General features: G+C 58.5%; 201 protein-coding genes, 2 tRNA genes, 3 pseudogenes and 1 riboswitch (2 of these 207 running past the window's edge). Of the genes and pseudogenes, 107 read left to right on the top strand and 99 right to left on the bottom strand.

The features are described from left to right. From glmS to ACYVIT_RS22415, 3 genes are all read left to right on the top strand, one after another. Positions 1–1,665, top strand: partial view of a glutamine--fructose-6-phosphate transaminase (isomerizing) gene (glmS, locus tag ACYVIT_RS22425; RefSeq protein WP_415804683.1) — the 3' portion only. It extends 168 nt beyond the left edge of the window; the window shows 1,665 of its 1,833 coding nt (coding positions 169–1,833); the start codon falls outside the window, past its left edge; its stop codon occupies positions 1,663–1,665. A gap of 435 nt (positions 1,666–2,100) precedes the next feature. Then, the gene (locus tag ACYVIT_RS22420) at positions 2,101–3,117 is read left to right on the top strand and encodes a Bug family tripartite tricarboxylate transporter substrate binding protein (protein WP_415804682.1); all 1,017 of its coding nucleotides are present in this window, start codon (positions 2,101–2,103) and stop codon (positions 3,115–3,117) included. Beyond that, the gene (locus ACYVIT_RS22415; protein WP_415804681.1) at positions 3,104–4,081 is read left to right on the top strand and encodes an alpha/beta hydrolase; all 978 of its coding nucleotides are present in this window, start codon (positions 3,104–3,106) and stop codon (positions 4,079–4,081) included. Before ACYVIT_RS22420 ends, ACYVIT_RS22415 begins: the two co-directional genes overlap by 14 nt. Positions 4,082–4,158: 77 nt before the next feature. On the opposite strand, the gene ACYVIT_RS22410 is transcribed toward ACYVIT_RS22415, so the two are convergent. From ACYVIT_RS22410 to ACYVIT_RS22395, 4 genes are all read right to left on the bottom strand, one after another. Next, positions 4,159–5,127, bottom strand: a complete 969-nt coding sequence (locus ACYVIT_RS22410) for a LysR substrate-binding domain-containing protein (RefSeq protein ID WP_415804680.1) — start codon at positions 5,125–5,127, stop codon at positions 4,159–4,161. A 22-nt stretch (positions 5,128–5,149) separates the two neighbouring features. Next, complete coding sequence (locus ACYVIT_RS22405; RefSeq protein WP_415804679.1) at positions 5,150–5,557, bottom strand: PIN domain-containing protein; 408 nt, start codon at positions 5,555–5,557, stop codon at positions 5,150–5,152. Between the two features lie 3 nt (positions 5,558–5,560). Beyond that, the gene (locus tag ACYVIT_RS22400) at positions 5,561–5,794 is read right to left on the bottom strand and encodes a type II toxin-antitoxin system Phd/YefM family antitoxin (protein WP_415804678.1); all 234 of its coding nucleotides are present in this window, start codon (positions 5,792–5,794) and stop codon (positions 5,561–5,563) included. A gap of 191 nt (positions 5,795–5,985) precedes the next feature. Continuing rightward, entirely contained in the window at positions 5,986–7,290 is a 1,305-nt protein-coding gene (locus ACYVIT_RS22395; protein ID WP_415804677.1) for an MFS transporter, read from the bottom strand. A 298-nt stretch (positions 7,291–7,588) separates the two neighbouring features. On the opposite strand from ACYVIT_RS22395, the gene ACYVIT_RS22390 reads away from it, so the two are divergent. From ACYVIT_RS22390 to ACYVIT_RS22355, 8 genes are all read left to right on the top strand, one after another. Continuing rightward, entirely contained in the window at positions 7,589–8,896 is a 1,308-nt protein-coding gene (locus tag ACYVIT_RS22390) for an MFS transporter (protein ID WP_415804676.1), read from the top strand. 144 nt (positions 8,897–9,040) lie between these two features. Continuing rightward, a complete protein-coding gene (locus ACYVIT_RS22385) occupies positions 9,041–10,012 on the top strand; it encodes a helix-turn-helix transcriptional regulator (RefSeq protein ID WP_415804675.1) in 972 nt (323 codons plus the stop codon). 98 nt (positions 10,013–10,110) lie between these two features. Then, the gene (locus ACYVIT_RS22380) at positions 10,111–10,896 is read left to right on the top strand and encodes a fumarylacetoacetate hydrolase family protein (RefSeq protein WP_415804674.1); all 786 of its coding nucleotides are present in this window, start codon (positions 10,111–10,113) and stop codon (positions 10,894–10,896) included. Positions 10,897–11,088: 192 nt separating this feature from the next. Then, entirely contained in the window at positions 11,089–11,667 is a 579-nt protein-coding gene (locus tag ACYVIT_RS22375; RefSeq protein WP_415804673.1) for a cupin domain-containing protein, read from the top strand. 234 nt (positions 11,668–11,901) lie between these two features. After that, positions 11,902–12,879, top strand: a complete 978-nt coding sequence (locus ACYVIT_RS22370; RefSeq protein ID WP_415804672.1) for a Bug family tripartite tricarboxylate transporter substrate binding protein — start codon at positions 11,902–11,904, stop codon at positions 12,877–12,879. 15 nt (positions 12,880–12,894) lie between these two features. Beyond that, the gene (locus ACYVIT_RS22365) at positions 12,895–14,403 is read left to right on the top strand and encodes a M81 family metallopeptidase (protein WP_415804671.1); all 1,509 of its coding nucleotides are present in this window, start codon (positions 12,895–12,897) and stop codon (positions 14,401–14,403) included. A gap of 22 nt (positions 14,404–14,425) precedes the next feature. Beyond that, positions 14,426–15,667, top strand: a complete 1,242-nt coding sequence (locus tag ACYVIT_RS22360; RefSeq protein ID WP_415804670.1) for an aspartate aminotransferase family protein — start codon at positions 14,426–14,428, stop codon at positions 15,665–15,667. Between the two features lie 181 nt (positions 15,668–15,848). Continuing rightward, a complete protein-coding gene (locus tag ACYVIT_RS22355) occupies positions 15,849–16,814 on the top strand; it encodes a Bug family tripartite tricarboxylate transporter substrate binding protein (protein ID WP_415804669.1) in 966 nt (321 codons plus the stop codon). Between the two features lie 64 nt (positions 16,815–16,878). Here the strand turns inward: ACYVIT_RS22355 and ACYVIT_RS22350 are convergent, their stop codons facing one another. Beyond that, a complete protein-coding gene (locus tag ACYVIT_RS22350; protein ID WP_415804668.1) occupies positions 16,879–17,919 on the bottom strand; it encodes an HpcH/HpaI aldolase/citrate lyase family protein in 1,041 nt (346 codons plus the stop codon). Here ACYVIT_RS22350 and ACYVIT_RS22345 point away from each other — a divergent pair. Further along, a complete protein-coding gene (locus tag ACYVIT_RS22345) occupies positions 17,918–18,691 on the top strand; it encodes a class II aldolase/adducin family protein (RefSeq protein WP_415804667.1) in 774 nt (257 codons plus the stop codon). The genes ACYVIT_RS22350 and ACYVIT_RS22345 overlap by 2 nt on opposite strands. A 43-nt stretch (positions 18,692–18,734) precedes the next feature. Here ACYVIT_RS22345 and ACYVIT_RS22340 read toward each other — a convergent pair whose 3' ends face one another. Further along, a complete protein-coding gene (locus ACYVIT_RS22340) occupies positions 18,735–19,250 on the bottom strand; it encodes a hypothetical protein (protein WP_415804666.1) in 516 nt (171 codons plus the stop codon). A gap of 255 nt (positions 19,251–19,505) precedes the next feature. Here ACYVIT_RS22340 and ACYVIT_RS22335 point away from each other — a divergent pair, with 255 nt between their 5' ends. After that, positions 19,506–21,623: a TonB-dependent siderophore receptor gene (locus ACYVIT_RS22335; RefSeq protein ID WP_415804665.1), complete on the top strand. Its 2,118-nt coding sequence runs from the start codon at positions 19,506–19,508 to the stop codon at positions 21,621–21,623. A gap of 35 nt (positions 21,624–21,658) precedes the next feature. Here the strand turns inward: ACYVIT_RS22335 and ACYVIT_RS22330 are convergent, their stop codons facing one another. The 5 genes from ACYVIT_RS22330 to ACYVIT_RS22310 form a co-directional block, all read right to left on the bottom strand. Further along, positions 21,659–22,246, bottom strand: a complete 588-nt coding sequence (locus ACYVIT_RS22330; protein ID WP_415804664.1) for a DJ-1/PfpI family protein — start codon at positions 22,244–22,246, stop codon at positions 21,659–21,661. Positions 22,247–22,300: 54 nt separating this feature from the next. Next, positions 22,301–23,260, bottom strand: a complete 960-nt coding sequence (locus tag ACYVIT_RS22325; RefSeq protein WP_415804663.1) for a substrate-binding domain-containing protein — start codon at positions 23,258–23,260, stop codon at positions 22,301–22,303. A gap of 68 nt (positions 23,261–23,328) precedes the next feature. Then, the gene (locus ACYVIT_RS22320) at positions 23,329–24,318 is read right to left on the bottom strand and encodes an ABC transporter permease (protein ID WP_415804662.1); all 990 of its coding nucleotides are present in this window, start codon (positions 24,316–24,318) and stop codon (positions 23,329–23,331) included. Continuing rightward, positions 24,284–25,918 carry a sugar ABC transporter ATP-binding protein gene (locus tag ACYVIT_RS22315; RefSeq protein WP_415804661.1) on the bottom strand — a complete coding sequence of 545 codons (1,635 nt, stop codon included), beginning with the start codon at positions 25,916–25,918 and terminating at the stop codon, positions 24,284–24,286. Before ACYVIT_RS22315 ends, ACYVIT_RS22320 begins: the two co-directional genes overlap by 35 nt. After that, a complete protein-coding gene (locus ACYVIT_RS22310; protein WP_415804660.1) occupies positions 25,915–26,598 on the bottom strand; it encodes a GntR family transcriptional regulator in 684 nt (227 codons plus the stop codon). Before ACYVIT_RS22310 ends, ACYVIT_RS22315 begins: the two co-directional genes overlap by 4 nt. Before the next feature lie 170 nt (positions 26,599–26,768). Between ACYVIT_RS22310 and ACYVIT_RS22305 the strand changes: the two genes are divergently transcribed. Continuing rightward, on the top strand, positions 26,769–27,983 hold the full coding sequence (locus tag ACYVIT_RS22305; protein WP_415804659.1) for an iron-containing alcohol dehydrogenase: 1,215 nt from the start codon (positions 26,769–26,771) through the stop codon (positions 27,981–27,983). Between the two features lie 52 nt (positions 27,984–28,035). Then, complete coding sequence (locus ACYVIT_RS22300) at positions 28,036–28,869, top strand: alpha/beta hydrolase (RefSeq protein WP_415804658.1); 834 nt, start codon at positions 28,036–28,038, stop codon at positions 28,867–28,869. A gap of 69 nt (positions 28,870–28,938) precedes the next feature. Here ACYVIT_RS22300 and ACYVIT_RS22295 read toward each other — a convergent pair whose 3' ends face one another. Then, complete coding sequence (locus ACYVIT_RS22295) at positions 28,939–31,017, bottom strand: NHL repeat-containing protein (protein WP_415804657.1); 2,079 nt, start codon at positions 31,015–31,017, stop codon at positions 28,939–28,941. Between the two features lie 331 nt (positions 31,018–31,348). Continuing rightward, complete coding sequence (locus ACYVIT_RS22290; protein WP_415804656.1) at positions 31,349–32,248, bottom strand: LysR substrate-binding domain-containing protein; 900 nt, start codon at positions 32,246–32,248, stop codon at positions 31,349–31,351. Between the two features lie 157 nt (positions 32,249–32,405). On the opposite strand from ACYVIT_RS22290, the gene ACYVIT_RS22285 reads away from it, so the two are divergent. From ACYVIT_RS22285 to ACYVIT_RS22265, 5 genes are read left to right on the top strand one after another with little or no spacing between them, the layout of a single operon-like run. Continuing rightward, positions 32,406–33,413, top strand: coding sequence for a TRAP transporter substrate-binding protein (locus ACYVIT_RS22285; protein ID WP_415804655.1), 1,008 nt, complete (start codon positions 32,406–32,408; stop codon positions 33,411–33,413). An 11-nt stretch (positions 33,414–33,424) separates the two neighbouring features. Further along, complete coding sequence (locus tag ACYVIT_RS22280) at positions 33,425–34,003, top strand: TRAP transporter small permease (protein WP_415804654.1); 579 nt, start codon at positions 33,425–33,427, stop codon at positions 34,001–34,003. After that, positions 33,997–35,280 (top strand): TRAP transporter large permease, encoded by a 1,284-nt coding sequence (locus ACYVIT_RS22275; RefSeq protein ID WP_415804653.1) that lies wholly within the window; start codon positions 33,997–33,999, stop codon positions 35,278–35,280. The genes ACYVIT_RS22280 and ACYVIT_RS22275 overlap by 7 nt, the downstream gene beginning before the upstream one ends. A gap of 24 nt (positions 35,281–35,304) precedes the next feature. Beyond that, positions 35,305–36,444 carry a zinc-binding dehydrogenase gene (locus ACYVIT_RS22270; protein ID WP_415804651.1) on the top strand — a complete coding sequence of 380 codons (1,140 nt, stop codon included), beginning with the start codon at positions 35,305–35,307 and terminating at the stop codon, positions 36,442–36,444. A 48-nt stretch (positions 36,445–36,492) separates the two neighbouring features. Further along, positions 36,493–37,968 (top strand): aldehyde dehydrogenase, encoded by a 1,476-nt coding sequence (locus tag ACYVIT_RS22265; protein WP_415804650.1) that lies wholly within the window; start codon positions 36,493–36,495, stop codon positions 37,966–37,968. Positions 37,969–38,129: 161 nt separating this feature from the next. Here the strand turns inward: ACYVIT_RS22265 and ACYVIT_RS22260 are convergent, their stop codons facing one another. Further along, a complete protein-coding gene (locus ACYVIT_RS22260) occupies positions 38,130–38,480 on the bottom strand; it encodes a hypothetical protein (RefSeq protein ID WP_415804649.1) in 351 nt (116 codons plus the stop codon). A 182-nt stretch (positions 38,481–38,662) separates the two neighbouring features. Here ACYVIT_RS22260 and ACYVIT_RS22255 point away from each other — a divergent pair, with 182 nt between their 5' ends. After that, positions 38,663–39,790, top strand: a complete 1,128-nt coding sequence (locus tag ACYVIT_RS22255) for a zinc-binding dehydrogenase (protein WP_415804648.1) — start codon at positions 38,663–38,665, stop codon at positions 39,788–39,790. 48 nt (positions 39,791–39,838) lie between these two features. On the opposite strand, the gene ACYVIT_RS22250 is transcribed toward ACYVIT_RS22255, so the two are convergent. The 3 genes from ACYVIT_RS22250 to ACYVIT_RS22240 all read right to left on the bottom strand — a co-directional run bounded on the left by ACYVIT_RS22250 (position 39,839) and on the right by ACYVIT_RS22240 (position 43,035). Then, on the bottom strand, positions 39,839–40,819 hold the full coding sequence (locus tag ACYVIT_RS22250) for a Bug family tripartite tricarboxylate transporter substrate binding protein (RefSeq protein ID WP_415804647.1): 981 nt from the start codon (positions 40,817–40,819) through the stop codon (positions 39,839–39,841). 84 nt (positions 40,820–40,903) lie between these two features. Continuing rightward, on the bottom strand, positions 40,904–42,151 hold the full coding sequence (locus ACYVIT_RS22245; protein ID WP_415804646.1) for a CaiB/BaiF CoA transferase family protein: 1,248 nt from the start codon (positions 42,149–42,151) through the stop codon (positions 40,904–40,906). After that, entirely contained in the window at positions 42,148–43,035 is an 888-nt protein-coding gene (locus tag ACYVIT_RS22240; RefSeq protein WP_415804645.1) for an HTD2 family dehydratase, read from the bottom strand. The genes ACYVIT_RS22245 and ACYVIT_RS22240 overlap by 4 nt, the downstream gene beginning before the upstream one ends. A 178-nt stretch (positions 43,036–43,213) precedes the next feature. On the opposite strand from ACYVIT_RS22240, the gene ACYVIT_RS22235 reads away from it, so the two are divergent. Next, entirely contained in the window at positions 43,214–44,134 is a 921-nt protein-coding gene (locus ACYVIT_RS22235; protein WP_415804644.1) for a LysR substrate-binding domain-containing protein, read from the top strand. 8 nt (positions 44,135–44,142) lie between these two features. Here ACYVIT_RS22235 and ACYVIT_RS22230 read toward each other — a convergent pair whose 3' ends face one another. Next, positions 44,143–44,814 (bottom strand): TetR family transcriptional regulator, encoded by a 672-nt coding sequence (locus ACYVIT_RS22230; protein ID WP_415804643.1) that lies wholly within the window; start codon positions 44,812–44,814, stop codon positions 44,143–44,145. Between the two features lie 277 nt (positions 44,815–45,091). Here ACYVIT_RS22230 and ACYVIT_RS22225 point away from each other — a divergent pair, with 277 nt between their 5' ends. The 5 genes from ACYVIT_RS22225 (at position 45,092) to ACYVIT_RS22205 (ending at position 51,651) form a co-directional block, all read left to right on the top strand. Beyond that, positions 45,092–47,215: a hydantoinase/oxoprolinase family protein gene (locus ACYVIT_RS22225; protein ID WP_415804642.1), complete on the top strand. Its 2,124-nt coding sequence runs from the start codon at positions 45,092–45,094 to the stop codon at positions 47,213–47,215. Further along, complete coding sequence (locus ACYVIT_RS22220) at positions 47,212–48,945, top strand: hydantoinase B/oxoprolinase family protein (RefSeq protein WP_415804641.1); 1,734 nt, start codon at positions 47,212–47,214, stop codon at positions 48,943–48,945. The genes ACYVIT_RS22225 and ACYVIT_RS22220 overlap by 4 nt, the downstream gene beginning before the upstream one ends. A 68-nt stretch (positions 48,946–49,013) precedes the next feature. Beyond that, positions 49,014–50,015, top strand: coding sequence for an ABC transporter substrate-binding protein (locus ACYVIT_RS22215; RefSeq protein ID WP_415804640.1), 1,002 nt, complete (start codon positions 49,014–49,016; stop codon positions 50,013–50,015). Positions 50,016–50,031: 16 nt separating this feature from the next. Further along, on the top strand, positions 50,032–50,805 hold the full coding sequence (locus ACYVIT_RS22210) for an ABC transporter ATP-binding protein (protein ID WP_415804639.1): 774 nt from the start codon (positions 50,032–50,034) through the stop codon (positions 50,803–50,805). Positions 50,806–50,808: 3 nt separating this feature from the next. Further along, a complete protein-coding gene (locus tag ACYVIT_RS22205; RefSeq protein ID WP_415804638.1) occupies positions 50,809–51,651 on the top strand; it encodes an ABC transporter permease in 843 nt (280 codons plus the stop codon). A gap of 71 nt (positions 51,652–51,722) precedes the next feature. Here the strand turns inward: ACYVIT_RS22205 and ACYVIT_RS22200 are convergent, their stop codons facing one another. Genes ACYVIT_RS22200 through ACYVIT_RS22190 form a run of 3 tightly spaced genes read right to left on the bottom strand, consistent with a single transcriptional unit; the run spans position 51,723 to position 55,248 of the window. Beyond that, positions 51,723–53,192: a class I adenylate-forming enzyme family protein gene (locus ACYVIT_RS22200; RefSeq protein ID WP_415804637.1), complete on the bottom strand. Its 1,470-nt coding sequence runs from the start codon at positions 53,190–53,192 to the stop codon at positions 51,723–51,725. Next, entirely contained in the window at positions 53,189–54,067 is an 879-nt protein-coding gene (locus ACYVIT_RS22195) for an amidohydrolase family protein (protein WP_415804636.1), read from the bottom strand. The genes ACYVIT_RS22200 and ACYVIT_RS22195 overlap by 4 nt, the downstream gene beginning before the upstream one ends. 38 nt (positions 54,068–54,105) lie before the next feature. Next, positions 54,106–55,248 (bottom strand): acyl-CoA dehydrogenase family protein, encoded by a 1,143-nt coding sequence (locus ACYVIT_RS22190; RefSeq protein WP_415804635.1) that lies wholly within the window; start codon positions 55,246–55,248, stop codon positions 54,106–54,108. Between the two features lie 136 nt (positions 55,249–55,384). Here ACYVIT_RS22190 and ACYVIT_RS22185 point away from each other — a divergent pair, with 136 nt between their 5' ends. The 3 genes from ACYVIT_RS22185 (at position 55,385) to ACYVIT_RS22175 (ending at position 58,208) form a co-directional block, all read left to right on the top strand. Next, entirely contained in the window at positions 55,385–56,182 is a 798-nt protein-coding gene (locus ACYVIT_RS22185; protein ID WP_415804634.1) for an IclR family transcriptional regulator, read from the top strand. 125 nt (positions 56,183–56,307) lie between these two features. After that, a complete protein-coding gene (locus ACYVIT_RS22180) occupies positions 56,308–57,318 on the top strand; it encodes a Bug family tripartite tricarboxylate transporter substrate binding protein (RefSeq protein WP_415804633.1) in 1,011 nt (336 codons plus the stop codon). A 56-nt stretch (positions 57,319–57,374) separates the two neighbouring features. Further along, on the top strand, positions 57,375–58,208 hold the full coding sequence (locus ACYVIT_RS22175; protein WP_415804632.1) for an alpha/beta fold hydrolase: 834 nt from the start codon (positions 57,375–57,377) through the stop codon (positions 58,206–58,208). A 45-nt stretch (positions 58,209–58,253) separates the two neighbouring features. Here the strand turns inward: ACYVIT_RS22175 and ACYVIT_RS22170 are convergent, their stop codons facing one another. From ACYVIT_RS22170 to ACYVIT_RS22155, 4 genes are all read right to left on the bottom strand, one after another. After that, positions 58,254–59,213: a LysR family transcriptional regulator gene (locus tag ACYVIT_RS22170; protein ID WP_415804631.1), complete on the bottom strand. Its 960-nt coding sequence runs from the start codon at positions 59,211–59,213 to the stop codon at positions 58,254–58,256. Between the two features lie 43 nt (positions 59,214–59,256). Beyond that, positions 59,257–60,960, bottom strand: coding sequence for a dihydroxyacetone kinase family protein (locus tag ACYVIT_RS22165; protein WP_415804630.1), 1,704 nt, complete (start codon positions 60,958–60,960; stop codon positions 59,257–59,259). Positions 60,961–61,121: 161 nt separating this feature from the next. Further along, entirely contained in the window at positions 61,122–62,027 is a 906-nt protein-coding gene (panB, locus tag ACYVIT_RS22160) for a 3-methyl-2-oxobutanoate hydroxymethyltransferase (RefSeq protein ID WP_415804629.1), read from the bottom strand. An 81-nt stretch (positions 62,028–62,108) separates the two neighbouring features. Beyond that, entirely contained in the window at positions 62,109–62,873 is a 765-nt protein-coding gene (locus ACYVIT_RS22155; protein WP_415804628.1) for a MipA/OmpV family protein, read from the bottom strand. 163 nt (positions 62,874–63,036) lie between these two features. Here ACYVIT_RS22155 and ACYVIT_RS22150 point away from each other — a divergent pair, with 163 nt between their 5' ends. Further along, on the top strand, positions 63,037–63,696 hold the full coding sequence (locus ACYVIT_RS22150) for a response regulator (RefSeq protein ID WP_415804627.1): 660 nt from the start codon (positions 63,037–63,039) through the stop codon (positions 63,694–63,696). Positions 63,697–63,699: 3 nt separating this feature from the next. Beyond that, the gene (locus ACYVIT_RS22145) at positions 63,700–65,076 is read left to right on the top strand and encodes a sensor histidine kinase (RefSeq protein WP_415804626.1); all 1,377 of its coding nucleotides are present in this window, start codon (positions 63,700–63,702) and stop codon (positions 65,074–65,076) included. Positions 65,077–65,185: 109 nt separating this feature from the next. Here the strand turns inward: ACYVIT_RS22145 and ACYVIT_RS22140 are convergent, their stop codons facing one another. The 6 genes from ACYVIT_RS22140 to ACYVIT_RS22115 all read right to left on the bottom strand — a co-directional run bounded on the left by ACYVIT_RS22140 (position 65,186) and on the right by ACYVIT_RS22115 (position 72,000). Then, complete coding sequence (locus ACYVIT_RS22140; protein ID WP_415804625.1) at positions 65,186–66,715, bottom strand: tripartite tricarboxylate transporter permease; 1,530 nt, start codon at positions 66,713–66,715, stop codon at positions 65,186–65,188. Between the two features lie 6 nt (positions 66,716–66,721). Continuing rightward, the gene (locus tag ACYVIT_RS22135) at positions 66,722–67,150 is read right to left on the bottom strand and encodes a tripartite tricarboxylate transporter TctB family protein (RefSeq protein ID WP_415804835.1); all 429 of its coding nucleotides are present in this window, start codon (positions 67,148–67,150) and stop codon (positions 66,722–66,724) included. Positions 67,151–67,389: 239 nt separating this feature from the next. Further along, on the bottom strand, positions 67,390–68,070 hold the full coding sequence (locus ACYVIT_RS22130) for a response regulator (protein WP_415804834.1): 681 nt from the start codon (positions 68,068–68,070) through the stop codon (positions 67,390–67,392). 145 nt (positions 68,071–68,215) lie between these two features. Then, on the bottom strand, positions 68,216–69,448 hold the full coding sequence (locus tag ACYVIT_RS22125; RefSeq protein WP_415804624.1) for an MFS transporter: 1,233 nt from the start codon (positions 69,446–69,448) through the stop codon (positions 68,216–68,218). 173 nt (positions 69,449–69,621) lie between these two features. Then, complete coding sequence (gene proP / locus ACYVIT_RS22120; RefSeq protein ID WP_415804623.1) at positions 69,622–71,154, bottom strand: glycine betaine/L-proline transporter ProP; 1,533 nt, start codon at positions 71,152–71,154, stop codon at positions 69,622–69,624. A 117-nt stretch (positions 71,155–71,271) separates the two neighbouring features. Further along, positions 71,272–72,000, bottom strand: coding sequence for an IclR family transcriptional regulator (locus ACYVIT_RS22115; protein WP_415804622.1), 729 nt, complete (start codon positions 71,998–72,000; stop codon positions 71,272–71,274). 193 nt (positions 72,001–72,193) lie between these two features. Between ACYVIT_RS22115 and ACYVIT_RS22110 the strand changes: the two genes are divergently transcribed. From ACYVIT_RS22110 to ACYVIT_RS22095, 4 genes are read left to right on the top strand one after another with little or no spacing between them, the layout of a single operon-like run. Next, entirely contained in the window at positions 72,194–73,132 is a 939-nt protein-coding gene (locus ACYVIT_RS22110; RefSeq protein WP_415804621.1) for a hydroxymethylglutaryl-CoA lyase, read from the top strand. A 48-nt stretch (positions 73,133–73,180) separates the two neighbouring features. Beyond that, entirely contained in the window at positions 73,181–74,386 is a 1,206-nt protein-coding gene (locus tag ACYVIT_RS22105; protein ID WP_415804620.1) for a CaiB/BaiF CoA transferase family protein, read from the top strand. 56 nt (positions 74,387–74,442) lie between these two features. Next, on the top strand, positions 74,443–75,453 hold the full coding sequence (locus tag ACYVIT_RS22100) for a Bug family tripartite tricarboxylate transporter substrate binding protein (RefSeq protein ID WP_415804619.1): 1,011 nt from the start codon (positions 74,443–74,445) through the stop codon (positions 75,451–75,453). A gap of 10 nt (positions 75,454–75,463) precedes the next feature. Continuing rightward, the gene (locus ACYVIT_RS22095; RefSeq protein WP_415804618.1) at positions 75,464–76,360 is read left to right on the top strand and encodes an SMP-30/gluconolactonase/LRE family protein; all 897 of its coding nucleotides are present in this window, start codon (positions 75,464–75,466) and stop codon (positions 76,358–76,360) included. Between the two features lie 122 nt (positions 76,361–76,482). Here the strand turns inward: ACYVIT_RS22095 and ACYVIT_RS22090 are convergent, their stop codons facing one another. The 5 genes from ACYVIT_RS22090 to ACYVIT_RS22070 all read right to left on the bottom strand — a co-directional run bounded on the left by ACYVIT_RS22090 (position 76,483) and on the right by ACYVIT_RS22070 (position 81,025). Beyond that, positions 76,483–76,998 carry a cytochrome P460 family protein gene (locus tag ACYVIT_RS22090; protein WP_415804617.1) on the bottom strand — a complete coding sequence of 172 codons (516 nt, stop codon included), beginning with the start codon at positions 76,996–76,998 and terminating at the stop codon, positions 76,483–76,485. Between the two features lie 24 nt (positions 76,999–77,022). Continuing rightward, positions 77,023–78,066 (bottom strand): alpha/beta fold hydrolase, encoded by a 1,044-nt coding sequence (locus ACYVIT_RS22085; RefSeq protein ID WP_415804616.1) that lies wholly within the window; start codon positions 78,064–78,066, stop codon positions 77,023–77,025. Between the two features lie 262 nt (positions 78,067–78,328). Then, positions 78,329–78,796, bottom strand: a complete 468-nt coding sequence (locus tag ACYVIT_RS22080; RefSeq protein WP_415804615.1) for a GlcG/HbpS family heme-binding protein — start codon at positions 78,794–78,796, stop codon at positions 78,329–78,331. A gap of 106 nt (positions 78,797–78,902) precedes the next feature. Further along, entirely contained in the window at positions 78,903–79,520 is a 618-nt protein-coding gene (locus tag ACYVIT_RS22075; protein ID WP_415804614.1) for a response regulator transcription factor, read from the bottom strand. 20 nt (positions 79,521–79,540) lie between these two features. Then, positions 79,541–81,025: a sensor histidine kinase gene (locus ACYVIT_RS22070; RefSeq protein ID WP_415804613.1), complete on the bottom strand. Its 1,485-nt coding sequence runs from the start codon at positions 81,023–81,025 to the stop codon at positions 79,541–79,543. A gap of 110 nt (positions 81,026–81,135) precedes the next feature. Here ACYVIT_RS22070 and ACYVIT_RS22065 point away from each other — a divergent pair, with 110 nt between their 5' ends. Together ACYVIT_RS22065 and ACYVIT_RS22060 are read left to right on the top strand one after the other, a co-directional pair. Then, positions 81,136–81,720, top strand: a complete 585-nt coding sequence (locus ACYVIT_RS22065; protein ID WP_415804612.1) for a flavin reductase family protein — start codon at positions 81,136–81,138, stop codon at positions 81,718–81,720. Positions 81,721–81,725: 5 nt separating this feature from the next. Next, the gene (locus tag ACYVIT_RS22060; protein ID WP_415804611.1) at positions 81,726–82,457 is read left to right on the top strand and encodes a sulfite exporter TauE/SafE family protein; all 732 of its coding nucleotides are present in this window, start codon (positions 81,726–81,728) and stop codon (positions 82,455–82,457) included. A gap of 96 nt (positions 82,458–82,553) precedes the next feature. On the opposite strand, the gene hppD is transcribed toward ACYVIT_RS22060, so the two are convergent. Continuing rightward, entirely contained in the window at positions 82,554–83,630 is a 1,077-nt protein-coding gene (gene hppD, locus ACYVIT_RS22055) for a 4-hydroxyphenylpyruvate dioxygenase (RefSeq protein ID WP_415804610.1), read from the bottom strand. Between the two features lie 392 nt (positions 83,631–84,022). On the opposite strand from hppD, the pseudogene ACYVIT_RS22050 reads away from it, so the two are divergent. Next, positions 84,023–84,958, top strand: a pseudogene (locus tag ACYVIT_RS22050) (Dyp-type peroxidase); the annotation flags it as partial. Positions 84,959–85,041: 83 nt separating this feature from the next. Here the strand turns inward: ACYVIT_RS22050 and ACYVIT_RS22045 are convergent. Further along, positions 85,042–86,427 (bottom strand): lyase family protein, encoded by a 1,386-nt coding sequence (locus ACYVIT_RS22045; RefSeq protein ID WP_415804609.1) that lies wholly within the window; start codon positions 86,425–86,427, stop codon positions 85,042–85,044. Then, positions 86,424–87,419, bottom strand: a complete 996-nt coding sequence (locus ACYVIT_RS22040; RefSeq protein ID WP_415804608.1) for a Bug family tripartite tricarboxylate transporter substrate binding protein — start codon at positions 87,417–87,419, stop codon at positions 86,424–86,426. Before ACYVIT_RS22040 ends, ACYVIT_RS22045 begins: the two co-directional genes overlap by 4 nt. Before the next feature lie 106 nt (positions 87,420–87,525). Between ACYVIT_RS22040 and ACYVIT_RS22035 the strand changes: the two genes are divergently transcribed. Next, on the top strand, positions 87,526–88,419 hold the full coding sequence (locus ACYVIT_RS22035; RefSeq protein WP_415804607.1) for a LysR family transcriptional regulator: 894 nt from the start codon (positions 87,526–87,528) through the stop codon (positions 88,417–88,419). A gap of 115 nt (positions 88,420–88,534) precedes the next feature. Here the strand turns inward: ACYVIT_RS22035 and ACYVIT_RS22030 are convergent, their stop codons facing one another. From ACYVIT_RS22030 to ACYVIT_RS22020, 3 genes are read right to left on the bottom strand one after another with little or no spacing between them, the layout of a single operon-like run. After that, entirely contained in the window at positions 88,535–89,845 is a 1,311-nt protein-coding gene (locus ACYVIT_RS22030; protein WP_415804606.1) for a c-type cytochrome, read from the bottom strand. A 13-nt stretch (positions 89,846–89,858) separates the two neighbouring features. After that, positions 89,859–91,640: a GMC family oxidoreductase gene (locus ACYVIT_RS22025; RefSeq protein WP_415804605.1), complete on the bottom strand. Its 1,782-nt coding sequence runs from the start codon at positions 91,638–91,640 to the stop codon at positions 89,859–89,861. 5 nt (positions 91,641–91,645) lie between these two features. Next, on the bottom strand, positions 91,646–92,362 hold the full coding sequence (locus ACYVIT_RS22020) for a gluconate 2-dehydrogenase subunit 3 family protein (protein ID WP_415804604.1): 717 nt from the start codon (positions 92,360–92,362) through the stop codon (positions 91,646–91,648). A 509-nt stretch (positions 92,363–92,871) separates the two neighbouring features. Between ACYVIT_RS22020 and ACYVIT_RS22015 the strand changes: the two genes are divergently transcribed. The 4 genes from ACYVIT_RS22015 (at position 92,872) to ACYVIT_RS22000 (ending at position 96,000) form a co-directional block, all read left to right on the top strand. Beyond that, positions 92,872–93,549 carry a CsgG/HfaB family protein gene (locus ACYVIT_RS22015; RefSeq protein WP_415804603.1) on the top strand — a complete coding sequence of 226 codons (678 nt, stop codon included), beginning with the start codon at positions 92,872–92,874 and terminating at the stop codon, positions 93,547–93,549. A 128-nt stretch (positions 93,550–93,677) separates the two neighbouring features. After that, complete coding sequence (locus ACYVIT_RS22010; RefSeq protein WP_415804602.1) at positions 93,678–94,067, top strand: DUF4810 domain-containing protein; 390 nt, start codon at positions 93,678–93,680, stop codon at positions 94,065–94,067. A 2-nt stretch (positions 94,068–94,069) separates the two neighbouring features. After that, complete coding sequence (locus ACYVIT_RS22005; protein ID WP_415804601.1) at positions 94,070–94,723, top strand: DUF799 domain-containing protein; 654 nt, start codon at positions 94,070–94,072, stop codon at positions 94,721–94,723. 143 nt (positions 94,724–94,866) lie between these two features. Beyond that, complete coding sequence (locus tag ACYVIT_RS22000; protein WP_415804600.1) at positions 94,867–96,000, top strand: DUF1615 domain-containing protein; 1,134 nt, start codon at positions 94,867–94,869, stop codon at positions 95,998–96,000. 56 nt (positions 96,001–96,056) lie between these two features. Here the strand turns inward: ACYVIT_RS22000 and ACYVIT_RS21995 are convergent, their stop codons facing one another. From ACYVIT_RS21995 to atzF, 4 genes are all read right to left on the bottom strand, one after another. Next, positions 96,057–97,007 carry a phosphoribosyltransferase gene (locus ACYVIT_RS21995; RefSeq protein WP_415804599.1) on the bottom strand — a complete coding sequence of 317 codons (951 nt, stop codon included), beginning with the start codon at positions 97,005–97,007 and terminating at the stop codon, positions 96,057–96,059. Between the two features lie 143 nt (positions 97,008–97,150). After that, on the bottom strand, positions 97,151–97,873 hold the full coding sequence (locus ACYVIT_RS21990) for a GntR family transcriptional regulator (RefSeq protein WP_415804833.1): 723 nt from the start codon (positions 97,871–97,873) through the stop codon (positions 97,151–97,153). A 1-nt stretch (position 97,874) separates the two neighbouring features. Beyond that, positions 97,875–101,627: an urea carboxylase gene (gene uca / locus ACYVIT_RS21985; RefSeq protein WP_415804598.1), complete on the bottom strand. Its 3,753-nt coding sequence runs from the start codon at positions 101,625–101,627 to the stop codon at positions 97,875–97,877. Positions 101,628–101,696: 69 nt separating this feature from the next. After that, complete coding sequence (gene atzF, locus ACYVIT_RS21980) at positions 101,697–103,541, bottom strand: allophanate hydrolase (protein WP_415804597.1); 1,845 nt, start codon at positions 103,539–103,541, stop codon at positions 101,697–101,699. Between the two features lie 501 nt (positions 103,542–104,042). Here atzF and urtA point away from each other — a divergent pair. The 7 genes from urtA (at position 104,043) to ACYVIT_RS21945 (ending at position 111,647) form a co-directional block, all read left to right on the top strand. Next, positions 104,043–105,293, top strand: coding sequence for an urea ABC transporter substrate-binding protein (urtA, locus tag ACYVIT_RS21975; RefSeq protein ID WP_415804596.1), 1,251 nt, complete (start codon positions 104,043–104,045; stop codon positions 105,291–105,293). 17 nt (positions 105,294–105,310) lie between these two features. Then, entirely contained in the window at positions 105,311–106,942 is a 1,632-nt protein-coding gene (gene urtB, locus ACYVIT_RS21970) for an urea ABC transporter permease subunit UrtB (protein ID WP_415804595.1), read from the top strand. Between the two features lie 58 nt (positions 106,943–107,000). After that, positions 107,001–108,137, top strand: coding sequence for an urea ABC transporter permease subunit UrtC (gene urtC, locus ACYVIT_RS21965; RefSeq protein WP_415804594.1), 1,137 nt, complete (start codon positions 107,001–107,003; stop codon positions 108,135–108,137). After that, complete coding sequence (urtD, locus tag ACYVIT_RS21960) at positions 108,134–108,994, top strand: urea ABC transporter ATP-binding protein UrtD (protein WP_415804593.1); 861 nt, start codon at positions 108,134–108,136, stop codon at positions 108,992–108,994. The genes urtC and urtD overlap by 4 nt, the downstream gene beginning before the upstream one ends. A gap of 97 nt (positions 108,995–109,091) precedes the next feature. Then, complete coding sequence (gene urtE, locus ACYVIT_RS21955; protein WP_415804592.1) at positions 109,092–109,790, top strand: urea ABC transporter ATP-binding subunit UrtE; 699 nt, start codon at positions 109,092–109,094, stop codon at positions 109,788–109,790. A 176-nt stretch (positions 109,791–109,966) separates the two neighbouring features. Continuing rightward, positions 109,967–110,677, top strand: a complete 711-nt coding sequence (locus tag ACYVIT_RS21950) for a peptidoglycan DD-metalloendopeptidase family protein (RefSeq protein WP_415804591.1) — start codon at positions 109,967–109,969, stop codon at positions 110,675–110,677. Positions 110,678–110,891: 214 nt separating this feature from the next. Then, on the top strand, positions 110,892–111,647 hold the full coding sequence (locus ACYVIT_RS21945) for a response regulator transcription factor (protein WP_415804590.1): 756 nt from the start codon (positions 110,892–110,894) through the stop codon (positions 111,645–111,647). Here ACYVIT_RS21945 and proB read toward each other — a convergent pair. The 4 genes from proB to rplU form a co-directional block, all read right to left on the bottom strand. Further along, positions 111,644–112,780, bottom strand: a complete 1,137-nt coding sequence (gene proB / locus ACYVIT_RS21940; RefSeq protein WP_415804589.1) for a glutamate 5-kinase — start codon at positions 112,778–112,780, stop codon at positions 111,644–111,646. The genes ACYVIT_RS21945 and proB overlap by 4 nt on opposite strands. 90 nt (positions 112,781–112,870) lie before the next feature. Beyond that, a complete protein-coding gene (gene obgE, locus ACYVIT_RS21935; RefSeq protein WP_415804588.1) occupies positions 112,871–114,007 on the bottom strand; it encodes a GTPase ObgE in 1,137 nt (378 codons plus the stop codon). A gap of 88 nt (positions 114,008–114,095) precedes the next feature. Then, positions 114,096–114,356 carry a 50S ribosomal protein L27 gene (gene rpmA / locus ACYVIT_RS21930; protein ID WP_415804587.1) on the bottom strand — a complete coding sequence of 87 codons (261 nt, stop codon included), beginning with the start codon at positions 114,354–114,356 and terminating at the stop codon, positions 114,096–114,098. A gap of 40 nt (positions 114,357–114,396) precedes the next feature. Next, positions 114,397–114,708: a 50S ribosomal protein L21 gene (gene rplU / locus ACYVIT_RS21925; RefSeq protein WP_094819592.1), complete on the bottom strand. Its 312-nt coding sequence runs from the start codon at positions 114,706–114,708 to the stop codon at positions 114,397–114,399. Between the two features lie 282 nt (positions 114,709–114,990). On the opposite strand from rplU, the gene ispB reads away from it, so the two are divergent. Together ispB and ACYVIT_RS21915 are read left to right on the top strand one after the other, a co-directional pair. Continuing rightward, complete coding sequence (gene ispB, locus ACYVIT_RS21920) at positions 114,991–115,956, top strand: octaprenyl diphosphate synthase (protein ID WP_415804586.1); 966 nt, start codon at positions 114,991–114,993, stop codon at positions 115,954–115,956. 22 nt (positions 115,957–115,978) lie between these two features. After that, a tRNA-Pro gene (locus ACYVIT_RS21915) sits at positions 115,979–116,055 on the top strand. A gap of 535 nt (positions 116,056–116,590) precedes the next feature. Here ACYVIT_RS21915 and ACYVIT_RS21910 read toward each other — a convergent pair. From ACYVIT_RS21910 to mobA, 10 genes are all read right to left on the bottom strand, one after another. Beyond that, positions 116,591–116,935 (bottom strand): hypothetical protein, encoded by a 345-nt coding sequence (locus ACYVIT_RS21910; RefSeq protein ID WP_415804585.1) that lies wholly within the window; start codon positions 116,933–116,935, stop codon positions 116,591–116,593. A gap of 64 nt (positions 116,936–116,999) precedes the next feature. Beyond that, positions 117,000–117,407, bottom strand: coding sequence for a hypothetical protein (locus ACYVIT_RS21905; RefSeq protein WP_415804584.1), 408 nt, complete (start codon positions 117,405–117,407; stop codon positions 117,000–117,002). A 392-nt stretch (positions 117,408–117,799) separates the two neighbouring features. Next, the gene (locus ACYVIT_RS21900) at positions 117,800–119,272 is read right to left on the bottom strand and encodes a TolC family protein (protein WP_415804583.1); all 1,473 of its coding nucleotides are present in this window, start codon (positions 119,270–119,272) and stop codon (positions 117,800–117,802) included. Beyond that, a complete protein-coding gene (locus ACYVIT_RS21895) occupies positions 119,238–121,376 on the bottom strand; it encodes a peptidase domain-containing ABC transporter (protein ID WP_415804582.1) in 2,139 nt (712 codons plus the stop codon). The genes ACYVIT_RS21900 and ACYVIT_RS21895 overlap by 35 nt, the downstream gene beginning before the upstream one ends. Next, positions 121,376–122,641 carry an HlyD family secretion protein gene (locus tag ACYVIT_RS21890; RefSeq protein ID WP_415804581.1) on the bottom strand — a complete coding sequence of 422 codons (1,266 nt, stop codon included), beginning with the start codon at positions 122,639–122,641 and terminating at the stop codon, positions 121,376–121,378. The genes ACYVIT_RS21895 and ACYVIT_RS21890 overlap by 1 nt, the downstream gene beginning before the upstream one ends. Positions 122,642–122,992: 351 nt before the next feature. Continuing rightward, positions 122,993–124,888, bottom strand: a complete 1,896-nt coding sequence (locus ACYVIT_RS21885; protein WP_415804580.1) for an LTA synthase family protein — start codon at positions 124,886–124,888, stop codon at positions 122,993–122,995. A 59-nt stretch (positions 124,889–124,947) separates the two neighbouring features. Further along, positions 124,948–125,709 (bottom strand): NAD(+) diphosphatase, encoded by a 762-nt coding sequence (nudC, locus tag ACYVIT_RS21880; protein WP_415804579.1) that lies wholly within the window; start codon positions 125,707–125,709, stop codon positions 124,948–124,950. A 137-nt stretch (positions 125,710–125,846) separates the two neighbouring features. Next, the gene (gene mobB, locus ACYVIT_RS21875) at positions 125,847–126,389 is read right to left on the bottom strand and encodes a molybdopterin-guanine dinucleotide biosynthesis protein B (protein ID WP_415804578.1); all 543 of its coding nucleotides are present in this window, start codon (positions 126,387–126,389) and stop codon (positions 125,847–125,849) included. A gap of 38 nt (positions 126,390–126,427) precedes the next feature. Then, positions 126,428–127,720 carry a molybdopterin molybdotransferase MoeA gene (moeA, locus tag ACYVIT_RS21870; protein ID WP_415804577.1) on the bottom strand — a complete coding sequence of 431 codons (1,293 nt, stop codon included), beginning with the start codon at positions 127,718–127,720 and terminating at the stop codon, positions 126,428–126,430. After that, positions 127,720–128,310, bottom strand: coding sequence for a molybdenum cofactor guanylyltransferase MobA (gene mobA, locus ACYVIT_RS21865; RefSeq protein WP_415804576.1), 591 nt, complete (start codon positions 128,308–128,310; stop codon positions 127,720–127,722). The genes moeA and mobA overlap by 1 nt, the downstream gene beginning before the upstream one ends. A 242-nt stretch (positions 128,311–128,552) precedes the next feature. Between mobA and apbC the strand changes: the two genes are divergently transcribed. From apbC to ACYVIT_RS21805, 12 genes are all read left to right on the top strand, one after another. Continuing rightward, positions 128,553–129,641, top strand: a complete 1,089-nt coding sequence (gene apbC, locus ACYVIT_RS21860; protein WP_415804575.1) for an iron-sulfur cluster carrier protein ApbC — start codon at positions 128,553–128,555, stop codon at positions 129,639–129,641. A 10-nt stretch (positions 129,642–129,651) separates the two neighbouring features. Next, a complete protein-coding gene (locus ACYVIT_RS21855; protein WP_415804574.1) occupies positions 129,652–130,212 on the top strand; it encodes a DUF3305 domain-containing protein in 561 nt (186 codons plus the stop codon). Then, positions 130,209–130,892, top strand: coding sequence for a DUF3306 domain-containing protein (locus ACYVIT_RS21850; RefSeq protein ID WP_415804573.1), 684 nt, complete (start codon positions 130,209–130,211; stop codon positions 130,890–130,892). Before ACYVIT_RS21855 ends, ACYVIT_RS21850 begins: the two co-directional genes overlap by 4 nt. A 78-nt stretch (positions 130,893–130,970) precedes the next feature. Beyond that, the gene (locus tag ACYVIT_RS21845; RefSeq protein ID WP_415804572.1) at positions 130,971–133,067 is read left to right on the top strand and encodes a 4Fe-4S binding protein; all 2,097 of its coding nucleotides are present in this window, start codon (positions 130,971–130,973) and stop codon (positions 133,065–133,067) included. Continuing rightward, on the top strand, positions 133,064–133,684 hold the full coding sequence (locus ACYVIT_RS21840) for a TorD/DmsD family molecular chaperone (RefSeq protein WP_415804571.1): 621 nt from the start codon (positions 133,064–133,066) through the stop codon (positions 133,682–133,684). The genes ACYVIT_RS21845 and ACYVIT_RS21840 overlap by 4 nt, the downstream gene beginning before the upstream one ends. A 142-nt stretch (positions 133,685–133,826) precedes the next feature. Beyond that, entirely contained in the window at positions 133,827–134,033 is a 207-nt protein-coding gene (locus ACYVIT_RS21835; protein WP_415804570.1) for a twin-arginine translocation signal domain-containing protein, read from the top strand. Positions 134,034–134,044: 11 nt separating this feature from the next. Beyond that, positions 134,045–137,011 carry a formate dehydrogenase subunit alpha gene (locus ACYVIT_RS21830; RefSeq protein ID WP_415804569.1) on the top strand — a complete coding sequence of 989 codons (2,967 nt, stop codon included), beginning with the start codon at positions 134,045–134,047 and terminating at the stop codon, positions 137,009–137,011. A 10-nt stretch (positions 137,012–137,021) separates the two neighbouring features. Continuing rightward, positions 137,022–137,666, top strand: coding sequence for a formate dehydrogenase FDH3 subunit beta (gene fdh3B, locus ACYVIT_RS21825; RefSeq protein WP_094819611.1), 645 nt, complete (start codon positions 137,022–137,024; stop codon positions 137,664–137,666). Next, the gene (locus tag ACYVIT_RS21820) at positions 137,663–137,890 is read left to right on the top strand and encodes a hypothetical protein (protein ID WP_415804568.1); all 228 of its coding nucleotides are present in this window, start codon (positions 137,663–137,665) and stop codon (positions 137,888–137,890) included. The genes fdh3B and ACYVIT_RS21820 overlap by 4 nt, the downstream gene beginning before the upstream one ends. Positions 137,891–137,902: 12 nt before the next feature. Beyond that, a complete protein-coding gene (locus ACYVIT_RS21815) occupies positions 137,903–139,117 on the top strand; it encodes a formate dehydrogenase subunit gamma (protein WP_415804567.1) in 1,215 nt (404 codons plus the stop codon). Positions 139,118–139,191: 74 nt separating this feature from the next. After that, entirely contained in the window at positions 139,192–139,578 is a 387-nt protein-coding gene (locus tag ACYVIT_RS21810; protein ID WP_415804566.1) for a hypothetical protein, read from the top strand. Continuing rightward, positions 139,575–140,459 carry a formate dehydrogenase accessory sulfurtransferase FdhD gene (locus tag ACYVIT_RS21805; RefSeq protein ID WP_415804565.1) on the top strand — a complete coding sequence of 295 codons (885 nt, stop codon included), beginning with the start codon at positions 139,575–139,577 and terminating at the stop codon, positions 140,457–140,459. The genes ACYVIT_RS21810 and ACYVIT_RS21805 overlap by 4 nt, the downstream gene beginning before the upstream one ends. Positions 140,460–140,508: 49 nt before the next feature. Here ACYVIT_RS21805 and ACYVIT_RS21800 read toward each other — a convergent pair whose 3' ends face one another. Continuing rightward, the gene (locus tag ACYVIT_RS21800; protein ID WP_415804832.1) at positions 140,509–141,651 is read right to left on the bottom strand and encodes a substrate-binding domain-containing protein; all 1,143 of its coding nucleotides are present in this window, start codon (positions 141,649–141,651) and stop codon (positions 140,509–140,511) included. Between the two features lie 245 nt (positions 141,652–141,896). Here ACYVIT_RS21800 and ACYVIT_RS21795 point away from each other — a divergent pair, with 245 nt between their 5' ends. The 3 genes from ACYVIT_RS21795 to ACYVIT_RS21785 are packed head-to-tail and all read left to right on the top strand — an operon-like array spanning position 141,897 to position 144,210. After that, complete coding sequence (locus ACYVIT_RS21795) at positions 141,897–142,640, top strand: ABC transporter permease (protein WP_415804564.1); 744 nt, start codon at positions 141,897–141,899, stop codon at positions 142,638–142,640. Then, positions 142,637–143,395, top strand: coding sequence for an ABC transporter ATP-binding protein (locus tag ACYVIT_RS21790; protein WP_415804563.1), 759 nt, complete (start codon positions 142,637–142,639; stop codon positions 143,393–143,395). Before ACYVIT_RS21795 ends, ACYVIT_RS21790 begins: the two co-directional genes overlap by 4 nt. Before the next feature lie 29 nt (positions 143,396–143,424). After that, positions 143,425–144,210, top strand: coding sequence for an ABC transporter substrate-binding protein (locus ACYVIT_RS21785; RefSeq protein ID WP_415804831.1), 786 nt, complete (start codon positions 143,425–143,427; stop codon positions 144,208–144,210). 60 nt (positions 144,211–144,270) lie between these two features. Here ACYVIT_RS21785 and ACYVIT_RS21780 read toward each other — a convergent pair whose 3' ends face one another. The 3 genes and pseudogenes from ACYVIT_RS21780 to ACYVIT_RS21770 form a co-directional block, all read right to left on the bottom strand. Further along, a complete protein-coding gene (locus tag ACYVIT_RS21780) occupies positions 144,271–145,089 on the bottom strand; it encodes a DUF4377 domain-containing protein (RefSeq protein WP_415804562.1) in 819 nt (272 codons plus the stop codon). Positions 145,090–145,229: 140 nt separating this feature from the next. Further along, positions 145,230–145,835 (bottom strand): DNA-3-methyladenine glycosylase I, encoded by a 606-nt coding sequence (locus tag ACYVIT_RS21775; RefSeq protein ID WP_415804561.1) that lies wholly within the window; start codon positions 145,833–145,835, stop codon positions 145,230–145,232. 82 nt (positions 145,836–145,917) lie between these two features. Next, positions 145,918–146,403: pseudogene (locus ACYVIT_RS21770) on the bottom strand (methylated-DNA--[protein]-cysteine S-methyltransferase); the annotation flags it as partial. A gap of 270 nt (positions 146,404–146,673) precedes the next feature. Between ACYVIT_RS21770 and ACYVIT_RS21765 the strand changes: the two are divergent. From ACYVIT_RS21765 to ACYVIT_RS21745, 5 genes are all read left to right on the top strand, one after another. Then, positions 146,674–147,687, top strand: a complete 1,014-nt coding sequence (locus tag ACYVIT_RS21765) for a pyridoxamine 5'-phosphate oxidase family protein (protein WP_415804560.1) — start codon at positions 146,674–146,676, stop codon at positions 147,685–147,687. A 106-nt stretch (positions 147,688–147,793) separates the two neighbouring features. Beyond that, positions 147,794–148,648 (top strand): helix-turn-helix domain-containing protein, encoded by an 855-nt coding sequence (locus ACYVIT_RS21760; protein WP_415804559.1) that lies wholly within the window; start codon positions 147,794–147,796, stop codon positions 148,646–148,648. Between the two features lie 103 nt (positions 148,649–148,751). Beyond that, positions 148,752–149,825 (top strand): uroporphyrinogen decarboxylase, encoded by a 1,074-nt coding sequence (hemE, locus tag ACYVIT_RS21755; RefSeq protein WP_415804558.1) that lies wholly within the window; start codon positions 148,752–148,754, stop codon positions 149,823–149,825. 350 nt (positions 149,826–150,175) lie between these two features. Continuing rightward, positions 150,176–152,257, top strand: a complete 2,082-nt coding sequence (locus ACYVIT_RS21750; RefSeq protein WP_415804557.1) for a primosomal protein N' — start codon at positions 150,176–150,178, stop codon at positions 152,255–152,257. Positions 152,258–152,269: 12 nt separating this feature from the next. After that, the gene (locus tag ACYVIT_RS21745; protein ID WP_415804556.1) at positions 152,270–154,327 is read left to right on the top strand and encodes a UvrD-helicase domain-containing protein; all 2,058 of its coding nucleotides are present in this window, start codon (positions 152,270–152,272) and stop codon (positions 154,325–154,327) included. Between the two features lie 31 nt (positions 154,328–154,358). On the opposite strand, the gene ACYVIT_RS21740 is transcribed toward ACYVIT_RS21745, so the two are convergent. The 9 genes from ACYVIT_RS21740 to ACYVIT_RS21700 all read right to left on the bottom strand — a co-directional run bounded on the left by ACYVIT_RS21740 (position 154,359) and on the right by ACYVIT_RS21700 (position 164,293). Further along, on the bottom strand, positions 154,359–155,588 hold the full coding sequence (locus ACYVIT_RS21740; RefSeq protein ID WP_415804555.1) for an MFS transporter: 1,230 nt from the start codon (positions 155,586–155,588) through the stop codon (positions 154,359–154,361). A 9-nt stretch (positions 155,589–155,597) separates the two neighbouring features. Further along, positions 155,598–156,503, bottom strand: coding sequence for an amidohydrolase family protein (locus ACYVIT_RS21735; protein WP_415804554.1), 906 nt, complete (start codon positions 156,501–156,503; stop codon positions 155,598–155,600). A gap of 73 nt (positions 156,504–156,576) precedes the next feature. Continuing rightward, entirely contained in the window at positions 156,577–157,707 is a 1,131-nt protein-coding gene (locus tag ACYVIT_RS21730; protein WP_415804553.1) for a M20 family metallopeptidase, read from the bottom strand. Positions 157,708–157,743: 36 nt separating this feature from the next. Next, complete coding sequence (locus ACYVIT_RS21725) at positions 157,744–158,649, bottom strand: alpha/beta hydrolase family protein (RefSeq protein WP_415804830.1); 906 nt, start codon at positions 158,647–158,649, stop codon at positions 157,744–157,746. Positions 158,650–158,654: 5 nt separating this feature from the next. After that, a complete protein-coding gene (locus ACYVIT_RS21720; protein WP_415804552.1) occupies positions 158,655–159,656 on the bottom strand; it encodes an ABC transporter ATP-binding protein in 1,002 nt (333 codons plus the stop codon). Then, positions 159,653–160,636: an ABC transporter ATP-binding protein gene (locus ACYVIT_RS21715; protein ID WP_415804551.1), complete on the bottom strand. Its 984-nt coding sequence runs from the start codon at positions 160,634–160,636 to the stop codon at positions 159,653–159,655. The genes ACYVIT_RS21720 and ACYVIT_RS21715 overlap by 4 nt, the downstream gene beginning before the upstream one ends. Continuing rightward, a complete protein-coding gene (locus tag ACYVIT_RS21710) occupies positions 160,636–161,553 on the bottom strand; it encodes an ABC transporter permease (protein ID WP_415804550.1) in 918 nt (305 codons plus the stop codon). Before ACYVIT_RS21710 ends, ACYVIT_RS21715 begins: the two co-directional genes overlap by 1 nt. A 4-nt stretch (positions 161,554–161,557) precedes the next feature. Next, complete coding sequence (locus tag ACYVIT_RS21705) at positions 161,558–162,535, bottom strand: ABC transporter permease (protein WP_415804549.1); 978 nt, start codon at positions 162,533–162,535, stop codon at positions 161,558–161,560. A gap of 144 nt (positions 162,536–162,679) precedes the next feature. Continuing rightward, complete coding sequence (locus ACYVIT_RS21700; RefSeq protein ID WP_415804548.1) at positions 162,680–164,293, bottom strand: ABC transporter substrate-binding protein; 1,614 nt, start codon at positions 164,291–164,293, stop codon at positions 162,680–162,682. A 405-nt stretch (positions 164,294–164,698) separates the two neighbouring features. Here ACYVIT_RS21700 and ACYVIT_RS21695 point away from each other — a divergent pair, with 405 nt between their 5' ends. Continuing rightward, a complete protein-coding gene (locus tag ACYVIT_RS21695) occupies positions 164,699–165,622 on the top strand; it encodes a LysR family transcriptional regulator (protein ID WP_415804547.1) in 924 nt (307 codons plus the stop codon). Between the two features lie 214 nt (positions 165,623–165,836). Here the strand turns inward: ACYVIT_RS21695 and ACYVIT_RS21690 are convergent, their stop codons facing one another. The 3 genes from ACYVIT_RS21690 to ACYVIT_RS21680 all read right to left on the bottom strand — a co-directional run bounded on the left by ACYVIT_RS21690 (position 165,837) and on the right by ACYVIT_RS21680 (position 169,171). Then, positions 165,837–167,462 carry an ABC transporter substrate-binding protein gene (locus ACYVIT_RS21690; RefSeq protein WP_415804546.1) on the bottom strand — a complete coding sequence of 542 codons (1,626 nt, stop codon included), beginning with the start codon at positions 167,460–167,462 and terminating at the stop codon, positions 165,837–165,839. A 479-nt stretch (positions 167,463–167,941) separates the two neighbouring features. Further along, on the bottom strand, positions 167,942–168,175 hold the full coding sequence (locus ACYVIT_RS21685; RefSeq protein WP_415804545.1) for a hypothetical protein: 234 nt from the start codon (positions 168,173–168,175) through the stop codon (positions 167,942–167,944). 96 nt (positions 168,176–168,271) lie between these two features. Then, positions 168,272–169,171, bottom strand: coding sequence for an NAD(P)H-hydrate dehydratase (locus tag ACYVIT_RS21680; RefSeq protein WP_415804544.1), 900 nt, complete (start codon positions 169,169–169,171; stop codon positions 168,272–168,274). A 108-nt stretch (positions 169,172–169,279) separates the two neighbouring features. Between ACYVIT_RS21680 and ACYVIT_RS21675 the strand changes: the two genes are divergently transcribed. After that, positions 169,280–170,113, top strand: a complete 834-nt coding sequence (locus tag ACYVIT_RS21675; RefSeq protein ID WP_094823678.1) for an enoyl-CoA hydratase/isomerase family protein — start codon at positions 169,280–169,282, stop codon at positions 170,111–170,113. A gap of 35 nt (positions 170,114–170,148) precedes the next feature. Here ACYVIT_RS21675 and ACYVIT_RS21670 read toward each other — a convergent pair whose 3' ends face one another. Both ACYVIT_RS21670 and ACYVIT_RS21665 read right to left on the bottom strand, forming a co-directional pair. Next, positions 170,149–170,892: an enoyl-CoA hydratase-related protein gene (locus tag ACYVIT_RS21670; RefSeq protein WP_415804543.1), complete on the bottom strand. Its 744-nt coding sequence runs from the start codon at positions 170,890–170,892 to the stop codon at positions 170,149–170,151. A gap of 19 nt (positions 170,893–170,911) precedes the next feature. Further along, the gene (locus ACYVIT_RS21665) at positions 170,912–171,907 is read right to left on the bottom strand and encodes an NAD(P)H-dependent flavin oxidoreductase (protein ID WP_415804542.1); all 996 of its coding nucleotides are present in this window, start codon (positions 171,905–171,907) and stop codon (positions 170,912–170,914) included. Between the two features lie 156 nt (positions 171,908–172,063). On the opposite strand from ACYVIT_RS21665, the gene ACYVIT_RS21660 reads away from it, so the two are divergent. From ACYVIT_RS21660 to ACYVIT_RS21645, 4 genes are all read left to right on the top strand, one after another. Further along, on the top strand, positions 172,064–172,684 hold the full coding sequence (locus tag ACYVIT_RS21660; protein WP_415804541.1) for a TetR/AcrR family transcriptional regulator: 621 nt from the start codon (positions 172,064–172,066) through the stop codon (positions 172,682–172,684). Between the two features lie 69 nt (positions 172,685–172,753). After that, a complete protein-coding gene (locus ACYVIT_RS21655; protein ID WP_415804540.1) occupies positions 172,754–173,902 on the top strand; it encodes an acyl-CoA dehydrogenase family protein in 1,149 nt (382 codons plus the stop codon). 241 nt (positions 173,903–174,143) lie between these two features. After that, on the top strand, positions 174,144–175,364 hold the full coding sequence (locus tag ACYVIT_RS21650; protein ID WP_415804539.1) for a CaiB/BaiF CoA transferase family protein: 1,221 nt from the start codon (positions 174,144–174,146) through the stop codon (positions 175,362–175,364). 11 nt (positions 175,365–175,375) lie between these two features. Beyond that, positions 175,376–176,902: a 3-hydroxyacyl-CoA dehydrogenase gene (locus tag ACYVIT_RS21645; RefSeq protein WP_415804538.1), complete on the top strand. Its 1,527-nt coding sequence runs from the start codon at positions 175,376–175,378 to the stop codon at positions 176,900–176,902. Between the two features lie 121 nt (positions 176,903–177,023). Here the strand turns inward: ACYVIT_RS21645 and ACYVIT_RS21640 are convergent, their stop codons facing one another. Next, positions 177,024–177,953 carry a c-type cytochrome gene (locus ACYVIT_RS21640; RefSeq protein ID WP_415804537.1) on the bottom strand — a complete coding sequence of 310 codons (930 nt, stop codon included), beginning with the start codon at positions 177,951–177,953 and terminating at the stop codon, positions 177,024–177,026. 213 nt (positions 177,954–178,166) lie between these two features. Here ACYVIT_RS21640 and ACYVIT_RS21635 point away from each other — a divergent pair. Continuing rightward, positions 178,167–178,241: transfer RNA gene (locus ACYVIT_RS21635), tRNA-Arg, on the top strand. Positions 178,242–178,446: 205 nt separating this feature from the next. Here ACYVIT_RS21635 and ACYVIT_RS21630 read toward each other — a convergent pair. The 6 genes from ACYVIT_RS21630 to ACYVIT_RS21605 all read right to left on the bottom strand — a co-directional run bounded on the left by ACYVIT_RS21630 (position 178,447) and on the right by ACYVIT_RS21605 (position 184,695). Next, positions 178,447–178,839, bottom strand: coding sequence for a hypothetical protein (locus tag ACYVIT_RS21630; protein WP_415804536.1), 393 nt, complete (start codon positions 178,837–178,839; stop codon positions 178,447–178,449). A gap of 57 nt (positions 178,840–178,896) precedes the next feature. Then, positions 178,897–179,490 (bottom strand): hypothetical protein, encoded by a 594-nt coding sequence (locus ACYVIT_RS21625; RefSeq protein ID WP_415804535.1) that lies wholly within the window; start codon positions 179,488–179,490, stop codon positions 178,897–178,899. A 135-nt stretch (positions 179,491–179,625) separates the two neighbouring features. Continuing rightward, on the bottom strand, positions 179,626–180,078 hold the full coding sequence (locus ACYVIT_RS21620; protein ID WP_415804534.1) for a type III secretion system chaperone: 453 nt from the start codon (positions 180,076–180,078) through the stop codon (positions 179,626–179,628). Between the two features lie 36 nt (positions 180,079–180,114). Next, positions 180,115–182,322 carry a hypothetical protein gene (locus ACYVIT_RS21615; RefSeq protein WP_415804533.1) on the bottom strand — a complete coding sequence of 736 codons (2,208 nt, stop codon included), beginning with the start codon at positions 182,320–182,322 and terminating at the stop codon, positions 180,115–180,117. 113 nt (positions 182,323–182,435) lie between these two features. After that, the gene (locus ACYVIT_RS21610; RefSeq protein ID WP_415804532.1) at positions 182,436–184,058 is read right to left on the bottom strand and encodes a cache domain-containing protein; all 1,623 of its coding nucleotides are present in this window, start codon (positions 184,056–184,058) and stop codon (positions 182,436–182,438) included. A 163-nt stretch (positions 184,059–184,221) separates the two neighbouring features. Beyond that, positions 184,222–184,695: an ATP-binding protein gene (locus ACYVIT_RS21605; protein WP_415804531.1), complete on the bottom strand. Its 474-nt coding sequence runs from the start codon at positions 184,693–184,695 to the stop codon at positions 184,222–184,224. Between the two features lie 69 nt (positions 184,696–184,764). On the opposite strand from ACYVIT_RS21605, the gene ACYVIT_RS21600 reads away from it, so the two are divergent. Beyond that, positions 184,765–185,109, top strand: a complete 345-nt coding sequence (locus tag ACYVIT_RS21600; RefSeq protein WP_415804530.1) for an STAS domain-containing protein — start codon at positions 184,765–184,767, stop codon at positions 185,107–185,109. Positions 185,110–185,189: 80 nt separating this feature from the next. On the opposite strand, the gene ACYVIT_RS21595 is transcribed toward ACYVIT_RS21600, so the two are convergent. Further along, positions 185,190–185,639, bottom strand: coding sequence for a type III secretion system chaperone (locus tag ACYVIT_RS21595; RefSeq protein WP_415804529.1), 450 nt, complete (start codon positions 185,637–185,639; stop codon positions 185,190–185,192). Positions 185,640–185,948: 309 nt separating this feature from the next. Here ACYVIT_RS21595 and ACYVIT_RS21590 point away from each other — a divergent pair, with 309 nt between their 5' ends. From ACYVIT_RS21590 to ACYVIT_RS21580, 3 genes are all read left to right on the top strand, one after another. Continuing rightward, positions 185,949–186,833 carry an NAD(P)-dependent oxidoreductase gene (locus tag ACYVIT_RS21590; protein WP_415804528.1) on the top strand — a complete coding sequence of 295 codons (885 nt, stop codon included), beginning with the start codon at positions 185,949–185,951 and terminating at the stop codon, positions 186,831–186,833. Between the two features lie 173 nt (positions 186,834–187,006). Continuing rightward, positions 187,007–187,975, top strand: a complete 969-nt coding sequence (locus ACYVIT_RS21585) for a Bug family tripartite tricarboxylate transporter substrate binding protein (RefSeq protein ID WP_415804527.1) — start codon at positions 187,007–187,009, stop codon at positions 187,973–187,975. A 30-nt stretch (positions 187,976–188,005) separates the two neighbouring features. Next, positions 188,006–188,686, top strand: a complete 681-nt coding sequence (locus tag ACYVIT_RS21580; RefSeq protein ID WP_415804526.1) for an RraA family protein — start codon at positions 188,006–188,008, stop codon at positions 188,684–188,686. 40 nt (positions 188,687–188,726) lie between these two features. On the opposite strand, the gene ACYVIT_RS21575 is transcribed toward ACYVIT_RS21580, so the two are convergent. From ACYVIT_RS21575 to ACYVIT_RS21565, 3 genes are all read right to left on the bottom strand, one after another. Next, positions 188,727–189,386: a GntR family transcriptional regulator gene (locus ACYVIT_RS21575; RefSeq protein WP_415804525.1), complete on the bottom strand. Its 660-nt coding sequence runs from the start codon at positions 189,384–189,386 to the stop codon at positions 188,727–188,729. A gap of 289 nt (positions 189,387–189,675) precedes the next feature. After that, positions 189,676–191,721: a hypothetical protein gene (locus ACYVIT_RS21570; protein ID WP_415804524.1), complete on the bottom strand. Its 2,046-nt coding sequence runs from the start codon at positions 191,719–191,721 to the stop codon at positions 189,676–189,678. A gap of 121 nt (positions 191,722–191,842) precedes the next feature. Continuing rightward, positions 191,843–192,721 carry an IclR family transcriptional regulator gene (locus tag ACYVIT_RS21565; protein ID WP_415804523.1) on the bottom strand — a complete coding sequence of 293 codons (879 nt, stop codon included), beginning with the start codon at positions 192,719–192,721 and terminating at the stop codon, positions 191,843–191,845. 187 nt (positions 192,722–192,908) lie between these two features. On the opposite strand from ACYVIT_RS21565, the gene ACYVIT_RS21560 reads away from it, so the two are divergent. From ACYVIT_RS21560 to ACYVIT_RS21510, 11 genes are all read left to right on the top strand, one after another. After that, positions 192,909–194,078, top strand: coding sequence for a CobW family GTP-binding protein (locus tag ACYVIT_RS21560; RefSeq protein ID WP_415804522.1), 1,170 nt, complete (start codon positions 192,909–192,911; stop codon positions 194,076–194,078). A gap of 3 nt (positions 194,079–194,081) precedes the next feature. Continuing rightward, positions 194,082–195,467: a dihydroorotase gene (locus ACYVIT_RS21555; protein WP_415804521.1), complete on the top strand. Its 1,386-nt coding sequence runs from the start codon at positions 194,082–194,084 to the stop codon at positions 195,465–195,467. Next, positions 195,464–196,144 (top strand): isochorismatase family protein, encoded by a 681-nt coding sequence (locus ACYVIT_RS21550; RefSeq protein WP_415804520.1) that lies wholly within the window; start codon positions 195,464–195,466, stop codon positions 196,142–196,144. Before ACYVIT_RS21555 ends, ACYVIT_RS21550 begins: the two co-directional genes overlap by 4 nt. Positions 196,145–196,212: 68 nt before the next feature. Further along, a complete protein-coding gene (locus tag ACYVIT_RS21545) occupies positions 196,213–197,337 on the top strand; it encodes an ABC transporter substrate-binding protein (protein ID WP_460478288.1) in 1,125 nt (374 codons plus the stop codon). Positions 197,338–197,396: 59 nt separating this feature from the next. Beyond that, on the top strand, positions 197,397–198,317 hold the full coding sequence (locus ACYVIT_RS21540) for a branched-chain amino acid ABC transporter permease (protein WP_415804518.1): 921 nt from the start codon (positions 197,397–197,399) through the stop codon (positions 198,315–198,317). A gap of 20 nt (positions 198,318–198,337) precedes the next feature. After that, a complete protein-coding gene (locus tag ACYVIT_RS21535) occupies positions 198,338–199,213 on the top strand; it encodes a branched-chain amino acid ABC transporter permease (RefSeq protein ID WP_415804517.1) in 876 nt (291 codons plus the stop codon). Continuing rightward, positions 199,206–199,964 carry an ABC transporter ATP-binding protein gene (locus ACYVIT_RS21530; protein ID WP_415804516.1) on the top strand — a complete coding sequence of 253 codons (759 nt, stop codon included), beginning with the start codon at positions 199,206–199,208 and terminating at the stop codon, positions 199,962–199,964. The genes ACYVIT_RS21535 and ACYVIT_RS21530 overlap by 8 nt, the downstream gene beginning before the upstream one ends. 22 nt (positions 199,965–199,986) lie before the next feature. Then, on the top strand, positions 199,987–200,682 hold the full coding sequence (locus ACYVIT_RS21525) for an ABC transporter ATP-binding protein (protein WP_415804515.1): 696 nt from the start codon (positions 199,987–199,989) through the stop codon (positions 200,680–200,682). Further along, positions 200,667–202,088: an MmgE/PrpD family protein gene (locus ACYVIT_RS21520; protein WP_415804514.1), complete on the top strand. Its 1,422-nt coding sequence runs from the start codon at positions 200,667–200,669 to the stop codon at positions 202,086–202,088. Before ACYVIT_RS21525 ends, ACYVIT_RS21520 begins: the two co-directional genes overlap by 16 nt. A gap of 99 nt (positions 202,089–202,187) precedes the next feature. Further along, positions 202,188–203,606 (top strand): FAD-dependent oxidoreductase, encoded by a 1,419-nt coding sequence (locus ACYVIT_RS21515; RefSeq protein WP_415804513.1) that lies wholly within the window; start codon positions 202,188–202,190, stop codon positions 203,604–203,606. Beyond that, the gene (locus ACYVIT_RS21510) at positions 203,603–204,976 is read left to right on the top strand and encodes an MmgE/PrpD family protein (RefSeq protein WP_415804512.1); all 1,374 of its coding nucleotides are present in this window, start codon (positions 203,603–203,605) and stop codon (positions 204,974–204,976) included. The genes ACYVIT_RS21515 and ACYVIT_RS21510 overlap by 4 nt, the downstream gene beginning before the upstream one ends. A 45-nt stretch (positions 204,977–205,021) precedes the next feature. On the opposite strand, the gene ACYVIT_RS21505 is transcribed toward ACYVIT_RS21510, so the two are convergent. Continuing rightward, positions 205,022–205,996: a Bug family tripartite tricarboxylate transporter substrate binding protein gene (locus ACYVIT_RS21505; RefSeq protein WP_415804511.1), complete on the bottom strand. Its 975-nt coding sequence runs from the start codon at positions 205,994–205,996 to the stop codon at positions 205,022–205,024. A 157-nt stretch (positions 205,997–206,153) separates the two neighbouring features. Beyond that, positions 206,154–207,062 carry a helix-turn-helix domain-containing protein gene (locus ACYVIT_RS21500; protein ID WP_415804510.1) on the bottom strand — a complete coding sequence of 303 codons (909 nt, stop codon included), beginning with the start codon at positions 207,060–207,062 and terminating at the stop codon, positions 206,154–206,156. Between the two features lie 275 nt (positions 207,063–207,337). Between ACYVIT_RS21500 and ACYVIT_RS21495 the strand changes: the two genes are divergently transcribed. Further along, complete coding sequence (locus ACYVIT_RS21495) at positions 207,338–208,609, top strand: ankyrin repeat domain-containing protein (protein WP_415804509.1); 1,272 nt, start codon at positions 207,338–207,340, stop codon at positions 208,607–208,609. A gap of 95 nt (positions 208,610–208,704) precedes the next feature. Here the strand turns inward: ACYVIT_RS21495 and gshA are convergent, their stop codons facing one another. After that, positions 208,705–210,279, bottom strand: a complete 1,575-nt coding sequence (gene gshA, locus ACYVIT_RS21490) for a glutamate--cysteine ligase (RefSeq protein WP_415804829.1) — start codon at positions 210,277–210,279, stop codon at positions 208,705–208,707. 134 nt (positions 210,280–210,413) lie between these two features. Between gshA and ACYVIT_RS21485 the strand changes: the two genes are divergently transcribed. Then, positions 210,414–210,956 carry a hypothetical protein gene (locus tag ACYVIT_RS21485; protein WP_415804508.1) on the top strand — a complete coding sequence of 181 codons (543 nt, stop codon included), beginning with the start codon at positions 210,414–210,416 and terminating at the stop codon, positions 210,954–210,956. A gap of 139 nt (positions 210,957–211,095) precedes the next feature. On the opposite strand, the pseudogene ACYVIT_RS21480 reads toward ACYVIT_RS21485, so the two are convergent. After that, a pseudogene (locus ACYVIT_RS21480) lies at positions 211,096–211,263 on the bottom strand (helix-turn-helix domain-containing protein); the annotation flags it as partial. A 237-nt stretch (positions 211,264–211,500) separates the two neighbouring features. Continuing rightward, a riboswitch (SAM riboswitch) is annotated at positions 211,501–211,580 on the top strand. Here ACYVIT_RS21480 and metX point away from each other — a divergent pair. From metX to ACYVIT_RS21460, 4 genes are all read left to right on the top strand, one after another. Continuing rightward, a complete protein-coding gene (gene metX, locus ACYVIT_RS21475) occupies positions 211,570–212,883 on the top strand; it encodes a homoserine O-succinyltransferase MetX (RefSeq protein WP_415804507.1) in 1,314 nt (437 codons plus the stop codon). Its footprint overlaps the riboswitch before it by 11 nt. Then, positions 212,880–213,497 (top strand): methionine biosynthesis protein MetW, encoded by a 618-nt coding sequence (gene metW, locus ACYVIT_RS21470; protein WP_415804506.1) that lies wholly within the window; start codon positions 212,880–212,882, stop codon positions 213,495–213,497. Before metX ends, metW begins: the two co-directional genes overlap by 4 nt. 132 nt (positions 213,498–213,629) lie before the next feature. Continuing rightward, positions 213,630–214,871, top strand: coding sequence for a muropeptide transporter (locus ACYVIT_RS21465; protein WP_415804828.1), 1,242 nt, complete (start codon positions 213,630–213,632; stop codon positions 214,869–214,871). A gap of 87 nt (positions 214,872–214,958) precedes the next feature. Then, positions 214,959–215,597: a trimeric intracellular cation channel family protein gene (locus ACYVIT_RS21460; protein ID WP_415804505.1), complete on the top strand. Its 639-nt coding sequence runs from the start codon at positions 214,959–214,961 to the stop codon at positions 215,595–215,597. 100 nt (positions 215,598–215,697) lie between these two features. On the opposite strand, the gene ACYVIT_RS21455 is transcribed toward ACYVIT_RS21460, so the two are convergent. Next, a complete protein-coding gene (locus ACYVIT_RS21455; protein ID WP_415804504.1) occupies positions 215,698–217,794 on the bottom strand; it encodes a hypothetical protein in 2,097 nt (698 codons plus the stop codon). A gap of 560 nt (positions 217,795–218,354) precedes the next feature. On the opposite strand from ACYVIT_RS21455, the gene ACYVIT_RS21450 reads away from it, so the two are divergent. Together ACYVIT_RS21450 and ACYVIT_RS21445 are read left to right on the top strand one after the other, a co-directional pair. Next, positions 218,355–219,062, top strand: coding sequence for a hypothetical protein (locus tag ACYVIT_RS21450; RefSeq protein ID WP_415804503.1), 708 nt, complete (start codon positions 218,355–218,357; stop codon positions 219,060–219,062). Positions 219,063–219,214: 152 nt separating this feature from the next. After that, positions 219,215–219,898, top strand: coding sequence for a hypothetical protein (locus ACYVIT_RS21445; RefSeq protein WP_415804502.1), 684 nt, complete (start codon positions 219,215–219,217; stop codon positions 219,896–219,898). A gap of 130 nt (positions 219,899–220,028) precedes the next feature. On the opposite strand, the gene gdhA is transcribed toward ACYVIT_RS21445, so the two are convergent. Beyond that, on the bottom strand, positions 220,029–221,372 hold the full coding sequence (gene gdhA, locus ACYVIT_RS21440) for an NADP-specific glutamate dehydrogenase (protein WP_415804501.1): 1,344 nt from the start codon (positions 221,370–221,372) through the stop codon (positions 220,029–220,031). Positions 221,373–221,802: 430 nt separating this feature from the next. After that, positions 221,803–222,591 (bottom strand): exodeoxyribonuclease III, encoded by a 789-nt coding sequence (locus tag ACYVIT_RS21435; RefSeq protein ID WP_415804500.1) that lies wholly within the window; start codon positions 222,589–222,591, stop codon positions 221,803–221,805. Between the two features lie 286 nt (positions 222,592–222,877). On the opposite strand from ACYVIT_RS21435, the gene pyrE reads away from it, so the two are divergent. Further along, entirely contained in the window at positions 222,878–223,546 is a 669-nt protein-coding gene (gene pyrE / locus ACYVIT_RS21430; RefSeq protein WP_415804499.1) for an orotate phosphoribosyltransferase, read from the top strand. Between the two features lie 154 nt (positions 223,547–223,700). Here pyrE and gatB read toward each other — a convergent pair whose 3' ends face one another. The 3 genes from gatB to gatC are packed head-to-tail and all read right to left on the bottom strand — an operon-like array spanning position 223,701 to position 227,011. Continuing rightward, positions 223,701–225,158 (bottom strand): Asp-tRNA(Asn)/Glu-tRNA(Gln) amidotransferase subunit GatB, encoded by a 1,458-nt coding sequence (gene gatB, locus ACYVIT_RS21425; RefSeq protein ID WP_415804498.1) that lies wholly within the window; start codon positions 225,156–225,158, stop codon positions 223,701–223,703. Further along, on the bottom strand, positions 225,155–226,699 hold the full coding sequence (gene gatA / locus ACYVIT_RS21420) for an Asp-tRNA(Asn)/Glu-tRNA(Gln) amidotransferase subunit GatA (protein WP_415804497.1): 1,545 nt from the start codon (positions 226,697–226,699) through the stop codon (positions 225,155–225,157). The genes gatB and gatA overlap by 4 nt, the downstream gene beginning before the upstream one ends. Before the next feature lie 3 nt (positions 226,700–226,702). Beyond that, entirely contained in the window at positions 226,703–227,011 is a 309-nt protein-coding gene (gatC, locus tag ACYVIT_RS21415) for an Asp-tRNA(Asn)/Glu-tRNA(Gln) amidotransferase subunit GatC (protein ID WP_415804496.1), read from the bottom strand. Between the two features lie 227 nt (positions 227,012–227,238). Between gatC and ACYVIT_RS21410 the strand changes: the two genes are divergently transcribed. From ACYVIT_RS21410 to mreD, 3 genes are all read left to right on the top strand, one after another. Further along, positions 227,239–228,282 (top strand): rod shape-determining protein, encoded by a 1,044-nt coding sequence (locus ACYVIT_RS21410; RefSeq protein WP_094823631.1) that lies wholly within the window; start codon positions 227,239–227,241, stop codon positions 228,280–228,282. A 79-nt stretch (positions 228,283–228,361) separates the two neighbouring features. Continuing rightward, a complete protein-coding gene (gene mreC / locus ACYVIT_RS21405; RefSeq protein ID WP_415804495.1) occupies positions 228,362–229,246 on the top strand; it encodes a rod shape-determining protein MreC in 885 nt (294 codons plus the stop codon). Then, positions 229,233–229,410: the start of a rod shape-determining protein MreD gene (gene mreD, locus ACYVIT_RS21400; RefSeq protein ID WP_415804494.1), read on the top strand. The gene runs 389 nt beyond the window's last position; 178 of the gene's 567 nt are visible here — the first part of the coding sequence; its start codon is at positions 229,233–229,235; its stop codon lies off the right edge, out of view. The genes mreC and mreD overlap by 14 nt, the downstream gene beginning before the upstream one ends.

Genomic DNA, 229,410 nt, shown 5'->3' with positions numbered 1-229,410 from the left:
CAGATCGCCCAGGACAAACTGTCCGGCTTCACCGGCATCGCACACACCCGCTGGGCCACCCATGGCGTGCCCGCCACGCATAACGCTCACCCGCACTTTTCCCATCTCGGCAACGATGAGCCGCGCATCGCACTCGTACACAACGGCATCATCGAAAACCACGATGAACTGCGCGCCGAGCTGCAGGCCGCTGGCTATGTTTTCGAAAGCCAGACCGACACCGAGGTCATCGCTCACCTGGTCAATCACCTGTACAACGGCGATCTGTTCGACAGCGTGCAGCAGGCTGTCCGCCGCCTTCAGGGCGCCTATGCGATCGCCGTGTTCTGCCGTGACGAACCGCACCGCGTGGTCGGCGCACGCCAGGGTTCGCCCTTGGTCGTTGGCGTAGGCCAGAACGAAAATTTCCTCGCCTCTGATGCCTTGGCGCTGGCCGGCACTACCGATCAGATCATCTATCTGGAAGACGGCGACGTCGTCGACCTGCAACTGTCGCGCGTCTGGATCACCGACACCGAAGGCAAGCCCGTAGAACGCAAAGTTCATACCGTGCAGGTACACACTGGCGCTGCCGAGCTCGGTCCCTATCGCCACTACATGCAAAAAGAGATCTTCGAACAGCCGCGCGCGGTGGGCGATACCTTGCAAGACATCGAGACCATCACGCCTGAGCTATTCGGCGACGAGGCGTACAAGGTTTTCAAAGACATCGATTCGCTGCTCATCCTGGCGTGCGGCACCAGCTACTACGCCGGCTTGACCGCCAAATACTGGATCGAATCCGTCGCAAAGATTCCCGTCGCCGTCGAGATCGCCAGCGAGTATCGCTATCGCGACAGCGTGCCCAACCCGCGTTCGCTGGTCGTCACCATCTCGCAATCCGGCGAGACCGCCGACACGCTGGCCGCGTTGAAACACGCCCGGTCGCTGGGCATGGAGCACACGCTGACCATTTGCAACGTGGCTACCAGTGCCATGGTGCGTGAATGCAAGCTGTCGTACATCACGCGTGCCGGTGTCGAGATCGGCGTCGCATCGACCAAGGCGTTCACTACACAATTGACCGCCTTGTTCCTGCTCACGCTGGCCCTGGCCCAGGTGCGCGGCACCCTGAATGCCGAGCAAGAAGCCGAGCATCTGAAGGCATTGCGCCACTTGCCTGTCGCAATCGGTTCAGTACTGGCGCTCGAGCCGCAGATCATGGCCTGGGCCGATCGCTTTGCGACCAAGGAAAACGCCTTGTTCCTCGGGCGCGGGATGCATTATCCGATCGCTTTGGAAGGCGCGCTGAAGCTGAAAGAAATCAGCTACATCCACGCCGAGGCTTATCCTGCTGGCGAACTCAAGCACGGCCCGCTGGCATTGGTCACCGAACACATGCCCGTCGTGACCATTGCCCCGCGCGATGCCTTGCTGGAAAAACTGAAATCCAACATGCAAGAAGTCCGCGCACGCGGCGGTGAGCTGTATGTGTTCGCCGATGCCGACAGCCGTATTGCCAACGCCGAAGGCATGCACGTGATCCGTATACCGGAACACTATGGCGTGTTGTCGCCGATCCTGCATACGATCCCGCTGCAGTTGCTGTCGTATCACACGGCATGCGCGCGTGGGACAGATGTGGATAAACCGCGCAACTTGGCCAAGAGTGTGACGGTGGAGTGACGAGCTGCTGCGTGAGCGATATCGACCTCAGTTGCAGTTTATCGGAACGGAAGCGACTCGCCGCTGTTGTCAGTGGGCTGTACGTAGTGCATCGAAAAACGCTTTCTTTCCGGTTTCGCCGGTTGCGAGTAGTGCGGCCACCGGTTCTCTTCGCTCCCCGGTCCGGTGGGCTCGCTCAAGTGCGCCCGCACGTGTGACGGCGACACGCTCGCTGCCGGCGGTGTGTTTCTTAACGCTGCCAGCGGCGACACTCAACTCAACCTCTGTGCGAGCCGAAGCCAGATCCTTCAAGGCGGCATCCCGCTTCATATTATTCGCATATATGGGCATTCCAATTCGGAATGAGCATGTGCACTTTTCATCTCCGTCTACCGATCTTCATGACATAGTGAAGGCTCATCAAAAAAGCAAAATCAGGTATCGGAGGAGAACACCATGAAGCTGTATCCCACCAGCCAGGCCACTCGTACGCAACGTCCATGGGCGAGCCTGGCAGCCGTATTTCTGAGTTTGGCGTGTTTCGGCCTTTCGCCTGTCGCGGCGGCCGCGCTATCAGAATGGCCGTCCAAGCCCGTACGCCTTGTGGTTCCCTACGCACCCGGCGGCATTGCCGATATCGCTGCGCGCTCGGCCGCGCAAAAGATGGCCGAGCAGACCGGCCAGCCTTTCGTCGTCGAGAACAAGCCTGGCGCTGATACGCGCATTGGTACGGAATATGTTGCCCGTGCCAAAGGGGATGCGTACGTCCTGTTGCTGGCCGGTGGCGGCTTTGCCGTCAACAATGCCTTGTTCGACAATCTGCCGTATGACACGGTCCGCGACTTTGTACCTGTCGGCCTGGTCGTGTCCAATCCTTTGCTGCTGGTGACGGCCGCCGACAAGCCCTATCAGAACGTTGGCGATCTGGTGCAGGCCGCCAAGAAGGGCGAGGTTATTACGCTGGCCTCCGGTGGACGTGGCACGCTCAGTCATATGTCCATGGAGCTGTTGGCGTCGTCGACTGGCGTGCCCATTACGCATGTGCCCTACAAGGGTGGTTCGGCGCATACTGCCGATGTGGTCAGCGGGCTAGTGTCGGGTATCTTCGAGAACCCCAGTTCGGCCTTACCGTTGGTGCGTTCGGGTAAGTACAAGCCCTTAGCCGTGACCGGTGCGCAGCGCAACTCGGCGTTGCCGGACGTGCCGACAGTGATGGAAAGTGGTGTAGAGGGCTTTGAAGTGATTAACTGGTTTGGCATGTTTGCACCGGCAGGCATCGAGCCGGCAACTACTCAGCAGATGGCGGCCGTGTTAGGGCGGGCGCTGCAGGATGAATCTTTGCGCAAGCGTTTTTCCAGCGAGGGGGTCACAGTCGGTGGCCCTCTCGGATCTCAGTTTGGCAGTTTTGTGGCTGACGAAACCAAGAAATGGGCCACCATCGTGGAAAGTAGGAATATTCGTGACAACCAATAGCATGTGCGTTTCTGCGGGTGGCCTTGATGCCGAACTGCATGCCTTTCTGCAAAAAGTAAGCAACCTGGACGCAAGTCTGATCGATAGCGGTCTGGATGATACGCAGCGTCGCCGGCACGTGAGTGAGCTAATTGCGCTGGCCTTACCGTCGCAGCCGGATACGGGCGTTGCCCGTCGCGACACCTATATTGGTGCGGCGGGCCGTGAGATTCCCGTGCGGCTGTATCTACCGCCAGGTGCGCAGGCCACTCGTCGTCGGCTGATGGTGTATTTTCATGGTGGCGGCTGGATGGTGGGCAGTGTGGCGACCCACGATGCGCTGTGTGCACAACTGGCCCTGGAAATGGGTTACGTCGTGGCGAGCGTGCATTACCGTCGCGCGCCGGAGAATCCCTTTCCGGCGCCGTTGGACGATGGCTGGGAGGCGGTGCGCTGGCTGTCAAAACATGGTGGATTGTTCGGCGCCGACCCGCAGGCGCCGCTGGCGCTTGGCGGTGATAGCGCCGGCGCGCACCTGGCTCTGGGCTGCGCCATGCAAGCCAGCTATCAGGGCGGTCCTGCCATTGATCGTTTGCTGCTGTTCTATCCGCCTGTGCACAGGCATGCGGATACGCCTAGTCTGCGCGAGTTCGACCGCGGCCCCGGATTGTCGGCCGCCACAATGCGCCACTTCTGGGATGCCTACATCGGTGATCCGCACAAACATGCGGACGATCCGCGCTTGCATCTCGATCTCTGGACGCGGCCGGCATCTCTGCCTCCGGCTGTCATCATGACCGCTGCCTGCGATATTCTGCGCGATGAAGGCGAAGCCTATGCGCACCGGCTTGCCGAAGGTGGGCTCAAAGTGGTTCTGCTGCGCGCGGCGGCTATGCCACATGGTTTTGCGCGTATGCTCACAGCTAGCGCCCAGGCTCGCGCGCACGTGAGGCAAGCGTGCGTCGAATTGCTAGCGCTGGTCTAGCCATACTGCTCAGATCGGTACACTAAGCACATTTTCGAGTCGCACAGTATCCCGAGAACGAGGTCGGGATACTGTGCTCACCGCCTTGCGTTGCTGGCGCTGTAGTGCACCCTCGTCGTCACGTTTTTTAGCCATTCGCTGGCTAACTCGTCAGCGCGCGCCTTAAGCCAATCTCCCACTTGGCGCAGCGCGCCGGCTGCGCCGCCGGAGCCATCTCGCAGTACCAAGTAGTAACCGCTGCTGCCCAACATCACTTCATCGAAAGGTGCAACCAGTTCGCCGTTGGCCAGCACCTTACGCACCAGCAGCCTGGGCACGATGCCGATACCCAGTTGCGCCTGAATGGCTTCGATCATTACCGAATAGTGGTCGTAGAACTGACCATCTTGGGTGGGCGTGAAACCGGCGTTCATCGCTAAAGCCCATTCCGACCATGCGGAGGGGTAGAGCGTGTGACTAAAGCGGCGCATATGCGCGAGATCGGCGGGCGTGCGCAGTGCCTGTCGCTCCAGCAGCGCGGGGCTGGCGACCACGCACATCTCGCGGCCGAACAGATAGCGCGCCCAAACGCCCTGACCGATGCCAGCGCCAAAACGGATCTCCGCATCCAGGTCCAAGCGGGGCGACCGAGCGCTCAATAGACGCGGCGTGAGCCGCAGGTCTATATCGGGGTGCTCGAGTTCAAAGCGCGGTAGTAATGCTATCAGCCAATATTGCAGCACGGCGGGCGGTGCCAGCAAGCTGATGACGGTCTGCTCAGTATGCGGTTGGGCGATGCGCTGCGCTGCGCGGGTGATCTGATCCAGCGGGGGTTCGATGGCTTCCAGGAACTGTTGGCCTGCTTCGGTAAGGGTTACGCCGCCCGAGCGGGTCAACAGTGGCACGCCCAGTTGTGACTCCAGCAGACCGATGTGTTTGCTCACCGCGCTTTGTGTGAGATGAACTGACTCTGCCGCGCGTGTGAAGCTGCCCAGGCGCGCAACCGCCACGAACACGTGTAGAGTGGTCAGAGAGAAAGACGGACGGTGACGGTTTGCAGGGTACATAGGCTAGGCATGAGAGCAGACGTCAACTATGCAGCCAATTTTCCAGCGTGAGGCCGGTAACGCGATCAAACTCACGCTGGTTGTCAGTGACTAGCGTTGCATCAATGCTGAGAGCTTGGGCGGCGATCCAGAGGTCATTGGCCCCGATGGGTGTGCCTTGTTTCTCCAAGGCAGCGCGGATTCTGCCGTAACAATCCGCCGTGATCTGATCCACCCCTACTTGGATAAAACGATGGACTAAAGAGTCCATCTTGGCGCGATTGCGTTCGACGAATTGGCTTTTCTCCGCCTCAAAATAAAGTTCACCCAGTACGACGGTGGAGAGCCGCAAGCTGTCTTCGGGAATCCGTTGCAACTGTTCGATGACAAGTGGGTTCCGCTTCAATGCGGCAATAAGGATATTGGTATCCAGCAGATAGAATTTGGCCATGCTTCAGTCGTCGAGCGAGATAACATCATCGGTCGGGAGGTCTGCCGGAGCCTGGAGGTCCTCCGATGCGTCGTCCCACAGGGGACGGAAGGCCTCTATGGCCATGCGTGGAGGCTGTGGCACGAGGCGTGCAATGATCTTGCCGTGCCTGGTGACAGCAATCTCTTCGCCAGCTTCGACCTCAGCGAGAAAGGTGGAGAATCTGGCCTTTGCTTCGACGACGGTGATGCTTTTCATGGTGGTCTCCTGATATAATGACCATATGGTCATTATATCTGCGATTTGGGTCGCCGCAAAGGTACTTCCCGATCAGCGAAATACATCCGAGAGGCATGGGATTCACTAGCCTGTCTCGCATGAATGGGGCTTCCGCGTGCTGCTTCAGGCGCATTGTCCGACAGCGATGGTTTTGTATGAGCCCCTGGACCTTAGAATGATCGGACGGATTGCATAGGCCCTCCATCAGGCACCTTCTGCACCGGGATTTCTGCCAGTTTGCTGACTGTGGAAGGCAAAATAATTGCCAACTGAATGGCGAAACCTACTAATGCAGCTATTACACATGCCGCGGGCCCATACCAAGCTGCAATGCCGGCTGCGATCAGCGCACCAATGGGGCGTGCGCCAAACGTGAATGTCGTTATTACGGCGGACACGCGGCCGATCAATGCTTGTGAAGTAACTGCTTGTCGCAGTGTCGCCGTGGTAGCCGCCCAAATAACCGGACCGAATCCGAAAAAGAAGAAGCTAGCCCAAATGGTTAGCTCTGTCGGCAGCCATACAGACGTAGCCATCAATGCGGCCCCAATGACTCCGCCCACCGGCCCCAAAACGACGAGATTGCCAAATGTCAGAATCCTGCCGAGTCGTGGTGTAACTAATGCGCCGCATATCATACCGATGCCATATACGGCCATGGCCGTTCCAACGGCAGCCGCGTCCATATTGAGGTGGGACGCAGCATAGGGCACAAACGATGCTTGCAGTATGAACCATGATGTATTGAACATGACGGCGGTGAATAGGACCGGTCGAAGGTGGATGTTCCCAAAAGTGAAAGTGAAACCTTCTTTCAATTCCAAATATAGATTTCGCTTTGAAGAGGAAGGTGTTGCTATTGGGATCCTGATGATCCAACCAATTGCGCTAAGCGATAAGATAAGTGCAATCGCATAGGATGGAGCTCCGCCGACAGCTGCGTAGATTAGCCCCGCTATACTCGGACCGGCTGTAAACGCCACACTCCTGGCCAACTCTAAGCGACTATTGGCGACAGCCAGATTTTGACGGGACACGAGCAAGGGAGTAGTTCCGGGGACGGTAACGTTGTAAGCGACAGTCCCCGCAGCGCCGATGAAACTCAATACTGCTAAAGAAATCATGTCCAGTGACTCATTGATCAACAGTACGAGGATGATCGCAAAGCAGGATGCCCGGAGCATCTCTGCATTCATCAACATGGAACGGCGAGGAAGTCGATCAGCTAAGATCCCTGAGGGAATTGCAAGTAATAAAAAAGGTGCGCTCTGCACCATTTGAAGAAAAGCTGTTTCGCTAGCTGTTGCAGAAAACAGATAGACAGCCACCATGGGGGCCGTTGCCAATCCGACCTGCTCCGCCGACTGCGCGCAAACATTGGAAAAAGCAAAGTGCCGAAATAGACGATGTCTGTGATCCATTACTTGTCTTGTTGGTGTGGTCGATATCGAGTGCAGCAGAAAAAAACGATGCACGCGACATGTTTTCACAGGGATTTTTATTAATCGCTCTGTTTTTTGCTATCGAACTTGAAAGTTAACTTGTATTGGAATGAGGCTAGATATGGGGCTCGTAGGCATCGCTCCGGGTTTTTACTGTCAAGAGGCTGCCTCAGTGGCGTGAGACGTTGCGTCAGCGGTTGAATTGCCCCGGCTTGTTCGAACCCGGGGCAATTCATTTCTTGTTAAAACACGTCTGCATCAGCAATTTAAAGATCCCATTGTGCGGTATAGGTAATAATCCAGCCTGCCTTTCGATAGCGTGGAGCAGTTCTTGAGCGAAAACAAAGTCCCTAAAAGAAGTATTCTTGCAGCAGTGATCGGCAATGCCCTGGAATGGTATGACTTCCTGGTCTTTGCCTTTATGACACCTATTGTTGCAAAGCTGTTTTTCCCCAGCAATCCAGCCAATCCCGACGACAGCATCAACCAGATTCTGCTGACGACGGCGGTATTTGGCGTCGGCTTTTTCATGAGGCCTGTCGGCGGCATCGTGCTGGGCATCTATGGCGACCGCAAGGGCAGAAAAGCGGCGATGGTTACCGTGACGGGATTGATGGCCGTGGCCATTGCCGTCATTACATTGGCGCCAACCTATGCTGCGGTCGGGATTCTCGCCCCGTTGTTGATCGTCATCGCCCGCTTGCTGCAAGGATTCGCAGCGGGCGGCGAGTTCGGCACCTCGACGGCCTTGCTGATTGAATTGGCGCCGCCTGGCAAGCGCGGCTTCTACGGCTCTTGGCAGATGACCGGACAGATGATTGCGCTGCTGCTTGGCGCTATGGTCGGGACGCTTATCACTGATATTTTTAGCCAAGAAGAGCTCATGGCGTGGGCCTGGCGTATCCCGTTTGCTTTTGGGCTTCTGATCGTTCCTGTCGCGATCTATATCCGCCGCCATGTCGACGAGCCGGAGACCTTCAAGCGTCTGGTGGCTGCCAAAGCCGCCGGCACCGTCAAAGAAATGGGCTTGATGGAGATGCTTCGCACCCATGCTCGCGAAACGCTGACAGGCATGGGACTGGTGGTGACTTGCACGGTTTCCATCTACATCACGTTCACCTACCTCATCACTTTTTCCACGGTCACGCTGAAACTTCCACTGCATGACACGTTCTTGGTTCAGATGGCAGGCGCCGCCCTCATGGTGGTGTTGATGCCGTTCATGGGGGCTTTGTCGGATCGCATAGGGCGGCGTCCGCTACTGATCACGTCGTTGCTCGGCTATCTGGTCATCCTCTATCCGCTTTATGCATGGTTGGTTGCAGAACCCAGCATCGGGAAACTGCTGACCGTTCAGCTAATCATCAGTTTGTTTGTTTCAGCGTTCTTTGGCGTTTTCTCGACGGTCATGGCAGAACTGTTCCCTGCCAACGTCCGTTCGGCCGGTATGTCCATGGCGTACAACATTGCGGTCATGGTCTTCGGCGGCTTTGCGCAATTCATTGTGACTTGGCTGATTCGCGCGACGGGTTCAGCCATGTCGCCTGCGTATTACGTGATGTTTGGTGTCGTACTCGGTGTGATTTCCGCTTTCATGATTAAAGAGCGGGCACACGAGACGCATATCGACAATCATTAAGAAAGGAGTTGTCTGACTCGATGCACCGCAAGCCCCGCCGGCTTCAGTGCGGGGTGGGGGCATCAGCAATCCCGCCGCGAGATAGTACGCAGTTGGCAACCGAAACCACTACAATCCTGCCATTGCCACCTCGAACGAGTTGCCATGATTGCCCTGTCTCGCAAATCCAGCAATTCTCGTCCAGGCCAGGGGCGGCCCGCTTCGAATCACGGAACCCACACCACCGTGCACACCTATGCGATGGTGGAGCGGTCAAACCATCTTGACTTCGATATTCGAGACCAGAGCCTGCGTGCGCCACTCACACAGCCGCACAAGCATGAGTATTTCCAGATCCAGGTAAACCTCGCTGGAGATTCACGGCACCACGTGGGCAGCATCACGCGGCCGTTCATCGCGCGAACGCTGAGCTTCGTGTTGCCGCATCGCATGCATGTGGTGCCGCATCCGCCCGGTGCGCGCTGGTTGGTGATCAACTTCAGCCAGCGCTTCTTGCGGCCAGATCTGGATGTGGATCCGTTGGACCTGGAAGATGTGCCACTCACTGTCGCGCCTGAGTTGGCTCCATTTCAGTTTCAGGAACATTTGGATTTCACATTCGACGAAGCCACCTTCAACGAGGTGCTCGGGCTCATCGCGATCATGCAACACGAGAACATCACGCGCCGCCTGGCGTCGCTCGCGCGCATCCGCGGCTGCCTGCTGCAATTGCTCGCACTGACATGCCAGCAGTGGGAAAGCGAACTGCGCGCTCTGGCCAACACACATGCCCAACAGAGCAGCCGCCGTGCTGCGTTAGCGCGCGTTCTGCGTTATCTGCGCGACGAGCTCGCGCAAGAGCCCACGCTAGCTGATGCTGCCCAGGCCGCGAGCCTGTCGCCGAACTATCTCGCTCACCTTATTAAAAAGGAAACTGGCAAGACATTCACCGACTTGCTCACCGAACGGCGATTGGCACTCGCACAGGAGCTTTTACTCACAACCAGTCAACGCATCAGTGAGGTTGCTCGGCGGTGCGGTTTCACTGACGAGGCCTATTTCGCGCGGCGCTTTCGCCAATGGTATGGAACGAGTCCTCGCGCATGGCGAGACGCACAGAGGCAAGCACTGGGTTAGTCGAGGTTATGTCCAAGTCTTGCGCGGAATTGTCCGGTTTTTGAACGGCACATGAATCTACACTCGGGACGATAACTATCACCTGAGGAGACTGCTACATGAATCGACGAGACGCCTTGATGATATCTACCGCATCCATTGGCGGTGTATTGACAGCAGGTTGCGCCAGCGTAGCCGCTACGTCTGCCCAGCGTACCCCCTTCACCGTACCGCAACCCTCCGTTCCGATCGCTGGCAGCGACGAAGTCTTCCCCGTTCATCGCATCTACTGCATAGGCCGCAACTACGCGGCGCATGCACGTGAAATGGGATCGGATCCTACGCGCGAACCGCCGTTCTTCTTTCAAAAGCCCAGTGACGCGGTGCAGGTCGTGCCGCCCGGCCAGACCGTGGATCATCCATACCCCAGCCTCACGCGCAACTATCACTACGAGGTGGAACTGGTGGCGGCACTGCAGAGTGGTGGCCGCAACATTCCTGTCGAGCAGGCGCTGCAGCATGTCTATGGCTATGCCGTTGGCTTGGATATGACCCGGCGAGATTTGCAGAGCGACATGAAGGACCAGAGGAAACCGTGGGAGATCGGCAAGTCCTTTGATCTATCAGCGCCCATCGGACCCATCCATCGCGTGGCACAAACCGGCCAACTTGAAAAGGGGGCGATCACGCTATCCGTAAATGGCGTAGTCAAGCAGAGCGCCAATCTTAATCAAATGATCTGGAGTGTGGCCGAGCAGATCAGCAAGCTGTCCGAAGCCGTCGAATTGAAGGCCGGAGACCTGATTTATTCGGGCACACCCGAAAACGTAGGTCCGGTCGTGCGCGGCGATGTCATGGTCGCGCATATTGATGGTCTGCCGGATATTTCGCTCAAGGTCGTCTGAATCAGTGGGCGCCGCAGCGTCAGGGTGAATACGGCGCAAGCATACGATAGCGGCTCTGCATTCCTCACAGCCGCTTACAGAGCCATGGCACTGGTGTGGTGAATATAATTTCCAGGTATGTTGCACACCGTCATGTGAACCTGTGCTGCCAGGCGCCCGCTGAATGCATCCCGGCGGGCTCCAGGGCATCGGGTGATCGTCTATTCACCATGGAGCCGAATCGTGTCAAAAATTGGTGTAAAGCTTCGCGAACTTCGTCGCCGGCGTGACCTGGGCGTACGCGAATTGGCCAGCCGCTCCGGCGTTTCGCATTCTTCGATCTCGTTGATAGAGCGAGACAAGATCAGTCCGTCCGTGGACACGTTGAGTGCCATTCTGGATGCGCTCGGAACGACGCTGGTGGGCTTCTTCTCCGAAATTCAAAGCATGACGGCCTATTCTCCCTTTTATCGAGCAGAAGACTTTGTCGAGATAGGAAAAGTGGGAAGGGTTTCGTATCGAATGCTGGGGATCAACCATCCCAATCGTGATCTCCTGATGCTGCATGAAACCTACGCCCCTGGCGGAGAGTCCGGCGATGCTTTTTCCCATTCGGCTCAAGAGGCTGGCGTGGTGACTCGAGGAGCGATCGAGCTGACCGTTGGCGAAGAAGTGCAAATCCTCCGCGTTGGCGATGGATACTATTTTGACAGCAGGCGGCCCCACCGATTCAGGAATGTGGACGAGGGCGAGAGCCAGATTGTCAGTGCGGTGACCCCGCCCACATACTAGCGATGTTTGGTGAATGACCACTCAACATGGTCGGCCATTCCCGCCGTCAAATTGCATGTGTGTGGTCGAAATACTTGACGATCCGTAGTTTCCCCAGCGACATCCCCTTGGCACTTTTCTATAGTGCACATTCCTGACAGTTCATTCTCCATGGCGAGTCTGGCCAGGAAAATACCTATAACTCGGCGGTGTCGTGCAGTCAGTCTGTCTCAACCGCCTTCTTGGGGAAAGCGCATGAGTATTCGTCCGTTTACTGCGGCTATTGCAATCGTGATGCTTGCTGCGCCATTGACGGCATCATTGGCCCAGGCTGATTTCCCGTCCAAGCCCATTCGACTCATCGTACCGTTTCCACCAGGAGGAACGACCGATGTGGTGGCACGCGCGGTGGCGGATCCGTTGGGGAAAATCCTGGGTCAACCCGTAGTGGTGGAGAACCGTAGCGGCGCGGCCGGCCGTATCGGCACGGAGTATGTGATCCGGGCGCCCGCGGATGGATACACGCTGGGCATTGCAACGGTCAGCTCGCACGCCGTCACCCCCGTTGTGTACAGCGATATCTCTTATAACGTTGAGCGCGACTTGGCGCCTATTACCCGCCTAGCCTCCGTCCCCAATGTGCTGACGGTAAGCAAGTCACTAAAGGTGGACGATCTCTCGAGCTTCATCAAGGCTGTCCAAGCCCATCCCGGGCGGTATACCTATGGCTCTGCGGGTTCTGGATCCGAGGCGAACATGATGGGAGAACTGTTCAAACTGACGACCAAAACAGACATGCTGCACGTCCCGTATAAAGGATCAGCGCCTGCGCTGCAGGATGCATTGGGCGGGCAGATTACAGCAGTCTTCGACAACCTGCCGTCCTCGTTGCCATACATCTTGAGTGGCGACCTGCAGGCGTTGGCGGTTGCCGCGCCTGAGCGAGTCTCCTCTATCCCCAATGTGCCGACTTTCAAGGAGGCGGGCGTTCCCGAGTTGAATGACGCCTCGTGGTTTGGTTTGGTCGCCCCTGCGGGAACCCCGCCGGAGATCGTAGAGCAGATCTATCAGGCCACGAAACAAGCGCTCGCCACGCAAGAGGTCAAGACACGTCTTGGCGGATTCTCTGCAGTTCCCGTGGGAAACCGGCCCGAAGCATTCGCTGCTCAATTAAAAGAGGAAATTGAGAAGCAACGAGCAACTGCCAAGCGCGCAAATATCGTCCTTCACTAATCATTTCATCGACCCATGAAACATCGCGCCTACCGCATTCTCGTCGCACAGCTTTTCCAGGAGACGCACGGCTTTACTCCCGTGTTGACGCCGATGTCTGCTTTTGAGTTCGAGCATGGGGCAGAAATGTTAAGCGCGAATCGCGATGCTGATTCCGTATTGGGTGGAATGTTGCGCGTCTTCGCCTCGAACCACTGTGAAGTGATTCCAACGCTGGCGGCTCGTGCGCGGCCGGGTGGGCGCGTGGAGGAAGACAGCTATCGATATATCAAGGAAGTCATTCTCGCCGGCGCAAAAAACAAGGGCTTCGATGCGATCGCATTATGTCTGCACGGTTGCACGCAAACAGAAAGTCTGGATAGTGCAGAGCTGGATCTCTTGAGCGCGTTGCGCGAGGTCGTGGGGCACGACATGCCTATTGTGGCAGGCTTCGATCTGCATGCGAACGCCATTCCTCAGATGTTGAGGCTCTTGACGTTTTGCTCAGCATATAAAACTAATCCCCACGGTGATGCAGGGGATACAGGCGAGCGCGTCGCGAAAGAATTGCTGAAAATTCTCGATGGCACATCAACGCCACGCGCCGCTTATGCACATGTGCCGATGCTGACCAGAGGAAACGATGAAACCACGCATGGTCCATTGGCTATCCTTCATCGGCAGGCCAGAGATTCTATTCTGGAAAATGTTGGCTTGATTGACGCATCCCTGTTCAATGTAAATCCGTTCATTGACGGTAAAGGGGTAGGGCAGAGTGTGCTCGTGTATGCTCAGCCGGGCAGTATCGATCAAGCTAGTACGCTAGCTCGGGATTTGGCCCAAGGTCTCTGGGACGCCAGAGACCTGTTTCAGCACACCTTGCCTGGGCTCGAAGAGGTTCTTCGGGCCCACGAGGGCAGTACTGAAAAGCTCACGCTAGGCGATTTCGGCGATCGCGTGCTGGCCGGCGCTCCAGGCGATAGCGTGTACCTCTTGGAAAGCGTGCTTGCTCATTCCAGAAAGCGGGTGGTTGCCGTAGTGACTGATCCCGTCGCCTACGAGGCGTGCGTTGGCTACGGCGAGGGTGCAGACGTGGAGATCTCAGTCGGAGGCCGTCTTTCGCCCGACTGCACGCCGATGATCGCTCGCGGACGAATCTCCAGACTGGGAGACGGGGCCTACCGCAATCGTGGCAAGTTCATGCGAGGGGCCACTATGCGGCTTGGGCCCTATGCCGTGCTGGAAAGCGACCGTTATCAGCTGCTCATTACGAGAGAGGCTGTGATGTCCCAGGACCCCGGCTGCTACCTGGACGTGGGAATAGATCTGGATTCGGCCGACGTCATCGTGACGAAATCCGGGTATCACTTCAAGCTTGCCTTCGACGTGTTCGGCCCATGCCTGTGTATCGAGACGCCGGGCTATAGCGGATTCCATCCGGAGCGGCTGCCATTCTCGTTGGCGCGACCTATTTATCCGGTAGACCCCATTTCTTTTGCACCTGAGGTCATGACCTGGACACCTCCGCAGCGCCCTTCCCATTGACTCAATCCCGGCTCCCTCACTGATGAAAAACCTGATCGGCGACGTATCCAGCAGCGCGCGCATCCTACCTGATCTCGACGGCGAGAAACTATTCATCTCCCGCGCAGAAGGGCCATACGTCTGGGACAAGGCCGGAAAACGCTATGTCGATACCGCGCTGGGCTTTGGCGCGATTCTGCTTGGGCATTCTCCCTCAACCGTTGTGGAGGCAGTATCCGCGGCACTGCATTCAGGCGCCGCCCCGTCATTTGCGCATACGCGTGAGCACCCCGCTGCGACCATGCTCGCCAATTACACAGGTGCCTTGAGTAAGGTGATGTTCACGAATTCGGGCAGCGAAGCGGTACACCTGGCCTGTCGCGCCGCTCGCGCCTATACGGGCAAGCCTGTCATCGCGAAGATGGCGGCGGGATTCGATGGCTGGTTTGACGAGATCACGCTGGCAAATGTCGGCACGCAGGAGGCGGTGTTTACGGCGGGACAGCGCCCCCTGACGGGCCGGACCACTGTGCTGCGATTCAACGACGAAGCCGATCTCGAGCAGCTCTTTCGTGAACGTCATGATATCGCCGCCATTCTGTACGAACCGATGTTGGCAAATGCGGGATGCATCCTGCCCAAGCCTGGATACCTTCAAAAGGTACAAGACGTCGCGCGAAAACACGGAGCGCTGTTGATCAGCGATGAGGTGCTCATGGGATTTCGCTTGCACGCGGGACTGACCTCCCATCTTTGGGGACTGGATCCCGATATTGCGACGGTCGGAAAAGCGATTGGCACCGGCGTACCAGTGGCTGGCGTCGTGGGTAAGCCGCATATTCTTGCTCCTTTTGAGGAGGGCAGAGTGGCAAGAGGTGGAACGTATAGTGGAAATCCTCTTGCATGCGCAGCGTTGATAGCCACCCTTTCCGCGCTTGGACAGAAAGACTACGTCGAACTCAATCGTCGTGGAGAAGGCCTGCGAACAGCGTTGGAGACTTCTTTTCGGGAGAAAGGAATCGACATTGGGACCTCTGGCTTCGGAACGGTTTTCAGCATCTGGCCTGGGCCGCGAGTCCCGGAAAACTATCAGCTGGCATCCACGACGGCAGACAGTCCCTTTTCGAACGGCCTTCATCTGGCATTACGCAGGCATGGGCTGCTGATGATGCCGTCGGCATACGGCCGCCTGTATCTCTCGTTTTCACACGACGATGCAGTCGTGGAGCAGATGCTGAAATCGTTCGAGAACGCCGCGGAGGAATTGAGCCAACAGATAAAATAATGAGGCAAAGCTCCCGTTAATTGGGTGCCAAAATACGCCAGAGCCCCGACCCGCGACCGCAGCCGCTCGAGCCAATTGTAGTAACCTCGTCTGCGGCGGCCGTCTGTCCGCCAGATCATATTCACCGTACGGAATTCAAAAGAAGCAGACAGTCTCGTCCACAACTCATCAAGGGGAAAACATGTTTCAACGCGTCTCCACATTTGCCGCTGCGGTAGCGCTGTCGGCGTGCGCAGGACTGGCTCACGCAGCGTATCCAGAGCAACCCATCACCGTTATTTCCCCTTTTCCGGCGGGCGGGGCTACCGACGTGCTCACTCGCATTCTGGCCAGCCGGATGAGTACAGCGCTGGACCAGAAAATCATCGTCGAGAACAAGGCAGGTGCTGGCACTACGATCGGCGCGTCCTATGTCGCGCGAGCGCAGCCCGATGGCTACACGCTGCTGATGGCCACCAATTCGACCTTGGTCACCAATCGCTATCTGTATAAATCATTGCCGTACGATCCTGATGCCTATGCTCCCATCGGCATGGTCGGAATCGGCCCAATGATTCTGCTATCCAACAAGAAAAACAATATTGCCAAAATCTCTGACATCGTGGCACAGGCAAAACAGCGTCCTGCTCAACTGACGTTTGCTTCTTTTGGGCCGGGAACGTCATCGCATCTGGCTGGCGAATTGTTCAGGCAAGAGGCGGGGGTTGATCTGTTGCACGTCCCGTTCAAGGGCGCGACACAAGCTCTGCCCGCCTTGATCAACGGCGATGTCGATGTGTTCTTCGACATGGTGGCCACGGGCATGCCTCAGGTTACGGCGGGCAAGCTGAACGTGCTGGGTATTACGAGCAAGAACCGCTTGTCCACCTTGCCGGATGTGCCGACGCTGGCGGAACAGGGCTATCCATCTTTCGACCTCAGTGCGTGGTTCAGCTTTGTCGCTCCACCCGGCACGCCTTCTGACGTGCTGACCACGTTGCAACAAGCATTGACCACGACACTGCAAGACCCAGTCGTACGCGAAAAAATGCTGGGCATGGGCATTGAGCCGCGTTCCGGAACGGCTGCCGAGCTCACCGAGCAGATTCGTGATGAGCAACCTATAGTGAAAAAACTAGTCAACCAAGCGAATCTGACGCCGCAGTGAACATGCATCGCGCACGTGACATTTGATGGTCATACGGCGCGATGTCCTTCCTTCGCCGGCTGATCTATTGCCCGATATCCTGCCCGTATTCCTGAAGCTTGCGCACGGCGATCTCATGATGTAATCGTTCAACCATCATGCCATCCAGGCTGATCACCCCGGCATTTGCGTTCTCGGGCAGGTCGTAGGCTGCCACTATCTTTTTCCACCAGGCAATTTGCCCTTCGTTGGGGCTGAATGCCTTGTTTACCGTTTCGACCTGAGCGGGGTGGATAATGGTTTTTCCATTCATCCCCAGCGCGCGTGCGACTTCGCATTCTGCGCGTAGTGCGTCTGTGTTCTTGATATCGTTAAGCACGCCGTCGATGACCGCCATATCGAACGATTTTGCCACCAGCATGACGTGGCTAAACCAGGGCATCAGATTGCGGCGGTCTTTGCCGGGATCGATATCGCTGTCCTTGACGAGGTCATTGGTGCCGAGGACCAAGCATTCGAGGCCAGAATTTTTGCCTTGCTCTACGATGTGTTCCAGTCGAAGGATACCCAGCGGGTTCTCTACCATGCTCCATATCTTTGGCGCCCGACCTTTGCCTGCAGAGATTTCCACATACGTGTCATGTATATGCTGTGGCGTCGTGACTTTGGGCAAGAGCACCGCGTCAGGCATGATCTGGGCAACGGTGGCGAGATCGTCTTTCCAGTACTCCGTGTCATTGGCATTGACGCGTATGACCAGATACTTTCCCTGAAAACTGGCGCGCTCCTTTGTCAGAAACTCGGCGAGTCCGGATCTCGCATGTGCCTTCTGTTCCGGAAAAACACTGTCTTCCAGATCAAAGATGACTGCATCGACGTGCAGGGTTGCCGCCTTACGCATGGCCTTTTCGTTGATGGCGGGTACGTAAATAACGCTGCGTAGTTTTCTGTTCATATCGTTCAGGAAGGGTTTTTGGCTCGCTTGATAGTATGCCAGACGTGGTTTCGCTACCCTCGTTCTCGCTATGCCTCGACAGCGGGTTGAAAGTGCATTCCGGAGCAGCCCCTGGAGCTTTTTAGGCGCATGGATTAAAAAGGAAGAATCCCCTTTGGAGACGCCACCCATGAACCGCTCACTAACGTCCCTATCTCCCGAAACACAAGCTGATGCCGCTTGGCTTGCCCGAGTTCATCTTGCCGCAGCGAATCGGCTCGCCGTCCATGATCAATTGGAAGAAGGCATCGATAACCATTTCACCATGATGGTGCCCGGATATGAAGACCGCTACCTGGTGCTGCCATTCGGCCGCCATTGGTCGGAGGCTCGGGCCAGCGATCTCATCGTTTTCGACGAGCGCGGACAGGTGTTGGAAGGCGAAGGAGACTTGGAGCTGAGCGCATTCTGTATCCATGCACCGCTGCACCGGATCACCGGCGCCAAGGTCATCCTGCACACGCACCAAACCTGGGCGCTGGCACTGAACATGTTGGAGGACAACCGTCTACTGCCATGCAGCCAGACAGCGGCGTTTTTCACCAAAAACATTGCGTATGACGATGGCTACACGGGACTGGCAGATACCCTGAGCGAGGGAGAGCGCCTGGCTGCCCTGATTGGCGACAAGCAGGTGCTCTTTATGAAAAATCACGGTGTGCTGGTGGTCGGTGATACCGTAGCGCAGGCATACCGCCGTCTTTACAAGCTCGAGAGAGTCTGCAGGGCTCAGATACTGGCGATGTCGGCAGGCAGGCCCCTTTCGGTGCTGCCGGACGCGCTCGTCGACAGGGTGGACACCCCCAACCCTAAAGACAGCCACTCGCGCGCTGAACGTGAGAGGCTTTATTTCGAGGCCATGATGCGCGTGTTGGATCGGGTCATGCCTGGCTACGCCGAGTAAAGTCCCGGCTGCGCACGCTCATCCGCCACGGTGGCTCCGTGCTTTAGGCTGGTTTACGAAAGTCATTCTCGACCCAAGCCGTGGCTGTGCTCAGCGTGAATTTGTAGTTCGGCGCGACTGTCACTTCCGCAATGGTTTCGCCGTATTCATCCACGGCGCTGAGTACTGCAAACGGCTGATCTTCGTCCGGAACGATGTCCAGTTTGATCGTCAGTGTGACCTCCGGCGTTGTCACCCTGATGCTCTTGTGCAACTGCGCGTGCAGTTGTTGCTCGTGCCTGCGGATCACCTCGGATGCCGTCTTGACCAAGGTGCGAAAGGCGGTGGGGTCCAAGGGTTTAGGGTTCTTTTTGTCCCGTCCCATCGTCCAGGGACCCACCAGCGCCGGTTCGGACTCGCCCTCGCGGGTCATCTCGACGGCCCAGCCGTCGTCCTCCTCGTTTTTGATGACACGCGCCGTCCAGCCGTTGTCACGCCATAAGTGCGATTCGTGGATGCTGTCGTCTGTAGTGTCTACGCCCTCGTTCTCGAGGGCGGCCGTTTCGTAGAGTGTGGCCACAGTGGATGTTCCGTGTTGCGATGCCAGTCATCCAAAGTGGATACTGAAAATTCGTCTGCCATTATCGCAGAGTGGCCTCATCTCTCTCTTTGTTAGTTGACACAACGGAACCCAATAGCCGGGGCGCGCACGTTCGAATTTCCAGCTGTGCGCTGACGGACCGCACTGATCTCCTACAAGATTACAAGATAGATAATACGAATCAGTCGTATTAATAGTAAGATGGCGCCCTTGTGAAAATTCTCGGATTATGGAATGCGGCGCGTCATCCTTTCGGCATGTTTACTGAACACAGCAGTTCCCGTAGTGCTGGCTGACGAAGTCGGCGCGACTGGTTCCGTGGAGCTGGAGGCGGTCAGCGTCTACGGCGACACGGAGCGCGCCGACGGGCCGGTGATAGGCTATCGGGCCACCCGTTCCGCGAGCGCCACACGTACTGACGCGGCCCTGCATGAAGTGCCGCAATCGATTAGCGTGGTGCCGCGTGACGTGGTCCAGGACACCAATGCGACGCGCTTGGAGCAGGTGCTGGATTATGCAGGCGGCGTGGGCCGCGCAAACAACTTCGGCGGACAAGGGCTGACTACGGTGACTGTGCGTGGTTTCACCACCGGCGAGTACTACCGTAACGGCTTTCCGATCAATCGCGGCTATCCTAACGCGCCCGATTCCTACACCCTGGAACGCCTGGAGGTGATTCGCGGCCCGAACACGAGCCTGTATGGTCGTGGTGACCCTGGTGGTACGTTCAATGTGGTAACCAAGCAGCCAGAAGCCGAGTCGAGCGTGACGGTAGGCACGCAGTTCGACACGCATGGTATGCGCCGCGCCACGATTGACTCGACCGGCGCCCTTAACGAGGACGGCAGCCTGACCTACCGCGTCAACGCGCTCGCCGAGGGCGGCAATACCTTTCGCGACGACGTCAGCACCGAACGTTACGGCGTCTCGCCCGTTATCAGCTGGCAGCCAAATGCGGCCACCCGCATCACCCTCGAAGCCGAGATGATCCGTAACAACCATCCGCTGGACCGCGGCCTGACCCGCTATCCCAATCAAACTGGGCGCGCTTCGCGCGACACCAATGTCTGGGAGACCGGCACTGACAACAAGCTGCACAACGACAATAACGTGGTGCAGTTGCGCTTCGAACACGCACTTAATGATAATTGGAAGCTTGGCGGAGGCGCGCAATGGCTGGATGGCACGCTCAAGGGCAATGCCGTGGAGGCCAACGCGCTGCAGGCCGATGGCCGCACGCTAGGACGGAATTTCAACTACCGCAAGCTTGATTGGACTGATCGAGACCTCCAGCTCAACCTGACTGGAAACTTCAGCACGGGCAGGCTGCATCACACTCTGCTGGCCGGCGTAGAGCTCGAGGACTATGACTATCAGTCGATCATCCAGCGCTCTGCTGCCGGCGCCAACGCCTACCCTATCGACCTCTATGATCCGGTACTAGGCCAACCGCGTCCCGCGCTCACCCGCACCACCACGCATGACAAGGAAAATTTGAAGACCTGGGCCGCGTTCGTGCAAGACCAGGTGGCCATTACCGAGCGCTTCAAGCTGCTGGCGGGATTGCGGTTTGAGCGCTTCGAACACACTTACCGCGATCGCTTGCCCACTGGCAGCAGTTGGCAGACCACTGACTCGGCCATCACACCACGCCTGGGTGTTCTTTACGATCTGACCGACACGCTCGCCATATACGCGAACACCGCGCGTTCCTACAAGCCGAACACGGGTGCGGATCGGCAAGGTAATGGCTTTGACCCCGAGGAGGGAGAGTCGTTTGAGGTAGGCGCCAAATGGGAACTCCTCGATGGCCAACTAAGCCTGGATTTCGCGGCCTATCAGATCGACAAAACGAACGTGCTGACGGTCGATCCGGCTGACTCCACCTATCGAGTAGCGGCCGGCGAGGTTCGCAGCCGAGGTTTCGATCTCAACATAGCCGGAAACATTACCCGTGAATGGCGCATGATCGGCGGATACTCGTTCGTGGACGCCAAAGTCACCCGCGACAACACGCTGCCCAGGGGCACGCGGCTGGCCAATATCCCACGCAACTCGTTCAGCTGGCTCAACATGTACGAGTTTCACGAAGGACCCGCGCGAGGGCTAGGTCTGGGCGTCGGAGTGCGCTATGTGGACGATCGAGCCGGCCAGACTGCGGCATCGTCTTACACCATGGATTCCTATGTGGTGGTGGATCTCTACAGCTTCTACCAGGTTAACAAGAACCTGCGCGTGAACCTGGATGTGACCAACCTGTTCAATCGCAATTACGACGAGGGCGCTTTCAACAGCTATGTCTATCCAGGCGCGCCGCGTACCGCGCAATTGGGCATCAGCTATACCTACTGACACGCGGCAAGCCGAGCTCGCCGCGTGCTTTGCGTCTATGAATGCGTAATGTTCGTCCCCAACACTTTCATGCACTCGCGCATGAAAGCGGCCAGGCCCGTCCAGCCCTTGGCCGACACCATGGTGCCATCCACATAGGCTTCGTGTGGCTTCACGTCGATGTAAGTGCCTCCGGCCAGGATGACTTCGGGTTCGCAGGCACCGAGCGCGGCGACCTTCTTTCCGCGGATCACCCCTTCGACGGCGACGAGAATCTGCACCCCGTGGCATATGGTGAAGATCGGTTTTTTAGCCTCATGGAAGTGACGCACCATGGCCTGGATCCGCTTGTCCGTGCGGATGTATTCCGGACCGCGGCCGCCCGCGCAATATACCGCGTCATATTCTTCGACGTTCACCTCGGAGAACGTCTTGTTGATTTCGGCCAGATGGCCAAATCGCTCGATATAGGTTTGATGCCCCTCGAAATCGTGCAGTGAGGTCTGGATCATTTCGCCCGCTTTCTTGTCGGGGCAGATCACATGGACGGTATGGCCTACGGCCTCCATTCCTTGCTGGAACACATAGATTTCATATTCTTCGGTGAATTCACCGCAGAGCATCAGAATTTTCTTGCCACTCATTTGGTTCTCCTTTTGGCTGTTGTCACGACCGGATGGTGGTCCGGCCACCTGTCGTCAGAATGGGCTGTCAGGGAAATAGAACTGGTCGGCGTTCTCGGGGGTGATCAATGGCGCGTCGAGTTTGAAATTGCCACGCATCGGCGCTTGACCGCTGAGCTGGGCCGCCGTCATATAGATCGCCGATTTGATCATCGACGGCGGATAGGGGGTTGAGATGGGGGTGACCGGGTTCTTTGCCTTTACCAGTTCGATCACGTCCTTCATGCCGTTGCCGCCCAGCGCGTATTTGATCTCGGTACGACCGGATTGCTTGATTGCTTCCAGCACCCCCAGCAGCATGTCGTCGTCATTGGCCCAGACGGCGTCGATCTGGGGATACTTGGCCAGATAGTCCTGCATCAGCGTAAAGGCCTGATCCTGGTTCCAGTTGGCATACTGAATATCGAGTATCTTGATGTCTGTGCCCTTGATGACGTCGGTGAACCCCTTGATGCGTTCATCGTCAATGACGGTCGGAATGCCGCGCAGCACGACGATTTTTCCTTTCTTGCCCAACTTTTCCGCCAGCCACTTCGCCGTGTTCGCGCCGACGGCGATATTGTCACCCGCGACATATAGATCCTGAATCGTGGGATCCGTCAGGCCGCGATCCACGACTGCGATAAAGGCGCCACCTGCCTTGACCTGGGCGACAGGGCCGGTCAGCTCTTCTGAGGTGAACGGCAGGATGACCAACGCATCGAGGTTTCGGCCGGCGGATAGGTCTTCCAATGCCGACACCTGCGCAGTCGCCGAAGGCGATGTCTTTACCACGACGTCGATATTCGGAAATGCGGCTTTTATCTCTTTCGCAGCCTGTTCTGCGTGATAAACAACGCCTCCTGTCCAGCCATGGGTGGCCGCCGGGATGGAAACGGCGATGGTCTTTTTGCTTTGTGCCAAAGCACTGGTTGCGGTACATGCCATAAGGCTGACTGCCAGCATGGCGAGCGCACGCTTGGTCATGGATGTCATTTTGTCTCTCCTGATTATGGTTGTCATTTCATGTCTACTCTGAAGGCGTCCATCCTTCGTCGTGATGGTTATTTGATGAAGCGGTGGGCCAGCATGGCGAGGATGATGATTACGCCTTGTACGGCCGCGACGAGGTATTCCGAAACCATGTTGGATAGCACCATCAGATTGGCGATCATCTCCAGAATCAATGCACCGGCGACGGTTCCCCAGATTCGCGCCTTGCCTCCTCGAAGTAATGTGCCGCCGATCACAACGGCGGTGATGACCTGCAGTTCCCACAGTTGGCCTGTCGTCGGCGTCGCGGCGCCGAGTCGAGGGATGTAGCAGATCGCCGCAATGGCGACACATAGCCCCTGTATCACAAAGGCAATGGTGCGGACCTTCGTGACCGAAATGCCCGAAAAGCGAGCCACATCGGCATTTGAGCCGACGGCCATGCAACGGCGCCCGTATTTTGTCCGGTACAGAATGAAGGCCCCGACCAGGGCGACGATCAGTGTGATGGCCACTGGTATCGGAATGCCCAGCACATCGCCGAAATAGACGGGCCGGTAGGGTTCGCGTAGCGCCCGGGCCATCGGGATCGAACCACCATCGGACATCCACGTGATCAGGGCACGAAAGATTCCCATCGTGCCAAGCGTGGCGATAAAGGGTTCGATCTTGCCCACCGTCACGATCAGCCCATTGAGCAGCCCACAGGCCGCACCAACCAGGATCCCCACGACCGCACCGACAAAGATGGCGTTTGCTCCGATCGATGGCTCAAGCCGGTTCATCGTCAGAATCATGATGCCCGTCACGAATGCCATCATCGACCCGACCGACAAGTCGAGACAGCGAGACGAGATCACAAACGTGGCGCCCACTGCGATGATGGCAATGAACGCCGATCGCGTGACGACGTTCGCCATATTGGTGCCGGTCGCGAAGTTCGAGTTCAGCACCATGCCAGCCAACATCACCACGGCCAGCGCGATGAAGGGACCCATAGCGGCCCAGCGGATGCGCCGTGGCGCTTTAATGATCGCGATATGCGTCGTCGCGCTTGTCATTCTCGTCTCCTACCTTATTTATCGTTATGTGGTCTTGCAGATCTGTCTCGTACGCGTTCGCACTGGTGGCCGCATAGACGACGTTATGCTCGGTAATCTGGTCGCCAGTGAGTTCGGCGGCGATGCGTCCTCCACGCATCACCAGAACCCTGTCTGCCAGGCCGACAAGCTCCGGCAGCTCTGATGAGATCACGATGCAAGCTTTATTCGATCGAACCAGGTGATCGATGAAGTCGTAGATCTGGCTTTTGTTGCCGATGTCGATGCCGCGTGTCGGCTCATCGATGATGACAACGCAAGGGTCGGTCATCATCACCTTTGCCAGCAGCAGCTTTTGCTGGTTGCCTCCGGACAGTTGACCCGCATTCAAATGGACCGATCGGGCGCGAATGTCGTAGTCGCGAACGGCCTTATCCAGCGCAGCGGCCTCTTTGTCGCGATTCAGCGCAAGGCGCGGATGGATCCGGTCGAGCGCTTGTAAGGTCAGGTTCGGGGCCAGCGGCTCGTCCAGCAGAAGCCCCTTTCCCTTGCGGTCCTCGGTGAGATAAACCAGCCCCAGTTCTCGCCAGTCCTTGACAGAGCGGTGCTCCACCGCATTACCCGCCAGCTCGATTCGGGCCGCCTCGGCGGGCCGCAGGCCCATCAACCCTTCAAACAATTCGGTCCGGCCAGAACCGATCATGCCGCCGATACCCAGTACCTCGCCGCGACGAACCGCCAGGCTCGCTTGAACCGCGCCGTGATCGACCGATAGCTGTTCGACCGCCAGCAGTGGTGTGCCTGACGGCTGCGGGCGTTTAGGGGGATACAAGACGTCGAGTTGGCGACCGACCATGAGCTCGGCCATGCGGCGTTGCGACAGGTCAGCCGCCGGCCATGTGCCGATCATCTTTCCATCGCGCAGCACGGTGACGCGGTCGGCCAGTGCTTCGACCTCGTCCAGACGGTGCGAAATATATAGGACAGCGGCTCCTTGAGTCCGTAGCCCCCGGACGACTTCCAGCAATGCGGCGACTTCGTCGTTGGCCAGGACGGCGGTAGGCTCATCAAAAATCACGACCTTGCGTGGTTGCAGCAGAGCCCGGCCGATTTGTACCAACTGCCGCTGCGCCAACGGCAGGTCGCCCACATGGTCGCGCGGGTGGCAATGTGCGCCGATAGACGCCAGCACTTCGGCAGTGCGTCGGTCCATGTTTCGATCATCGATCAGGATGCCGCGCGACAGCTCTCGGCCAAGAAAGAGGTTCTCTGCAACCGTCAGATCCGGCGCCAGCAGGATTTCCTGATGCACTAGCACTACGCCCGCGGCCTCTGCTGCGGCAGCATCGGGGAAAACGATGGGCTGCCCCTGCATGAGCAGGTGACCCGCGGTGGGGCTCACGTAGCCGGCCAACAGCTTCATCAGCGTGGATTTCCCGGCGCCGTTTTCACCTATGACCGCGTGGACCTCGCCGGCGCGAATATCCAGCGTGACGTCGGACAGGACGGTGACCGGTCCATAGGCCTTCGTCAGCCCCTCCGCGGCAAGCGCTGCAGGGGTACGCGCTTTTACCGCCAACGGGATGGTGGCCGATAGCGATAGAGCGCCCACGGCATTCATTCGAAGGCCGCCATCAGCCGGTCACGTGAACACAGGATGTGTTCACGCATCGCCGTTTGCGCAGCGACCGCGTCCCCTGCTCGGAAGGCGGCCAGCAGCTTCTCATGTTCTTCCAGCGCCTCTTGGGTAACGCGGCTGTGGAACATCAGGCGAAACAGGTGCAGGTGGACATGCTGGTTGAAAAGCGTGGTGCGGATGACCTCGTTTCCCGCAATCCGCATGATCTCGTCGTGAAAGTGCGAGTCGATCCGAGCAAAGCGTGAATAACGGCTGGTCCGATCTATCGGCGTCCCGCCGTCCGCCATGTCGGCGGCAATGCTTTCAATATGGTCCAGTGCGGCGGGAGTCATATTGAGCGCCGCCAAACGTGCGCCTTCCGGCTCGACGAGCAAGCGAAAATTGAATAAATCCTCGAATTGCTTGCGGCCCAGTTGCGGAGCGGCGCTGTAGCCGATGAGGTGTGCCTTGTGGACCAACCCTTCGCGTTCCAGGCGCGAAAGGGCTTCCCGCACAGGTGTCTGTGAAACGTTCAGTTCTCGCGCGATCAAGTCGATGGGAATGCGGGCGCCAGGCGCGATGGCAAGCGACATCAGCCGTTCATTGATGGCGTCATAGACGTCATCGACCACGCTGGAGCGGCGTACGGATACACCGGTTTGAGTTTCTCGTTGTACAGCCATTTTGCTCGCGCACACCTTCTAAGTAGACCTTGACATGCTCAGATGGTGACAAATACCATATCGAATGTCAAATAAAATATCCTATAGGATATGATTTTAAGGCCCGGCACAACACCCGGATAGCGCGCAAACAGCGGCCAGCAGACAACGAACACAATGAGGGGACAGTGATGATGTATTTCGGTGCAATGAGATCGCCGGGCGAAGTGATATTTGGCTGCGGACAACGCAAGGCTCTGGGACTCGTGGCGAAACGGCTGGGGCAGCGGGCGCTGGTCGTCACAGACCAACGCCTCGCGGCGGATGCCGATTTCCAGGCCATGATGGTGGACTTGAAGACCAGCGGCCTGATCGTGCGAATCGAAAGCGGAACCTTGCCGGACGTGCCGGTCCGAGCTGCCGTCCTTGCTGCCGACGCGGCGCGCGAGTTTGCCGCCGACGTGGTGATAGGCGTCGGCGGAGGCTCTTGCCTGGACATGGCCAAATGCCTTGCATTGCTGCTGAGGCATGGCGGACAACCCCAGGATTACTACGGCGAACTGAAGGTGCCTGGCCCAATTCTGCCGGTGATCGCCATCCCGACGACTGCCGGAACCGGGTCAGAGGTCACCCCGGTCGCCGTCCTGTCAGATGACCAGCGCACACTCAAGGTGGGTATCTCCAGTCCGTATCTGATTCCCACGGTAGCGATCTGCGATCCTGAGTTGACGTTGACTTGTCCGTCGACGTTGACCGCTATCGCCGGCGCTGATGCGCTGACTCATGCGATCGAGGCTTTCACTGCCGCGCGTCGCGAGGTGGCTCCAGGCTTGACTCAGGAAAGGGTGTTCATCGGCAAAAATGCCATATCAGATCAGTTTGCGCTGACCGCGATCTCATTATTGTGGCAAGGACTCGAGACTGTTTGCGCCGATGGCGGCAACTTGGCCGCCAGGTCTCAAGTCATGCAGGGGGCGACGTTCGCGGGCCTGGCTTTTGGTGTCGCCGGAACGGCCGCAGCCCATGCCATTCAATATCCCGTTGGGGCCGTTACCCACACCGCGCACGGTGCAGGGGTAGCCTGCTTGATGCCTTGGGTGATGGAGTGGAATCGTCCGGTGATCGGCACCGAACTGGATCAAATGGCTGCCGTCATGAATCTGGCTGATGGTGCCGCTGTGATCCCCGCCGTCGCGGCGCTATTCGCCCGTATCGGGATTCCATCCACGCTAAGCCAGCTTGGATTGGCCGAAGACCAACTGGATTGGGTAGCGGATCAAGCGTGCGGCATCGAGCGGCTGATCCAGAACAACCCTCGTCCGCTTGATCGCAATAACATGCGAACGCTGATTGAGGCGTCTTATTTTGGTGTCGCCGATTTGATGCGGGACGCAAAGGCAGCATAGCAGGCGCGCTCAAATTCACGTAATCGCAGTATTTAACGGTGGACTTTCAACGATGGCCCAGGACCTTTATCGAAACCGTGACTTCATCCCGGACTTCGACGAGATCGTTGCCGAGACGGCTGCACGTTCTCGCGAGTTCGCGAGGGGTGTCGATATGCGGCTCGACGTGCCCTATGGTTCGAGCCCGCGCGAACGGATGGACATCATTCTTCCGCCTCGTATGGCAAAAGGTGCTCCGATCCATGTGTTCATTCACGGCGGCTACTGGCGCTCGGGCAGCAAAGAAGCTCACTGGCTGGTTGCTGCGCCGGTGCTGGCTGCGGGCGGTGTTGCCGTCCTTGTCACGTACGACCTCATGCCTGCCACGAGACTGGGCACCATCGTTTCCCAAGTTCGCGCGGCTGTCCGGCACGTAGTCAAGATGGCTGCCGATATTGGGGCGGATCCCACAAGGCTCACTGTCAGCGGCCATTCGGCAGGCGCACATTTGGCGAGTTACTTAGCTGCGCAGGGACCCGAGGAAGGTGCACCACCGGACTTGCCTGCGCTTGGCGGCCTGCTGCTCGTCAGCGGCATTTACGACCTGACCGATATTCCAGGCAGTTTCCTGAAGAACGAAGCGCAGATGACGCCGGCTGAGGCCGCGGCATGGTCGCCTCTGACCTCTTTTCAATTCCCCGGTCCTCGACGTATCGTGATGGTCAGTGAAACGGACACCGCTCCATTTCACTCTCAAGGCCGAGAGTTTGCCTCTTTGCTCGAGCGCACCACGCACGACGGGCAGTTCCGGACCGAAGCGGGGGCGAACCATCTCACGATTGTTCTGGCCTTGGGCGATCCCAAGAGCCCTGCAGGGCTTTGTCTCTCGGACTTGGTTAGCGGCTAAGGTCCTCCAGTCTGGTCAAGTGCGGCTATCCTCCAATGCTTGATCCCGAATTACGACAGTGATGCATACCTAACTCTTGCCTGGTGCTACGGGTTTCAATGGCACTGGCGGTCCGATCACTGGCGTATTCAACGGCGCAGCCGCTCCAATCAGGATAACTACCGAGTTGCCCCCGGGGTTCAGATCAGGATTTGGGTTCTGCTTCCAATTGTTCATTACCCACAAATTCCCCGATCTATCGATCTGGCCGCCGGTGATGCGTTCCAGTGCATCACTCGTATAGCCGGTCGCCGGCGAGATGGGATCGCCCACCTTTGCGCCTGGCCGGCATTTGCTCGTATCCGCGCCGCAGAATCGACTGATGCCTGTCAGCGCGGTTGTCGGTGTGGGTTCAACGCCGTCAGGTCCGAAATTGAACACCCACACCGTGTCATCGCCGTCCACCGAGATCCCCCATGGCACGGTGAGGCCGCCGCCGGTAAAAGGAGAGCCCGGATAAGGATCGTGGGTGCCCGTTTGATACATCGTGATGGAAGGGTTCGTCGCAGGACCTTCGCGCGCGCTGGCCGGGCAAGGTGCATCCAACCAATCCGAATTCGCGATCCAGACGTTTCCCTTGCTATCGGCGGCGTTTCCGATGGGATGATTAATCAGCGGGCGCGCAGGGTCAGCCTCGGCATTGGTCAGCGTCTTGAGGATGGTGCCATCCGGCGCAATCACCACCACCGTGTCGCCGCGGTTAGTGGTGACCCAGACGTTACCATCCAGGTCCACTACCGTGCCGAATGGCTTGAGCCGCGGCAGCCCCTCAGGGCCGAGCGGGCCCAGCGGGATATTGACAGCCTGCGCCGGGTCTCCGTTGGGAATCTTGGTGATCGAGTCGTTGCCGCAGTTGGCGACCCAGATGTTGCCTGCACGATCCGCCGATGTGCCTTGCGGCCACGATATCTTGCCCTGCGTGAATCCGGTGTTCGGGGAAATCGGGGTGCCATCGGGCTTGAATACCGAAACGCTGTTGTGAGGCGCCTCCGCCGGCGTGCCAATGCAGGGCGGATCCTGGAAACCGAAATTGCCCGTCCAGATGTTGCCGGCCAGATCGAGTGTGATGCCAAACCCCGCGCCGCTCAGGCCGCCACCAAAGTAAGGTGAGCCGGATATGACCTGCGCCGCGGGCGAGAACTTGATCAGTCGCAAACCCGCACACGCCGGTTGGCCAACATACTGTGGCTCGTAGTTGTCGTTTGCCCAGGCGTTACCCTCGGCATCAAACGCGATGTTGCCTACACCGTTGACGACATTGGTGGGGCTTTGCTCGCTGAAAAAGCCGCCAGTGACTTTCAGGAACAGCAGCCAGTTGTTAGGGCGTGAAGCGAGGCCCAGATAATTTGCCGGTGATGCTTTAGCCAGGTTGAACAAGGGATCGGTTGCATCATTCGGATATCCAGGGTACGAGGGATGCTTGACGATATTGGACAGCGCCTGCAATACGTTGACCGGCGCGCTACCGCCGGGTGGCGTTGCCGCGGCGAACAGCTTGGCGCAATTATCATGCTCTGCGGCGCAGGCTGCGACGACGTTGGCCAGCGAGTTGTATGTCGCCAATGTTGAAGTCTCATCACCGTTAGGCGACGAGGCAATCGCAGCGCCGACAGCGCCGGAAATGGGATCAACCAGATTCGTCGCCATCTGGGCCGCATTGCGCATTCCGATGGCGTCGCCCGCGATGCCCAATGCGCTGATGAATTGGGCAAACGCGTTGCCCGTGGCAACGGTTGTGTGGTCATTGATCACGATAGACGAACTCACCTCACCGTTATCACTGCCGATCGCACTGGCCAGCATCGAGGGACCTGACGTCGCTTCGACAAACAGGACGGCTTGCTGACTACGCTGCGCATCCGAAAGTGCATAATGAATGGTGAACGCACCGTCACTGTCTGTCGATCCCGAGCCCAGCGGAACCCGCGATCCGCCATCATCCGAAAAGCTGCCGTACAGCTCGACGCGATAATCCTCAACACCTGCCGAGCTGCTTTGAACGAGACCCGAGAGCTTCAGGTGTTTCTGGTTGGTAGAAGACGATCCTCCATCCGAGCACGCCCCCAGGATCAGCGCCATGCCGGCAGACAATGCGATGGATCGCCACATATTGCTCCGGCCTGGGGGTTGGACGCTCTTTGAATGTGCCATGTTCACCACCGTAGTTGGCTGACGCGTTTCGTGACGCGTGGATTAACGCGAGAAAACTACATGAACAACAGCGGCCGATCTAGCTTTTTTCGATGAAAGCGCGTATCCGTTCGACGAAAAGACAGAGACGTTTATGTGGGGGCAGATTTATTCATCATGCGCGCAGATAGAGAGACGTGTTTGTTTCTTGTCATTTGACCGTCATGTTTTTGTAATGCCAGTGGTATTGGCTAAGGCACGCAGTCCTGTGCGACAGGAGAACACTCACCAGCCCGTTCTCCACGCAAACTCAAGGCGAGGTATGACGATTCAGTTCAATGCCCAATTCGCTACCGAGCCAATTGATGAAGTAATGAAGCGGCCGTTTGATTGTCGCCGCCACGGGAAAGACCAGCGTGTGATTACACGTGTGAATATCGACCGATTTTCTGGTCAATGGCGCGACTAGTTTTCTTTCTGCGATCTCCCGTTGTGCAATCAGTGAAGACTCCAGGGCGACGCCCAGACCGTCTACTGCTGCACGGACACATAAGAAATTGCGATCAAAACTCAGGCCTTTGATTGCAGGCGCAGCAACGCCATTGTCCGAAAACCATTGCATCCAACGGACTTGACGGTTGTAGCTATCCAATAGCGGCAGCTTGAGCAGATCCGCAGGTTTCTTGATCCGGCGCGCCAATTCCGGCGAGCACAACGGAGTAATGATTTCATTGCCCAGGGGAAGTTCGCAAAGGCCATCTGCCGGCCGGTGATCAAACACAATGTCGGCGTCGAATTCATGGCGTTGAAATCGCAAATAGTCCGTGTCGGCCGACAAATGCAGCTCAATGCTCGGATGCCGTGAGACGAATGAAGACAAGCGCGGAGTCAACCATTGCGCGGCAAAGCTGGGGGCGCAATGCAAGCGCAGGCGCTCGGGCGTAGCGCCCGAGATCGCCTCGATTCCACGGCGCAAGTCATCGAATCCTCTCCCCACGTACAGCATCAAGGCTTCGCCATCCGGAGTCAGTTGGACGCTCCTTCCTTCGCGTTGAAACAAGCTCGTCCCCAACTGCGCCTCCAGTTTTCGAACCGCATGACTGACGGCACTGGGTGTCAGAAATAGCTCCGCGGCTGCTTTCGTGATCGAGCGGGTGCGTGCGGCGGCTTCGAAGCTGCGCAGCAATACGACCGGGATGTGGTTTGTCATAGTCAATATGTGAATTCAATTCAACTATTTATGTATATAACGCGTTTGTGAAAACGGCTTGGGTATCGCAGAATGAATTGAGCTGCTTATAGACAAGAAAAGGCGGTTCCCGGCAATGCCGGAGAAAAACAATAACCTACTTGGAGACAACAGAGACATGAATTCAATTTTCAGATGCTTGGCTATTGCCGTCGCCGTCATGGCGGCCGCGCCATCCGCCTTCGCGCAGACCAAGGCGCGCCTGGGTCATGTGTTCGCGCAAGGGTCGCCTGCCGACGTCGCCAGCCATAAATTCGCAGACTTGGTAAAGGAACGCACGAACGGCGAAGTGCAGATCACCATTTTCCCCAACAATCAATTAGGCGGCGATGAGGCCTTGGGTCGGGACCTGAGCCGTGGCTCGTTGGAGTTCGCCTTTCTCAATCCGGGATCGTTAGCGGGCTTGGATCCTCTGCTGGATTTTCACTATCTCCCTTATATCGCCAGCACGTTCGACCAAGTAGACAAACTTTTCTTCAACCCGGATGGCATCCTGCAAAAGACATTGAGCGCTGCACTTGTCAAACAGAACATGACACCACTCGCGTTCTTCGAGTTGGAGTTTCGTGCCGTGACCAACTCAAAGCGGCCCGTTGTGTCGCCTGCCGATCTGAAAGGGCTGAAGGTTCGCGTTCCAGGCTCGGCCTCGATACGCAGCTTCTTTGAGGCTGCGGGCACGCAGACGGTGACGATGCCATTCTCGAACTTGTTTGTCGCCCTGCAGCAAGGCACTGTGGATGGACAGGACAATGGCGCCACGATCACCTACAACTCACGGTTGTTTGAGGCACAGAAATACATGACGTTGACCAATCACGTTTACGCCATGGGCACCGTGACGGCCAGTCAGCGATTCTGGAAACGACTGACCGACAAGCAACGTGAAATCATTACCCAGGCGGCAATCGAGGCCGCCGCAGAAGAAGTCAAAAACAGCAGGGCGATGAACGGCGAATATCTCGAAAAAATCGCGGCGGCCGGGGTCAAAGTGACCCGCCTCAAACCTGAGGAAATGGCGAAATTCGTCAAGGTGGGTCAGATCGGTTGGGAACAACTGGCATCGACCTACGGCAAAGATCGGATTCAAGCGCTCAAAGACGAAATCGCGGCCGCCTCGCGTCCCTAGGAGGCCCCCTCATGTCTCACCATGATGTTGGCAGGGACGCAGGTGCCCTGGTGTCGCCGCGCCCGCTCAAGTCCTGCTTCCATAGCGCACTGGACAAGTTGATGCGATTCGAACTGATCGTGGCCAGAGTGGAAAGCAGGATTGCCATGGCCAGTTGGTTGGTGGCGACGCTATCCGTCCTGGCTTCACTGGTCATTCGCGCTTTTGCACTGCCCATCCCCGACACAGGCGAATGGGCGCTGGTTGCGATGTCGCCGCTGACATTTGTGGGTGCCGCCCTGTGTAGTCATCTGCACAAGCATTTGACGGCCGACATCGTCGAGATGTTGCCGCGCGGAACGCTGCTGCAGGTATTGGAGGCTGTGATCGCAATCCTGTTCATTATTTTCTCGGTGTTTCTTTCTGCCTTGGCGCTCGACCTGTTTGACTATGCCTTGTCCTCCAGTGAGCGGCTGACCGATTTGGGCACTCCGCTTGCCGTGCCGGTCGCGTTCATCTTGCTGGGCGCCCTTCTCATGGGTTTTCACGCCATTGTTGACCTGTTGCGGGCCTGTGCGGGCCGCTCACCTGGAGGGATCAATCCATGGTGATGATTTTCTTCCTGATGGGCGTCATATTGCTTGTCGGTGCGCCGCTGGCGGTGGGATTTGGCCTGCCTATTTTTTTCAGTCTCGATGCATTGGGTCTATCGATCACGAGCCTCAGCAATATCCCTTACGAGGAAATATCCGCCTTCTCGCTGATCGCCATACCCCTGTTCATGTTCACCGGCGGCCTGATGAGTGCCAGTGGAATGGCCAGGGAACTGATCGCGCTTTCGGATGTCGCCTTGGGTCGGATTCGCGGCGCGTTCGGTTATATCGCCATTGCCGCGTCAGCGCTCTTGGGGGCCATCACCGGATCTTCTGTTGCCACCGTGGCCGCTGTAGGCGGCATCGTGAGTCCGGAGATGATACGGCGAGGTTATCCCGCGGGTTACGTGGCCGCATTGACAGCGACAGCAGGTCTGTTGGGGGTCTTGTTGCCTCCCTCCATTCCGCTCATTCTGTATGGCGCGACCGTGGGCGTGTCTGTCTCGCAATTGTTCACGGCGACACTGCTGCCGGCCGCATTGATGGCGACACTCTTTCTGATCGTGCATGTGTTTCTATCACGCCGTCTCTTGCCCAACGGCGTGGAGCAGCGCACCTCAGAAAACAACGCTGCGCTTGACCATCAGGCTGTCATCCCGTTGCGGATAGCTGGTCGAGCGAGCTCGGTGCTGCTGTTGCCGTTCATTATCCTGGGCGGTATCTATGGCGGCATCATGACCCCGACCGAGGCGGCGGCGGTTGGCTGTCTCTATGCAGTAGTCGTCGTGGTTCTGCGCCGCATGGTCAGCCACAAAGTGATGGCCGGCGCATTGCGCGAGGCTGTCATCACTGGCGCGGGGATCTTGTTCGTCATTGCCTTGACCGGGGTTTTCAATCGCGCCATGGTGCTGAACCAAGTGCCCCAGGATTTGGCAATGTGGGTAGCTACGCATATTGATAGTCCGCTCATTTTTCTGCTCACCGTCAATGTCGTCCTGCTCGTGGTCGGGTCGTTTATGGAAACGAATGCCTCGATCTTGTTGATGGGGCCGCTACTGGCGCCCGCCGCCGCGCAATTCAATATCGACCCGGTCCATTTCGGCATCATCGTCGCAACCAATCTGGAGATCGGCCTGCTCACTCCTCCGATGGCGGCCAACCTCTATGTCGCGGCACGCGCGGCCAATGTGCCGATGCTGAAGATGCTGCGGTATCTCGCGTATTTCTTCACTGCAGCATTGGTCGGCCAGGCGCTGATCACCTATGTCCCCTTCTTCACCCTCTGGTTCCGGTAACTTTTCCCCGTAGTGAACTCACACATGAATGATGACAACGAAACATACCTGGGCGCTGCGCTGCCCAGGTTTTCCAAGGCTGCAGTCGTGCGAGCATTCGGCACACCGCTGGAAATCAAAGACGTGCCGATTCCGACGGAGGTCGAGCCTGGCGCGCTGATCGTCAAGACTTCTGCATGCTCGATATGTGGCACCGATGTGCATTTGGCGCGAGGCAATTTGGCGTTGAAAGTAGACCTCCCGGTTATTCTCGGACATGAAATGGTCGGCCGTGTGGTTGCTATCGGGCAAGGGGCCGAGCGAGATAGCGTCGGCCAACCCGTACGGATCGGTGACCGCATTTTATGGACGCACACCTCCTGCGGTTCCTGCTACTTCTGCACGGTCGCCAACCAGCCGACGCTCTGTGAAAACAGACGTGCCTATATGTACGAGAGCAGTGAAAAACCCCCGTATCTGCTGGGTGGCTTTTCAGAGTATGGCTATGTATTGCCTGAGTCCGGCCGTGTGCGCGTCCCTGACAATCTGGACGACGCCGTGGCGAGCTTGTGCAGTTGTGCCTTTCGATCGGTCATGAATGCGTTCGACAATCTGGGTCCGATCGATCCTTCAGAACATGTCGCTATTCAGGGTGCGGGACCGCTGGGGATTCTCGCCGCCGCGGTGGCACGTGTGGCTGGCGCGCGTACGGTCAGTGTGATTGGCGCGCCCGCCAGCCGCCTGCAGATGGCCAAGGATTTCGGCGCGACCCATACCTTCAACCTGGAAGGCTCTACTCACGAGGAGCGCGCGGAGCAACTTCGGGCAATGACAGGAGGCCGGGGCCCGGATATGGTGCTGGAGTTCACGGGGTTTCCAGGCGCGTTCAATGAGGGGCTGGACCTGGTTCGCAAGGGCGGGCGCTATCTCACCGTGGGCCAGCTTGGCGCTGGCTCGACGACGTTCAGCCCCTCTCTCATTGTCAAGAAGAACATTCGAGTCATCGGTTCCTTCTCGGGTGATGTAAAGTCATATTGGAAAGCCCTGCAGTTCGCGTCGGCGCATATCGATCACATTCCGTTCAGGAAAATGATCTCCGGTACTTACAGACTGGAGGACGTGAATGTGGCTCTGGAAAAGATGCACCGCCTGGAAGAAATCAAACCGCTGATCTTGATGGAATAAGGCGTACGTCGGTTGCCCGTTTGCCTTTTTTCACTCCAAAGGATGATCATGAAAACTTACAGCAATTTCATTGATGGCAAGGCTGTTGAACCCGTAGGCCAAACCTGGATGGACACGGTGAATCCCTATACCGGCGAGGTGTGGGCGCAGATTCCCCGCAGCGATCAACGCGATGTCGATCTGGCGGTCCAGGCTGCAAAGCGCGCCATGACAGAAGGCCCGTTTTCCAAGATGACGGCAACTCAGCGCGGCCAGATGATGTACCGTCTGGCACAGTTGATCGCCGACAATGCCAAGCGTCTGGCCGAAACCGAGGTACGCGATAACGGCAAGCTGATTGCCGAGATGCAAGGCCAGTTGAACTATGTCCCCGAGTGGTGGCGTTACTACGGCGGGCTCGCCGACAAGATCGAGGGCTCGGTCATGCCCATCGACAAGGCCGATCACTTCGCCTACACCACGCACGAGCCTGTTGGCGTCGTGGGTGCATTGACCGCGTGGAACTCGCCGCTGCTTTTCGTGGGCTGGAAATGCGCACCTGCCATTGCCGCGGGCTGCGCGGTCGTGATCAAACCCTCTGAATTTACTTCGGCATCCACGTTGGAATTTGCCGAGCTCACCAAACAAGCCGGTTTCCCCGACGGCGTATTCAATGTCGTGACAGGTTTAGGCCAGGAAACTGGCGCCGCGCTGGTAGAGCACCCCGACGTAGCCAAAATCACGTTCACGGGATCCGATGCAACGGGCCGCCTGATCTATGCACAGGCGGCCAAGACGATGAAGCGGATCACCTTGGAGTTGGGCGGAAAGTCGCCCAATATCGTGTTCACCGATTGTGACCTCGACAAAGCCGCCGCAGGCGTGATCTCGGGCATTTTCGCGGCCACCGGCCAGACGTGTATCGCAGGCTCGCGTCTGCTGGTACAGAACTCCATCAAGGATGAGTTCGTACAGCGCTTGATCAAACTAGGCACCACGGCCAAGAAAGGAAATCCCATGGAGGCCGACACCAACATCGGCCCGGTCACCACGCCGCCGCAGTATAAAAAAATCCTGGACTACATTGACATCGCCAAACGCGAAGGCGCCCGATGCGTCTTGGGTGGACAAGCAGCATCCAGCATGCCCGGCGGTCAATTCGTGGAGCCCACTATCTTTGTGGATGTGACGCCTGATATGCGCGTGGCACGCGAGGAAATTTTCGGTCCAGTGTTGGCGGTGATGGGATTTGACGATGAGGCAGAGGCTATCCGAATGGCCAACGATACGATCTATGGTCTAGGCGCCGGTGTCTGGACCGAAGACATCGGCCGGGCACACCGGGTCTCAAAGGCGTTGAAAGCCGGTACCGTGTGGGTCAACACCTATCGCGCAGTCAGCTACATGATGCCGTTCGGCGGAATGAAACAATCCGGGCTGGGCCGGGAAAGCGGCGTCGAGTCCATACGCCACTATCTGGAAACCAAGAGCACCTGGATATCCTACGCGCAAGGCGCTCCCGCCAATCCGTTTATCTTGCGCTGAGCGTGCCCTATCACCATATAAAACGTGGATAGGCGCAGAGGCACGTATTTCTAGGCGATCAAATGGCAATATAGACCGCTCCGCTCGCGGGGAGTACCCCAGCGAGCGGCCCCAGCACCGCGTCGATCCAGGTCGGCAGCAGCGCTGTGGTTTTTTCCCGATTACGGGAGCCTGGAGACAATAAAGGAAACCTCGTATTGATGGTTCGGATATTGGCTGTTCACCCAAGCCGCAAATTCCTCTTTCGTGACCCGATGATGGTAGGCGTTATGGAGCCACACCATGAATTCCTCTTGCTGTGCCTCCGTATCCAGCGGTAGGCGTTTGTATTTTGGGTCGGCCTTGACCTGAGTAACGAGCGTATCGAGCCAATTATTAAAAGGCTTATCCATCTCTGCGGCCACGACGCGGGGATCATTCTGGCTGCCGGTGGCGCAGCCTTGGAGCAACGGGACAGTCAGTGCAAATGCTGTTATGACAGCAGCGCTCACACGGCCAAATCGGGTCATCATGATTGGATTCCTTGTCAGTGGGTTTCAACGAAATACAGATAAGCCTTTGAAGAACACGCTTCCCTGCACGAGATCAGATCGATTCGGGCCTTATACCTTAACTTATACAAATGGCTATCGACAGATTGCCCCGCTTCACGTCAAACTACGGGGACCTGCCTGAATGGCTCACCGGAGGCCCTATGCCGCTGCAATTACGATCGCTTGTTCGACCCGACGCCACACTGGAGCTGTCGCTGGCCGATGTGCCGGTACCAACGCCTGCAACTGCCGATGAAGTGATCGTGCGCATGGAGGCTTCGCCCATGAATCCCTCGGACATAGGGGTGATGTTCACTGGCGCCGATATTGCCAAAGCCCGTCAGTCTGGCACCGGCGAGCGCCCGGTGATTACAGCTCCGTTGTCGGCCGCCGCGATGGCGGCGGCATCAGGGAGGGTCGGCCAGGCGATGCCCGTAGGCAACGAGGGGGCTGGTACGGTGGTCGCCGCAGGCGACTCCCCCACGGCCCAGGCCTTGCTGGGGAAAAAAGTCGCCATGATAGGCGGTGCAATGTATGCCGAGTATCGTGCACTGCCAGCCAAACAATGCCTGGTCTTGCCTGATGGCGCGACGGCAACTCAGGGTGCCTCGTGCTTCGTGAATCCCTTGACGGCGCTGGGCATGGTGGAAACCATGCGCATGGAAGGACATCGTGCACTTGTGCACACCGTTGGCGCGTCCAACCTGGGACAGATGCTTAACCGCATTTGTCTAAAGGACGGCATTCCGTTGGTGAACATTGTGCGTCGACCAGAACAGGCCGAACTGCTGACGAAACAGGGTGCCAAGCATGTGGTTGACAGCAGTGCCGAGGACTTCAATGCCAAGCTTGTCGAAGCTTGCTTGGTCACAGGAGCGACCATCGCGTTTGATGCGATTGGTGGCGGCCAGCTTGCCGGGCGACTCCTTTTTGCGATGGAAGCCGCATTGCTGCAGAGACCGGGCCACACCTACAACCGATATGGCACCGACGTTCATAAACAGGTCTACGTCTACGGCAGCCTGAACCGGTCACCCATCGAGATAGAGCGCAATTTCGGATCGGCATGGGCGGTAGGCGGATGGCTGCTTTTCCCCTTCCTGCAACGAGCAGGAGCCGAACGCGTCCAGCAACTGAAGCAACGCATCGTCGACGAACTGACCAGCACATTCGCCAGCCATTACACGCGGGAAATCACGCTGCCTGAGGTGTTGACGCTAGACGCCATCGCAAGCTACTCGCGTATGGCGACGGGAGAAAAGACACTGGTCCGCATCGCACCGGGTTGATTCGGGTCTTCTACCGGCAGGTTGACGCGGACATCGTTCGATCGGCATTCAGTCGATGATGATGCCCGCCTTGCGGACCACCGATCCCCATAGTTGGATTTGCTCCTTGATGAACGCGGAAAACGCCTCCGGACTATTGGACATGGGCTCCAGGCCTTCTGCGTGGAATTGTTTCAGCGTTTCCGGATCCGACAGCGCTTTGACAATGGCCGCGTTCAGTTTGTCGACGATGGGTTTTGGAGTCCCTGCTTTCGTCAGGATGCCATACCACTGATCCGCCTGGAATCCTTCCAGACCTTTGGTTTCGCTGATGGTCGGGACGTCCGGCAGCTGTGGCAAGCGTTTTGCCGAGGCAACGGCAATCGGACGCAAGCGTCCGGAAGAAAGGAAGGGGGCCAGCGGTGGATACCCTGTCAGCACGAGAGATGTCACTCCGCCAACCAGGTCGTTTAACGCCGGTGCGGTGCCTTTGTAGGGGATGTGCTGGATTTCCACATCGGCCCGTAGCGCAAAATATTCGGTAGCCAGATGCGCGGCGCTGCCGCTTCCGCCCGATGCATAGTCATAACCATTGGGCTTGGCCCGTACGGCCCGAATCAATTCATCTACGTTGTGCACATCCAGCTTGGCCGGATTCACCGCCAGGACGTTGGGTACTCCCGCAACGAGAGAAATCGGTGTGAAGTCTTCCACCGGATCATAGGGAAGACGTTTGTACAACGTCGCGTTGGCACCGAATGTCCCGATGGCCCCCATCAGCAGCGTATAGCCGTCAGCCGGCTGTGACTTCGCGTATTGCACGCCGACAATGCCGCCAGCACCGGGCCGATTTTCCACCACAATGGATTGGCCCAGGATCTCGCCCAGCTGTTTACCCATCACACGTGCAATGATGTCGGTGCTGCCGCCCGGCGTGAATGGTACGACTAGCGTGATCGGCCGTGAGGGGTATGTTTGCGCAGCTTGCGATGGAGCGGAACCAATCGCTGCAATCGTCATCAGCGATGCAAACACGAGCTTATGGAACATTTTTATCGTCTCCTCAGGGGTCGCGCGTCGTTTGTTTTGTATGAGTACGCGCCATATGGCGCGGTGCTGTGCGACGGTTGATTCTCAAGCTGCTGAACAATGGTTGACGGTCGCTCCGCTTTCCAGCATGGCTTCAATGTCCCGGTCGCTGACTCCGACGCTGCGCAGCAGTTCTACACTGTGTTGTCCGATCAGCGGAGCAGGCCATTTCAGTGATGGTTCGTAGCTGGAAAACTGGATGGGATTGCGTAGATTGATGATCTTTCCCTCGGTCGGATGGTCGATCGCTTGGAATAGTCCTGTATCGGCGAGATGCGGGTCCTCCAGCACAGAGTCCAGCGTGTGCAATGGCATTGCAGGGACATCGGCAGCCTCCAATATTTCCAGCCATTGCACGGTGGTGCGGCTCGCAAAGATCTCATTGCGGATACGGAACATCTCGCCAATGTTCTCGAAACGCGCGCGTTTTTCCGCAAAGCGTGGATCAGTACGTAGATCAGAGCGGCCCATCGCATCAAACATCGCGAACACCTGCTCGTCTGTATTGGCCGTCACACAGATATACCCATCTGCTGTGCGTATGGGGCGCGAGTTGGGATTGAGCAGACGCGAGTCCCCTGTTTCCCCCAATGGTGGATCAAAGGTCTTTAAAAACAAATGCTCGGCCAGGACGAATGCGGTCATGCTTTCGAACATGGGGACTTCGATGATTTGCGGGCCGCCGTGGCGCAGCCGCTGCACCACCGCCATCAGAATCGTGTTGGCGACCATGATGCCCACCGTGCGATCGGCGATCACCATGGGGACAAAGCGCGGCTCGCCGCCTCCTCCATTGTTGATCGCAGCCAGTCCGGATGCGCCCTGGATGATCGAATCATAGGCTGGCTTGTCCTTGTAGCGCCCGCCCTGTCCGAATCCCACGACGCTGCAGTAAATCAGGTCGGGTTTGAGCTCCAGCAGATCCTGTGCGGACAGTCCCAGGCGAGATGCCGCGGAGGGCCGCATGTTGTGTATCACGACGTCAGCTGTGGCGATGAGTTTCTTCAGCGCGTCTGCGGCGCCGGGTTTCTTTAGATCGAGCGCAATGCTTTTCTTGTTGCGGTTCAGATGCAGGTACTTCGCCGCCATGCCGGGCGTCGTGGACCTGCCGCCTATCCAGCGAGCCAGATCGCCTGTCGGATGCTCGATCTTGATGACTTCTGCACCAAAGTCCGCCAGGAACTGCGTGGCATAAGGACCCACTACGACTTGAGTCAGGTCGATGATGCGTAATCCTTCCAGAGGCGCTTTCGCCGCGTCGGATACATCTGGAGCGGATCTCATATGGCTCATGCCGCAACTCCCGTGGCCGAACCGCGCAGCGTCGTGACGCCGGCCTGTGACACAACGCGGAACTCAACTTCACCATCACGCTCGCCGGCGCGGCTTTCTACATGAAAAGTCTGTCCCTCGAACAGCGGCGCAACGTTGCGCGTCGTGATATGGGAAAACGACGTACCGTTCCAGGCCTGGTGCAGATGTTCCGTCGCACATAGCGCTGAGAGTCCGCCATTGACGACCAGACCGGGATAACCCTCCACCTGTGTGGCATAGGGGTAATCGTAGTGGATACGATGGCCGTTGAAACACAAAGCGCTATAGCGAAAAATCATCACAGTATCTGCGACGATGGGCTCTGATCGGTAGCGTGCTTCGAAAGTGTCCGCAGCGGGCGTTCTGGCTGCTCCTTGGTCTTTCTTGTTGGTGTTCTCACGGTACACAACATCCTGTTCCTCTATCACGCAGACACCTGCAGCGTTGCTGATCGTGTGCCGAACCGTGACAAAGACCAATTGCCCGGTGCTGCCTTGCTTCGGCGTGATCGAGGCAATGGTCGACACCCGCCGCAATTCATCTCCGATCAGAATGGGATTAACAAACTGGATGCGCTTGCCCGCAAACATCCGCTTGGGCAGCGGTACCGGTGGCAGAAAATCCCCGAGGGCTGGATGGCCGTCGTTTCCGATTTTGGATCGCGGTACGACTCGCGGAAAAAGCACGGAATACCACATCTGCGGAAATTCGACACCGCGTTCGCACCTCACGTCGCGGGTGGACTCCAATGTCGCCGACAACCGTTCGGTCAATTGCGGAGTCACGATATCGGTGGTTTCTTCGCTGCGATTTATCCAGGATTGCAGGGCTTGGAGCGCTTCAGGGGTCGTCTCAGAGGTCACGTTTCTTCGTTGGAATGGTTGCCTATGCGTTCATCCTAGTTCCTCGCAGGATTTCCAAGAAGTGATAGATTGTGGATGTCAATTCCAAATTGGAATACATTCTTCTACGGTCAATCAATGGCCTCAGGCCTGGCGTGGCCGAAAGTAGCCGGCGTCGGAAACCACGAAAGGAGACAGTGTGAACCTGCAACAGATACGCGCGTTCTGCGCGCTCGTGGAAAACGACATGAATGTCTCACGCACCGCGTTGGCGCTATACACCAGCCAGTCGGCCGTCAGCAAACAGATCGCCCAGCTAGAGGAACGACTCGGTACCGCGCTGTTGATTCGTTCCAAGAGTCGTATTCTGGCGCTGACCGAGGTGGGGGACCAGGTCTTGCGATGCATGCGCACGATGATGGCAGCGACCGAAGACATCTCCAACATCGTCGCAGACCAGCAGCTCGAGGCCCAGGGGCGTCTGGCTATCGCGACGACGCATACTCATGCACGCTATGCGCTGCAGGACATCGTGCCGGAATTTTGCAGGCGCAATCCCAGCGTGGCGTTGCGCCTGATTCAGGCGACACCTCTGGAGATCGCCGATCTCGTCGTCACGGGCAAAGTAGACATTGGCTTGTCCACGGTGCCACCCGTCCTGCCGCCGTCTCTGGCGGCAATCCCGTGCTACGAACTCAATCATGTGCTGGTCAGCAAACGAGGTCATCCTGTTCTCAAGGACAAGCCACTGACACTGGAGAGCATCGCGTGTTACCCGCTGATCACGTACAGCGAACAACACGCCATCGGCCGGCATATCACCCAGGCGTTCGACGCCGCAGGGTTGACTCCCAAAATCGCAGTACAAGGCACGGACGTCGAGATCATGAAGCACTACGCGGCGTCCGGCGTAGGACTGGCCATCATTCCCGTGATTGCGTTTTCTCAGTCTGCCGATAGAGGGCTGCAGGCTCAATCCGTCGATCATCTATTTCCGATCAGTATTGTCCACGTCCTGGCCCGGCGCGGCGCCTATTGGCCGCGTCATTTATACGACTTCCTGGGAAAGCTTGCGCCGGACCTTACGCCTGGTGCGTTAGAGGAGGCGCTGATCGGCTGAGCCGCTATTCAAGCGTTCGGCTGGCGCTCCGGACGCGGCTGCAGCAAATAGCTCATCACCATCTCGCACACGTGCTGCAGGCGAGCCTCCACGCGTTCTTGTGCACCGAGATCCACGCCCAGCACAAACGACAAGGTATACCGGTTCGATATCGAATAGGACCCCAGGCCTGATATCGATACATAGAGGTCGACCCAATCCGCGTCGGCACGAAATACGCCTTGTTTCTTGCCTCGTTCCAGAATCTCTGCCAGCGCGCTCTTGAGCGGATTGAACATCGCCGGAATCACTTTGGATTTCCGGATGTGCTCGGCCTTGTGCAGGTTTTCCGTACTCAACAGTTGAATGAATTCTGGATGCTCAATGAAATGCCGAATCGTCTGCATCACCAAGGTTCGCATGTCTTCGACAGGGTTCTCGCCCAGCAGGCCGAACTGATTCTGCCGTTCTCTCATGGCGGAGTATGCCCGTTCCATGACCTCGATAAAGAGCGCTTCTTTACTTTCGAAGTAATGGTAGACGAGGTTCTTGCTGATTTTGCTGCGTGCCACGATGCTGTCAACGCGTGCACCGTCATAGCCTTTAGAGGCAAACTCACGAGCGGCCATCTGGAGGATTTTTTCCCGCGTGGCCGTCGCGTCACGGGGCTTTGATTTTCCGCTGGGTTTCGTGGTGGGCATGGGTCCTGTCTGTCTCATTAGCGGTTCTGCCGCGCGTCGTTGTTGTGATGCATCGGCTAACTAGTTGGTTAGTCTACACCGGATCGGTTGATCCGAAACGATGCTGAAAATTCAATCCCTGCAATACGTTAGGCTACGTGAAAACCCGAATTGGCGCGCCCATTTTTCACGCTTATTGTACTGACTAGTTAGTTAGTAAATGAGCTCGATCGCGGCCCTGAAGCCCATACAGCCCGGCACAGCAGCGGCTACGTCCCCTTTTCCTTGGAGTTGCACAATGCAAGTAGGAACCAGTGCAGGCGCCCGTGTCGGGTGCGATATCGGCGGGACTTTTACGGACATCGTCCTGTCATTACCGAATGGACAGCTCTTTGTGAACAAGACGTCCACAACGCCCCACGATCTCGGGGAAGCCATCGTCACCGGCCTGGGCGCATTGATTAAGCAGTCAGGTATCGAGCCGGGCGACATCACGGAGATCGTCCATGGCACCACCACTGCGTCCAATACAATTCTTCAAAAGGTCGGCGCCCGTACCGGCGTGCTGACCACCGCGGGATTCCGAGACGTGCTCGAAATCGGCCGTATTCGTACGCCTACGATGTTCGACCTTGGGTGGCAAAAGCCGCAGCCATTAGCCGCCCGTCGCTACCGTCGAGGCATCAATGAAAGAATGGATGCGCGCGGAAATGTCGTAGCTCCCCTGAATGCCGATGAGGTCCTGTCCGTTGCCCGCGATCTGATCGACGAAGGCGTGGAGGCGTTGGCGATCTGCTTCTTGAACAGCTATATCAATCCGGCTCACGAACTTGAGGCCAAGGCATTGCTGGAGCGTGAATTTCCTCACCTGCTGGTTACGGCGTCGTGCGATGTGCTACCGGAAATCAAGGAGTACGAGCGCACGAGCACTACCGTGGTAAATGCCTACATTCTGCCGGCCATGCGCACGTATCTGCGCCGGTTGAAAGACGATCTTGGGCGTATGGGAGTCAAAGCGTCATTGCAGGTGATGGCCTCCAATGGGGGAATGATGGGCGTCGATAGCGCCAGTGAAAAGCCCGTTTTCGCCGTGGCTTCAGGGCCTGCGGGAGGCGTGGCAGGCGCTGCCCAGATAGGCGCGCTAGGCGATGGCAAGGATCTCATCGTTTTTGATATGGGCGGCACTACCGCGAAAGCCTCCATCATCATGGGCGGTGTACCTTCATTAACCAACGAATACGAATTCCGCGACGGAATCAGCGCGCCGAGCCGCTTTGTCAAGGGCGGTGGCTATGTACTCAAGGTCCCCGCTATTGACATCGCGGAAGTCGGAGCTGGTGGCGGCTCCCTGGCCGGTATCGACGCTGGCGGTCTGTTGTGTGTCGGGCCCGAATCTGCTGGCGCGAATCCTGGGCCGGCGTGCTATGGCCGTGGCAACGAACGTCCTACTGTGACGGACGCGAACATGGCATTAGGTTTCCTGAACCCCACGGCGCTGGCCGGAGGCAGTCTGAAGGTCCATCCCGAGAAATCGCAGCATGCCATTGCGATGCATATCGGCGAGCCATTGGGGCTGGATATGCTGGCAGCCGCACACGGTATCCGTCATGTAGCCAATGTGAGTATGGCGCGTGCGCTGCGTGCGGTGACTGTCGAGCGCGGCCGCGATCCGCGCGATATGACGATGATCGCATTTGGTGGCGGCGGCCCACTGCATGCCGTCGATGTTGCCAAATTGCTGGGCATCAAACGGGTGATTGCGCCTGTGATGGCTGGCGTATTCTGCTCGGCAGGTATGCTGGGGGCAGATGCGGAGCACAACTTCGTCAAAGCGGTACTGCGTCCGCTTGCCAACTGCGATAAGGAAACGATCAACGCTGCAATCGCTGAACTGCGCATGCAAGGTTTATCCGTCCTGGCACAGGAAGGTTATTCCAAAGATGCCGTTGAGATGGCAGTCAGTTTGGATCTACGTTATCTGGGCCAGAGTTCCGAGCTGACTATTGCATTACGCCAGCCAGCGACTTCGGTAATTGACGATGCAGTCATTATTCATCTCATCGAAGATTTCGGTGATCAATATCGGCAGACCTTCGGTTACGTCAATGACGAACCTCTGGAACTTGTGAATATCAGGCTAAGCGCCTACGGCCGTAGTGATCAACGACTGAAATTCAATGATATTCGCGTTGACGCAAGCGCGCTGCAGGGCGTATCGGGCACACGCCAGGTTAGTTTCGAGCGCGATCAGCCTCCGTACGAGACGCGTCTGGTACCTCGATCGGCCATTCAAGATGAACCGTGGCATGGCCCGCTCATCATCGAGTCATATGACACTACGATTGTCGTGCCGCCTGGCGCCTCGGCCCATGCAGACAAGATCGGCAACATCATCATCGATATCGCCCAGGAGCAAGCATGAGTACGCAATTCGATCCCGTTACCTTTGCCGTTGTCAAAAATGCGATGGATTCCATCGTCGACGAAATCGCATACACCGTCATCCGCACGGCGCGATCGGAAATCGTCAAAGACGTGATGGACTACTCGGCGGCCATATGCGATCGCCATGGCCGCATGGTCGCGCAGGCAAAAACCATTGCTTTGCATCTAGGCGCTATTCCGGAGGCCATGGCGGCGCTGCAGCAGCGTTATGGCAATACACTGCAGCCCGGAGACGCCGTGATCGTGAACGATCCCTATGAGGGAGGAATGCATCTCCCGGATATCTTCATGTTCGTTCCCTTCTTCTACCGAGGCGAGATAGAAGGATACTGCGTTGTCATCTGCCATCACACCGATGTGGGCGGACGTGTCCCCGGATCAAATGCCAGCGATTCGACCGAGATCTATCAGGAGGGCCTGCGCATTCCGGTGCTAAAGCTCTACGAGGCCGGCAAGGTCAATGAAACGCTGGAACGCATCATTGCGCAAAACGTTCGTGTCCCTGATCGTGTCCTCGGCGACTTGAAGGCTCAATACGCGGCCACGCAAATCGGGGTGCGAGAATTGACGGCCCTATTTGATCGCTATGGCAGAGACGATTCGCGCGCCTACCTGAACGAACTGTTGGACTATGCGGAACGCCTGACGCGTGAAGAAATCAGAAGGTGGCCCAAAGGGACATTCCATTTCGTTGACTACATTGATGACGACGGCCTGTCGCCAGACCCTATTCGTATCGAGGTGGCACTGACAGTACACGAAGACCGTGTGTCGGCGGACTACACCGGATCTTCGCCGCAGGTCCGTGCAGCGATCAATTCCACGTTGTCATATACAAAGTCATGCACCTATTTGAGCGTGCGCTGTGCACTGCTGGGAGACGTTCCAAACAACGCAGGTGTATTCCGCTGCATTGATGTCCATGTACCCGAAGGCTCAGTATTGAATCCGCTGCCTCCGAGCGCCGTGGCGGCCCGCGCGTTAACAGGTTATCGCGTGTTTGACGCCATGCTCGGTGCGCTCGCCCAGGTCGTACCGCATCGGATCCCGGCCGCGGGCGAGGGCGGCAACACCGTAGTATGTCTTTCTGGGAAAAGCGACGAAGGCAAGCCGTACATTATTGTCGACATGATCTGCGGTGCATGGGGTGGCCGTCCTGCCAGCGACGGAATTGAAGCCATTACCAATGCTTCACAGAATCTTTCGAATACTCCCGTAGAAACCTTGGAGGCTCAACATCCCGTGCGGGTCGAAGCCTACGAGCTGGTGGAGGACTCTTGTGGCGCCGGCCAATATCGCGGTGGGCTAGGTATCCGCCGCAGTTATCGTGTGCTGGCACCAGATGCGCTGTTGCAGCTTCGTGCCGATCGCATGAAATTCTCGCCTTATGGCTTGGCGGGCGGTACGCCAGCAAGCCCTGCTCGCAATGTGCTGCAGCATGGAGATGAACTGACGGAGTTGCCCAGCAAAGTCGGCATGACGATTGCACGCAATGATGTGGTGACGCATATTCAACCCGGAGGCGGGGGCTTTGGCGATCCTATGGAGCGTGACTGGGATCGCATCCGTGAAGACGTGTGGAACCACAAGCTGACCGCAAAGTACGTCCTTCAGCATTACAAGGTCGTGGTAGATCCTCATACCGGTGCAGTGGATCACACGGCCAGCGAAGCGCTGCGCCGCAATGCCATGGCGCAGGCTGCATAGCGAGCCGTTCAGGAAAAGCCCGAATCTCTGTCTGACGTCACCTACACATGCCTCACGAGGATTAAAAAATGCGTTCGTCTTTTCTGAACCGGATCCACCATACCGTTCTGGCGGCAACGATGTTGTTCGCTTTCACCGCAACGAGTGTCCATGCGGAAAGCGAAAAACTGCGAGTGCGAATGGATTTTTCCGCGTGGGGTATGCATGCGGCCATGCATCTGGCGCTACAAAAGGGTTGGTTTAAAGATGCCGGCCTCGATGTGGAAATCCAAGACGGCACCGGCACGATCAACACACTGCAACTGGTTGCCGTCGGCCAGATGGATATCGGTCAAGTGCAATTGGGCACGATGGCCATCGCCAAAGAGAATGGATTGGATCTCATCTCTATCGCCGGCTTTGCCCGGAAGGGCGACCTGGCCGTGCTGGTGGACGAAAAGCTGGACGTCAAATCTCCCGCCGATTTGATCGGCAAGAAGCTCGTTTGCTTCACTACGAGTCCTTGGGCTCCTTTTATCGATCCCTATTTCAAGGCCAGTGACGTACCGAAGTCGAAGACCAATGTCGTGATGGTCGCGCCCAGTGCCATGATTTCCACCTACGCTTCCGGGAATAGCGACGGGTTCCTGTCGCAGGCCCCTTTTGGCCAGCCGATGGTGGCCAAGGTACGGCCGGCCAAGACACTGCTGCTGGCCGATAGCGGGATCAACTTTCCCAGTTACGGCCTGGTGACGACACCGAAGGCGTTGGCTGAACGTGGGGACGCGATCAAGAAGTTCACGCAAATCCAAGTCAAGGCATGGGAATACATCTATGCGGGTCATGAAGACGAGGCGGTTGCTGCCATCGTCGCCCAGCGGCCGAATGCAAAGCTCGATCCGGAGATTTTGCGTGGACAGATCGCAGCGTACCGGGAGTTCTTTGAAAGCCCTTCACAAAAAGGCGCGCCCTTCGGGGCTCAGAATGATGCTGACTGGGTCGCGGCGATTCAGTCCATGGAACAGGTGGGGGCCATCAAGCCGGGCCATAAGCCGTCCGATTATTACACCAACGCGATGTTGGCAAACTGACGAGACAGGGGCGAACATGTCGGCATTCTTAGAGATAGGTCAGCTCAACAAAATCTACCGCTCTCAGCGCGATCCGCTCTACGCGCTCAAGGACGTGAGCCTCGATATCGAACAGGGCGAGTTTGTGAGCATTGTCGGGCCGAGCGGCTGTGGCAAAAGCACCTTGTTGAAATGCGTGGCGGGGTTAGAACCTATCTCGAGCGGACATCTTGCGCTGCAGGGGGATCCGATCGTCTGTCCGCCGTCGAACATGGGAGTCGTTTTTCAGCGTGACCTGCTTTTGGATTGGCGCACCATTCTCGACAATGTGCTGATCTCTGCCGAATTTCATAATCTGAACCGAAAGGACTACGAAGAAAGAGCCCGCGCGGTGTTGAACCTGTTCGGACTTGGCGCCTTTGCCGATCGATTTCCGTGGGAACTGTCGGGCGGCATGCGACAACGTGCCTCGATCTGCCGTGCGTTGCTGGTCGATCCTCAGTTGCTGCTGATGGACGAACCCTTTGGGGCGCTCGATCCTTTTACGCGGGACGAACTGAATGAAGAGCTCCAGCGTACCTGGATGGATACCGGCAAGACGGTGCTCTTTATCACGCACTCGATTTCCGAGGCGGTCTACTTGAGCGATCGCGTCGTCGTGATGTCGCGCAATCCCGGTGGTGTAGCAGCCGTCATTCCTATTGAGCTCGATAGACCACGCGGTTTGGCCATTCGTGAAACAAAGGCCTTTGCCGACTACGTGTCACAGATCCGCGGGATCTTCCGCGAACTCGGAATCTACAAGGGGTAAGCGATGAAAGGCTTATGGAAACGCGCCGAAGAGAGTCGGCTGGCTATGTTGACGATGCTCGTTATTCTCGTGTTGTGGGAAGGTGGCGTCAGATGGTTTGCCGTCAGGGAATTCCTGCTGCCGGCACCCAGCAAGATCTTTGCCGAGTTCATGGCGCAGCCAGGGTTTCTATTAATGCAGACCCTGGATACCTTGCAGACTACGATGGCGGGCTTTGTTCTGGCCGTCGTGCTCGGCGTTGGGGCGGCTATTGGTATTGTCTATTCTCGTTTCCTTGACCGTACTTTGTATTCCTTGATGGTTGCGCTGAACGCTGTGCCGAAAGTCGCACTCGCGCCGTTGTTCGTCATCTGGCTCGGCACAGGTTCTGCCCCAAAGATCGCAATTGCCATGCTGATCGCTATTTTCCCGATTTTGATCGATACGGTACTGGGCTTGAAATCCATCGATCCAGAAATGCTCAACATGGCACGTGCAAATCAAGCCTCTCGCAGCAAAGTGCTGTGGAAGATCCGTTTTCCGAACGCATTGCCCAGCATCTTTGCCGGTATGAAGGTCGGTATTTCTTTTGCCCTGGTCGGTACGATTGTGGGCGAGTTTGTCGCCGGCGGCAGTGGATTGGGCTATGTCATCCTCGTCGCCCAGGGCAGCTTTGACACGCCGACAGTCTTTGTGGCGTTGGCGCTGCTTTGCATACTCGGTGTGATCTTGTTCAAAGGGCTGGAGATCGTCGAAGAACATCTATTGCCTTGGCATGCTTCTCAACGTGGAAAGCCAATTGCCGAGTCGCCGTCAGCCGCACAACAGGAAAAGCAGATGCCTCTGTTGGCAGAGGCGAAACGCTAACAACGTCCTGAGGTTTTGGGATGCTGACCGGTCAGCGGCTGCGTTGCATGACGCCTGGCACTGACTGGCTACTACAACGGGGGCAGTTTCGCCGTGAGCTCGCTTTTGATGACCTTTCCGCCTGAATTGCGAGGCAACTCGTCCAACTGGAAGATCTCGCGTGGAATTTTATAAGGTGCGAGCGTAGCTTTGCACATTCTCTTGAGCGCCTCCTCATCGAGAGCATGTCCTTGGCGCAATGTGACAAAGGCAGCGACTTCTTCGTTGAACTCACGCGATGGCCAGCCGACTACGGCGACTTCAGCAATCGATTCATGGGCTGACAAGATAGTTTCGATTTCCAGGGGATAGATGTTGACTCCGCCGCGGATGATCATGTCTTTGGATCGGCCTTTCAGCGTCAGGTATCCATCGGCATCCAGGCTGCCCAGATCTCCTGGATAGAACCATCCTTGATAAAAGGCTTCCGCGCTGGCCTCCGGGTCGTTGTAGAACCCGTTGGCAACGGCAGGCCCGCGATATCGAATTCGTCCTGTTTCTCCGCGGGATACCGGATGATGACTGTCGTCTACGACTTGAACCTCGACGCCATAGACTGGCCGGCCGACGGATGCTCCATGTTCAGTCTGATCGGCGGGCGGCAGTACGGTAATGCCGCCGCCTTCGGTGGAACTGTAGTATTCAAGAAAGTTCGGGCATATGTCTTCTTTGATGCGCTTGCGTTCCTCCGCTGTCAAGGCCGAGCCGGATGAGATCAGTGTGGTGAGGGCCTTCATCGAAGTCAGCTTCTCAGGCTCGGTGTTCATCATTCTGCGCAGCAGCGTTGGTACCAGAAAGAGAATCGTGCCCTGTGTGCGCGCAATCTCGATGGCCAAGTCTTCTGGAGCATAAGGAGGAGGAAATAGAACCAGCTTTCCTCCCGCATGCAGCGTGGACATGGCGAATGCCCTGCCACCTCCGAAATAGAGGGGCGTCGCATTGACGTAGACTTCCCGGCTGCCAAAGCCCAGATCCACCCAGTGTGTCCAGAATCGTGCTTGAAACTGGCTATGCGTCAGCATGGGACCTTTGGGGCGTCCCGTCGTCCCCGACGACAATGACATGACAACGCCCCGATTGCCATCGGGAAAGACACGATCGATCGATGTTCCGATGATTTTCTTATTCCAGCCTGCATCCGCTGCAATGCATGCCGCCCCAGGAATGTCGCCGCCCGGCTCCACCATGATCAACGTCGGCTGGAAGTGCTTCGCAACGCGCAGCTTTTCAAACTCTTTCCAACGGCAATCCATGGGCAGAATCACTGCACCCGCACGCGCGATGGCATAGAGCATCAATACATGCTCTATCCCGTCCTTTAGCGCTACCGCGACAATATTGCCGTTGCGTATTCCCATGTCCTGCAACATCGCTGCGCGCTGTAAGACGGCCTGATTCAATTCGGCGTACGTCAACGATTCATCGCCATGCACGAGCGCGACGCTGGAGGGCCGCATCTGTGCATGCAGGGACAACATGTCTGCAATATTAGGAACGCTCACCGTGCGGCCCCTTCATTCAACTTGTACACACGTATGGCGTTGTCGCGCAGCAGCTTTCGTTTGGACTCAGGGCGCAGGTCCAGGGCCTCTATCTCGTCACGCGTACGTTCGAAATCCAGGATCGGAAAATCCGTGCCGAACAGCACTTTGTTGCTGCCGTACGTATTGATGTAGTGGACGAACGAATCCGGCCAGTACTTGGGTGCATGTGCATCGCAACCGATGTATACGTTAGGATGCTTCCATGCCATGGCGATCATTTCATCTGTCCATGGGATGCCTACATGGATGCCGATCAGTTTCAACTCGGGAAAGTCGCAAGCAACCGCATCCAGCGTGATCGGTTTACCCACGCTGCGCAGGCGATAGTTCGGGTCATAAAGCATGGATTGCCCCACCTGCAGTTGAATGGGAATATCCAGCTCTACGCACTTGGCATAAAAGGGATACCACTTGGCGTGATCCGGGGCGAGTTCAAACCAATGCGGATAGCCGTGTGCGCCGATGAATCCATAGTCCCGAACCGCTGCCTCCAACTGGCGGACGCCATCCATGCCTTCTGTGGGATCGATGCCGGCCAGACCTAGAAAACGATCGGGATGCAGATTGATGGCTTCGGCCACCATCTCGTAAGGAATGTGGTAGCTGGCGCGATGCCCTTTGGTGCCGACTTTGCTGGCAATCAGAAAGGCTCGCTCAATGCCCGCGGCATCCATGCGCCGCAGCATTTCATCATGAGTGATCCCACGCAATGTGTGATCCTGCACTTTCATTTTCCCGCCGAAAAACGCGTCCCGATTGGGTCGCAGCTCATAAGTCTCGGGAGTCCAGATGTTGACCACCGCGTCTATGGCCAGCATGTCGTACTTGCTCATGGTTTGGTCCTTAATCGAATGGGGCGAATCGCGCCCGTTTACCTGCACAGATCGCGGGCGATCAGCATGCGTTGTATTTCCGACGAGCCTTCGCCAATGCGATAGTGGCGTACGTCCCGATAAAAGCGTTCTACGGGTTCATTGCGTATGAGGCCAGCGCCGCCGTGAATCTGTATTGCCCGGTCTGCAACCCGTCCGACCATCTCGGAACAATAGAGCTTGACCACACTCGGCGCCGTACCGACATCCTCGCCGGCATCGATACGGCGCAGCGTGTCATAGGCCAGTGCGCGGGCCGCGGCCAGTTCCGTAGCGGAGTCGGCCAACATCCATTGAATGGCTTGGCGCTCGGATAGGGGCTTGCCAAACGTGCTGCGGTTTTTTGCATAGCCGATAGACAGTTCCAACAGTTTGTCGGCAGTGCCCAGGCATGAGCACGCCACGCCCATGCGGCCACTGGTGAGCGATCCCATGGCTATGGGGAATCCTTGTCCCACCTGGCCCAGCACCGCGGTATCAGGAACGAAACAGTCGTCGAAGTGCAGCTCGGCAAGCTGCATGGGATCCGATCCTATGGTCTTGTCGATGCGGCTGATGGTCATGCCCGGTGTGTCTTTGTCTACCAGGAACGCTGTCATTCTCTCGCCAGCGCGTTTGGCGGCATCGGTGACGGCAATGACCATGATGACGCGGGCATAATGCGCACCGCTGATGTATTGCTTCGTACCCGTGATACGCCAGCCGCCCTCGCAACGCTGTGCCCGTGTGCGCAATGCTGCAGCGTCAGAGCCCGCGTCGGGCTCTGTCAGGGCGAATGACGCCGTCCATTCGCCATTGGCCAATTTGGGCAGATAGGTGAGTTTTTGCGCCGAGGTGCCATGTCGAACCAGCGCAATAGGGGTCAGTCCGCTGGATGCATCCAGCATCAATGTAAAAACCCGGTGCGAGCGTCCCATCTCCTCGATCGCCAGGCAATACGTCGACAGATCCGTCTCTGCACCGCCGTACTCGGCAGGCAGGCGCATGCCCAGATAGCCCTGCGCGGCGATCAACTCGCGAGTGCCGGACGGAACTTCACCGGTTGAGTCAATGCGCGCCGCGATAGGGTCCAAGCGTTCTGTGACGAATTTTCGCAGTGCAGGCCGGAGTTCGGCCAGCGCGCTATTTATTTCGAGGTGCATAGGCCTTCCGATTTATCCATTGATATTTATTCGTATAGTGAATAGGCTATTCGCTTAATGAATCTATTGTTTGGCTTATGCGAGCGCCAGTCAATGGCTCAGGCGATAATTCGCCGTCGATTTGGGGAAAACACTAGTGAAAGAAGATCGGATGTTCGTGACCGCGCTGCATCGGGGCCTCGAGGTTTTGCGCTGCTTTACTCCCGACACCCCCGAGCTGGGCACTAGCGAGATTGCGCGTATGACCGGGTTGCCGCAACCTACGGTGTGGCGGCTTTGCTATACCTTGTCTCAATCGGGATACTTGATTCCCGGCCGCAACGCCGATCGGCTGCGTGTCGGGCCTGGTGTGCTGACGTTGGGACACGCATCCATCACCCATGCGGGTGTCGCGGAATTTGCGTATCCGCTGATGAAAGTCGTGGCCGAAAAGTTTGAAGCTTCGGTATCCTTGGCCGAACCTGATCGGCACAATATGGTGATCGTGCAGCGCGCCGAAAGCCCCGCCATCTTGAAGCTGATCCTGCATGTAGGATCACAGCTGGAGATGGTCAACTCGTCGTTGGGATGGGCTTATCTGGCCGCATTGCCCGACGCAGAACGGACATCTCTATTGACGGCAATCAAGCAACAGCTGGGCAAAGCGTGGAAAGTGCATGCCACTGCCGTAGAAGAAGCGATCGCGCATTACAACGAGCACGGGTTTGTGTTCAACCTGAGACATTCGCATCGTGACGTCAACGCGATCGGAGTGCCGGTCATTTCTCCGGACGGGCGCCGTATCCTGGCACTGACATGCGGGGGTAATAGTTCGTATATGACTAAAGAGCGTCTCGCGGGACCCATCGCGGCAGCGCTTAAAGAATTAGCCCGGCAGATCGCTCCGGCATTGGCGGGCGAGCATGTGGCCCGTCACCGAAACGTGGCGTTCTAGTCTTTACGCGTTAACGAGCATTGACGGCCTTTTGGCATCTGCATAGACTGATTTATGCTGCGAATAGGTTATTTGCATAGCGAATTATTCGATATTGCTGTTGTGCGAACGGAAAAGGGGTTTTCATGGTCGCTATCAGTTGGGCGGTTATTCGTTTTAAAGCAGGTGCTATTGCGTTGACGGCTTTCCTCGGTGTGACTCTGGGCTCTTATGCGGGTCCAGCGGTATCGGCCCAATCTGGTGTATATCCATCCAAAGCCATAACAGTAATTAATCCCTGGACAGCAGGCGGGGCGTCTGACGCCATTGCCCGGCCGCTTCTTCAAAGGATGAGCGACGTCATTGGTCAGTCCGTGATTCTGGAGAACATGCCTGGCGCTAACGGGACCATTGGCGCTGCCAAGGCAGCGCGCGCAAATCCGGACGGCTACACCTTGTTCCTGGCGCATGTCGGTCCAATGTCGATCAGTCCGGCATTGCAGGAGCTCCCCTATAACCCGACTCGTGATTTCGAACCGATCACGCAGATCGTTTCGAGTCCGATCGTCCTGGTGTCCCGGCCCGATCTGAAATTCACATCAGTGAATGATCTATTGAATTACGCGCGTACGCATCCCGGAAAGTTATCTTATGGCTCGGTGGGGGTGGGCAGCACCACGCATCTGGCTGGCGAGATGCTGGCTCAGCTGGGAAAGGTCTCGCTACTGCACGTCCCATACAAAGGCGATAGTCAAATCAGTACTGATTTGATCGGTGGTCAGATCGAATTTGCGTTCATCAATATTGCTGCCGCGATGAGTTTGATGAAAGACGGTCGCGTGACAGGGCTGGCGATTACCACGCTGAAGCGCTCATCAGTGTTGCCCGAGCTGCCGACGGTTGCGGAAACCTTGCCGGGATTCGAGGTCAACTCCTGGTACGGAATGGTTGCTCCCAAAGGAACGCCCAAGCCTATCATCGACAAGCTATATACCACCCTGCATGGCATCCTGATGGAGCCGGAAACAAAATCACGGCTGCAGAGCATGGGACTCGAGGCCGAAGGCACAACCCCTGACGACTATGCGTCCAAAATCAAACAAGACAGCGAACGTTGGGCAAAACTGGTCAAATCAGTCGGGGTATCGTTGAAGTGACATGTGATGCGTTGGCCCGTGTATTAAGGGGTTTCGTTACGTTGCCGGATTGCCAAGTGCACTATCGCACGGCATCCCCGGCTTTGCCGGAGCGAGACGGTATATCTCCCATCCCACTGGTAATGCTGCATGCGTCACCGGGATCCGCAAAACTGCTCGAGCCGTTGATTGCCCGTCTGGGCAATAGCCGAGCGGTGTATGCACCTGACACCTTGGGCAATGGAGACTCATCCGCCCCTGTCAGCGATAAAGCGGACATCCGCTACTTTGCACAAGTGCATGTGCAGGCCATCGATCAGCTAGGGATAGAGCGCTTTGATTTATACGGCAGCCACACCGGTGCAAACATTGCGTGCGAAATTGCCATTGCCCATCCCGGCAGAGTCAGAAAGCTGATCCTGGACGGTGTCTCGCAATACACCGATGACGAGCGTGATGACATGCTCAAGCATTACGCGCCTGGTGTTGCCATAGACATGAATGGCAGCCAACTGGCATGGATATATCAGTTTGTCCGGGACGTGTATTTATTCTGGCCTTGGTATAAGCGCGATGCGGCCCATCGGCGGTCTATAGGTCTGCCCAGTGCCGACGAGCTGCATGACAAGGCAGTAGAAGTCATCAAGGCAACGCGGACATATCACATTCCCTATCGCGCAGCGATCGGCTATGACAAGACCTCTCGTTTGCCTTTGGTGCGCGTGCCCACATTGCTGGCGTGTGCGCAGACGGATATGTTCCTGGAGTACTTCGATCGGATATGCCGCTTGATGCCTGAGGCTCAACCCTTGATAACCGCGGGCACCGGGAACGCCGAAGCGCTGGAGAATACGGTTGCCCAATATCTCGCGTTCCTGGATGCGCAGGACGAAAATACCTATCTGACCTAACTCTTCACGCAGCTTGATCTGAGATGCTGACCGATCAGCGCCTCCTCATCCGACCCTGTTCCCGCCATTCGCCCATTCACTCCACACGGCAGATGGAGGCACCGATTGGCTATCCAGCGAAAAATGTGCCTGCAAATGTTTGACGAGAATATTGAGAAACGCCGTGGCTTTGGCCGAGATCACGCGGCTTTCAAACAGCGCATACAGCATGGCAGATGACAATTCCCAATCAGGCAACACCCGTTCCAGCCGGTAATTCTGGAGTAATTGGTTGCCAGAAAAGGGGTAGGGAACGGGAGTGATGCCTAGGTCTCTGCCGGCGAGCTGTAGATTCAAAAGGATCTGGTTGCTGGAAAATTTCGGGCTGAGCCGAATCGTCTCGACTTCTGTTCCTCTTCTGAGCTCCCAAGTGTCCGTTCCATGCATGCAAATATGCGCATGATGCTGAAGCTCGGCAGGCGACTCAGGATATCCCGTCCGTTGCAGATAATCATGCGACGCCACCAGGATGAGACGAAAATTCACGAGTGGCTTTTGAATAAGAGGAGAGTCCTCCTGGCGCCCTCCCCGGATGTATAAATCCATACCGGAAAGGTCGTTGATTCTTGTTGAACTGCTGAGATCGAAATCGCAGCTGATTTTTGGAAAGCGCTGGTGCAGCTCTTCTGAGACGCCTGGCAACAAAGGCGCCAGTCCGGGCATGATCGAGACCCGCAATTTTCCCTCAGGCGACTCAAGGTATGTCTTGACGTTCTCGTGCGCGTTCAGAATGCCTTCGATTTGGGAGACGCACTCCTCAAAGTAGCGCGTGCCCAAGTCGGTTAATGAAACCTTGCGTGTCGTGCGTAGGAACAGCGCATATCCGAGATTTTTTTCGAGCTCGGATATGCGCCTCGAAAGTGTAGCGACTGGCATATCCAATGCCGCCGCGGTGGCGCTGAAGCTCCCGCGCTTTGCGACTTCGACAAAGTACCAGATGTCGTTTAGAGAAATGCCTTTTTCCATTGAAGATCGCTTTTATCAGAGCACAAGCTATTGCACGGGTGACTTACCTGATTTCCTCGATACCGTTTTGCAGTGCTTTCAGCCAATACGCTACTGCGACAGCGCCACCATCCGGAATGCCGACGGCCCGCTCTCCCAAGTAACTGGCACGGCCTAGACGAGGTTGCATATGGGCAGTGTCCGCTGCGGCTTTCTCGGCTGCTTGCACAGCCTGGCGAAACGCGTCCCTGCCTGGAGCGCCTGCCGCCAACGCCGAATGCCATGCATTGTTGGCCGCCGTGAGGGCGTCGACCATCGTGCGATCTCCCGCTTTAGCGCCTCCCATCTCCATCACGGCAGCTACCGCGGCGGCAAAGGCTTTCTGCCATTGCGCCGGCGATGGCTCGGCCAGGTCCCCCAGTTCGCGACTGGCGCGTAGTAACCCTACGGCGTAGAACGGGCCGGAACTGCCCGCGATCGCTCTGCGCATCGCTTGCGCCGCCGAGGCAAAGAATTGACCGGGTGTGTGAAAAGCCTCAGGAGCCAAGTCGAGTATGGCCTGGCCGCCGCGTGCCATGCTGGCGCCCAAGTCGCCGTCACCGGCTTTGGCGTCAAGCTCCCCGAGTTCGGTTTCGGCAGCGATCAACGCATGCGCGACGCCCTTTGCTGCTCGCTCCAGCGCTGCTACCAACGGGCCGGCAGGCATGGACGCGAGATTTGCTTCGAGGCCGCTCGGCACAGGCACAGTCGTACGCTCTTCATTGATCCGGCCGGAGTGTGTCCATGCCGGAGCGCCGCAAGGCGCATCCAGCAGTTCGAGCAGCTCGTCATCCACAGGCAATACCGACAACGAACATCCGGGCATTTCCAGTGCGGTCATGTAGTTGCCCACCCACGCGCGCGTGGGTGTCAGGCCTTTGGCGCGTAAGGTGGCCAGCGCGTGGCGCGCGATAATCTGCAGTTCTATGGGCGGCGTACCTCCCAAGCCGTTGACCAGCAAAGCGACTCGACTGGCATCGTCAGGTATCTCTGCCAATATCTGCGCCAGGATATCGTCCACTATCGCATCTGCGGGTTTCATGTCGACGCGGCGTACCCCCTTCTCGCCGTGAATACCCAGACCGTACTCGATCTCGGTATCGCCTAGTGAAAAGCTGGGCGTACCAGCAGAAGGTACCGTGCAGGCACCCAGGCCAACGCCCATGGAGCCCACAGCCGCTGCGGCGCGTGCGGCGATGGCCGCCACTTTTTCCAAGGGCCAGCCTTTAGCTGCGGCTGCTCCGGCGATCTTGTGCACGAATACAGTTCCAGCAATACCGCGACGGCGATCGGTCGGAACCATGTCGCGCAACGATACGTCATCGGCCACCAGGACGACTTCGACCGGAATGCCTTTTTCTCGCGCGAGTTCAGCGGCCAAACCAAAGTTCAGCCTGTCGCCGGTATAGTTTTTAACGACCAGCAAGGCACCAGCGGGACCTGCGACGGAGACAATCGCCGCCAGTACCGCATCCACGCTCGGAGAGGTGAATACGTCACCCGCAATCGCCGCGGTGAGCATGCCTATGCCCACATATCCGGCATGAGCAGGCTCGTGGCCACTGCCGCCACCAGAGAGCACCGCCACCGAGCGAGCCGCAAGACCAGGCAAATCACGCTGTACGACGATGTTCTCGCCTTCGATCAGTGCGAGATGGTCTGTCGTATCAACTAATCCCTCGAGGGCTTCTCGTACGATGTGGCGAGGATTGTTGATCAGCTTTTTCATCCATTGCTCCGAGAGTCTGTGTATTCACACAGGGGGAAGACGGGGTCGGCCGTCAGCCTCAGGGCAGCGCCTATCTGACGGTCTAGTGGAATATTATGCTTGTTCTGCATGAGAATGCAGAACGACGGCAGGGAACAGTGCCGTTACGCAATGCTTCAGCGCTACCAGCTGTGGCGTGCGTCTTCGGGGAACGTTCCGTCTTTGACTGCGCGGACATAAGCAGAAAACGCCGCGTGGACGCTGTCTGCGTCGTCCATAAAGTTGCGGACAAATTTTGGCATGCGCCCGATATTGATCCCCAGCATGTCATGCATTACCAGCACCTGGCCTGCCGTGCCTGATCCTGCGCCGATGCCGATCGTCGCGCAGGTCTGCATCTGGCTGGTGAGATCTGCGGCGAGTTTTGCCGGAATCATTTCCAGCACCAACAACGATGCGCCAGCGGCTTCCAACGCTTTCGCGTCACGCACCAGCTTCGCTGCACCATCGTCGTCCTTGCCTTGCACACGAAAACCGCCCAACGCCGATACGGTTTGAGGCGTCAGCCCCAGATGCCCGCACACCGGTATGCCGCGCTCGACAAGAAACTGAACCACCTCGGTCGTCCAGCCCCCGCCTTCGAGTTTGATCATCTGCGCGCCGGCTTCCATGAGGCATACGGATGATGCCATCGCCTGATCTCGTGACTGATGATACGAACCGAAGGGGAGATCGGCTACGAGTAGTGCGGCGCCATCGGCTTTTTCCAGGCCCTTAGCCACACAGCGAGTGTGATACGCCATCTCATCGAGCGAGACACCCACGGTGCTGTTTTTTCCCTGGCAGACCATGCCCAGCGAGTCGCCCACCAGTATGCAATCGACGCCAGCCGCATCTTCGATGGCAGCAAAGGTCGCGTCATAGGCCGTCAGCATGGCGATTTTCTCGCCCTGCCGGCGCATGTCGGCAAGCCGTACCGTCGTTACCTTCTTTCGCTTTGCTATGTCGGCGGAACGGCTCTGCATCCCATAGGGAGCGGCTGTCTCTGTTCCTGCTGCCGGAGTCTCTTTCTGATCTGATGTCGTCATTGCGCGTGGAGTGATGGTAAGGACTCTGAGAAACTCCAGTGTGCCATAGGCCGGCCTCCCCCCGCGCTGATTCCCCTGTTATCAGAACCGGTAGCCGACTCCCAGGCTGCCGAAAACATTGGTCTTGCGTTCGGTCAGCGGGCTATCGCGCGCATCGCCCAGTACGGTACTGACCCCTAATGTGCTCATTACCGTCCAGTCCTTTGTCAACTGGTAGGTCCAGTTGGCGAACAGCGCTGCATTCTTGAAACCGGACGAAGCTGAGTAGGGAGACAGGTGTTCCCGGCTGCGCGCTGCGTCGGATGTGCTGACGCCATACCAGGTCTGCATGTCGCTGCTATTGGCCCATTGCGTACTGACGCCCAAGCGCAATTGCTGCCGTTCGGTTTGCACCACCGCATAGGAAGTGCGTAGTTCCAACGTGCCGCCGTAACCGGATTTTGCAGCTTGGCGATAGGCAGCGCCGAGCGAGTAGCGGCCCGGTGTCCATTCCACAAAGGCGCCGTATACGCCGTGGAAATCGATATCGTCCAGACCGCGGGTGCGATCCGAATCATCCGAGTCCCGGCCCAGGCCCAGGCCGACGAACACCCCGCCTTCCAGGTCGGGGGCGAGTTCATAGCTCAGCCCCAGCGCGGGCAGGCCTGCCCGCGGCGTGATGAAAAAATGGCCGGACCGGTAGTTGATCAGCGGCGTGGGGACGGCTCGATACTCGTCAGAGCCGGCGTAGACGGGCCTCACGCCCACTCCTATACCGATCAGATTCGTGCCCTCCGCGATGGCTGGGCCTGCTGCTGCGGCCAGGGCTATGGCGACTGCACCGCGTGTCATCGTGATTGCTTTCATTCTATTTCCCTGGATCCAAGTTCATCGGCTGCCTGACAGGCGACCGAATTTCAGCCGCTATACTGCCTCGACAGTTTTAGGAATTCTTTAAGCCTCGTATGGGTCTTAAACCGGATTTAATCCGTTGGCGTAACAATGTCGCGCGATGACGAGGACGGATCCAATGCGCACACTATTAGTCGAGGACGACGCCATGCTGGCCGAGGCGCTCCAGCTGGCGCTGCGCCGTGAAGGTGCGAGCGTCGATATTGCGGCCGATGCAAGGTTGGCGCAGACGGCGCTGGTCGACCACGACTACGAGTTGATATTGCTGGACCTGGGCTTGCCTGGCGGGTCTGGCATGGGGATCCTGGCCCAACTACGAGCGCGTTATGACACGACGCCAGTGATTATCATGACGGCGAGAGATCGCCTGAGCGAGCGGATTGCAGGGCTCGATGCGGGCGCCGACGACTATTTGGTCAAGCCGTTCCAGATCGACGAATTGCTGGCACGTGCCCGCGCGACCGTCCGGCGCAGCAAGGGGCGCGTCGCTCCTGTCCTGGTGGCAGGCAACGTGACCGTGGACCCGGCTAACCAGACGGTCCTGCTTGCAGGCGATCCCGTTGCGCTCAGCTTGCTGGAATACCGCACCTTGCTTGCATTGGTAGAGCGGGGTGGCCGGGCTGTCTCTCGCACCGCGCTCGAAAGCGCCGTCTACGGTGACAGCGGCGCCACAGGAAGCAACACTGTGGCGGTTTATATTCACCAGCTACGTCGCAAGCTGGGTGACGATTTGATTGAAACGGTACATGGCTACGGTTACCGTGTAAAAGGGATGTAGCTCATGATCCGTACTCCTTCGCATCGATCGCTACGATGGCGTTTGCTGGCTGGCATGCTCGTGACGGTGATGGTGGCGTGGCTGATCCTGCTCATCTGGTACCAGCGTGATCAGACGCGCGAGCGCACGGGAGATTGGGATCTTAGTCTGGAGCGTGCGGGACAGATTGCCTTGCGGACTCTGCCTCAGGGATTGGAAGCCATTGCATTGCCGCGAGGCTATCAACTGGCGACTCAAGCCGTACCGCACGATAACGAGGCAGAGCTGGTGCTGCAGGTCTACTCGCTCGTCAATGGCCGGTTGCTGCTGCGTTCTCCGAAAGCCCCTGCAGAGCCCCTCACGACTTCAGGTCAGGATGGATTCGCCACCAGTATGGCTGGCGGGGAGGAGTGGCGTACTTATACCATTTCTGATGAAGATGGCCGCATTCAAGTTCAAGTCGGAAAGGCGTTACAAGACCTGAAGCAGGAATTGCATCACAAGATGGGCAATGCGCTGATTTTCATGGCCGCGCTGTTTTTTCCGCTGGCGGCGGTAGCGTGGGCAGTCACCTACACTACCTTCCGGCCCGTTCTGCGCTTGTCGACACTGTTACGCCGCCGTCACCCTCTTGACCTTGATCCCTTGGCCACCCAGGATCTGCCTGACGAGATCAAGCCCTTAGTCGAATCTTTCAATCAGCAATTGGCCAGAGTCGAGGCAGCAGTAGAGAACGAGCGCCGTTTTCTGCAGGATGCCGCCCATGAGCTGCGCACACCTTTGGCAGTGCTGTCGTTGCAGGCCGACAATGCGTTGCGCAGTCAGGATATCGACGAAGTTCATCATTCTGTTCGGCAGATACATCAGGCTACGCAGCGCAGTGCACGTATTTCCGAGCAATTGCTGGACATGGCGATATTGGAATCAACGGGGCTGCAGGAAGCCGCCGCGCGCATTGATCTAGGCGCTGTCGCGCGTGCCGTCGTCCAGGATTATCGACAGCGAGCACAGGCGCGCGACCAGAATCTCACCGAGGATATCGAGTCCTGCTTTGTGCACGGACACGTAGATAGCCTCGGTATCCTGTTGCGTAACCTGCTGGATAATGCCACACGTTATAGCGGACATGGCAGCAATATTCGCATCGCATGCCGGTCACAGGATGCCGATGGAAGTGTTCGATTGTCCGTGCAGGATGATGGCCCCGGTGTGCCAAAAGAATATCGTGAACGCATTCTGGATCGATTCTTTCGGATGCCTGAGGCGCAGGGGCATGGCAGTGGCATCGGCCTGTCGCTGGTCGAGCGCATTGCGCGCTTGCATGATGCGAGTATTGAGATTGGCGCGAGCCCGGATGAGAGAGGCCTGCGTATTACGTTGCGCTTTCCCGCCGCGCCGTAATGGTCTTGGCTTGTCTACGTGATTTATCTAGGCACAACCCGTCAATAAAAGGGCCGGCGCAACAGCGGTGCGCCGGCCTTTTGTTTACCCGCATTGGCAGTGCTATCTGCTAGGCGGTCTGCAACTGCTCAGAGTTGCCCTTGGGTTTCTTTTTCCAGCGTCGCAGGAATGCCCAGACCTGGACCAGGATCAGCAGTGCGCTGGCGCCGATGAACCAGGCGCTGATGGGATGCTCGACGAACACCGCCATATCACCTCGAGACAGCAGCAGTGCACGCCGGAAGTTTTCTTCGACCATCGGTCCCAGCACGAAACCGAGCAAAATAGGCGCAACGGAAAACTCCAGCGTCATCAAGAGCGCACCGATCAGGCCGAATGCCAGGACTTCCCAGATCTGAAACAGGTTGTTCTGCGTACTGAACACCCCGACCGCGATAAAAAAGAGTGCCGATGGAAAGAGATAACGGTACGGCACTTGAAGAAGCTTTACCCACACGCCAATGAGCGGAACGTTTAATACCATGAGCAATACGTTGCCCACCCAGAAGCTCGCGATCAGCCCCCAGAAAATATCCGGATGCTCGGTGATGAGTTGCGGACCGGGCTGGATCCCTTGAATGAGCAAGGCACCGAGGATCAGTGCCATCACGGCATCACCCGGGATACCGAGGCTCATCGTCGGAATGAAGTCCACCTGTGTCTTGGAATGAGATGAGGCTTCGGGCGAGGCTACGCCCGCGATCATGCCGGTTCCGAATTTCTCCGGTGTTTTGGAAAGCTTGCGTTCCAACGCATATGAGATGAACGTCGTGATCGTCGGGCCTGTGCCGGGCATGGCGCCAAACAGTGTGCCGACCAGTGTGCCACGGACCATGGGCATGAAGGCTGTTTTCATTTCCGCTTTGGATGGGCGCATATCGCGCAGCTTCAGCTTGGCGCCACTGCCGATGATGCTCATGCGGTTGACGCTCATGAGGAAATCGGCAACCCCGAACAAGCCCATCGAAATGGCCACTAACTCTAAGCCATCTGACAGATCCAGCAAGCCAAAAGAAAGACGGATGGTGCCGGTGTTCACGTCCGTTCCGACCACGCCGCACAGCAAGCCAAAGAGCGTCATCGCTACGCCCTTGAGCGCCGATCCGCGCGACATGGTGGCGCCTGCCAACAAACCGAGCAACATGATCGAGAAAATCTCGGTAGGCCCGAATTTGAAGGCCACCTCAACCAATAGCGGCGAGGCAAAGATCATGACGATAATGCCCACTGACGCAGCAAAGAACGAGCAGATCATCGTGATACCCAATGCTGTTCCGCCTTTGCCCTGTTTGGTCAGCGGATAGCCATCCAGGCAGGTCACCGCGTGAGGCGGATGCGACGGTAGATTCAGCAGAATCGCGCCGATTGCGCCGCCATATTGCGAACCATAGAAGATCCCTGCCAACATGAGAATGGCCGGGACCGGCGACATGACATAGGTCAGCGGCAACAGGATCGAAATGGCCGACAGTGCGCCCATTCCAGGCAATACGCCGATGAGGTTGCCCACCAGCACGCCAAAGAACGACCAAGCGAGGTTATGCCACTGAAAGGCAACGCTAAAGCCGTACCAAAGGTCCATTAAAGATTGTGAAATCATGGCGCATCAACCCCAACGAAAGAGGGGAAGCTGCAGTTGCAACGCCCACCAGAACACGACAATTGCGATCAATGACATCAGTACCGACAGTACGAGGGCTTGTTTGACAGTATTCTTGCGATCGCCCAACGCAGAGATGAATACGATGGCGAACGTGGCGGGCAGCAGGCCGCCGTATTCTCCCAATAGCAAAAACGCCAAGATGCCGAGCACGATGCAGACGCCACCGCGCAGATCCGGCAGCCCATGTCCGTGTCCTTCGCCAGGCACACTTTCACTGGGTTGGCCCGAGCGCGCGGAAAGCGCGATGAGCAGCCCCGTGATAGCCAACAAACCTCCCAAGGCCGCGGGGAAAAATCCCGGCCCCATATGGCTGAGAGACCCGACGTGATAATCGGTCCCTGCGTATATCGCTCCTAATCCGACTAGCACCATCAAGGCGCCGCCGTAATAGTCTTTTCTATTTACTGCCTTCTGCACGCTATCCTCCAGAAAACCGCGTCGTATTGGCCTCGACGCTGCGTTCGATTCGAACGCAGCTTGGGTTTTAATGACGGTTCGGCGCACAGATTACGGAGGCAAGCTGTTGATCCGCTTTCTGTGCGCTGTCGGTTTCCTGAATTCCAGGGTATTCCCTGAGGGATTGCAGGGTCAGGCTGGCTGGCAGCGGCTGATCAACCGTCTGCTGACTTGACAGCCGACAGCATGTATCCCAGGCCACGCACAGTGACGATGCACACATCGCTGCCGGCCAGTTTCTTGCGCAGGCGGTGCAAAATCACTTCGATGGCATCAGGGCTGGCATCGCTGTCGTGAGAAAAGACTTTCTCGAATAGCTGATTTTTCTCGACCGGATATCCGACGCGTATCAAGAGCGCGGCCAGGGTAGCGTGTTCTCGCGGAGTGAGCATCAGCATTGAGCCATCCAGCGTAAAGAGATGGCTTTCGCTGTCGTAGCTGAGCGAACCGCACTGCAGCCTCGGGTGATCGCGGCCCCGGCTGCGCCGTACCAGTGCGGTCAAGCGGGCCTCCAGTTCTTCGAGGGCAAAAGGCTTTGTCAGGAAATCGTCAGCGCCCATATTCAAGCCGCGTACTCGATCTTGCAGTGACCCTTGCGCGGTCAACACCAATACGGGCGTACGGTCATCACGCTCACGCATGTCGCGCAGCACGTGGAGTCCGTGCTTGTCAGGCAAACGTAAGTCCAGAACAACTGCATCGTAGTCACTGCCCACCATATAGCCTTCGGCATTACGGGCATCGGCGGCGTGATCAGAAACAAAACCACTCTGTGCGAGAGCGCGACGCAGCCAGAGGGCCATGTCGACTTCATCTTCAACTAGCAAAATGCGCATGGTATTCAGAATCACCAAGCAGGTATTAAGCATGACACCGTCACCATAGAACGGGGCATTGTCATGTGTCCACGGGAGTCGCGAGCCCTGTGAGCAGCGCAGACTGTATGGCTAAACCTGGAGGTGTGTCAAACGCCGGTCTGCTTTATTTGCCTGCTTGCGTCGCATTGCCGCGCCGCTCTCGCGGCAGGCAAACCAGAACGAGCAGCGAACATGCGCCGGCACAAATGAACGCATAGTCATAGCGCCCGCTGACGGCAACAAATGCCGCAAAAAGCGTGGGCGCCACCATGTTCATCAAGTTCACTAGAATGCTGGAGCCGGCTGACGTTTCCGAGATCATCTGTGGTGGTGAGCGCCGTGCGACTTCGGCGATTTGTACGCCATTCCAACTGGCCGCCGAGCATCCTGCGACAAACGCCAGGGCAATCACAGACCAGAGCGGCCAGTCAGCACTGGTCAATCCCAGCAGTGCAGTGGTCACTGCAGAAAAAACCGCCGCAATCGTCAAGGTGATATTGGCCGAGCGCAAATAATCCGATAGCCAGCCCAGTACGATGCGGCCGATGACGCCGCCCGCCTGCATGATGGCAAAGACCATTCCGGCCAAGGCTAGTGGATAGCCGAGCTGGTCTACAAGATAAATGACGGTGAACGTGAACCAACAGCTCTGAGCGATGGCAAACAGGCTGCCCACAACGGATATTTTCATCAGGCCGCTGTTGTGCCGTAAAGAGGCCAGCGGCACAGTGAGTGTGCGTAGGGACGCCAGTGTCGGGAAATGAAAAAAGTGATCCTTCTTGTCCGGTGTCTCGTCCAGACTGGCGCTCAAACGCCAGGTCATCATGGTCGGCAGCAATACGATGAGCGCGCAAAAGAAGAGAGCAATGCGCCAGCCCGTCAGCACGACCAGCAGTGGAACGAGCAGACCCGCGATCACACCGCCCAGAGGGACGCCCGCCTGTTTGATGGAGAACATCAAGTTGCGTTTGCCGGGAGGAGAATACTTTTGCAGGACTTCGCTGCCTGCGGGATTGGCCGCGCCGCCGCTCAATCCCATGAACAAACATGCTATCAGCGCAATGGCAAGACTAGGTATCAATAGCCATGCCATACACGCGGCCCCGATCAACAAAGTCAATTGCAGCGTACGCATGCCGCCGATTTGCTTGAGCATGGCGGAGCCCGCGACCAGGATCATCAAGCCACCCAGGGAATTGCTGGCAGTCAGATAACCGATTGTGCTGCCGCTCCAGCCAAAGTCCTCGGACATGGCCGGGGCCAGGATGGGAATGAGCCGATTTAAAAACGCCGAGATGGTTTGTAGCGTGAAAATTGCCACGATGGGCATTAGCCATGTCGGTGCTGCTCGATTCATTGCGTCTACTGAGTTGTTTTTCTGAAGCTGTGGCAAAGCGAGCATAGTCGCCGCCATCGGCGGAATGCCTTCTCCTTCCCCTTGATGATACTCCCACTCGCAGGCGGCTGCAGGTGCGGCGTATATGGACGCGTCTGTGCAGCCGTTTGCGATGATCCGCTCCCGGCGTTGATTTACTCCAGATCGGGATGTCTATCTGTCAGCCGTTGGCGCCGCGCTTTCAGCGTTTCGATCTGCTGCTCCAGGACTTCGATTTCTGCGTCGACGTCTTGCACCGTTTGCTCGATATGATCGAGTGCTTGTTGCAACAGGGCTTTGGCTTCGCGCCGATTGGATGCGTTGGGTGTGTCGCCGCGCAATGGCCGGTTGGCCGTCTCTGGCAGATAGAGCGAGGTGATCAAACCGATCACCGAGGCAATCATCAGATAGACCGCCGGCACCATGAGGTTGCCCGTTGTCTCTACCAGCCAGGCTGCGGCGGTCGGCGTCAAGCCAGCAATGATGATCGCGATGTTGAACGAACTGGCCAACGCGCTATAGCGGATACGGGTGGGAAATAGCGCCGGCAAGGTCGATGCCATCACGCCAATCAAGCAGTTGAGAAATATCGCGATCAACAGCAGGCCGAGGAAAATCAGGCCGATGTTATCGCTGCCAATGAGATGGAAGGCCGGCAGCGCAATCACAAACAGGCCCAGGCTGCCAACGAGCAAAAATGGTTTACGGCCTATCTTGTCACTGAAAAAACCCACGACAGGCTGCACGAACAGCATCCCTATCATGACCACGACGATGATGAGTACGCCATGGTCCTCGGAGTAGCCGAGGCTGCTGGACAAATAGGTCGGCATATAGGTCAGCAGCATGTAATAGGTGATGTTGGTGACCAGCACCATGCCGATGCAGACCAGCAGTGCCTTACGGTATTTGGAGAAGATTTCGCGAAAAGAGATGGTCGGCTTTTCTTTCAGTGCCTCGCGGTCTTCTTGCTCCATTTTTTCCAGTTGCTGGGTGAACGCGGGCGTTTCTTCTGCGGCGTGGCGCAGATAAAGGCCAAGCAGTCCCAAAGGACCTGCGATGAAGAAAGGCACGCGCCAGCCCCATTCCAGGAACGTTTCGTCGCCCAGGATCGTCTGCAGCAACACAACGAGGCCAGCACCTAATACAAAGCCCGCGATCGAACCAAAGTCCAGCCAACTGCCAAGGAATCCGCGTCGCCGGTCCGGCGCATATTCGGCCACAAAGACTGCAGCGCCTGTGTATTCGCCACCGACGGAAAACCCCTGAGCGAGCTTGCACAGCAGCAGCAGGATGGGTGCCCACAGGCCGATGCTCGCATAGGATGGGATCAATCCAATGCAGAACGTGCTGATCGCCATGATGATGATGGTGAGCGAGAGCACTTTTTGCCGCCCGAATCGGTCTCCCATCACGCCGAAGAAAACGCCGCCTAAAGGCCGCACCAGAAATGGCACGGAAAACGTGCCAAGCGCAGCGATGGTCTGTACCGCGGGGGATGCGTCGGGAAAAAATACTTTGCCCAATGCAAAGGCGACAAAACCATAGACGCCAAAATCGAACCACTCCATGGCATTGCCCAGAGCAGCGGCCGTGACGGCCTTTTTAAGCTTGCTATCGTCGATGACGGTGATGTCGTCAATCTGAAGAGGCCGGACTTCTGGTGACGCAGGAACGGATTGAGTCATGTCTGCTTCCTGTAGCTGGCTAGGAATAGCGATGTATGCGTGCTTGCCTTACTCAACGTAAAAATTCTACTTCTGATCCTGTGTCATGAGCGGAGAATTCGCGCTATTGCGTTCTTTTCAGCCAACCCGGCTCGATAATTGGCTGGCGGCGCGCCGTACCGCTGTCACATGAGCTGGGTTGTAGCGATGGACAGGAACGGTCAGTGTCACGGCGGCAGCGAGGGTGCCTGCCGCTGAAAACACAGGGGCGGATATGCCCGCGACCTCGGAGAGGCGATCGCCTATCGCGGCAAAATAGCCGTCGCTGCGGATCTTTCGGTACAGCTCCTGGTCCGGGCCGGGGGCGTTACCGAGAATGTCGTCGAAGGCAGTCAGGATACGGCCGCCACTGCCTCGATCCAGAGGCAGCAAATCGCCCGCCCGAATGTGATCCCGCACAGGGTGGGGAGAGTCAACGCGATACAGGCATAACCGTGCATCGCCTTGACGCACGTGGTAGGCAGCGCTTTCCCCTGTGGTGGCGACTAACTCGCGCAGCACCGGGATGACAACACGCTCCAGTGAGAAAGATGCCGAGTAGATACCGTGCAATCTCGCGACCTCGGGGCCGAGGGCGTACCGTCCGTCTTCGAGGCGTTGAATCCATTGCGCGTGTTCCAGCGATGCCAAGAGCCTCAATACCGTGCTTTTGTATAGCCTGGTCCGTTCTGCGAGCTCACGCAGGGATAACGCATGGTCGCTGCTGGTGAACACCGACATCAGGCTGAGCGCACGATCAACCGCAGCGACACCGCCTTGGGCTGCATCGGCGTCAGCGATGGATTCCGTCACAGCTTTGCGGGGCATTTTGTGTTCCGTCAATTCAGAGTTCGAGGATTCTATCTTATAGAACGTCTGGGATCTTTGTTCGAATTTATCAGCGCCCGTATGGGGCTCACCCCGGGAAAATCGGGGCGGTTGACACGGGGCGAGGCTTGTATTTTAATTTCATACAAGAGAATGATGTTCTATCATTTAGAATTTTACAAGAGAGACGTATATGCCGAGTCTGCCCCCTCAGCCCGAGGTCTTGATTAGCGAAGTCGGCCCGCGTGATGGATTGCAGTCAGTCAAGGCCACCATGCCGACGGCAGACAAGTTCAAGTGGATCGATGCGTTGGTGGCGGCTGGCATTCGGGAAATCGAGGTGGCTTCGTTTGTGCCTACCCGTTTGCTGCCTCAAATGGCGGACGCAGCAGAGGTCGTGACGTATGCGACCAGGGCGCACCCGGGTGTCACCATCATGGCGTTGGTGCCGAACCTGCGCGGCGCACAAGCCGCGTTGGAAGCAGGCGTGCACAAGCTGACCATGCCCGTATCGGCGAGCCATGCCCACTCGCTCGCGAATGTGCGCAAGACACCGCAGGAAATGGTGCAAGAGGTGCAAGCCATCGCACGTTTGCGCGATGAGCTCGCGCCGTCCGTCAAACTCGAGGCCGGCATATCCACCGCGTTCGGATGCACATTGCAGGGTGAAGTGCCCGAGGATGATGTCATCAAGCTCGCGGTCATGTGTGTACAGGCTGGTGCGGATGAATCGGGCTTGTCGGACACGGTGGGTTATGCGAATCCCGCACAAGTACGCCGCCTGTTTCGGCGGTTGCGGCAAGAGTTGGGCGAGCACGCTGGCGCTGCACACATGCACAACACTCGGGGACTGGGTTTGGCTAATTGCCTCGCGGCATGGGACGAGGGCGTGCGCACGTTCGATAGCTCATTGGGTGGACTGGGCGGTTGTCCTTATGCGCCAGGCGCCTCTGGCAATGTGGTGACCGAAGATCTCGTCTTCATGTTTGAAGCAATGGGTGTGCCCACCGGCGTCGATATCGAAAAGCTCGTCGCTGCACGTGCGCCGCTCGCTGCAGGGCTACCGGGCGAGGCGTTGTATGGAATGACGCCGGACGCGGGCTTGCCGAAAGGCTTTGCTCAACACGCCTAGCATCGGCGGGATTTCCAGGCCCTTTTTCTCAACATAGGTTGCAAACCCATGTCTAACAACACCGCGTCCCGTCTTCCGTACGAAGGCATCCGCGTTATCGAATTCACCCATATGGTCATGGGGCCCACCTGCGGTATGTTGCTGGCGGATCTCGGGGCGGAGGTGATCAAGGTCGAACCGCTGGGCGGCGATTCCACGCGCAGGCTACTGGGATCGGGCGCAGGTTTCTTTCCGATGTTCAATCGGAACAAGAAAAGCATTGTGCTGGATCTCAAACAGCCTGAAGGCATAGAGGCCGCATTGCGCTTGATCGATTCTGCCGACATCGTCAGCGAGAACTTCAAGTCAGGCGTCATGGAGAAGCTCGGCTTGGGATATGCCGCGCTCAAAGCACGAAACCCCAAAATCATTTACGTCAGTCATAAAGGCTTTTTGCCCGGCCCCTATGAGCATCGCACGGCCTTGGACGAGGTCGTGCAGATGATGGGGGGGCTGGCTTATATGACAGGGCGTTCGGGCGACCCATTGCGTGCCGGCACGAGCGTCAACGACATCATGGGCGGCATGTTTGGCGCGATGGGCGCCATGGCGGCACTGGCTCAGCGCGCAGTCACGGGCGAGGGCATGGAGGTGCAGACCTCGCTATTCGAGAACAACGTCTTTCTCGTCGGACAGCACATGATGCAGTACGCCGTGACCGGCCGTGCAGCAGCACCCATGCCCAGCCGGATTTCGGCGTGGGCTATCTACGACGTGTTCACCGTCAAGAACGGCGAGCAGATTTTTCTCGCCGTGGTCAGCGACAAGCAATGGGAAATATTCTGCCGGGCCTTTGGCCTATCCGAATGGTTTGCGGACCCGCGGCTCAAGACAAACAATGATCGCGTGCAGGCCAGGGACTGGCTGATGCCCATGCTGCGGGCCCATCTCGCGGATACGCCTGCGGCGGAATTGGCCGCGGTATTTGAAAAAGAGGGCTTGCCATACGCGCCGATCACCCGCCCGGAGCAATTGTTTGATGATCCTCATCTGTTGGCGACCGGGGGGCTGGCTCCAATCATGTTACCTGGCGGGAAACCCTCGCACGTCCCGCTGACGCCGATGGCATTCAATGGTGTACAGCCGCCGTTGCGTACGCAACCGCCTGAGGTCGGGGAACATACCGACCCGCTATTGCGCGAAGCCGGATATTCCGACGAAGAGATTCAAAGTTTGAAGGCCAGGAATATCACTGAAGGATGCCATCCGCAGTGAGCTGCAGGGCCATTTACAAAAGCGCTTGCACAAGCGTTGAATAAAGAGACAGGAAAATGAATTATCGCTTGAAAACTTCGATCACCTGCCGCCGAGCATTGTCACGCGGATTGTTTGTGTTATCGCTTGGTCTGTTGTTCGGTCATGCCCATGCGGCCGATAGCGCGGTGGATTGGCCATCGGTACCGGTTCGGCTTGTTGTGCCCTATGCTCCCGGAGGAACTACTGACTATGCCGCCAGACAAGTCGCGCAGAAACTATCCGAAGCTACGGGAAAGACTTTCATCGTCGAAAACAAATCCGGCGCATCCGGCACTATTGCTACTCAGGATGTAGTTCGCTCCAAGCCGGATGGGAGTTCTTTTTTGGTGACCGATACGACGTATGCCATGTTGCCGTTGTCGTTTGCGAAACTGCCGTGGGACTACGAGCACGATTTGATTCACGTGGCTGAGATCATCGAGACCCCGCTGGTATTGGTTGTCCCAGAAAAATCGCCGTTCAGGACTCTGGCGGATCTGATCGCACATGCGAAGAAAAACCCGGGCGCGCTGAATTTCGGCTCGGGCGGGCCAGCGAGTTCCACGCATCTTGCTGCCGAGATGTTTGCTTCGGAAGCCAGTATCAAGATGTCCCATATCCCGTACCGTGGCGCTGGTGCTGCCTTGGCCGATGTGATGGCTGGTCAGATTGACCTCCTGGTGACGGCTGCGCCAACCGCTATTCCGCCGGTGCAGGGCGGGCGCGTGCGGGCGCTCGCGGTCAGTGGCGATCAGCGTCTGGAGTCTTTGCCGGAGGTCCCGACATTCGCGCAAGCGGGACTGCCTTCGTATCAGGTCATCAATTGGTTTGGCTTGGCCGCGCCAAAGGGTACCCCCGAGCCGATCATCGAGAAAATGAACAGCCTGGTTAATGAGGTAATGGGCGATGCGAAGATGCAGCAATTGATGGCTCGGCAGGGAGCCGGACACCGCTCGGTGGCGGTCAAGCCATTCGGCGAGTATGTTCAGCAGCAAGTGACTTTCTGGACAGACATCGGACGGCGTGTCGGCATCAAACCCGAGTGAGGAACCGGCCATGTGGAATCTGTCTTTTTCGCCGCCGATTGTCATTGAAGCCAACGTCATCGCCTCCATGCCTCGGGAATTGCGTTTGCCGCGCCGCAGTGCGTGGGCGGACGCGAACAAGGCCGGACATATTGTCGACTGCTTTCTGGAGGGGCCTGTCTTTGACAAGACGGGAGCGTTGTATGTGACCGATATCCCTCATGGCCGCATATTCCGGGTTGACGGCGCGGATAGCTGGCATCTCGTTGCCGAAACCGACGGATGGCCGAATGGCCTGGCGCTGCATGACGACGGCAGCCTGTGGGTGGCAGACTATCGCAGAGGAATTCTGCGTTGCGATCCCGCGACCGGATCTGTCACGACAGTGCTGGGCCACCGCAATAGCGAGTCGTTCAAGGGCGTCAACGACCTGGTGTTTGATCGCGAGGGACGACTGTACTTCACTGATCAAGGACAGACCGGTTTGCATGACCCCCAAGGTCGAGTCTATCGATACGACGAGCGTAGTGGACGGCTGGACCTCCTGCTCAGTAATGCGCCCAGCCCTAACGGCATCGCATTGGACGCCGCACAAAAAGTGTTGTTCGTCGCCGTGACGCGCGCCAATCAGGTGTGGCGGGCTCCGATTCTGGATGACGGTTCGATCAGCAAAATGGGTGCTTTCCAGACATTCTTCGGCACCAGCGGACCGGACGGACTGGCGACATTGCCGAGCGGCGAATTGCTGGTTGCACATGCGAGTCTAGGCGGTGTGTTTGTCCTGAACTCGCGTGGCGAGATTACGCATTATCTGAAAAGCCCGATCGATGGCAGCACCGTGACTAACGTTGCCGTGTGCCCCGGCGGCAAGCGCGTGGTGTTCACGGAGTCTGCCTCGGGGTCGATTCTGCAGGCTGAGTTGTCATAGGAGCAACATCGTCGCTCCTTCTTTCCCATTACGACTGCCCGAGCAGTGAGGAAAGCAACCGCCGGGTCACAGGCTCGGCTCGCCGCGCAGGGTCAAAAGTCAATCTTGCGGCGTTTGGGAGACTAAGGTGCAAACCGCGTAAATACATAGTCTCGATCCTTGGCGGCCCGTGCCTCGTGGCAGGCGAAGCAGGTCTGATGTTGCGCGGCATCTGTTGGAACGCCTCCGATGAAACGTCCAAATCCCCAACCGCCCGTCGATGCATAGCGTTTCGAGTCTTTCACCATGATCTGAACCGTCGTCGCCTGACCTGGTACAGTGGCTGAGGCAAACTCGGGAGATTGCTTGCGTTTGTAGGCGAGCTTGACCAATATCGAACCGTCGGGAAACGGCCCCTTCAGGTCTTGAATGGCTTTGACTGCTGCCGGGTTGCCCAGCACGACACGTAGCTCATCCAGTGGCGCGGCCTCCTCTGCGGGGGCGATGAGTTGCCAATTACGATAGCCCTCTGGAATAGACACACCGAAGATCGGTGAAACGGCTTGTGTCGTGAGCTCCGCCGCCGATGCAGAGCCTGCAGCGGCACACAGCATGAGTGCGGCCGACAAGAACATCCGTGCACGATGAACGCGTTGCATGTCGTGATCCTTGCTCCAGGTGTTTTACAGACGGGTGACGTCGATGATCGCTTGGGCAAAGTCTTTAGGAGCCTCTTGGGGCAGGTTGTGCCCAATGCCGCCATTGACGTTGCGATGCTGGTATTTGCCGGTGAATTTTTTCGCATAGGCTGCCGGCTGGGGATGCGGCGCGCCGTTGGCGTCACCTTCCATCGTGACTGATGGGATGGTGATGACCGGTCCTTTTGCGAGTTGCTGTTCCAGGTCGTCGTAGCGCGATTCGCCTTGTGCCAGACCCAGGCGCCAGCGATAGTTATGAATCACGATCGCAACGTGATCAGGATTCTGGAAAGATTGGGCAGTACGGTTAAAAGTCGCGTCGTCGAAATTCCAATGAGGCGAAGCGAGTTTCCAGATGAGCTTGTTGAACGAATCACGGTTTGCATCGTAGCCGGCCTGGCCACGCTCGGTGGCAAAGTAGAACTGATACCACCACGCCAATTCTGCTTCGGGGGGCAGGGGCGCTTTGTTGGCAGCCTGACTGCCGATCAGATAGCCGCTGACCGACACCATGCCGGTGAATCGCTTCGGCCAAAGCGCCGCCATGATGTTGACGGTGCGCGCACCCCAGTCGAATCCGCCCAGGACGGCGGTCTCGATTTTCAACGCATCCAGCAATCCGATCAGATCCATCGCGAACACCGCTTGCTGGCCATTGCGGACAGTATCCGCCGACAGGAACGTGGTCGAACCCGAGCCGCGCAGGTAGGGCACGATGACGCGATAGCCTGCAGCCACGAGCCGAGGGGTGACTTCGGCAAAGCTATAAATGTCGTAGGGCCAGCCATGCACCAAGAGGGCGACAGGACCATTGCGCGGACCTGCATCCACGTACCCGATATTCAGGGGACCTACCTGGATCTGCTTGATCTCGTCGAACTTTGCAAACGGTTGACTCGCGGCTGCGCCGGCTTTGGCGATCGATGTTTGTGCGTGGGCCAGACCGCTCATGGTCAATTCCATGAGGCCCAGACCGGCCACGGTGGTCTGGATCAGGCGACGGCGGCGGGTATTGATGGGTTCCGACATGACTTTCACTCCTCAAAAGTTGGTAGGAGTATTGAAAGCCTTGGTTGTATCTGCCTTGTGTCGCGTCCGAACAGGCTGAGAGACGTTGAGTATCTGTGTAGAGAAACAGATACAGTGTGGTACATAGCCGCTGAATGAACCGCCCTCAGATGGAGTCCTAGCCATTCAGAGGAAAGCGCGTATTCTCAAATATCGACGGTGGCGCGGACATGGACCGCAGCCGGGGTGGCGGCCCATGTCCCTTCATACTGACCGATCCGTCTTATTTTTTCATGGCCTCGTCGGCGCATTGCGCATCGAGATGTCCACCGGGCGCGCCAGCTACGCCAATAGCGCCGATGACTTCATCGCCTTGCTTGAGCGGCACGCCACCGCCCAATAACAAGAATCCCGGAATGTCTTTCAGGTTGGCCGCGCCCGGGTTCTTCTGTGAGTTTTCCATCATGGCCAGCGTGGGCTGCTTGGCCGATGCCGATGTGAACGCTTTGGCGCGGCTCGCATCGATCGTGTGCGGACCGGCTTTGTCGGCGCGCGCAAAGGCTTGCAATTGGCCGCTGCCATCGACGACGGCGGCGCTCACGGCGTAACCTTTGGCCTGGCAGACGGCAACGGTGTCGGCGGCGAGTTTCTGGGCATCTGCCAGCGCGAGCTTGTGTGTGGTGACGACGGCGGCATTGGCGGCTTGGGACAGGGCTGCGAGGCAGAGCAGGGCGAGGGTTTTGCGGATCATGGTGGAGTCCTTGGTCTGTGTAGTTACGACAAGGACATTGTATTGAGATACGCTGTGCGCCGATATGCGCACGAACACGCTCCAGTCTCCGTAGCGCTACGGAGACTCAGGCGAGCAAAGCGGCATACTGGCGTATCAATTGCGCCAGAGATTGCGCTTCGAGTTTGGTGAAGACATTCGCTCGATAGGTCTCTACGGTGCGGGGCGACAGGCCCAGTTCGCGCGCGATCTGTTTATTGCTGATCCCTTCGACGACACGCCGCAGGACTTCTTCTTCGCGACCCGATAATGTGCCCAGGCGCTCCGTAGCCTCGAGCGTGGCTGCAAGTTTTTCACGGCTGGCGATGTGCTGACGTACAGCAGCCTGTACCGCATCCAGAAACACATCGTCGTCCACCGGCTTTTGCAGGAATTCGACGGCGCCGGTTTTGAATGCACGCCGGCACAGATCGACGTTGGCATGGCCCGTCAGAATGATAGTCGGCAGATCAGAGTGTGCGACGACTTGTTCGAGCACCTGCAGGCCGCTGATGCTGGGCATACGGATATCGAGGACCAGACAGCCGATTGCGTATTGGTGCCCCTGCGCTAGAAAGGCTTGTGGATCGCCAAACCCTTCGCTGCGCAGCCCGACACTCGAGAGCAGCATCGACAGGCCATCGCGTACGGCCTCGTCATCATCCACGATGTATACGAGCGGTGATTGATTCGAGTAGTCGTCCATGGCGTAGTTGCTAGGCTACCTTAGCAGTGAGCTTCGTGTTTCTGAGGCGAGCCAGAAACGCCCGAATCCTGGCGTTCAGAGTACAGTGGCAGTGACAGTGTCGCACAGACGCCGCCCTCTGCGTGGTTCTCAATATGCAGATGCGCGTCCATGGTGCCGGCCAGGGTCTCGCAAAGTGTCAGGCCGAGTCCCATGCCTTGTGCCCGCGTGGTGTAGAACGGATCGAAGATCTTCGGCAGCTTGTCGGCGGGGATTCCAGGACCGTTGTCGCGCACGATGAATTCGTAGCGTGACTCGTGCACACGACCGCGGATATCCAGCACGCGGGGGCCCGCGTGCGTAGCGAGCGCATCCGCGGCATTCTGTACCAGATTGTGCAGAATCTGCTCCAGCGCGACGCGGTCACCCAGCGCGCGTGCACCCGGGGCGTCGTTGGTCCAGCTGATTCGTATCCCGGCTCGCGCCAGTTCGCTTTCACGTAAGAAACGCAGCGACGCGATCAGGTCATCAGGGCTCAGCGCCGAACGTTGAGCGGGTTCTCCACGCGCCATCAAGGCGCGCAGACGTTCGAGTATCTCGGCTGCCCGACGTGCCTGACCGGCTGTCGCCTGCAGGGCTCGGCGCACCTGAGGCTGCTCGTCGGGATCTTCGAGCAAGCGTTGTGCAGCACCGGTTTGCGCCAGGATAGCCGTCAATGGCTGGTTGAGTTCATGAGCTATTCCCGCCGCCATTTCTCCGAGGGTGTTTAGCCGCCCGATTGCGGCCAAGCGCGACTGCTCCCGTTCACGCAAGGCGTAGGCTCGCGCACGTTGCCACAATGTCCAACCGGCAACCAGCGCGGCGCTGGTCAAGGCCCAGGCCAGCCAGGCCATCCACGGCCAAGACGCCGGCGTTAGAATCTGCAAGGTATGCAAGGTAAACGGCTGGCTCGCTGCACCTAGCGGCTTGCTGCGCTGGAGTACCAGACCCATTGGATGCTGCGGTGACGCTGAACCCAGCAGATCGAGTTGCCCGGAAGGTAACGATAAGCTGACGGCACTGAGCGTAAGAGGGATGTCTTCGCGCCCTAGCAATCTCTGTGCACTGAGCAGGATACTCCAACCCGAGGGGTCGACGAGCCAATAAGAGGTGGCCGCATTTCCCGGTAACACGACGGGGTGATCGACCTGACGGGCTTGTGCCAAGGCGCCCGTCATTCCATTCGGCGACGGGGAACTGCCACGCCATGTGTCCTCGTTTAGCCGTCCGATTGCCTCCAACTGCGGCAACGCCGGTTGCAGGCTGGGGAACAGGCGTTCAGGAGCGGGAGGATGCGATAGCGCGGCCAAGGTCGCGAGCACGGCCTCATGCTGCACGGCCTTTTGGCTGAGCATGCGGTGCACGATGCTCGTATCCTGGACGAACCGATCGCGCTGGCTGGCGTAGTCTTGCAAACCAATGCCGACGACGCCGAAAACGAGGAGCAGCAGCCATATCAGGATTGGCCGCATGAGAGATCGGGGCATAGTGCACAGCATTATGGCACTGGATTGCGGGTCTTACACTCCGTAGTGCTACGGAATGGCGGCGTCTCGACTAAGATGCTGTCCACGCATTCATCAGCAGGAGTCCCGTGATGACCCGTCATATTTCCCCGGTGCCGTTAGCCAAAGCGTCGCGCCTGCTCCATCATGGTCCTACGGTCCTCGTATCGGCCCGCCATGAGGGGGTGAGCAATGTCATGGCGGTAGGCTGGGCATGCGCATTGGATTTTGCCCCGCCCAAACTTACTGTGGTCCTGGACAAGATCACCAAAACGCGCCAGTTGGTCGAGCAAAGCGGGATGTTTGTGGTTCAGGTGCCGACGGTGGCGCAGTTGCGCCTGACTCATGAGGTCGGCAATCGGAGTCTGACCAACGATCCCGACAAACTGGCCGAGATCGGCGTAGAACTGTTTCGTATGGACGGCTATGGCGATTTGCCTTTCGTGCAGAGTTGCTCGGCATGGATGGCGTGCAAGCTCATTGCCGAACCACATAATCAGCAGACCTACGATCTGTTCATCGGCGAGATTGTGGGCGCCTGGGCGGATGAGCGCGTATTCAAGGATGGCCATTGGCATTTTGAATCTGCAGATCCTGCATGGCGCAGTTTGCACTACATCGCGGGCGGGCAGTTCTATGCCACAGGGGAGTCCATGGTCTACGAAGAGGAGTCCTGATCGCTGTGGAGAATTATGTCTACGTGCTGGCCGTTGCGCTGATTGCCGGTGCGTTCAGCGGCGTGGTGGGCACGGGATCGTCTCTCATGCTGTTGCCGGTATTGGTGCAGTCGTATGGACCCAAGGCCGCCATGCCGATCATGGCGATGGCAGCCATCATGGGCAATCTGTCGCGTGTCATGGTCTGGTTCAAGCAGATCGACTGGCGGGCAACGTTCGCCTATGGTCTGCCCGGTATTCCCGCTGCCGCCTTGGGCGCGCATACGCTGTTAGCCCTGCCGGCGTGGGTGATCGACGCGACCCTCGGGTTTTTCTTCTGGTGCATGATCCCGATTCGGCACAAGCTGCGGCAATTGCAGTACCAAATGTCGTTGTTTCAGTTGGGGGTATGCGGTGTCGTCATCGGATTTTTGACAGGACTGGTGCTTTCTACCGGGCCCTTGAGTATCCCGGCATTCACTGCTTACGGGCTTAGCGGCGGGGCATTTCTGGGAACGGATGGCGCCACATCGGTGCTGTTGTATGTCAGCAAAGTCAGCACCTTTTTTGCTCAGGATGCGTTGTCGATGCAGACGGCCCTGCAGGGTTTGTTGGTCGGCGCCGGCATCATGCTCGGCACTTTTGCCAGCAAACCGCTGGTGCTACGACTCTCGTCAAACGTCTTTGCTTTGATGGTCGATATGTTGCTTTTCGTCTCCGGAGCTGCGTTGCTCTACAGTGCGTGGTCGCATGGGTGACACCATGCGACCACGCAGGTGCGTCAGAGGGAAAGGCCCCGGAACGCAGGCTAGTCAAAGGAATGCCGTTGTCTGACGTCCGGGGCATTACTGGTGTCAGTCCGTGGACAACACGCCACGGCGCACTTGGTCCCGTTCAATGGATTCGAACAGCGCTTTGAAGTTGCCTTCGCCGAAACCGCTGTCACCCTTGCGCTGGATGAATTCAAAAAACACCGGGCCCAGCAGCGTCTCGGAGAAAATCTGGAGCAGCAAACGGCGTTCTCCGCCGTCGGATGTCCCATCCAGCAGGATGCCGCGCGATTGCAGCTCGGCGGTGGGTTCGCCGTGCGCAGGTAGACGGCCTTCCAGCATCTCGTAGTACGTCTCGGGCGGTGCGGTCATGAACCGTGTGCCATGAGCTTTCAGTGCGTCCCAGGTCTTGAGCAGATCGTCGGTCAGAAAGGCAACGTGCTGGATGCCCTCTCCGTTGAACTGCATCAAGAATTCTTCGATCTGGCCGGCGCCTTTGGAGGACTCTTCGTTCAGGGGGATGCGGATCATGCCATCGGGCGCCGTCATGGCTTTTGAGGTCAGGCCGGTATATTCGCCCTTGATGTCGAAGTAACGGATCTCGCGGAAATTGAAGAGTTTTTCGTAGAAATCGGCCCAATACGCCATGCGGCCACGATAAACGTTGTGGGTCAGATGGTCGATGATCTTCAGGCCGGCGCCCACAGGGTGGCGGTCTACGCCATCGATGAACACAAAATCGATGTCGTAAATCGACGAGCCTTCTTCGAAACGGTCGATCAAGTAGAGAGGCGCGCCACCAATGCCCTTGATGGCAGGCAGGCGCAGTTCCATGAAACCGGTATGGATCTCGACAGGTTGCGCACCGAGTTCCAGGGCGCGCTTGTGAGCCTCTTGCGCGTTGCGCACGCGAAACGCCAGGCCGCATACAGAGGGGCCGTGCTCGGCTGCGAAGTAGGCCGCGGGGCTGTGAGGCTCGTTATTGACGATGGCGTTGATGTCGCCTTGGCGAAACAGAGAGACTGCTTTGGAACGGTGGTTCGCGACTTTGGTGAACCCCATGCTTTCGAGCACGGGCTCGATGACGTTGGGCGTGGGCGAGGCGAACTCAATGAACTCAAAACCCATGAGTCCCATGGGATTGTCGAAAAGGTCTGCCATTTTCTGGCTCCTGAATGTGCGAATGGTGAATGTGAAGCTTGCGATGCAGCCAATTCACATTGGGGGCGCACAGGGACGGCCCCGCACGCTGCGTGCCAGGTAGTCGCCAATCAGGAGTTGAAAACCCAGAATTTTCATAATGATAGGGTCAGACGGGATTGTCGCAGAGTTTCCTTGTTCGCGAACGGAAGAAACGCTGCTCTTCAAGAGCATGGCATGCGTGATCCCGCGGCGTCAAGCGAACTCACCTGTTCAGGTGTTTACTATCTCGATCTGACTATACTCCACCTGCGTTATCTCTACTATCAGGTAGCGCTTCTGTGCCTTGCCATGTGCCTGATTCGGCTTCAGATCTTTCAGCTCTATTACTTATCTAAGAAAATTTCCAGTCCATGACTAGCAGCAATCCCCAACCTCAAGCCGTTACCTGTCCGCTCACCCGTAGTGCGATTTTCCTTGTTGCGACGCTGGGCGAGGACAGCCAAGCCGACAAGATTCGTGCCTTGTGCGGAAATCTCGCCGCGTTGGTACGTTCCGTAGGCAAGCGTGTCCCAGATGGCAAGCTGTCCTGTGTGCTGGGATTCAGCGCGCATGCCTGGGACACCTTGTTTGGTCATCCGCGTCCAGCACAGCTGCATCCATTTCGTGAGTTTCAGGCCGACAATCGCCATGCGCCCGCGACACCGGGGGATCTGCTGTTTCATATTCGTGCCGAGCAGATGGATTTATGCTTCGAACTGGAGACGCAGATTCTCAATCAGTTAGGCGCTGCGGTGACCGTGGTGGATGAAGTGCAAGGCTTTCGCTATTTCGATATGCGCAGCATGGTGGGCTTTGTGGACGGCACCGAAAATCCGGAAGGGCAGGACGCCGTGGATTTCGCTTTGATCGGCGATGAGGATCCCGAGTTTGCCAATGGCAGCTATGTCCTCGTGCAGAAATACCTGCATGACATGGCGGGCTGGAATGCACTGCCTGTGGAGACTCAGGAACGCATCATCGGGCGCACCAAGCTATCGGATATCGAGTTGGACGACTCGGTCAAGCCCTCGTCGTCTCATAGTTCGCTGACCACGCTGACCGAGAACGGCGAAGAAGTCAAAATCCTGCGCGAAAACATGCCGTTCGGGCGGCCTGGCGCAGGCGAGTTCGGCACTTATTTTATTGGGTATGCCAAGTCGCCAGCCCCTATTGAGCAAATGCTGGAGAACATGATTGTCGGCCGGCCCGCGGGCAATTACGACCGTCTGCTGGACTTCAGCCGCGCGGTCACGGGCGGGTTGTTCTTTGTGCCTTCGGCAGCATTGTTGGAGGAATTGGAAGAGCGGCAAAAATAAAGGAGACGAACGGTCGTCTCCCTTATGACTGAGCCCGTCGTTATTGACGGGGTTGGTATTTGCGCGTGTCGCTGTTACTTCACTGGATATACCAAGTCATCCGTTAACAGTGCCACGCAACACGCAGCCGAAGCCTGTACGGCCCGCGCGGGATCTGTCGCCATAGCCAACGCTTGTGCGGCAGCTTGTGCCTGCTCGGCGCCGTGGTGGCTTTGCACCCAATTTACCAACAGCGTCGACAACGGCAGGTGCTCGTTGAGCGCCTGCGGCGCCAGACGCTCAACGGCTTGTTGTGCAGCGTCGCTTCCAGTGATGGCGGCAAGTGCATCCGAGCAGCCCTCGGAAAACACGACCTCGTACAGTGCGTCTATGTGCGCCTGCATGCGCGAGGTGTGGACTTGCAGTCCCTCTGCACTGTGCCGCAATGCGGCCGCAGCGGCATAGACGTGACGCCATAGCGGTGCCCACGTGGAAAGCTCAGCCTGCCATTCTCCCATGGCCCGTTCATGAGCCTGCGGCATTGCCGAAAGCAGATTCGCAGCGAGGCCTGGCACGGGCTGTGTCTGTGCCACGGCCTGCATGCAATAGACCGCATTGCGTTTATGCGGCATAGCGCTGGAGGTTCTGCCGCGAGGCGCTTCGGTCAACTCTCCGACCTCGAACTGCGACATCAACGACCAGTCTTTCGCGAGCTTTGCCAGGCTGCCTGCGCAGACAGCCGCTTCCATGGCGAGCCGCATCCACGTATCGCGCTGGGTGTGCCAACTATGGCCGCAAGCCGTCAAACCGAGTTCGGCGGCAAGCGCACGTTCTACACGCTGGCCTTGCTCGCCTAACGTAGCGCGATTGCCGACAGCTCCACCTAGTTGCACACACAGCGCGTGCTCGGACAGGGCGCGTAGTTGTTTGATGCTGCGCTGTATGGCACCGGCGGATTGTGCACATTTCAATCCGAAGCTGGTGACCTGAGCAGGTTGCAGCAGGCTGCGCGCCAGAATCGGCGTGTGCGCATGCGTGCGAGCCAAAGTGCACAAGGCAGTATGTAAGCCGGTCAATTCTTGCAGCAGCGCTGCCAACGCCATCTTGGTCAATAGGGCATGTGCCGTGTCGACGGCATCCTGAGTCGTTGTGCCCCAATGCAAATAGGGCAAAGCATCCTTTGCATGCTGCGCCAGGAATGTCCGTAGCGGATCTACCAATCCTATGCCCAGTGCGCCCGTCCGCTGCGCGCGCTCGATAAAGGCTGAGCGCTCCAGTTCGACGTTGGCGCATGCGTGAGAAATGGCCGCTGCCGCGCTGAGGGGAATGAGCCCGCAAGCCGCTTGCGCGTTGGCCAGCCCCGATTCAAAACGTAGCAGCGCATCGAACCATTGTGTATCAGTAAACAGTGCGGCGCCGCCGTTCGGGGTCAGGCTTTCGTCGATCAGGGATGCCATCATGGCAGGCTGACCCGCGGTCATACGGTGGCGCCAGAGGCGGTCACGACTTTGCCCCATTTGCGGCTTTCTTCCTGGATTCTTGCGTTGTATTCCTTTGCATTGCCCAGCAGCGGCTCGGCGCCTTCGACTTCGAGTTTGGATTGGAACCCGGGCTCGGCGGCGACCTTCAGGATTTCCGCTTCCAGCTGGCGTACCGTCTCGGCCGGTATGGTTTTAGGAGCCAATATCCCGTAGGTCAGGGTGCTGTCGAAGTCCTTCAGCGCCGGGACACCCGATTCAGCCATGGTTGGAACATCGGGCAGCAGTGCCATGCGTTTGGTGCTAGTGATGGCCAGGGCGCGTAGCTTTCCCGATTTGATCATGGGCATGGCGGCCGGAATGACGCTGAAGCTGAAGTCCACCAGACCTGCTGCCACGTCCGCAACTGCTGGCGCTGTGCCTTTGTAGGGAACATGCACGGCTTGCGCGCCCAGCGTCTGCAGGAACATTTCGCCAGTCAGATGGCCCCCTGTGCCGTTGCCGCTGGAGGCATAATCCATATCGGAGTCTTTGTTCGACAGCGCCTCGGCCAATTGCGCGACGCTATGAATAGGAGAACTGGCCGGTACCACCAGCAACAGCGCCGAGGAGGCAAACATCGCGACCGGCTGCAAATCGGTCGACGCATTAAACTTCAGGTTCTTGTACAGCGCCGGGTTGATAGAGATCGTGCCGGTGTGGCCGAGCAAAAAGGTATTACTTTGGGCAGACGCACGCACGACCTGCTCGGTACCCACGTTTCCGCCGGCGCCGGGTTTGTTTTCGACGATCACATCGCGTTTGAATGTCTCGGTCAGGCCATGCGCCAACTGGCGCGCCAGTACATCGTTCCCGCCGCCAGGAGAAAAGGGGACAATGATGCGCATGACTGGCGTGTTCTGGGCCCAGGCGGGCGTCAAGGATATGGCCGCCAGCCCCAGCGCCGTTGCCAGCGCGCGGCGGCGAGAGGGGGAACGCAGGATGGGCGAATGCATGGTGTCTCCTGGATTGGAATAATTGGATTCACTGGTATTGTCGCTGTTGCGGGCCATCTGAATACAGTACGTATTGCTTTCATCAATTAAAAGAAAATGCAGGCTCATGGATATCCGTTACCTACATAATTTTCTGAAAGTCGTCGACTTGGGCTCCATGTCCGAAGCGGCTCGTCAGCTGGATGTGAGCCCGGCTGCGATTGCACAACAGATGCGCACGCTTGAACGCGAGCTGGGCGCGTCGCTGCTGGTGCGGCAAGGCCGCAGCGTGCAACCGACTGCTGCCGGGCAACGCCTGCTGGAGCGAGGCCGCATCCTGGTGCAGGATGCCGATGCCTTGCGGGATTGGGTTGCCACCGACGAGGACGAGGGCGAGTTGCGGCTGGGCACGGTCAATACGGCATTACATAGTTTTTTACCGGATATCCTGCAGTCCTTTGCCAAGCATTACCCAGGTGTGCGCATTGCACTGCGCAGCGCGATTACGCCTGCCTTGTATGGGGCGCTGACGCAATTCGAGCTCGACGCGGCCTTGTGTTTGAAGCTGCCTTTTGAGCTGCCCAAGACGGTGTGCTGGGCATCTCTGCGTCAAGAACCGTTGGTTGTGTTGGCGCACGCGCACGATGCACAACGCGATCCGTTGGAATTACTGCGTACCCAGCCGTTGGTGCGTTACGACCGGCAATTGGCGGGGGGAAGTTTGGCTGATCGCTATTTACAGGCCCAACGAATACAGCCGCATGAGCGGGTGGAGCTGAACTCCATCATGGCCATCGCGCTATTGGTGCAACGCGGACTGGGGGTGGGCTTGGTGCCTGATATCGGCCGGGGTCTGGAGGGGCCGGACCTGTGCAAATTGGCCGTGCCGGCGGTATCGGTACCTGAGGACGGGGCGCCGTTGCCCGCGCGTGAGCTGGGGTTGTTATGGCGTCATCAATCCCCACGGGGACATTGGGTGCAGACGCTGTTGCGGTGTGCGCGGGAAGTGATTGAGGCTTGATGCGTTAATTGATTCAGACGATTCTCCAACGATAGTCTTGCCTACTGGTAAGTCATCGCAAAAAAAGCGTGCCGAGATAACCCGGCGCGCTTTATTAGTGCAGCGTCAGCGTGTGTTAACGAACTGGCTGCGGCTTTGCACCCACTTCCTCACGCACCTTGGCCACTTGATCAGCCGTCACAGCAGGCGCTTTATTGCCCCAGCTGGAACGTACAAAGGTGAGCACCGATGCCACTTCTTTGTCGGTCAAGCGCCAATCAAAGGCCGGCATGCCGTACTGCGTTGGCGCAGCTGTCGTACCCGGCAATTGCGCACCTTTGAGCACGATGTGGATCAGGGAGGTTGGATCGTCCGAATTCACGGTCGAGCTCAACGCCAATTGCGGGAAGGTCTGCTCATAGCCTTTGCCGGTCGTGCGGTGGCAGGCTGCGCAGTTGTTCAGGAAGTCCAGCGCGCCTTCGCTGTTGGCTTTGCCTGAACGGAACGCCACTGAGGCCGCTTCGTCATAGGCCAAGGGCTGCGTCGCATCCTTGTTCACCGGCGAGAGCGTCTTCAGGTAGGCCGCAATGGCATTCAGATCCGCATCGTTTAGATGCTGGGTACTGTCGGCTACGACTTGCGACATGCCGCCAAACGTCGCGGAGTGCTGGTTCATGCCCCCCTTGAGAAAGGCCACGATGTCTTCTTTGGACCAACCGCCCAGACCGTCCGTGGCGTCGCCACGCAGGTTCTTGGCCAGCCAGCCCTCGACGACGCCACCTGACAGAAACTCTGTTCCGTCGGCATCAGTGAGCGCTTTTTCCTGCAACGCTACGCCACGCGGCGTGTGACAGGTGCTGCAGTGGCCCAGGCCTTCGACCAGATACTTGCCGCGCAGGACTTCAGCTTGCCCTGCATCGGCAGGAGCCGTTGCAGGTGCAGCGGCAGCCTCGACGGCATCCGGCGAGAACATCCAGCGCCAGATGCCCAGGGGCCAGCGCATGGACAGCGGCCAGACGATGTCGGTGTCTTTGTTGGCTTGGTTGACGGGCTCTACGCCATGCATGAAATAGGCGTAGAGGGCCTTGACATCATCAGGCGAGACTTTTGCGTAGGCGGTGTAAGGCATGGCCGGATACAGTGAGTGGCCATCTTTGGCGACGCCATGGCGCACTGCCTGGTCGAAATCTTCCAGCGTGTACTCGCCGATACCGGTTTCCTTGTCGGGCGTGATGTTGGTGGAGTAGATCATCCCCAACGGCGAGTCGATGCCCAAGCCGCCTGCAAAGGGTTTACCGCCCTGTGCCGTGTGGCAGGCAATACAGTCGCCTGCGCGCGACAGGTATTCACCTTGCTTGATGAGCTGTTGATCCGCTGTATCGGCGGCCCATGCAGAACTGGCTGTCAGCGCGAGCAGGGCGGCGAGGGTGTGTTTAAGTATGTTCATCTTCACCGTCCTCTTATGCCTGCACCAAGGGGCGGCCCTGGTTCTTCATGTACTGTTCGCGGATGGCCTTGAGGGACCAGTAGGCCAGTGCGCCGACCAGGCCGGTGGGGTTGTAGCCCATGTTGTAGGGAAAGGTGCTTGCGCCCATGACGAACAGGTTGGGCACATCCCAGCTTTGCAGATAGCGGTTGAGCACGCTGTCCTGCGGGCTGGTGCCCATGATGGTGCCACCGGTCAAGTGAGTACTTTGATACACGCGCGTATCCCAGTGCGAACCGGGTTTGCGCACGTTGACCACGTACTTCTCCGGATTCATGGCCTTGGCGACCTTTTCGACCTGGCTGCCGACATAGTCGAGCATCTTGTACTCGTTGTCGTGCCAATCGAAGGTCATGCGCAGCAGCGGCAGGCCATGCGAATCTTTGTAGGTCGGGTCCAACGACATATAGGCGTCGCGGTAAGGCATCACCGAACCGGACATGCCGATGTTGAAGGAACGCTGATAGGCATCTGCCATGCCTGCTTTCCAGCCCGAACCCCACGTGGGCGAGCCCGGCAGGGGCGATGCTTGTTTGATGGGGCGTCCGCCGGTGGTGGCTTGGCGGACAACCGCGCCGCCGATAAAACCCAGCGGTGCGTGATCGAATTGATCGGCATTCAGATCATCAAAGGCCCATGCGCTGGCGCCTGCGCCTTCGAATGGGTTGAAGTAATTCCCTTTGGGCATGATGATGCGAACGCCGCCGTTCATTTGATAGGCGAGGTTCTTGCCTACGACGCCTTCGCCCGTTGCAGGGTCGTAAGGGGTACCGATACCCGATAGCAGCATCAATCGCGTGTTGTGCGTCTGGAACGCGCACAGAATGACCAGATCGGCGGGCTGTTCGACTTCGCGGCCTTGTGCATCCACATAGGTGACGCCGGTAGCCATCTTGCCGGATTTGTCTACGTTGACCTTGGTCACATACGCATTCGTGCGCAATTCAAAGTTGGATTTTTTCAGCAGTACCGGCAGGATCGTCGTCTGGGGCGATGCCTTCGAGTACATGAAGCAGCCGTAGTTTTCGCAGAAACCGCAGAAATTACAAGGCCCCAGGCGCACGCCGTACGGGTTGGTATAGGGACCGGACGCGTTGGAGGCAGGGGCAGCAAAGGGATGGTAACCGACGTCGCGTGCGGCTTTTTCAAAAAGCGATTGCGCGTAGGTCTGCTGCAGCGGCGGCAGCGGGAATTCATCCGTGCGCGGGCCTTCCAGCGGATTGCCGCTCTCCTGAATTTTGCCGTTGATGTTGCCGGCCTTGCCCGAGGTGCCGCAGACCTTTTCGAAGAAGTCGTAGTGTGGCTCCAGGTCGTCGTACGTGACGCCGTGGTCTTGCAGCGTCATGTCTTTCGGGATGAAGTCTTTACCGTAGCGTTCTTCGGTGCGCGTGCGCAGAACGAGCTCTTCCGGCAGGTTGCGGTAGTGCATACCGTTCCAGTGGAAACCTGCGCCGCCCACGCCATTGCCCAACAGGAACGAGCCGTGTTGACGATAGGGCACTGCGGTTTCGCCCAGACTGTGGCGGACCGTCACAGTCTCCTTGGACAGATCCTGGAATAGCTTGCCGCGTACTGAATACGCCAGTTCGTCCAGGACTTTTGGATACTCTGCGTCGTTGGGCGTGTCCTGCATGGGGCCGCGTTCCAACGCCAGCACTTTCAAACCGTCATTAGTGAGCTCTTGGCCCATGATGGCGCCTGTCCAGCCGAAACCGACCAACACCACGTCTACTTTTTCTTTCTTGATTGATGCCATGGTGCTCAAGCCTTTTCGCCAGAGATAGAAACAGGGCCGTACGGATACTTCACATTGCCCTGGGCAGGCCAGTCCATGAATTCACCGCGTGCACCGGGGAAACCGATCATCTTCCAGCCCACCATGCCCTTGTTGCCGCCATATTGCGGATCGGCGAAAAAGCCTTCTTTGGTGTTGGCCCACAAGAAGCTGAAGAACGTCTTGGCCGGGACTTTTTCAAACTTGATCTTGCCGGTTTCCAGGTCCTTGAGGACTTGTTCCTGTGTGCTCTTGTCCAGGCCGGCGTAGGCTTTGCCGAATTGTTTTTGGCAATACTCATTACAGGATGCGATGCCGTGGCGGTACATGTCGCGCGGCGGCACATTCAGCTGGTAGCCGTAAGTGGGGTCCACATCGGGATGAAACGGACCTTGCATGTACCAGAGTTTGCCGTGACCGAAGGGAGTTTCCATCTGTCGGTCGATGAATTCGGGGACTCCCGCAGCAATAGCGCCGGGACCGAGATCATCTGCCGGGATCAGGTGATCGACTGCGGCGTTGATGAATGCCCACTCGTCTTGAGTGAAATAGGTAGGGCTGTATGCTTTTTTCGCCGAGCCGCTTTCGGCTTCGCTGGCCTGCGCCGTTTGCGTGACGGCGACAGTGGTGGCCAAGGTGGATGCGGGAACAAGCGCGATAGCCTGCTGCAGGAAACGTCTGCGAGGCCGGATTTCTTCTGTCATTGGGACTCTCCGAGGTTTACATCTGCTGTCTCGATCAGGCGGAGAACATGCATTCTTGAAAACACGGCTACGAGCTTGAGACAGCATCAGCGATGGCAGATGACCATTCCTCTGTTTGGTAGTAGAGGACACTGATCTTTGCATTATGCGCCCTCAGTGCAACTTTAAATTGCAATCCTGAGTCGATAACTCGGATTTCAGGACTTCGTAAAGTTATCTCTGTAAATTCAGAGAAACCCGATATTGTTTGGCGTTTTTTTAACCGCGATTCTTCTGCGCGGTGAGCGTTTCCACTTCTATATATATGGCCACACACGTGGCTCGAAATTCAATAACGAATGACGTGGAACTATAGTCGGCGCTTCGTCACCTATACGGACATTAATCACAACGGCCACATTTTCGATAGACACGTGCATTGAGGCGATACGCGTCAATGCATGATGGTGTGCTATCGGAATGTGCAATGCATCGGGTCGCATGCGTGCTCGGGCATCACAAGGAAAAAAATGTTCCGTAAGATCAGATTCATCAGCATTGCTGCGTTCGCTTCCGTCTTGGCCGCCGGTTGTGCGACTGAGCGTTCACAAGCTGTCGTCGTCCCAACGGTCACTTCTGCCGGAACCCCATATCAGGGCGTGCGCAATCCGATCTCGGTCGGCAAATTCGATAATCGCAGCGATTATTTGCGTGGTGTGTTTTCGGATGGCGTGGATCGTCTCGGCGGTCAGGCCAAGACGATTTTGATCAGTCATTTGCAGCAGACGGGACGGTTCCAGGTGATGGATCGCGAAAATCTCAGCGAAATCACACAAGAGGCCGCGTTCAACAAGCAAGCGAACCGTATCAAGGGTGCGCGTTATGTGGTCACTGGCGATGTGACTGCATTTGGCCGGAAGGTGATCGGCGATCATCAGTTCTTTGGCATCCTCGGGCGTGGTAAAGAGCAGGTGGCCTATGCCAAAGTCGATCTCAATGTGGTGGATGTCACGACATCGGAGGTCGTCTATTCCGCCGCCGGCGCAGGCGAGTATCGCTTGTCGAATCGCGAAATCATCGGCTTTGGCGGCACCGCCGGCTACGACTCCACCCTCAACGGAAAAGTCCTCGATCTGGCCATACGAGAGGCCGTCAACAAACTCGTGTCCGGCATTGAGCAAGGGGCGTGGCAGCCCTCTAAACACTGATCGTCGAGGCAATCATGCTGAATCAATTGAGCAGGGTTTGGTGTCACGCCCCGGGATCGGTACGTCTATTGCAGATAAGCGTTCGCCTCTCGGCTGCCTGTGTAGCGGCTGGGGTGTTGGCGGCATGTGTGCAAGCTCCCAAGCACATGTACAACTGGAAAAGCTATCAGCCCGCCGTGTACGCCTATCTGAATGATGACGGCGTGGACTACGCTGCCCAGGCCCAAGATATGGAGCTGAACGTCGAGACGGCTCGCTCATCGAATACGGCGTTGCCTCCGGGCTTCCGTGCTCACCTGGGCTTGCTGTATCTAAAACTCGGTGAGGACAGCAAGGCGGTGGAACAGCTCCAAGGAGAAAAACTTGCGTTTCCTGAGTCGACCTCGTTTATGGATTTTCTGATGAAGAACCTGTCACCGGCCTCGGCAGTGCCACAGACGGATGAGTCCGGGTCAAACGACACAGACCCGAACGGCGGAACGTCAGAACTGAAAAACCTCAAAAAAGAAGGAGCCTGACGATGATGACAGGTCTATTGCGCGGGCTTGCCTGCGGGATGGCTTTGATGCTTTCGGCTTGTGCCGCGCCACAGAGCAATGTGGACTACGCGGCATTTCGCGAAAGCAAGCCAGCGTCGATCCTGGTTTTGCCCGTGCTGAATATGTCAGTCGAACCTGCCGCATCTGCTGCCGTGTTGGCACAGGCGACGTTTCCACTGGCAGAGTCTGGTTATTACGTGGTGCCCGTCGCCGTGATGGAGGAAACGTTCAGACAGAATGGCGTGGCTACTGCCGACGATATACACGGGTTACCGGCGGACAAGCTCAGGGATATATTCGGCGCCGACGCCGCGTTGTATATGACAGTCAAGCAATATGGATCCAGCTACCAGGTGTTGGCCAGCACGACCACTGTCGAATTGGACGCAACGTTGATTGATTTGCGTAGCGGGACAAAATTGTGGCAGGGGTCCAGGACGCTCGTGCACAGCAATAACAATAGCGGTGGCGGAATAATCGGCATGTTGGTACAGGCCGTCGTCGATCAGGTCGTCAACACACTATCCGATCGCAGCTATGACGTTGCCGGGATGGCAGACAATCAACTGCTTAGTGCAGGCCAACCCGGTGGCATGCTGTATGGTCCCCGATCGCCACATTATGAGATGCAATAAAAGCAATGTCATCGAACGGCGATGAGTACAGTGCCGGGGGGCTCGGACTGATTTCCAGCCGTTCTGCTGAATAGGAGCGATGTCAGCGTAATATTCCGATTGGATACATCTACCCAGTCCCTTTCGGATGGATTGCTACTGATATGCACCGTTTTTCGTTCGTGCTCGAAGCCAGGCGCTGGCGTGGCCTGATGCGTGTTTTTTTTGGAGCCGCCCTGCTGATCTCTGCGGCAGGATGCGCCACTCAAGGCTTTAAATCCACTCCGCGCAGTACCAGTGACGTAAATGCTGATCTTCTGCGGATGCTGCCGACTCAACTATCTGACCGCGCAGGTTGGGCGCGGGATATCGCCGTTTCCTTTACTGCGCAAGGGCTGGATTCGAGCCCGGAGAATCTGTGCGCCGTTGTGGCAGTGACGGCGCAGGAATCGACATTTCAGGCTGATCCCGCGGTGCCAGACCTGCCTAATATCGCCAAGCGGGAAATCGAGCGCCGCACCCAAGCCATGCATCTGCCCGATTTTCTGGTCAACGCGGCATTAGGGCTGAAATCCCCAACAGGAAAAACGTACAAACAGCGCCTCGATACGGTACGCACTGAAAAACAACTGAGCGAAATCTTTGATGATTTCATAGGCATGGTTCCGATGGGGCGCCAATTGTTTGGCGGCCTGAATCCTGTACACACGGGCGGGCCCATGCAGGTGAGTATCGAATTTGCACAGACGCACGCGCAGGACTACCCCTACACCGTTGAGCACTCAATTCGAAACGAGGTATTTACTCGGCGGGGCGGAATGTACTTCGGGATTGCGCATTTGTTAGGATATCCCGCGCATTACGACTCGGTGCTGTATCGCTTTGCCGATTTCAATGCGGGCTGGTATGCCAGTCGAAACGCGGCTTTTCAGGCAGCGGTGGGCCGCTTGTCAGGTATCGACCTGGCGTTGGATGGCGATCTGTTGATACACGGCGCGATCGATCCTGGTCAAACCGAGCGCGCGGTACGCGCGATCAGACGCCAATTGGATATTAACGAAACTCGGATTCGCCCTGAACTCGAAAAGGGAGACACCCTCGAGTTCGAGGAAACCGATCTCTACGAACGGGTATTCGAGTTGGCGGACCGGGATGCTGGGAAACCGTTGCCACGCGCGGTGTTGCCCGGCATCAAATTGGAAAGCCCCAAGATCACTCGAAACTTGACCACCGCCTGGTTCGCCAATCGTGTTTACGACCGTTGGAAGCAATGCATGTCCCGCGCCGGGCGTTCATAGCAGAAGCGTTCAGCTATCGCGCTGCGACCATCGTTTGCCCCGGCGGCAGTTGGCCATCATGCGGCCGCAGGCGCAATCGCGAGCGGGCTCAGTTCATCGGCCTGGCTGGCATAAATGGATAGCGCGGTCTGGCCGTTCCACCAATATACGCGCGCTACGGGAACGAGGCGCGCGATCTCTACAGCCTGGGCAAGCTCGCTTTCGATGTAGTGTGTGTGATAGCCCGCCATGAGCGCCTGGGCCTTGTGCTGTGCGGTCTGTTCGGGGCGATATCGGGTCTCGTCACGCATGGCGAGCGGGCCATGAAAACCATGGCGATCCAGCCATCCTTGGGTACGTGCGCGGTCTTTTTCGGGGCGCCCCGTGATGATCGGGAGGTGGCGTAAATCCCGCCCCGGCAGGATCGCGCTGGGCGCGAGTGCGTCGCGCTGCGATAGTGCGCCTGCGAGATCGGATTCGTATACATGAGCGGGAACGTCTGGCAACAGGATGCCATCGAGATCGATAGCCCAGGACGCATAAGCATCGGCGGCCCGATCAGGCAGGTTTCCAGTGGCGCCATACGCGGGCGTGATGGATTCGCGTTCCCAGGGAAACCACGCGCGAAAACCGTCGGGGATCTTGAAACCGAAATCGGGCCGTATCCGCGATTGCTCGTCGTGAGCGAGCGTGAAGACATGCAATTGGTATCCGGCGCTCGACAGAAAATCGATACTGTCCGACAGTGTGGTGCCACGTCCGGCGATGTCTTCGATCAGCAGCACATGAGCGCCGGCGGGTGGAGTCTGCGACGTGAACCAGGAAACGTCGCGCGTTCGGCGATCGTATGAGAGCGCGTACATGGGCAGATCCAATGCGGTGCTGGCCACGAGTGCGGGCGCCAAGCCACCTCGTGCGATCGCCACGATCGCGTCGAAGGCCATGTTGCGCCATTGCGGGATATACGCAGCGACAGCCTGTTCGACACGGGCATAGTCGTAGGGGAACACGGCGGGGGAAGTAGACATGGCAGATCAGGTGACAAAGGAGCGCTTGGAAATTTTGCCACAAACCTGAATGGGGAGGGTATGCTGCGCCGCTGCGCCATACCGGCGAGGTGTGTGGTTACACATGCCGCGCAGGGATACCATGCAACCGGTATCCTGCCACCTCAAATCAACGCTTGGCGAGCTGCCTGGAGGCGGTGCAGCGTGATTTTCCGAACCTCGGCTTTGCTGATCTCGATATGGGATTTCAGCATGCGTATGGCTTCGTCGGTTCTGCGCGCGAGGATGGCGCGAAGAATGGCGCCGTGTTCCTGATAAGTCGCGTCGACGCGATAGTCCTTGGTGAAATCCAGTTGGCGAATGATGCGGATTTTTTCGGTGACGTCGCGGTGGATATTGGCCATCTCCGGATTGCCGGCCGCGGCAACCAAAGAACAATGAAAGGCTTCGTCCCGTTCGGCGACCTGCTTGCCGTTACGCAAGCGCTCATCGGGCGGCACCAGCCAGAATTGCTTGAGCGCGGAGAGTTCGCCGTTGCTGCCCATGTCCTGCAGACCGCACAGACGCGTGACAGCGGCTTGCTCAAGCACGATGCGCACATCGTACAGCGCTTCGAAGCGCTCGAAATCAAACGGATGTACGCGCCAGCCGCTGCGTTGGCGCAGCAGGACGAAGCCTTCGCGTTCGAGCCGATAAAGCGCTTGCCGCACGGGGGTCCGGCTGACGCCGAGACGTGCAACCAGATCACTTTCCGTGAATTCATCCCCGGGCAAAAGACGGAACTCGAAGATATCGCGCTTGATGAGTTCGTAGGCTTGCCCGGCGAGTGTGATGCCGGAAGGGTTGCCAGCAGCGGCATGGGAAAGCGTGGTCAGGCTCAGTCGCATATCAGGGGGCCACATACTGGATTTCGCCGTCGACGGTATTGCCGTCTTCTGCCGCGATGGCTGGGACGGCTTCGGTATCAATGACCAGCAGCATATCGCCGCTATTGACGGGCTTGCCTTGTGTGCAACGTATGGCGGTGACCGTGCCGTTGAACGCCGCCTTGATCGATAGCTCCATTTTCATGGCCTCGACGATGACGAGTGTGTCACCGGCCTCTACGTATTGACCCACACTGACGGGGATTTTCCACACGTTGCCGCACAGATCGGCCGAGACGGCGCGTTCGGTATCAGACAGCGCCAGAGCGGCGTCGTCCGTGACCTCGTGTTCGACGGTGATGGACTCTTCTGCTTGCCAGAGTGCGACTTCAGATTCAAATGCTGCCTGCTGTGTCGCTTTAAAGGCCTTGATGTCGGCCGCATGTTCAGCCAGAAAGCGCTGATGTGCGGCGAAATCGAAATCCTCTTCCTCGATGCGCAGTGTGGCGCGGCCCTCGCGGAAGTCCTCGCGTAGCACGGTTAGCTCGTCCTCGGAAACCGGATAAAAGCGCACTTGATCGAAGAATCGCAACAACCACGGCTCACCATTCTGGAATACGGGGTTTTTCAGGAATTTGTTCCAGATAGGTAGTGTGCGACCGACGAGTTGATAACCACCGGGGGAATCCATGCCGTAGATGCACATGTACACGCCACCGATGCCTACGGTGCCTTCGGCGGTAAAGGTGCGGGCCGGGTTGTATTTCGAAGTCAATAGACGGTGCCGCGGATCGATGGGCACTGCGCAGGGGGCGCCCAAGTAGACATCGCCCAAGCCCAGGATGAGGTAGCTGGCGTCGAAGACTATACGGCGTACGTCCTCGCGTGAGTCCAGCCCGTTGATACGTTGAATGAAGTCCACATTGTTTGGCAGCCACGGTGCATTGGCGCGTACCGTTTCTTGATAGCGCTGCACGGCGCCCAAGGTGGCGCTGTCCTCGAAGGCCATCGGCAGATAGACCACACGTGTCGGGATCTTCAGGGTAGAGACATCGGGCAGCGTGTCTTCGATCCGCAGCAGCCGCTCGATCAATGCCTGTTGGCTGATCAGGTGGCTGTCGTACCGGATTTGCAGCGAGCGCACGCCGGGCGAAAACTCCAGGATCCCTGTAACGGGGGTTTCGGTGAGAGCCTGCATCAACAGGTGCACGCGCATGCGCAGCGCCAGATCCAGAATGTTGTCGCCGTATTCCAGCAACAGATAGCTGTCGCCGGCTTGCCGATAAGTGATGAGCGGCCGGGAGTCGTTGGCGGGCAACCGAACCAGAATGGGCGACGAATCGCCTGGCAAATCTGGTGATGACGAGGATGTCAAAGCCGTCGTCATTGGGTGCGCTGCCGATGGCGATGCCGATTGACGGCTCTCGCTAATGAGTGGGGCGGCGGGTGTGCTGGCTGCCAACGTTGCGATCGCAGTCTCTTGCTGCGCCTGTAACGCCAGAGCATCCTCGATCGTCAATGGGGTGAAGCGAATGCGATCACCCGGGCGGACTTGACCGACCTTCCATAGCTCGGCTTTGGCAATGGTGACAGGACACACGAATCCTCCGAGGCTGGGGCCATCGCGGGTCAGAATGACAGGACTGTCTCCGGTGAAGTTGACGCTGCCAATCGCGTATTCACAATCGTGAATGTTGGAGGGGTGCAGGCCGGCTTCGCCCCCGTCTTGCCGGGTCCAAGCGGGCTTTGGGCCGAGCAGGCGTACGCCGAGTCGATTGGAGTTGTAGTGCACCTCCCAATCGGCGGCAAAGAGTTCCGTTATGGATTCTGGGGTAAAGAAATCCGGGGCGCCATGTGGTCCGAGCAGTACACCGATTTGCCATTGCGAGGGATAGTCAGGGATCAGCGCCGGATCAAGCGCAGACGGCGTTGCGTTGGGCGCTGGCGTCAGGCTGGCAGGCAGTTCCGGCTGGGCTATGGGCAACATGTCTCCCACGCGCAGGCAACGGCCCGCGTGACCGCCAAACTGGCCTAGCGCAAAGGTGGAGCGGCTGCCCAGATAGGAAGGCACGTCCAAACCATTGCGGACGGCCAGATAGCTGCGGCAACCAGAAAGCGCGCGGCCCGTGACGAGGACCTGGCCCGCGCGTACATGCAGCGGTTGCCACATGGCGGCAGGCTGATCATCCAGCCATGCATCCATCTTTGCGCCGGTCAGCGCGATGACCGCATCGGTGTGAAATTTCAGACTGGGGCCGATCAGCGTGCATTCCAGGCCCGCCGCCTCGGGAGCGTTACCGACGATGCGGTTGGCCAACTGGAATGCGTAGTCGTCCATCGGGCCGGAGGGGGGTACACCTATATTCCAGTAACCCATCCGTCCAGGATAGTCCTGGACGCTGGTATAGGTGCCGGCTTCCAGGATCTCGATGGCGGCGGGTTGAAAATCAAAGTTATCTAAGAATCGCGTGGAGAGCGCACCCGTTTCAAAACGGGGGTCTGCCGCGATTTGACGCAGAAACTCCAGGTTCGTGGCGATGCCATGCAATTGCGTATTCGCAAGCGCATCGCGCAGTTTTCCGAGTGCCTCGATGCGATTGGCGCCATGCACGATCAGCTTGGCCAGCATGGGATCATAGAAAGACGCGACCTCTGTACCCGTTTCCACCCAGCCATCCACGCGCGCCCCATCCGGAAATGAGACATGCGTCAGTACTCCCGGCGACGGTTGGAAATCACGAACGGGATCCTCGGCGTAGAGGCGGACCTCGATCGCGGCGCCTGAGGGCGGGCGTTGCAAGGCCACCCAATCCAACGTATCTCCTGCCGCGACGCGCAGCATGCATTCGATCAGGTCCAGGCCCGTGACGGCCTCGGTGACCGGATGTTCGACCTGCAGGCGAGTGTTGACCTCCAGAAAGTAGAACGCATCACGGGCACTGTCGTAAATGAATTCGACCGTACCGGCGGAACGATAGGACACTGATTCGCCCAGCATGACGGCTGCACGCAACAAGGCCTCTCGCGTGGCCGAGGGCAGACCTGGCGCAGGTGTTTCTTCGATGACCTTTTGGTTGCGGCGTTGGATGGAGCAATCACGCTCGCCGAGGGCTACGACCCTGCCAAGACCATCCCCGAAGATCTGGACTTCGATGTGGCGTGCCTGGTCGACATAGCGTTCCAGAAAGGCGCCGCTATCGCGAAAAAAAGTCTGCCCCTGATGCTGTACCGCGCTATAGGCGGTGGCCAATTCGTCGGCGTTGGCGCAACGTGACAGGCCGATGCCGCCACCGCCGGCGGTGCTCTTCAGCATGACGGGATAACCGATATCCTCTGCTTTGGCCAAGGCTTCGGTGACATCACTCAGCAGCCCCGTGCCTGGTGTCATGGGGACGCGGGCGGCCGCGGCGAGTTCGCGCGCGCGGTGTTTCAATCCGAACTCGCGCAATTGTGTTGCCGTCGGGCCGATGAATGCGATGCCGGCGGTGTCGCACGCCTCAGCGAACTCTGCGCTCTCGGAAAGGAACCCATAGCCCGGAAAGATGGCTTGTGCACCGGTGGTTTGCGCTGCCTCCAGAATACGGTCGATACGCAGATAACTATCGGAGGCCTTATCCCCGCCTAGTGCGATGGCGACATCGGCATCGCGGACATGGGCAGCATTGCGATCCGCGTCAGAGTAAACGGCAACGCTTTTGATGCCCAAACGCTTCAGTGTGCGGATGGCCCGTACGGCGATCTCGCCGCGGTTAGCAATGAGTACAGTATGGAACATATTGGTTTTTCCCCTTGGAGTACTGCTGAGCGATGGGCCTTCGCACCCGTCGACGCCGCGATGCGCGTTTTACTGCGTGGCGGTGTTTTTCAGATGATCCAGATAGGCGCGCCAACCTCCGAACTCGGTGATATCGCGCGCGCCGGCGATGCCGCATGGCTCGCAGATGAACCCTTTGACGAGACGTCCGTCTGCGAGCTCGAGCGTGCCTATGCCTAGCGGTGCCGGGATTTCCGCCACGAACTCACCAAATGCCGTGTGTGATAGTTCCCAGATTTCCAGAGCAATAGCGGCGCCGTCGCTGACGCGCGCCATGCCGGGCTTGGCTGGCGTGCTGTTGGCCAGGGCATAGAGGCGGTATGTGGGGGCGCTGTGTGTGGCCTCGACAAATCGTGCGTGACGTGAGGTCAGTTGATGATTCAGCGGCATGCCACGTAGATGCGCGCCGACGACAGCCACCGTTACTGTCTGAGGCGCGCCGGTAGGGGCGCTGGCCGCGGCCGGCGCGTCTTTCGATTTGAACCGTCCGGTCGCGCCCAGGGTGCCAGACTGCCTGTATTCCCAGCGACGGCCCAGCTCGGCGAGGATGCGATCCTGCCAAGCCAGTCCGATCAATGTGATGCCGCATGGCAAACCGTCTGCGCGCAACCCTGCGGGCACTGCCAGCGCGGACAGATCTGCCAGATTGGTGAAATTGGTATAAGTCCCCAGCCGGGTGTTCAACGCAATCGGGTCCTCGCGCAGTTGTGCGATGGTATAGATGGAAGGAGCCGTAGGCACGACCAACGCGTCGAAGCCGGACAAAGCTTGCTGAATCACGCGTGTCAACGCCGCGCGGCGGTATTCGGCTTCGAACGTGTCGACTGCGCTGTAACGGGCGGCTTGTCCGATAATGCTGCGTACAACGGGGTCGATCTCGTCGGGCGCGCGTTCGTATAGTTCGCGTATGGCGGCGTAGCGCTCGGCGACCCAAGGACCTTGGTATAGCAGTTCGGCCAGTTCCCGAAAGGCGGAATAGTCGATAGGTTCCAGTGTGGCGCCCATGTCGCGCAGCGCCTGCAACGCCTCTTCATAAGCGGTCTGCGCGTGAGCATCACCATAGAACTCGAGCTGGGCGGGTATGGCGAGCCGTGGTTGGCGTGCCAGATGGGCTGGCATGGCCGGCGCAGGGCGCGAGTACGGATCCTGCGTATCGTAGCCACCGGCGATGGTCGCGATGCTGTCCGCGTCGTCCACGGTCAGAGCGAAGATCGACACGCAGTCCAGCGTGCGGCAAGCCGGTACGACGCCGCGTGTGCTGAACCAGCCTTTTGTGGGCTTGAGGCCGACGATGTTGTTAAAGCCCGCCGGAACGCGGCCGGACCCTGCTGTGTCAGTGCCGAGCGAGAAAACCGCCAGACCGCGCGCGACGACACTGGCCGAGCCTGAACTGGAACCGCCGCTGACATAGGCCGCATCAAACGTGTTTGGCACAGCGCCATGTGGTGAGCGTGTGCCGACCAGTCCTGTCGCGAATTGATCGAGGTTTGTTTTGCCGATCAGAATAGCGCCGGCGGCGCGTAAGCGCCGCACGATCTCGGCGTCTTCCGAGGCAGTGTAGGCATAGGCGGGGCAGGCGGCAGTGGTGGGCCAACCCGCGGCATCGATATTGTCTTTGATGGCAAACGGCACACCATAGAGCGGCAGGCGAGTCAGATCTCCGTTGACTGCCGCCAGTCGCTGGGCGAGCGCATCCAGCTGGGTATTCAGTCGAACGCTGTCGGCGCAGCAAATCCAGGCAGGGTCGGCTGGATCAAGATCCGCGATGAGTTTGTCCAGCAGTTCAGCGGGTCGAGCGCCATGTATGCGATAGGCGGCTTGCCATTCGGCCAGTGTCCAGCCTTTAGGTTGATCGATGACAGCGTTGGGGTCCATCCCGGAATCCTCGTGGGTATACAAGTACTTCACATCAAGCAATCAACGTGCCAGTTATCGAGAATCGGTTGTAGAGCCAATAGTGGCGCGGGTTCTGGTCGATTGAGCTGGTGCGAGGGGATTGGGGCAACAAGAATTGCCTGGTGCATGACATCGGTGCGAACGCACTCTTATCGCGCATCGATGCACCGTTGTTGCGCATTTTTATGTGTTCGTGCATTTCGGAATGGGCACTGCCAGATCGCGGTGACTACGTTGATCTACAGGTCATATGGCTCGACGGCCTGATGGCTGCATCGTTGGGCTGCCTCCGCAGTACACCCCCTCATTTGAATTGGCATAGGAATTGCTTGAGTCACGATGCGCTTATTGCCAAGGCGAACGTTCTTTCGAGAATTCGCCGCGAAGCTGACTGCAAGCCGAGGGCGAGGTGTGAGGGTTTTGTTCGTTGCACAGGCAGATTACGCCGGCTAGTCCGGTTTAAAGAAAAGGATCCGAACGATGAAACGCAGACTTGTACTGAAGCAATTGACCGCTGCCAGCGTGTTGGCCATGACTGGCTGGATGCCCTCGGTGTGGGCCGCGGACACGATAAAAGTAGGCATCTTGCATTCCCTGTCCGGCACCATGGCGATTTCCGAGACGTCGTTGAAAGACGTCGCCTTGATGGCTATTGAAGAAATCAATGCGCAGGGCGGTGTATTGGGTAAAAAGCTGGAGCCCGTGGTGGTGGACCCTGCTTCGAACTGGCCGCTGTTTGCTGAAAAGGCGCGTCAGTTGCTCACGCAAGACAAGGTCGCTGCGGTGTTCGGATGCTGGACATCGGTGTCGCGCAAATCCGTATTGCCGGTGTTCAAGGAGCTGAATGGCTTGCTGTTCTACCCCGTGCAATACGAAGGCGAGGAACTGGAAAAGAACGTGTTCTATACCGGTGCCGCGCCCAACCAGCAAGCCATTCCTGCCGTGGAATATCTGATGAGCGAAGACGGCGGCGGCGCCAAGCGCTTTGTGCTGCTGGGCACGGATTATGTCTATCCGCGCACGACCAACAAAATCCTGCGCGCGTTTCTGCATTCCAAAGGTGTGAAGGATGAAGATATCCAAGAGGTCTACACGCCATTTGGGCATTCCGATTATCAAACCATTGTGGCGGACATCAAGCGTTTCTCGACAGGGGGGCGCACTGCAGTGGTGTCGACCATTAACGGAGACTCCAATGTCCCGTTCTATAAAGAATTGGGTAATGCCGGCCTGAAGGCGACTGATGTGCCTGTCGTCGCGTTCTCGGTAGGCGAAGAGGAGCTGCGTGGTGTCGATACCAAACCGTTGGTCGGGCACTTGGCCGCGTGGAATTATTTCGAGTCCATCAAGAATCCGGTCAATGCCAGTTTCATCGAAAAATGGAAGGCCTACGCCAAAGCGAAGAATCTGCCCAATGCCAATACCGTCGTGACCAATGATCCGATGGAGGCCACGTATATCGGCATCCATATGTGGAAACAGGCGGTGGAGAAGGCAGGAACAATCGATGTGGATCCTGTGATCAACGCCATGGCGGGTCAGACCTTTGATGCGCCGGACGGCTTCAAGATTGAAATGGACAAGACCAATCATCATCTGCACAAACCGGTTTATATCGGCGAGATCAAGGCTGATGGTCAGTTCAACATCGTCTGGAAGAGTAAAGGCCCCATCCGCGCACAACCGTGGAGCCCCTACATCCCCGGCAACGAAGGCAAGCAGAATCTGTGAGCCGACGGGGATAAACGATGAGATGCAGCGCGCTTTTTATACGGTTCCTGCTCAGTCTGGTTCTGGTCTGGATGTCGGGCTCGTGGATTCCGGCTGCCGGTGCAACTGGGCTGGGCCCGGCGCTGCTTGCGCCCTTGGCCGGCGATGAAACCGATGCCAAGCTGGAGGCTATCGCACGTCTCGGGACTGAGCCATCGCCCCAGGCCGCTGTGGTGCTCGATGCGTTGGCGAATGATCGCTTGTATGTCACCCCCGAGGCGCAGTTTCTGGTCGAAACCTCTTCGGGGGCCGTTGACGCGGCAACGGGGGCGTCGGTTTCCGTCATGCCGGCGCAGGCCGAGACGGTGTCCGTGAATAATCGCCTGCGTCGTGCGATTGCAGCGGCTTTGTCAGCGGCGCGCTTGCATGCACCGGATCCTGCGCAGCGGTTGGCCGCGGCTCGGGGTCTGCAACGTGGCGCGGATGTGGCAGTCCTGCCCACGTTGGAAAAAGCGCTGGCCGATGAGCAAAACGCAGAGGTGAAAGAGGCCTTGGCGATTGCGGTAGCCGCACTGCATTTGAAGAGCGATACCGCAGCGCTGCGCATTCAGGCGGCCGAGACATTGGGTAATACCGGTAATGCAGCATTCCGACCAGCACTGCAGGCCGTGTTGCAACGGGATGCGCAGGGCGTGTATGCCGAGCCCGATACTGAGGTACGAGCGGCTGCGACAACGGCTTTGCATCGTATCGAACGCCATCTCTCGATGCTGGAGTGGATCGGGAATCTGTTCTATGGCGTGAGCTTGGGCAGTGTGTTGTTGCTCGCTGCGTTGGGATTGGCCATTACGTTCGGCCTGATGGGCGTCATCAATATGGCCCATGGCGAACTGTTGATGATAGGTGCATACGTCACGTATGCCGTGCAGGCATTGTTTCGTTCCTGGTTTCCACAATGGCTCGACGCCTATGTGATTGCGGCGATGCCTGTGGCCTTTGTGGTGACCGCGTTAGTGGGGATGGCGCTGGAACGCACAGTGATACGGTGGTTGTATGGCCGGCCGTTGGAGACCTTGTTGGCGACGTGGGGCATCAGCTTGATGTTGATGCAGGCAGTTCGTACGCTGTTTGGTGCGCAGAATGTCGAGGTCAGCAATCCGTCATGGATGAGCGGCGGCGTGACAGTGCTGGGCGGTCTGGTGTTGTCCTATAACCGTATCGCCATCATCGTTTTTGCGATTCTGGTCGTGGCGTTTGTCTGGGCCTTGTTGAATCACACGCGACTGGGCTTGTTTGTGCGAGCCATCACCCAGAATCGCCGCATGGCGGATTGTGTCGGCGTGCCTACAGGGCGCGTGGATATGTTGGCGTTTGGCCTGGGGGCAGGAATCGCGGGGCTGGCCGGTGTTGCCTTGTCTCAACTGGGTAACGTGGGACCGGATCTGGGACGTGGCTATATCGTCGATTCCTTCATGGTGGTGGTGTTGGGCGGCGTGGGTCAATTGGCCGGCACAGTGGTGGCCGCCTTGGGACTGGGAGCCGTCACGAAATTCCTCGAGCCTTATTCCGGTGCGGTCATGGCCAAGATTGTGATTCTGGTACTGATTGTGCTGTTCGTGCAGAAACGTCCGCAAGGTTTGTTTGCACCGCGAGGCAGGAGCGCAGATTGACTATTGACTTTACTGAGCCAGGCAGAGGCGCACCATGACTCACGCATCGGAGCAAAGGATGAATTCTGCAAGTTCGAGAGCCGGCGAGTTATACACGGCCGCGTTGCGCCGACCGCTGTTCAGTCCCAAGGCGTGGATCGCGTTGGCGGTGGTCACCATGGTGCTGGCGCTATTGCCGTTACTGAACCTGATGTTTCCGGCGGGACATGCGCTGCATGTTTCGGCATACGCCGTGGCGTTGCTGGGAAAGTTCATGTGCTATGCCTTGGCGGCGTTGGCATTGGATCTGGTGTGGGGCTATGCCGGAATTCTGTCATTAGGGCATGGATTGTTTTTTGCGCTAGGCGGTTATGCGCATGGCATGTATTTGATGCGCGCCATAGGTCAGGATGGGGTCTATCAGAGCAACGTGCCTGACTTCATGGTGTTCCTGAACTGGAAGGACTATCCCTGGTACTGGGCGTTTACCGAGCATTTCTGGTATGCCATGTTGCTGGTGGTGCTGGTGCCGGGCGGGCTCGCATTTTTGTTCGGCTATTTCGCGTTTCGGTCGCGCATCAAGGGCGTTTACTTTTCCATCATCACCCAGGCGCTGACTTTTGCTGCCATGTTGCTGTTCTTTCGCAACGATACGGGGTTTGGCGGGAATAACGGTTTTACCGATTTCAAACGGATCCTCGGTTTCGATATCACAGCGCCGGGTACGAGGGCCACCTTGTATTGGGTGACGTTGGCTGTGCTGCTGGGAGCGTTGGTATTGGCGCGCGCCGTGACCCAATCCAAATTGGGCCGGGTACTGACAGCGGTGCGCGATGCGGAAAGCCGTGTGCGGTTCATTGGTTACGAGCCGTTGGGGTTCAAGCTGTTTGTCTGGACTTTGTCGGCGGTGATGTGCGGGATCGCCGGTGCGTTGTATGTGCCGCAGGTGGGCATCATCAACCCCGGTGAGATGTCGACCGAGAACTCGATCGAGATGGTGATCTGGGTGGCAACGGGAGGACGCGGCACGCTGATTGGCCCGATCATCGGGGCCGGCACGGTCAATGGTTTGAAGACCTGGTTTACCAGCGTGTTTCCGGAGTTCTGGTTGTACGCCTTGGGATTGATCTTTGTGTTGGTGACACTGTTTTTGCCGCACGGGATCGTAGGGTTGGCGCGTCGCTGGATGACACGCCGTCAGGAGCGTGCGATATGAGTGCTGAGTGGCGGGCATTGCATCAAGTCGATGCAGAGGGGCTGAACGATGACGGAGGCCCCAGCGGGCAGGCATCGTATGGGCGAGTCAATCCCAGGGGGGTCGATACTACGCACGGTGCGATCTTGTATCTGGATGGCATCACGGTCAGCTTTGATGGGTTCAAGGCATTGAATGACCTGACGTTGGATATCGGCGTGGGAGAGTTGCGTTGCATCATCGGTCCTAACGGGGCCGGCAAAACCACCATGATGGACGTCATCACGGGCAAGACGCGTCCCACCGCCGGATCTGCATTCTTCGGCCAGAACATCGATCTGACGACGCTGAACGAAGCACAGATTGCCCATGCAGGGATCGGCCGCAAGTTTCAGCGGCCTACGGTTTTCGAGCAACACACGGTGCTCGAGAACCTCGAGCTGGCGATGAAAACGGATAAGCGAGTACGTCCGACATTATTTTCCCGGTTGACGTCGGAACAAGTCGACCGTATCGCGCAGACCTTGGCGCTGATTCGGTTGACGGATGAGGCGTATCGCGTGGCAGGCCTGTTGTCGCATGGACAAAAGCAGTGGCTGGAAATCGGCATGTTATTGATGCAAGAGCCGCAGTTGTTGCTTCTGGATGAACCGGTCGCCGGCATGACCGACGCGGAAACTGAACGTACAGCGGAGTTGCTGCACGAATTGCGCGGCCATCATTCTTTGATGGTCGTCGAGCACGATATGGATTTCGTTTCGAGAATCGCCGATGGGGGCAAGGTGACCGTGCTGCATGAGGGGGCAGTGCTGGCCGAAGGAACGATGGCGCAGGTGCAAGCGGATGCGCGGGTTATTGAGGTGTATCTAGGGCGCTGATTTCCTGCGGGCCTTACGCCGCTATTGCCATCACCAGTCCTATTGCCATCGCCGAATGCGCCGTGGTTAACCACAGGAATCCCCGAAAGGAAGCCAAATGTTGGAAGTTCAAGCCGTTGATCAATACTATGGTGGCAGCCATACGCTGCGCCAGGTGTCACTGTCCTTACAACAGGGCGAATGTCTGGGCCTCTTGGGACGCAACGGTGTAGGCAAGACGACCTTGCTCAAATGCCTCATGGGGGTGTTGCCCATCGCTGGAGGCAAAGTCATGTTCGACGGGCAGGATATTTCCCGTTTATCTCCGCACAAACGGGCGGCGCTGGGAATCGCGTATGTGCCGCAGGGCCGCGATGTGTTTGCACGGTTGACGGTCGAGGAAAACATCATCATGGGGATGGCTCGCTTTCCGGGAGCCCGGGCGCGCCGTGTCAAAGAAGAGGTATTCGAACTCTTTCCCGTGCTGAAGTCCATGCTGGGCCGCCGGGGTGGAGATCTGTCCGGAGGACAACAGCAGCAATTGGCCATCGCCCGTGCCCTGGTGGCCGAACCCCGGTTGATTATTCTGGACGAGCCTACCGAGGGAATTCAGCCGTCCATTATCAAAGACATCGGCCGAGTGATCCGGTTACTGCGCGAGCGCGGCAATATCGGTATCTTGCTGTGCGAGCAATATTTCGATTTCGCGCGCGAATTGTCCGACCATTTCGTCGTGTTATCCCGCGGCGAGGTCGTCGCGCACGGGCCGCGCAGCGAGATGGATAGCGAAGACGTACGGCGGCATTTGTCGGTATAACGGGGCTGAGTGCCGAGAGGCGAGCAGGCTCAGATTCAAATGCATAAGCCTGTTACATCGTTTCTTGGTACCCTTCAGGGCGGGGATTTTTTTTAGCCACTTATTCCGATACTTTGTCAGTGTTTGCCACTTTCACTTCTTCCGTCTCGTACACGGTCTCCAACCGTGATTGGGCAATGCCCGCCTGGCACCGTGTTTGTCTGGTGCTGTGTCTTTGTTTGGTCATGGTGTTGGCGGGGTGTAGCAGTACGGGTTCCGGCAAGGTCGAACCTGGGTATTACCGCGTACAGGCCGGCGACACGCTGAATAAGATCGCTCGCCAGCACAATACCAGTGTATCGGCGTTGATGCGGCTGAATAATCTGTCCAACCCCGATCGCATCAGCAAGGGTCAGTTGTTGCGTGTGGATGGCGCTGGCAGCAGTACTGCGACGGGCAGCGCGAGTGAGTCGACCGGTAGCCGCACCAGTGGCACCCGTGCCCCGGCGGCTTCATCGTCGTCGTCTGCGGCGGTGGTGCGGGGATTGAAACTGGTATGGCCCGCCGAGGGAACGCTGACGCAACGGTATAACGGCAGCTCGTCCAAGGGGCTGACGATCGTCAACAAGGCCGGTACGCCGGTCAAGGCCGCGACGGCCGGAAGCGTGGTCTACGCAGGTAACCGCTTGCGCGGTTATGGCAATCTCGTGATCGTGCAGCACTCGGGTGATTTCTTGAGTATTTATGCCCACAACGGCAAGCTGCTGGTCAAAGAGGGACAAAAGGTTTCCCAGGGACAACAGATCGCCGAGATGGGTAGTACGGACCGTAAAGGGCCTGGCCTTTATTTTGAGCTGCGGCATCGGGGCCAGCCGGTTGATCCGTCGGCCGCATTGCCGCAGCGGTGATCATCTGCCGGTGACGGTTTTTCCTGCTGTATAGCGTTCCACAATAGCTCAAGCATGAGCAGGCGAAACCGTGTGCGGTTTCGTGGCAGTTAACAGGCTTCAAACGGTCTGAAAAAGTCTGCACTCCTGGATTAAGCCGTGCGTTTAGATTACGTGGAGATCATGATTATCACCATGTGCTTTTCACTTATGTGCTTTTTGCCAAGGAGATCTCATGCACACCGCAGTTGAATCTATCGTCATTCAAGACCGTCAGCCTCGTTGGCCGCAACTGTTGGAGGGTTTGGCTGCCCAGGGTTGGGCGGTCCGCGCCTGCCAGACGACGAATGCTTTGGCAGATCTGGTCGACGTTCGCGTGCCCCAGGTGTTGATTCTCGAAAACGGGGAAAGTGACTTGCGTACCGCTGTAGGTATTGCGCGTTATGCCGCTCCCAATGCGGCACTGATCGTGTTGGTCGATGATGCCGACGTGGACGCACGCATTGTTGCTTTGGACGCGGGCGCCGATGCTTGCTGCCTGCTGATGTCGACCGACGTGCGCGAACTCTGCGCCCTGGGGCGCTCCTTAAGCCGGTTGCGTACGCTTTCGCCCGATCGTTCTGCCCGAGAGATGCCGTTATGGCGGTTGACGCATTCCGGACGCGTACTGGCGGGGCCGCGTGGTCAGCACCTGCCGTTGACATTCACCGAAAGCGCGTTTTTCCTGCGCCTGCTGTCCTCGCCAGGGCATCGGTTGCCGCGCGAGCGTCTGGTCGCCACGTCGGTAGCTGCAGGGCCACGCAGCCGTCACTCGGCGCGCAGTGTAGACGTCATGGTGTCGCGTCTACGAGCCAAAGCGGAACGGCTGGGCGTCGGGCTGCCGCTACTGGCCGTACGGCAGTGGGGCTACATTTTCCTGGCTGATGCGGTGCCCGACGGAGGTGCCTTTGAAGAAACGCCAAAGGCATCACCGGCTAGCTATGTCAACTAAGTAATGACCAGATTATCGCGATGCATTAATTCTGGGTCGCTCATGCTGCCCAGAATTGATGCAATCCGAGATGACGGCTGACGCAAGATGCGGCGGGTGTCAGTCGACGAGTAATTGATCAAGCCGCGCGCGCACTCGGTGCCTTGCGCGTCCAGGCACGCCACCACGTCGCCCCGTTCGAATTCGCCTTGTACGTCAACGACCCCGATCGAAAGCAGGCTCTTGCCGTCGTGGAGCAGTGCTCTGACTGCTCCCTCGTCCAGAATGACCTGTCCGCGCAAGCGCAGGTGGTCTGCCAGCCATTGTTTGCGGGCCGACCAGACGGGCAATACGGCGCGTAGTTCGGTGCCGATACACTCGCCTTGTGCCAGGCGCGTCAGTACGTCGCGTTCTCGGCCAGAGGCGATGACTGTGTGTGCCCCACTGTGGGCCGCCCGTTTGGCGGCCAGGATCTTGGTGAGCATGCCGCCCGTACCGATACCCGAACCGGCGCCCCCGGCCATGGCTTCTAACGCAAGATCGCCGGCCTGTGCATGTGAGATAAAGACCGCATTGGGATTCTTGCGCGGATCAGAATCATAAAGACCGCGCTGATCAGTCAGGATGACCAGCGTGTCCGCTTCGATCAAGTTGGTGACCAACGCCCCCAGGGTATCGTTGTCGCCCAAGCGGATTTCATCGGTGACGACCGTGTCATTTTCATTGACGATTGGCACCACGCCCATGCGCAACAGGGAAAATAGCGTGCTGCGTGCATTCAAATAGCGGCGGCGATCGGCCAGATCCTCGTGGGTGAGCAGAATCTGCGCGGTACGAAGGCCATGCTCTGCGAATGCTGCCTCGTACGCCTGACACAGCCCCATCTGGCCCACGGCTGCTGCCGCCTGGAGTTCATGCATGACGGAGGGGCGCTTGCGCCAGCCCAGCCGGGCCATGCCTTCGGCAATGGCGCCGCTCGATACCAGAATGACTTGCTTGCCTTGCTGGCGCAGCGTGGCAATTTGAGCCGCCCAGTGCGCGACGGCGATGCGGTCCAGCCCTCGGCCCTCGTTGGTGACCAGAGAGGATCCGACTTTGGCGACCAAACGGGTGGCCGAAGCAACAACAGAAACAGCAGTGTGATCAGCAGTCATGGCAATGACCGAAGTGTCGCGATGATGAGAGTGGTGGCCGCACATAGGTCATGTGCGGCGGCCGGCGGAAAACGAAAATGCGATTATGGCTTATTCGTCACCGCTACGCGGCGTCTGAGTGATAGACGCGTCACTGCGTGTGGCATCAAAACGAGGGTCTTCGGCGACGTAGGTGCCGTCCGCCTGATCCTGGGCGATATGATCTTTGCGCTGTTCGGCATCCAGGTAGTCCTGGAGCGCCCAGATCAAATCCTGGGTGCCATCGCCGCTGAGGCCCGAAATGGCGTAAACCGGACCTTGCCAGCCGAACTTCTCGATAAAGCGTTCGCGTGCGGACTCGGGGTCGGTGACAACGTCCAGCTTGTTCAGCACCAGCCAGCGCGGTTTGTTGGCCAATTCCGGGTCGTAACGGCGCAATTCCTCGACAATGGCGCGAGCGTCGGTCACGGCCTGGTCGATAGGATCCACGTCGGGATCGACAGGGGAAATGTCGACCAGATGCAGCAGTACTCGCGTGCGAGCCAGGTGGCGCAGGAACAAATGTCCCAGGCCTGCACCCTCGGAGGCACCCTCGATCAAGCCAGGAATGTCTGCCACGACAAAACTGCGCGACGGCGAGGTGCGCACTACGCCCAGATTGGGGTGCAGCGTCGTGAACGGATAGTCGGCGACTTTGGGGCGCGCATTGGAGATGCGGCTGATCAGCGTCGATTTGCCGGCATTGGGCAGCCCGAGCAGGCCTACGTCGGCCAGGACTTTCAGTTCCAGGCGCAGGCGGCGTTGCTCGCCTTCTTTGCCGGGCGTCCATTGGCGTGGTGCGCGGTTGACACTGGATTTGAAATGGATATTACCCATGCCGCCTTGGCCACCCGCAGCCAGCGTGACCTTTTGGTCATGACGGCTGAGGTCGAACAAGAGCTCGCCGGTATCGGCGTCATGGATGACAGTGCCCACGGGCACGCGTAGCGTGATATCGGGAGCGGCGGCGCCGTATTGATCCGAGCCGCGGCCGTTTTCACCGTTTTTGCCACGATGCAAGCGGGCGTAGCGGAAATCGATCAGCGTGTTGATGTTGCGATCCGCTACGGCAAAAATGCTGCCGCCACGTCCGCCATCGCCGCCGTCGGGACCGCCCTTGGGGATAAATTTTTCGCGGCGAAAGCTCGCCACGCCATTCCCGCCTTTGCCGGCGATGACTTCGATGGTGGCTTCGTCTACGAATTTCATAAGTAATTTCTGCCTGAAGCAAAAAAGCCCTGCCGCGTGCGACAGGGCTTTTGCCGTTTATAAAACGGTTGCCGTTATCCGGTAACCGTTATTCGGCCGCCACAACCGACACGGTCTGCTTGTTCAATGCGCCTTTGAAGCCGAATTGAACCTTGCCGTCGATCAGCGCGAACAAGGTGTGATCCTTGCCGATGCCGACGTTGGTGCCGGGGTGGAAACGGGTGCCGCGCTGGCGCACGATGATCGAGCCAGCCGGGATGAGTTGGCCGCCAAATGCCTTGACGCCCAGTCGCTTCGATTCTGAGTCGCGACCGTTTCGCGTAGAGCCGCCGCCCTTTTTCTGTGCCATTTTTGATTAGCTCCTGCTATTCAATAACCGAGTCGTATCGTTAGGCCGTGATGGCTTCGATGCGGATTTCGGTGTAGTTCTGACGGTGGCCCTGGTGCTTCTGATAGTGCTTGCGACGGCGCATCTTGAAGATCTTGACCTTGTCGTGCCGGCCATGCGCAAGAACCGTTGCCTTGACCACGGCGCCAGCGACGATCGGAGTACCAACTTTCAGTTGGTCGCCTTCGCCCACCGACAGGACCTGGTCCAGGGTGATTTCTTGCCCAATGTCAGCCGGTATCTGTTCTACCTTGAGTTTTTCGCCAGCGGCAACACGATACTGCTTGCCACCGGTTTTTACGACCGCGTACATGGGGTATTCCTTAAAAATAGGGATTTCGGTATTGACCGAACCAAAGATTCTAACGCGGGGTTGTGGAAAAGTCAAAATTTCCTTATGGGGCAGGTGCTTAGGCGCATTGGGGTGGCCGGTTCAAGGGGGCAGTTCGGGGCTGGGGGGCATTTGGTCTGTCGCCGGTCAGTCTATCGAGTGATACCTCGTATAATTTGCGAGGCCCCGACAGCAGCGCGATTGCCTGCGTTGATACATCACAGAGCCTCGGGTCGGCTCTCCTTAATACCTGCCGGATACGTTTTGAATCTCCCTGAGCTGATCGCCCCTATTTCCGATGATATGAAGGCCGTCGACGCGGTTATCCGTGGACGCTTGGACTCGGAGGTCGTACTGATCCGGACGATTGCCGACTACATCATCGGCGCGGGCGGCAAACGCATGCGGCCGGCCATGGTGCTGATGATGGCGCGGGCGCTGGGTTATCAGGGTGACCATCACCATCTGTTGGCGGCCGTGGTCGAGTTCATTCACACGGCGACGTTATTGCACGACGATGTGGTCGATGAGTCTGATTTGCGCCGGGGCCGAGAGACGGCGAATGCCATGTTCGGCAATGCGGCCAGCGTTTTGGTGGGCGATTATCTGTACTCGCGCTCGTTCGAGATGATGGTCGAGGCGGGCTCGATGCGCATCATGCAGATATTGTCCGAGGCGACCACTGTGATCGCCGAGGGCGAGGTGTTGCAATTGCTCAACGTCCATGACCCCGATGTCTCGCAGGAGCGCTATTTGCAGGTCGTGCGTTACAAGACCGCAAAGCTGTTCGAGGCGGCTGCCCAAGTGGGCGCTGTGTTGGCAGGGGCGACGGCCGAACAGGAGGCCGCCGCGGCTGCCTACGGTCGCCATATCGGCACCGCGTTCCAATTGGTGGACGACGTGCTGGACTACAGCGGTGACGCACAGGCCCTGGGTAAAAACGTCGGAGACGACTTGCGCGAGGGCAAACCTACACTGCCGTTGATCTGGGTGATGGAGCAGGGCACGCCCGCGCAGCGCGAACTGATTCGTAACGCGATCCAGACGGGTGATGCGGACTTTGCGGCGGTGGCCGAGGCCATCCGGGCGACAGGCGCGCTGGAACAGGCACAGCAGGCCGCTTTGGCCGAGGCCGATATCGCCCGGCGGGCACTGGATATCCTGCCGATTTCCGTTTATCAGAAATCCCTGTTAGAATTCTGCGCTTTCGCGGTCAATCGAGATCGTTGAAGAAAACGCTGCATAAGCGAATCGGGGCGTAGCTCAGCCTGGTAGAGTACTGCGTTCGGGACGCAGGAGTCGGAGGTTCGAATCCTCTCGCCCCGACCACTGATTGGTGGTCGAATTTTTACAGGTGTGTCCGACACCTGTAGCAAGAGCCGGCACTGTGGATACAGTGTCCGGCTTTTTTTGTTTCGGGCTGCCCCAGCTCTGGAAAGATTTCTGAGCAGTGTGGCTGTCGCTTATGCTTTGATGAGGTCCGCAGCGACGGTTTGGATGATTCCTTGGGCCAAGCCTACCCCTGCTCCCAGCAAAAAGCATCCGGCCATGCCCGCAGACGTCCTGTCTTGCGCGTTAGGTCCTGGACCATCCCAGAGTGAATGCGTCGCAAATCTGCTGATGAGCATGGCGCTGGCGGCGCCCATTTTCGTTTCATGGCCAGGGCCGCCCCACCGTTGCAGTGTGCGTATGGCTGCCAGGTAGCCGATAACCGAATTGACGGTTCCAAACGCGCGTACGCTTGCGCCGACTGTGTCAAATCCGCCCGAAACAAGTTGAAGGTCTGAAGACGATAATTCACGCATGGTATTTTCAGTGAGCAGGGTATGGGTAGCGGTGGCTGACAAAACAGAAACGCCGGAGGTCAGTTTTGCCGCATGGCGTCAGAAATGGCGGTTTTGACGATGTCTTCGAATAAACCGACGCTTGCACCGCAAAGCAAGTTCGTTGCCAAGCCTGAACCCATGCGGTCGTCAACAGGGAGGCTTTGGTCGTCCCACATTGAATGACTGACGAAGCCACCGATAACGTTCGCGCCCGTGACTCCCTCTACGGTCCCAGAAACATTGAATCCCGCGACCCGCTTTATCTGTACGGCGAGCATATACCCCACTGTCGAAGTGACGGCTCCCAGCGCATGCATTGTCGCACTGTTGGGAACGAACCCGCCGCAAGCTGATTGAAGGTCCAAAGAGGACAATTCTTTCATGATGTTTTTTCGTGAAAAGGTTACCGTGCGATGACGGAGGCATATGAGGAGAAATCGATTCTTCTCAATGATGTTCAGGGGAATGGCGTGGATGAGCCCCTTCGGCAACGCCCATGCCAACGCCCCAGAGAAAACTGACAACCATTCCTATATATACGCGGTCCCTGTGGTGATAAACCGGATCATTCCATCGTGAAAGGGCTATGGTTCCGCCGCCAAACGCTGCGAGGGATGCGCCTGTCTGAGTTCTTCCGTCGACGAGGCCCAACGTCTGCATGACGTTTGTCGAAAAGTCATAGCCTGCCAGTGAACTGACCATATCTATAACGGATATGACGTTGTTGTCGAAGCGTATGCCGCCAGCGATGCATGGCAGCTCCGAGCATGACAGTTCGCGCATGGCATCCTTGTTTGTGATGGTAAATGTGCTGCGTAAATGAATGATGCAAGAAAGAAGAGACCAAGCTATCAAGGAACGCTCAACAGCTAGTCCAGCCGGCACAGTCGTAGCTATTGGAGGGAGGGGGCCGCTGGCCAAGATCTACTAATAGGGCAATGGTGGTGGCGATTTCCAACGTCACAATGGCCGCCTTTAATGTTCGGCGCATGAGCGGGTTTTCTATGTCTTCTATCGCCCCGAAGAAAGGCTCAACGAACTGAATGCTGTCGTAATCATATTGGTGGCGGGATTCGGCTGATCTCATCACAACGTTGTGCCCCCGCAGCGTACGCACAGCGAAAAGCCAAGCGTCGTCAGTGCGTCGCTCGCTGAATCCGCCTGAGATCCCTGCAAGGTCATGCCGCGATAGTGTTTGCATGGTGACAAGTGCGATGCCAAATAACGAACGGGTGAAATATCATGAGTCATGGACTGTCAATATGGATTGGGGGCAGCGTATCTAGTGCAACGGCGACGCGAAACTGCGCTGCGAGTAACTCGTAGTGCACGTCGATGGCGGCTTGTTGAACGCCGGCGAATTCGTCTTGAGCCTTGAGGAGCTCGACGGCGGTACCTACGCCTTGTCGATAGCGGATCTGAGCACTGCGGTAGGCTTGTTCTGCACTGGTTTCTGCGTCTTTGAGCAGGGCGGCTTTTTGGGCGGCGCTGGTCATGTGATTGAAATCCGTGAGGAGCTTCAGTTCTTCTTCGAGCCAGACGGCACGCTCGGTTTCGCGGGCTGCCCGGCTTCGAGCTCGAGCAGCATCGGTTGCGTAGCGGGTAGCGAGGCCGTCGAAAATGGGAATATGCACGGTAAGGCCGACGGACCAGCTGTTGACGTTTTCTCTGGCGACGGCGTTGGCTGGAGGGGTGATGCCGAGGTGGCGATCGGCTTGCAAGCTGATCTTGGGCAGGTGCTGGGCTGCAATGGCTTGGGTTTCTGCCTCGGAAGCCAGTGTATTGGCGCGTGCGGCAGCGAGTCGCGGATGATTGCGAATGGCGGAGGTGATGTGTTCGTTGACGGTGGAGCGAGTCACTGCGGGCGCTTCGGCGGCAATTGCTGTGGCCGCGTTATTCGTGGCAGCGAGACTGAGGTGAGTCTGGCTGGGTAGACCTATCGCGGTGATGAGAGCGATCTTGGTGATCTCGGCTGCCGTGGCTTTGGTCTCGCTGTCGACGAGGTGGCGTTGCCACGCGACTTTAGCGAGAAGCTCGTCGGCAATGGAGCCGACACCGCCCTCACGCAGGCGTTGCGTGGCATGGAAATTTTTCTCGGCGCGCGCGGCGGCTTCGCGGGCAGCCGTGGCGCTGGCTGTAGCGCTGCGGGCTTTGTAATAGCTGTCGGCAACGGTGATGGTCCGATCGCGATTGACGAGCACTTTGTTGTACAAGGCGGCACTCAGTTTGGCATGCGCATTGTCGTATTGCGCGCGGCGCTGTCCCGAGTCGAACAGCAGCCAGTTGAGTCCGAGACGGGCATTGCCGCTGTATGCATAGAGATCATAGTTGCGCACGGGGTGAGCAGGATACTTGACGTGTTTTCCGATACGGCTGGCGTCGGCATCGGCATTCAACGTGGGCAGATACTTGGCGCGCGCGGCATCCAGGTTGGCGACGTTCTCTTCGATTGCGATGGTGGCCTGGTGCACGTCGGGCGTTCTGCAAAGCGCAACTTGGACCGCGTCGCGCAGGCTCAGCCCCATCAATGTAGGAGGCATTTCACAGACGTCGGGAGCAAGGTTGAGCTCGAGCGGCGGCGGTAGATCGAGCGACCTCCCGGTTGCAGTGGCTGAGTCCGCCCCCATCATCAGGCCGGCAGCCAGAAGAAGTACATGCGACGCCTGCATCGTGCGCTTCAGGAGGCTAACCATGATGTGGCACGGACGGGATATGCTCATGGATTCTCCCGTGCCTGAGCACCAGCACGCGCTCTGCCGAGGCGATGGTCTGGGGCCTGTGGGCGACGACAATGCGGGTGATATTGAGCGTTTTCAGCATATGAACGACGCGTGCTTCGACCGCGAGATCGAGATGGCATGTGGCCTCATCCAGAATGAGAATCTTGGGACGATGGTAAAGAGCACGCGCAATCAATAGCCGCTGTTTCTGGCCGCCGGAAAGCACCGTTCCCATGTCACCCACCAGCGTGTGATAACCCATGGGCAGTGCAGCAATTTCGTCATGGATGGCAGCATGTCTGCAACAGGTTTCAATCCAATCACGATCTACGTTTTGGTCAAAGAAGCTGACGTTGTCAGCAATGGAACCCGCAAACAAAACATCGTCCTGAAGTACTGAGGCCGAGATCGATCGTATGCCGCGTGCCCCTAGCACGGGATAGGGAATGCCGCCGATCGTCGCTTCGCCTTGCGTGGGTTGCAGAATGCCCAGCATGAGCTTCAGCAACGTTGATTTTCCAGCACCCGTGGTACCGACGATGGCGACCGACTGCCCTTCTGCGATCTCGAATGAGGCCTGATCCAGCACCATGGGATCCGCGTCGCCATAGCGGAAACTGACATTGGAGAATGCCAACGTGCCAGAGATCCGGTCTACGGGACGTTGTGAATCGCGCCCGGGGGCTTCGGGAGAGGTGAGTACGATGTCGGATAGCCGTTCGCCCTGAATGCGCAACATGCGTAATTCGAATAGGTTGTCGATCAACGCACCCACTCGTTGGTTGAATTGCGACTTATAGGCGAGAAAGGCCATCAGCATACCCACACTGAAGCCACAGGAGATAACGAGGTGAGCGCCTGCCCATAGGATGATCAGCCCTTCGAGGCCGAAGATGACAGCGTTGAATTGTTCGAAGACGAGCTTGAGTTTTTGGATCTTGATGCCGGCATTGAATTGATCTACGAGCAAGGTTTGCCAGGCGGCGCAGCGATCCTGGGTTTTTTGAAAGACCTGTAAAGTGCGTATACCGCGCAGCGTTTCGAGAAAGTGAGATTGCGTTTGTGCGCCCTTGATGATGGCATCGTGCGAACGCGCTTTTAGCGGCGGATACGACACGACCCGAATGATGCCGTACAGTACCATCGCCACGATCGCAATGAGGGACAGCTGCCAGCTGTAAAGCCACATCAGTATCAAGGTGATGATCGTCATCAGCCCATCGAGTATGCCCGCGATCAAGGAGGCATTGAGCGTCTGCTGGATGGTGTCTATCGAGCCAAATCGAGACACGATATCGCCGATATGGCGCCGCTCAAAGAACGCGGTAGGCAGTTTGACCAAATGCGCAAACAGATTGCTCTTGCTCTGAAATGACAGGCTGGTGCTCAATTGCATGCCGACGTAAGCGCGCAACGTGGAAACGGCTGTTTGCATGATCAGCAGCAAGGCAAACCCGATCAGCAGTGTTGTCAAAAGATCCGTGTCGGCGGAAACAATGACATCGTCTATCACCCATTGTGTGAGCACAGGTGTTGCCAGCGATAGCATTTCCAGCACTAACGCCAGGATGATGATTTGGAGCAGCGCGCGCTTGAGCCCAAAGACGGTCCCTACCAGTTTGCGCAACGGCAGGGGGGGCTGAGGTGGCGATATCTGAAAATTTTGCGCAGGCCAGAGCTCAAGTGCGACACCCGTAAAGGCCTCGTTGAGTTCAGTATGGGAGATCTTTCGCCGCCCCGTAGAGGGGTCATGAATGACCGCAGTCCGACCGTTTGTCGAGCAAAGCACGACAAAGTGATTGAATCGCCAATGCAGAATGCAAGGCGTGCGCAGCTTCGCCAAGTCGTTGAGTTCGAGGGTGACGGCACGGTACTGCAGGCCCAGCTGCTCGCACATATTGGTGACCTGCAGGAGGGTCACGCCCTTTAGTGAGATCGGGAATCGCTGCCGTAGTTGATGAACAGTGAGCGGTTGGCCGTAGTAGCTTGCTACCATGGCAATGCAGGCGTTGGCGCATTCTGCGGCTTCGGCTTGCAGGATGACAGGCACCGTGGAACGTCCTGACATCAGACGTTTGAGGTCTGCCAGTGTGAACGCACTCATTACGATACCTTTCCGGTGATGCTGTACAGCGGCTCTAGGACCCATTCGTAGATGGCGCGAGTTTCACGCAAGATGTCGACTTCCAGCGCCATGCCCGTGGCTAACGGTCGTGCATCGCCATAAGCGAGGATGTGTTGCGCATCCAGGCGGAGCGCGGCGCGGTAGTACAAGTCTTGTGCCGTGTTTTGATCCAGGCCAGGAATGGCGCCGGAGATGTTCACGATTTCTGCTGCAGGCACGGCGGCGGTTGAAATAGAGATGACTTTGGCGCCGTGCATGCCGAATTTCTGATAGGGATAGGATGCATAGCGAATCAGCGCCCGATCGCCCACACGTGTGAAACCGATGTCTTTGTTTTTGATATAGATGTCCGCAATCAACTCGGTGTGCTGGGGAACCAGACTGAGTAGGGCCTTGTTCGGTTCGGCGTGCTGTCCGATCTCGGCAAGGAGACTGCTGACCTGGCCGGTTTCAGGGGCGAGTATGACGAGATGGCGTTTGGCTTCGCTTTCGGCGAGGTCTTGCGTGATGGCGAGAATCTCGCGTTCGATTTGCGTGGCGGCTGCCTGTTGTCTTAACGGCAGCGTGCGTTGTTCGCTTTCGTGTCTGGTCAGTTCTTTGACGGTTTCCGCGCGTTGTTGGGTCAGATCGGCAAGCCTGGTCTGTTGTTCTAGGTAGATGGCTTGTTTTTCCTGGAGTTGATCACGCGAGACGTAGCTTTCGGACGACAGCATTTCGTATCGATGCGAGCTGTCTTGCGCGAGGGCCACGCGCTTGCGTTGCAGCCAGATCTGTTTGTCGATGCGATCCAGCGTTTGCGAGAGCGTGGCGATGGTGTGAGCCAGCGTAGCGGATTCCTCTCGGTGGATGGTGTCGAGCTTGTCCCGCTCGTGTTGCAGGAGATCGAGGCGGCGCTGCATGCGGCTGCTGATGGTTTCCTGCGTGGCGGTGCCGGTTTGGGTGTAGCGTTCGCTGGAGATGGTAAGTAATTGGTCGCCCTTGTGGACCACCGCGCCTTCGGCGACGTGCTTGGCGATGATGACCCCCGTCTGGGGAGCGTAGACTTTGACCAAGCCGTTAGCGGGGATGAGCTGTCCGTAGACTTTGACACGTTTGGTATAGGAACCAAAGCAGAAGAACAGCACCAGGCTCAAGCCGAATATCGCAAATAGGCCGACCAATAGCGAAGTAGATAGCGGCCGCAAGGCAATGACGGTTCCCAGCGGATGCGATGTGGTGGCGTCGAGCGCGGCTTTGCGAAACATGGCGATAAAGAGTTGATGACGTTGATCGGGGTGGCGCTGTCAGAGACTGCAGGAGTCTCATCCGCATGGAGCGGGCGACGTGCGCCGCGCAGCCGTACGCCGCGCACGACATCGAAGCGTGTGCATGCGTCAACAGAAAGCGCGGGAAATTGAGCCGACACGCATCCTGCAGGCCATTCTAGAGAGACGGCTGCAGGACGAAATGACAATGAGAAGTTTGAGCAGCGATATCAGACGATTCCGATAAGGAAATCGTCATGATGGCGTGTGCGATGGCACGACAGTGCGAGACATAAGAATCTCGACACTGTCGTTGCAAAGAACGCTACGGCAAGTAGCAGTTGGGAAGGCTCAGGCTTCAGTGGGAACGCAATAGCGTTCTTCGCGGTAGGCCCAGCTGGGCCAGAGGGCGTGCGCCAGGGCTTCTTCGGCGAGTGCGGCGTTGGTGTCCGTCGGGGTAAAGGTCTCTGGCACGCCATAGCGGAATTGCACAGGGGCCTTGCCCGGCAGGAGCACCAGCAGATCGTCGCCCTTTAGATAACCGTAGTGGTTTTCATATTGCATGATGGCGCGATTCGGCGCGCTGCGCGTCAGGTCATGGCCGAGCATCGGGTGCGTGCAGGCGACGCCAGCGAGTGACAGCAGCGTGGGCGGCAGATCGATCTGGCTGATGATGCCCTCGTCGCGCCGCGCCTCGATGCCACCTCCCAGAATGACGGCGGGGATATGAAAGTGGCGTACGGGCACCAGGGTGTCACCAAACACGCGCGAGTCGTGATCGGCGACCACCAGGAAAATAGTGTTGTCCCAGTAGGGGGCTTGGCGTGCGCGTTCGAAGAACTGTCCTATCGCCCAATCCGCGTAGCGCACGGTGTTTTCAACGGTGGCAGGGTTGCCATCGACTGTGATGCGCCCGGCAGGATATTCCCATGGGGAGTGGTTGGATACGCTGAATGCCAGCGTGAACGACGGCTGGTTATTGTCGGTGTCGGCGCGTAGTCGCGCATCTAACTGGGTGAACATGTCTTCGTCTGATGCTCCCCATGTGCCGACGAATGCGGGGTTCTTGAAGTCAGGGAGGTCAATGATTTCGTCAAAGCCATTTCCCAGGAAAAAGCCCTTCATGTTGTCGAAGTGCGACTCGCCGCCGTAGATGAAACGAGAGTGATAGCCGTGGCGGCCCAGCACGTCGGCCAAGGTAAAGAATCCGCGTTGCGCGGCCGGCAGTTTCAGGACGGCCTGCGCCGGGGTGGGAAGAAAGCCCGCCGTGACAGCCTCGAGGCCGCGTACTGATCGCGTGCCGGTGGCATAGGTGCGCGTGAAGGCCCAGCCTTCGCGTGCCAGCGCGTCCAGATGCGGTGTGAGATCTTTGTCGCCGCCCAATGCAGCGCTGTACTGGGCTCCCAGGCTTTCTTCGAGAATGATGACGATATTGGCAGGACGGGCGCGTGTGTGTGTAGGGGTTTGCAGGTGTACGCTGGGGTGCGTTTGCAGCGCCGGGGGATGGGGCAGCCCTGCGCTGGATAGGACAATTTCTTGCATGCGCTCGCCCGGCATTCGTCCGTAGACGGCCGCCGCGGATTTTTCGTGTTTCATGCTGTAGATGGCATAGAGCACGTTATAGAGCGAGTTCAAAGCCAGCGTATTGAGCAGGCCGTCGTTGCTGTACGCCACGGTCGAAGGATTGATCGGCCGGTGTCCCAGGGTGCCTCGTATGGCGAGAATGACGGCAGCGAGGATGACCAGGCTGCCCAGCGCCATTTGCCACCAGGACCAGCGGGCTTCGACTTGAGGATCGCCGAACAGGGCATGGCCAATGGCCAGTAGCACGATGACTGCGACCAATGCGCCTGCCAGCTCCAGTTTGTAGCCGCGCCACAGCATGCCGGAGACCTCTCGCGGATGCTTCAGGTATTCCACGAAAAGGCGATTGGGGCGCGTGTCGTATTCCATGATGAAGGCCGGCGTGGCGACCTCCAGAAAGCCCAGCAGGATCCAGCATACCTGGAGCCAGATCCCCGTTGCGGTCGCAGCGGCCGGCAAGTGGGCGAATAACGGCGAAAGCACCGCAGGCAGCGCGACCAGGACGGCGATCTGATTCGTGTCGATGCGTAGCCCGCCCAGTAGCAAGGGGCGCAAGCCGCCGGCCTTGGTGACGCGGCGCCATTGCCAGGCAGCCAACGCCAACCGGCTGACAACGAGCAGCACGAAGGCGGCGATGATGAATAGAAGAGTGGAATGTCGCATGAGAGATTCCGCTGCCTGCGGCACTGATAGTCAGGCGCCGCAGGCGTGCGGCAAGGGTATCAGGAGCTCGTACCGGCGGGTAGATTGGCGCGGACCAGGCGGCCGGCAATGGATTCGCGCATAGGAATATCGGGCAGCGTGTCGCCAGGGCCGTACCAATGAGCCTCCGCGATTTCGTCTTCTTGTACTCGGATCTCGCCCTCTACATATTCGGCGGTGAAGGCAATCATCAGGGAATGGGGGAAGGGCCAAGATTGGCTGCCGAAGTAGCGCAGGTCGGTCACTCGAAGGCCGACCTCTTCGTAGACTTCACGATGGATGGCGTCCTCGATGCTTTCTCCTGCCTCGACAAAGCCTGCCAATGCGGTGTGGCGCGCCGTCGCATAGGTCGCGTGGCGTGCCAGCAGGATGCTGTCGCCCTTGCGCACCAGCACCATCATGGCGGGGGAAATGCGAGGATACGCAGACATCCCACAAGAAGGGCAGCGCATGCAGAGCTCGTGCCCGACCGGCTGCATCGGGGTTGCGCAGACACCGCAATACCGGTGGGTGCGCGCCCATTCTGCAATCTGGAAGGCGCGGCCGGCCAGTGCGGTGCGATCGCCCAATTCGCTGAATAGCGCACGCAGCTTGAGGAAAGCGTAGCCAGCAGGCGGCTCGGTCGTCAGCGGGACGTGGGTGGTGCGGATGTGCGGGTTGTCCAGCCACACTTGCTGCAAGCGTTCGGGTTGCAGGCTGAGTGCAGCGCAGACCGCGGCATCAGGGAGTTCAAGGCCGGTCTCTTGGACTAAAAGTTCGTTGCCTCGGAAAATGAAATTCAAGATGCTTCCTTGACGCCCACAGGCGATTTTGCAGCCGCTACTGTACTGCGGGAATGGGTCCCAAGGAAGCGCCGGGCCGCCCCAAGGTTCCTTGGCCCCTGGGGGAGGGGTGAGCGACGCCCTGGCCTGCTCGGCGTTCAGGCGGCATTTCCTCGCTGAGTCAGGCGGGCGATCGCGATGTCCAGTGGCCAGGCCAGGGTTTCGACCAAGTCCGCGACGGCTTCGATGTCATCCAGCGCGACGTGTGGCAAGGGATGTTCGCTCGAGTCCGTATCGCTGGCGATGGCGCCGATACTTGGGTCGTCAGGGTAGAGCCAGGGCTTGTTGTTCAACCGGCGGTGGACTTCGATCTTGATGTGTGCGTTGCGCTTGAATCCCTCGACGAGAATGAAGTCGACGGCACTCATGGCGCTGAGCAACTCCCCCAACTCGGGTTCGGGTGCACCACGCAGCTCATGCATCAGCGCCCAGCGGGCGGACGAGGCGACCAGGACTTCCGTTGCACCGGATGCGCGGTGCAGAAACGAGTCCTTGCCAGGGGTGTCGATGTCGAACGCGTGGTGGGCATGTTTGACCGTAGAGACGCTATGGCCCCGGGCTTTCAAGCAGGGGATCAGTTTGGTCAGTAACGAGGTCTTGCCCGCACCGCTCCATCCGGCAAAACCGATAATTCTTGTCATTTGGGGATTCGTCACAGGGAATCAGGTCTGGAAACGGCTTAAATCAGGCCGTCAAAGGGCAGCACGTCGACGAGATCGCCGGCAGCGACGTTGCCTTGGTCGTGGTGCAATACCATCAGACCGTTGGCCTCGCTCATACTGCGCAAAATGCCCGAGCCTTGGGAACCGGTGACGCTGGCTTGCCACCCGCCGCCCGCCGCCGGGGTCACGATGGCGCGTTGATATTCCGTGCGGCCCGGTTTTTTCCGAATGGGTTGTGCGGCCGTGCAGCGCAGCAAGGGGAGCGTATTCGATGTGGCGCCCGACATGGTCAACAACGCATCACGCACCAGGGCGTAGAACGTCACCATGACGGCAACCGGATTCCCCGGCAAACCAAACAGAATGGCGTCGCCGTGGTCGGCGCGGATACGGCCGATGGCCATGGGCCGGCCCGGACGCATGGCGATCCGCCAGAACAGCACATCGCCCAGTTCGGCCATGACGGTCTTGGTGTGGTCGGCTTCGCCGACGCTGACGCCGCCCGAGGTGATGACGGCATCCGCGTTGGCGGCCGCGGCGCTGAAGGCGGCCGCGAGCGCCCGCGGGTCATCGCGTACGACGCCCAGATCCAGGATCTCGACGCCTAGCCGCTGCAACATGCTCCACAAGGTATAGCGGTTGCTGTCGTATACGCAGCCTTCGTCCAGCGTTTCGCCAATAGAGCGTAATTCGTTGCCGGTAGAGAAAAAGGCGACGCGCAGCCGTCTTTGTACCGGGACTTCAGCTTGGCCCAATGAGGCCAGCAGGCCAATGTCGGCGGGACGTAGTACGCGGCCGGCCGTCAGCGCGCTGTCGCCGATGGCCAGGTCTTCGCCGGCCAAGCGCCGGTTGTCTCCAGCGCGCAAGACATTTGCGGGAACGATGATCCGATCGCCATCCTGCTTGACGAATTCCTGAGGGACGACGGTGTCCAGACCGGCGGGCATGACGGCGCCGGTCATGATGCGTACGCACTGGCCTGCGCCGACGGAGCGGCCGGAGGGGTCTCCTGCCAGCAGGGCGCCGGTCACTTGCAACACCGTGTCAGTATCGTCTGTCAACTCGCTGCCGGCGAATGCGTAGCCATCCATGGCCGAATTGTCGTGCGCCGGAACATTCAGATGCGACACGATATCGCGTGCCAGCACGCGTCCCAGCGCCGAACGCAACGGCAGCATTTCCACCGTGTTCAGGCGCGGCACCAGTTGGTCAATAAAGGCGCGGGCCTGCGGAATCGGCAGGGCATTGGGGTCGTAGCCGCTGATACAGGAAACGATGGAGGCCAGACTGGGGGGCAGGGGACGAGTCATCAGGACAGTTGTTGCAATTCGGCCAGAGTGTTGGCACCGGCAAAGGCCTGCGCATCTTCGAAGGTTACGTCGATGCAGCGGTGTTGAGCCGTCCAGACGTCGATTTTGCGCTGGCCGCTATGTAAAAACTCCAGCAAACTGGATAGCAGCGACGTTTTCATCAGGCAGAAAACGGGCTGGGTACGTAACTTGCCATCTTGTTGCGTGGCGGCCATGGCGATGTCGGCGTCTTGTTCGGTGAGCGCTTGGGCCAGACGTTGCACCAGATCGAGCGGAAACCGGGGACAGTCGCACGGCACCGTGACCAGGTAAGAGGTTTCGCAGCGCTCCAGTCCGGCAGCCAATCCCGCCAGGGGGCCGGCAAAGTCCGGCAGGTTGTCTGGCCAGACGGCGACCCCCATGGCCTCGTAGGCGCCCAGATTGCGGTTGGCGTTGATCATGGTGTCGCCGACCTGAGGTGCGAGACGCATCAACGCATGCAAGGCCATGGGCATGCCTTGGTAGTTCTGCAGTCCTTTGTCTACGCCGCCCATGCGGCTGCCCCTTCCACCCGCGAGGATGAGGCCCGTAATATCGTTAGTATGGATCATGGCACGCGATAAAACGCGCCGCGCATAGCGCCGCGCAATGGCGGCCAGTATAGACCAGCCTCATTGCGCGGGCCGAACAGGCGCTAGACCCAACTGCCGCTCTGCTAACATGCCCGAAGGTAGCCGCCTAGCCGCTTTGGCGCGAAATCGCTCCCGCCGGGGGCAGCAAACCAAAGGCGCGGCCTTCGTCGTCTTTATTAACGACTCCTTTCTCTTTCGCTGATTTCAGAGACAGACCCTTCATGGTCACTTCCGATACTTTGCTTCAGGCCCTGCAGGCCGTCATTGATCCCAACACGGGCAAGCCCTTGGCCGACGCCAAGGCGGTGAAAAACCTTCAGATTGATGGCGCCGATGTGGCGTTCGATGTGGAACTGGGTTATCCGGCCAAGAGCCAGGTCCCGGCGTTACGCAGCGCATTGATTGCGGCAGCGAAATCGCTGCCGGGTGTGGGCAATGTGTCCATCAATCTGCGTTCAGTGATTGTGGCGCATGCAGCACAGCGCGGGGTGGCATTGCTGCCCAACATCAAAAACGTCATTGCGGTGGCGTCAGGCAAAGGCGGCGTGGGCAAGAGCACCACGGCCGTGAATCTGGCGCTGGCGCTGGCGGCCGAAGGCGCCCGGGTCGGGATTCTGGATGCGGATATCTATGGCCCCAGCCAATCCATGATGATGGGCATCAACGCGCGCCCGCAGAGCGAAGACGGCAACACGATGGAGCCCCTGGAAAACTACGGGGTGCAGGTGATGTCTATCGGCTTTTTGGTCGATGCCGACGAGGCCATGATCTGGCGTGGCCCGATGGCGGTGCAGGCATTGGAGCAATTATTGCGCCAGACAAACTGGAAAGATCTGGATTATCTGGTGGTGGACATGCCACCGGGCACGGGTGACATTCACCTGTCGCTGAGCCAGAAAGTCCCGGTGACCGGTGCTGTCATCGTCACGACGCCTCAGGACATTGCCTTGCTGGATGCGCGCAAGGGCGTCAAAATGTTCGAAAAGGTCGGGGTGCCGATCCTGGGCGTGATCGAAAACATGGCGGTTCACGTCTGTAGCCAGTGCGGCCATGCCGAACATATTTTCGGGTCGGGTGGAGGCCAGAAGATGGCGGCCGATTATCAGTTACCGTATTTGGGCGCCTTGCCCTTGGACATCAATATCCGTCTGCAGGCCGACGGGGGCCAGCCTTCTGTGATCGCGGATCCGGATGGCGAGGTCGCGGGTTTGTACAAGTCCGTTGCGCGCCACGTGGCGGTGTCGGTGGCTGGCATGGCCAAAGACCATTCTTCGAAGCTGTCGGCGATTTCGGTCAGTCGAGCGAAGTAGGTAAAGCGTCATGAGCGATTCCTTGCCTCTCAGTCTGGATGTAGCGGTGGTGATGCGCAAGGAGCGCATCATCGGCCCCATGAGCCGCTGGCAGGAATGGCGCTGGGTGCTGGATGATGTGGTCGTCAACGAAACGGCATTCGGGCCGACGGCACGTCTTTTATATAAGGACGATACCCAAGAGCGCTGGCTGCACCCCGGATATACGGTGCGCTTGTTCAAAGACGACGCCGAAGGCTATGTGTTGAACGCAACGACGGCGGCGCCATGCTGGTTTGTGCTGTGGCGTATGCATGACGCCGAAGATGGCGGCGAGCCCCAGGCCCGGCCCGAAATTGTGACGCTGAGCTACCACGATGCGGGCCGCTGGCTGGATGCTCAGGAAACGGTGGAGCAGGTGCCCGCGCCGCCGTCGGTGGTGCAATGGATGAATGCCTTTATTGCCGCGCATTATGTGCCCGAACCTAAACGGCGCAAGCGTCCGGCTAGTTTCCAATCACTGCAGGACCGTTTTGGTAACCCTGCTTCGGTGTCGACGCTAAAGAAGTTCCGCGGTGAGGGTTCGTCATGACGACGGACGATCGAAGCGGTTTTCTGCATCGCTGGTCCAGACGCAAGATCGAGGCCCGCGAGGGAGGAACCCCGGACGAGGACCCCCAGCAGCACGCGCCTGCGGCGCAAGCTGCTGAGGGTGAGGTTGCGGCAAAGGATCCCGCTAGCGGCGAATTTTCGCAGCGGACATCTGCGGCCTCGCCTGCAGAGGCCGTGTCGGAAACGGGCAACCGTGACGCCGGGAGCGAGGAGCCGCCGTTGACGCTGCAGGACGTGCAGGCACTGACCCGGGATTCGGATTTTGCACCATTCATGACGCGGCAGGTCGCGCCTGAGGTCAAAAACGCCGCTTTGAAAAAACTGTTTTCCGATCCTCATTACAACGTGATGGACGGCCTGGACATCTATATCGATGACTATTCGAACCTGGAGCCGTTGCCGGCGCCCATGTTGCGGCGCTTGGTGAGTGCGCAGGCGCTGAAGATGTTTGAAGCCGCCGTGGAGGATAGCGAAAGCCCCATCGCCGAGGGCGGGGAGGCAGACCCGAATGCGGCGGACAGTGAGCCCAGGCACGCAACGGGTCAGGCCGAGACGGAGGATGAGCGCGAGGCAGAGCGTGGAGAGGTGGCATCTGAAGCAGACCCAGCAGCACAGGCAACGGCCGAATCAATTCGAGCCGTCAAATCATCGACGTCATGACATGAATGCGTCTCGGTTCTTTTTCCGCATCGCGTCAGCGTAAACTCCTGTCGTTGGACCTTTTATTTTCTTGCGCTCATGACGACTTTAATCTGTGACTGCAACCGCACTATGCCGCTGGCTCCCGACGAGTTGAGCCGCGCGTTGGGCGAGCCTTTGGCTCCCCATTCGTTGCTGTGCCGCAGTCAAGCGGGCGATTTCCAGCAAGCGATCCGCGGCTCGGATCAGGTCGTGGTGGCCTGTACGCAGGAAACACGGCTGTTTGGCGAACTCGGGCGTCGCACCGAAGGCGCGATCGCGCCGGTGCGCTTTGTGAATATTCGTGAGACAGGTGGTTGGAGCCGGGATGCCAGTCAGGCCATGCCTAAATTGGCCGCTTTGCTCGCCGCGGCACATCTGCCTGAACCGGATCCGGTGGCGACGGTAACGTATCGCAGCGCGGGTCGCTTGTTGATCATAGGGCCGCTGGACCGTGCCGAGCAGGCGGCGGCGCTGCTGGACGATGTGCTGGAAGTCACCTTGTTTGCGGATGGCCACGGCCATGCAGGCGGTACGCAGGCACGTCAATACCCTGTGCTCGCGGGCAAGCTCGATCGTTTGCAGGGCAGGTTGGGGGCGTTTGAGCTGTCCTGGTCACAGCACAATCCGATTGATCTGGATCTGTGCACGCGCTGCAATGCGTGTGTGGCGGCCTGTCCCGAAGGGGCGATCGGCCTGGATTACCAGGTGGATCTGACACGTTGCACCGGGCATCGAAGCTGTACGGCGTCCTGTACGGTGGCGGGCGCGATTGATTTCCAGCGTCCGCCCAGGCAACTGACGGAAACCTTCGATCTGGTGCTGGATCTCGGAACGACGCCGCAGTATCACCGTCATGAGCCGCCACAGGGGTACTTCACCTGGCCCGACAATGCGCCGGGGACATTGCTGAAACTGCGCGAGATGGTGGGCGAGTTCGAAAAGCCAAAATTTTTCGACTACAAACAATCTCTGTGCGCGCATAGCCGTAACGAAACGGTAGGCTGCCGGGCGTGTGTGGATGTTTGCTCCGCAGAGGCGATCAGCAGCGACAAGCATCACCAACGGATCGTGGTAGATCCGCATTTATGCGTAGGATGTGGCGCCTGTACGACCGCGTGCCCGAGCGGAGCGCTGTCCTACACGTATCCGCGCAATCCCCATCAAGGACTGAAACTGCGCACGCTCTTGGGGACGTATGCCCAGGCTGGTGGACGCCATGCCGTACTGCTGTTGCATAGTCAGCAAGCCGGCCAGCAACTGGTCGAGGCGCTGGGCCGCGCGGCGCAGTTGAGGCAGGCGCAGGGCGTGCCTGCCAATGTGATTCCGGTTTCGCTGTGGCATACCGCTGGCGTGGGAGCGGACCTCTGGTTGTCGGCTGTTGCGTTTGGCGCGACCCAGGTGGCGGTATTGCTGACAGGCGAAGAGGCGCCGCAGTATCAAGCGGCCCTGAAGGCCCAGATGGATATCGCGCAGCGCATCCTGAATGGCTTGGGTTATGCGGGACAGCATTTGCATTTGCTGCAGGCGACAGACGTCGGGGCGCTGGACGGCGCTCTGCAGGAAGTGGCGAGCCGGCGGCCCACCGCGCCTGCCGAACCCGCCCGTTTTGCAGTGGCACCGGAAAAAAGGACGACGCTCAGTCTCGCGCTGGATCATTTGGTGGCCTTGGCTCCCGAGCCTTTACCCGAGGCGATCGATTTGCCGGGTGGAGTACCGGGCAGCGGGTCGCCGTTCGGTGCGATCACGGTCAGCGCCGATGCCTGTACGCTGTGCATGAGTTGTGTGAGCGCCTGCCCGGCCAACGCACTAAAAGACAACTCGCAGCTCCCGCAGCTGCGTTTCATCGAAAAAAATTGCGTACAGTGCGGCCTGTGCGAGCAGACCTGCCCCGAAGACGCGATTCAGCTGGTCCCACGGCTATTGCTGTCCGAGCGCCGCAAGGAGGCCGTGGTTCTGCATGAGGCCCAGCCATTCCATTGCGTTCGGTGCAACAAGGCCTTTGGTACGCAAAAGGGCGTGGAAACCATGTTGCAGCGTCTGGGCGGACACGCGATGTTCCAGGGTGCGGCGCTTGAGCGCTTGAAAATGTGCGGCGACTGCCGTGTTATCGATATGTATTCGTCTCCCAACGAGATCCGCATTACTGATCTATGACGATTATTCCTCCTACCGCCACCGAACTTGCCAGCCATGACGAAGACTTTGCGCGGGCAGAGATCTATAGCCTGCTGGCGCATTTGTTCTATGCGCCGCCTGCGCCAGAGCTACTGGCACAGTTGCGGGAGGCCGATGACGACGATTCGGATAGCGTGCTGGCGCCTTCGTGGAACGCCTTGCTCGCTTGCGCGCGCGAGCTGGACGTGACCGCCATACAGGCCGAGCACGATACGTTGTTCGGGGGGGTCGGCAAGCCGGACGTTTATTTGTTCGGATCGCATTACCTCGCGGGTTTCCTCAATGAGAAGCCTTTGGTCCGCTTGCGCGATGACCTGGCTGCGTTGGGGCTCACGCGTGATCCTGCCATGCCGGAAACCGAAGATCACATCGCCTATTTGTGCGAAGTCATGCGTTTCCTGATCACGGGCGCGAATGCGGACACGTCGAATCTGGCTCGGCAGCGGGATTTTTTTTCGGCGCACATCCGCCCGTGGGCAGACGATTTGTGCGCTGCAATCATGCAGCAACCGGCTGCACGATTTTATGCGCGCTTGGCTGAATTTTTCCGGGATTTCAACAACATAGAAGCACAGGGCTTCGACATGTTGCCTTAGCTTGGGCGAATTGCGGTCGGGAAGGCAGCTTTGACGTTGCGTGACCAATAGCCATACTCATGAAAGGGAATTGGCCCTTTGTCTGTTATCGCGGTACAGTATGCAAAGAGTTTCATATCTAGTAGCCCCGGAGGGGATCGACATGTCACAAAAGAATCCTCGACTTTCGCGCAGGATGTTCTTGGCCGGTGCAGCCACAGCGGGAGCTGCGGCTGCTGGTGCGGCCGTACTGCCTGAAAACCGCCAGACTGCTCAGACCCAGGCGGACGCCAAGCCGGCGCCCAAGAATGGGGGCGGCTACCACGTGAGCGAACACGTCAAGCGCTATTACAAGACCACCCTCGTGTGACGGAGTCCGGCATGTTGCTGACTAAGAAAACCGCTGCCGCGCGCGATAGCGCGGCGGAATCCAATTTTGTGCAAAGCCTGCGTCGGGGCCTGTCTCAGGCTTTGCCTACCATGGATCGCCGCACGTTTCTGCGTCGTTCAGGTATAGGCGTCGGCGCCGGGTTGGCCGCTGCGCCCCTGGCGCTGGTGAGGCAAGCGGATGCCGCCGAAACCAAAGAGGTCTTGACCGGCAAAACCAAAACGTCCGTGCGCCGTACGGTCTGTTCGCACTGTTCGGTCGGCTGTGCGGTCGACGCCGTTGTGGAAAACGGCGTCTGGGTGCGGCAAGAGCCCGTGTTCGATTCGCCCATCAATTTGGGGGCGCACTGTGCAAAAGGCGCCGCCCTGCGCGAGCACGGCCATGGCGAGCACCGTCTGCGTTATCCGATGAAGCTGGTCAACGGCAAGTACCAGCGCATCAGCTGGGACACGGCGCTGACCGAAATCTCCGAGCAGCTACTGAAGCTGCGCAAGGACAGCGGGCCGGATTCCATCTACTGGATCGGCTCGTCCAAGCATAACAACGAGCAATCGTATTTGTTGCGCAAGTTTGTCAGCTATTTTGGCAGCAACAATTGCGATCACCAGGCGCGTATCTGCCATTCCACGACGGTTGCCGGTGTGGCCAATACGTGGGGCTACGGCGCCATGACCAACTCGTACAACGACATGCAGAATGCCAAGGTCGCTTTGTACATTGGGTCGAATGCGGCCGAAGCGCACCCCGTATCGATGCTGCACATGCTGCACGCGAAAGAAACCGGTTGCAAAATGATTGTGGTGGATCCGCGTTTTACACGGACTGCCGCCAAGGCCGATCAACACATTCGCATCCGGTCGGGTACGGACGTGGCGTTTTTGTTCGGCCTGCTGTATCACATCTTCAAGAATGGCTGGGAAGACCAGGCCTACATCGATGCGCGTGTCTACGGCATGGATCAGGTCAAAGCCGATGTGTTGGCAAAATGGACACCGGACAAGGTTCAGGATGTATGCGGTGTCGACGAAGCCACGATGTATGGCGTGGCCAAGCTGATGCACGAGAACCGGCCCGGCACGTTGGTGTGGTGTATGGGGCAGACTCAGCACTCCATCGGTAACGCCATGGTGCGCGCGTCCTGTATTGTTCAGTTGGCGTTGGGAAATATCGGCAGATCGGGTGGCGGAGCCAACATTTTCCGCGGCCACGATAACGTGCAAGGCGCCACGGATGTGGGCCCCAACCCGGATTCACTGCCGGGATACTACGGCTTGACCGAAGGCTCGTGGAAACACTTCGCCAACGCATGGGGTGTAGATTACGAGTGGATCAAGAGCCGGTACGCCTCGCCCGAGTTGATGACCAAACCGGGCATCACGGTGTCGCGTTGGATCGACGGCGTGCTGGAGAATCCCGAGGTACTGGATCAACCCACAAATCTCAAGGCCGTCATCTATTGGGGCCACGCTCCCAACTCGCAGACGCGTGGGCTGGAAATGAAGCGGGCCATGGACAAGCTCGATCTGCTGGTCGTCGTGGATCCTTATCCGTCGGCGACAGCGGCCATGGCGGCCATGCCTGGCAAACCCGAAGAGCTCAATCCGAATCGCGCGGTTTATTTGTTGCCGGCTGCGACGCAGTTCGAGACCAGCGGTTCCTGTACGGCCTCGAACCGCTCACTGCAATGGCGCGAAAAGGTCATTGAGCCGCTGTGGGAAAGCCGCAGCGATCACATGATCATGTATCAGCTCGCCGAAAAGCTGGGTTTTGGCAAAGAGTTCGTCAAGAACTACGCGCTGCAAAAAGTCAAAGGCATGGACGAGCCGGTGATCGAGGACGTCCTGCGCGAGATCAATCGCTGTTGCTGGACAATCGGGTACACCGGCCAGAGTCCCGAGCGCTTGAAAGCGCATATGCGCAATATGCACGTGTTCGATGTGAAGACGCTGCGTGCCAAAGGCGGCAAGGACGCCGAAACGGGCTATGACCTGACGGGCGATTATTTTGGCCTGCCGTGGCCCTGTTGGGGCACCCCCGAGATGAAGCACCCGGGGACCGCGAACCTGTACGACACCAGCCTGAACGTGATGCAGGGCGGCGGGAATTTCCGTGCGAATTTCGGTGTCGAGCGTGATGGCGTCAGCCTGTTGGCCGAAGACGGCTCGCATTCGAAAGACGCAGATCTGACGACAGGTTATCCCGAGTTCGATCATGTGCTGCTCAAGAAACTGGGTTGGTGGAGCGAGCTGACCGATGCGGAAAAGACCGCGGCCGAAGGTAAAAACTGGAAAACAGACCCTTCTGGCGGGATCATCCGTGTGGTGATGAAGAACCATAGCTGCTATCCGTTTGGCAACGCCAAGGCCCGTGCCGTGGTGTGGAATTTCCCGGATCCTGTCCCGCAGCATCGCGAGCCTATCTATGGCACGCGCCCGGATCTGGTCGCGAAATATCCCTCGCACAACGACCTGAAGACATTCTGGCGCGTGCCGACGTTGTACACGTCGCTGCAGCAAAAGAACGTCGCGGACAAGCTGTACGAAAAATTCCCGATTATTTTGACCTCGGGCCGCTTGGTCGAGTACGAGGGCGGGGGCGAAGAGACGCGTTCCAACCCCTGGCTGGCTGAGTTGCAGCAGGAAGCTTTCGTCGAAATCAATCCAAAAGCGGCCGCCGATCGCGGCATTCAGAATGGCGATCGGGTATGGGTGCATACCCCCACGGGTGCGCGCCTGAACGTCCAGGCGTTGGTCACACCGCGGGTGGGTCCCGACACGGCGTTTATGCCATTTCACTTTTCGGGTCATTGGCAAGGGCAGGACATGTTGGCCAGCTATCCGGAAGGCGCAGCGCCGATTGTGCGCGGCGAAGCCGTCAACACGGGCACCACGTACGGATATGACTCCGTCACGATGATGCAGGAAACCAAAACCACGATCTGCAATATCGCAAAGGCTTGAGGAGAGCGTTATGGCGAGAATGAAATTCGTCTGTGATGCAGAGCGTTGTATCGAATGCAATAGCTGCGTCACGGCCTGTAAGAACGAACACGAAATCCCGTGGGGCGTTAACCGCCGCCGCGTGGTGACCTTGAACGATGGCGTGCCCGGTGAGAAGTCCATCTCGGTTGCCTGTATGCACTGCAGTGATGCGCCGTGCATGGCGGTCTGTCCGGTGAATTGCTTTTATCGCACCGAAGAAGGTGTGGTCTTGCATAACAAGGACACCTGTATCGGTTGCGGTTATTGCTCGTATGCCTGTCCGTTCGGCGCGCCGCAATTCCCGTCCGAAGGGGCCTTTGGCGTGCGTGGCAAGATGGACAAGTGCACGTTCTGCGCGGGCGGACCCGAAGAGCACGGCAGTGCCGCCGAGTTCGAAAAGTATGGCCGCAACCGTCTGGCCGAGGGCAAACTGCCCGCGTGCGCCGAGATGTGTTCCACCAAGGCCCTGTTGGGCGGCGACGGCAACGTGGTGGCGGATATTTTCCGCACGCGCGTGTTGCATCGTGGCAAGGGCGCCGAGGTCTGGGGCTGGGGGACGGCCTATGGCTCGCAACAGGCTGGTCAACCGCCTGCACAATCGCAGCCGGCCACGGACACAAAGGGTAAATCATGAGCGCACGTTTTGCCTTGGCCGTGATGGGTATCCTGATGCTGGCGGCCTGTACAGAGACGCCGCAGGAAATGCATTCCAATGGTTATCATGGCGTCCCCGAGTATGAGGGCACCGGCAGTAATTTTGTGGCGCCGGGCTGGACGCAAGGTGACAAGACCAGTTGGACCAGCGAGATGACCGCACGAACCCAGCGCGGACAGAACGAGTACAACAAACTTAACTGACCGGAGATCGCCATGTTACGGTCATTTTCCCAAGGTAAGAAACGCCTCCTGGGGGCTTGGGGAGCGCTGTGCGCGGCGATGCTGACGACAGTCGTATTGCTTGCACCTGCGGCAGCTCAGCAAGCCGCCCCGGCCGGCGGCGGGCTGGGTGGTATCCAGAGCGCCAATATTTTTGAGGTCAAGCCCGATGCCAATGAGCAGCCGGGCTATGCCGAGCAAACCAATGCCGAGCGCGCCAAAGTACAACCTGGCAATAACGCGCCCATGTGGCGCCAGGTCAATTCCGGCGAGCCTGGATACAGCAGTTTGCCGCATAGCCAGGCGCCCGAAGCCGGCGTGCTGATTCAGCGTTTTGTGCAGTATCCAGGGTCGCAATACACCACGGCTGGCGAGGCCTGGCGTCAGGTGCGGAACAACTGGCTGATCCCCTATGGCGGCGCATTGTTGCTGATTGCATTTGTGGCGATCGCGCTGTTCTATCTGGCCAAAGGGCCGATCAAGGTCCACGGCGCGGAAACGGGCCGCAAGATCGAGCGTTTCACGTATTTCGAGCGCGCCGCACATTGGGTTAATGCGACCGCGTTTGTCATCCTGGCCTTGTCCGGCATCGTGATGGCGTTTGGCAAGTTCTTCATGTTGCCGTGGATGGGAGCTGCCATCTTTGGCAAGCTGACCTGGTTCTTGAAAACCGCGCACAATTTCGTCGGCCCCGTGTTTGCCGTGTCTCTGATCGTCGTGTTGCTGACCTTTGCCAAGGACAACCTCTGGCGCCGTTACGACTGGACGTGGCTGCGCAAGGGCGGCGGTTTATTGCGGCCTCAGCATGTATCGTCGGGACGTTTTAACGCCGGTGAAAAGCTCATGTTCTGGGGCGGCATGCTGTTCCTGGGCATGGTGGTGGTGGTGTCTGGCCTGTTTCTGGATCATGTCGTGCCCGGGCTGGCGTATACGCGTGGCAATATGCAGATTGCCCATATGATTCACGGGGTGTCGGTTATCCTCATGATGTGCATGCTGTTGGGGCACATCTATCTGGGTACGATCGGTATGAAAGGCGCATATAAGGCCATGAAGACCGGGTACGTCGACGAAACGTGGGCGCGTGAACACCATGACCTCTGGTACGACGATATCAAGGCAGGCAAGATCCCGGCGCAGCGCACCGCCGATCGGGCGTCGAAAGGACGCAGCCACGCCATGGTACGGCCGACGTCTGGGTCACATTGAACAAGCGAGAGCTTGCGCAGAAAAGTTTTGCGCAAGCCGGTCCGAGCCATGCGTGACATGGAAAGAGAGGACGGATGAAGACGAGATTCGCAGTATGGTCATTGGTGCTGGGGGCGTTGAGTACTCAAGCCGCATGGGCGGCAATGAGTGCCCAAGACGAGGCCAAGGCCGCTGAAGCCAAAGCCAAGGCCGCCTGGAGCACCAAGGTGGCCGCCTATCAATTGTGTGCGGCGCAGGACAAGGTCGCAGAGCAATATCGTGCGCGCATGAAGGCGGCCGGCAAAGACGCGCCCGAGCCTGTGGCCACACCTGCCTGTTCAGATCCGGGGCCGTTTGCGTATGTACCTGCGCAACCGCCGCAGGCCCGAGAAGGCTCCGGGGCGCACTCGCCCGCAGAAACGGCATCGCAGCCTCCCAGTTCCGCCCAGCCCGACAATGCCGGCAAGCCGCTAGCTAAGTGAGCGTAGCACCGTTGTTGCCCCGACTGACTCAGGCAAGTGCGCCGTTGACCCGTGAGGTAACGGTCGTAAACGAGTTTGGCGCTGCCGAGACGGTGTCCATTCCGGCAGAGCGGCCTTTGACGATTTATGTCGATCGGCGCGAGATTGTGACCCTGATGACGCTGGGCGCCATGCCCGAGCTATTGGTGCTGGGGTACTTGCGTAATCAACGCTTGATCCGCGAGGCCAGCGACGTACTGTCCATCATGGTCGATTGGGAAGTCAATGCCGCGGCGGTTGAAACGCGCCACGGCATTACGGATATCGATGCCCGGACTGCGCAGCGTGTGGTGACGACCGGCTGCGGGCAGGGCAGTGTATTCGGCGGCCTGATGGAGGAGTTGGATCACATCCAATTGGCCGAGCATGCGCAGGTGACACAGACCGAGTTATATGGCCTGCTCAATGCCATTCGTCTGCAGGAAACAACCTATAAATCGGCAGGCTCAGTGCATGGCTGCGCATTGTTTCGTGGCGCCGAGATGCTGATGTTTGTCGAGGACGTGGGACGTCATAACGCCATCGATACCTTGGCCGGCTGGATGTGGATGCAGCCCCCGTCCGAGCAGCGGGGCGACGACAAGATCTTTTACACGACGGGGCGGTTGACCAGTGAAATGATCATGAAATCCGCGCAGATGGGCGTGCCAGTCGTGGTGTCGCGCAGCGGTATGACCCAGATGGGATACGAAATCGCGCGGGATCTGGGATTGTGCGCCATTGGCCGCGCCATCAATCGGCGTTTTGTTTGTTATACCGCGCCTGAACGTTTGGTGTTGCAGCCGGAACTGGCGGCGTCGCGTACGGCTAGCGATAGCCTGAGCGCTGCAGGCCGATCCTGATTGCCAGCGCGACGCTTTTGTCGGCGTCTCAGAAAAACAAAGGTGTGCGTCAACTCACCTTGCGCGCAGCGCGTTTTGTTGGACGAGCTTGCCGGTGTGTTTTTTGGGTATTGAATGTCCACCATGGCAATACCCGTTTCATCGAGAGTACTTGGCCGCTTTGCAACGGCCCGTAGCCTGGCATCGAGGACAGCGCGGCTTGCCATTGCGGGCTGCGCAGAATGGCAAGCAGAGCCTGCGTAGAGGGCTGATCCAGGGTTGATTTGAGGCAGACCAGGAAATAATTTTCCTGCACCAGCGGAACGTAATCCAATGCATGTCCGGGTATGGCGGGCTCTATGCCGAGGCCGGCATCTGCATAGCCGCTCGCAACGGCGTGAGCGACTGCGCTGTGCGAGGGCTCCGTGCGTTCGTATCCATTGATTGCCGCTGCCGGGATGTCTGCCTGTTCCAGCAGCTCGTCAAACAGGACGCGGGTGCCGGTACCGAGGGCGCGATTCACATAGCGTACGTCGGAGCGGCGCAGATCGGCCAGGGCGCTGATGCGTTTGGGATTGCCGCGCGCGACGATCAGCCCCTGGCTGCGTTGGGCAAAACCGATAATCTTGTGCAGTCCGGGCTTGAGCAGAGGCTTGTAGATGCGTTCGGTCAGCGAGCCTGGCACGGGATCCTGCCGGGTATGAAAGCCCGCAATGACGCAACGACCTTCGTTGAGCCCGCGGATCGCATCGACGCTGCCGGTATAGCTGATATCCAGATAGAGTTTGTCGCTGGCAACGGCGTGCTCGCGCAACGCGCCCAAGGCATCGTCATGACTGGCGTACAACGGGACAACGTGAGCTGCATCGTCAAACGCCATGGCGAAGGCGCGCTCGAGATCGGCGCGCAGCGCGTTGATCTGTGGGGCCAGCCGGGCTTGCGCCTGGCGTTCGGCCCACAGCAGTTTTTCGCCGAATTCGTTCAGCCGCGCGGGCTGCCCCTTGTCCCAGACGATCAGGGTGCGGCCCAGAATCTGTTCCCATCGTTTGAGCTCGCCCCATACGTGGCGGTACGACAACCCTAGCGCTTTGGCGGCACCTGAGATTGAGCCGTGCTCGCGCACGGCGAACAGCAAGTCCATCAGCGCGTTGCCGATGACGGACGGGGCCGCCGACGTGGCGCCCAATTGGTAGGAAAGGTCGATACGATGCACGGCGGAAGTATGCCCTAAATGCGTGTTGGGGGCGGTCCTCTGCAGATAGTAAGCCATGCCTATGCAAAAGTATTCATATGGTGAGCGGCGTTCCGGTGAGATACCCTCAGCACATTGCGCAGCGGACGAGTGTGTATTCGTTCTGATGGCACGGGGCTGAATGCGCGGTTCGGCTCGGTAGGCCTCGTGCCGCGCGCTCGTAAATCCAGATAGAAAAATGACATTCCGCTCTCTGCTCGCCTTCCATGAACACCGTATCTGAAAGCGTATTGACAGCTTTTGAGCTGATCATGTCGGCAGACCCGGTGTTGCTGTCCATCGTGTTGCGTTCGCTCGCTGTGAGCGCCTGTGCCTGTGTGCTGGCGTGCGCGGTAGGGATGGTGGCCGGCGCATGGCTGGCGGTCGCACGGTTTCGCGGCCACGGGTTCGTGCTGGTGCTGTTGAATACCTCGCTGGCATTACCGTCCGTGGTGGTTGGGTTGGTGGTGTATTTGCTGCTGTCACATTCCGGTCCTTTGGGATTTCTGGGCTGGTTGTTTTCGTTTCAAGCCATGGTGCTGGCGCAAGCAGTGCTGGTTTGCCCCGTTGTGACGGCGCTTGTGCGCCAAACGATTTCCGATGCAGAGCGGCTCCACGGAGAGCAGTTGCGATCGCTACGCGCGCGCGAGTGGCTGCGCGGCTTGTTGCTGGCCTGGGATGAGCGTTTCGCACTGTTGACGATTGTGATTACAGGGTTTGGCCGGGCGATCTCCGAAGTCGGTGCGGTGATGGTGGTGGGCGGAAATATCGAGGGCTATACACGCGTGATGACCACTGCGATTGCGTTGGAAACCAGCAAGGGCGATTTACCGTTGGCACTGGCATTGGGATTGTTGCTGTTGTGCGTGGTGTTGCTGTTGAATATGTTGGCTGCGGTCGTGCGGCGTTGGCGCGAGCGGCGTGACGCGGGCCTATCCGGTTTGTTTGGCCGCGCGGGGGCGGGCACATGACGCGCACATCCTCTTTCGAGACCCTGTTTGATCTGCGGGATGTTGACGTGGATTTCGGCAGCGTGCAGGCCCTGCGTGCGGTGTCCTTGACGATACGACCGGGTGAATGCGTGGCGTTGGTGGGTGCGAACGGCAGCGGCAAGAGCACGCTGCTGCGCGTGTTGCATTGCCTGCTGCAACCCTCGCGCGGCCAGGCTTCATGTGTGGCGCGCAAGTACCAGGCCATGCTGTTTCAGCAGCCGTATATGTTGCGCATGTCGGTGCTGAACAATGTGGCTTTGGGGCTTTGGTTGCGCGGCATGCGTTGGCGCGATGCGCGCGCGCAGGCTGGACCTGCATTGGCCAGAGTCGGTATGGAGGATCTTGCGGCACGCAGTGCCAAGGCCCTGTCCGGCGGACAGCAGCAACGATTGGCGATGGCGCGCGCCTGGGCCCTGAAGCCGGATGTGTTGTTGCTGGATGAGCCAACGGCCAGCCTGGATCCTCATGCCAAGCGTGAGGTCGAGCAGATGATGCACGACTTCGTGCAACCGGAGATGGCGCCCGATGAGGCACTTGATGCGCCAGACGAACTGCCACGCCGGCCTGCGATGGTGTTCAGCAGCCACAACCTGGGCCAGGTCAAACGGCTGGCGCAACGCGTGATTTATCTAGAACGCGGGCGGGTGGTGGTCGATTTGCCCGTTGACGATTTTTTTCACGGCTCGCTGCCCGAAGCGGCCAGTTTGTTCCTAAAAGGAGAACGCCTCTCATGACTCTCTCGACTCTTTTGCGACGCGCCGCAATGCCGGCTTTGCTCGTCGCAGCCACGTGGGCAGCGCCGGCGGTCCAGGCAGAAACCATTGTCATGGCGTCGACGACCTCCACAGAGCAGTCTGGCCTGTTCGCGCATTTGTTGCCTGCTTTTAAAAAGGCCAGCGGCATCGACATCAAAGTCGTTGCGCAGGGGACCGGGCAGGCATTGGATACCGCGCGTCGTGGTGACGCCGATGTCTTGTTCGTGCACGATCAAGTTGCCGAAGAAAAGTTCGTGGCCGAGGGCTACGCCACCAAGCGCTATCCCGTCATGTACAACGATTTCGTCCTGATTGGTCCGGCTGACGATCCGGCAGGAATCAAGGGCAACGATATCGTTCAGGCCTTGAGCACGCTGGCCAAGGACAATGCGTCTTTTGTGTCGCGCGGCGACAAGAGCGGCACGCATGCCGCCGAGCTGCGGTTCTGGAAAACCGCAGGCGTCGAGGACATGGGCAAGGGTTATAAAGCCTGTGGTTGCGGCATGGGACCGGCGTTGAATATGGCCTCATCGATGGGCGCTTATGTTTTGTCGGATCGTGGCACGTGGCTCAGCTTCAAGAACCCCGGCGGCCTGAAAATCCTGGTCGAAGGCGACAAGCGATTATTCAATCAGTATGGCGTGATGGTGGTCAATCCTGCCAAATTCCCGCACGTCAAAGCCAAGGACGCCCAACAGTTCGTGGATTGGGTGACTTCGCCAGCCGGGCAGGACACGATTGCCAGCTACAAAGTCAACGGGCAGCAGTTGTTTTTCCCGAACGCGGAAAAATAATGCCCGACCCGACGTCAGTCAAATCAGGCTCGGTGAATTCGAGCCTGTTCTTTTTGCCGTTTATTCCTTGGCGCTTTGCACCACCATGTCCAACACGTACACATAGCGCGATGCGTCGGCAGGCACGGGAGAGCGTTCATAGCGTTTTACGCGCAGTACGTTTCGTACGCCCGGTTGATGGGTATAGCCTTCGATTTCGCTGTAAAAAGCCTGCCATTCGCCTTGGCCGGTCTGGATGCCATTGGCATCGTATTGCACCTCGCGCACCTGCAGGCATTGCATATTCGGAATACCGGGGTGCGAGCAACGCATACGCTGCGAGGCGATTTCCAGGAATTGCGTTTCGCCTGTGCCACCATAGCGGGTCTCATCGGTGGGGGTGCCCGTCAGCGTCCATTGCGCGCCATCGGCAAAGCCCAGCGTCAATAACGGCCCCGTCGGACTCTGCGTGATCTGCCAAGTGGACGCTTGCGGCAAACGTTGGCCAAAGGCATGTTCGTATTGCATGAGTGCATTGTCGTTGCAGGCCATCATCGTGCCGACAGCGCCTGAGATTTTGATTTTGTTCGCATCCAGGCTATAGCCTGCGCCTAGCCGGTTGCACAGGCCGGACACGGATAGGCGTTGATCCTTGAAACTCAGACGCAAAGGCGCGCCATCGCGCGTTTGGGGCGGCGCCCATTCGGTTTGTGCGGCGCCGTTGGCATCACGGGCTGCGGTCAAGTCCCAGTGATAGGCCGAGAGCGTCGATGCGGCGGTGTCTGCGCCCGTCGTGGACGCACCGATGGTAGACGTTGTGTTCGTATTCATCGCGCAGGCACTCAGTACGCTGACCGTGGCAGCAAGTAATAAACGAGAAAGCAAAGTGTTCAACGGCATGGCGCGTGGTCCTGATAAAGCTAGTTCAAGGCTCGATTATGGACTGAATTGATGCGGAGGGCTGTCATTGACAGGAATGCCGTGTGAAGAAGCGCTACGTCGCGGCGATTTGTGTAATACGCAGGTGATTTATGTAACGTTCACCTTGTTTGCCAGACGCCAGAGCTGCCACGACGATGACTGTCAACCAAATGCGTGTCGATCATTCCCGTGGCTTCCATCAATGCATGCATGGTGGTCGGCCCGACAAAAGCAAAACCGCGCTTGCGCAGGGCTTTGCTCAGTGCAGTGGACGCCTCCGACACGGTAGGGATTTCTGCCAGCGTACGGGGGGAGGGAGTTTCTGCCGGTTGAAATGACCAGATGAAATCCACCAGTCCGCCGTCGGCTCGCAGTGCGATCGTTGCCGCGGCGTTGTTGATAGTAGCCAGGATTTTCGCCCGGTTGCGTACGATGCCGCTATCGGCCATCAGGCGTTCGACGTCTTTTTCACTGAACGTCGAGACGGCATCGGGATCGAACTGGCGAAACGCAGCACGAAACGCCTCGCGTTTGCGCAGGATCGTCGCCCACGACAAACCGGATTGAAAACACTCCAGGCTCAACCGTTCGAACAAACCGTGCTCGTCGCGTACCGGCATACCCCACTCGGTATCGTAGTACTGGCGCATTAAAGGATCTTGCGCGGCCCAGGGTGGGCGCGCCAAGCCGTCTTCACCGATGATGACGCCGGTGGGTGAGTTCATCTGTTGCTCCGGAAAACTGCGGCATGCATGCTGAAAAAAAGGCAGCGGCCATGCTGCCTACGGAATAATAAAACGTCTATGCGGCTGTGGCGCTGTGTTCGAGGCCCAGCAGCAGTTCCTTCGCGGGCAATCCGCCGGCAAACCCGGTGAGTGCGCCGGACGCGCCGACGACACGATGACAAGGTGCGACGATCGAGATCGGATTGCGTCCGTTGGCCGCTCCAACGGCACGCACAGCCTTGGGCCGACCGATCTGCGTCGCGATGTCGCGATAGCTGCGTGTCTGGCCGTATGGAATGGTCAGTAGCGCGGCCCAGACTTGCTTCTGAAACTCGGTGCCGGCGAAATCCAACGGCAGTTCAAAGCGTTCGCGTCGTCCCGCGAAATATTCTGTCAATTGCTGCTCGGTCTTTAACAGAATGGGGTGCTGGGTGTTCTCTTGCATAGGCCCCAGGCGTACGCGGCCTGGCCGGTCATTTTCCCACAAGATGGCAGCCAGGCTGGCATCCTTGGCGACGAGCGTCAATCGGCCCACGGGAGAGGCGATGGTCTTGTAGGCATAGGACATGATGGTTCCTTTCACGGATGGAGCGGATCTAGATTAGCGGTGAGGCACTTTGTGCCGGATGCAGAGCATCGTCCTGCTGTATCACCATGTCTGTAGTCTACGGATCGCGCCCGAGCGGTGCACTCGTATTCTTGCCGTTGAACTTGGTTTTTATGGACTCCGCCGGCCGGGAGAGCGAGGCGTCATTGCGTTTTATACAAGAAAATCATGGAAATAAATAATTCTCATTTATAAAATGGGGATTCTTTGTCGAATCAGCCGGAGACGGGAATGGACAGCGTGATCAATACGGTCGAGGCTCTGGAGTCTCAGGTGGGGGCGCGTGCAGATGCTGTGGACCTGAAGGTGATTGACCATCTGGATGTCCACGCGCAGCGTTGGCTGGCCGTTTCGCCGTTGGTATTCGCGGGGTTCAGCGACACACAGCAGATCGAGGTGACGGTGGCTGGCGGCCGTCCGGGTTTTGTATCGGCATCGGGTGCGGGCCTGTTGCGTATTCCGCGCGCGGCACTGGATGAGCCGCATTATGCCCAGGTGGGGCGCGGGGCTGGGTTGCTGTTCTTGATTCCAGGCTTGGGTGAGACCTTGCGGGTGAATGGCGCGGTGGAGGCGGTGTCCGGCGATGATGTGGTGATTGCAGTGCATGAATGCTATGCCCATTGCGCAAAGGCGTTGCTGCGATCGGCATTCTGGTCGTCAGACGAACCGCGTGCGCGAACGGGTCTCGACGATCTGCCAGGTTTGCTGGCGGTGTGCCGCTTTATGGCCCTGGCGACAGCCGATGCCGAATTGCGCACTGATTTGAGTCCCAAGGGTGATCCCGCGGGCCAGTTGATGCAGGGGGACTCAACGCAGCTTTGTTTTGCCGATCGTCCCGGAAATCGCCGTACGGACAGCATGCGCAATATGCTGGTGCGGCCGCAGGCAGCCATCATGCTGCTGGCGCCTGGGGCTGCCCAGGTCGCCGTGGTGAGAGGACGTGCGCACATGACGGCTGACGAAATATGGAGACAAAAGTTCGAAGTGCAGGGCAAGGTTCCAAAGGTCGTGACCGTATTGGAGTCACCACACGTCGTATTGCGAGAGAGTGCTGCGTTGTTGCGGGCAAGGCCTTGGATGACTGCGTCGGCGCCACGGGACATTGATCCTGCTGCAGTTTTTGCTGCGCACGTCAAACTGAATAAGACTCGTGGCTTGGGCGCAGCGATCGCGCGCGGGATGGTGTCTATTCCTGGGCTGATGCGTAAAGGGCTGGAGCAGGATTACAAACGGAATATGTACTGATTTGCACTCGGCTATACGTAGAACCCGCAGTGTGATAATTGCGAATATCGTGGGGTGACGATGATGTGTACGCTTGTTTTTTTGCATGCGTATACAGGAGTCCCTCTTGCGTGAAATATTGGATTGCGCCGTTCTGATGACCCCCGGCCATGAGGGCTGGGTACGGGAATGGGTTGATAGCCATCACGGGCAATTCGGCCGTTTGCGTCTGTACGTTCTGGATGTCGCCAGCCTGACTGCCGGGGCGCCTGCCGACCCGCAATGGCTGTCGCGGGCTCACTTGGCATTGCGGCGCTTTGATGGCTGTATATTGCCTGTGGCGGCCGAGTCGCTGTCATGGGTGCGCACCGTGTTGGCCAATGCCGAGGCGGGATTGCGCATTCCGCTGGTCGCCGTCGTTTTCGATATCACTGCGCCAGGGATGTTGGACTTGCTGTCGCTGGGTGTCGCCGATTTTGTGCGGGCACCAGTCTGCCCCGATGAGTTGCGCGCGCGTCTGGTGCATTGGCGCCGCCAGGCACGGCCCCATGGGCTGAGCGAGGCTGCGACGGCGCTATCGTTGACATCGTCGCCGGCTCCTGTGACGGAGGGGGACCAGACCTTTCGGCCTCGCAACAGACGTCCCGGCGGGTCCATACAGGAGCCTTTGCGCGTCTACGGCGGTCTGCCTGGCAGCAAACACCTGTCATCCAGAAAGAAATCGCCTCGGCCTGCCACCGAAAACGATGTCTTTGACATCGGAGCGATCGACCAGCCGTTCCGTCAAGCCAAGGCCAGGATGGTCGAGGATTTCGAGTGCGCCTATTTACGCCATGCTTTGTCCCGCCATTCGGGCAACGTTGCTCAGGCTGCGCGGGCGTCCAGCAAGCACAGGCGCGCGTTCTGGGCGCTGATGCGCAAGCATCGCATTGATGCCGCCCATTATCGCGATAACGCTTCTCTGGCTGAGCCGCCGGCCTGATTCGGGCACGGCGTACGGCGGCATGCCGGCGCAGATCGGGCAGGTGGCCGCGCGGTACGCGCCTAGGCAGTAAAATCACGGCTTCCGAAATCCAAGGATAGCTGTGTCCGCTGCTCCCCTGAAGAACGATGTGTTTCTGCGCGCCCTGTTGCGCCAGCCCGTCCCTTATACCCCCGTTTGGCTGATGCGCCAGGCGGGGCGCTATCTGCCCGAGTACAACGCGACACGTGCGCGGGCGGGCTCGTTCATGGGGCTGGCACAAAATCCCGATTACGCTGCAGAGGTTACGCTGCAACCCCTGGCACGTTACGACCTGGATGCGGCCATTCTGTTTTCCGACATCCTGACGGTGCCGCACGCCATGGGCTTGGGGCTGGATTTCGCCCCGGGCGAGGGGCCGCGTTTTGCGCGGCCGCTGCGCACCGAAAGCGATGTGGCGCAGCTCGCTGTGCCCGATATGGACTCTTTGCGTTACGTTTTCGACGCGGTGACGGTCATCCGCCGAGAGCTGGCTGGCAGAGTTCCCCTGATCGGTTTTGCAGGCAGTCCCTGGACCATCGCCTGTTACATGGTCGAGGGGCGTGGCAGTGCTGACTATCGCCTGATCAAGACCCTGCTGTATTCGCGCCCGGATCTGCTGCATCGCATCCTGGATATCAATGCTCAAGCGACCCAGCAATACCTGAACGCCCAAATCCAGGCGGGGGCGCAGGCCGTTATGTTGTTCGACAGCTGGGGGGGAGTGTTGGCCGATGGCTTGTTCCAGCAGTTTTCGCTGGCTTATACCCGCAAGGTCGTATCTGGCTTGATCCGTCAGCATGAGGGACGCCAAGTGCCCGTCATCGTCTTTACCAAGGGTGGCGGGTTGTGGCTCGAAGATATCGCCGCCTGCGGCTGTGATGCCGTGGGGCTCGACTGGACGGTGAACCTGGGACGAGCTCGCCAGCGTCTCGGCGATGCCGTTGCCCTGCAGGGTAACCTCGATCCGATGACGTTGTTCGGTGGCAGCGAAGCCATCCGGGCCGAAGTCCGCCGCACCGTGGACGCTTTTGGCCCTGTCGGGGCGGGGGGGCATGTCTTTAACCTGGGGCATGGCATCTCGCAGCATACGCCGCCCGAGGCGGTCACCGATCTGGTGGACGAGGTGCACGCCTACAGCCGGTCGTTTCACGCCTGAGTAAGTGTCCGCTAGCGCGCTAAAGGCCTAGTCTGTGTGCCGCTTGCTGAGACTTGTGCACAGCAGCGAAAACACCTCGGGCAACACCCAAAAATTAGGACAAATTCTGGGATATTTTTATAAGTCATTGAATTTAAAATAAAAATACAATGTCAATAGTTTGGAGGCATTTATTTTTATATTAAGCGTCTTGACAGGAAATCAGGTTATTGAATGTTTTTCCCCAAAGTTATCCACAGGTTGTGTCGTCGGGGATATTTCACACAGATTTGACAGCCTGTTAGCTCAAAAATCGAGAATTCACTTTAAGTTGTCCACGTCAATCGCCATGCATTCGATATCCGCCGCCCATGTCTGACGCACCCGATGGCCTCCGTCCCGGCGAGGGGTTCTGGGCGCGGGTGGCACTGGATGTCCCACTGCCGGGGCCTTTTGACTATCGCGTTCAGGCCGCTGTGCCGGTCGGCGCGCGGGTCATTGTGCCGTTTGGCCGTCGCAAACTGGTGGGTGTCGTTGTAGATAACCCCGCCGAGCCGTCAATAGATCCAGCTCAGGTGCGCGAGGTAGAGCAAGTCCTCGAGGACTTACCTCCGTTGCCTGCCGACTGGCTGCGTTTGGCGCGGTTTGCGGCCGATTACTACCAGCGGCCGCTAGGCGAAGTCATGCTGCCGGCCATGCCGCCGCCATTGCGCAAGCCCTCGGCTTACCAAGGCAAACGATCCGGACAAGGCCCGGTGGCGCGTTTGGACGCACGCAAGGCCAAGCGCGTTGCCGCCGCGGCCACGCCGGATCAGGCGCCGGTACTGAATGAGGACCAGCAGGCGGCGGTAGATACCGTTGCGGCGCTAGAAGGGTTCAAGCCCGTTTTGCTGCACGGAGTAACCGGCAGCGGCAAGACCGAGGTCTATCTGCATATTGCCGAACGCGTGCTGGCGGCGGGGCGCCAGGTCCTGTTGCTGGTGCCCGAAATCAATTTGACGCCGCAGCTCGAGGCGGCGGTGCGGGCGCGATTGGAGTCGGTGCTGGGGGTCGACGGCTTGGCCGTGATGCATAGCGGATTGTCAGACGGCGAACGCGTGCAGGCCTGGGCTCGTGCGCAGCGCGGCCAGGCGCGCATGTTGTTGGGCACGCGGATGGCGATTTTTGCGCCGTTGACCGAGTTGGGTTTGATTGTGGTCGACGAAGAGCACGACGCCTCGTACAAGCAGCAGGATGGCCTGCGTTATTCGGCTCGCGATCTGGCGGTATGGCGGGCGCGCGATCAAAATGTCCCGGTGGTGTTGGGATCTGCCACACCGTCACTCGAGAGCTGGTACCACGCCGGGCGCAACCACTATTTGCGTCTGACGCTGCCGGGCCGTGCGCGGGCGAGCAGCTTGCCGGCGATTCGTTTGATAGACACTCGCCGTCTGGCAATGCGTCAGGGGATGTCGCCACAATTGATCGATGCGATCAGTCAGCGGCTCGAGCGTGGCGAGCAGTCTCTGGTGTTCCTGAACCGTCGCGGTTATGCACCCGTGTTGCATTGCGCCTCTTGTGCCTGGGTCAGCCATTGCCCTCGCTGCTCGGCCTTTACCGTGTTGCATCGAGCGGCAGGCCGCGGCAATCGATTGCATTGCCACCACTGCGGTTATCAGGCGCCCGTACCACGGGCGTGTCCGGAATGCGGCGATCAGGATCTGGAACCCATGGGACGCGGAACGCAGCGCGTCGAAGAACATCTCGCGGAGCTATTTCCCCAGGCGCGGATTTCGCGTATCGATGCGGACAGCACGCGGCGCAAAGGCAGTGCGCAAGCCTTGTTCGCTGCCGTACATGCGGGCGAAGTCGATATCCTGGTGGGCACCCAGATGGTGGCCAAGGGACACGATTTTGCGCGATTGGGTCTGGTGGGCGTGTTGAATGCGGATTCGATGTTGTTTGCTCACGATTTTCGGGCGCCTGAGCGGTTGTTTGCTCAACTGATGCAGGTCGCGGGCCGCGCCGGCCGCCATGCCAATGGGGGCGAGGTCTTGATTCAGACCGGCTATCCCGAGCAGTCCATATACCAGGCCCTGCTGCGTCACGATTATGCGGGCTTTGCTCGCCACGCTCTCGAGGAACGCGAGACGACAGGGCTGCCGCCGTTTGCGTATCAGGCATTGTTGACGGCGGAGGCGCGCGAGTTGGCGCAGGCACTGGCGTTTCTGCAGGAGGCTCGTGATGTTGCCGAGCAGGGCGGTTTCTCGGGCGTGTCATCGTTGACGCTGTACGATCCAGTACCGCTGCGGGTAGTGCGTGTAGCCAATGTCGAGCGTGCGCAGTTGTTGCTGGAAAGCACCAGCCGGCCAGCGTTACAGGCGTTTTTGACGGAGTGGTCGGCACATCTGCCGGCGCTCGCGTCACAATCGCGTGTCCGTTGGCAGTTGGAAGTCGACCCTCTAGAGATTTGATTTTCGTTTTATATGTCCGATAGCGCACCCATAGGCCATGGTCTGAATCCCGCTCAGAAAGAGGCGGTGTTGTACCTGGACGGGCCATGTCTGGTCCTGGCGGGCGCGGGCAGCGGCAAGACGCGCGTGATCACCCAGAAAATCGCGTATTTGTTGCGCGAGTGCGGCTATATGGGCCGCAACGTTGTGGCATTGACATTCACGAACAAGGCCGCGCGCGAAATGGACGAGCGGCTGCGCTCCTTGGTCGATCGGAAGCTGGCCAAAGGCCTCACCATCAGTACGTTCCATTCGCTGGGCGTCAAGATGCTGCGCGAGGAGGCCCGCCATGCGGGACTCAAACCCCAGTTTTCGATACTGGATGCGGACGATGCCATGGCCATCATCCAGGAACTGCTGGTCACCACGGATCGTGGCCGTCTACGCACCGTGCAGTCGACGATTTCGTTGTGGAAAAACGCCTTGCTCAGTCCGGATGATGCCGCACGCGTCGCTGCGACGCCAGCTGAGTCAGAGGCTGCGACGGTATATCGCCATTATGCGGCGACCTTGGCGGCCTATCAGGCAGTGGATTTCGACGACCTGATTCGTATCCCCGCGCAATTGCTCGATAGCAACGAAGAGGTCCGCACGCGTTGGCAAAATCGCGTGCGCTATTTGCTCGTCGACGAATACCAGGATACCAACGCCTGCCAGTATCGCCTCGTGCAGTTGCTGTGTGGCGACCGGGCGATGTTTACCGCCGTGGGTGACGACGATCAGGCCATTTACGCGTGGCGCGGCGCCACCATGGAGAATCTGGCCAAGCTCACGACTGATTACCCGCAACTCAAGCTCATCAAGCTCGAGCAAAACTATCGTTCGGTACAGCGTATTTTGGCCGCGGCCAATACGGTGATCGAAAAAAACCCAAAACTGTTCGAGAAAAAACTCTGGTCAGATCTGGGTGTCGGCGAGCCGATCGTGGTGTCGCCCATGGATAACGATGAACACGAGGCGCAATCGATCGCGATGAAAATCTCGGCGTCGCGTTTTGAGCGTCAGGCGCAATGGAAAGATTTCGCGATCCTGTACCGGGGAAATCATCAATCGCGTATTTTGGAACAAGCGCTGCGCAATCTGAAAATCCCGTACACGATAGCAGGCGGGCAGAGCTTTTTTGACAAGGCCGAAATTCGCGACATCCTGGCGTATCTGCGGTTGGTCGCCAACGACGATGACGATCCTGCTTTCATCCGGGCTGCGACCACTCCCAAGCGCGGCATTGGACAGGCAACGTTGCAAGTCCTGGGCCAATACGCCGCACAGCGTGAGGTTTCTCTGCTGGCCGCTGCGGCCGAGTCAGGGTTGGAGAGTCTGCTGCAACCCCGTCAGTTGGAGTCTCTGCGAACCTTTGCGGAATATATCCGGCGTCTGCAATGGCGTGCGGGGCGCGGGCGCACGGACGGCACGGGCTCTCCTGAGCCTGCCGGCGCGATTCTGGACGACATGCTGGGGGCGATTCAATACGAACGCCATCTGTACGACACGCTGGAAGAAAAACCTGCGCAGACGCGCTGGGAAAACGTGTTGGAACTCACCGGTTGGCTGAAACGCAAAGCCGAGGAAGACGGCATGTCGCTGTTCGATCTGGTGCAGCACGTCGCCTTGATCACCATGCTGGAGCGCGGCGAGGAAGAAGAGCCCGACGCTGTCAAAATGTCGACGCTGCACGCGTCCAAGGGATTGGAGTATCCCCACGTTTATCTGGCGGGTGTGGAAGAAGGGCTGTTGCCTCACCTGGGTAAAGACGACGAGGACGGTGACCCCGCACGCGCTGCGGAAAACCTGGCCACACGGATCCAGGAAGAGCGTCGCTTGATGTACGTGGGAATCACGCGGGCCCAGCGCAGTCTGCATCTGAGCTGGTGCAAAAAACGTCGTCGTGCACGTGAGGATCTCATTCGCGAGCCCTCGCGCTTTATCGAGGAAATGGGGCTGGGCGACGTGCGCGTCGAAGAAGACGACGCGACACGTGCGATGAGCCCTAAAGAGCGATTGGGAATGCTGAAGGCGCTACTGAAAAAGTGAGCGCCGCGTAAAACCAGGAAAACCTGGGCGACTACTCCAACACTCGGCCTTTAGTTTCGGGCAACAGCAACGCGGTCAAGATCACGATGGCATAGGCACCTGTAGCAAAGGCGCCGATAGCCCAGGCCAGACCATGACTCTGGCTGAGAAAGCCCACCAGACTGGGAAACAGTGCGCCGATGCCCCGGCCAAAGTTGTACGCAAACCCTTGGCCCGACGCACGCACCTCTGATGGAAATAGCTCCGTCAGATAGGCCCCAATGCCGCTGAAAATACCCGAGGCGGCGAACCCCAGCGGAAAGCCCAGTATCAGCATCTGCGTATTGGTGAGCGGAACCAAGGTGTACACATAAACGCTCAGGGCTGATAACACCGAAAAAATCAGCAGATTGGCACGGCGGCCGAGTCTATCCGCCATATAGGCGCCCACGATGTAGCCGGCAAACGACCCGACAATGATCACCATCAGATAGCCGCCGGTATTCAAGACCGATAGGTGGCGTTCGGTTTTCAAAAAGGTCGGTAACCATGTCGTAATAGCGTAATAGCCGCCTTGCACGCCGGTGCACAGGATCGCGGTCACGACGGTCGTCTTGAGCAGGCCGGGCGAGAAAATGGCCCAGAATGAGGGACGCTCGCCGGACGCTTGCTTTTTGGCTTGCGTACGCTGAAAGACCTCGGGCTCAGGCACGTGTTTGCGGATATACAGCACCAGAAAAGCCGGCAACACGCCGATCCAGAACAAAGAGCGCCATGCCCATTCCGGCGGCAAAATCGAAAATGCCAAGGTGTATAGAATCGCTGCGGTTCCCCAACCCACCGCCCAACCGCTTTGCACAGTACCTACGGCTTTGCCACGGTGTTGGGCGCGGACAATTTCACCCATCAATACCGAGCCTACGGCCCATTCGCCGCCAAAGCCCAGCCCCTGCAAGGCACGCAGGATGAAGAGCTGTTCGAAGTTTTGCGCAAAGCCGATCGCAACCGTGCACACCGAGAACCATAGAATCGTGATCTGCAGTACACGCACGCGACCGTAACGGTCAGCCAATATTCCCGCCAACCACCCGCCCACTGCGGAGAACAGCAGCGTGACCGTACCGAGCATCCCTGCTTGACCTTTATCTATGCCCCACAGCTGAATCAGGGTAGAGATGACAAACGTAAAGACCATGAAGTCCAGCGCATCGATGGCCCATCCACCGAATGCGCCGATAAAGGTCCGGCGCTCTGTTTGATTTAGCTCTCTATACCATTGCATGGTTGCCTCTTAGAGGGAAGGGAAGCCGTAAAGGTTTTGAGGATTCGTGACCAGGATGCGATGCCGCGTTTGCGCGTCGGGTGCCCAGTCCGCGAGTTGATTGCGCAGCTTGCCCGTGTTGACCATGGGAGAGGTATGCACGTGCAGCCAATCACTGCCCCAGACCATGCGATCGGGGGCGGCAGCGATCAAGGCCTGGGCCCAGGGGATTACGTCGGTGTAGTGATCGAACTGATCGCTGATGCGGTATGAGCCCGATAGTTTTACCCACCAGCCGTGATCCTGCACCATGTGCAGCAGAGCCTGGAATCCCGGGCTTTGCAACCCCTCGGCGACGGGCATATGTCCCATGTGGTCCACGACGCCGGGCACCGGTAGCTTGCGCATGCGCGGCAGCAGTTCAGGCAGTTGGCGTGCGTCCATCAGGAATTGCATGTGCCAGCCCAGGTCCTTGATACGGTCCGCCAGCGTTTCCATCGCATCAAATCCGATGCCGCCGCCAAACAGCACGTTGATGCGCAGACCGCGTACGCCAGCCTCGTGCATGTCTTGCAGTTCGCGATCGGTGATCGTCGGGGCGACAACGCCGATGCCACGCAAACGATCCGGATTGCGGCGCAGGACTTCCAGCATGTAGCGGTTGTCTGTACCGTACACACTGATTTGCACCAATACCCCGCGCGACATGCCGTTGGTGTCCAGCATGGCCAAATAAGCGCTTTCTGTTGCCGGGTGCGGCGTATAGGTGCGCTCTGGCACCATGGGGTACGCTACCGCATCGTCAGCGACGACATGCGCGTGCGTATCGCAGGCGCCGGGCGGGATGTCGAACCGTGCAGGCTCTTGTTCAGACAGGGGTAGAGGTGGCAAGCAGAACGGCACCTCTTGTTCGGGGTGCGCAGTGGGGCTAGGCATACAACGTGTCTCCGGAAGTGGTGCTTGCGATATACCGGCGCTGCCGGATCACGCAAGCATCCGCACTACCGCGTCACGCCAGTTGACGCAGCAGCAATTCCCAGAATTTTACGCGCGTCTGCAGCGTTGAGATCAAGATGTACTCATCCAGCGTGTGGGCCCCGTTGCCGTCGGCGCCCAGACCGTCCAGCGTAGGCACGCCCATCGCAGAGGTGAAATTGGCATCGCTGCCGCCGCCTGTCATGGGTGCTTCTGCCAACTCAAAGCCGGCCTCGCGGGCGTAGCCTTGTGCCATTTCCAGCAAGGCGACGGCAGCATCGCTGCGCACCATGGGCGGGCGGTTCAGTTCGACATCAATGTCCAGTTCCACATCGGGGCCGACCGCGCACAGATTGCGCATGCGCCGCAGGACGTCTTCGGCGGCGCCCATATCGGGCACGCGGAAATCCACGACGCAGCGGCATTGTGCGGGCACGGTGTTGGTCACCGTGCCGCCGGCGATAGTGCCCACGCTGACCGTGACGCCGCGTTCGTAGTCGGTCATCGCTTCCAGAGCCAACACCTGGTGCGCCATTTCGCGAATCGCGCTGCGGCCCTTTTCATGTTGCATGCCCGCGTGGGCGGGGCGTCCCTTGACGTTCAGTCGCAGCATGCCGGTGCCTTTGCGCGCCGTCACGCAACCGCCTCCGTTGGGGCGGGCAGGCTCGCACACCAGACCATATTTGGCATTAGCGGCATAGCGCTCAATCGACGCACGCGAGGCGTGGCTGCCGGTTTCCTCGTCGGGCACCATCAGAAAATCCACGGGCAATTGTGTCGAGCCCGGTTTCACCAAATTCGATAAAGCCGCCAGCGCCAGATAAATGCCTCCCTTCATGTCATAGCTGCCGGGGCCATATAGACGGTCGCCTTCGATACGGCAAGGATTCTCTTGCAGTGTGCCGATCGGATGTACCGTATCCAGGTGGGCCAATACCAGAATGCCTTTACGGGTATCACCCGCCGCGCGGTTCGTGGCATACAGCAAGGGGCCGGTATCAGCGCCCAGCGACGTCAATTCCACTGCCAAACCGGCAGCGCGGGCCTGAGCCTCGACCAAGGCCGCCATCTTGGTCACGCCCTCGGGCGAGTTCGAGGGCGACTCGCAGCGCACCCACGATTGGATGCCGGCGACCAGGGCTTCAGTAGATGGGAGGGCGGACATATCGGTATTCCAGATAAATGATGAACAATACGAAACTCAAGCCACGTGCTGGCCGGCCAGTTTGGCCAGCTCTGCTTCGCTGGGCAGCTTGCCTTCGAACCACAGGCTGGCGCAGGCGGCCGACATGGCCCGGCCGTCGTGGCCTATGCCGGAGACGACTTGCAGGGTCCAGTTAAATGGCACACCGCGACGTGCGGCCTCGCGTTGACCCGCCTCGAAATAGTGATGCGCGCGGGCAAAACGATGCGGTCCCTGACGTAACGCAGGCGGTTCCGATGGCAGGTTGGGGTCGTTGGTGCTGATGTCTTGATCGCCCGCCAGGATCGTCATCGGATAGGCCAGCAGACGCACCAGGTGATCTTCGGTCAGGCCTACGCCGTCCAGCCCCTCGGGAAAGCGATGCTCGAACGTGGGCAGGGTGTACCAGCCGGGATTGCCGGCGGTGACTGCGCAGAATGGCGCGTGGGATTGGCTGCTCATCAGACGATGTACAAACTGGCCCCCGGCCGAATGACCGAATAAATGGGCTTGCTCCACCTCGGTGATGCCGGCGGCACGCAGATCGGCAAAGATCTTGCCGATCAATGCGTAGGTCCAGCCATCGACATGGCGCGGATTGCCGCCAGGGCTGAATACGCGGCCATTGTTGTAGCTCTCCACGCCGGGCCAGATATCGTTGGAAAACGTCGGCGCCACAATCAGAACATTGTGTTTGTCGGCCGCAGGGATCCAGAAATCACGATAATCATCGCCATTGCGCAGCACGCCATGCTGCACGATTACGACGGGCCGATCGGGCGTATAGCCATAGGGCCGATAGGTTTGCAATGTGAATGGCCGATCGGCATTGCGATCGTCATCGACATAGACAAAGGCATTGCGGCCGGCATGACCGAGTTCCAGCCCAATACGATCAACGTTGGTGAGTTCTGCTTTCATGATGCGGCTCAGGTGTTCAGATGGCAGGCCGACCAATGGCCTGGTGCGATTTCTTTGAGTTCGGGGACGGCTTCGCGGCAGCGTGCTGTGGCATGCGGGCAGCGCGGGTGAAAAGTACAGCCCGATGGGGGATTCAATGGCGAGGGGATTTCGCCCTGAATCGGCGTGAATTTGCGGCCGCGGCGACCGACGTCGGGTACCTCGGCCAACAGCGCTTGGGTATACGGATGGTTCGCACGCGCAAAGATCTCGGATGCGGGGGCGCGTTCGACAATCTTGCCCAAATACATGATGGCGACGCGGTCCGAGATGTGTTTGACCACGCCCAAATCATGGCTGATGAACAGATAGGTAAAACTGTGCTGTTCACGCAGGTCCATGAACAGATTGATGACTTGCGCTTGAATCGACACGTCCAGCGCAGCAACCGGCTCGTCGCACACCAGGAACTTGGGCGACACCATCAGTGCGCGTGCGATCCCGACACGCTGGCGCTGTCCACCGGAAATCTGATGGGGAAAACGGTCGCGATATTCGCGATCCAGACCGACTTCAGACAAGGCACGGTCAATGCGTTCGGGAATGTCGGTGGCCGGCGCAAGCTTGTGCACTTTCAACGCCTCGCCCAAAATCTGGCGCAGGCGCTGACGCGGATTCAGTGAGGCTTGCGGGTCCTGGAAAATCATCTGCACGCCTAGCGTATAGGCCAGGCGCTCGGCGCCACGCAGCGTGGCCGCGGACTGACCTTGGTACAGCAATTCTCCTTCCGTTTGCCGATGCAACCCGGCTACGACCCGGCCCAGCGTGGATTTGCCACAGCCAGACTCTCCGACCAGGCCAAGCACCTCGCCGCGCTGGATCGACAGGTCCACGCCGTTGACGGCATGAACGGTGCGGCGATCAATGGGTTTGCCGGCCAGCGCGAGGATGCGCTGGGCCAGATCGGGATGTTGCTCGAAACGCTTATGAACGTTGCGTAGCTCGATAACAGGCGTGTCTTGCGGGGTCATGCGGAAGCGGTCTCGAGGGCAATCGGAGCGTAGCAGCGGTAGCTGCGCGAACCTTCTTGCAGGATGGAAGGAGCTTGTTCAGCGCAACGCGTCACAGCGCGTGTGCAACGCGGACGGAACGCACAGCCTACGGGCCTGCCCGCGAGGCTGGGCGCCATGCCGTCGATCTGATGCAACCGTTCGCCTGGCGCAGTATTCGCCGGCATGGAATCAAGCAGCCCTTTGGTATAGGGGTGACGCGGCGCGTCCAACACCTGATTGACCGGACCCGCCTCGACGATGCGGCCTGCGTACATCACGGCTACGTGATCGGCCAACTCGGCGACCACGCCCAGATCGTGAGTAATCCAGATCAGCGCGGTATCGTGCTGGCGACAGATTTCCTGCATGCGATACAGGATTTGCCCCTGAATGGTCACGTCCAGCGCGGTAGTCGGTTCGTCGCAAATAATGAGATCGGGGCGATTCAACATGGCGATGGCAATCGCCACGCGCTGACGCATGCCACCGGAAAATTCGTGCGGATAGCTGTCCAGACGTTTTTCAGGCGAAGGAATACCCACCATTTCCAGGGCTTCGCGGCAGCGTTCGCGCGCCTGGGCCATGGGCACGTTTTCGTGCGTCAGGATGGCTTCCATCATTTGTTCGCCAACGCGCAAGACCGGGTTCAGCGTCATCAACGGATCTTGAAAGATCATCGCGATGCGGTTGCCGCGCAGGCGTCGCATGCTTTCTTCGTCGAGTGTGCGCAGGTCTTGGCCTTGGAACAGAATCTCGCCCGAGACGACTTCCCCTGGGGGATCAATCAGACCCAGCAAGGAAAATCCCGTGACGGATTTACCAGAGCCGGATTCGCCGACCAGGCCCAGAATCTCGCCGCGGCGCACGGTCAGGTCTACACCATCGACGGCCGGCCACGCGCCAGCTTCGGTATGAAATGCAGTGCGCAGGCCGCGCACCTGTAAGATGATGTCGTTCATTATCGGCGCGGGTCCAGGGCTTCGCGCAGGCGGTCGCCCACGATGTTGATGGTCAGGATCAGCAGCAATAGCGCGACCCCCGGGAACATGCTGATCCAGTAGTCGCCCGACAGCAGATATTGAAAGCCGTTGGCGATCAGCAGGCCCAGCGAAGGTTCGGTGATCGGCACCCCGACACCCAGGAACGACAAGGTGGCCTCCAGCGCGATCGCGGTGGCGATTTGAATGGTGGCGAACACCATCACCGGCCCGATACAGTTCGGCAGCAGATGGAAAACCATGATGCGCCATGCAGGAAAGCCCAGGTTCGCGGCTGCCTCGACGTATTCCTTGCGCCGTTCCTGCAATGCGCGGCCGCGCATGATGCGGGCGTAGTGCGCCCACTGCACGACGACCAAAGCCAGGATGACCTTGTCGACGCCGCGGCCCATCATCGCCAGCAATACCAGGGCGACCAGAATCGTGGGAAACCCCAGGATAAAGTCGACGATCCGCATGATCAATGTGTCGACAAAACCGCCAACGTAGGCAGCGATCAATCCGGCCATGCTGCCGATGGCCGTGGACAGCGCGACGGCCGACAAGCCCACCATCAGGCTGATGCGTAGACCATACAGGATGGCGCTCAACATATCGCGCCCCTGATCGTCAGTGCCCAGCAAATAAACCATGCCGTCCATCGAGGTCGAGCGCGGTGCGAGTCGGCCGTCCAGCAGATTCAGATTGGCCAGATCGTAGGGGTTTTGCGGCGCAAAATAGGGTGCCGCCAGCACCACGACCATCAGGATGGCCAGCGCAATGACTGAGCCTGTGACGGTGGGGCGGTCACGCAGTTTTTTCAGAATGGCGGCGCGGCGCGGCGTGTCTTCCAGTGGCTGGATAGTGCGCATGCGGGCGTTTTGAGTAGGATGAGCCATAGCGTTAATGCGAAGGAGCAACGAGTTGCACACGCGGATCGAGCGCGGCGTACAAGATATCGACAACAAAATTGACGATCACAAAGATCAGCGTGACCAGCATCACATAGGCCACGACAACAGGGCGATCCAATTGGTAGACGCTATCGATCAGGAGCTTGCCCATGCCGGGCCAGGCGAACACGGTTTCGGTAATCGTGGAGTAGGCGATCAGACTGCCAAACTCCATCCCGACCACGGTCACCACAGGGATCAGGATATTGCGCAGAATGTGCCGGCGCACGATGCGCCCAGGCTTCACGCCTTTGGCGCGCGCGAATTTTACGTATTCCTGGGTTTGCGCCTCGGCGACCCCTGTGGCCGTCAGGCGTAATACCAAGGCGATATTGGCCAGCGCCAGGTTGATGGCGGGCATGATCACATGCGACCAGCCATCGGCGGTCAATATCGACAGCGGGACGCCCAGCACGCTGACCGTGTCGCCGCGTCCGGACGCCGGCAGCCAGCCTAGCCAGACGGCAAACAGCAGGATCAGCATCATCCCCTGCCAGAAGTTGGGCAGTGAAAAGCCCAGCACCGACGTGGCCATGATGCCGCGTCCCAACGGCCGATCGCGGTACAGCCCGGCGACCAGGCCCAGCGGGATGCCGATGATACAGGTCAGGGTAATGGCGACCACCACCAATTCGAATGTGGCCGGCATGCGCTGCACGATCAGCTCGATCGCGGGGATTCCGTGCACGAAAGATGTGCCCAGGTCACCGTGCAGCGCACGTTCCAGAAAGGTGAAGTATTGCTGCCAGATGGGCTGATCGAGCCCCAGGCGGGCGATGGTGGCGGCGCGTGCCTCCACCGTGGCTTCGGGGCTGACCAGCAACTCGATCGGATCCCCCACGGCATACACCGCGAAAAACACCACGACCGAGACGGCCAGCAGGACAAACAGGCTTTGAATCAACCTGCGTAGGGTAAACAGAACCACGTTAGGCGTTCCTTACGACTTGCAAAAAAAGTCCTCATGCCGAGCCATCGATTGGCTTGCTTCATGAGGTACGGCGCGACGAGAGAAATGTCTCTCGCTGCGCCGTGGGCTCACCGCGCCAGAGGGGCGTTGTTACAAGCGACCTTATGGGACGGATTTCACTGACGAAGCGAGAGTGTACTGGTCTGCGCGTCCTTCGTAGGTCAACCCCTTGCGAAATGCCCAGATGCTGCTCTCGAAATGCAGGGGAATACTGGGTAAATCGGCGAGTGTCATCGTCAAGGCCTGCTGCAACAGTTTGGCACGTTGCGCGTCATCTACCGTGGTGACTGCCTGGCGGAATATTTGATCCAACTCCGGATTCGAGTAGCGGCCGTAGTTGCTGGTACCCATGCCCAACTCGGGCGCGAACGAGGTCACCCAGTACTGCAGAAAGGACGAGGCTTCACCGGTTTCCGATGACCAGCCCCCCATCGAAAAACTGAATTCCCGCTTGGCGCGTTTCGGGAAATATACCGAACGGGTCATGGCGTCGACATGTGTCTTGATACCAATGCGTGACAGATATTGCGCCACGGCTTGGGTGATCTGGCCGTCGTTGATGTAGCGATCATTGGTCGATGACAACGTCAGTTCGAAACCGTTGGGATATCCTGCTTCGGCCAGCAGTTTTTTCGCCCCCTCGGGATCGTAAGTCAACTGTGGAGGGTTGGGCAGCGTTCCAAACATCCCGTCAGGCAAGAACTGATTGGCGGGCATGGCCATTCCATCCATGATCCGGTCGACAATGGTCTTGCGGTCGATCGCCATGCTGATAGCCCGTCGCACGCGGACGTCTTGCAGGGGATTTTTGCCGTTATCGGCTTTCACGAGAGGGCTGTTTTCGCGGCCGACATCCGCCTGGAAATACACCACGCGCACCGAGGGTGTGACGACATAGCCAAAGCCCGGCGTATTCTTGATGCGTTGTACGTCACGGGCAGCAGGGCTTTCGACGACATCGAAATCGCCGGCCAACAAGCCCGTCAAGCGAGGGCCGGCATTCGGTACGGGCACGAACTTCACGTCGCGCCACTCGGGTTTTTGGCCCCAATAATCCTCGTTGCGTTCGAGTTCGATCCCGCTGCCTTTCACGTACGATTTGAGCTTGTACGGGCCTGTGCCAATGGCATGTTTGCCATTATTGAAATCTGCGACTCTGGGCCAGCCACCGTTGACACCGCATTTTTTTTCCAGATCGAACGTGATGGGGCCGTGTTCGGCGATGCCATTCCAAATGATGCCCATCCGCGTGAGATCGTTGGGCAACAGAGGGTACGGTTTTCGCGTTTTGACGATCAGCGTATGAGCATCCGGCGCCTGAACATCGGCGAATTTCTGCACCACGGCTTCATACGAGCCTGCGATGGACTCTTCGTTATTCATGGCGCGGCAGAACGTGAAAATCACATCCTGCGGCGTCAGCGGCTGACCGTTCGAAAACTTGACGCCTTTCTGCAGCTTGAATTCCCAGGTCGTGTCGTCCAGCGTTTTCCAGGATGCAGCCAAACCCGGGATCAAGCTCATCTTGGCATCCTGAGCCACCAAGGTCTCGAAAATCTGCGACGCCATGGCATTGTTCGGCGTGGCTTGGTGATAGTGCGGATCCACGGCGGTCGGCTCCGAGGCCAACGCGATGGTCAGTGTTTGGGCGTGAGCGCCGGCAGCCATGCCGAGCAGCGCAGTCAGAGTAGCCAAGCGAAGAAGAGAGACGGTCATAGTGTGTTCTCTGAGGCGGGGTTCTTGGGCGAATGCGAAGCGGGCGATACAGGGGTCAGGCTTAGGCACGGCGGCTACCCAGGAACCGGAGATATAAACGGGGGAATACCAGGGCGAGCACAATTCGCAGGCTCATGTATCGAGTCGCTCGTGTAAAAGCCATGCGCTTGTGCCGGACACAATGGCCGGTTTCGTGCCAGGATCACCAATTTCCCCCTGGGAAAGGCCGCTGGCCTGAGGCTCTTGCGGCGCTGATTCTTATCGTGGGGCTGATTCTAGGAGCCTGTCAGCTTTCTCGACAATTAGAATATTTGCCATGGCATTTGCTTTTTTAGCAAAGCTCTCGGGAGAATGCAGTCGTTAGTGACCCTGTGATCCCGACCCTTGAACAGAGGTTAAGCAGTCATGCATGGCATCGCATTGAAGTACTTTGTGGAAGTCGCCCAGGCCGGCAGTCTGAGTGGCGCCTCCAAGCAATTGCACGTGGCGGTATCGGCCATCAGCCGCCAAATCGCCAGCTTGGAGGAAGAGGTTGGTTCGCCGTTATTCGACCGGGCGCCTCGTGGCATGGTCTTGAGCGAGGCCGGCCGGCTGTTGCTGGCCCATGCACGCCGCACGCAACTCGAGGCGGACGAAGTGCTGCGGCAGATCGCTGGGCTGCAAAGCGCGCCGCATGACGAAATTCGGGTCGGGGCATCAGAGGGGCCTGCGCAAGGGTTTCTACCTGTCGCAATGGTCGATTTTCGAAAGCAATATCCGCGCACGCGCTTCGCGTTGCATGTTTTGACCCCGCCTGAGGCGATGCGCGCCATTGGCAACGGTGATATCGACGTTTCGGTGTCTTTCAACGTCGAGCCTGCCCAGGGGGTGAAAGTGCTGCATTCGTGGCGTGCGCCCGTTTACGCCGTCATGGCTGCGAGCCATCCATTGGCGGGCCGCAGCCAGTTGGATCTGGAGGAGGTGTTGGCCTATCCCTTGGCGTTGACTGACGACAAAAGCACCGCCCGGCGCCTATTGAACCGGACATGTGCTCTAGAGGCCGTGCCATTGCACGCAGCCCTGGTATCGAACTACTCACCGGCACTGCATGGTTTCGTGCGGCATTCCAACGCCGTGATGTTTGCTGGATATATCTCTGTGGCGTGGCGATTGGTTCAGGACGGCCTGGTTGCACTCCCGGTCGTCAGTGCCGAGCTGCAATCGCGTAATTTGCAGATCCAGACCATGGAGGGCCGTTTGCTGCCGATCGGGGTGACGCGTTTCATTGAGCACCTGAAGGCGCGTATCGATGCTCTGGAGTCGACGCTGGAGGGGGCATCGGGACGCTGACGCGGCGGTGCTGCCCCCAGGGCATTTCGTCTCGGGGACTCCCGGCGAAAAATGCCCCACGCTGCGCTTGCGGCTTGTTCCCTCCCGAGGGGGCGTTGTATCTTGGGGACGGCCCAGCGACAAAAAACCCCTCAAAACTGGATCTGAATCCCATTTTGAGGGGTGGATGCACGATTGCTCGCGCACTCGGTCGCGTCATGCAACCAACTCAGGCTTACTTGCCCTTTGCCGAATGCACCGACATGGCCAGCGTGTACTGATCGCGGCGGCCTTCATAGCTCAGGCCTTTGCGGAATGCCCAGATGCTGCTTTCAAAGTGCAGCGGGATCAGCGGCAGCGTGTCCAGTGCGATTTGCGTGGATTGCTGCAGCAGTTGCTTGCGCTTTTCCGGGTCGATGGTGACGATAGCCTGCTCATAGACCTTGTCGAAATCGGGATTCGAATAGCCACCGTAGTTGCTGGTGCCCAGGCTGCGGTTCGAGTCCAGCGACGCAACCCACAATTGGAACAGCGCCGAGGCCTCGCCCGTTTCCGCCGGCCAGCCGCCCATCGCAAAACTGAACTCACGCTTGGCGCGTTTGGGGAAATAAATCGAAGCCGTCATTGCATCGACATGGACCTTGATTCCGATGCGCGACAGGTACTGGGCCACGGCTTGCGTGACCTGAGCATCATTCACATAACGGTTGTTCGTGGATGACAGTGTCAGTTCAAAACCATTCGGGTAGCCGGCTTCCGCCAGGAGCTTCTTGGCGCCTTCCGGGTCGTACTTGATTTCGGGGGCTTTGGGCAGGGCGCCAAACATGCCATCAGGCATGAATTGGTACGCCGGGGTGGCCAGCCCGTCCATGATGCGCTGATTGATGGTCTTGCGGTCGATCGCCATATTGATCGCCTGGCGCACGCGCAGATCTTGCAGCGGGTTCTTGCCATCGGCGCTCTTGACGAAGGGGCTCGGGTTGCGGCCGACATCCGGTTGGAAAAACACCAGGCGCGTCGATGGGGTAGCGATAAAGCCAAAATTGCTGTTGTCTTTCAAACGGGGCAGATCTCGTGCCGCCGGGTTTTCGATGACATCGAAATCACCCGAGAGCAAACCGGTCAGGCGTGGACCGGCGTTCGGCACGGGCACGAACTTCACCGTCTTCCATTCGGGCTTCGTGCCCCAATAGTTTTCGTTGCGTTCCAGCTCGATCCCGGTGCCTTTGACGTACGACTTCAAGGTGTACGGCCCGGTGCCAATGGCGTCTTTGCCATTATTGAAATCTGCCACCGTCGGCCACGGACCGGTCACGCCGCAGCCTTCCTTCGGCGCGAATTTCAGCGGGCCGTGTTCTACGATGCCGTTCCAGATGATCGGCAGTTGCCGGGCCAATTCGGCCGGCATCAGGGGAAAGGGCTCCGCCGTCTTCAGAATGACGGTGTGCTCGTCGGGCGTCTGTACGTCCGTCAGCAGCTTGGTGACCGTCATGTACGACTGCGAGATGTTGGTCTCGTTATTGAGCGTGCGGCAGACTGAGAAAAGCACGTCTTGCGATGTAAACGGCTGGCCATTCGAGAACTTCACGCCTTCGCGCAGCTTCAGTTCCCAGGTCAGGTCGTCCAGGTTCTTCCACGACGTCGCCAGGCCAGGGATGAGCTCCATGTCGGCATTGCGATTGATCAGCGAGTCATAGACGTGCGCGGCGAACGCATCGTTCTGGGTCTGCTTATGATAGTGAGGATCGGCAGAGGTGGGCTCGGACGACAAGGCGATCGTCAGGGACTGGGCCAGGACAGTCGGCGCGACAGCAAGGCTGGCGCTCGCGGCCAGCAAGGCCAGGGAAGTACGCAATTTCATTGGGGCTCCGAATCGGCAAATGACTGCGCCACGATCAGCAGGGGGCCGAAAGTCGTAATCAATCATTGCAAGGGGGCGATTATCGGAAGCGATTTCGTGCGTTGTCAATGCGCACAGTCCGCTATTGCCGGACCGGATTTCCGCGCTCGCGACCCAAAAGCCCCGTGCTGCGCCTTTGGTGCTGTCCGCCGAGGGGAGTCTTGTTTTGGGCGCCCCGGCAACAAAATATAAAGGCGCCGCGCCCCGCTTCGGGGTGCGGCGCCTTGGAGCGCATCGTGTGATACCGCGGAGATTGCCGGGCTGCTACCGGGCTGCCTCAGTGCAAAGAACAGTGTTCAGCGGACTGCATCGCCACATCATCATGGCACGCGTGCGAAAGTCTTTGCGAGGCAACGGGCAAAGCCAGCGGATATCACGGCAAACGAGCAAAACCTTGCCGCCGGCCTCCTTTCAGAGGTGGGCGGCAAGTTGCCCGCGGATTACCACTGCGAGCCGGTGTAGTGGGCGCTGGCGGCACGGGCGCGGTTCATGGCGTCGTGGACTTCAGCGACGTAGTCGGCAAAGGCGCCGGCAGCGCGGGCGATCGCAGCACCAGCTTGCTTGAGCAGGGCTTGCGGTTGGATGTTCTGTTGGCTTTCCATTGCGCCACGGAGCAGGTCGCGCTCGAGGGCATCGGTCAGGCGGGCATTTTGGTTCAGGGTCAGTTCAGTCATGGTATTTCTCCAGTCCGTTTCGTCATGGGGTAAACCATTATAGGGATAACCCTAAGTGCAATGCAACATAAACCTGTGGATAAGTTGTAACTCCCTCTAACCGTGGTGGTTTCGCAACTGCCGGGCTGCGTCTGCCAGTTCTCCCGCTGTCAGTCCTATGGGGCCGAGCCCGCCGGAGACCAGTGCGTCGGCCGCGGCCCCATGCAGCCAGACCGCGCCCGGGATTGCCTGATCCAACATGATGCCCTGCGCAATCAGGCTGCCCATCATGCCCGCCAGGACGTCTCCCGTCCCTGCCGTTGCCAAGCCTGGATTACCGCTGCGATTGATCCAGCACCGGCCGTCCGGCCGGCAAACAAGCGTGCCGGCCCCTTTGAGGACGACCCACGCTTGATGCCGTTGCGCCAAGGCCCGAGCCGCATGCTGACGATTTGCTTGAATTTCCCGGCTGGTGCAATTCAGCAGCCGGGCGGCCTCGGCGGGGTGGGGAGTCAAGATCACCGTGCCGGGGCCCCACGGAGGTAATAACCCTCCTGCCAGGAGATTGAGCCCGTCGGCGTCCAACACCAGGGGAGTATTGCTGCGCAGCGCGAACAACCTGTTGAGGGTGTTCAACGCCTGGGTACCTGTTCCGAGGCCGCAGCCGGCTACCCAGGCGTCCACCGGAAGACCGGCCTGGAAGAGCGAGGCTGCATCGCGCAGCATCAACTCCGGCTGCAGCAAATCGCACGGGATCGGGCAATCTGCTTGAGCAAATCCGATCAATACCTTGCCAGCTCCGGTTTTCAGTGCCGAGCGTCCGGCCAGTAACGCCGCCCCCACCATACCCGGGCCGCCCCCGATGATCGCCACCGTGCCAAATGTGCCTTTGTGAGCGTCGGTAGGGCGCGCCGCAAACAAGGAGGGCAAATCCTCGGGGCGGATCGGCGTAGGCTCCCCCTCGGCCGCAGGCAGAGGGGACGCAAGCGGAGAGATATTGGTCTGGTGGTCGGGCATGGTCAGGCGGCATCCGCTAGGTTGAACTCCCGCTTGCTGCCCGAAAGCAGCGGCAGGCGACTATCCACTATAGTGCCCGGAAAGCATTCACATCGCACGGAGGAGACCATGTCCGATACATCGCTTGCGCATTACGCGCGTTACCAATCCCTGAAACTGCGCCGCCATCCGCAGGGTGTCCTGGAAATCATCATGGGCGCCCGAGGCGGCGTGCCGGGGAAGCTGTCGACGGCCGATGAGCACCTGCATCGAGAGTTGGCCGATATCTGGCGCGACGTGGATACGGATCCGGACACCCGGGTCGTGGTGCTACGCGGCGAAGGAAAGGGCTTTTCTGGCGGCGGGGATCTGGAATTGGTCGAGCAGATGGCCGACGATTTTCAGGTGCGGTCCCGCGTCTGGCGCGAGGCGCGCGATCTGGTCTACAACGTGATCAACTGCAACAAGCCCATCGTATCTGCCATGCACGGCGCGGCCGTGGGCGCGGGCTTGGTCGCAGGGCTGCTGGCCGATATTTCCATCGCCGCTCGTGACGCCCGCATCATTGACGGACACACCCGGCTCGGGGTGGCCGCCGGCGATCATGCCGCCATCGTCTGGCCGCTGCTATGCGGCATGGCCAAGTCCAAATACTATTTATTATTGTGCGAAACCGTCAGCGGCGAGGAGGCCGAACGCATCGGTCTTGTCTCGCTCTGTGTGGACGAGGCAGAGCTTATCGCCAAGGCTTTCGAGGTCGCAGGCAAATTGGCCAATGGCTCCCAAACCGCCATCCGCTGGACCAAATATGCGCTGAACAACTGGCTGCGCATGGCGGGGCCCAGTTTCGACGCCTCGCTGGCATTGGAATTCATGGGCTTTGCCGGGCCAGACGTTCGTGAGGGAATACAGTCCTTGCGCGAGCGCCGCCCGCCGAATTTCAGCCCGGACGCGCCGTTCTGAGCGGCGCAGGCAGGGACGCAACCAAGGCGCGCCGATCAGCGTTTATTCAAAAAGCGCGCGAAAGCATCTTGCGCCTCTTGGGTCTTCAGGCGTGCCCGAAACTGCGTCGCTTCAAATTCCAGCGCTTCCAGAATGGCCGCGCGATCGGCGCGCTTGAGCATGCTCTTGGTCAGGCGCAGCGCTTCGCGCGGTTGCTCAGCCAGCGCCGCCGCGACTTGTTTTGCCGCGGCCAATGCCTCGCCCGGCTCGGTGACCGCGGTGGCCAACCCGGCATCCTGCGCCTCGTCGGCGCTGAATGCTTTGCCCTGCAGCAGCCATTGCGCGGCCTTGCGCGCGCCAGCCAGGCGCGGCAGCAACAGACTGGAAGCGCCCTCTGGGCACAGGCCGAGCGCGACAAAAGGAATCCGCAGGGTGGCATTGCGGGCCACATAGACAAAATCGCAATGTTGCAGCAGCGTCACGCCGATCCCGATGGCATAACCCTCCACCGCCGCGATGACCGGCACATCCGTGGCGATCAGGGCTCGCAGAAAAGTCATCCCGGCACTATCGCCTTCGGGGCGGTCTGCCTGAAAATCATGCAAATCATTGCCGGCGGTGAAATGTTCGCCCGTCCCCGACAGGATGACGGCGGACAGACTCGGATCCTCGGAGGCTTGACGCAATTGCGCCGCCAACGCGTGGTAAGTCGCGATATCCAGCGCATTCCGGCGCTCCGGCCGGTTGATCGTCAGTTGCAGCACAGCGCCGTCGCGTTGGACAATCAGACTTTCTGGCATGGTGTCCGTCCTCCGTTACTCAACCAGCCAAGGTCTTGCCCGCCAAACGGCGCTGACTTTGCTGGTATTCCTGTCGCAGCGTGGCTACGATCTCGGCCGCTGGACGCACGCTCTCGATGCCGCCCACTCCTTGCCCCGCGCCCCAAATATCTTTCCAAGGCTTGACCCGCGTCGTTCCAAAATTGGACGCGCCGGCATCGGGGGTGGGCAGGTTGGCAGGATCCAATCCTGCTGCCGCAATACTGGCCTTCAGATAGTTGCCGGGTATGCCGGTAAAGAACGGCGTATACAAAATATCCGAAGCACTGGCATCCACAATGGCCTGTTTATACGCCTCCGAGGCGTTGGCCTCCGCGCTCGCGATAAATCGCGTCCCCATATAGGCAAAATCAGCCCCCATTGCCAGCGCGCCCAATATTCCTGCACCCGAGGTGATCGCGCCTGACAAAATAACCGGGCCGTCATAAATACGCCGCACCTCGGACAACAGGGCAAACGGGCTGAGCGTGCCTGCATGGCCGCCTGCTCCCGCGCACACCAGAATCAGGCCGTCGACCCCGGCCTCCAGCGCTTTCTCGGCATGGCGCAGCGTCGTCACATCATGGAAAACCTTTCCTCCCCATGCATGAATCCCCGCGACCAGATCTCCGGGCGCACGCAGGCTGGTGATGATAAAGGGCACGCGATGTTTGCCGCAGCTCTGCAGATCGTGTTCCAACCTGTCGTTGGACTGATGAATGATCTGATTCACCGCAAACGGCGCAACCACCGCCGATGGATTGGCCTGGCGATGATCGGCCAGCCCGGCCTGCACTTCGGACAGCCAGTCATCCAACAGGGTCTGGGGGCGGGCGTTCAGTGCGGGAAAGGATCCCATCACGCCGCTCGTGCACTGCGCCACCACCAATTTGGGATTCGACACAATAAACATGGGCGAGCAGATGACCGGCAACGTCATCTGCGCATAGAGCTGATTGACCAGAGAATTGGGCTGGGCTTCGTCGCGTGCGTTCATGAGGATGAAACGTAGTAGTTGAAAGAGGGTAGAACACCTGCCTATAATTACCTACCGGCTGTCCGGTAATTAATTGTCTTTCATTTAACGGCATGCGCCGCAGGCCTGTCAATGCAGGTTTATCGGTGTAGCCGGCCGTGTCAAATTCAGGTCGTCATGTCCACTAGCCCGCTTGCCGCAAAACGCCCCCGTGCGGGCCGGCCGCCCACGATAGCCGCTCCTCGGGAACGCATTCTGGAAGAGGCCGCTCGGCTATTCGCCCGTTGCGGCTACGAAAGCAGCTCGATTGCCGATCTGGCCGCCGCTATCGGCGTGTCCAAGGCGGCCATTTATCACTACTACACCACCAAGCAAGACATCTACGACGCCATCATTCTGGATGTACTGGCCGGCCTGACTGCCACCGTGTCGCAGGCAGTTTCCCAGGCCACGGCAGCGCCGGAGCGTCTGCGCCAGTTCATGGTGGCTCACGCCCGTTATTTTGAAAACCATCACGCCCAGTTTGTCACCATGCTGATTGGCTATTCCGGTATGGCCATCACTGAGCGCGAGGATGCTGCGCGCCTGCGCGATGGGTACGAACGGCTGCTGCGCCAGATCATCTCCGATGGCATAGCCCGTGGCGAATTCCGTTCTTTAGACGTCGCTGCGACCGGCCGTGCCGTGCTCTCCATGCTGAATTGGATGGCGCGCTGGTATCAGCCCGGCGGTGCGCAGACTGCCGAGGCGATCGTCGCCGGCTATTTCGATTTGTTGAGTGGGGGGCTGAATGCGTAACGAACGCCGCCCTCGTGCCCAGCAGACGACTTTTTCTTCCTTATTCCTTTTGCATTAACAGACCTCATCATGGCTCTTGATACTGAAACCCTGAACTTGTTGCTGGACGCGGTCCGCCGCTTTGTGACCGATCGGCTCGTCCCCGCCGAAGACGCGTTGGCGCATAGTGGCGAGATACCCGACGATATCGTCGCGGAGATGCGCGATCTGGGTTTGTTTGGCTTGTCCATCGCTCCCGAATATGGCGGCCTGGGTCTGACCATGGAAGAAGAAGTCCGCGTCGTATTCGAGCTCGGCCAGACGTCGCCCGCTTTTCGCTCACTGGCCGGCACCAATATCGGTATCGGCTCACAATCTATCGTCCTGGCCGGTACCGACGAGCAGCGCAGCCATTACTTGCCCAAGCTGGCCAGCGGCGAATTGATCGGCTCTTTTGCGCTGACCGAACCCGATGCAGGCTCTGACGCGATATCGTTGCGCACGACTGCCGTGCGCGATGGCGATTACTACATCTTGAATGGCACCAAGCGCTTCATTACCAATGCCCCCATCGCCGGTCTGTTTTCCGTGATGGCCCGCACTGCGCCCGAGCGCAAGGCCTCATCTATCTCTTGCTTTCTGGTGGATGCCGGCACCCCGGGCGTGACCTTGGGCAAGCCCGACAAAAAAATGGGCCAGGCCGGCGCGTTGACCTGCGATGTGATCTTCGATAATTGCCGTGTTCCTGCCTCGACCTTGTTGGGAGGCGAGGAGGGCAATGGTTTCCGCACCGCGATGCGTGTGCTCGATAAAGGCCGCCTGCATATATCAGCGCTGTGCGTCGGTATCGCCGAACGTTTGATCCGCGATGCCGTCCAATATGCGACGCAGCGCAAGCAGTTCGGCCAGCCCATTTCCGAGTTCCAACTCATCCAGGCCATGATTGCCGACAGTCAGGCCGAGCTGTACGCCGCACGCTGCATGGTCTTGGACGCCGCACGCAAGCGCGACCGCGGCGAGAACACCACGCTGGAGGCCGCATGCTGCAAGCTCTACGTCACCGAAATGGTCGGCCGCGTGGCTGACCGCGCGGTACAGATCCACGGCGGCGCGGGTTATATCTCCGAATACGCCGTCGAACGTTTCTATCGTGACGTGCGTCTGTTCCGTATTTTTGAAGGCACATCGCAAATCCAGCAGTTGGTCATTGCGCGCGAAACGATCAAGGCATACTCGTAATGCGATGGCGCGATGCATGCGCTAGCGCGCTGTGTGTCTATATGCAGCATCAGACACGCTGCGCATCTGACAGCAGCTAAGCGTGCCCCATGCATCCGTACTGGACTGCGCTTCATGTGCGAAATACGCACAAGAACGTTCGCAAAACAGAATACGCCTGGACCGCGGCAGGGGCTAATATCCAAAGGCTTTACCCTCCGACCGCTTGATCACGCAGCTACTGCATTTACCTATCGCTCACATGTCACAACGACCCGCTCCCCTGACCGGCATTCGCGTTCTGGATCTGACCCGCGTTCTGGCCGGCCCCTGGTGCACTCAGAATCTCGCCGATCTGGGCGCCGAAGTCATCAAAATCGAACGTCCGGGCTCGGGTGACGATACCCGTGCCTGGGGCCCTCCTTATCTGAAAGACGCAGACGGTGCGGACACCACCGAGGCCGCCTACTACCTGAGCGCCAATCGCAACAAGTATTCGGTGGCGCTGGATATCGCCTCGCCGCGCGGCGCCGAACTCGTGCGCCAACTGGCTCGCCAGAGCGACATCCTGGTCGAAAACTTCAAGGTCGGCGGCCTGCGTAAGTATGGTCTGGACTACGAGACCCTGAAAGCTGAGAATCCCGCGTTGATCTACTGCTCGATTACCGGCTTTGGCCAGACCGGCCCCTACGCCAGCCGCCCGGGCTATGACTTCATGATTCAGGGCATGGGCGGCTTGATGAGCATCACCGGTGAGCGCGATGATCTGCCCGGCGGCGGTCCGCAGAAAGCCGGTGTCGCCGTTGCCGATTTAATGACCGGCATGTATTCCACCGTCGGCATTCTGGCTGCTTTGCATGAGCGTAGCCGCAGTGGCTTGGGCCAGCACATCGACATGGCACTGCTGGATTGCCAAGTCGCCATGATGGCTAATCAAAACCTGAACTTCATGACCTCGGGCAAGGCCCCGCAACGTGCCGGCAACGCGCATCAGAACCTGGTGCCTTATCAGGTCTTCGCCGCGGCCGATGGCCATTTGATTGTGGCGGTGGGCAACGATAGCCAGTTCCGCAACTATTGCCGCGTCATTGGCACCCCCGAGTTGGCCGAGGATCCGCGCTTTGCCACCAATCCGCAGCGCGTGAAAAATCGCGAAGCTCTGGTGCCGTTGCTCAGCGAGCGTATGGCAACAGGCAAACGCGACCATTGGCTGGCCGAGCTGGAGTCCGCCGGCGTTCCTGCAGGTCCGATCAACACCCTGGATCAGGTGTACGAGGATCCTCATGTGCAAGCCCGCCAAATGCGGCGCGAGTTGCCCCATCCCACGGCTGGCGTGGCCCCTATTGCCGCCAGCCCGTTGAAATTTTCGGATAGCCCGGTGCAATACCGTCGCCCCGCCCCCTTGCTGGGTGAGCACACTGAGCAAGTGCTGTCAGAGCGGCTGGGCCTGTCCGAAGCAGAAATCCAGGCACTGAAAACATAGGAGTAGACACGATGACAACTGATATTCAAACCATCGCCGTGGTTGGCGCGGGCGCCATGGGCCGAGGTATTGCGCAAATCGCTGCGCAGGCAGGCGTGCTAGTTCGTCTGTACGACACGAGCGCAGATGCCGTGGCCGCCGCGCGTGAGTCCCTGCGTCAGTTGTGGGACAAGCTCGTGCAAAAGGGCAAGCTCAGTCCCGAGCAGGCCGAAGCGGCATTGGCGCGCGTCGTGGCCGCCGCCAGCTTGCAAGATCTGGCAGACACGCAACTCGTCATCGAGGCCATCGTCGAGCGCTTGGATATCAAGCGTGATCTGTTCTCTCAACTCGAAGCCATCGTCAGCGCAGACTGCATCCTGGCCTCCAATACTTCGTCGTTGTCGATCACTGCGATTGCCGCGGCGTGCAAGCATCCCGAACGCGTAGCAGGCTTTCATTTCTTCAACCCCGTCGCATTGATGAAGGTCGTCGAAGTCATCGACGGCCTGCGCAGCGATCCGGCTGCGGGCGATGCCCTGGCCGCCTTGGCGCGCCGCATGGGCCATACGCCTGTGCGTGCCAAAGACATGCCCGGCTTTATCGTCAACCATGCAGGCCGCGGGATGAACATCGAGGGTTTGCGCGTCGCACAGGAAAACGTCGCGTCCTTTGCGCAGATCGACGCCATCATGCGCGAACAGGCGGGCTTCCGGATGGGGCCCTTTGAGCTGATGGATCTCACTGCCCTGGACGTCTCGCATCCGGTGATGGAATCCATCTATCGCCAGTTCTTTGATGAGCCGCGCTTCCGGCCGTCGCCCATTACCACCGTGCGATTGGCAGGCGGCCTTATCGGCCGCAAAGCCGGCGAAGGCTTTTACGCCTATCCAGACGGTCAAAAGCAAGTTCCTGCCGAGCCACCCGTGCCGGCGGCCCAGGCGGGTCTGCAAGTCTGGATCAGCCCCGAGCATTCCGAGGGGTACGCACGCGCCCGTGCCTTGTTGCAAAGCCTGAACGCCAATATCGTCGAATCCGCCGAGCCACCCGCTCAGGCTCTGATCATCGTGACGCCGTTCGGCGAAGACGTCTCCACCAGCGTTTACCAACAGCAATTGGACTCGACCCGTACCGTAGGCCTGGACACGCTGCATCCCTTGGAAAGCGGCAAACGCCGTACGCTGATGCTTTCGCCAGCCACCCAGGCGAATTGGCGTGATGCTGCGCATGCCTTGCTGGCCGGCGATGGGGCGCCCGTCAGCGTCATTCAAGACTCCCCGGGATTCGTCGCGCAACGCATCGTGGCCGCTATTGTGAACGTGGCTGCCGAGATTGCCCAACAAGGCATTGCGACACCGGCCGATATCGATCGTGCCGTGACGTTGGGTCTGGGTTATCCGGCCGGCCCGCTTGCCATGGGCGATGCCTTGGGCGGCGAGCGCATTCTGGAAATCCTGCGTAGCCTGCAGCGCGTCACGGGCGACATGCGGTACCGTCCCAGCCTGTGGCTGCAGCGCCGCGTGCAATTAGGGTTGCCGTTGCTCGCCGAAGCAACCGCCTAACTCACTGTGTCACTGCGAAGCGAGGCATCTCTACGAGGCGCCTCGCTGTCTCGTCCCGAACCGGCTGACTCTCGATGGCATGAGAGCGAGCGTGCCAGCCTTCGATGCTGCTTATTTGCTTCTATTTAGCAGCATTCACCATGTATTCGACCGCGGCGCGGATATCGTCTTCAGAGGCATTTGCCGCTCCGCCCTTTGGAGGCATGGCGCCCTTGCCCTGCATGGCGACCTTTACCATCGCGTCGACGCCTGTCTTGATATAAGGCTCCCAGGCCGCTTTGTCGCCGAACTTGGGTGCACCAGCGATCCCAGCGCTATGACAGGCGAAACAGGTGCTTTTATAGAGCTTTTCCCCTGCCGGATTGACGGCGGCTTGTGCCTGCTGAGGGGCAGGCGCGGCAGCAGCGGCGGGCGCCGGGGGCGGGGCAGAGGTATTACTGGCCGCAGGGGCCGGGCTCGGTGCAGCTGCGGCAGGAGCAGCCGGAGCTGCAGCTGCGGGCGCAGCAGGCTGCGAGCCTGCTGCCGATGTACCCGCTTGCTCAGGCGCCGCCGGCTCGTCAAGCGAGGCGCCGGATTGGTTTGCCATGTACACCACGGCGCGAGCCACTTCGTAATCGCTTAACGCAGGGTTGCCGCCTTTTGCGGGCATGGCGCCTTTGCCATGCAGCGCGACGTTCAGCATGCTGTCGTAGCCGCTCTGGATAAAAGGCGCCCAGGCCGCTTTATCCCCGAGTTTTGGCGCGCCAGCTACACCCGCGGTGTGACAGGCCGTACAGACAGCTTGAAAGACCTGCTCTCCGGTTTTGAAAACCTTGGGCGCATTGGCGTCGACCAGCTCGAAACCTGATACCGGGGCAATGCGCTTATTAATGGACTCTGTAGTTAATGTGTCAGAGCCCGCACCCACCTTAGTGCCCGATGTGACCATATTCACGAGCAAAATAATGATGAGGATGGGGAGGACAAAAGCCAGCACGACCGTGACGATCAGCTGTTTGGGGGTCTTGATGGGCGAGGCGTGTTCTTCGTTGTGTTCCTGCTCGTTGCTCATAACCTATATCCTGCAAATCGGGTACCGGGGCGCCTAATGGCGGCAACAGACGACGAATCAACTACTACGCAAGGAGTGGTCGCAAAGCAAGACCCACCCCGCATGCAAACATCCGATTATATAACGCATGTGAGGCAAAAACAGGGACGGCAGGACATTCCTCATGCCGCATCGCCGCAAGAAGCAAAAACTTAGGTACAATACCGCCTCTTTGCGCCCGTAGTTCAATGGATAGAATGAGAGTTTCCGAAGCTCTTGATACAGGTTCGATTCCTGTCGGGCGCGCCATAGAATCAATGGCTTGGATTGCATTTGTGTCCGCGTCGTGCCCAAAGCGCCGTGTTGTTTGCGCGTAACGCTCGACGAGCCCTTCGCATCTTGTCTGGACGATTTCAGTCCTCTTCCTCGCAACGGCCAGCGCTCACAGCGCGATCACTCAACCGTACTGGCCCAAGCTCTCGGGCGTACGTCGGGCTCTCGCAGAGGCGCGAATCTACATATATGTACTCCTGGCAAAGATGCCAGCGTGTATGGCCAGCGCAGTGAGTTCTGCCTCTGCAGGCCATGGCAAAGCAGATAAATTCCTAATTTTGTCCGCTTCTTTTTCGATACTTTTCGCGAAACCAGCCAGTGCCGATAGGGATTTGGTCCCTGGGCGTTGCTGGGCTTCTAGAGCTCCTCTGGGCAGATCAATGCCGTTGCGCTGCGCGCGCACAATGAGTTCACGGAACTCTTCCTGTATGTGCTGTGGCACCGCGTATTTCTTTATCGACGCGTTGCGTGGCTTGATCGTGGGGACGCTGTCTATGTCAATGCTGCTCGGCTTTTCATGACGTTGTTCAGGCTCACTAGAGAAGCGAAAGTCATCGATAGATGAGATCTTCATGGAAAATCCTCACTGTCACGGCTCGCGCCTGACATTCATGCCGCTCATGTAATTGAGCTATTTTTCAAATTCTTTGATGAACTCGGCGGCTTTATTCCGCAGCAAGCCGTACTCACTTAACTGGGGCTTGGCCGGTGAGGCTCGCCACTCCATCTCTTTTTTTTCCGCCTCTGCGTGAATTTTTTTGGCCACGTTGACGAGATCAGAGACGTGCTTGCTCCCCGAACGGCCTTCAGCTTTAACGAAAGTTTCGGATAGCCCTAGTCCTGAGCTTTTGGCACCCCAGATCAGTTCGTTGTACCTATCGCGGACCTGCGGAGGCAGGCCAGCTGTCACCTTGGGGGTTCCGCGTGGTTTTGCTAGGTGCGCCGCATTTGCCCTGATCTCATCGGGATTCTCGGTGCGCTTCTCAGGCAGTACGCTCAGCAGCGTGCTGACAGCGGCGTTCCCGACAGCGATCAGATTCGACGTCACAGTGTTGAACAACGAGGCCGGCAGCATGATGACAGACCAACCAAACGAGCTTAAGCGCGAAGCGAAGCCCGCTTTGTGATTTGACAAATTGTCTTGAGCGTCACAGGCTTGCTTACTATCCCCGTTACTGATGGAGTGTCCGGATAATGGACCCATTGCGCCTACCAGGTCGTTCATGGTGCTATCGCTGTGGATCGTAGCGCTGTCCGATGACGCTTGTGCCATGTCAACGGGTGCCTCTCGAACGAGAGAGCGCATAGTGCTTTGCCCAGGATCGGTGTTCATTCTCGTCGTCATGAAGGCTATTCCTTGTTAAGGCCTATGGGAAAACGCCAAGCGTTGTTCCAGTCCGGTCGGAGGCCCGACCCGATCCAGTTCGCCGTTGGCATACCGCCGCCAGAATGTGGCCGTTTGAGTAAAGGCACCGACTACGTTGGCTAGTGAATGCGCATCCAGTAGAACCAATGGAACGCGTAGCGACATGGCCAAGGTCTCGCCGCTCATTCCCAACGTGGCGCCGCCGGTAGCTGCCCACAGATAGTTGGCCTCCATAGCGACTTGCAGGATCTCGGCCCTACGCTCGGCCGAGATTTCGACCAACGCAGAAAACAGAACGACGTCTCCCGTTCGATCGTCTCCCTCATAAAACAGGCTGATGGTGATGCCATCGACAATGAGTTCTTTCGTTTTGAGAAATTGCTCTGTCGATGGCAATCCAATTTCGTCAGCGAATGCGGTCAACAACGCTACGTAACGGGAAGCCATGGCACAGTCCTTTCTACGTGAAGCAAGGCTGACGTCTTAGATTCCGGCAGGGAATACCGAGGTCGAGAGTGTGTCGTTCTGAATGCCAGTAGGTATGACCGCGACCGGTTTATCAGGCGCCGCAGCGAACGGATTGATTCTGTTCCACAGTCCTGCCACAAAACCGCCATCGGTCGCAGCCACCTTGACTGCAGGGCTCATCAACGCAGTTGCGAAACTGCCTGCTGCCATGATCTGCTCGCCAATCGTTTGAACCCGCGCCCCTACAACCGCGGCGCCTGTTTGTGCCGCGCTGGTCGCGTAATCCAGGGCAGTATTGCCCACATATTGCACGCCGCTTACGGTGCGCTCGGCCGCGTACTGAGCCGTGACCGGCACGCTATTGAGCGCGATTCGATGAGCTGAGAATCCGCCGTGGAGCTCATTCTGATTGACATCAAGCAGATTGGCTAAGGCCTTATATTCCGGGTTTTGGGGATGCTTGAAATCGCCCCCATCGATATAGGGACGCAGATGCTGGAGCGCAATCTTAACCGCCAATTTTGGGATAGCCCGTCGAACCCAGGATGCCTCCTTCTTTTCGGTTTGCTGCTCGCCCTGCACTGGCGGTTTCTTCAGATCATTTGCCGTCGCTGTCTCTGTTCTTTGCGTGACCTGTTCCGGTTTTGCTTCCGGGATTCTTAGCGCCGCATTTTGATTGTTTGGATTCTCATTGGCCCATTGCGCTGCATACTCGTTTGCCGCCTGCTGCGCTCTCAATGCTACTGCGTCGCGTTCGGCTTTTTTTGCCGCCCGCTCCACAGCCTTTTTCTCCATGTGCTCCAGGTTTCTTTCAACCACGTTCTCCAGCAACGCCGCCAGGCGATCCCAATCATTTAAAGCTACATAGGTGCCGATGGTGTTCTGCGCGGGCAGCTGAGTCGTTTCGGACAGGATGCTGGCCAAGGACTTCCTGATCCCAAAATCTGCCGCCGGCAGGGCCTGCAACAAGACATCCACGGCCTCCCTGATACGCGCAGCGTTTCTCTTGTCCATGTCTGTCACGAGCAAGACCCCGATTGCCTGGTTCATTGCTTTGAATTTTGTAGCTTGCTCATAGGCCTTTTTCGCGTCCTTCACCGCCATTTGCGCGCTCGTCTCGAGCTCTACAAAATCGCTGATACCGGCTGCCTCTTCCGATGATTCAGTCGGCCGAACTTTGCTCTGAGCGACATGCGATATTGGTGCGCTGCTCAGTGCACCTTTGTTCTCGTCGATACCATCATCCGATGCGTCGACCAACAAAAAATCAGCTATCTCTTTGTCCACGTCGCTTTGCGCGGCGGACTCGGGCTCTTGCATCTGCAGGGCGGGCACGGGCGATTGCGCCTGTACGGGAAATGTGGCGTTCTCTTTCTCAAGTGCTTTTTGAGCCTCCTCCAGTACGTTTTTCGCGTCGCTGTGAGCTTTCGCAGCAAATGCCGTGGTCAAATCGGCGACGTTACGCAGGAACGGCTCGTTGATCAGTGGCTTGGTCGGCGTGTAGTTGTTCAACGCTTCTATGCAGTTCTCAGGGTTAACCAGATACGCGTGTAGGCATCCAGCTGCAAGCGTCAATTCGGGTTTCGCGTGGAACTTCTCGTCTTGGTGAAATGCCGGATTCTGCAAAATTGCCCGATCGACCAGGGCCCGTATGAAACCAGTTCCCGCACCAACGCCCGCGAGGATCAATTGGCTACGGTAAGTGTCCGATTCCTCTGGGACGACGGCATTCTTGATTTTTTCGCTGAGCGAATCCCAGCCGTGATTTTGTGCATAGACGCCCAGGAACTGGTGAATAGCTTGTTTGCCGATGTAGTCGTTAAGCAGCGTCTGCGCAAGATTAATAGCGGGTTCTTTGGCGCTATCAGGAATATTGCCGGCAGCAGTTTGCTTCTTCAAGGTGTGCGTCAGCAACTCTTTGACGCTGGCAGAAAACTGCTCGTCATCGGCGCCGCGCAAAATCTGATCGGCATATTCGATCAGCTCGGCGCCGGTGATGCCCGCAATGGACTCCGCATACTTGTCGACGGCTTTATGGGCGCTGGCGATACCTAACCCCAGTCCGATCGCCTGGTGCAGAACGGCTTCGGCAAGCGTGTTGCGAGTGACTCGGCCGCCGGTGAGGCGCGAGGTCAGGTCATTCAGGTTGTCTGAATAGTTCAGAGCACCGAACGCAGCGGTGTGCACCGCCAGCGAGATGGATTGGTAGACAGGGATGTGCATAATAATTAGCCGAAAAAAGTAGTTAGAACCCCGGCAGCGTCACGATAGGCTGAACAGTCATCGGCGACCGCGATTAAACGTATGTGCAATCAAGGCGCGCGAGCGAGAAGAGCTTATGCATGGACGGGCAGGGACTGGGCGACGTTGACCGCGGCCTGTACGACTTTTTGCTCCCAGTCTTCGATCAGATGGGGCAAATAGGCGCTCCAGCGGCCGGCCTGATTGACGAGGGCTTCCAGTTGTGCGATCGCCGCGGGGCTATCGAGATCGGATAGCGAAATGGTCTTGAACAGAATCACCTGATCCTGCTGCGGCTCAAAGCCAAACATGCAGCCGTCTGTTGCCGCACCGAACATATGAGCTTGCAACAGCATGGCGAAGAACGCATCCCGATGTGTCGCGGGTGCGTTGCTGAGCATGCAATAGGCGTGCGTGATGCCCTTACTCTTGTCGTGATGGATGTTCTCCCGCAACTTGCTGTCCATATCCATAAAGGCCGTGGCGAGCCGGCCCACTTCGTCTCTGTGCAGATCTGGAAGGGTTGCGATGTGACGAGGTACGCTGCTCTCTGCCTGCACTGCTTGATCGGGGAGCTGCCGCGCATATGATGTCAGCCTCTTTAGGGGCTGTACGATGCGCGCGGCGAAGAACCATGCGCTCATTAATGCAACCAACAACATGGCGCCAAAGATCAGGGCCTGGCTGCGTAGCAGTTTTCGGGCTGGCGCGGTCAAGTCTTTTTCCGGAACCGCCGCCACAATCGTCCAACGCAGTGGCGCGTAGTGTGCACTGTCAATGGTCCAAAGATCCCGAGAACCTTCCACCTGCAGGCCGTGGAGATTTGCGCGAGCGGGACCGTCCAGACGTTGGCGCAATGTCTGGTCATCGTCGAAGCGGCTATCGAGAAAGCCGCTATGCGCATCTGGTGGGGCGACTACGAAGCGTCCATCGTCGGCAACAATGAACACAAAGCCGGAACGCGCCAGTTTCAACGACAATAACGTTGTCCGCACGGCGTTCTCCATTTGCGTGCGGTATTCCTCGATCTGATTGATGACATCTGCCGCACTGTCACTGACGGCCAAAACCCAGTTCCACGGACCAAAGTAATCGAAGTAGGCGTAGCGCGAGTTGTCGTCGTCGCCAATCATCAGTCCGTCAAGATCTGGTTGAACATGGCCAGCAGGCTGAGTGGAGGTCGGCCTGCGATAGATCCCGAAGCTATAACCGGAATCGTAGCTTTCTTCGAGCGCGAACTGTGCCAGCGGCCGATTTTTGTAGTCATTGATCGACGAGAGGTCACGGCCCCTCATCGGAGGGTAGCCGCTGGCCAGCACGATGTATCGAGTATCAAAGACAAAGGCATAGCGATCGCCGTCGAAGTGCAATTGGTTGATCCATTCACGTGCCAGGTCCTGGGCCATCGCTTCTGTGACCACGCCGTCGTCGGCTAGATCGGCATAGGATTCCAGCGTAGCCTCGATGAGTTTTCCGGTTTGCATGAGCTGGCGTCTGCCATTGCGCACGATCGACACTTTGTTATTGAGCATGGCGCCCCAACGCGCCGCTGCGTCATGACGGATCAGGTCCAGCACGTTGTTGATGGCGTGCTGCTCGCTCGCCATGACCGTATCGGTCACGTTGCGCTGCGATGTCAGCATCACCACAATGGCGACCGCGACCAGCATCGTCGTCACCAGCGCGAAGATTTTGCTATGTAGCGATTGGAATGACATGAATCGGTACGTTAGGGGTCAAGCGGGTGAACAGGGGGAGAGCTCATGCGACGGGAACGGGCGGTCAGCGGCAATACGAGATTTCGGTTGCGCAATGACGCTGAGTAACATCAGCGAACGATTAGTTCCATGCGAAGAGACATCAAAAATGATGGCTCATTGTTTACCCCTTGGGACTGTTCGTCAGATCTGCCAGCAGTGTCAGGCAGTTTCGTTGACGGCGGCGCACATAAGACATGCCTGATAAATAATGGCGCATGAGACGCAAACCATGTCCGCCTAAATGGGCTTCGTCCAGCGATGCGGCCAACGATGGCGTGATGGATTGAGTGGGATCGTAGGGGCGACCGTTGTCGATGATTTCAAGGCGGACCTGCGTGCACGTCGACGTGCATCGCAAGCAAATGGTGCGTGGTGTTGAATCGCCATCCGTGCGATGATTGTCATTGATATGATCAGCGGACTGAAACGCATAGGAAACTATGTTTGTTAATGCTTCGTCGAGACTGAGTGTCAAGGCAAATGCAACTGCTGACGGCCAATGTTCACGACGGCAGATGGTCTCCAGCCACTGCGTGGCTGACTTCACGGTGTTTCGATCAGGAACGAGGTCCAGCGTATCGGTCTGCGGAGGCATGTTGACGTATCTTCCGTCCCATGAATGATTGGTGGGCTTGCATTTAATGCGCATCTACGAGGCAATGAAATGGCGCTTGCAATCGACAGAATCGAAGACACCGTAGTGATATCTGCCGAGGGGCAGATCAATAGCGGCAATGCGTCGGCCATCGAGGCAGAGTTGTTATCACAGGTAGATAAAGGCGAACATCGGATCGTATTGGACCTGGCTATGCTCAGCTACATTTCCAGCGCGGGACTACGCGTGGTGTTGTTGTTAGCCAAGCGGCTCAAGCAGGTCAACGGAAAGTTGGTCTTGTGTGCACTGCAATCGCGGGTGCGTGAGGTGTTTGATATCAGCGGGTTTCTGGCCATCCTGACGGTGGTGGACACACGTGAACAAGCAATACGGACCGCCACCACCGCAGATTGAGTTTGTCCGGTAGCCCCATCACTCGATTGATGAACAGGCTGGCCAGGTGCCGAGGCTTGGACTTGTCTCTGTATAGGGAGTCATGCAAAAGCAGGCTCGGCAGCGGCGCCAGGCGAAGATGGTGCTGATAATTCAATGGCTGTTGTTCCCTCGATCAGGGATTTCCAGCGCAGCGCGATATCTACAAAGGCGCCGATCATGTCGGCAAAGCCTTTGGCGTGGCACAAGGGTAATGGCGTCCGGCCCGCGAGCAAGACTGATCCTGTCCCATGCTGTAAGCCCAAGGTGCAACCGCCCGTCCCTGCCCATAGTGCATTGGCTTGCAGCATGAGGACATGAAGCGATTCACTGCAGGCCGGGACGCCGAGATTCGTGCAGAACACGATATCACCGATATCCTCATCACCCTCTGGCATCAGGCTGACAGTGATGCCATTGACTACGATTTCTTGTGCTGCCAGCAGTAACTGCACCGGCTCCAGGCCCAGGATGGCGGCGTAGTTGCTGAGTAGATGTTCGTAGCGTGACATGGGCGATCTCGGATGAGGGGGAAGAGTGAGAGAAGCTCGGTCGTTCGGTAATGACGGCAAACGTAGGTAACGCCCAGCGGGTTCCTGGTTCCAATGCTGCGCTATTGACCGGAATGGCTGGCTTGTTAATGGAAGGCTGTCTGCCGGTCCTCAGCGTGTACGGGACAGTAGTGATTGGCTTGGCCGCTGGTTGTACTGTCAGTGTTCATTTATTAAAGGGTTTACCCTTATAAACAAGGGGTATTAAACAGGGTTATATATAGAATTGTTTTTTTTATGTATTTTTTGGTTGAGCCAGCCTGGAGCAAAATGAAGATCGCGTTAATTGGTTGTGGTGAGGTGGGGCACTGCTATGCCCAGGCTTGGTTAGCTGCGGGGCACCAGATCGCCGCCGTGTGCGAATTGCGGCACGATGCCGACATGCAGGCCAGGGTGCAAAGCTACGGAGCGACGCTGCACGCGACGCCGGGGGCCTGGTTGGCCGACGCGGATCTCGTGGTGTCGGCCGTGTTTGGCTACGCTGCCCAAGCAGTGGCCGCTCAGGCGTTGCCGTACTTGCGCAGTGACGCATTGTTTGCCGATTTCACGACGGCGAGCGCTGCCGACATGCGCGCGGCTGCGGCGGTCGCCGCCACACATGGCGTGCCGTTTGCAGACGTGGCGATCATGGGGGCGATTGCCCTGCTCGGGGCGCGCACTCCGCTGCTGACTGCCGGAACGGGGGCCGCTGCGGTGGTCGAGTTCGCCCAGGCCTGCGATATTCCCGCGCAAGCGATCGATGGACAGGCCGGTGATGCGGTGCAGTTGAAGCTTTTGCGCAGCATCATGACCAAGGGCATGGAAAGCCTGGCGGTCGAGTGTCTGGTCGCTGCGGAGAAACTTGGTTTGCGCAATGCCTTGTATGACGTGCTGGGCGATATTGACCGTACGCCACTGACAACATTCGTCGATTCTTTTGTGCGCTCTCACGTGCTGCACGCGCCGCGCCGCTTGGCAGAGGTGCGAGAGGCGCGCGAGCAATTGGTCGAAGCGGGCTTGCAGCCTTTGGTGCTCGATGGCGTTGAGCGCTTATTCGCGCGTACGACGCAAGGGATCAACGACGCCCGCGCAGCGCGAGGTGGCGCGCCGTTGGAATTACCCGATACTGTGCAGGCCCGCCTGGAATGGTTGACGCCATTGGCCCAGAAAAAGTGATTTTTACCGCCGCGCCTTGGTGTAGCATGCGCGGCGCATTGGATGTTCACGTCAACGCCGCGCCAAGTAAAACAGATACCGAGCAACGCAACGCTACGACTGTGCAAAGAAAATGATGCGCCAGGCAAACGCCGTGTTGACGTGGCTATGCTTACGATAGAAAGAGGAAGACAATGAAAGTCGTGAAAAAAATGATGGCAGCCGCCGTGCTGGTATCGTGCTCGGCCGCCGCTCTGGCAGCCGATATGGCGGGTTCGCCTATTACGTTTATTTCACCGTTTCCACCGGGCGGTGGTACCGACACGCTGACCCGTATGATGGCAACGGCTATCGGCCAGGATCAGGGTTGGAACATCGTCGTCGAGAACAAGCCGGGGGCGGGTGGTAATCTGGCGTTGGACGCCACAGCACGTGCAAAGCCAGACGGCCACACGCTGGTCATGGCGCAGACCGACAACATCGTGCTCAATCCGTGGCTATATAAAAAGCTGAGCTACGACACCTTCAAGGATTTCAAGCCGGTCGGATTGGTCGCCTCGTCTCCCAGCGTGTTTGTGGTGCTGCCCGACTCTCCCTATAAAACCCTGGATGATGTGGTGAAAGCTGCCAAGGCCAAGCCGGGCGAGGTGTCTCTGGGCATCCCCGGCATCGGCGGCAGCGGAGATTTGATTGGTTATCTATGGCGCAGCGCCGCCGGTATGGAGCTCATGCATGTGCCATATCGTGGCTGGTCGCAGGCCTTTCCCGATTTGATGAGCGGCCGTATCGTGCTGTACACCGGATCCGTCGCGTCGCTGTTGCCGCAGATCAGCAGCGGTAAGGTCCGTGCGCTGGCTGTGGTCGCCGATGAGCGTTCGCCGGCACTGCCCGACGTGCCGACCTTCGTGGAAAGCGGGTTCAAGACCATTAACCAGACGATTTGGTGGGGTTTGATGGCGCCGGGTCAAACGCCCGACGACGTCATTGCTACCCTGAACGGTGCGGTCAATCAGGCGTTGGGCAAACCCGAGCTGGTCAAGAAACTGGAGCAGGCTGGTTATAGTGTCATGAAAGGCACGCCCGAGGACCTGGCGAAACGCCATCGTATCGATCACGATGTCTTTGGCAAAGTGGTGCAGCAAGCCGGTATCCCGCAGCAATAAAGATATTCGTCCTTTTTTTGGAGCGCTTTCATGATCGGTTTTGAAATTCTTTCCCGCAAGCGCGCCGTCAGCGCCGAACTCGTCGAGAAATTTCGCAAGTTGCCGGTGGCAAACATCAGCGACTGCATGTCGCGCATGGCTGCGGGTGGCGCACGCCTGCGACCCATGCATGATGGTACGTTGCTGGCCGGCCCCGCCCTGACGGTGCGCACGCGCCCGGGTGACAATCTGATGGTGCACAAGGCGTTGGGTCTGGCTCAGCCTGGCGATGTGATTGTGGTCGATGCCGGCGGCGATCTGACCAACGCCATTATCGGTGAAATCATGACGTCGTATGCCGAGTCGCGTGGTATCGCAGGCATCATCATCAACGGTGCCATTCGTGACTCCGGTGCGATCCGTCGCAGTGCCTTTCCGGTATATGCCGCGGGCGTGACGCATCGCGGCCCGTACAAGGATGGACCGGGCGTGCTCAACGGCACGGTCGCGCTCGATGGAATGACGATCGAGCCGGGCGATCTGATTCTGGGTGACGAGGATGGTCTGCTGTGCATTCCGTTCGATCAAGCCGAGGAAATCTACCAAAAGGCCTCTGCCAAGCACGCAGCAGAAGAAGTCACATTGGCGGAGATCTCTGCGGGTAAGCTGGATACGTCCTGGGTCGATGCACGCTTGCAGGAATTGGGCTGCGCGCTGCCTGCTCAGAAATAAGCAGACAGGCACCACGTCCGTCCGACGGTCCCAAGGTCTGCTAGCCGGGCTTTGGGGCCGTTTTGCGTTGATTACGGAACAGACGATGCGTGGCTGCCAAGTGCAGCCGCATGGCGCTTTCCGCATAGTCCGCGTCGCGCGCGCGTATGGCGGCGATGATCTGGTTGTGCTGTTCCACGCTGCTCAACATATCGTCTCGGCTGTAGAAATAGAACGATCCGATGATGATGGGCATGTCCAGCAGGTTTTCGACCAAAGTACGCACGCGAGCGGATTGCGCAGCGGCCAGCAAGGCGTGATGAAAGCGGTTGTTGTAGTGCTGTACTTGCGCGACGTGATCTTCGTCCTGGGACTGCACTGCGTGCAGCATGCTGGCGTTGATGCTCGTCAGTTCGTCGATCTGCTCGGCACTGGCGCGTATGGCCGCCGAGCGTGCGGCATAGGGCTCTAGCAGCAGGCGCAATTCGAAAGCCTCAGTGATGTCGCGATCGAGCCAGCCCAGGACGACGGCGCCACGGCGTTCCTCGCGAGTGACCAAGCCGTCATTGACCAATCGTTCGATCGCGTTGCGCACTGGCGTGCGACTAACGTCGAGTTCGCTGGCGATATGTTCCTCGCGCAAACGCTCGCCCGGCAAAAATGCGCCGGACATCAATCGGCGGCGAAGCTCTGCATAGACCAGATCGCTGGCGCTAGGCATGTTCGAAGTCTCTGGCAGAGGAAGAGATAGTCATGATGGTTGTGTTGCCGTCGCGGCCTGCTCGCGTTTCGAGATGTGTGGTTATGGTGATTATGACGTGCTCGTGCAGGCAAGAAAAGAGGAGTTCGCTCTCGGGGGTATCAAGAGATGGGCGAAAATCCGGCGCTGACACATCGATACTAGAGGCGTAGAAAAAAATACGCTGAACGACCCCTGGTTTCAGGGCCGTTCAGCGTGAAGTGATACGGTGTTTACGGGAGTTCTACAACATTGGTCAGCAACATCCCGCTCACACCACACGCTGCCTGAAGTCCGGGTGTTCCCAATTTTCCAGCCGCTCCAGTTGTTGCTGTTCGTTTTGAGCGAGTCTGGCGTGACGCGTGAGTTCAGCGATGACAGACGCATGCGCGGTGGCCAACTCCTCTTTTGACATGTTCTGATAGTCACTGGCCGCGAGTATTGAGTGATCCGCGTGGTGTACTCGGCGCGGGGTCTGCATGCGATTGGCGATATGGTCGTCGTCTCGCAAGGGGATGATTGCAGGCTGAATGCCGAACGTGGCCGGGGCGTTCACCAAGCGCATGCGTAGCACGAAGCCCCCTGTTTTTTCGTCTACGGTGCGCTCGAACTGTACGCCACGGCTGCCGCGTGGAAAGCCCGCATAATAATCATGCAACTGAAAGAGGCCTGGTTCCAGGGTGCCGTGCTGTTCTGTGGCATCGACCATACTGACGGTATAAGCCGTCGGCGCCTGCATCAGGAATTGATAAAAATGACCCTGAGGATCGTCGATCGATAAGCTATTGTCTGGCAACCGGCGCACGGTTGGAGCAGCTGCGTCGCGAGCGATGTCTTTAGGATGGTCTGCTGCGGCATCGAGATACCATGCCAAGGCACGCGTGGTCGTTAGATTCGAGGTGACTGTCTTCGGACCGCTGGCGCCTGAGAATACGACAGACCCAGGCGTGGGATCGTCGCTGATGACCAGCGCACGAGCGATGTTCTGGCCTATATGAAGCTGGTTACGAACCTCAGCCTGCGGTGGCGCAAAACCGCAAGCTTCGCGGTATTGATTCTGCGAGTTGCGATAGCTGACATTGACGATACTGGCACCCTCGCTGGGCACGGAGAGAGTCTGGATCAGGGATCTCCCTTCTCCATTTTGATAGGCGATCTCTGCCCGGTACGCGGTATAGCGGTCTAATAGAGCGCCGGGGATTGCGATGACGCGATGGATCGTTTGACTCGCACTGGACAGGCCGTATCCGATGGCGTTGGAAAGGCTGGCGTTGACGGTGGTAAAGAGCTCTTGAAATGCCTGTTGTGCGCTGGCGAGCGTGGACAGAGATTGCTGGCGTTGTGCGCCATCGCCCATGTTCACGGAGTCCATGCAGCGGCCGGCGGCATTGGCGTATGGGGTGGTTACCGGTACAGCCGAAGCCCGATGCATGGCCGCGGTGAGCGTCTCGAGTCTGGTTTCAAGCGCTTGAACGCGTTGTCGGCGTTCCGCTGCTACGGTGACAATACGGTCCATCGCATTCTTGCGCATGGCTTCGTGTTGGACAAGCGGTTGGAGTTTGCGTTGGCGCTCTTCGACTGCCTGCATGGCGTCGCGAATGGCCAGGTTGACGGCATTTTGGCGTGCCTGGTCGGGAAGGTCGCGCACGGTAGTCAGGCCTAGGTAGCCGCCGCCGAGCAGGGCAGCCGCCTGTGCAAACAAATTCCCCGTCAGACCGGCAACATAGGGCAGGCCCGCCGCGACGGCGCCCCGGCCCATGGCGGAGGTCGCAGCGGCGGCGGCGCCTCTCAACGAATAGCCCCAAGACCGAGCATACTCGCTATTGGTTTGCTCGCGTGCCGGCTGCAAAGAGGAAGGCATGACGGGCTGATGGCGAGGATCTTGGCTTCGCAGTTCCCCGTCGAGCTCGCGCAGCACGCGATCGATTTCGTTGAGCAGCGTTTGGATTTCGGCACAGTTGCGTTCATAGAGCGACGGGCGCGGCGCGGGGACGGCTGACACAGTGGATAGCGTTGCGCCTTCCTGGATGGCGTCCGGGCCGGTTGAGAATAACCATTGAGCCCCATGAACGACCTGCAACGGAAGTGCGGCGAGACCGCTAAATAGAGCGGAAATCCCATTTGATGCTTTGGACGCCTCTGGCACGGAGACCGTGGTCGTGCCGGCGATCATGCTCGAACCCACCGCCTGCGCGGGTGGATGATTTTTGGCGGCGGCTGGGGTTGAGGGCTGATCAAAAGGATCGTGGCCGTTCAGATCGAATACGTTTTCCCCCAGATTGAAATCCGGGAGCCAGCTTTGAATGGGGAAGGACATGTATGCCTCGCTCGTGACAGAGAGAATCCGTGATCGGGATATCGAGGAGCTCGGCCCGAGCCGGTGAAGAATGCAATCCTTGGTAACTGTCAGCGAGCGTTTGGTTCCAGCCGCTAGCCGGCTAAGACAACGCGCTCAATATTTCTGAGGCACTTTCGCGCAAATGCCAATCCGCATAGGCTTCGCTGCTCAGTTGGCTGGAGAGTTCTGCGGCGCAATGTTGCAGGACTTCTACCTGATGTCTGCGAGGCGGATTCGGAATATTTTGGATCGAGCCTACGATGGACAGCGCTCCTGCCAGCTGATCGCCATTACGAAATATTGGCACGGCGATGGTGTTGACGCCGATCATCATTTCTCCGTCGCAGACCTCGTAGTACTGGCGTCGGATCAATTCCAGGCGCTGGCGGATCTGCGCTGGATCCGTGAGCGACCGGTCCGTTTCCGGGGGGAGCGATTCAGCAAGGCGGGCTTCTATGAGCGCGGGGGCCTGAAAGGCCAGGGTGAGCCGCCCCAGGGCCGAGCAGTGAGGCAGTGGCCGGTTGCCCGGCTTGACGCTGATCAAAATCCGGCCATAGATGTTTTCGACGGTGGCGATCACCATGGGGGTGCCATTGATAGGCACGGCCAGCACGGCGGTTTCTTTTAATTCATCTCGTATACGCACCATATAGGGCTCGGCCCGCGCTCTCAGGTCGAACTGGTTGCCGGCGGCTTCGCCCAGCTGGAATACGCGCCAACCCAAATGATAGCGATCTGTGGCGCGCTCCTGTTCGATCAATCCCATTTCTTTCAGGGTTGATAGATGGCGGTGAATACGGGGCTTTGTTTCGCTAAGGGCGTCTGCGAGTTCTGTGACGCCCATGGGCCGCTGTTGAGCAGCGAGCTCATCCAGGATACGTACGGCGACTTTTACGGCTTCGACGGAATTTGGGTTTTTTTCGATCATGTGGCGGTCTGAGCCGGGACTTAGCAGAGGATAGCGAGAATTTTGACGCATTTGCGCTCCGGAAGGGGGATCAGGCTGCAAGGCACCGTTTTGTTATGAACAGCGATATTTAATTTCTTCTAGCGTAACCGTAATCGCTTTGTTATGCTTGTTGAAATTAAATTTCGCTTGTCGTTATAGCTGGGTGAGATGGGCCAGGACGGGCGAGAAGCGTTTCAAGGGGGCGCAGCGCGTGTCTATGCGTATTGATTGCGATCTGCTGACGGGATACTTGGGCAGCGGCAAAACCACTTTGCTCAATGCATGGTTGCGCTCTCCGCTATCGGCTGGCACGGCGGTGGTGGTCAATGAGGTCGGCGAGATCGGGATTGACCAACTGGTGCTGGCGCAAGTGACCGATAACGTCATGTTGCTGGAGTCGGGATGCCTGTGCTGCACCCTGAGCGGCTCATTGAGAGAGACCTTGCTGGATGTGTGCGCTACTGCACGCGCACACGGCGCGCCGTTGCGCCGTATCGTGGTGGAGACCACCGGGTTGGCGGAGCCGCTGCCGATTTTGCATTCACTGCTGGGCGACAAGATTCTGACTGAAATCATTCGTCTGAATCAGGTGGTAGTGACGGTGGATGGGCAGCAAGGGTTGCGGCAGTTGGCGACTCAGCCGGAGTCAGTACGGCAGCTCGCTGCTGCCGAGTGCGTGGTGATCACCAAAGGCGATTTGGCGCCTGAGCAGGACATTCGTGAGCTGCGTGCGCTGATCCATCAGTTGAATACGACTGCAGTGGTACGAGACGCGGCGGGGGGCAGCCTGGCGGAAGAGATCTTTACCGCATCGGCGGGTAGCCTCCAGCGTGAAGCTGTGCTGACCGCCATCGCCGGAGAGCGAACGGAACATCCGTCGCAGCACTGCGATCATCACGGTGAACATCGGCATGGCTCGGAGCACGACGGTGCGCATCATCATGGCGACGATCACGAGCACAGTCGCTGTCAGGACGAGGCTACGCACCATATTGATGATGCAGCGGCACCGCTGTTTCATTCTCGCGTTTCCACGCTCGGATTTCATATCGATCATCCGATCGCATGGCCGGGACTGGCGGCCTGGTGGCATTTGGTTTCGAGTCACTATGGCGATCAGCTATTGCGCAGCAAAGGCTTGCTGCGCATGCAGGATACGGCCAGACCCTTTGTATTCATGCAGACCGTTGGCAAGGTTTTTCATACGCCGGACGTTTTGCAGGCATGGCCCGATGCGGATCAGCGTTCGCGCGTGGTGTGCATCGGTGTCGATCTGGAGCGTGCCTGGCTGGCGCAAAGTCTTTCCGCGCTGCTGATCGATGAGCCTGGGCTTTTGCCCAGCTCGCTGGCTGAACTTTCTCACTTTGTTCCCTCTCATTCGGAGTAACTGATGTCCCATGATTTCGTCTTGCGGGGTGGCATCGTCGTCGATGCGCAGCATGGCGAGCGTCCCTTGGACCTGTTGATTCAAGGCGGCCGTATTGCTGCACATCTGGTACCGGGCACTCCGGTCGGATCGGGCGTGCCAAAAGTTTCCGCACAGGGCCTGCATGTTTTCCCTGGATTGATCGATGCACATATCCATTTCGGCTTTGGCGAAAAAATCACCGAGTACGAGACCGAGACGATTTATGCCGCGCAGGGCGGGTTTACGACTGTCTTGGGATATTTTCTGAACAACGAGGATTACACGGACGTTTTTCGGCGCGAACAGGAATACGCCCGTACCCGTGCTCACGTTGATTATGGATTTCATTTCAGTGTCGCCAACGAAATGCATGTGCGGGAGCTGGCGGAGTATGTAGGCAAGTATGGTGTGACGTCGTTCAAGTACTTCATGAATTTCAAGGGCGAGGAGGGACGTTACCTCGGCTTGGATGGCACGGATGACGGCTATTTCTATGATCTGTTGGCGCAGGCCGCGCGATTGGGTGATGTCAAGGTCGTGTGTCATACCGAGAACATCGAGATTGTGAATCGCCTGCGTAAACGGTTTCAGGCCGAAGGGCGCGACACGTTGAAGGATTGGTCAGCCTCGAAGCCCGCGTTTACCGAGGCGGAAAACTGCGTGCGGGCGATGATGTTTGCCGAGCATCTGAACGCTCGTATCTACATTCCCCATTTGAGTACGCGTATGGCGTTGGACGAGGTGCGCAAGTGGCGGCAGCGCTATGAGCACGTTTATGTCGAGACGTGCCCACACTATCTGACACATGATGAAAATGCCGATATCGGGCCGGTGGGCAAGGCGAATCCACCGTTTCGCTCGAGTGATGATGTGCAGGCGATGTGGGAAGGGCTGAATGACGGCAGCATTGATGTGGTGGCGTCCGATCATGTGCCGCGTAAGAAATCGACCAAGGAGCGGCCGCTCTGGTTGGCATCGCAGGGATTCCCCGGAACGGCCACGATTCTGCCAGTGCTGTTATCTGAGGGTTACCACAAGGGTCGGCTCAGCCTGGCGCGTATTGCAGCGGTGCTGACACAGCGTCCCGCCGAGATTTTCAACCTGGATCCGGACAAAGGATCGCTGCAGATTGGCGCGCATGCGGATCTGACCTTGGTCGATCTGAACAAGGTTCGTACGGTCAGGGCGCAAGAGCTGGGATCCTACTCGGATTACAGCCTGTATGACGGCTGGGAACTGAAGGGATGGCCCGTGCGCACGATCGTACGTGGCGAGACGGTGATGCAAGACGGGAAAATTCTCGGAAAACCGGGCTACGGCCAGTATCTGAAGCGCAAACTGACATCGACGCAAGGGAATTCGCAATGAAGCCGTGGGACAACATTATCAGTGACGAAGAGCAGCGTGCCTATCGCGCCGCGGGTTTCGGGCGGCCGTCTGGCATCGGCGTGCGCCCCGCGTTGTTGATTATCGACGTGCAGTACCGCACTGTGGGGACAACGCCGCAGCCTTTCTGGGAAGCGATCAAGGAATTCCCTACGAGCTGTGGCGATGTGGGGTGGAAAGCGGTCGCGAATATTCAAAAGCTGCTGGCGGTATTCCGGGAAAAAAAATGGCCCGTTCTGTATCCACACGTCGCGCCGAAGAAGGCTACGGATGGTGGACGCCTGGCCGAGAAAGTCCCCGCGATCATGAATATTCCGGCGCATGGATATGAGTTCGTGAAAGAGGTGGCGCCGCGCGAGGGCGATGTGTTGTTGCCCAAAAAACATCCTAGCGCTTTCTTTGGTACGGCATTGGCCAGTCATCTGATCGATCTGCAGGCCGATACCTTGATCGTGACGGGTTGCACGACCAGCGGCTGCGTGCGAGGCAGTGTGGTGGATGCGTTTTCGTTGAATTTCAAAGTGATCGTTCCTGAGGATGCGGTGTATGACCGCAGTCAGGTGTCACATGCCGTGAATCTGTTTGATATGTCTGAAAAGTACGCCGATGTCGGTACGACCGCAGCGGTCATGGAAAAGCTGAACACAATCGGCGGTTGAACCGCCTGCACTCTCCCAAGGGGAATGACATGAGATACGCACGCAGGAAGATCGTTGCAGGACTTGCCTTGACCGCGACATGTTTGGGTTGGGTCGGTATGGGTTGGGCGCAAGCGGCAAGTAAAGAACCATTGAAATTCGGCTTGGCGATGCCGTTGACTGGCTCGCAAGCCCTGTTTGGTGCGGATCAAGCCAAGGCTGCGCAATGGGCTGTGCAGGACATCAATGCCAAGGGCGGCGTGGACGGTCATCCCCTCGAGATGATCTTGCTGGATACTCAGGCTGATCCCAGATTGGGCATCAACGCGGTGAACCGTCTGGTGAATGTAGACAAGGTGCCTGTGTTTGGCACGGCATGGAGCGCCGTTGTCAAAGCCGTCGCGCCGATTGCCAATCGCAGCGAGGTGCTGGCGTTGAGCGTCGGGGCGAATTCGCCGGAGATCGCCAAGCTGGGCGACTATCTTTATACGACCTATCCGCTGGCTGATGTGGATGTGGTCGCGCAGGCTCGCTATGCACGCGAAACGCTTAAAAAAGAACGCGCCGCGGTGCTGTACATTCACAACGATAGCGGGGTCGAGGGCGCGAAAATCTATCGCGATGCCTTTGAATCGCTCGGTGGAAAAGTTGTTGCATACGAGGCCTATGACGCGCAATCGACAGACTATACCGGTGCCTTGCTGAAGGTCAGGACCTCTAATCCGGACATCATCCATATCCAGGGCCTGGTCTCGGATCTGCCGCAGGTGATTGCGCAAATTCGCCAGTTGGGGATCAAACAGCCCATCTCGACGTACTCGGCTGGCTATAACCCCAAAGTCATCCAGCAGTTGGGTGCCGCTGCGGAGGGGTTGATGGTATCTGCTCTTGCGCCGTCTGCGGAACAGAATCCGCGCATTGCCGAGTTTGTCGAGCGTTGGCAGAAAACAGAGGGGCGCATTCCCAATGGCCTGCCTTATACCCAATATCTGTATGACATGCCGTACTTGATCGCCGATCTGTACGGGCATCTGCTCAAAAGCGGCAAGCCGTTGACGGGCGCCAATATGCGGCAAGCGTTGGTGGAGGTCGCGAATTTTGACTTGCCCATGACCGGAAAGCTGCAGGTCAGCGCCGATCATAGAGTGAAGAAGCCCGTTTATCTATTCGAAGTCAAGAACGGTGCGTTCACGCCATTGGCGACTGTCGAGTAAGCGGATAGCAACTGCGTGGATAAAAAAAGGCGGCGCGGGCCGCCTTGCTAGGAGCAGGAATGCTGGACTTCCAGACCTTATTGCAGATTTTCTGGACCGGCCTGGCCAATTCGACCTATGCGGTGCTGCTGGCGGCGGCTTTTGCATTGGTGTTGAAAGTGGTGAAGGTATGGAACTTCGCCCAAGCCGGCATGATGGGGATCGCGTACTACACGATGTATTGGGCCATTCAGAAACTGGGATGGCCAGCCTATGCCGCGCTGGCGCTAGGCGCCGGCGCGGCGATTGTCGCCGCCCTGGCAATGGAGATATTCGGGCTGCAGACTTTTCGACGTCGTCATTCGCCGCCATTGACGTTCTTTATTTTTACTTTGGTGATCTCGGAACTGGTGCAGTATGTGTTGGCGATGATCGCCGGTACGGAGCCGGTGTCGCTCGCCGCGAGCATCATGTCGACGTCTTATATTGTAGGAGGTGTGGTCGTCAGCGAATGGGATTTGAAGGCCATTGCGGCGACAGTGGTTTTGATGTCGATGCTGTTCTTCATCATGAGACGGACTCGCCACGGTCAGTACATGATCGCAGCGGCAGACAATCCGCATCTGAGCCGTCTCTATGGGGTCAATGTGCGTAAGGTCTATGCGTTGACCTTTGTGATAGCCGCTATCTTGATCGCCGCCGGGATGTACTTGTTTGGTACGCGAGCCTCTATGGTGCCCAATACGCCTCTGGAGATGATGTTGTTCGCGGTGATCGCTGCATTGTTGGGCGGCATGGGAAATGTATTCGGTGCTGCGATTGCCGCGGTATTTCTAGGCCTGCTGCGTGCGTTCAGCATTCTGGTCATTCCGTCGGCGTGGCAGAGCTTGATCTTGTACGCGCTGCTTTTCATCACCATTCTGTTTTTCCCGAAGGGAGTGCAGTTGGCAGGCTTGATGCGCAAAAGGCCGGTGGCCAAGTCCACAGCGTCTGGCGCCTGAGACACGGATCGGAGTCATACATGGAATACGTTGCGTCGCTTTTGGTTCTGATCGGGCTGTATATCGTTCTGGCATCCAGCTTTAATCTGATCATCGGTTTCGGCGGGTTGATCAGCATTGCGCATCCGATTTTTTTTGCGTTGGGTGCCTACACAGTCGGGGTGCTGAGCACGCAGTTCGGTTTGCACCCCGTATTGAGCATTGCCGCGGGATTCGTTGTGGCGATGTTGGCCTCGTTCATGTTGTCGTTGCCTTCGTTGCGCATATCAGGAGACTATTTACTGATTACCAGCATCGGATTTCAGCTGGGGTTGTTGGAAATTATCAAGAACCTGGATTTTGTCGGGGGTGCCAGCGGGCTTGGAGGGATTCCCAATATCGTGCAGGAGAATCGCAGCCTGGTGTTTGCGGCCATTGCGTTGGGGATTTCGGTGGTAGTGGTATTGGCCTTGCGAGCGTTGGTGCGCGGCCCATATGGCAGAGCGATTCAAGCGATGCGCGATGATGAGTTGGCATTCCTGGCGTTGGGCCGCAATGCCATGAATATCAAGATCGCCATTTTCGCGGTGGGTTCCGGAATCGCGGGAGTCGCAGGTGGGCTCTACGCCTACTACTACCAATACCTGACGCCGGATCAGTTTCAGATTCTGCAATCGGCCATGATTCTGACGATGGTGGTGGTGGGCGGTATGGGCTCGGTGTATGGGCCGGTGGTTGGGGCTGTGCTGCTGCTCTTGCTGCCCGAGGCGATCACGTTCCTGAATTTGCCATCCGCCATCATGGGGCCGTTGCAAGGGGTGATCTTTACTTCGTTGGTGATTCTGTTCCTGTTCCTGCGGCCACAGGGGTTGGTGCCTGCGAGCAAACGTCTTTCAGCCGAGGGCAGCCATGAGTAATGTGCTCAATTTGAATGGAGTATGCAAGCGCTTCGGTGGCGTGGTGGTGGCGGACCACATCACGCTGGAACTGAAAGCGGGCGAGATCCTGGGTTTGATCGGGCCGAACGGAGCAGGAAAGACCTCACTCTTTAATCTGATTTCCGGAGTGTTTCCGGCCGACAGCGGCTCGATGATGCTGGCAGGAAAATCTTTGTCAGGGTTGCCTTTGTATGCGCGGGCGCGGGCCGGCGTGGCCAGAACATGGCAGCACATGCGCTTGTTTGGTTCGTTGAGCGTTCTGGAGAACCTGTTGGTTGCGCCCACGGATTATCCAGGAGAGTCGTTGTGGCGTTTGCTCACGGCAGGGCCTTCGGTACGGCGTGCCGAGCAGCAGGCGAAAGAGCGTGCCATGCACATCCTGCAGCGGATGAAGCTATCAGCCATGGCCGACACGAACGTCAATGACATCACGTTCGGTCAGCAAAAGCTCGTGGGATTGGCGCGCGCATTGATGAGCCAGGGACCTTTGTTGCTGCTCGATGAGCCGATGGCTGGTGTGGAAGGCGCCGCCTACGAGACGATGCGCGAGATTGTGCGTGAGGAAGCCGCCTCGGGACGGGCGGTGTGTGTGGTGGAACACAACGTCTCGTTCATCAAGGATCTCTGCAATAGCGCCGTATTCATGGCACAGGGCAAGATCCTGGAGCGTGGTGATGTGGCGTCCTTGCTTGAGAGCAAGACATTGGCCGAACTGTACTTCGGCCAATGAGGGCCGCGCTTGGGGATATCGAATGCTGGAATTGAAAGATCTGAACGTGCACTACGGCAAACTGCATGTGCTGCACGACCTGAGTATTCAGGTGCCGGAAGGTCAGCGCGTCGGCATTTTTGGGCACAACGGCGCAGGCAAGACGACGTTGTTGCGTGCCTGCATGGGCGACCTGGAATATATGCAGGGAAATGTGCAATACCGTGGCAACGCGATCCGCGCCAATGAAGTGCATGTGAATGTCAACTATGGCATGGCCTTCGTTCCGCAGGGGCACAATGTATTCCGCGATCTGCAGGTGCAGCAGAATCTGAAGATCGCAGGGATGCGACATGAGCCGGCCGCGCGCAAACAGGCATTTGATGAAGTGTATGCACTGTTTCCATTGCTGGCGGAGCGTAGCGAGCAGGTCGCAGGTTCGTTGAGCGGCGGACAGCAGCAAATGCTGGCGCTCGGTATGGCGCTGATGACGCAACCGTCGATCTTGTTGCTGGATGAACCCACGATTGGCCTGGCACCAGTGATTGTGCGGGATGTGTTGGCCAGCGTCAGCGAAATCAACCGCAGCCGCAAGACAACCATCGTCATTGTCGAGCAGAATGTTCAAGCGACCTTGCAGAACGTTGATCGAGCCATCGTGATCAAGTCCGGCCGGATTATTTACGATGGAAAAAGCGCTGATTTATTGAGTCAGGAGAGCTTGTGGGATCTGTTCTGAATCCAACAGTCACCGATGCACGGCAACAGGCGGCAGACGCGTTTGACGGATGTGTGAGACGTATCGTCGCGACCGAGTGGCGAGATTTATCCGACACGGTGCGCCAACGCGCAGCCATGATCGTTGCGGATAACGTCGCGGCAGCATTCAGCGCGCTAGATGAGCCGCAGGTCGAAAAGTCTCGCAATGCTGTTCTGGCGCGGGAGCAAGGCGGCCCTGCGTCCCTCCTCGCGCCGCAGGGCACGCGCATCAGTGTCCATGCGGCCGCCACGCAGAATGCGTTGGCGATGGGTTGGAACGAATTGGACGAGGGCTATCGCAAGGCGGTGTGCCATGGCGGCTTGTACGTGCTGCCCGCGTTGATGGCCGTTGCCGAACAAGAGCGAGCGCCCGCGCAGGATGTGTTGCGGGCGTTGATACTGGGGTATGAGCTGGTGACGCGCGTCGCGCGAGCATGGAGCTTTGTGCCGATGCGCATTCACCCGCACGCGTTGCTGGCGCCGGTCGGGGCTGCAGCGGGTATTGCCATACTGCGGCGCTTGCCTGCCGACGACGTGCTCAGCGCGGTAGCAGGCGCCTGCACTATGGGAATGGTCGGGCCTTTCAATCAGGCGCTACAGGGTGTGTTGGTGAGAAATACTTGGGCGGCACACGGGGCTGCCATGGGTGTCCTGGCGGTGGAGCAGGCCCAGGCCGGCATTGGCGGATGGGCGTCGACGCCATATGACGTCTACGTTACCGCGTTGGGCGGCAGCACAAATGTGCCGGCTCTGACGGATGAGGATGAATGGGCGGTAGCGTCCGGCTACCAAAAGATCAACGCCTGCTGTCAGTATGCGCACTCGGCGGTCGAGGCAGTGCAAGCGCTGCTGGAGCGTGATGTCTCGTTGTTGGGCGGGGAGCAGATCAGCGAGATTCGGGTGCATGCACATCCCTTGGCTTATCCGCTGGATAACCGTTCGCCCAGCACGACATTGGGGGCCAAATTTTCTGTGCCGCATGCCGTGGCTGCGGCGTTGGTGCATGGACATGGCGGGGCACAGGCCTTTGACAATGCATCGTTGTCTGATCCTCGCGTTGCGCGGTTGCGTAGCAAGGTGGTCCTGGAGCCGTTTGCGGATGTACGGCCCTGGCCACTGGATCGCCCAGCGACCGTGACCCTGACGACGCCTGATGGGCAAGTGACGGAAACATGCTGGAGCGCGCGCGGAGGTCCAGACCGTCCGTTGGCACAACAGGATGTCTGGGAAAAAATCCGCTCGCTATGTGATCGCCACACGCCCCAGGCGATGTCGACGCTGCAAGCGTTGGTGAGTCAGGCCGGTGGGGCTGCTAGCGCGTCCGCAGGCATGCTGGATTTGCAGTGTTCATGGAACGATTGGATGCGGGCTTTGACGGCAGCGTAGCTGCGGCCCTCTGATTCGCGTTGCACACGCGGCGCACACAGGCGGGCGCGTATCGATAAGCCGTACCGGTGATGACCGAAAATTTAGAGGAAGAACCAGGTGATTCACGCTGTCATTGAAAAATCTCATCCCGGTCTGGAATGGGATATGGAAGTCGATGTATTGGTGGTCGGTGCCGGTGGATGCGGCTTGGCGGCGGCCATCGCCGCGCATGACGCAGGCGCGAGCGTGGCCATTCTGGAAAAACGTGAAAGGCCGGGTGGCAATTCGTCGTTGAGTACGGGCTCGGTGCCAGGAGCTGGAAGCCGTTTTCAGCGAGACGCGGGAATCGAGGATTCAGCCGAACGCATGGTGGCCGATCTGGAACGCACCGCTGGCCATAGCGAGTTGCCCGCGTTGACGCGCCGCATGGCCGGTATTTCCGCCGGCCTGTGCGAATGGCTGGTGGATGTGGTCGGCGCGCGTATGGCGTTGATCACGGATTATTGCCATGTCGGTCATTCTGTTCCGCGTTTGCATGCGCCGGTGTCGCGTCGAGGGCAAGATCTGGTGGACGATCTGTTGGCCGCGGTGTCAAAGCGCGATATTCCGCTGGCGGTGAATAATGCGGTGTCCACGTTGTATGTAGACGAGTCCGGCGCCGTGGTGGGCGCCGCGGTGACGGGACCAGGCATCGAAGCATCGAAAATCGCTGCACGCAATGTGATCCTGGCGACGAACGGCTTTGCCGCCAATCGTGATCTGGTCAAGAAATACTGCACTGAGATTGCGGGCGCCGAGTATTTCGGTGCATTGGGCAGCGAAGGCGAGGCCATGATCTGGGGGGAACAGTTGAACGCCAAGTTGGCGAACATGCGGGCCTACCAAGGGTATGCGGCGGTCGCGTATCCGCATGGGTCGCTATTGTCGTGGACGACGATTGAAAAGGGCGGCATTCTTGTGAATGCGGCGGGTGAGCGTTTCGGCAATGAGGATTTAGGGTACTCAGGCTATGCAAAACGCGTACTCGCGCAAGCGGGGCCCGTCTACGCGATCTTTGACGACCGCATCAAAGCGTTGGCCAGCAAAGAAGAAGAATTTCAAGAGCTGGTGGACCATCATGGGGTCAAAGGCAGCGACACTGTGCGAGGTCTGGCTGCGGTTTTCAACCTGCCTGAGGCCGCGCTGACTCGCACTCTGAACGACTACAACCGGGCTGCAGAAAATCAGCAGGAGAGTCGTGCTAAAGACCCACAGGGACGCTGTCATTTCGGTATGGCGCCGCTGACAGGAAAGCTCTGGATTTGCCGAGTGACACCCGGTTTGTTTCATACGCAAGGCGGCTTGGCTGTAGACGACATGGGCCGCGTACTGCGCGCAGACGGTTCGATTATCCCAGGGTTGTATGCCGGCGGCGGTGCCGCTGCCGGGATCAGCGGCAGCGTAGGCGCCGAGGGCTATTGTTCGGGAAATGGCTTGTTGACCGCGATCGGCCTGGGTTATCTGGCTGGGCGTAGCGCGGCAGGGGTCTCTGCATGAGTATCGCAACGAATACGGCCGCTTGGCGTATGGCGCAATTTGCGCGTCAGCTGACCTTGGAGGCTATTCCCCTTGATGTGCAGATGCTGGGGCGCTTGCATATAGCAGATGCAATCGGTGTGGGGTTGGCGGCATCGCATGTGCCCTCGCACCGCGCGTTCATGACAAAGCTGTTGACACAGTGCCCGCAGGGCGGAAAGTCAACAGTACTCGGAGCCACGGACACTGTATTTCCCGATACGGCGGCGTTGGTCAACGGTACGTCCATTCATTCGCTCGAATATGACGATACGCACATGCGTTCCATCGTGCATGGCAGTGCAGTGATTGTGCCGCCCATTCTGGCTGTGGCGCAGGAGCAAGGGCTGCCGCTGTCCGAGGTGTTGCGTTTGACTGTCGTCGGATGGGAATTGCTTGTCCGCGTCGGACAAGCGGCGGCAGGCGCATTTCAGCGCAGAGGGTTCCAGGTCACGTCGGTAGGCGGCGCTGTCGTCGCCGCGACATTGGCGGCAGCCGCTCGCGGAGCCGACGTACAGACCATTGCGCGTGCGGCAGGCATAGCAGGCAGCCAAGCCAGCGGTATCTTTGAGTTCTTGAGCGACGGGTCGAACGTCAAGGCTTTGCATCCGGGGTGGGCCGCTCATGCTGGAGTGTGGGCAGCCAATCTGGCTATGTCGGGGATGACAGGGCCGGCATCTGTGTTGGAGGGAAAACACGGGATATATGCAGCCTATGCAGACGATCGCTCTGCCGGTGACCGTTTGTCGAATGAGCTGGATAGCCTGGAGAAAGTTTGGGTGTTGCGTGAGGCGGCATTCAAATTCTATCCCTGCTGCCACTACATCCATCCTTATCTCGAGGCTGCAGGTCAGTTGCGTGAGCAGGCTGCAGGGACGGGGCAGCGCATCGTCGGTGCGCATTGCCTGGTGGCTGCCGGTGCAGGACTGGTGATCGCGCAGCCCTGGGAAAGGAAACAAGCGCCACGCGATACCAATGATGCGAAATACAGCCTGCCTTATTGTGTGGCGTTGGTGTTATTGAATCTGCCCGTCAATGTTAAAGCCATGACGACGGGACCGTTGAATGAGCAAGCGCTGAAATTGGCTGCACACATCAGTGCTGAACCTTGGGACGAGAGCGGCTTTCCCGAGCGTTTCGGTGCGGATTTGTCCGTCACCTTGGAGAACGGTGCGATCTTGCGCGCGAATGTTCCTCAGGTGATCGGCAGTGCAGAACGGCCTGCATCGGTTGAACAGGTGCAAGCAAAGTTCTTGAATAATGCGGGGTCGGCTATGCCGATGTCGCAGGCTCAGATATTGTGGGATGCTTTGTTGAATGACGAAGCCTTGCCTGTCTTGGTCTCGTCTTGAGTGCTTCTAGGGCGGGAATGTGGCCCGCCCCATGAAAGTGTTGCGTTACTCGACTGATGCGCCTGAAGCCTCTACGAGCGTTTTCCAGCGTCCTACGTCTTGCTCGACGTATTGTTGAAACTCGGCATGTTCGTTGCCAATCGGGTCGGCGCCCATCCCTTTCAATTTGGTTTGCACAGCGGGCGTGGCGACGCTTTCGGCAATGGCCTTGGACAAACGTTCTACCGTTTCGGGTGGTGTATTTGCACGGACGAATAGCCCGAACCAGGACCGTGCCTGCATGTCGGCGAACTGCGTTTCGGCAAAAGCAGGCACGTTCGGCAGGGCCGCATGCCGATCCTGGCCGGTGACAGCGATGGGGATAAGACGGCCTCCCTGGACTTGGGAGAGGACCTCCGGCAGGTTGGCGAACATGAATTGCACCTGGCCTCCGATGAGGTCATTCAGTGCCGGCGCACCGCCTTTGTACGGTACGTGGGTGGTCTGCCCGTGCGAAAGCGAGTTGAATTGCGCGCCGGCTAAATGGGCCGCTGTGCCAGTCCCCCCTGATGCGTACGCCATATGATTCCCGTTGTCTCGAATATAGGCGGATAGCTCTGCCGCCGTACGGGCGGGGACTTGGGGATTGACGACGAGGAGCAAGGGCACCGATGCGAGGTTGGACAGGCCGGTGAAATCCTTGGTCAGGCTGTAGTCGAGTTTGCGGTACAGCGTGGCGTTGATGGCGTGGCTGGATGTCGCCATGAGCAGGGTGTAGCCATCGGCGTCGGCACGTGCGGCGGTTGCGGCGCCAATATTGCCGTTTGCTCCTGCCCGGTTTTCTACGATAACGGGCTGGCCTAATTTACCGGCCATGGCTTGGGCGACCGTGCGGGCGATGACGTCGGTGGCGCCGCCTGCTGCAAAGGGCACGATGATCGTGACAGGGCGTTCGGGAAAGGCCGCAGTGGCGAAGCCGCACGCCAAAGCGAGGGGGGCGCACAGCAGAGATCGCCATAGGCGTGTACGGAGCTTGGACATGGAATGTCTCCTGAGTTATCGGTTTGCTGAAACTGTACGCAGAGACTGGGCACAACCGTCAGGACATATACGCGCTTGAGTTGTACTTTTTGGCGCAATGAAGGTATTTGGCCACTTCGTTACCGACGTGCTGTGCGGGAGTGGCGCTGAGCAGCGTTCAGGTGCGCAGGCTGAGATCGACTTTGCGGAATTCGCCGGGCGTCATGGCTGTGTGCTTCTTGAAAAATCGCGTGAAATAGGCGGGGTCTTCGAAATTGAGCTGAAACGCAATATCGGCAATGCCTGATTCGGTATTGCTGAGCAGCCGCTTGGCTTCCAGCAGCACACGGTCCTGAATCAGCTGGCTGGCCGTGCGCCCTGTAGCGCGTTTAGTGGCTTCGTTGAGCTGCCGGGCGCTGACGCAGAGCGCGCTGGCATATTGCTGAATGCTGCTGTACGCCAGATATTGCGTTTCGATCAATAAGGCGAAGCGCTTTACCAGCGGGTAGCTAGGGCCGGCAGTACGTGTACGTTCATCGATCGGATACACGCGGCGCAGTTGGGTCAACAGGATCAACAGGTAGGACCGTATGACGTCGTAGCGGCCGAGCTGCCGGCCTTGTTGTTCCTGTGCCATCGCCTGCAACAGGGGCAGCATGTCGTCGTGTTGATCGCGTGTGAGATAGAGTACCGGGTTGCCGTTGGTGGGGTGGAAAAACGGGAACTTGGCGATATCGTCCGCTCGCGGAAACATGTGTGTGAAGAAGGCTGTGCTGATATTCATCACATAGCCTTGCGGTGCAACCGATGATGTCCAGGCGTGTAGCTGCCCCGGGCTCAAGAAGAACACGGCGCCGTCGCGCACCTCCAGGTGTTGAAAGTCCAGCATGTGCGTGCCCTGCGCCCGGGACATCCAGAGGATATGGTAGTAGGCGTGGCGATGCGGAAACCCCCGCGGAATGCCTGGCTGATCCTGTAGCCGCGCCAAATCGAAATAAAACGATCCCTCGCCTGCGAAATCCGTGGATTCGAAGGTGGGGAAATCCGAGGGCGAGACGATCGCGCCTGTCTCAGCAACCGTTTTCATGGTGGGCGGTTCAAGCGAATTCAATAAGCAAGGTACAGAGTAAAAACTGTACACCAAGGAGGATTGTCTCGGAGGGGGGGCTCATGGGCATCCAGCGCGTAGAGATGGCGGACATCCTGTAGCCATTGGCGACCGTTATTTCCAGGCCGTGCGACATTCGCGAGTCGAGGACGGAACTCGCCGTGTCGAATCGTTACTCATGCGGGTATTTGCAATGATTTCAACGAGATGTTGCGCGATTCGGCTCGTGTGACACACTTTTACGGCCGGTATTCATGATGATTGCTAATTCTTTTGTCGCTGCCACCGATTCCGTCTCTGATCTGCTTGCTCGAGCGGGCGCCGGGATGATCCCTGATGACAATGCCGAGATGGAGCGCGTCCAGGCGCATCTCATGGTGTGCGTCTACGCCAAGGATGCGCCCGGCGTCAGAGCCATATTTGCGAGGAATGATATCAATAAAGTGATCAGCAGCCTGAGAGCACCGAGATATTTCCCGGTACATGCGGCTGCGGTCTCTGACAGTGACGCGGTATTGAGCGCTTTCGTCGATGTTCTCCCCACAGAGGGCTTGGACGTCCGGGACGAAAATGGACTGACGCCATTGATGTGCGCCGCACGGCACGGCCATGTCGCGGCTATCCATACGCTATTGGCAGGAAAAGCGTCCGTGGACGCGACGGATCCATCGGGCTACAGCGCACTGATGTGGGCAGCCATGTCCGGATATGTCGATGCGGTTAAGGTTTTGCTGGGGTACGAGGTGTACGCAGATGACGGCGCCCAGCCCCTGGGCATCGATAGACAGGACAATATCGGCGATACCGCGCTCATGCTGGCGATTCGTGCGGGGCACTACGACGTCGTAGAGGCGCTGGTCGCTCGCGGGGCAACCATCAACATTGCCAATGCTGACGGAGAGCGAGCGCTGAGCGTGGCCGTATCACTAGGGCGGCGGCGCGCGATCAGGCTCTTGTGTGAACAAAGGGACATCGATCTCAATGCCGTAGACCGCATGGGCCTGACGGTCATGATGCGGGCTGCGGATTATGCGGACCGGACGTACGACTCGTCGATTTTGAATCTCTTGATCGGACAGAACGCGAGGACCGATTTGAAAGATCGCGACGGATGTTGCGTGCTGCTGCGGGCGGCAAAGGGGCAGTCGGATATTGCCATCGAACATCTGATTGCAGGCGGAGCAGATATCCATGCGACGGATTCAAAAGGATGCACTGCTGTGGCGCTCGCTGCGAAGCACAATAATCTGTATGGGTTGAGATTCCTGCTCAAGCAACGCGGTGTGCGGATCGATATGCGAGACCACAGCGGACGCACGCCCTTGTTCCATGCTGTCGAGGCTGAAAACTACGACATGGTCAACGAGTTGATCCTGCATGGCGCAGATAGCCGCTTGTCCTACACCGTCATCGACGGCACAGTGCTGACGCTGGCACAGCGCCGCGGGGATAGGCGCATGGTGAAGCTCCTGCTGGACAACGGCGCCGGCAATGACGTCAGCGATATCGCTACGCTGGTCGGATAGGCCAACCAAGAAGAGGAAGGCGGTTCGGCAGTCGTTCGCTATACGAGGTCAGGTCAACTCATACGAATATGAGTTGACCTTTGGTGTTACGTTACTCAAGCCGATTTAGGCGCCTTCAATGCCGCGTGGTAGTACGCCACGTAGGTATCGAAATCGACGGTGTCGCTTTGTTCGAGATGTGCTTGTTCAGCATGTGATTGCCGTGCCGCCTCGGCATACGTCGCGGCGACGTCGGCGGGCAACGGCTGCGCACGCAGCGTGTCTGCGTGTTGGCGGCTGAGTCGCAGCGAATAATCGTGGAATGACAAGCCACTGTCGCGTAGGTCGCTGAGCAGGCGTGCGGAGGGCGTCTCGTCGGCATGGTCGAGCTTGTCTCGTTGAGCCTGCAGCGCGCGTGCATAGGCGTCCCCACCCAAGGCCTGGTCGTAGAGCGCCGCGTAGGGTGCGATCTGGTCCAGCAATTCATGGCCCCAGACGGGCAGCTCGATGGCGACGCCGTCACGATCTAGTCGCAAGCCGGGCTTGCGGCCCTCTTTGACTACGGTGGAAAAATTGTCTGCGCTGCGTTGGCAGTAGCCGTTTTGCGGGAAATAAGGGCTGTCCGATGCGGCACAGAACAACAAGAATGCGTCCATGAAGCGCGCCGTGTCCGCGGCGATGCCCACAGGCTGGGCGGGATCGATATCGAGGCAGCGCACTTCTACGTATTGCACGCCGCGTTCGGCCAGCGCGGTGATAGGCCGTTCGCAGCGGCCGGTGGCGCGCTTGGGTCGAATGCTGGAGTAGTACTCGTTTTCGATCTGCAGCACATTGGTGTTGAGCTGGATCCATTCGCCGTTGCGATGCGTTCCGATGGCTTGGTACTCGGGCCAAGGTTGGGACACGGCCTCGTACAGGCGGCCCAGAAAGGTATCGAGATCGTTGTAGCAGAGCTTGAGCTGCGATTGAGCTTTGTTCTGATAGCCCAGATCGCTCATTCGCAGGCTGGTAGCGTAGGGCAGATATAGCGTGTCGTTGCCCAGCGACTGCAACTGCTGGACATCGTCGCCCATGAATTGGCGCGACAGGGCGGGGGCGGCGCCAAACAGGTACATCAGCAGCCACGAGTAGCGCGTGAAGTTGCGGATCAGGCCGATGTAGCCGCGCGAGCGTTGCTCTTGCGGGTCAGGCGTGCCGGGATCCAGAATGCCCCATAGTGCATCGGGCAAGGAAAAGTTGTAATGCACGCCGGCGATGCACTGCATGGCCTTGCCGTAGCGTTCGGCAAGGCCGCGGCGATAGACGTGCTTGAGCATACCGGTGTTGGACTGGCCATACCAGGCGATGGGAATGTCGGCCTCGGCGGGCAGCGCCGCTGGCATGGACTGATTCCAGATGAGCTCGCCATCCAGCACGCTATAGACAAATCGATGGGTGTTTTCCAGCTCGGTCAGCAGAGTGTCGACACGATCGTGCGTGCCGGTGATGAGTTCGAGCAGGGCCTCGGAATAATCGGTCGTGACGTGTTCGTTGGTCAGCGCGGCGCCCAGCCCGGCCGGATGAGCGGTGTGGGACAGGCGGCCCTGGGTGTCGACGCGTAACCCTTCTTTTTCGATGCCGCGCAGAGTCTGGGCAAGCAGGGCGGTATGGGCCTGTAGGCGGGCCAAGCGGCTGGCAGTGGTATCGGTCACAGTCATATGAATATTCGGATATTGAGGCCGGATTTTACGAGGTGTGGGCGATTCATGCCGAGGTAACCTCTCTGAGAGCCAGGGATCGGTGACAATTCATCCATGTCATTATGCGTGATGGAGGGCATAACATCATGATTTTTCGATTGTTTTATCGGCGGGAGCGGCGTGCCACAGCGTTGCGGCTGTGTTGTGCGGTGCTGTTGCTGGCGGGCGGGTGCACCCCGAGTTACAACTGGCGTGAAATGGTGGTGGCCGACGGCCATGTGCAGGCGGCTTTTCCGGCCAAGGTCGAGACGGAGACGCGGACGATTTCTCTCGGGGGGCAGGCCTTGGCGTTTACGCTGACTACGGCGCAGGTCGATCAGGCGATGTTTGCGGTGGGGTCTGCGCCGTTGCCCGAGTCGATTGCAAAGGATCGGGCTGCGCGGGAGGCATTGGGACAGGCGTTGATGCGGTCGCTGTATGTGAACATGGGGGCTCCTGTGCCGTCGCCGCTGCCGAATTTTGGGGACGAGATTGTGGCAAAGGGCCGTGCGGGCCAGCAGCCGGCGTGGTTGATGGGCCGGGTATGGGTGACCGACACGATGTTGATTGATGCAGTGGCTGCAGGGACAGAGCAGAGTTTGCCTGTGGGTCCGGCCCAGGAGTTTGTTCGGGCGGTGAAGCTGAAGTAGGCGCGTCTGTACGCGGAGGGTCAGGCATTCGGCGCAAGGAGGATGCAGCCCGCGTGATTGGGACGGGTCTGTCTGGGCGCATGGGCTGAGGCTCGGTTACCAGTACAGGCAGCAGGCGTTGTCTGACGGCGATGGCGATCGCGGCGCCCCGGTTGTTGACGCCGAGCTTATGGCAGGCATTGCCGATGTGGAAGTTCACGGTGCGCTCGGTGACCCCCAGGATGAGACCGGTTTCCCAACTGGTTTTGCCCAGCGATGACCAGTGCAGGCACGCGACTTCGCGGTCGGAAAGATGACGTCCTTGCATAACATGTGCGGTGGCGCAGAGCAGCCGAAATGGTGAATTGCGGAAGAGGTCGCGCGATTTTCCATGTGATGCGTGCGATTTATGGACAAGACGGGATCTGCAGTGAGTTATCGGACTTATCCGACTGAGTATCGGATCATTCTTGCGAGGGCGGCCGGGAATGTCCGGGGTGTGCCAGCGGCTGGGCTGTTGCCGTGCGACCAGCGGTGACCCGGCCTGAGAGTGCTAGAATCTCTGCTTCAAACCGGCGCCGATTTGCCTGATCCGCTTGCGGGCGCCTCTATAAATCCAGCTAAAGAGGTCCGTATGACCGCTCCTGCCTTGCATTCCGCCGAGGGGATTGCCCCCGGTTCTATTCAGTCTTCCGCTGAGCCCGCGCCTGGTTCGGTGGGCATGGTGACTCCGCAATTCATCCGTTTTGACGAGCCGCTGCCATTAGCCAGCGGTCAATCGCTGCCGTCCTATGAACTGGCGGTTGAGACCTATGGCACGTTAAATGCGCAACGCACCAATGCAGTGTTGGTGTGCCACGCCTTGAACGCTTCGCATCACGTGGCGGGCGTCGCTCACGACAATCCCAAGGATGTCGGCTGGTGGGACAACATGGTCGGGCCCGGCAAGCCGCTGGATACGAACGTGTATTTTGTGATCGGGGTGAATAATCTCGGCTCGTGTTTCGGGTCCACTGGGCCCGCCAGTATCAATCCCGAGACAGGGCAGCCCTGGGGGGCGGCATTTCCCGTGCTGACGGTCGAGGATTGGGTCCATGCCCAAGCCCGTTTGGCAGATTATTTCGGGATCGAGCGTTTTGCTGCGGTGATGGGTGGGTCTCTAGGGGGAATGCAGGCGCTCAGTTGGGCGATTACTTGCCCCGAACGCGTCGCGCATTGCATCGTGGTGGCCAGTACGCCGCGCTTGTCCGCCCAGAATATCGGCTTTAACGAGGTGGCGCGGCGCGCCATTATCACGGACCCGGATTTCCATGGTGGCGATTATTACGCCCAGCATACGGTACCGCGGCGCGGGCTGTCTGTTGCGCGGATGATAGGGCATATTACCTATTTGTCGGATGACGACATGGCCGAGAAATTCGGCCGGACCCAGCGTGAGCCGGCCGAGGGCGGTGCGTATCGCTATGGCTATGACGTTGAGTTCGAGGTCGAGTCGTATTTGCGGTATCAGGGCGAAAAGTTCTCTCGCTATTTCGACGCGAATACCTATTTGCTGATTACGCGTGCGTTGGATTATTTTGATCCGGCCCGTAATACGGGCGGTGATTTGGCGCGTGCCTTGGCGCCGGCGACGGCGGATTTTTTGTTGGTGTCGTTTTCTACGGATTGGCGTTTTCCGCCAGAGCGTTCGCGCGAAATTGTGCGCGCGTTGCTCAAAAATGGCAGCCCCGTTACGTATGCCGAGATCGACGCGCCGCATGGACACGATGCGTTTTTGCTGGACGATTCGCGCTACCACGCAGTCGTGCGAGGGTATTACGAGCGTATTGCGCGTGAGTTGGGATTAGGGGTGACTACGCCGGACGACAATGCTGCGCTGCCGCTACACGCGTCGTCTTCCACAGAGGGTGCATCCCAGTCCCGAAGGACTACAGAGGAGCCAGCATGAGTCCCGTGTCGGTAAAACCTGGCCGTATACAGGGCATGCGCCCTGATCTGGTCCGGATCGCCAGTTGGATCGAGCCGGGCAGCCGGGTCCTGGATCTGGGGTGTGGCGATGGGGCGTTGCTCGCGTATCTGCGTGACGAGCGTAGGGTGCGAGGAGCAGGCGTCGAAATTGACGATCAGCATGTGATCGCCTGCGTGCAACGAGGCGTCGAGGTCATTCAGCAGAACCTCGAAGATGGCCTGGCGCTGTTCGACGATAAGCAGTTCGATACGGTGGTGCTGTCGCAGACGCTGCAATCCATGCATCGCACCGAACATATTCTGCGCGAGATGGCGCGCGTGGCGCGCTATGGCATCGTGTCGTTTCCGAATTTTGGCTACTGGCCGCATGGGTGGTCGATTTTGCGGGGGCGTATGCCGGTGACGGGGCAGATGCCTTATCAGTGGTACAACACGCCGAATATCCATTTGTGTACCTTGCGCGACTTTGAGCGGCTGGCCACGGATTTGAATTTGCGGATTCTGGAGCGCGCGACGTTTCACGAGGGGCGCGAAATCAACGTGTTGCCGGGTTGGCGCAGTACGTTGGCGGTTTATCGGTACGCGGCGGACTGACGCGCCGCGTGCGCGAGGCGGCTGGCGCCGGGAAGCGCGGCGCGGACGCTGGGCTGGCCGCGACGTTACTGCCATTGGTTAATATGCCGGGTATCCGGCGTTTTCAGCGCCATTGTTGTCAGGAGAGCCTCTATTACTGTCGCATCCCATGTTTATTTCAGCCGGCGGGTCGCGCCGTTACTGGTGTTGGGGTTTGCCAGCGGTTTGCCGATCGCGCTGACTGGCGGCACCTTGCAGGCGTGGGCCACAGTGGAGCAGGTCTCGCTCGAGCAAATCGGTTTTTTGACCCTGGTGGGGTCGGCCTACACGCTCAAGTTTCTGTGGGCGCCGCTGATGGATCGCTATGTGCCACCGATTTTGGGGCGCCGGCGCGGGTGGATGCTGGTTACGCAGTTGCTGCTGGCGATCACCATCATGGCCATGGGGATGTTGTCGCCCAAGTCGGCGTTGTTGCCGTTGGCGTTGCTGGCTGTGATGGTGGCGTTTCTGTCGGCCACGCAGGATATTGTTTTTGACGCCTATAGCACCGACGTGCTGCGTCGAGACGAGCGGGGGGCTGGGGTTGCGATCAAGGTGCTGGGGTATCGGCTGGCGATGGTCGTGTCAGGCGGGCTGGCTTTGATCCTGGCGGACCAATGGCTGGGTTGGGGACCGATGTACGTCCTGATGGGGGTGTTGATGCTGCTGTGTTCTGCGGCTACCCTCTGGGCGCCCGAGCCTGAGCAGCCTGCCAGCGCACCGCGCTCGTTGGGTGTGGCGGTGGTCGAGCCTTTTCGCGAGTTTTTTTCGCGGCGCGGGGCTTATACGGTCTTGACGCTGATTGTGCTGTACAAGCTGGGCGATGCTTTTGCTGGAGCGCTGTCTACGACGTTTTTGATACGCGGCGCCGGGTTTGATCCCACCGAGGTGGGGACGGTGAACAAAGTGCTGGGGCTGCTCGCGACGATCGTGGGGGCGTTGGCCGGCGGTTCGTTGATGGCGCGGTGGGGCTTGTATCGCTCGCTGATGGCGTTTGGCATTTTGCAGGCGATCTCCAATCTGGGTTATTGGGTGATTGCGGTCAGTCCAAAGAGTCTCTGGCTGATGGCCACGGCCATCGGGGTGGAGAACTTGTGCGGCGGCCTGGGAACGGCATCTTTCGTCGCATTGTTGATGGCGTTGTGCCAGCAACGGTTTTCCGCGACGCAGTTTGCGTTGTTGTCGGCGTTGTCGGCGGTAGGACGGATTTATCTAGCGGGTCCGTTGACGCCGCCGTTGGTGCACTGGCTGGGTTGGCCCGGATTTTTCTTGTTGACGGTGGCGATTGCATTGCCAGGGTTAGTGTTGCTGTGGCGCCAACGCCGGGTGATCGACGCGTTGGAGTCACCCGCCTGACGGGCTGATTGCTGGGTGTGGCCCGGCTGGCTGCGCAATCATCGCGCGGATGCGCGGGGCTTTATTCGTGGGGTGCGTGAGGTAACCATGCCTGTTGAGACGTCTACCGTGTTGTTGCATACCTTGTATCTGGTCGCGATCGTGGCCGAGGCCATGACGGCGGCGCTGGCAGCCGGACGTCGCGATATGGATTGGATGGGTGTGTGCATCATCGCGTGCGTGACGGCACTGGGTGGTGGGTCGTTGCGCGATGTGCTGTTGGGACACTATCCGCTGACGTGGGTCGCGCATCCCGAGTATTTGGCGATGACAGCCGGTGCGGCATTGGTGACGGCGTTCATTGCGCCGCTGATGCGGCGGCTGCGTCGATTATTTCTGTGGCTGGATGCTGTGGGGCTCGTGGCGTTTACGGTCATTGGCTGCCAGGTCGCGCAGCAGATGGAAATGTCGACCAGCGTGGTGTTGATCAGCGGCATGATCACGGGCTGCGCGGGTGGGGTGTTGCGCGATGTGCTGTGCAACGATGTGCCGCTGTTGTTCCGTAAAGAGCTGTATGCCAGCGTGTCGATTGTGACTGGGGCGCTTTATGTGGGTTTGCTGAAACTGGACTGGGCGCTCGGTGCGGCGGTGCCGGTGGCGTTGCTGGCGGGGTTGACGTTCCGGTTGTTGGCGTTGAGGTTCAACTGGCAAATGCCGCGTTTTGTGTATCGTGATGATTGGCATTGACGCGGGGCATCAACGGGGCAAATCCTGCTAGGTGGATCGATCCCCATTGGCGATGTTTTGCCAATGGGGATGCGCAGCGTTGCGCACTACTTTATACGGTTTACGCGTGTCGCGTGAATGTCGGATTTTCCCATTTGTTCAATGCGGCCAACTGACGATAGTCGTCGTGAAGCAGCTGCACTTGCTCTTCGCAAACAATCGTCATGTCGTCCAGATATGCCTCTACCTCTGCAAGAGACATACCAGTGAAATCCGATGTTTCCGCGGGCGTTTGTTCTTGTTCCGTCGCCAGTTTTTTTCGCTGATTCCTGACAATGTCCAATGCCGTAGTTTGATCGGGCTTGAACAGGGATTCGTCAGATTGGTTCAAAAAGCGTACCGTCAAGACGTTGGTGCCGCTTTTGTCGATCTTGGCCTCGAACTCTATTTGGTTCGCGCCTCCAGGGAAGGTGCGGCTATAGTCGGCAATGGTCATGCGTCCAATACCGGCATCGATCAGTTTCGCCGAGAGGCCTATGTCGGTAGTATCAGAGAAATTGGCGCGGGCCGTGGGGGCGCTTGCCAAGAAGCTGTAGAGTTTACGCTCCGGGTCCGCAATGGTGTAAGTGCCGTCCTGGCCTTTCGATAAAGCGGGGGCCGTGGCTGCAGCAGATGGATTTCGAGCATTTGAAATGACCTGCGCATCGATATATCGGGCGATCGACCTCACCGTCGTCAAATTGCTAGGCAGGGCATGCTTGGTTTCATATGCGCCGAATCTTGCCGTGCAGTTGACAGCGCCAAAATTCGGGCCCGATGAGAGAATCGCACGAGTGAGATGTTCGCCGAGTGCGAGATCGGCCCGCAAAGCAGTGTCCGTCACTTTTGTCGGGGTGCCGCTCTTTTCCAGGTTCTGGAGCGCGGTCACGTCAGCGTCAGCAATGAGAGTGCTGTTCTTGATGGTGGATAAGTCCCGGAGCTTGGTTCCGTACGAAATTTTAAACGCCTCTTCGGCATTTTGTTCTGCTTTGGCATGAGCAGCCGCTTCGCTTGCATGAAGCGTGAACAACATTCGTTCGCTCAGGGCATTGAACCCTTGGATGAGCGAGGCAATAAAGTTATAGAGCGCATCACGCGTTTGTGCGAGCTGTGTGAGAGCGGCGCTACGCGTCGGGTCGTCGCGGTGAGCTACTGATACGGGCATACCATTTTCTAGTTCGCAGGCCATTACGATACGTGCTCGTGCTTTTACGGCCCCTATTATCTGCCGTTCCAGCGCGCCGCAGTGGTCATAGCGCTGCGAAATAGTCGCCATAATACGTTGTTGCATTGCCCAGCGATGTTTCTCTTGGCCGATGATGGCGTCCAACTCATTGAGGTCATCTTGGATCCCGGGTATTCGGGCGTTGATCACGTTTTGTACGCCACGGCTCTCAGCGCGCTCTGGAAACTGGCGCATCTCTGTCAGAGCGAGGATGGCTCCACCGCTCAATGCAGCGGCACCGAAACCTACTCCCAATATGCCAGTCGCACCTACGCCTCCGATGGCCACGCCGGATGCGACGCCTACCGTCGTATCGAGAATTGCGGTGACGGCTCCTCGCGCACGCGCCGAGAAGTTTTGGAGAGAGTCCCACGTAGAGAGCTGGACCGGATCAATGCGGCCTGCGTCGAGAGTCGATAGCTTGAAGCCGCTTTCTCTGCAAATACTCTCATCCGTACGTCGCAGCTTTTCCTCGATTTGGCAAGCCAACTCTGCGGCGCGTTCTATACGCTGAGCCGGGGTGAGTTCTCTGACTGGCGCACTATTTCCCATCCACCCTTGGATCGTACCAGTCGCTGCGTTATACAGTCCAGCCGCGGGCGCAGTGAATGCGGACTGCCAGGAGCGGGACGACTCTGCAGTGATTTGAGTCGGCTCGGTTTGGCTCTCGGCACCGAACATCTCTAACGTGCCGTAGGAGTCGATATCAGTCTCTACCCAGCTATTTAATAGGGACTTCTCTTTAATCTCTACCCAGCTATCCAATAGCGACTGTTCTGCATTGTCGGCCACCGCGGTTGCGCACATTTTGACGGGTGAATCGTCCTCCTGGATATCAAGACTATCAGGTTTTGGACGCAACGTATTGGCAGAGTTTTGGTCCTTTTCTGATGCCTTGAGTGGCACGTAGTTATCGAAGATCCTAAAGGGCTTTAAAGCAGTAACGACAGTCATAATATGGGTCCCAGAGTTAGGGCGACAGATGGTTAAGGGCTCGGAATTTTTGAGCACTGTTGATATTAGTGATTGGCTGTCAATAACCGCCGCTTTTCTGCCGGAGACTGTATTTCCGGACCAATTTCCCTGGCGCCGCTGCCTTCTTTGGCTAAAGAAATGCTAGCGCGTACCGCGGAGCGAGAAGGCGGCTCAGTATATCCACGACGTCTGCGGCGGGTAACCGTTGTGCCGGCTCCGTGGCGAGCTCCGCTCGGGTGAACACATCGACGATAGTCAGCACGCGCTGGCGCGTGCCCTTGTGACGGGCATTCGTCAGCTCAGTCCGATTTTGCGTGGGTTTTGGTTGCTACGGCCGGGAAATGAGGCGCTGACTAGCATATTGGTTTTGAATTAGTGCGTAGCCGTCTCTTGGCTGATGGATTCGACCCGCACGGCTGTTTTTCCAACAGTGAGGTTTCAAAGAAATGACCAAAATTTGCGATCCTGTCGTCTCCTGTCTGAAACCCTATATTTCTGGGAGCAAGTCTGAGGGTGATAGCCTGCGTCAGCAGAGCTTGATGGATAGTTTGAAAAAGTACGTGGAGCAGGATGACGAAGCCGCGATCAATAGCTTGCTCGATGATAAGAAAAGGATCGAGTGGATCGTAAAAGGGCTCAAACAGTCGCCATACTCGTTGTTGCATCAAGCCGCCGCACAACGAAAAGATAAAGCATTGATGGCGATGATGAAGAAACTGCCTATTGAGGTGTGGAACTTTCGCACTCAAGAGAACCTGGAGCACACGCCGCCCATCATGGGGGGGCGTACGCCGATCATGTTTGCGGCAGAGAGCAATAACGGCGAGATTATCTTTGAGCTTCGCTACGGTGTAAGTTGTTATGTATGTGATCGCCAGAGTGCGTCCGGGCAGGCTTTAAGCCAGGTATCGGCTGAGGAGCTAGATGTACTGAGGGCGGAGTTCAAATGCCCGCCTGGAAGGGTATGGGCTGCCGACATATGGTGGCTGATCGTCAATGCCAAGGATGACGAGGGAAACACCCCATTGCTGCTCGCTGTCAACAAAGCCAGATATGAAAGCTTCTACCAGCTATTAACAGCGCGCGCCGACCCTGATATTGCCAACCGCGAGGGACACACCGCCCGAAGCGTCATTCTTGACTCGCCGGATGGGCCAATACGCGAGTTTTTTTTGGAATCGGCGCCACCGCCGCCGTCACCGCCGTCACTTTCCGTCTTTTCCAGGATGGGCTGCACCATTTTATAGAGGCGTGTCACGCCCGGTGTCGAGGATTCGACCTGCACGGACTGATCTCTCAACAGTGAGGTTTCAAAGAAATGTACAGAATTTCCGGAGCTCTCGCCTCCTATCTAAAGCCCATTATTTCCGGCTGCGATCGCCTGTCTCAGCAGAGCCTGATGGATAGTTTGGAAAGGTATGTGAAGCAGAATGACGAAGCAGGAATCAATAGCTTGCTCGAGGATAGGGAAAGTGTCGAGTGGATCGTAAAAGGGCTCAAACAATCGCCATACTCGTTGCTGCATCACGCCGCGGCGCTACGAAAAGATGCAGCATTGAGGGTGATGATGCAGAAACTGCCTCTTGAGGTGTGGAACTTTCGTACTAAAGAGGATCTTGAGCACACTCCGCCCATCGTGGGAGGGCGTACGCCGATCATGTTTGCGGCAGAGAGTAATGACTGCGAGATTATTGTTGCGCTTCGCGACGCTGTGGAGTGCTATATATGGGATCGTGAGAGGGTGGGCAGGTACGGTGCGTCAGGCCAGGCGGCGCTTGAGGAGCTAGATGCGCTGAAGACGGAATTCACATGTCCGTTTGGCGTGGTGAGTTTTGCAGCTATATGGTTGCAGATCATCAACGCTCAAGATGACCTGGGAGACACCCCGTTGCTGCTTGCGGTCAAGAAAGACAGATTGGAGAGCTTTCGCGCGCTATTAGACTTGGGTGGCCGGGCTGATATCAGAAATCGCGAAGGATGCAACGCCGCAGACCTCATTTTTGCCTTGCCCAAGGGCAACCCAATACGCGAGTGTTTTATGAAATCGCCGGCGTCGTGGGGGGCACGCTGTACCATTTCATAGAGGCGTGTCGCCCCTGATGTGACCGACGAAAAAAAAGCCCGCAGCCTAAACTGCACCCCCAACAGTTGGACACCAGTCCGACCTTTGGGAGGCAGTTCACAGTTAGCGGGCTGCGTACGAGAACTGAATCTTAGTACAGGCCTTGCTGGATCATGGCGTCGGCGACTTTGACGAAACCGGCGATGTTGGCGCCATCCAGATAGTTGACGGCGGTGCCGCGGCCTTGGCCGTGGCGCACGCAGTTTTCGTGGATGTCGCGCATGATGGAGTGCAAGCGCTGATCGACTTCGTCGCGGGTCCAGGACAGGCGGATGGCGTTTTGGCTCATTTCCAGGCCCGACACGGCTACGCCGCCCGCGTTGCTGGCTTTGCCCGGGGCATACAGGACGCCGGCTTCGATGAAGGCCTTGGCGGCTTCCAGGGTGGACGGCATGTTGGCGCCTTCGGCGACGCATTTGACGCCATTGGCGATCAGCGTGCGCGCGTCGTCGATCTCGAGTTCGTTCTGGGTCGCGCAGGGCAGGGCGACGTCGACCGGCACGTGCCACGGGCGCTTGCCCGCGACGTAGGTCAATTTGAATTGGCCTGCATATTCGGCCAGACGGCCGCGCAGGTCATTTTTGAGATGCATCAGCGCGGCCAGTTTTTCGTGCGTGAAGCCGGCTTCGTCGATGACGGTGCCGTCCGAGTCCGAGACGGTGACCACGCGTGCGCCCAGGCTCATCGCTTTTTCGATGGCGTACTGAGCCACGTTGCCCGATCCCGAGACGGCAACGCGCAGGCCGTCAAACGACAGGCCGGTGCGCTTGAGCATTTCTTCGGCGAAGTACACCGTGCCGTAGCCGGTGGCTTCCGGACGGATCAGGCTGCCGCCGAAGGTCAGGCCCTTGCCGGTAAAGACGCTGGCGGCCGAATTGGAGATTTTTTTCATCATGCCGGCCATGAAGCCGACTTCGCGTGCGCCCACGCCCATGTCGCCGGCGGGCACGTCAGTGTCCGGGCCCAAATGGCGATGCAATTCGAGGATCAGTGCCTGGCAGAAACGCATGACTTCGGCGTCGGATTTGCCTTTGGGGTCGAAGTCTGAGCCGCCTTTACCGCCGCCCATGGGCAGGGTGGTCAGTGCGTTTTTCAGGGTCTGTTCGAAACCCAGGAATTTCAGGACCGACAGATTCACCGAGGGGTGAAAGCGCATGCCGCCCTTGTAAGGACCGATCGCCGAGCTGTGTTGTACGCGGAAACCTCGGTTGACGCGCGGCTGGCCTTGGTCGTCCGTCCAGCAAATGCGGAACTGGATCACGCGCTCGGGCTCGACCAGGCGCTCGAGCAAGGCATGGTCGGCGTAATGCGGATGTTGCTCGATAAAGGGCCACAAGCTGGACATGACTTCGTGCACGGCTTGCATGAATTCGGGCTGATGCGGGTCGCGCACAGCGACCTGACGCAAAAAGTCGTCAAGACTTTGCAGTTTCAAGGGGGTCTCCTGGGGTGCCGCAGACCGGTGCATAAATGCCCGGATATGGTGCGATTCGGTCCAAAATAGTGCGCAATGGCACTGGCTCGGTGCGCAATTGTAGGGGTATCGGCGGGGGCGTGCAAAAGAATCATTCACCGGAAACCCGCGCCAATATTAGGGATCGATGCCTCCAAAAATTGGGGACGCAACATATTAAAGGGCCCGTTCCAGATATTGTGAGTTACCCCTTCTACGTCGGTAAGGATATTCCCACCTAGGTAAATTGATGCGTCACCATTTAATGCGATCGAAATGGCGTCCAAGATTTTTGCGTCAATACATGGACTTGGGGACAAATTAGGGCCTGATAAATAGAGGAGCAGGCAATTTTTATTATTTATATGTCCCTATTTATTTTCAGGCCCTCGCGATCAGTTTTCTGCGCGGTTTACAACGTTATGTCGTAATCGATAGTCAGCGGCGCATGATCGCTGAAGCGTTCATCTTTATAGATGGCGGTGTTGCGTGCACGTGCGGCGATGCCTGGCGTCGCAATCTGGTAATCGATGCGCCAGCCTACGTTCTTGGCCCAGGCTTGGCCGCGGTTGCTCCACCAGGTGTATTGATCGGGGCGCTCGTCCAGTGTGCGAAAGACGTCGACAAACCCGCGCCGATCAAAGACCTCGGTCAGCCATGCGCGCTCCTCTGGCAGGAAACCCGAGTTTTTCAGATTGCCTTTCCAGTTTTTCAGGTCGATCTCTTTGTGCGCGATGTTCCAGTCGCCGCAGATGACGAACTCGCGGCCGGTCTTTTTATGCTCGTTCATCAGCTCGTCGATCCAGGGGCCGAACACGTCCAGGAACCGGTATTTGGCTTGTTGGCGTACGTCTCCGCTGGAGCCGGAAGGGAGGTAGGCACTGATGACGGATAGATCTTTCCAGTCGGCGCGGATGATACGGCCCTCAGCGTCGAATTCCTCGCAGTTCAGGCCGATCTGCACGCGTTCTGCCGCATTACGCAGGTAAATGCCGACGCCGCTGTAGCCTTTTTTGATGGCGTGGGAAAAGTGCCCGGTGTAACCAGGAGGATGCCGCAGGTCTTCGGTCAGGTCGGCATCGGCGATCTTGATTTCCTGCAGGCAGAGGATATCGGCACTGTGGGTTTGCATCCAGGGTTGCAGGCCTTTGCGAAAGGCGGATCGGATGCCGTTGAGATTGAGTGAGGTGATACGCAGCACGACGAAGACTCCTGTATAGCGGTTGGCCACCCGGCCCAAAGACGGACTTTAACCGACTGAGGCCGACTTGCCATGGGCGAATGGCGCCGGTGCCGGTGCAGTGGACACGTTAAAATGCGTCCGATCTTCTGAGAAATCAATCATTCTCGGCAGGTGCCGGAGTCGGCAAGGGCTTTGGTCTGCGCTAAAGAAACCGAGCCGCCTGGGGTGTCTCGATATACGCCGCAGGTGGACCAGGCGACGCTGAGCTCGGAGGCGCTCATTCCCCTATTGGAAATCTCTAATCATGGCCGCTATTTCTACCGACTTTGTCCGTTTTGCTCTCGATGAGGGCGTGTTGCGTTTTGGCAGTTTCAAGGTCAAGTCCGGCCGTATCAGCCCCTATTTCTTTAACGCTGGCTTGTTCAACAGCGGCGCATCGGTGGGTAAGCTGGCGCAGTTTTATGCTCAGGCATTGCTGGATTCCGGTGTGGCATTCGACATGCTGTTCGGGCCGGCTTACAAAGGTATTCCGCTGGCGACGGCGACGGCGGTAGCCCTGGCCGGGCATGCCGGCATGCAGGGGCGCGATGTACCCTTCGCCTTTAACCGGAAAGAAGCCAAGGATCACGGCGAGGGCGGCACGCTGGTGGGCGCCCCGCTGCAAGGCAAGGTCGTCATTATTGATGACGTCATCACTGCAGGTACCTCGGTGCGTGAATCGGTAGAGATCATCCGTGCCGCGGGGGCGGAGCCGGCGGCGGTATTGATCGCGCTGGATCGTCAGGAACGTGCGGGCGCGGACGATGCGCTGTCGCCGCATTCCGCCGTGCAAGAGGTTGCGAAAACCTACGGTATCCCGGTCGTCAGCATTGCATCGCTGGCTGATATTCTGACGTTGCTGCAGGACGATGACCAATTTGCCAGCCATCGTGACGCGGTGTTGGCGTATCGGGCGAAATACGGGATTTTGTGATCAGTGGCGGGCTTGTCGCCCGTCATCGGAAAGAAAATGGGCCAGTGCAGAACTGGCCCATTTTTTTGTCGCCGGGCCGCCCCAAGGCAAAAAAGCGCCCCCTTGGGGGGGCAGCGAGCCGAAGGCGCGGCGTGGGGGCTTTTTTCGTGGTGCCTTAGCTATCCAGCTTTTGCTTGAGCAGCTCGTTGACCTGTTGCGGGTTGGCCTTGCCCTTGGCGGCTTTCATGATTTGGCCGACCAGCGAGTTAAAGGCCTTTTGTTTGCCTGCATGGTATTCCGCCACGATGGCCGGGTTGGCGCTGAGCACGTCGTCGATCATGGCGCCGATGGCGCCCGTGTCGCTGATTTGCTTCAGGCCGCGCGCCTCAATGATGGCGTCGGGCTGGCCGCCTTGTTCGCCTGCCCACATGGCAGAGAACACGTCGCGTGCGATCTTGTTGGAAATCGTGCCGTCGATGATGCGGCCGATGAGCGCCGCGAGCGCCGGAGCCTGGACCGGTGCGTCCGCGATGTCTTTTTCTTCGCGGTTCAAGGTGGCTGTGACCTCGCCCATGATCCAGTTGGCGGCCTGTTTGGCCTGGCCGGCGGGTAAGCCCTGGGCGACAGCCTCGAAATAAGAGGCCATGCCGCGGCTGGCAGACAACTGGGCAGCGTCATAGGCCGATAGGCCGTATTCGCGCACAAAACGCTCGCGCAGTGCGGCGGGCAACTCGGGCATGTCGGTGCGTACCTGCTCGATCCATTCGGGGGAAATCACGAGCGGCGGCAGATCCGGGTCCGGGAAGTAGCGGTAATCGTGCGCGTCTTCTTTGCTGCGCATGCTGCGCGTTTCGTCGCGATCGGCATCGTACAGGCGGGTTTCCTGAACCACGGTGCCGCCGTCCTCGATGAGCTCGATCTGGCGGCGAGCCTCGAACAAAATCGCGCGCTCCAGAAAGCGGAAGGAGTTGACGTTTTTGATTTCCGTACGGGTGCCGAATTCTTTCTGGCCAACGGGACGGACCGAAACGTTGGCGTCGCAGCGGAAGGAGCCTTCTTGCATGTTGCCATCGCAGATGCCCAGCCAGACGACCAGGCTGTGCAACGCGCGGGCGTAGGCGACGGCCTCGGCGGCCGAGCGCATTTCGGGCTCGGTCACGATTTCCAGCAGCGGGGTGCCGGCGCGGTTCAGGTCGATGCCGCTGGCCGGATTGCCGTTGGACAGCGTGAAATCGTCATGCTGCGATTTGCCGGCGTCTTCTTCGAGGTGGGCTCGCGTCAGGTTGACGGTTTTTTCTTCCTCGCCGACGAAAAACGAGAGCGATCCCCCCAGCACGACGGGCAGTTCGTACTGGCTGATCTGATAGCCCTTGGGCAGATCGGGGTAAAAATAGTTTTTACGGGCAAAGACCGAGCGTGGCGCGACAGTGCCGCCGACGGCGAGCCCGAATCGGATGGCGCGTTCGGCTGCGCCGAGGTTCATGACGGGCAGGCTGCCCGGCAGCGCCAGGTCGACGACGTTGGCTTGTGTGTTGGGAGCCGCGCCAAAGCGCGTGCTGCTGCCCGAAAATATCTTGGCGTCGGTGGAAAGCTGGGTGTGCGTTTCCAGGCCGATGACGATTTCCCAGTTCATTGCTCGGTGCCTCGCTGGCCGGGCACGCGCCGGTGCCAGTCGGTGACTTGTTGATAACGGTCGGCGATGGCCAGCAGGCGGCCCTCGTCGAAATAGTTGCCGATGATCTGCAGGCCGACGGGGCGGCGTTGGCCGTCGCCGCCGAAACCGCAGGGCACGGACATGGCGGGCAATCCTGCCAGGCTCACGCCCAGCGTGTAGATATCGGCCAGCCAGTCGGCGGTGGGATCATCGCGGTTGTCGCCGAGGTTCTTGGCCACCGTGGGCGAAACCGGCCCCATGATGACGTCGCACTGGTCGGCGTAGGCGCGCTGGAAGTCCTGCGCAATCAGACGGCGCACGCGCTGGGCCTGCAGGTAGTAGGCGTCGTAGTAACCGTGAGACAGCACATAGGTGCCGATCAGGATACGGCGCTTGACCTCGTCGCCAAAACCCTCGGCGCGAGAGCGGGCGATCATTTGATTCAGATCGGTGTATTCCTGGGCGCGGTGGCCGTAGCGTACGCCGTCATAGCGGGCCAGGTTGCTGGAGGCCTCGGCAGGGGCGATGACGTAATAGGCCGGAATGGCTAACTCCGTGCGCGGCAGCGAGATCGATACGCGTTGGGCGCCCAGCCCCTCGAATTGCGCCAGGGCGGCTTCGACGGCGGCGGCGACATCCGGGGCCAGGCCGGCCCCGAAGTATTCCTGGGGGACGCCGATGCGCAGGCCTTTCAGGGGCTGGCTACCGGCAGCGTCGTAACCTGCTTGCGCCGTGTCGTAGGCGGCCCGGATGCGGCCGGGAGCGTTGGGCGTGCCGTCGCAGCTTTCGAGGCTGGTGGCGTCGCTGGGATCAAAGCCGCTCATGGGATCGAGCAGCTCGAGCAGGTCGCGGCTGCTGGGGGCCAGCGGGCCTGCCTGGTCCAGGCTGGAGCCGAACGCCACGATGCCAAAGCGGGAAACGGTGCCGTAGGTAGGCTTGATGCCGCTGACGCCGCACAGTGCGGCGGGTTGGCGTACCGAGCCGCCGGTGTCGGTGCCGGTCGTGGCGGCCACCAGACGGGCAGCTACCGCGGCAGCCGAACCGCCCGACGAGCCGCCGGGCACGGCGTTGGTGTCCCACGGGTTGCGAACGGCGCCGTAGGCGGAGTTTTCATTGGCCGAGCCCATGGCAAACTCATCGCAATTGAGTTTGCCGATCGAGACGGCGCCGGCGGCCTGCAGCCGCTGCACGACCGTGGCGTCGAAGGGGCTCGCATAGCCATTGAGCATCTTGCTGCCGGCCGTGGTGCGCCAGCCGCGGGTGACAAACGCGTCTTTGTGGGCGATGGGCACGCCGGCCAGCGGGCCCGCCGTGCCGGCCGCCAAGGCCGCGTCGGCGGCGTCGGCCTGGGCCAGGGTCAGGGCCTCGTCGATGTGCAGAAAGGTATTCAGGTCGCTGGCGGCCTGGGCGGCGGCGAGGGCGCTTTGCGCCAGCTCACGGGCGCTGACCTGTCGTTGCGCGAGCGCGGCGCGCAGTTCGGCGATCCCGCCGAATTGGGTGTGGAGGGCAGAAGTCGTCATGATTTATTCGATGACCTTGGGAACCAGGAACAAGCCGTCGCGGGCGTCCGGCGCATTGGCCATCAGTTCGGCGCGGTTTGCCTCGGAGGAGGTTTCGGTCACGGCGTCCGGTCGTAGACGCAGGGCGATGTCCTGATGGGCCGACAGCGGGTGCGCCAGCGGCTCTACACCCTGGGTATCGGCGGCTTGCAGCCGCTCGATCAGGTGGAGAATGCCGTTGAGCTCGCCCTCGGCGAGCTTGAGCTGATCGGGGGTCAATTCAATTCTGGCCAGCCGGGCAATCCGGGCCACGTCTTGTTCGTTGAGCGCCATGTAGGGAGACTATGAGAAATCGAAGGGGCAGGCTGCTGGACTCAGGTGCGGGTTTGTACGGGTGTCCGTCCCTGTGACAAAGCATGAATTACCAGCATTTTTGCGCTATTTTCCGGGAAATTATAAGTTATCATTCACGGTTTAATCGCTGCAGCAATGCGGCGGGCTCGTGTTTACCAGTCCGTCACCTGCAGCCCGGCATTATTTTTGAATCTCGCTGAGCCCTCATGTTCGGATTCCTGCGCAGTTACTTCTCCAGCGATATGGCGATCGACCTCGGTACCGCCAACACGCTGATCTACGTCCGGGGCAAGGGCATTGTGCTCGACGAGCCTTCGGTCGTCGCCATCCGCCACGAAGGCGGCCCCAATGGCAAAAAAATCATCCAGGCGGTTGGCCAGGAGGCCAAGCAGATGCTGGGACGAGTCCCTGGCAACATCGAAGCCATCCGCCCCATGAAAGACGGCGTAATTGCCGATTTCACGGTGACCGAGCAGATGCTCAAGCAGTTCATCCGCATGGTTCACCCGCGTAACATGCTGGCCCCCAGCCCGCGCATCATTGTCTGCGTCCCCTGCGGGTCGACCCAGGTCGAGCGTCGCGCCATTCGCGAATCTGCCCTCGGCGCCGGCGCCTCCCATGTCTACCTCATCGAAGAACCCATGGCTGCTGCCATCGGTGCCGGCCTGGCTGTCTCGGACGCTAGCGGTTCGATGGTGGTGGATATCGGTGGCGGCACGACCGAGGTCGCCGTGATCTCGCTGGGCGGGATGGTCTACAAGGGCTCCGTGCGCGTCGGCGGCGACAAGTTCGACGAAGCCATCGTCAACTACATCCGCCGCAACTACGGCATGCTGATTGGCGAGCCCACCGCCGAATTCATCAAGAAAGAAATCGGCTCTGCCTTCCCGGGTTCCGAAGTCCGCGAGATCGAGGTCAAGGGCCGTAACCTGGCCGAAGGCGTGCCGCGCAGTTTTACGGTGTCGTCCAACGAAATTCTGGAGTCGCTGACCGATCCGCTGAACCAGATCGTGTCCGCCGTCAAGATCGCCTTGGAACAAACCCCGCCCGAGTTGGGCGCCGACATCACTGACAAGGGCATCGCTCTGACTGGTGGTGGGGCACTGCTGCGTGATCTCGATCGTTTGCTCCAAGAGGAAACGGGGTTGCCCGTCGTCGTTGCCGAGGATCCGCTGACCTGCGTGGTCCGTGGTTGCGGCGAAGCGCTCGAGCATCTGGAAAAACTGGGCGCGATTTTCATTAACGAGTAAGTCTGTCCCGCCAGCGGGCGTCGCCGTGCCGGCGATGCCCGGCGCAGTGGCTGCGGGCTGACGCCAAAGCTGGGTATTCATGCAACGACAAGGGTCTCCACCGCTGTTCAGGCGCGGCCCGCCGGTAGAAATCCGGTTGGCCGTCATGGTCGCCTTGTCGCTCGCCTTGCTGGTCCTAGACTCTCAGTTTCATCTGCTGGAGCCGTTGCGACGCGCGGTTTCCATTGGGTTGTATCCGTTTCAGCGCACTGTCATGGCGCCGCGCGATTTTGTGCGGCAGTTCAACGAGTGGGTGGATGCGGCCAACCGTAACCGCACCGAAAACGAGGCCTTGCAGCGCCAGCGTATCGAGTTATCCCAAGTTACGACCCATGCGGCCCAATTGGCGGCCGAGAATGCGCAGTTGCGCCGGTTGTTGGGCGTGACCGACACCGTCGATCAGACTGCAGTGGTGGTTGAAGTGCTGTATGAGCCGGCCGATAGTTTTCAGCAGCGCCTGGTCTTTAATAAAGGCAGTCAGGCGGGGTTGGCGCCCGGCATGCCAGTGATCGATGAAGGCGGCGTGGTGGGGCAGATCGTGCGCGTGACACCGCAGGCTTCCGAAGCCGCGCTGGTCACGGACGAACGAGTGTCGGTACCCGTTCAGGTGTTGCGCAACGGCCTGCGTTTGATTGCCTTTGGTTCGAACTCGCCAGGCCGCATCGAGGTGCGCTTTCTGGCGGCTAATGCCGATATCCAGGAAGGCGATACGATCGTCACGAGTGGCGTGGGTGGCTTGTTTCCCGCAGGTCTGCCGTTGGCCAAGGTGTTGACAGTCGAACGGGATACGGCGTCCGGGTTTGCGCGAGCCGTATGCGAGCCTTTGGCGCATCCTGAGCGCCATCGCCATTTCCTGGTGCTGCAAGTCGATGTCGCTCGCGCAGAGTCTGATCTTCAAGAGGCTGAATCCGGTGGATCGCAATAACTCGTCGGCCCAGCAGCCCCCGCGCCGTCTGGGTACGCCTCGCAACGTCCCTCCCGAGCATTTGTCGCGTCCGGCCAATGTGATTTTTGTCTGGGGCTCGATCGTGGCGGCGTGGTTGCTGTCATTGTTGCCCTGGCGTGTCTGGGAGGGAGCCCCCGATATTC

Source organism: Bordetella muralis, assembly GCF_054781015.1.
The sequence above is the reverse complement of the archived record's forward strand: the minus strand, read 5'-3'. Positions and strand labels throughout refer to the sequence as shown.

What these genes read in the sequence shown, in the direction of transcription:
- ACYVIT_RS22420 (WP_415804682.1), top strand. Translation starts at nt 2,101, where the DNA reads ATGAAGCTGTATCCCACCAGCCAGGCCACTCGTACGCAACGTCCATGG.
- ACYVIT_RS22410 (WP_415804680.1), bottom strand. Translation starts at nt 5,127, where the DNA reads ATGTACCCTGCAAACCGTCACCGTCCGTCTTTCTCTCTGACCACTCTA.
- ACYVIT_RS22405 (WP_415804679.1), bottom strand. Translation starts at nt 5,557, where the DNA reads ATGGCCAAATTCTATCTGCTGGATACCAATATCCTTATTGCCGCATTG.
- ACYVIT_RS22400 (WP_415804678.1), bottom strand. Translation starts at nt 5,794, where the DNA reads ATGAAAAGCATCACCGTCGTCGAAGCAAAGGCCAGATTCTCCACCTTT.
- ACYVIT_RS22385 (WP_415804675.1), top strand. Translation starts at nt 9,041, where the DNA reads ATGATTGCCCTGTCTCGCAAATCCAGCAATTCTCGTCCAGGCCAGGGG.
- ACYVIT_RS22380 (WP_415804674.1), top strand. Translation starts at nt 10,111, where the DNA reads ATGAATCGACGAGACGCCTTGATGATATCTACCGCATCCATTGGCGGT.
- ACYVIT_RS22370 (WP_415804672.1), top strand. Translation starts at nt 11,902, where the DNA reads ATGAGTATTCGTCCGTTTACTGCGGCTATTGCAATCGTGATGCTTGCT.
- ACYVIT_RS22365 (WP_415804671.1), top strand. Translation starts at nt 12,895, where the DNA reads ATGAAACATCGCGCCTACCGCATTCTCGTCGCACAGCTTTTCCAGGAG.
- ACYVIT_RS22360 (WP_415804670.1), top strand. Translation starts at nt 14,426, where the DNA reads ATGAAAAACCTGATCGGCGACGTATCCAGCAGCGCGCGCATCCTACCT.
- ACYVIT_RS22355 (WP_415804669.1), top strand. Translation starts at nt 15,849, where the DNA reads ATGTTTCAACGCGTCTCCACATTTGCCGCTGCGGTAGCGCTGTCGGCG.
- ACYVIT_RS22345 (WP_415804667.1), top strand. Translation starts at nt 17,918, where the DNA reads ATGAACCGCTCACTAACGTCCCTATCTCCCGAAACACAAGCTGATGCC.
- ACYVIT_RS22350 (WP_415804668.1), bottom strand. Translation starts at nt 17,919, where the DNA reads ATGGGTGGCGTCTCCAAAGGGGATTCTTCCTTTTTAATCCATGCGCCT.
- ACYVIT_RS22335 (WP_415804665.1), top strand. Translation starts at nt 19,506, where the DNA reads ATGCGGCGCGTCATCCTTTCGGCATGTTTACTGAACACAGCAGTTCCC.
- ACYVIT_RS22330 (WP_415804664.1), bottom strand. Translation starts at nt 22,246, where the DNA reads ATGAGTGGCAAGAAAATTCTGATGCTCTGCGGTGAATTCACCGAAGAA.
- ACYVIT_RS22325 (WP_415804663.1), bottom strand. Translation starts at nt 23,260, where the DNA reads ATGACATCCATGACCAAGCGTGCGCTCGCCATGCTGGCAGTCAGCCTT.
- ACYVIT_RS22320 (WP_415804662.1), bottom strand. Translation starts at nt 24,318, where the DNA reads ATGACAAGCGCGACGACGCATATCGCGATCATTAAAGCGCCACGGCGC.
- ACYVIT_RS22315 (WP_415804661.1), bottom strand. Translation starts at nt 25,918, where the DNA reads ATGAATGCCGTGGGCGCTCTATCGCTATCGGCCACCATCCCGTTGGCG.
- ACYVIT_RS22310 (WP_415804660.1), bottom strand. Translation starts at nt 26,598, where the DNA reads ATGGCTGTACAACGAGAAACTCAAACCGGTGTATCCGTACGCCGCTCC.
- ACYVIT_RS22305 (WP_415804659.1), top strand. Translation starts at nt 26,769, where the DNA reads ATGATGTATTTCGGTGCAATGAGATCGCCGGGCGAAGTGATATTTGGC.
- ACYVIT_RS22300 (WP_415804658.1), top strand. Translation starts at nt 28,036, where the DNA reads ATGGCCCAGGACCTTTATCGAAACCGTGACTTCATCCCGGACTTCGAC.
- ACYVIT_RS22295 (WP_415804657.1), bottom strand. Translation starts at nt 31,017, where the DNA reads ATGTGGCGATCCATCGCATTGTCTGCCGGCATGGCGCTGATCCTGGGG.
- ACYVIT_RS22290 (WP_415804656.1), bottom strand. Translation starts at nt 32,248, where the DNA reads ATGACAAACCACATCCCGGTCGTATTGCTGCGCAGCTTCGAAGCCGCC.
- ACYVIT_RS22285 (WP_415804655.1), top strand. Translation starts at nt 32,406, where the DNA reads ATGAATTCAATTTTCAGATGCTTGGCTATTGCCGTCGCCGTCATGGCG.
- ACYVIT_RS22280 (WP_415804654.1), top strand. Translation starts at nt 33,425, where the DNA reads ATGTCTCACCATGATGTTGGCAGGGACGCAGGTGCCCTGGTGTCGCCG.
- ACYVIT_RS22275 (WP_415804653.1), top strand. Translation starts at nt 33,997, where the DNA reads ATGGTGATGATTTTCTTCCTGATGGGCGTCATATTGCTTGTCGGTGCG.
- ACYVIT_RS22270 (WP_415804651.1), top strand. Translation starts at nt 35,305, where the DNA reads ATGAATGATGACAACGAAACATACCTGGGCGCTGCGCTGCCCAGGTTT.
- ACYVIT_RS22265 (WP_415804650.1), top strand. Translation starts at nt 36,493, where the DNA reads ATGAAAACTTACAGCAATTTCATTGATGGCAAGGCTGTTGAACCCGTA.
- ACYVIT_RS22260 (WP_415804649.1), bottom strand. Translation starts at nt 38,480, where the DNA reads ATGATGACCCGATTTGGCCGTGTGAGCGCTGCTGTCATAACAGCATTT.
- ACYVIT_RS22255 (WP_415804648.1), top strand. Translation starts at nt 38,663, where the DNA reads ATGCCGCTGCAATTACGATCGCTTGTTCGACCCGACGCCACACTGGAG.
- ACYVIT_RS22250 (WP_415804647.1), bottom strand. Translation starts at nt 40,819, where the DNA reads ATGTTCCATAAGCTCGTGTTTGCATCGCTGATGACGATTGCAGCGATT.
- ACYVIT_RS22245 (WP_415804646.1), bottom strand. Translation starts at nt 42,151, where the DNA reads ATGAGCCATATGAGATCCGCTCCAGATGTATCCGACGCGGCGAAAGCG.
- ACYVIT_RS22230 (WP_415804643.1), bottom strand. Translation starts at nt 44,814, where the DNA reads ATGCCCACCACGAAACCCAGCGGAAAATCAAAGCCCCGTGACGCGACG.
- ACYVIT_RS22225 (WP_415804642.1), top strand. Translation starts at nt 45,092, where the DNA reads ATGCAAGTAGGAACCAGTGCAGGCGCCCGTGTCGGGTGCGATATCGGC.
- ACYVIT_RS22220 (WP_415804641.1), top strand. Translation starts at nt 47,212, where the DNA reads ATGAGTACGCAATTCGATCCCGTTACCTTTGCCGTTGTCAAAAATGCG.
- ACYVIT_RS22215 (WP_415804640.1), top strand. Translation starts at nt 49,014, where the DNA reads ATGCGTTCGTCTTTTCTGAACCGGATCCACCATACCGTTCTGGCGGCA.
- ACYVIT_RS22210 (WP_415804639.1), top strand. Translation starts at nt 50,032, where the DNA reads ATGTCGGCATTCTTAGAGATAGGTCAGCTCAACAAAATCTACCGCTCT.
- ACYVIT_RS22205 (WP_415804638.1), top strand. Translation starts at nt 50,809, where the DNA reads ATGAAAGGCTTATGGAAACGCGCCGAAGAGAGTCGGCTGGCTATGTTG.
- ACYVIT_RS22195 (WP_415804636.1), bottom strand. Translation starts at nt 54,067, where the DNA reads ATGAGCAAGTACGACATGCTGGCCATAGACGCGGTGGTCAACATCTGG.
- ACYVIT_RS22190 (WP_415804635.1), bottom strand. Translation starts at nt 55,248, where the DNA reads ATGCACCTCGAAATAAATAGCGCGCTGGCCGAACTCCGGCCTGCACTG.
- ACYVIT_RS22180 (WP_415804633.1), top strand. Translation starts at nt 56,308, where the DNA reads ATGGTCGCTATCAGTTGGGCGGTTATTCGTTTTAAAGCAGGTGCTATT.
- ACYVIT_RS22170 (WP_415804631.1), bottom strand. Translation starts at nt 59,213, where the DNA reads ATGGAAAAAGGCATTTCTCTAAACGACATCTGGTACTTTGTCGAAGTC.
- ACYVIT_RS22165 (WP_415804630.1), bottom strand. Translation starts at nt 60,960, where the DNA reads ATGAAAAAGCTGATCAACAATCCTCGCCACATCGTACGAGAAGCCCTC.
- panB (WP_415804629.1), bottom strand. Translation starts at nt 62,027, where the DNA reads ATGACGACATCAGATCAGAAAGAGACTCCGGCAGCAGGAACAGAGACA.
- ACYVIT_RS22155 (WP_415804628.1), bottom strand. Translation starts at nt 62,873, where the DNA reads ATGAAAGCAATCACGATGACACGCGGTGCAGTCGCCATAGCCCTGGCC.
- ACYVIT_RS22150 (WP_415804627.1), top strand. Translation starts at nt 63,037, where the DNA reads ATGCGCACACTATTAGTCGAGGACGACGCCATGCTGGCCGAGGCGCTC.
- ACYVIT_RS22145 (WP_415804626.1), top strand. Translation starts at nt 63,700, where the DNA reads ATGATCCGTACTCCTTCGCATCGATCGCTACGATGGCGTTTGCTGGCT.
- ACYVIT_RS22140 (WP_415804625.1), bottom strand. Translation starts at nt 66,715, where the DNA reads ATGATTTCACAATCTTTAATGGACCTTTGGTACGGCTTTAGCGTTGCC.
- ACYVIT_RS22135 (WP_415804835.1), bottom strand. Translation starts at nt 67,150, where the DNA reads ATGGTGCTAGTCGGATTAGGAGCGATATACGCAGGGACCGATTATCAC.
- ACYVIT_RS22130 (WP_415804834.1), bottom strand. Translation starts at nt 68,070, where the DNA reads ATGCGCATTTTGCTAGTTGAAGATGAAGTCGACATGGCCCTCTGGCTG.
- ACYVIT_RS22125 (WP_415804624.1), bottom strand. Translation starts at nt 69,448, where the DNA reads ATGAATCGAGCAGCACCGACATGGCTAATGCCCATCGTGGCAATTTTC.
- proP (WP_415804623.1), bottom strand. Translation starts at nt 71,154, where the DNA reads ATGACTCAATCCGTTCCTGCGTCACCAGAAGTCCGGCCTCTTCAGATT.
- ACYVIT_RS22115 (WP_415804622.1), bottom strand. Translation starts at nt 72,000, where the DNA reads ATGCCCCGCAAAGCTGTGACGGAATCCATCGCTGACGCCGATGCAGCC.
- ACYVIT_RS22110 (WP_415804621.1), top strand. Translation starts at nt 72,194, where the DNA reads ATGCCGAGTCTGCCCCCTCAGCCCGAGGTCTTGATTAGCGAAGTCGGC.
- ACYVIT_RS22105 (WP_415804620.1), top strand. Translation starts at nt 73,181, where the DNA reads ATGTCTAACAACACCGCGTCCCGTCTTCCGTACGAAGGCATCCGCGTT.
- ACYVIT_RS22100 (WP_415804619.1), top strand. Translation starts at nt 74,443, where the DNA reads ATGAATTATCGCTTGAAAACTTCGATCACCTGCCGCCGAGCATTGTCA.
- ACYVIT_RS22095 (WP_415804618.1), top strand. Translation starts at nt 75,464, where the DNA reads ATGTGGAATCTGTCTTTTTCGCCGCCGATTGTCATTGAAGCCAACGTC.
- ACYVIT_RS22090 (WP_415804617.1), bottom strand. Translation starts at nt 76,998, where the DNA reads ATGCAACGCGTTCATCGTGCACGGATGTTCTTGTCGGCCGCACTCATG.
- ACYVIT_RS22085 (WP_415804616.1), bottom strand. Translation starts at nt 78,066, where the DNA reads ATGTCGGAACCCATCAATACCCGCCGCCGTCGCCTGATCCAGACCACC.
- ACYVIT_RS22080 (WP_415804615.1), bottom strand. Translation starts at nt 78,796, where the DNA reads ATGATCCGCAAAACCCTCGCCCTGCTCTGCCTCGCAGCCCTGTCCCAA.
- ACYVIT_RS22075 (WP_415804614.1), bottom strand. Translation starts at nt 79,520, where the DNA reads ATGGACGACTACTCGAATCAATCACCGCTCGTATACATCGTGGATGAT.
- ACYVIT_RS22070 (WP_415804613.1), bottom strand. Translation starts at nt 81,025, where the DNA reads ATGCCCCGATCTCTCATGCGGCCAATCCTGATATGGCTGCTGCTCCTC.
- ACYVIT_RS22065 (WP_415804612.1), top strand. Translation starts at nt 81,136, where the DNA reads ATGACCCGTCATATTTCCCCGGTGCCGTTAGCCAAAGCGTCGCGCCTG.
- hppD (WP_415804610.1), bottom strand. Translation starts at nt 83,630, where the DNA reads ATGGCAGACCTTTTCGACAATCCCATGGGACTCATGGGTTTTGAGTTC.
- ACYVIT_RS22045 (WP_415804609.1), bottom strand. Translation starts at nt 86,427, where the DNA reads ATGACCGCGGGTCAGCCTGCCATGATGGCATCCCTGATCGACGAAAGC.
- ACYVIT_RS22040 (WP_415804608.1), bottom strand. Translation starts at nt 87,419, where the DNA reads ATGCATTCGCCCATCCTGCGTTCCCCCTCTCGCCGCCGCGCGCTGGCA.
- ACYVIT_RS22035 (WP_415804607.1), top strand. Translation starts at nt 87,526, where the DNA reads ATGGATATCCGTTACCTACATAATTTTCTGAAAGTCGTCGACTTGGGC.
- ACYVIT_RS22030 (WP_415804606.1), bottom strand. Translation starts at nt 89,845, where the DNA reads ATGAACATACTTAAACACACCCTCGCCGCCCTGCTCGCGCTGACAGCC.
- ACYVIT_RS22025 (WP_415804605.1), bottom strand. Translation starts at nt 91,640, where the DNA reads ATGGCATCAATCAAGAAAGAAAAAGTAGACGTGGTGTTGGTCGGTTTC.
- ACYVIT_RS22020 (WP_415804604.1), bottom strand. Translation starts at nt 92,362, where the DNA reads ATGACAGAAGAAATCCGGCCTCGCAGACGTTTCCTGCAGCAGGCTATC.
- ACYVIT_RS22015 (WP_415804603.1), top strand. Translation starts at nt 92,872, where the DNA reads ATGTTCCGTAAGATCAGATTCATCAGCATTGCTGCGTTCGCTTCCGTC.
- ACYVIT_RS22005 (WP_415804601.1), top strand. Translation starts at nt 94,070, where the DNA reads ATGATGACAGGTCTATTGCGCGGGCTTGCCTGCGGGATGGCTTTGATG.
- ACYVIT_RS22000 (WP_415804600.1), top strand. Translation starts at nt 94,867, where the DNA reads ATGCACCGTTTTTCGTTCGTGCTCGAAGCCAGGCGCTGGCGTGGCCTG.
- ACYVIT_RS21995 (WP_415804599.1), bottom strand. Translation starts at nt 97,007, where the DNA reads ATGTCTACTTCCCCCGCCGTGTTCCCCTACGACTATGCCCGTGTCGAA.
- ACYVIT_RS21990 (WP_415804833.1), bottom strand. Translation starts at nt 97,873, where the DNA reads ATGCGACTGAGCCTGACCACGCTTTCCCATGCCGCTGCTGGCAACCCT.
- uca (WP_415804598.1), bottom strand. Translation starts at nt 101,627, where the DNA reads ATGTTCCATACTGTACTCATTGCTAACCGCGGCGAGATCGCCGTACGG.
- atzF (WP_415804597.1), bottom strand. Translation starts at nt 103,541, where the DNA reads ATGGACCCCAACGCTGTCATCGATCAACCTAAAGGCTGGACACTGGCC.
- urtA (WP_415804596.1), top strand. Translation starts at nt 104,043, where the DNA reads ATGAAACGCAGACTTGTACTGAAGCAATTGACCGCTGCCAGCGTGTTG.
- urtB (WP_415804595.1), top strand. Translation starts at nt 105,311, where the DNA reads ATGAGATGCAGCGCGCTTTTTATACGGTTCCTGCTCAGTCTGGTTCTG.
- urtC (WP_415804594.1), top strand. Translation starts at nt 107,001, where the DNA reads ATGAATTCTGCAAGTTCGAGAGCCGGCGAGTTATACACGGCCGCGTTG.
- urtD (WP_415804593.1), top strand. Translation starts at nt 108,134, where the DNA reads ATGAGTGCTGAGTGGCGGGCATTGCATCAAGTCGATGCAGAGGGGCTG.
- urtE (WP_415804592.1), top strand. Translation starts at nt 109,092, where the DNA reads ATGTTGGAAGTTCAAGCCGTTGATCAATACTATGGTGGCAGCCATACG.
- ACYVIT_RS21950 (WP_415804591.1), top strand. Translation starts at nt 109,967, where the DNA reads ATGCCCGCCTGGCACCGTGTTTGTCTGGTGCTGTGTCTTTGTTTGGTC.
- ACYVIT_RS21945 (WP_415804590.1), top strand. Translation starts at nt 110,892, where the DNA reads ATGCACACCGCAGTTGAATCTATCGTCATTCAAGACCGTCAGCCTCGT.
- proB (WP_415804589.1), bottom strand. Translation starts at nt 112,780, where the DNA reads ATGACTGCTGATCACACTGCTGTTTCTGTTGTTGCTTCGGCCACCCGT.
- obgE (WP_415804588.1), bottom strand. Translation starts at nt 114,007, where the DNA reads ATGAAATTCGTAGACGAAGCCACCATCGAAGTCATCGCCGGCAAAGGC.
- rpmA (WP_415804587.1), bottom strand. Translation starts at nt 114,356, where the DNA reads ATGGCACAGAAAAAGGGCGGCGGCTCTACGCGAAACGGTCGCGACTCA.
- rplU (WP_094819592.1), bottom strand. Translation starts at nt 114,708, where the DNA reads ATGTACGCGGTCGTAAAAACCGGTGGCAAGCAGTATCGTGTTGCCGCT.
- ACYVIT_RS21910 (WP_415804585.1), bottom strand. Translation starts at nt 116,935, where the DNA reads ATGAAAGAATTGTCCTCTTTGGACCTTCAATCAGCTTGCGGCGGGTTC.
- ACYVIT_RS21900 (WP_415804583.1), bottom strand. Translation starts at nt 119,272, where the DNA reads ATGAGCATATCCCGTCCGTGCCACATCATGGTTAGCCTCCTGAAGCGC.
- ACYVIT_RS21895 (WP_415804582.1), bottom strand. Translation starts at nt 121,376, where the DNA reads ATGAGTGCGTTCACACTGGCAGACCTCAAACGTCTGATGTCAGGACGT.
- ACYVIT_RS21890 (WP_415804581.1), bottom strand. Translation starts at nt 122,641, where the DNA reads ATGTTTCGCAAAGCCGCGCTCGACGCCACCACATCGCATCCGCTGGGA.
- ACYVIT_RS21885 (WP_415804580.1), bottom strand. Translation starts at nt 124,888, where the DNA reads ATGCGACATTCCACTCTTCTATTCATCATCGCCGCCTTCGTGCTGCTC.
- mobB (WP_415804578.1), bottom strand. Translation starts at nt 126,389, where the DNA reads ATGACAAGAATTATCGGTTTTGCCGGATGGAGCGGTGCGGGCAAGACC.
- moeA (WP_415804577.1), bottom strand. Translation starts at nt 127,720, where the DNA reads ATGACTCGTCCCCTGCCCCCCAGTCTGGCCTCCATCGTTTCCTGTATC.
- mobA (WP_415804576.1), bottom strand. Translation starts at nt 128,310, where the DNA reads ATGATCCATACTAACGATATTACGGGCCTCATCCTCGCGGGTGGAAGG.
- apbC (WP_415804575.1), top strand. Translation starts at nt 128,553, where the DNA reads ATGGTCACTTCCGATACTTTGCTTCAGGCCCTGCAGGCCGTCATTGAT.
- ACYVIT_RS21855 (WP_415804574.1), top strand. Translation starts at nt 129,652, where the DNA reads ATGAGCGATTCCTTGCCTCTCAGTCTGGATGTAGCGGTGGTGATGCGC.
- ACYVIT_RS21850 (WP_415804573.1), top strand. Translation starts at nt 130,209, where the DNA reads ATGACGACGGACGATCGAAGCGGTTTTCTGCATCGCTGGTCCAGACGC.
- ACYVIT_RS21845 (WP_415804572.1), top strand. Translation starts at nt 130,971, where the DNA reads ATGACGACTTTAATCTGTGACTGCAACCGCACTATGCCGCTGGCTCCC.
- ACYVIT_RS21840 (WP_415804571.1), top strand. Translation starts at nt 133,064, where the DNA reads ATGACGATTATTCCTCCTACCGCCACCGAACTTGCCAGCCATGACGAA.
- ACYVIT_RS21835 (WP_415804570.1), top strand. Translation starts at nt 133,827, where the DNA reads ATGTCACAAAAGAATCCTCGACTTTCGCGCAGGATGTTCTTGGCCGGT.
- ACYVIT_RS21830 (WP_415804569.1), top strand. Translation starts at nt 134,045, where the DNA reads ATGTTGCTGACTAAGAAAACCGCTGCCGCGCGCGATAGCGCGGCGGAA.
- fdh3B (WP_094819611.1), top strand. Translation starts at nt 137,022, where the DNA reads ATGGCGAGAATGAAATTCGTCTGTGATGCAGAGCGTTGTATCGAATGC.
- ACYVIT_RS21820 (WP_415804568.1), top strand. Translation starts at nt 137,663, where the DNA reads ATGAGCGCACGTTTTGCCTTGGCCGTGATGGGTATCCTGATGCTGGCG.
- ACYVIT_RS21815 (WP_415804567.1), top strand. Translation starts at nt 137,903, where the DNA reads ATGTTACGGTCATTTTCCCAAGGTAAGAAACGCCTCCTGGGGGCTTGG.
- ACYVIT_RS21810 (WP_415804566.1), top strand. Translation starts at nt 139,192, where the DNA reads ATGAAGACGAGATTCGCAGTATGGTCATTGGTGCTGGGGGCGTTGAGT.
- ACYVIT_RS21795 (WP_415804564.1), top strand. Translation starts at nt 141,897, where the DNA reads ATGAACACCGTATCTGAAAGCGTATTGACAGCTTTTGAGCTGATCATG.
- ACYVIT_RS21790 (WP_415804563.1), top strand. Translation starts at nt 142,637, where the DNA reads ATGACGCGCACATCCTCTTTCGAGACCCTGTTTGATCTGCGGGATGTT.
- ACYVIT_RS21785 (WP_415804831.1), top strand. Translation starts at nt 143,425, where the DNA reads ATGCCGGCTTTGCTCGTCGCAGCCACGTGGGCAGCGCCGGCGGTCCAG.
- ACYVIT_RS21780 (WP_415804562.1), bottom strand. Translation starts at nt 145,089, where the DNA reads ATGCCGTTGAACACTTTGCTTTCTCGTTTATTACTTGCTGCCACGGTC.
- ACYVIT_RS21775 (WP_415804561.1), bottom strand. Translation starts at nt 145,835, where the DNA reads ATGAACTCACCCACCGGCGTCATCATCGGTGAAGACGGCTTGGCGCGC.
- ACYVIT_RS21765 (WP_415804560.1), top strand. Translation starts at nt 146,674, where the DNA reads ATGGACAGCGTGATCAATACGGTCGAGGCTCTGGAGTCTCAGGTGGGG.
- ACYVIT_RS21750 (WP_415804557.1), top strand. Translation starts at nt 150,176, where the DNA reads ATGTCTGACGCACCCGATGGCCTCCGTCCCGGCGAGGGGTTCTGGGCG.
- ACYVIT_RS21745 (WP_415804556.1), top strand. Translation starts at nt 152,270, where the DNA reads ATGTCCGATAGCGCACCCATAGGCCATGGTCTGAATCCCGCTCAGAAA.
- ACYVIT_RS21740 (WP_415804555.1), bottom strand. Translation starts at nt 155,588, where the DNA reads ATGCAATGGTATAGAGAGCTAAATCAAACAGAGCGCCGGACCTTTATC.
- ACYVIT_RS21735 (WP_415804554.1), bottom strand. Translation starts at nt 156,503, where the DNA reads ATGCCTAGCCCCACTGCGCACCCCGAACAAGAGGTGCCGTTCTGCTTG.
- ACYVIT_RS21730 (WP_415804553.1), bottom strand. Translation starts at nt 157,707, where the DNA reads ATGTCCGCCCTCCCATCTACTGAAGCCCTGGTCGCCGGCATCCAATCG.
- ACYVIT_RS21720 (WP_415804552.1), bottom strand. Translation starts at nt 159,656, where the DNA reads ATGACCCCGCAAGACACGCCTGTTATCGAGCTACGCAACGTTCATAAG.
- ACYVIT_RS21715 (WP_415804551.1), bottom strand. Translation starts at nt 160,636, where the DNA reads ATGAACGACATCATCTTACAGGTGCGCGGCCTGCGCACTGCATTTCAT.
- ACYVIT_RS21710 (WP_415804550.1), bottom strand. Translation starts at nt 161,553, where the DNA reads ATGGCTCATCCTACTCAAAACGCCCGCATGCGCACTATCCAGCCACTG.
- ACYVIT_RS21700 (WP_415804548.1), bottom strand. Translation starts at nt 164,293, where the DNA reads ATGACCGTCTCTCTTCTTCGCTTGGCTACTCTGACTGCGCTGCTCGGC.
- ACYVIT_RS21695 (WP_415804547.1), top strand. Translation starts at nt 164,699, where the DNA reads ATGCATGGCATCGCATTGAAGTACTTTGTGGAAGTCGCCCAGGCCGGC.
- ACYVIT_RS21690 (WP_415804546.1), bottom strand. Translation starts at nt 167,462, where the DNA reads ATGAAATTGCGTACTTCCCTGGCCTTGCTGGCCGCGAGCGCCAGCCTT.
- ACYVIT_RS21685 (WP_415804545.1), bottom strand. Translation starts at nt 168,175, where the DNA reads ATGACTGAACTGACCCTGAACCAAAATGCCCGCCTGACCGATGCCCTC.
- ACYVIT_RS21680 (WP_415804544.1), bottom strand. Translation starts at nt 169,171, where the DNA reads ATGCCCGACCACCAGACCAATATCTCTCCGCTTGCGTCCCCTCTGCCT.
- ACYVIT_RS21675 (WP_094823678.1), top strand. Translation starts at nt 169,280, where the DNA reads ATGTCCGATACATCGCTTGCGCATTACGCGCGTTACCAATCCCTGAAA.
- ACYVIT_RS21670 (WP_415804543.1), bottom strand. Translation starts at nt 170,892, where the DNA reads ATGCCAGAAAGTCTGATTGTCCAACGCGACGGCGCTGTGCTGCAACTG.
- ACYVIT_RS21665 (WP_415804542.1), bottom strand. Translation starts at nt 171,907, where the DNA reads ATGAACGCACGCGACGAAGCCCAGCCCAATTCTCTGGTCAATCAGCTC.
- ACYVIT_RS21660 (WP_415804541.1), top strand. Translation starts at nt 172,064, where the DNA reads ATGTCCACTAGCCCGCTTGCCGCAAAACGCCCCCGTGCGGGCCGGCCG.
- ACYVIT_RS21655 (WP_415804540.1), top strand. Translation starts at nt 172,754, where the DNA reads ATGGCTCTTGATACTGAAACCCTGAACTTGTTGCTGGACGCGGTCCGC.
- ACYVIT_RS21650 (WP_415804539.1), top strand. Translation starts at nt 174,144, where the DNA reads ATGTCACAACGACCCGCTCCCCTGACCGGCATTCGCGTTCTGGATCTG.
- ACYVIT_RS21645 (WP_415804538.1), top strand. Translation starts at nt 175,376, where the DNA reads ATGACAACTGATATTCAAACCATCGCCGTGGTTGGCGCGGGCGCCATG.
- ACYVIT_RS21640 (WP_415804537.1), bottom strand. Translation starts at nt 177,953, where the DNA reads ATGAGCAACGAGCAGGAACACAACGAAGAACACGCCTCGCCCATCAAG.
- ACYVIT_RS21630 (WP_415804536.1), bottom strand. Translation starts at nt 178,839, where the DNA reads ATGAAGATCTCATCTATCGATGACTTTCGCTTCTCTAGTGAGCCTGAA.
- ACYVIT_RS21625 (WP_415804535.1), bottom strand. Translation starts at nt 179,490, where the DNA reads ATGAACGACCTGGTAGGCGCAATGGGTCCATTATCCGGACACTCCATC.
- ACYVIT_RS21620 (WP_415804534.1), bottom strand. Translation starts at nt 180,078, where the DNA reads ATGGCTTCCCGTTACGTAGCGTTGTTGACCGCATTCGCTGACGAAATT.
- ACYVIT_RS21615 (WP_415804533.1), bottom strand. Translation starts at nt 182,322, where the DNA reads ATGCACATCCCTGTCTACCAATCCATCTCGCTGGCGGTGCACACCGCT.
- ACYVIT_RS21610 (WP_415804532.1), bottom strand. Translation starts at nt 184,058, where the DNA reads ATGTCATTCCAATCGCTACATAGCAAAATCTTCGCGCTGGTGACGACG.
- ACYVIT_RS21605 (WP_415804531.1), bottom strand. Translation starts at nt 184,695, where the DNA reads ATGCCTCCGCAGACCGATACGCTGGACCTCGTTCCTGATCGAAACACC.
- ACYVIT_RS21600 (WP_415804530.1), top strand. Translation starts at nt 184,765, where the DNA reads ATGGCGCTTGCAATCGACAGAATCGAAGACACCGTAGTGATATCTGCC.
- ACYVIT_RS21595 (WP_415804529.1), bottom strand. Translation starts at nt 185,639, where the DNA reads ATGTCACGCTACGAACATCTACTCAGCAACTACGCCGCCATCCTGGGC.
- ACYVIT_RS21590 (WP_415804528.1), top strand. Translation starts at nt 185,949, where the DNA reads ATGAAGATCGCGTTAATTGGTTGTGGTGAGGTGGGGCACTGCTATGCC.
- ACYVIT_RS21585 (WP_415804527.1), top strand. Translation starts at nt 187,007, where the DNA reads ATGAAAGTCGTGAAAAAAATGATGGCAGCCGCCGTGCTGGTATCGTGC.
- ACYVIT_RS21580 (WP_415804526.1), top strand. Translation starts at nt 188,006, where the DNA reads ATGATCGGTTTTGAAATTCTTTCCCGCAAGCGCGCCGTCAGCGCCGAA.
- ACYVIT_RS21575 (WP_415804525.1), bottom strand. Translation starts at nt 189,386, where the DNA reads ATGCCTAGCGCCAGCGATCTGGTCTATGCAGAGCTTCGCCGCCGATTG.
- ACYVIT_RS21570 (WP_415804524.1), bottom strand. Translation starts at nt 191,721, where the DNA reads ATGTCCTTCCCCATTCAAAGCTGGCTCCCGGATTTCAATCTGGGGGAA.
- ACYVIT_RS21565 (WP_415804523.1), bottom strand. Translation starts at nt 192,721, where the DNA reads ATGCGTCAAAATTCTCGCTATCCTCTGCTAAGTCCCGGCTCAGACCGC.
- ACYVIT_RS21560 (WP_415804522.1), top strand. Translation starts at nt 192,909, where the DNA reads ATGCGTATTGATTGCGATCTGCTGACGGGATACTTGGGCAGCGGCAAA.
- ACYVIT_RS21555 (WP_415804521.1), top strand. Translation starts at nt 194,082, where the DNA reads ATGTCCCATGATTTCGTCTTGCGGGGTGGCATCGTCGTCGATGCGCAG.
- ACYVIT_RS21550 (WP_415804520.1), top strand. Translation starts at nt 195,464, where the DNA reads ATGAAGCCGTGGGACAACATTATCAGTGACGAAGAGCAGCGTGCCTAT.
- ACYVIT_RS21540 (WP_415804518.1), top strand. Translation starts at nt 197,397, where the DNA reads ATGCTGGACTTCCAGACCTTATTGCAGATTTTCTGGACCGGCCTGGCC.
- ACYVIT_RS21535 (WP_415804517.1), top strand. Translation starts at nt 198,338, where the DNA reads ATGGAATACGTTGCGTCGCTTTTGGTTCTGATCGGGCTGTATATCGTT.
- ACYVIT_RS21530 (WP_415804516.1), top strand. Translation starts at nt 199,206, where the DNA reads ATGAGTAATGTGCTCAATTTGAATGGAGTATGCAAGCGCTTCGGTGGC.
- ACYVIT_RS21525 (WP_415804515.1), top strand. Translation starts at nt 199,987, where the DNA reads ATGCTGGAATTGAAAGATCTGAACGTGCACTACGGCAAACTGCATGTG.
- ACYVIT_RS21510 (WP_415804512.1), top strand. Translation starts at nt 203,603, where the DNA reads ATGAGTATCGCAACGAATACGGCCGCTTGGCGTATGGCGCAATTTGCG.
- ACYVIT_RS21505 (WP_415804511.1), bottom strand. Translation starts at nt 205,996, where the DNA reads ATGTCCAAGCTCCGTACACGCCTATGGCGATCTCTGCTGTGCGCCCCC.
- ACYVIT_RS21500 (WP_415804510.1), bottom strand. Translation starts at nt 207,062, where the DNA reads ATGAAAACGGTTGCTGAGACAGGCGCGATCGTCTCGCCCTCGGATTTC.
- ACYVIT_RS21495 (WP_415804509.1), top strand. Translation starts at nt 207,338, where the DNA reads ATGATGATTGCTAATTCTTTTGTCGCTGCCACCGATTCCGTCTCTGAT.
- ACYVIT_RS21485 (WP_415804508.1), top strand. Translation starts at nt 210,414, where the DNA reads ATGATTTTTCGATTGTTTTATCGGCGGGAGCGGCGTGCCACAGCGTTG.
- metX (WP_415804507.1), top strand. Translation starts at nt 211,570, where the DNA reads ATGACCGCTCCTGCCTTGCATTCCGCCGAGGGGATTGCCCCCGGTTCT.
- metW (WP_415804506.1), top strand. Translation starts at nt 212,880, where the DNA reads ATGAGTCCCGTGTCGGTAAAACCTGGCCGTATACAGGGCATGCGCCCT.
- ACYVIT_RS21460 (WP_415804505.1), top strand. Translation starts at nt 214,959, where the DNA reads ATGCCTGTTGAGACGTCTACCGTGTTGTTGCATACCTTGTATCTGGTC.
- ACYVIT_RS21455 (WP_415804504.1), bottom strand. Translation starts at nt 217,794, where the DNA reads ATGACTGTCGTTACTGCTTTAAAGCCCTTTAGGATCTTCGATAACTAC.
- ACYVIT_RS21450 (WP_415804503.1), top strand. Translation starts at nt 218,355, where the DNA reads ATGGATAGTTTGAAAAAGTACGTGGAGCAGGATGACGAAGCCGCGATC.
- ACYVIT_RS21445 (WP_415804502.1), top strand. Translation starts at nt 219,215, where the DNA reads ATGGATAGTTTGGAAAGGTATGTGAAGCAGAATGACGAAGCAGGAATC.
- pyrE (WP_415804499.1), top strand. Translation starts at nt 222,878, where the DNA reads ATGGCCGCTATTTCTACCGACTTTGTCCGTTTTGCTCTCGATGAGGGC.
- gatB (WP_415804498.1), bottom strand. Translation starts at nt 225,158, where the DNA reads ATGAACTGGGAAATCGTCATCGGCCTGGAAACGCACACCCAGCTTTCC.
- gatA (WP_415804497.1), bottom strand. Translation starts at nt 226,699, where the DNA reads ATGACGACTTCTGCCCTCCACACCCAATTCGGCGGGATCGCCGAACTG.
- gatC (WP_415804496.1), bottom strand. Translation starts at nt 227,011, where the DNA reads ATGGCGCTCAACGAACAAGACGTGGCCCGGATTGCCCGGCTGGCCAGA.
- ACYVIT_RS21410 (WP_094823631.1), top strand. Translation starts at nt 227,239, where the DNA reads ATGTTCGGATTCCTGCGCAGTTACTTCTCCAGCGATATGGCGATCGAC.
- mreC (WP_415804495.1), top strand. Translation starts at nt 228,362, where the DNA reads ATGCAACGACAAGGGTCTCCACCGCTGTTCAGGCGCGGCCCGCCGGTA.